The following is a 224,706-nucleotide window of genomic DNA, read 5'->3' on the forward strand; positions in this document are numbered from 1 at the left end:
CTAACGGCCGGGAGCCTTTACCTCTGTCACGGTACGCCGACCGCCCTCACTGTGTGATGTGTTCGTCACTCAACGCACAGGAAAGGTGCGCTCCATGTACAACCCCGACGGCGTCCACGACTGCGTAGCGGAACTGCGTACGGTCCTGGCCGCGCACGGCATCACGCTCCCCTCGCTCGGCGCCGACGTGCTGACCCTGGCGGGCAGCCCGCCGAAGCCGCTGGTCGAGCTGGGCTGCTGCCGCGTGGACACCGCACGCGAGCTGATCGCGGTCCTCCGTACGGCCTGGCACGAGGAGGCGCAACGATGATCGTCACGCGGCCGTAAGGGACAATGGGCGCATGAGTCTGTTCCGCGACGACGGCATCGTGCTGCGCACCCAGAAGCTCGGGGAGGCGGACCGGATCATCACCGTCCTCACCCGTGCACACGGGCGGGTGCGCGCGGTCGCCCGCGGGGTACGGCGTACGAAGTCGAAGTTCGGGGCGCGGCTGGAGCCCTTCAGCCACGTCGACGTGCAGTTCTTCGCGCGGGGGAGCGAGCTGGTCGGGCGCGGTCTCCCGCTCTGCACGCAGACCGAGACGATCGCCTCGTACGGGCGCGGCATCGTCGGCGACTACGACCGGTACACGGCCGGCACGGCCATGCTGGAGACCGCCGAGCGCTTCACCGACCACGAGGGCGAGCCGAATGTCCAGCAGTATCTGCTGCTGGTCGGCGGCCTGCGCACCCTCGCGCAGGGGGCGCACGCCCCGGGTCTGATCCTGGACGCGTTCCTCCTCAGGTCCCTTGCGGTCGGCGGCTACGCGCCCAGCTTCGAGGACTGCGCCAAGTGCGGCCTGCCGGGGCCCAACCGCTTCTTCTCGGTCGCCTCGGGCGGCACGGTCTGCCCCGACTGCCGGGTGCCCGGCAGCGTCGTACCGTCGCCCGAGGCGCTGCGGCTGCTGGCCGCGCTGCTCAGCGGCGACTGGGAGACCGCGGACGCGGCCGAGGGGCGGCACGTGCGGGAGGGCAACGGGCTGGTCTCCGCCTATCTGCACTGGCACTTGGAGCGCGGACTGCGCTCACTGCGGTACGTGGGGCGCACGGCGAACCATGCGAGCGGCCCCGCACAACCCGAGCCGTCCTGACCGGCTACGCTCGGCCCACCTGTCCGTCAGTGACCCCGTTCCCGTACCGACCCTGGAGCTGAACACGCATGGCACGTCGCGGAATGCTGTCCCGGCAGCGTCGCGAGTACGTCACCCCCGAACCGCACCCCTCGGGCGCCCGTCCTCCGGAGATCCCCGCCGAGATCGTTCCGAACCACGTGGCGATCGTCATGGACGGCAACGGCCGGTGGGCCAAGGAGCGCGGGCTGCCGCGCACCGAGGGCCACAAGGTCGGCGAGGGCGTCGTGATGGACGTGCTCAAGGGGTGCATCGAGATGGGCGTCAAGAACCTCTCGCTGTACGCCTTCTCCACCGAGAACTGGAAGCGTTCTCCGGAGGAGGTGAAGTTCCTCATGAACTTCAACCGGGACGTGATCCGCCGCCGCCGCGACGAGATGGACGAACTGGGCATCCGCATCAGGTGGGTCGGCCGGATGCCGAAGCTGTGGAAGTCGGTCGTGCAGGAGCTCCAGGTCGCGCAGGAGCAGACCGTGGACAACGACGCGATGACGCTGTACTTCTGCGTCAACTACGGCGGGCGCGCGGAGATCGCGGACGCGGCGCAGGCGATCGCCGAGGACGTGAAGGCGGGCAGGCTGGACCCGTCCAAGGTGAACGAGAAGACGTTCCAGAAGTACCTGTACTACCCGGACATCCCGGACGTGGACCTCTTCCTCCGCCCCTCCGGCGAACAGCGCACCTCCAACTACCTGATCTGGGAGAGCGCCTACGCCGAGCACGTCTACCAGTCCACGTTGTGGCCGGACTTCGACCGCCGCGACCTGTGGGACGCGTGCCTGGAGTACGCGAAGAGGGACCGGCGCTTCGGCGGCGCGAAGTAGCAGCCGACACGACGGTGGGGCGCCCCTGGACTTCAGGGGCGCCCCACCGTGCGTTGAGCGGAAATCAGCGCGTTGAGCGGAATCAGCGTGCGGACGTCAGCGCTGGGCGGCGCAGTCTCCACACGTGCCGAAGATCTCCAGCGTGTGGCCGACGTCCACGAAGCCGTGTTCGGCGGCGATCGATTCGGTCCACTTCTCGACCGCGGGGCCCTCGACCTCGACGGCCTTGCCGCATGCGCGGCAGACCAGGTGATGGTGGTGGTCGTCGCTGTGGCAGCGGCGGTAGACCGCTTCGCCCTCGTCGGTGCGCAGCACGTCGACCTCGCCCGCCTCGGCGAGCGACTGCAGGGTGCGGTAGACAGTCGTCAGCCCGACCGAATCCCCGCGGTGCTTGAGCATGTCGTGCAGCTCCTGCGCGCTGCGGAACTCCTCGACCTCGGCCAGCGCCGCGGAAACGGCCGCGCGCTGCCGGGTCGACCGGCCGCGGACAGGGGGACCTGCGGTGGCCACGCTGTCTCCTTCGTTCGTGGTGCGTGCTCCTGGTGCTGTGCCTTGCACCGTCATTGTGCCAGGCGCACACCAGGAGCGGGCCTTACGGCCGAGGCGTCATGCCCGTACGGCACCGCTCCCCTCCGGAGCCGAGGACTCCGGGGGCGGGGAGGAAATGCCGGCCCCCGGCTCCCCGGCCTCGGCGGCCTCCGCGTCCGCAAGAGCACGCGCCCGCCGCGCCCTTCGCCGCGCGAGCGGCGCCGCCAGCACCGTCACCAGCGCGAAGACGGCGATGGCCAGCAGCACGATGGTGCCGCCGGGCGGCACGTTCGCGTAGTACGAGGCGGTCGTGCCGGACAGCGTGACCAGTACGCCCATCCCGATCGAGAAGCCGAGCGTCGCCGCGAACCCGCGGGTGGCCTGCTGCGCCGCGGCCACCGGGATCACCATCAGCGCGCTCACCAGCAGCAGCCCCACGACCCGCATGGCCACCGTGACGGTGACCGCGGCCGTGACCGCGAGCAGCAGGTTGAGCAGCCGCACCGGCAGGCCCGTGACCCGCGCGAACTCCTCGTCCTGGCACACCGCGAAGAGCTGCCGCCGCAGCCCCAGCGAGACCACCAGCGCGAAGACCGACAGGCACACGATCGCGACCACGTCGGACGGCGAGACGGTCGTGATCGAGCCGAAGAGGTACGTGGTCAGGTTCGCGTTGGAGCCGCTGTCGGCGAGGTTGATGATCATGACGCCGCCCGCCATGCCGCCGTAGAACAGCATGGCCAGCGCCAGGTCCCCGCGCGCCTTCCCGTACCAGCGGATCAGTTCCATCGCGATCGCGCCGGCGGTCGCGACCAGCACCGCCGTCCACACCGGGTTCTTCTGGAGCAGGAAGCCCAGCGCGACGCCGGTGAGCGCGACGTGGCCGATCCCGTCGCCCATGATCGCCTGGCGGCGCTGTACGAGGTAGATGCCCACGGCGGGCGCGGCGATGCCGACGAGCAGCGCGGCCAGCAGGGCGCGCTGCATGAAGGGGAAGTCCAGCAGCTCGATCACGTCAGGAGTCCGCTCTCGATCGTGGCGGCGCCGGACTCGGCCTCGGCGTCGTCGGGGTGGTGGCAGGCGGGGTCGTGGAGCTGCTCGGGCCGGTCCACGCGCTCGACCAGGCCGTCCCGCAGCACCACGGCGCGGTCGATCAGCGGCGCCAGCGGGCCCAGTTCGTGCAGTACCAGGAGCACCGAGGCACCCTGGGCCACCTGCTCGCGGAGCGCGCCGGCGAGCACCTGCTGGCTGTGCAGATCCACGCCCGCCAACGGCTCGTCCATCAACAGGAGTTCGGGCTCACCGGCCAGCGCGCGGGCGATGAGCACGCGCTGGTGCTGGCCGCCGGAGAGGGCGTTCACCGAGTCCTTCGCGCGGTCGGCGAGGCCCACGAGGTCCAGCGCCCGCTCGACGGCGCGCTTGTCCTCCCGCCGCAGCGGACCGATCCTGCGCCGCGCCAGTCGCCCGGAGGAGACGACCTCGCGCACCGTGGCCGGCACTCCGGCCGCCGCTGTGGAGCGCTGCGGCACGTAGCCGACCCGCCGCCAGTCGCGGAACCGCGCCTGCGGGGTGCCGAACAGCTCCAGGCTGCCGCCGCTGAGCGGTACTTGGCCGATCACCGTGCGTACCGTCGTCGACTTGCCCGAGCCGTTGGCGCCGAGCAGCGCGACGACCTCGCCGCGCCCCACGGTCAGATCGATGCCGCGCAGCACGGGCCGCGTACCGAGCGAGGCGGTCGCGTCACGCAGCGCGATGGCGGGGGCGGCGGGGTCGGGGGCCTCCGGTGACCTGTCGGTCGCCGCCGCGCCGTCCCGTACGGGAGTCTCCTGCGTCGGGGTCTCCCGTATCGAGCCCTCCGATATGGCGCTCTCCGGTGCGGTCATGGGCGTTCGCCTTCCTCCGTCGCCCCGGTGCCTGCGGCCGTCCCCCGGAGCTCGATTGTCCCGCGCTGTTTCCGGCGGGTCATGTCGGTCACCCCGCGGGTCACCTGGGTTGCTTGGGTCACTTCGCGCCGAGCGCGCCCTGGAGCGCGGTGAGGTTCTTCTCCATCACGGAGAGGTAGTCGTCCTTCGACGGGTCCTTGACCGTCTCCAGCGGGCTGAGTACGCCGGTCTTCAGGCTCAGGTCGGAGGCGAGCGTCTTCGCCGTCTTGTCGCTCGCGGTGTCCTCGAAGAAGACGGTGCCGACCTTGTCCTTCTTCGCGATGTCGTGGAGCTCCTTCATCCGGGCCGCGCTGGGCTCGGACTCCGGGTCGATGCCGGCGACGGCCTCCTCGTGCAGCCCGTACCGCTCGGCGAGGTAGCCGAAGGCGGCGTGCGTGGTGACGAAGGTGTCGGTCTTCCGGCCCTTGAGGCCCTTGGCGAACTTCTCGTCCAGCGAACCGATGCGGTCCACCAGTGACTTGGTGTTCTTCTCGTACTCCGCCTTGTGCTTCGGGTCGGCCTTCGCGAGCTGCTTGCCGACACCCTCCGCGACCTGCGCGTAACGCACCGGGTCCAGCCAGATGTGCGGGTCCTGGCCGCCCTCGGTGGTGTGCGAGTGGCCCTCGTGACCCTCCTCGCCGTGGCCCTTGCCGCCGTGGTCGTGGCCGCCGTGGCCTTCGTGGCCGTGTCCGCCGTGCTCTTCCTCGCCGTGTACGTCGTCGCCGTGCTTTTCGAGGGAGGTGTACGCGGATGCCTCGGCCACGTGCTTCGCGCCGGACTGCTGCACGGCCTCGTCCACCGCGGGCTGGAGCCCCTTGAGGTAGACGACGAGGCCGGCCTTGCTGAGCTCGCCGGTCTGCTGCGGGCTGAGCTCCAGGTCGTGCGGCTCGGTGCCGGGCTTGGTGAGGTTCTCGACCGCCACGTGCTTCCCGCCGATCTCCTGGGCGAGGTACTGCATGGGGTAGAAGGACGCGACGACCCGCAGCTTGCCGTCCTCCGTCGTACCGCTCGCGGAACTCTTCCCGCACCCGGTCAGGGCGAGGGCGCCGAGGCCCAGAGCGGCGGCGGCTGCGGTCAGGCGTATCGGGCGTCGTCGAGCTTTCATGACAGTCATTTTCAGGCTAGATGGAAACCGTTGTCAAATGCCTTACGGGGAGTGAGGGGGTAGTGGGCTCGGCGGGGGAGCGGACAAGGGCCGCTGAGGGGAACCGATTTGATTCGGGCCCCTCAGTGCTCGGTAATCTGAGGTATTCCGTCGTCGTTGATGAAGAGAGCACCGTGGCCGCCGACAAGATCGACACCATCGTCAGCCTGAGCAAGCGCCGAGGCTTCGTCTACCCGTGCAGCGAGATCTACGGTGGTCAGCGTGCCGCCTGGGACTACGGTCCGCTCGGTGTGGAGCTCAAGGAGAACATCAAGCGCCAGTGGTGGCGCAGCATGGTCACTTCCCGCGACGATGTGGTCGGAATCGACTCCTCGGTGATCCTCGCCCCCCAGGTGTGGGAGGCGTCGGGCCATGTGTCCACCTTCACCGACCCCCTTACCGAGTGCACCTCCTGCCACAAGCGCTTCCGCGCGGACCACCTGGAGGAGGCGTACGAGGCGAAGCACGGCCGCCTCCCGGAGAACGGTCTCGCCGACCTGAACTGCCCGCACTGCGGCAACAAGGGCGGCTTCACCGAGCCCAAGCAGTTCTCCGGCCTACTCTCCACCTTCCTCGGCCCGGTCCAGGACGAGGGCGCGCGCTCCTACCTGCGCCCCGAGACCGCGCAGGGCATCTTCACCAACTTCGCCGCCGTACAGCAGACTTCGCGCAAGAAGCCGCCGTTCGGCATCGCGCAGACCGGCAAGTCCTTCCGGAACGAGATCACTCCGGGCAACTTCATCTTCCGGACCCGCGAGTTCGAGCAGATGGAGATGGAGTTCTTCGTCAAGCCGGGCGAGGACGAGCAGTGGCACGAGTACTGGATGGAGCAGCGCTGGAACTGGTACCGCGGCCTCGGCATCCGCGAGGAGAACATCCGCTGGTACGAGCACCCCAAGGAGAAGCTCTCCCACTACTCGAAGCGCACCGCCGACATCGAGTACCGCTTCAACTTCGGCGGCAGTGAGTTCTCCGAGCTCGAGGGCGTCGCGAACCGCACGGACTTCGACCTCACCGCGCACTCCAAGGCGTCGGGCCACGACCTGTCGTACTTCGACCAGGAGGCCGGCGAGCGCTGGATCCCGTACGTGATCGAGCCGGCGGCCGGTGTGAACCGCGCCATGCTCGCCTTCATGCTCGACGCGTACATCGAGGACGAGGCGCCGAACGCCAAGGGCAAGATGGAGAAGCGCACCGTGATGCGCCTCGACCCGCGGCTGTCCCCGATCAAGGTCGCGGTGCTGCCGCTGTCCCGCAACGAGAAGCTGTCGCCGAAGGCCCGCGGCCTCTCCGAGACGCTGCGCAAGCACTGGAACATCGACTTCGACGACGCGGGCGCCATCGGCCGCCGCTACCGCCGCCAGGACGAGATCGGCACCCCGTTCTGCGTCACCGTCGACTTCGACACCCTCGACGACAACGCGGTGACCGTGCGTGAGCGCGACACCATGAAGCAGGAGCGGGTCTCCCTGGACCAGATCGAGTCCTACCTGGGCGCGCGCCTGCTGGGCTGCTGAGCCTCCGGGCTCGTACGGCCTCCGCGCCTGTACGAGGGCCCCGTTCCGGCGCGTGCGACCGCGTACGTCTGCCGGGGCGGGGCCCTCGTGCTGTGCGGCTCTGTCGTCAGGGCCGCTGTGCGCGCAGGCCCTGCATCAGCAGCTCCAGCAGCGCCTCGAACTCCTCCTGGATGCCGGGGCGTGTCCACTCCGCCGCGTGGCCCGGGTCGTGGAAGCGGACCGTGGCGTCGAAGAGGGCGCGGGCCGTCGTGCGTGCGGACGTGGCGTCCGGCGCGCCGAACACGCCCTGCGCGCGGCCGTCCTCGACGATCCCGGCGAGCTGTCCGACCATGCTGTCGATGTGCCGGCTGACCACGCCGCTGCTCTCGCCGACGAGCGCCATATACGTCGCGAAGAGCTCGGGGTCGTCGCCCGCCTTGCGCCGCTTGGCCTCGAACAGGCCGCTCAGCCACGCGCGCATCCGCTCCTCGGCCGGCCCCTCGCCGGTGGCGCACGCGGACAGCTTCTCGGTCGTGCGGTCCAGCCAGCGCTGCGTGACCGCCTCGCGCAGCGCGGCCTTCGTGCGGAAGTGCCGATAGACGCTGCCATGGCTGACGCCGAGCTCGCGGGCCACGTCGACCACGGTGGCCTTGGCCGGGCCATGGCGTCGCAGCACGTCCTCGGTGGCCCGGAGGATGCGCTCGGGCGTCAGCGTCTCGGGCGGCATGGCTCCCCGTCTCTGCGGCGGCTTCCCGCGCCGCCGCGTCGTGCCGGTCTCTTCTCGCGGCTCACTTCTCGCTGTCGAGGAACGCCATCTGCTCGGCCGGATACCTCTCACCCGCGGCGGCGCCCGCGGGAACGGCCCGCTCCACGGCGGCCAGTTCGCCGTCGTCGAGCCTAACCTCCGCCGCCGACAGCGCCTCCGTGAGGCGGTCCCTGGTGCGGGCTCCGATCAGCGGAACGATGTCCTCGCCGCGGGAGAGCACCCAGGCGATGGCGACCTGCGCGACGGTCACGCCCTTCGCCTCGGCCACCGCGCGCAGCGCGTCCACGAGGTCGAGGTTGTGCGCCAGATTCTCGCCGCTGAAGCGCGGGCTGAACCCGCGGAAGTCGCCCGGCGCCAACTGCCTGTCCCTGCCCCAGTGCCCGCTGATGAGGCCGCGCGAGAGCACCCCGTACGCGGTGATCCCGACGCCCAGCTCGCGGCACGTGGGCAGGATCTCCTCCTCGATGCCGCGGGAGAGGAGGCTGTACTCGATCTGGAGGTCGCTGATCGGCGCCGTCGCCGCGGCCCTGCGCACGGTCTCGGCGCCCGCCTCGGACAGCCCGATGTGCCGTACGTGGCCCGCCTCGACCAGCTCCGCGATGGCGCCGACGGTCTCCTCGATGGGCACGTCGGGGTCGACGCGGGCGATGCGGTAGACGTCGATGTGGTCGGCGCCGAGCCGCTGGAGCGAATACGCGGCGAAGTTCTTCACCGCGGCGGGCCGCCCGTCGTAGCCGGTGAAGCCGCCCTCCACGGTGCGCAGCGCGCCGAACTTCACGCTCAGCAGGGCGCGTTCGCGGTGCGCGGCGGGCGCCGTGCGCAGGGCTTCGTTGATCAGCAGTTCGTTGTGGCCCATGCCGTAGAAGTCGCCGGTGTCCAGCAGCGTGATGCCCGCGTCGAGCGCGGCGTGGACGGTGGCGATCGACTCGGCCCGGTCGGTCTGGCCGTAGAGGGCGGACATGCCCATGCAGCCGAGGCCGAGCGCCGAGGTCTCGGGTCCCTTGGTGCCGAGGGTGCGGGTGCGCATCGGTGGCCCCTCTCAGGTGGGTGGGGAGTGCGGTCGTCGCGTCGTGCTGTCTCCCTGCCGAGGGTGACATGAGAGGTGACAGATTTCAATAACTGTCACCTGTCACCGGGCGGTGCGTGGTGCCTGTTGCCCGGTGGCTGGCGCTCTGCGACCTGTGCCTGCCGTCCGACCTGTGCCTGCCGTCCGGTGTGTGCGGGGCTGCGCGTCTCGGCTCCCTCAGCTCAGCTCCTTCGGCATCCGCAGATTCAGCAGCACCAGGCCCGCCAGGCCCACGACGTGCACGGCCAGCACCGTGACCAGCGCGTCCCGCATGCCGGCGGACGAGGTCAGGGCGATGAAGAGTGAGCCCAGCGTGGCCACGCCCAGGGCCAGGCACGCCTGCTGGGTGGTGGCCGCGAGACCGCTGCCGGCGCCGGCGCGGTGCGCGGGTATCGCCGCCAGCACGATCCGGTAATACATCGGCACCTGGAGCCCGGTGCCCAGCCCGCACACCGCCAGCCCCGGCGCCAGCGCGAGCCAGCTCAGCCCGTCCCAGCGGGCCAGCGCCGTGAGCGCGACGATCACCAGCCCGGTGCCCTGGAGCAGTGCGCTCAGCGTGACCACCCTGCTGCCGAGCCGCGCGGCGAGACGCGGCGCGAGCAGCGAGGAGACGAACTGCGGCAGTCCCATCGGGATCATCGCCAGCCCCGCGGCCAACGGGCCGAAGCGCAGGCCCTGTTGGAGGGTCACGGCGATCTCGAACATCCAGCTGCTGAAGCCCATGAAGATCGGGAACGCGAGGGCGAGGCCCTTGCGCACGCCCGGTTCGCGCAGCAGCGAAGGGGGCAGCAGGGGGCTGCGACCCGCGCGCTCCTCCCGGCGCTCGGTGGCGAGGAAGGCCCAGCCGAGGAAGGGCGCGGCGATTAGGAGCAGCACCGACCAGAGCGGCCAGCCCGCCGCGCGGCCCTCGGTCAGCGGCAGGAGCAGCGCGGTCAGCGCGGCGGCGAGCAGCACGACCCCGGCGGTGTCGCCGCGCGCCGGGCTCTGCGAACGACTGTCGGGCACCGCGCGAACGGCGAAGACCAGGGCCGCCAGCACCACGGGGACGTTCACCAGGAAGATCGCCCGCCAGCCCGTGCCCGCGATGTCCGTCGCGACCAGCACGCCGCCGAGCACCTGGCCGAGCACGGCGCCTATGCCGCCCATCGCCCCGTACAGACTCAGCGCGCGTGCCCGGTGCGGGCCGCGGGTCGTGGCGTGGATGGTGGCCAGGACCTGCGGGAGCATCAGCGCCGAGGCGGCGCCCTGGGCGACCCGCGCGCCCACCAGCCACCAGGCCCCGGGCGCGAGTCCGCAGGCCAGCGAGGTGAGGCCGAAGGCGGCGACGCCCCACAGGAACAGCGCGCGGCGCCCGTACGTGTCGCCGAGCCGCCCGCCGAGCACCAGCAGCACCGCATACGCGACGGCATACCCGGCGATCACCATCTCCAGCGTCGCGGGCGAGGCGCGCAGATCGCTCTGGATGCTGGGCAGCGCCACGTTCACGATGAAGAAGTCGAGCATCGGCAGGGCGGCGCCGAGCAGCACGGTGAGCAGGCCGAGCGGGCCCAGCGAGGGGCCGTCGGGCGGGCCGTCGGGTGGTGTGGTGCCGGGCGTGTGCGCTGCGGTGCTCCGGGACGCGGCCGGGGCGGTCTGTCGGGTCACGGCGTTGACGTTAGGGCTCATGGGATTAGACGCTCGCCGAACTCCGAGCCTGGTACCAGACGCTCTCGATACTGGTAGTGGCACCACCTGGAACCAGCCTGGCCAGGCGCGCCGCCGTGCCGCACGCTGGGGGTATGTCCGCGACCGTCCCCGAGACCTCGACCGTCTCCGAGGCCCCGACCGTCTCCGAGACCCTGCCCGCTCCCGAGACCTCAGCCGATTCCAAGGCTGCGGCCGATCCCGAGACCTCTGCCGTTTCCGAGGTTCCGGCCGCCTCCTCGTTCTCGTCCCTCGCAGACATCACGGCCTCGTTCGCCGACGCCCGCGGCGACGAGGCCGCGCGTCGCAGAGAGCTCGCCGCCTTCCTGCGCAGCAGACGGGAGCGCACGACGCCGGAGCGCGTGGGCCTGCCGCGCGGGCAGCGCCGCCGCACCCCGGGGCTGCGCCGCGAGGAGGTAGCGCACCTCTCGACCGTGGGCGTCACCTGGTACACGTGGCTGGAGCAAGGCCGCGACATACGGGTGTCGGCGCAGGTCCTGGACGCGTTGGCACGCGCTCTGCTGATGGACCGCGGAGAGCGCGCGCACCTCTTCGCGCTCGCGGGGACGCCCGACCCGCTGCCGGGCGCCGATTGCCCCGGCGTCTCCGACTCGGCCCTGCGGCTGCTGCGCCAGATGGCGCCGCTTCCGGCCGCCGTGCAGAACGCCCGGTATGACGTGCTCGCCTCCAACCGTCCGTACGCGGAGGTCTTCGGCGACCCCGAGGAGCTGCCCTTCGAGGAGCGGAACTGCCTGTGGCTGCTGCTCAAGAGCGAGCGCTGGCGTGAGACCTTCCTCGACCGGGACGAGATGCTGCGGGACCTCGTGGCGAAGTTCCGCGGCGCGATGGCCGAGCACATGGGAGACCCCGTGTGGTGCGCGTGGCTGCGGCGCCTGGAGGGGGCATCGGAGGAGTTCCGGGAGCTGTGGGAGGCGTACGAGGTGGCGCCGGTGTCACCCCATGTGAAGCGCTACCGGCATGCGCGGGCCGGCCTGCTGCGTCTGGAGCACCGCAACATGTGGATGACGCCGCAGGTGGGAGCGCCCCGCGTGGTCGCCTACGTACCGGCGGACGACGAGACGGAGCGGCGGCTGGAGTGGTTGGGGGAGCAGGCGTAGGGCGGCGGCTTCCCGGTCCTCTCGGTTTTCCTGGCCTTCTCCGCCTTCCCCGCCTTCCCGGCCCTCCCGGTCCTCCCGGTCCTCCTGGTCTTCCGGGGCTTTGCGGCCGCGGGTCGGGCCCGCGTCCGTGTAGGGGACAATGGGAGGTCGTACCCGACCCGTCACCCGCCCTCCGGAGGAAAGCGCGCGATGTCCCAGGCGTTGCAGATCGGCCCGCACAGCGTCCAGCCGCCCGTCGTGCTGGCACCCATGGCGGGGATCACCAATGCGCCGTTCCGCACGCTGTGCAGGGAGCACTCCGGCGGCAAGGGGCTGTTCGTCAGCGAGATGATCACCACGCGGGCGCTGGTCGAGCGGAACGAGAAGACCATGCAGCTCGTGCACTTCGACGAGACCGAGCGCCCCCGCTCGATCCAGCTGTACGGAGTGGACCCGGTCACCGTCGGCAAGGCCGCGCGGATGATCGCCGACGAGGACATGGCCGACCACATCGACCTCAACTTCGGCTGCCCCGTGCCGAAGGTGACCCGCAAGGGCGGCGGCTCGGCGCTGCCGTACAAGCGGCCGCTGCTGCGCGCGATCCTGCACGAGGCGGTGAACAACGCGGGCGGCCTGCCGGTGACCATGAAGATGCGCAAGGGCATCGACGACGACCACCTGACCTTCCAGGACGCGGGCCGCATCGCCGTGGACGAGGGCGTGACCGCGATCGCCCTGCACGGCCGCACCGCGGCGCAGCACTACAGCGGCACCGCCGACTGGGAGGCGATCGCGCGCCTCAAGGAGGCCGTGCCGGAGATCCCGGTGCTGGGCAACGGCGACATCTGGTCCGCCGACGACGCGCTGCGGATGGTGCGGGAGACCGGCGTCGACGGCGTGGTCGTGGGCCGCGGCTGCCTCGGGCGGCCCTGGCTCTTCGGCGACCTGGTGGCCGCGTTCGAGGGCCGGAGCGAGCGCGCCGAGCCGACGCTGCGCGAGGTCGCGGACACGATGGTGCGGCACGCGCAGCTGCTGGGGGAGTGGCTGGGGGACGAGGCGCGCGGCGTCATCGACTTCCGCAAGCACGTCGCCTGGTACACCAAGGGCTTCTCGGTCGGTTCGGAGATGCGCAAGCGGCTCGCGGTGGCCGCCTCGCTGGAGGAACTGCGCGCGCTCCTCGACGAGTTGGACCTCGACCAGCCCTGGCCCGCCGCCGGCGCCGACGGCCCGCGCGGCCGCACCCACGGCCGGAACAAGGTGGTGCTCCCCGACGGCTGGCTGGACGACCCCTACGACTGCGCGGGCGGCGTGACCGCGGACGCGGAGCTGGACACGTCCGGAGGCTGAGCCTTTCTCGCTCCCCCCCCCCCCCCGCGTCAGGGTTTCCCTTAGGGGGCAGGTCCCTCAACTCCCCTGCGTATCAGGGGAATGACCCATTGCAGCCGTCACTCGGGCGTAGCTAGCCTCGAAGTACGTGAACGGGGGCCGGCAATGGCGCAGCAGGGTGGGGTACACGACCGGATCAAATACAGGGCCACGCACTATGTGCTGGATTGGCTGGGCGGCTTCGTCCGCGGATTCCGCCGTAGCAGACCGCCGATGCCGGTGCTGGTGCTGCATGCCGACGATGGCGGTCCCGGCGCCGACGCCCGCGCCGCCGAGGTCGTGCGCGAGGTGTACGCCGAGGAGGTGTGGCACGGCGCGCGCTGCGTGCTCCACGAGCTGTCCGGAGGGTCGCAGGGAGCGCCGGGTTCACCGGGCTCGCCGCGGTCCAGGGCGCTGTACGCGCTGCGGGAGTTCGGGGCGCGGGAGCGCGGCTGGGCCGCCAGGCGCGGCGGGTACAGGCCGTATGCCTTCCGCCGCAGCGGCCTGATCAGGGCGCTGGAGGAAGCGGCCGAGCTGATGCCGGACGACTGGTGGCTCGGCCGCATGGACGAGGAGACCGCGCGCGCAGAGCTGCTGGACCGGCTGAACGGCCGCCGCTGGCGCTCCTCGGGCACCAGCATGCTGCACTCGGTGCGCGACGCCCTGTTCGACGCCTCCCGGCTGCTGCCCGCGCTGCTGCTGACGATGGCCGCCGCCCTGGTCAGCCAGTGGAACTGGTACGCCGTCCTGGGCACGGCCGTCTTCCTGGTCGGCGGCCTGGTGCTGGTGGACGTGCTGCCGAGCAGGACGCCGGTGCTGCTGGGCACGCGCTCCGAGGCGCGCTGGTTCGTCAACACGACCTTCCTGCGCTTCGGTTCGGGCATCGAGACGGTGCGCGGCGGCCGCCGGATACGGCGCGTTGTGCCGCCCCGCAGCACCCTCGGCGACCGCGCGTACGAGGTGGCCAGGACGATGCGGGACGCGGGGCTGCTCCAGCGCGGCGCCGACTTGGCCGCGGCCAACGGGCAGCAGCGGGAGGGCGGTTCGGCGCGGGAGCGGGGCGTGGTGATGCTGGATCCGGAGCGCGGGGCGGGGGTGCCGGCAGCGCAGGTGGAGGACGCGCAGCGGTTCCACCTCCAGCTCCGGGTGCTGGCGATGCTGGAGGATCTGCGCGAGGGGCACCGCAGTTGGGCCCCCGACCTGCGGCGGCGCAAGCGGACGGCCCCGCCGATGCTGTTCCTCCCGCAGGTCGACGGTGCCAACGGCGGTATCGCGTTGATCGAGGCGCTCAGCGATGTGCGCAGCCGCCGCAGCGAGCTGGACCCGCTGCTGGTGGTCGCCGCCATCCGGCAGGAGCACGTCCAGCAGTTGGAGCGCTCCATCGTGCGGGAGGACCCGGCGGCCGGGGCGCGGCGCAGCGCCGAGGGCGCCGAGGTGGCCGACGGGCTGGTGCCTGTGGCGCAGATACAGCACTGGTACGCCTCCTGGAGCCGCGGCCTGCGCGCGGGGCAGTCGCCGAGCCTGGGCGACCGCACCCTGCCGTGGGTGCTGAAGGAGCCGCTGCCGGAGGACTGGCTCGCCCGCGAGGACCCGGTGTACGCCAGCGTGTGCGGCATGCCCGACGTGCGGCGCACGCTCGCCGGGCGGGCGTGGTCGCTGCCGGTGCTGGTCCTGGTGCTGGCGGCGGGCGGCCTCTCCGCCTGGGGGTATGACGCCTATCTCCAGCAGCGCTACTGCCGCAGCGGCCTCGCCGTCGCCAACCGGGACGCGGAGAAGAAGAGCGGCGGCCTCGCCAACCACGCGGAGGAGTGCGTCGGGGTGGCCACCGAGGGCGGCACTCCTTTCCCCGGCGCCCGGCACACCCAGGAGGAGATCAACGCGCTCAACGCGGGGATCGGCGACAGCCCGCACGTCACGGTGGTGTACGCGGGGCCGCTCAGCGGCACGGCGGCGCAGCAGCAGAAGGGCGCCGACGAGCTGCAGGGCGTGCTCGCCGCGCAGCGCGAACACGCGGGCGATCCGGTCAAGTTGAAGATCCTGATCGCCAACGGCGGCGCCGAGATGCAGCATCAGCGGCTGATGGCGCGGCACATCGTGTCCGTTGCCGAGCGGCAGAGCGACGTCATCGGCGTCGCGGGGCTGGGCCGGGACCTGGACAGCAGCGGCGACGTGCAGCGGGAGCTCCTGAGGGCCGACCTGCCGGTGGTCTCCAGTACGGATTCCGCGACCGAGCTGCCGAGGGAGTACGGCAACTACTTCGGCCTCACCCCCACCGACCGCTTCCAGGCCCGGCAGCTCCGGCTGATAGCCGAGCAGGTGCACAAGCGGGGCCCCGCGGGCAGGGCGGCCGTGCTGCTCCGCGATCCGGCCCAGACGATCGACCGCTATGCGGAGGAGCAGGCGCGGTACGGCAGGGCGATGCTGGAGGACACCGGGTACAGGGATCCGCTGCGCGTGGCCTATCAGTTGAAGCAGGGCGTCCCGGCGATGACGGGGGCCATGCGCGGCGTCTGCGCCTCCGGTGCCTCGGTGCTCTACTTCGCGGGGCGCTCCGAGGATCTGCCGGCGCTGATGAGGGAGCTGCGGACCAATGTGGACTGCATGGGGAGGAAGCTGAGCATCTTCGCCGGGGACGACCTGTCCAGGACGGGGAGTTCACCCGACGCCTATGTGCTGCCGCGCGGCGTCACCCTGTATCACGTCGAGCCCACCGCGCCGGCGGGCGGCACGTTGCCGAGCGCCGACCGTACGGGCAGCCAGGCGCCGCTCACCCACGACGCCGTGCAGGTGCTGTATGCGGCGGGCACCTGGGACAGCGACCCGCAGAGCCGCGCGGCGACCTGGGCGAACATCCGGGGCGTCGAGCTGAGCGGCCAGGAGACCGGCACGCTCAACCTCACCCGCGACGTGCCGTACACCGAGCGCGACTCGTACGCGATATCCCTGGTGCGGCAGACCAGCCCGGGGCCGCACGGCGCCAAGGTGCGCAAGGTGCCGCTGTGTTCGCGGGAGGCGGGCAGCGGCAAGGTCCTCACGGAGAAGGAGTGCGCGATAGGGAAGTAGGGCGGCGGGCGGCAAGGGGCCTGCGCGGAGGGGAAGTTCGCTCCGAGGGGCAGGCCGCGGGTCCCTCAGGCCAGGGTGACCTCCACCGGGAGTTCCTTGATGCCGTTGACGAAGTTGGAGCGGACGCGGCGGACCTCGCCGGTGAGGCGGATGCCGGAGACGCGGGGCAGCAGTTCCTCGAACATCACCCGCATCTCCAGCCGGGCCAGCGCGCTGCCGAGGCAGAAGTGCGGTCCGCCCTTGCCGAAGGTGAGGTGGTCGTTCTTTCGCCGGGTGACGTCGAAGCGGTAGGGGTCGTCGAAGACCTGCTCGTCGCGGTTGCCGGAGGCGAACCAGAGGACCACCTTGTCGCCCTCGGCGATGTGCTTGCCGCCCAGTTCGACGTCGCGGGTGGCAGTGCGGCGGAAGTGGTAGACGGGGGAGGCCCAGCGCAGGAACTCCTCGACGGCGCCCGGCATCAGCGAGGGGTCGGCGCGCAGCATGTCCATCTGCTCCGGGTGCCGGAGGAGGGCGAGCATCGCATGGGAAATGGCGTGCCGGGTGGTCTCGTTGCCGGCGACGACGAGCAGGAGGAAGTAGTTGTCGAAGTCCTGGGAGCTGAGGGGGACGCCGTCGCGGGGGGTCTGGTTCACCAGGCTGCTGATCAGGTCCTGGCCGTCGCCGCCGCGCCGCTGGGCGGCGAGTTCGCGCCCGTAGGCGAAGACCTCGAGGGAGGCGGGGCTGCGGAAGGGCAGGTCGCGGTAGCGCTCGCTCTCCTCGCTGCCGAGCAGGACGTCCGCGTAGTCCGGGTCGGTGTTGCCGATGATGCGGTTGCCCCACTCGATGAGCCGGCCGGTGTCGCCGTCGGGTACGTCGAGCATGCGGGCCAGCACGTTGATGGGGAAGTCGGCGGCGACCTCCGACACGAAGTCGAAGCGCCCCTTGGCGAGCGCCGCGTCGAGGGTGCGGGCGGTGAGGCCGCGCAGGAAGGTCTCGTAGGCGGCGACGGCACGCGGGGTGAACTGCTTCTGGAGCAGCCGCCGCATGGCGTGGTGCCGCAGCCCGTCGGTCTCCAGGAGGGACCGGCGTATGCGGATCTGGTCGTCGTCGACCTCCTCCAGGTTGGTGAAGCGTGTGGAGGTGAAGGTGTCAGGGTCGCGGTCGGCGTTCACGATGTCGGCGTGCCGGGTGAGGGCCCAGAAGCCGCTGTTGGGCGCGGGCTCGGGCTGCCAGTGCACCGGGTCCTCGCGGCGCAGCGTGTCGAACATCCGCCAGGGCAGCACCGGATCGGTGAACCCTCCGTGGTCCGCGAGATCCACCTCGGACAGCGGCAGCGGAGCGGGGGTGGCGCTGGTGAGGGTCACGGTGCGGCTCCTTCGCGTACGGGGGCGTTGCGCACGGGGCTTTGCGTACGTGCGGTGCGGGTGTCCGGAGGTGCGGGGCGGCGCGGGCGTGCTCAACGCGCCCACAGCGAGCACGGGCGGGCTCACGGCGCCCACAGCAGGCACGGGCGCTCACAACGTGAGCAGCTCTCACAGCGTGCGCTGCTCCCGCACCGCTCACAGCATCAGCGCGTATTCGCGGAACTCCCAGTCGGTGACGTGCTGGTGGAAGCGTTCGATCTCGTTGCGCTTGTAGGCGAGGAAGGAGGACACGAAGGCGGGGCCCAGCACCTCGGTGAGCGCTTCGTCGGCGGCGAGGGCGTCCAGGGCCTCGCTCAGCGTTCCGGGGAGGCGGGGCGCGAGGTCCTGGCGGTAGCCGTAGCCCTCCAGGGGCTCGGGCGGTTCGAGCTTGTCGCGTACGCCCAGCGAGGCGGCGGCGACCGCGCCGGCGACGGCGAGATAGGGGTTGGCGGTGGCGTCGCCGAGGCGGAGTTCGAGGCGGGTGCCGCCGCCGCGTTCGGGAGGGATGCGCAGCATGGCGCTGCGGTTGTCCAGGCCCCAGTCGATGAGCCAGGGGGCGAGCGAGTCGGGGCCGAAGCGCTTGTACGAGTTGATCGTGGGGTTCAGCAGGGCGGCCAGCGCGGGCGCGTGCGCGAGCACGCCCGCGACGGCGTGCCGCGCGGTGCCGGAGAGACCCTGAGCGTCCTCGGGGTCGCCGAGCGCGTTGCGGCCCCCGGCGTCCACCAGCGACAGGTGCAGGTGGAAACCGGAACCACCCTCCTCGTTGAAGGGCTTGGCCATGAAGGTCGCCAGCCTGCCCTCGGCGCGGGCGATCTCCTTGACCGCGGCCTTGAAGCGGAAGGCCCGGTCGGCGGCGTCGAGCGCGGTGGAGTGGGTCAGGTTGATCTCGAATTGGCCGCTGCCGAATTCGTGGTTCCCGGTGGTCGCGCCGATGCCCAGTGCGCCCAACTGCCGCAATGCCCCCAGCAGATGGCGGTCCGGGTCGCCGCGCAGGCCGGCGCTGTAGACGTTGCCTGGCGCCTTCCCGTACGGGGTCCACCCTGAGGCCGATGAGGGGTCGGGCTCGCAGAGGTAGTACTCCAGCTCCGGGCCGACCACCGGCGTCAGCGGTCCCGTGGCGCCCGCGGCGGTGTGCTCGGCGCACCGGCCCGTCACCGCGCGCAGCAGGTCGCGGGGCGACTCCGGCGGGGGCGCGGCCAGTTCGGGGTCGGTGGCGTCGCCGAGGCACCAGGCGACGCCGGGTTCCCAGGGCAGCGGGGCGAGGGTTCCCAGGTCGGGGCGCACGGTGATGTCCGGGAGCCCCCGGTCCAGGCCGCCGGCGACCGGCACCACGTCGCCCTGCGGGCTGGTGTGGTAGACGGCGCGGCAGAAGGAGAGGCCGCTCCCGCAGGCGGCGGGAAGGTGGTCGACGAGCACATCGCGTGCCCGGTCCACGCCGAGCATGTCCGGGTAGACGACGCGGACGACGTCCGTGCCCTGGGCGCGCAGGGCCTCGACGGCGGCCTCGGCGGGTTCCGTTGCGGGTTCGCTGCGGGATGCGGGCGCTTCGCTCACCGTGGCCCAGCCTTTCTGCGGAGCGGGTAGGGGCGGGGTGCGGGGTGGTGCGTGGCGTGGCACGCGGCGCGGGGGTGCGTTGGGGGTCGCGGTGTGTCGTTTGGGTTCAAACAGTCTGGGTCAAACAGTATGGACGGCGCCGGTGCGGCACAAGACCCGTGACAAGCCGGCCGCCGCGGAATAACGTACGGGCCCAAACGATATGGAAGAACCGCCGCGCGCCGAGGAGTTGGAGTACGCCGTGTCCGAGAGCGAAGCCGAAGGCGGGGCCGGGGGGCCGGTCCTCCGCGGGTTCTATCCGCCGAAGTCCGCGACGGGGCGGGCGTCCCTGATCCCCGCGCCGCCCTGGTACTACTCGGGGGACCTGCTCACCGTCGAGTACCGCACCGACCCCGCGCGGGTCGCCGAACTCCTGCCCCCGCCACTGGAGTTGGCCGGGGACGACCCCGGCGCCGTCGCGCTGATCTGGGCCGACTGGCAGTCCTGCGGGGAAGCGGGCGAGGAGCTGCTGGACCCTGTGCGCAGCCAGTACAAGGAGTGCTTCGCGGTGGTGCGGTGCTCGTACCGCGGCCGTACGTATTCGCGCTGCGTCTATATCTGGGTCGACAAGGACTTCGCCATCGCGCGCGGCAACCACCAGGGCTATCCCAAGAAGCTGGGCTCCATCCACCAGACCAGGCCCCACCCCTACGGGCCCGCCCCGGAGTTGGCGCCGGGGGCACGGTTCGGGGCCACGCTGGCCGCCGGCGACCGGAGGCTGGCGCAGGCCGTGGTGACCCTGCGCGAACCGTGCGCCTCGGCCGGCTTCGTCAACGCGCACCCCATGGCCCACCACCGCTGGCTCCCGTCCGTGGACGGCAAGGGCCTGGCGCTCGACGAACTGATCGAGAGCGGCGCCGCATCGGCCGAGGGCGGTCAGGTCTGGTCGGGCGAGGCCGATGTGGAGCTCTTCGCGTCCCCCACGGAGGAGCTGGCAGAGCTGCGGGTGGTCGAGCCGATCGCCGCGTACTACCGGCAGGTCGGCGTGTGCTGGAACGGCGGCACGCTGCTGGAACGGGACACGAGCGGGGCGGAGTAGCCGCACGCCCCTGCCCCTAGGGGGAGGCACCCCCTAGGGGCTTTCCGTCACCGCCTCCTCGTCCGACGCCTCCGCCCCCGCGCCCCCGATCCGCCCGTACGTCACCGGCCGGGAGCGGCGCAGGCGCAGCCCCCACCCGGCCCCCGCCGCCGCGGCGGCGAGTACCAGTCCTGGCAGGGCCCAGCGGAGCGGGTTGTGCGGGCCGACCCCGAGCTGTACCCCGAAGTTCGTCAGGGCCAGCCAGAAGATCACGGCGAGCGCCGCGCCGGAGAGCGCGGGTGCCAGGAGGCGGTTCCACAGGGGTTCCCGGGGCGAACCCGTACGGGAGAAGAAGGCGATCACCGCGGCGGACGTCGTGAGCAGCAGCAGGATCACGCCCAGCGCCCCGAGATTCGTGAGCCAGGTGAACACGTCGTCCACCGGATCGCGCCCGGCCAGCGCGAACACCGCGACCACCATCACGGTGACCCCCGTCTGCGCCAGCGAACCCCGGTGCGGCGAACCGTGCCGCGGGTGCGCCACGCCCAGCCCGGCGGGCAGCACGCCCTCGCGGCCGAGCGAACGCACGTACCGCGCCACGGCGTTGTGGAAGGACACCAGCGCGGCCAGGATGCTGGTGATCAGGAAGAGCTGGGCCAGGTCGGCGAAGGCGGGCCCGAGGCTGCGGGCGCCCAGCGCGAAGATCATGTCCGGTCCCTGGGACGCGGCGTCCGCCACCGCGCGCGACGTGCCCGCGCCGGTGATCATCGCCCAGGCCGACAGCGCGTAGAAGCCGCCGATCAGCGCGACGGCGGTGTAGGTGGCGCGCGGGACCGTGCGGCGCGGATCGCGGCACTCCTCGCCGTACAGCGCCGCCGACTCGAAGCCCATGAACGCGGCGAAGACGAAGCACAAAGCGACCCCGACCTCGCCGTGCACGGCCGAACCCCAGCTCAGCGGCGTCGCGCTCACGCCCTGCGGCGCGTGTGCGAACTGCGCCACGTCGAAGACCAGTACCGTCCCGAACTCCAGCGCCAGCAGCACCGCGAGCACCCGCACGCTCACGTCCACCCGCCGGTAGCCGAGCACCCCGACCAGCGCGATCGCCGCCGACACCACGGCCCACCAGGGGACTTCGAGCCCCGTACGGGCGTGCAGGAAGTCGGCCGTGGTCGCGCCGAAGAGACCGGCGAGGCCGATCTGCATGGCGTTGTACGCGAGCAGCGCCACGCACGCCGCTGCCACCCCGGCGACCCGGCCGAGTCCACGGGCGGCGTACGCGTAGAAGGCGCCGGCGCCCGGAAGGTGCCTGCTCATCGCCGCGTACCCGGCGCTGAACAGTGCGAGGACGAGCGCTATCAGTACGTACAGCAGAGGTATGCCGAGTACCCGGGTGACGCCGAGCGACTGCGGAATGCCGCCCGCCGCTACGGTGAGCGGTGCGGAAGCGGCGACGACGAAGAAGACGACGCCGGGGACGCCGATGCGGGGTCGCGCAGCGGGTGCGGCCGCGCGGGGCGCACCCCGTTCCTGGGCCTGTTCGTGGCCTTGTTCCTGATCCTGAAGGGCCATGCCGGGCTCCGGAGGGGAGGGAGGGGCGGCGGGCGCGCGATGCGCTGGTGCGCGGGGCGCGAGACCGGCGCGCGCTATCGTTTGGTCCCGTACGGACCGCGGAGTGGCGCCGATCGTACGGGGGCAAACGATGCCCTACAAGGGGTGCGGGGCCCGAGGTTCCGGCCGGCACGGCGCCGGGCGCAGGGCACCAACTGGCAAGGGAGAAGCGGCAGATGCGGGAGAGGCAGTGACGGGGCACCGTTCGATCCGGGAGACCGAGAAGGCCATCCAGGCCAAGCTGGGCGACACCCCGATCCGCCACGAGCAGATGGCGGCCGTCGGGAACATCTACCGCGCGGCCGCCGCCGTGCGCCAGCACTTCGAGAACTCCGTGCTGCGGGGCTGCGAGCTGACCTGGACGTCGTTCGTGGTGCTGTGGGTCGTGTGGATCTGGGGCGAGATGGAGACCCGGCACGTCGCCGAGGAGGCGGGGATCTCCAAGGGCACCCTGACGGGGGTCGCGCGCACCCTTACGGGGCGTGGGCTGCTGGAGCGCAACGGGCACCCGGAGGACGGGCGGCTGGCGCTGCTCCGCCTCACGCCGGAGGGCGAGCGGCTGATGGAGGAGGTCTTTCCGCAGTTCAACGCGGAGGAGGCGTTCGTGGCCGAGGGCCTGACGGACCGCGAGTGCCGGCAACTCGCCGAGCTGCTGCGGAAGATCGTGATGCAGACCGAGGAGCACGGCGAGGAGCGGCGCATGGAGCTCCTGGACGGCGCGGCCCCGGCGCCCCGCCGCAGCGGACGGCGCCCGCGCGGCTGAACCGCGCGGGCGCCGGGGCGTGCGGCGGGGCGTGCCGCGGTGCGCTGGGCCGCGACCGGCTCACACGCGGTCGTACAGATCGGCGTACCCCTGCTGACGTGCGCAGTGCGCGCAGCAGAAGAACTTGCCGTCGGTCTGCAGGCCGTGGCCCAGGATGCGGCAGTTGCAGTGCTCGCAGACCGGGGCCAGCTTGTGCGAGGCGCACTCGAAGCTGTCGAAGGTGTGCGTGATGCCCGCCGTGATCACCTCGAAGGACATCTCGTAGTCGTTGCCGCAGACTTCGCAGGCTGCCATGGTCGGCTCCTCTCCTCGTGGCTGACGGTTCTCGCCGGCGCTCGGGGCAGCATCCAGCACCGGGTGCCCGGGTACCCCGGTCCGCCGACGGCGTGCCTGCCGACCGGCCGCCGGATTCACCCGCTAGGCGGGGCGGGCCGCGGCGTCCGCGCGCACCCGCGCCGCGGCCCGCACCAGCGCGTCGAACAGTCCCTGCTGCGCGGGGTGGCTCTCCGCGGTGTCCTCCGGGTGCCACTGCACGGCCGTGAACCAGCCCGTACGGGAGGGGAGTTCGAGCCCCTCCGGCGTGCCGTCAGCGGCGCGCGCCGTCACCGCGAGCCCCGTGCCGAGCCGGTCAACGCACTGGTGGTGGAAGCAGGAGACCTCGGCCTTCTCGGCGCCCATCGCCCGTGCGACCGTGGACCCCGGCTCCAGCCCGACGGCGTGCACGAGATGTCGATGCGCCACCCCACGCTCCACCGAGCCGCCCTCTGCCGAGCCGCCCTCTGCCGCGCCGCTCTCCGCCGGGCCGCTCTTCGCCGAGCCGCCCTCGGCCAGGCCGCCCACATCCCCCATGTCCTGCCGAAGCGTCCCCCCGAGAGCCACGTTGGCCACCTGCAACCCGCGGCACACGGCGAGCACCGGCAGCTCCGCGTCCAGCGCACTCCGTACGAGGGCGAGGTCGAACGCGTCCTGCGCCTCGTCCACGTCGTACACGCTGCGGTGCGCCGTCCCGTCCGCGTACAGCCGGGGCGAGAGGTCGCCGCCGCCCGGCAGCAGCAGCCCGTCGCACCGCGCCAGCCGCGCCGCGGCCTCCTCGGGCGGGCCCGGCAGCATCATGAACGGCTCGCCCCCGGCCCGCAGCACGGCCTCGGCGAGCGCCCGCGCGGTGACCACCGCCGCGTAGCGGAGCGCGGAGGTGGTGGCGGAGTAGCGCTGCGGCAGCGCGATCAGCGGGCGCCGCGCACCGGTGTACGGGGGTGTGTACGGAGGCGTGCCCGGAGGTGCGTACGGGGGTGTGTGCGGCGGCGTGTACGGAGGCGTGGGCGCGGGTTCCGCGGCGGACGGTCCGGTGGGCATGGGTGCTCCCTCGCGTCATCGTTTGGGGTCAAACCGTAATCGCAGGGAACCACACATCCCGCCCCCGCCCGGAGGGTTGACCGCCGCACCGGCCCCCGCCTACCTTGTTTGGGGCCAAACGATACGGAGGTCGCGATGGCTCACCCCGCAGCCGGCACATCCCCACCCGTACGGGAAGCGGCGCCCCACGTGGCGCATGTCGCCGGGGTGCCCGTCGACACCCGGCACTGGATCGGCGGGGAACGCCTCGCCTCCGCCGCCACCTTCACCGACCGTTCGCCGATCGACGGCGCCGCGCTGGCCGAGGTCGCGCGGGGCGGGGCCGAGGAGGCGAAAGCCGCCGTCGCCGCGGCGCGCGCCGCCTTCCCGGGCTGGGCCGCCACGTCGCACGCCGAACGCGCCCGGCTGCTGCACGCGATCGCCGACGGCGTGGAGGCGCGCCTCGACGACCTCGCCCGTGTGGAGACCGCGGACAACGGAGCACTGCTCCGGGCGCACCGCCGCGGGGTGATGCCGCGCGCCGCACACAACCTGCGCTTCTTCGCCGACCGGTTGCTGGAGCTCGGGCACGAGGACTTCGAGACCCGGGGCCACACCAACCACGTGAGCTGGGACCCCGCGGGGCCCGCCGCGCTGATCACGCCCTGGAACGCGCCGCTGATGCTCGCCACCTGGAAGATCGGCCCGGCGCTGGCCGCGGGGAACACCGTGGTGCTCAAGCCCGCCGAGTGGTCGCCGCTCACGGCCTCGCTGTTCGCGGACATCGCCCACGAGGCGGGGCTGCCGCCCGGGGTGTTCAACGTGCTGCAAGGGCACGGCTCCGAAACCGGAGCACCGCTCTCGGCCGACCCCGGCGTCCGGCGCATCAGCTTCACGGGCTCGGTGCCCACGGCGCGCCGGATCGCCGCTGCCGCCGCGCCGAACCTCGTACCCACCAGCTTCGAACTCGGCGGCAAGTCCCCGCTGCTGGTCTTCGCGGACGCGGACCTGGATCTGGCCGCCGACCTGGCGGTCGAGCAGTACGACAACGCGGGGCAGGTGTGTCTCGCGGCGACCAGGATCCTGGTGGAGTCCTCCGTGCGGGACGCGTTCCTGGAACGGTTCATGGAGCGGGCCCGTGCGCTCGTGCAGGGCGATCCGCGCGACGAGAGCACTGCTCTCGGGCCGAACATCCACCCCGACCACCTGGAGCGCGTGGACGGTTTCGTGCGCCGTGCCGTGCGGGACGGCGCCCGGGTCCTGCTCGGAGGCGGCCCGCGCGACGAACTCAACAAACGCACGGGTGGGACCTATTACCGGCCCACCCTCCTCACCGACGTCGCGCAGGACGCGGAGATCGTGCAGGAGGAGGTCTTCGGGCCCGTTCTCACCCTCCAGACCTTCGAGGACGAGGACCAGGGCGTCGCCCTCGCCGACGACACCCGCTTCGGTCTCGCCGCCACCCTCGCCACCGGCGACCGCGAGCGCGCCGCGCGCGTCTCCTCCCGCCTGACCGCGGGAACGGTGTGGGTCAACTGCTTCTTCGTACGCGACCTCGCCGCGCCCTTCGGCGGCTCGCGGCAGTCCGGCATCGGGCGCGAGGGCGGCGACTGGAGCTTCGACTTCTTCTGCGACCTGAAGAACACCGTGACCGCGCCCGCCGGCTGGAGCGGCTGATGGGGGAGATCGCCGGCGCGGGGCTGCTCGCGCACGTACCGACCATCGTGCTGCCCGAGGACACCCGCAGGGAGCTGAACGGCGGCGCGGAGATCAGCCTCGTGCCCGGGCTGCGCAGGCTTCGCGCTGAGGTCTTCGAGACGCTCGACTACGACACCGTCGTGGTGCTGGACTCGCACTGGGCGACGACCGTGGAGTTCGTGGTGGCCGCGCAGGGCCGCAGGGCCGGGCTGTTCACCTCGGAGGAGCTGCCGCGGGGGATGTGCCGGATGCCGTACGACTTCCCCGGCGATCCCGAACTGGCCGCCTCCGTAGCGGAGTTCGCCGACAAGCACGGCACCTGGATCACGCCCATCGACGACCCCTGCCTGCCCGTTCACTACGCGACCGTGAATCTGTGGACGTATCTGGGCCAGGGCCTCGACGACAAGCGGTGGCTGTCCATCGGCGTGTGCCAGACCGGCGACTCCGAGGATCATCTGCGGCTGGGCCGCGCGCTCGCCGACGGCATCGCCGCGCTGCCCGGGCGACGGGTGCTCTTGATTGCGAGCGGTGCTCTCTCGCACACCTTCTGGCCGCTCCGCGAGCTGCGCGCGCACGAGGCCAGCGATCCCGCGCACATCCGCACCCCCGGGGCGCGGGCCGCCGATGAGGAGCGCATCCACTGGCTGGAGGCCGGCGACCACGGTCGAGTGCTGCGCACGATGCCGGAGTTCCTGCGGTACAAGCCGGAGGCCGGGTTCGGGCACTACCTGATGATGGCCGGTGCTCTCGGTGAAGAGCGGTGCTCCGCGCCTGGGCGCCGCTTCAGCGACTACGAGAACTCGGTCGGGACGGGCCAGATCCACCTGTGGTTCGACCGGCCGGCGGGGGGCTGGGCGGCGAGGTGAGAGAGCGCCGCTCCGCTACCAGAGCGCCGCTCCGCTACCAGAGCGCCGCTCCGCTACCAGAGCGCCGCTCCGCTATCAGAGCGCCGCTCCGCTATCAGAGCGCCGCTCCGCTACCAGAGCATCGCTCCGCCACCAGAGCACTGCTCCGCAACGTAAGCACCGCTCTCTCCGGGAGGACCCACCCATGAGCAGCCCACTCACGAACAGCACCGCCGGACAGCGCGAATACCGCCGCATCCTGCTGGACGGCGCCGTCGTCCGCACCGTCCGCGAGGGCGACGAGCTGGTCGCGGGCGACGGCCGGAGGGTCAAGGCCGCTGACGCCGTCCACCTGCCGCCCGTCCGGCCCTCCAAGATCATCGCCGTGCATCTCAACCACCGCAGCAGGGTGGAGGAGTTCGGCACGAGGCTGCCCGCGGCGCCCACGTACTTCCACAAGCCGGTGTCGGCGCTGAACGCGCACGGGGGTTCCGTGGTGCGGCCCGAGGGGTGCCGGTACCTCAACTACGAGGGCGAGATCGCCGCCGTCATCGGCCGGACCTGCCGCAACATCGCGCCCTCCGAGGCCGGCGACCACATCGCGGGCTACACTGTCGCCAACGACTACGGCCTGCACGACTTCCGGGACACCGACGCGGGGTCGATGCTGCGGGTGAAGGGTTCCGACACGCTCTGCCCGCTCGGCCCGGGGCTGGTCACCGGCTGGGACTTCCACTCCAAATACCTGCGGACGTACGTGAACGGGGCGCTGGTGCAGGACGGTTCGACCGACGAGATGCAGTGGGACATGCACTACCTCGTCGCCGACATCGCCCGCACGATCACCCTCGAACCGGGCGACGTCCTGCTCACCGGCACCCCCGCCAACTCCCGCCCCGTGCAGCCCGGCGACGTGGTGGAGGTCGAGGCCGAGGGCCTTGGACGGCTGTCCAACCGGATCGTGGCCGGGCCCGTTCCCGTACGCGAGGACTGCGGGGCGCAGCCGACGGAGTCGGAGGAGGTGAGGTCGACGGCGTTCGGCGGGGACTGGGAGTTCCGGGGGGTGCGGGCGCCGCGTAAGGGGTGAGGGGCGTGTGCCCGGCCCGGCGTGTGTCCGGCCCGGGCCCGGGGCCCCTCCGTCCCCTCCGGAATGCGGGAGTCACCCGGTAGGTTGCAGAGACCTGCATGGACACTTACCCGCAACCCTCGGAGGGCCCGTGAGTCTCGACGCGATCCAGCACCGACACCTCGATGTCAACGGCGTGCGGTTGCACCTTGCCGAGTGCGGGCCTGAGGGCGGGCCGTTGGTGGTGCTGCTGCACGGCTTCCCTGAGAGCTGGTACTCGTGGCGGCACCAGTTCGGGCCGCTGGCCGAGGCCGGTTACCGGGTCGTGGCGCCCGACCAGCGCGGCTACGCGCGCAGCGACCAGCCCGAGGACATCCCGGCGTACACGATGATGCAGCTCACCGGCGATGTGATCGGCCTGATCCACGGGCTGGGCCGGGAGAGCGCGGTGGTCGTCGGGCACGACTGGGGCGCGCCGGTGGCGTGGCACACCGCGATGTTCCGGCCGGACGTCGTACGAGGTGTCGCGGGACTCTCGGTGCCGCCGCCCGGGCGCGGGGGCACGCCGCCCACGCAGCTCATGCGGCAGGCGGCGGGCGACGACTTCTACGTGCTGCGGTTCCAGGAACCGGGCGTGGCGGACGCGGAGTTGGCGCGGGATCTGGGCACGACGTTCCGGAAGCTGCTGGTGGGGGCGTCGGGGGACAGCCCGTTCACCGATCCGCCGCGGCCGTGGATCGCGCCCGAGGGCGGCGGCGTCCTGGACGCGATCCCGGATCCGGACAAGCTGCCGGGCTGGCTGAGCGAGGAGGACATCGCCGCGTTCGTGGCGGATTACGGGACGCACGGGGAGCGCGCGTTCACCGGCGGGCTCAACTGGTACCGCAACTTCGACCGCAACTGGGAGCAGACGCCGTGGCTGGAGGGCCGCCGCGTGGACGTTCCCGCGCTGTACGTGGTGGGTGACCGCGACCTGTCGACGGCGTACGGCGGCGTCGACAAGGTCATCGCCGGCGCCCACGAACTGGCCTCCGACCTGCGCCATTCCGTACTCCCCGGCTGCGGCCACTGGACCCAGCAGGAGCGGCCCGAGGAGGTCAACGCGGAGCTGCTGGGCTTCCTGCGGCGGGTGTCCGAGGAGGGCTGAGCACACGCCGGTTGAGGGGCTCAGTCGAGCCAGGTGACCCGGACCGTGTAGATCCGCTTCCGGTCGTCGAATTTCTGGTACCAGAGGATCAGCCGGTCCGTGCTGATGGTGCGCAGTCTCTGCGGGTTCTGCTCGTCGTAGTCGTTGCCCGCTTCCAGGCGCAGTTCGGCGAGTTCGAGCAGGCCCCGGATGACGCCCTCGACCTCGGCGAGCCCCTCTCCCGGTATCCCTCCGACGATGAACGCCTCGTCGGGCACGTATTCGTGCTGCCAGGTGTCGTCGTCGGTCACCCCTTGGCCTCGCGTTCGGCGTCGCGCAGGATGCGGGCGATCTCGTACTGCGCTTCGCGTGCTTGCTCGTCGGTCGAGGTGGGGTTCTGGGCGGTCTGCTCGGCCTCGCGCAGGGCGGCGGACCGCTCCGGGCGGCGTTCGACGGCCACGAAGGTGGCCCACTTGACGAGGAAGGTGCGCATCCAGCCGATGGACTCGGTACGCACCGCCTGGTCGAACGCCTCTCCCAACTCCCGGTCGAACTGCGCGAGGTTCAGGGGCCGGATGTGCCGCACGGCCTCGCGGAGCGCCTCCCGCGTCATGGCGGGCTGAGGGATCAGCGGAGTGTCGCCGTCTCCGCTGTGGGGAGCAGGGTGCGTACTCATGCGGGCAGCGTAGCGTCGTGCTGCGGCTGTGCCGGTGCGATTCATGCGGGTACCTCCGTCACCTCGCACCACACCGTTTTGCCCTTGTCGTGGTGTGGGGTGACGCCCCACGCGCTGGTCACGTGGGTGAGCAGCGTGAGGCCGCGGCCCTCCGTCGCCAGGGGGTCGGTGGTACGGGGCTCCGGGAGCGTGGGGGAGCGGTCGTACACCTCGATGCGTACGCCGTGTGGCGTGCGGAGGACGGTGCTGGTGCACCAGCGGCCCGGTACGTGGCGGTGCACGTTGGTGAGGAGTTCGGTCAGGGCGAGGGTCACCGCGTCGGCGAGCGCCTCGCGGTGCCAGATCGCCAGGTAGTGCCGTGCCGCCTTCCGCATGAAGCAGGGCGAGTGGTCGCCGACCAGCAGCTCCACGTGGAACTGGGGCGGTGGGAAGTCGAGGGGGGTTTCGCGCAGACTCACGGTACGAGGGTGTGAGTACGTGGCTACGCTGGGCCATGGCGTGAAACCAACCCCCGGTTGCGTTGCGCCGGTTGAGCGAGGGAGCTCCCACCATGGCCAACATCAAGAAGCTTGATCCGGGGGCTTCGCCCCTGCACTACTTCGGCGCGGAGTTGAGGTGGTGGAGGGAGCGCGCGGGCTTGTTGCTGGACGACTTGGGCAAGCGGGTCTTCCTGACCGGCTCGATGATCGGCCAGATCGAAACGGCGGCGAAGGTGCCGAGGGACGACTTGGTCCCGCGCCTCGATGAGGCGGTGGGTGCGGATGGCGCCCTGATCCGCGCGTGGGAGCCCGCAAAGCGGTGCCGGTTGCCGATCTGGTACCAGCCGGTGGCACAGCTTGAGGCTTCGGCGCGCGAAATCCGGCTCTTCCAGAGCCAGTTGGTGCACGGCCTGTTCCAGACGGAGAGCTATGCGCGGGCGGTCTTGGGCGTCAGCCACCAAGGGGACGCCTTGGAGGCGCTGCTGGAGGCGCGCATGGAACGCCAGCACATCCTTGAGCGCAAGGAAGCGCCGCACCTGTGGCTCGTGCTGGATGAGTCCGTGCTGTGCCGAGAAGTCGGCGGCAAGCAGGTCATGAAGGAGCAGCTGCATCGGCTGCTGGACCTCCAGGAGACCGCCGGGGTGCAGGTTCAGGTGCTGCCGTTCGGGCTGGGAGAGCACACCGGGCTCTCAGGGTCCTTCGAACTGTTCTTGCGTGACGACCAGGCAGACGTCGCATACTTGGAGGACTACGAGGGCGGTGACTCAACGGCTGATCCTGACCAGTTCAGGAACCTGGCACGCCGTTACGATCTGTTGCGAGCCGACGCCCTGTCCCCGCGGGAGACGGCCACGCTGATCGCCCGTGTGTTGAAGGAGCGCTATGACGACCACCGAAAACTCGTCCCTCGCCCGGTGGCGTAAGTCGAGCTACAGCGATGACAAGGGCGGCTCGTGCGTGGAGGTCGCTGACCTGCCCGGTCGCGTCGCCGTTCGCGACTCCAAGGACCCCGGCAGGGGTCACCTCACCTTCGAGGCGCCGGCCTTCGCGGCGTTCATCCGCCGGCTCGCGGGGTGAAGATTCGCGCGGCCACCGTCGCCCGGCCCGCGATCACCTCGTCCAGCCGGTGGCCGATCCGGCGCCGCGCGACGAACAGTTCGTACACGCCGTAGCCCGCGAAGGCGATGCCCATGGCACCGATGAGCGCGCCCATCGCGCTCTGCCCACCGGACGGCGGTCCGTACACCACGTCGTTGTCGGCGCGGTTGGCCGCGATGGGGACGGTGCTGCCCGCCGGGGCGGAGTAGGGCATCGAGCGGCCCGATTCGTGCTTGCCGTTGACGGTCCACTCACCCGTGCACGAGGTGTGGCCGGAGCTGCGGCGCCCCTCGCCCTCGCGATGGCACTCGGTGACCTTCGCCTTCACCGGGACCGTGGGAACCACCGCCGGAGCGAGAAAGTTCGCGCCCCCGGCGAGGAGGGCGGCCGCGAAGACGAAGCAGGCCCCGACGAAGTAGGCCGAACTGCGCCGCCGGCGTTTCGCGTAGTGCCCCAGGCCGACGACCCGCAGTGTCGGCATCGAGCGGATCAGCGCGACCGGGATCAGCAGCAGCGGCGCGACGAACCGGCACACGTTTATCGCCGTCGACGGAAAGAACTCCCCGAGCGGCCAGGAGGCGACGAAGACCGCCAGCAGCGCCCAGAACGGCAGGGCGGTGATCCGCCGAAGGGCACGTGCGACACGTGCCTTGCGTGCCGCTTCCTTGGCCGGCATCGCGTTGTCGGTCTGCGCATGCGTGGACATGGGGGACTACTCCTGGCGCACGGGCGTGTGGGTCCGCCCCAGCTTCACAGGCCGCCATTCCCGTACGGGAACCCGCCCCGCGATCCCGGTGTCATGGAACACACAACACCGGACGAACCCGCACACGAAGCAACCTGTCCGCGCACCCCAGCCCTACAGGGCCACCCCCTCGTACACCACCTCGCCCCCGAACACGGTCAGCGCGACCCCCATCGACGCGATCTCCCGCGGATCGGTGCGCGGGCCCAACGCGCCGTCCACCACACACACGTCGGCGACCTTGCCCGGCTCCAGCGTGCCCTTCCAGCCCTCGGCGAAGTCCTGCCACGCGGCGTGCGAGGTGTAGGCCCGCACCGCCGTCTCGAAGCCGACGCACTGGTCGGGTCCGCTCACCCGGCCCGTCGCCTTGGACTCGCGCAGCATCATCGAGGCCACGCCCCGCCGCCAGTCGGGATACGTGATCGGCGCATCGGAGCTGGCCGTGACCGGGATCCCGGCCTCCACCGCACTGCGCACCGGCCACTGCCACGCGCTGCGCTCGGGCCCGACGACCGCGTCCATCCGGTCGGCTATCGCGTCCTTGACCCCGGGGTTCATGTTGACGCCCCAGCCGTGCCTGGCCAGCGTCCGCAGGGCGGTGGGGGACGCGAAGTCCCCGTGGATCACGTAGTGGCGCGCGTCCGGGCGCGGGGAGTCGGCCTGGGCGGAACGGAAGGCGTCGACGACCGCGTCGATCCCGTGATCCCCGGTGATGTGCACCCCCAACTGGTGCCCCGCCGCGTGCGCGTACGCCACGATCCCGCCCAGCTCACCGACCCGCTGCGCGTCGGAGTGCCCGTGCACGCAGAGCTGCCCGAGCCCGCCGCCCTCCTCGTACGGCTCGTGCATCCACGCCGTACGGCTCGGCGGAATCCCGTCGGCGAACAGCTTCACGCCGAGTACGCGGAGGAGGCGGGGGTCGGCGTCGGCGCACAAGTCGCCCAACCCCTCCATGCGCGCTGGCAGTTCACTCGACGCGCCGCCCATCTCCAGCGGTAGCAGCAGCACGCTCACCCGCGCCCGCAGCTCGCCCGCCGCCGCCATCCGCGCGTACTCTCGCAGCGTGTCCGTGTGCGCGGCCCCCAGGAACAGCGAGCCGCCGCCCGGCCCGAGCCCCGGCTCGGTGAAGCTGGTGATGCCCTCGGCGTGGCACACCCGCACCGCGGCGCGTATCGCCTCCGCGCGCGCCCCCGCGTCCATGTCAGGCACGGCGGCGTTGATCAACTCCTGCGCGCCCTCGCGGAGTACGCCGGAGGGCTCGCCGTCCGGGCCGAGCTCGATCACGCCGCCCGGCGGCACCTCCGTACCGGCGCTGATCCCCGCGAGCTCCAGGGCCCGCGAGTTCACCCACGCGGTGTGCCCGGAGAACTCGTAGAGCAGAACGGGGTGTTCCGGCGCGACCGCATCCAGATCGTGCCTGGTCACCGACCGTTCCGGGTCGTCGCGGCACTCCTTGAGGTAGCCGGTGTCCCAGCCGTTGCCGATGATCCACGAGCCGCGCGGGACCTGCGCCGCCCGCTCCCGTACCGCCGTACGGATCTCCGCGATCGAGGCCGCGCCCTCGGGCGTGACGTCCAGCGCGAGCGGCGGCCGGGTCGCGCCGAACGCGCAGGCGTGCAGGTGCGAGTCGTTGATCCCGGGCAGCGCGGTACGCCCGCCGAGGTCCAGCACCCGGGTGCCGGGGCCGACGAGAGCACTGATCTCCTCGTCCGTGCCGGTGGCGGCGACCAGCCCGTCGCGCACCGCCAGCGCCTCCGTGGTGCTGAACGCGGCGTCCACGGTCAGCACCGTGCCGTTGCGCAGAACGAGATCGGCGGGACGGGGCAACGCAACCTCCTGGTGAGTGGGCTCGGGGGACGGGCGGGGGCGCCTCGTACGGGTGCCTAGAGCGTGGCGACCCGCCGCATCACCTCGCGGCAGAAGTCCCGCACCCCCGCCGGATCGTCGGTGAACTGCGACGGCTTGATGCAGAACGTCGTGAAGCCCTGCTCGCGCTGCTCGGGCACGGACTCCAGCGCCCTGCCGAGATCGGCGGTCGAGCGCGTGTCGGGGAACACTGCGCGGGTGCCGCCGATCATCTCCAGCCCGTCCGGGTCGCGGCCCGCCTCGGTCAACGCGGCCCGCAGTTTCTCCAGTTCGGCGGGGCGCGGCCGGCCCAGCGGATGGAAGCCGTGCCCGTACGCGACGAGCCTGCGCAGCACCGCGTCGTGCAGCGTCTCGCCGCCGAACCACAGCGCGGGCCCGCCAGGCCGGTACGGCTTCGGCTCCAGGTACACGTCGCGGAACGCGTAGTGCTCGCCCTCGAAGGTCGCCGGGCCCGGGCGCCACAGCTCCCGCCACGCCGCCAGGTGCTCGTCCAGCAGCGCGCCGCGCCGCGCGAACGGGACCTGGAGCGCCGCGTACTCGTCCCTGCTCCAGCTCACGGTGGGCTGCACCACGAGCCGCCCCTCGCTCAGCAGGTCGAGCGTGGCCAGCTCCTTCGCGAGCAGCAGGGGGTGGCGGAGCGGGGCGACCACGGCGGCAGCGGCGAGCCGGATCCGCTCCGTGACGGCGGCGATGGCCGAGAGCAGTACGAGGGAGTTCGGCCAGGGGGTCTCGGGGTCCTGATTACCGGGCAGCGCGTACTCGCGCGGGTTGGGCATCACCCCGTTCGCGCCGGAGTCCGGGCCGAGGACGAGGTGTTCGCTCAGCATCACCGCGTCGAAGCCCGCCTCCTCGGCCTCGCGGGCCCATCTGACCAGCGCGCGGGTGTCGCAACGGCCGCCCGTCATGGTCCAGTTCTCGGAGAGCACGAGGGTCATCCGGGGTGTGGGCGCCGACGCCATGAAGCCTCCTGCCGTACAGCCGTGCTCCTTGTTTGGCCCCAAACGGTAGGCTGGGAGAGCACCGCTCCTCAAGGGGTGCGGCGCTCTTTCGTACCCGGAAGCGGAGGGATGAGGACCCGGCGATGGCGCGTGCCCTGGTGATACTCCACGACCACCTCTCCTCGGCAGGACACGTCGGGGAGCGGCTGGAGCAGCGCGGCTATGCGCTGGACGAGATGCTGGTGGTGCCGCCGGAACGGTTCGAGGACCCGGACGTGGAGGCCCGCTTCCCGGCCGCCGGTGAGCACGAGCTGATCCTCTCGCTGGGCGCGCCGTGGTCGGTGAACCGGATGAACTCCTGGATCAGCGCCGAGCTCTCCCTACTGCGCGCCGCGCACGCCGGGGACATACCGGTGCTCGGCATCTGCTTCGGCGGTCAGGCACTGGCCGCCGCGCTGGGCGGCACCGTGGAACGCGCGCCCGCCTGGGAGCTGGGCTGGAGCACCGTGCACACCGACGCGCCGCAACTGGTCGGGCCCGGGCCCTGGTTCCAGTTCCACGGCGACCGGTGGAAGCTGCCTGTGGGTGCGCGCGAGGTGGCGCGCAACGCGCTGGCCTCACAGGCGTTCGTGCACGGCCGGGCGATGGGCGTGCAGTTCCACCCGGAGCTGACGCCGGAGACGCTGCGCGCGTGGTTCGAGGGCGGCGGTGAGGAGATCGCCGCGGAGGCGGGCGCCGACCCGAGAGCACTGATACGGGAGGTGAGCACCGCTCTCCCCGCGATGCGGGAGCGCGCGCACGGGTTGGTGGACGCGTTCCTGGAGCGGGTGGCCGCGGGGTGAGGCCGGGACGGCCAAGGCCGCCCCGGCACGCTCACTCCTCGCTCACCGTGATCGCCTGCACCGGGCACGCCCGCGCCGCCTCGCGGACCAGGGGGTCGCCGGCGCCGTCCTCGCGGCCCGGCAGCAGTTCGCTGAAGCCGTCGTCGTCCTGGGTGAAGACCTCCGGCGCGGTCAGCGCGCACTGGCCCGCACCGATACAGACGTCCGTGTTCACGGTGATGCGCATGTGCTCGGTTTCCTCTCGCGTGTTTTCCGGTGCAACAACTCGTACTGCCTCAACCCTCACCAGCTCACCGGCAGTTGCAGCATTCCCTGGATCGTGTCGCCCGGCTTGAACGGGATCTCCTCCGGCTCCGCCGCCAGCCGCAGCCCGGGCAGCCGCGCGAAGAGCGTGCTCAGCGCGATCTCCATCTCGGCGCGCGCGAGGTTCTGCCCGAGGCACTGGTGGATGCCGAAGCCGAACGCGACGTGGTGCCGCGCCTGGCGGTCCAGGTCGAGCGCGTCGGGGTCGGGGAACGCCTCGGCGTCCCTGTTGATCACGGACGTGGAGAAGACCACGCCCTCGCCGGCCCGGATGACGGAGGCGTCGGGCCCCTCGCCCACCTCGATGTCCTCGGTCGCGACCCGCAGCAGCCCGTCCGCGATGGACAGGTACCGCATCAGCTCCTCGACCGCCGCCGACATCTCCACCTTCCCCGCGCGCAGATCGTCGAGCTGCTCGGGGTGCTGGAGCAGCGTGAAGGTGCCCAGCGAGATCATGTTCGCGGTCGTCTCGTGGCCCGCGACCAGCAGGATCGTGGAGAGCGCCACCAGCTCCGGCGGGTCGAACGTGCCCTTCTCGAGCTGCTGTTGGATCAGGTCGTCCAGCAGCCCGTCGCCGGGCTCCTTGCGCTTCCGCTCGACCAGGTCGTAGAAGAACGCGTCCAGCCGGTCGCCCGCCGCCCGCGCCTCGTCGGCGGTCTTCCCGCGCAGCAGTATCCGCGACTGCTCCTCGAAGAAGTCGTGGTCCTCGTACGGGACGCCGAGCAGCGCGCAGATGACCATGGAGGGCACCGGCAGCGCGAAGTCGTTGACCAGCTCGGCGGGCGGGCCCTGCGCGACCATCGCGTCCAGCAGCCGGTCGACGGTCTGCTGGATCTGCGGGCGCAGCGCGGCCATCCGCCGGACGCTGAAGCTGGGGATCACCAGCCGCCGCTGCGCGTTGTGTTCGGGGTCGTCCACGCCGAGCAGCGCGGTACGCCGTTCCCTGAGCCCCTCGAAGCGCGCGGTCGGCACGGGGAAGGCGGGGTTCTTGCGGTTGCTGGACAGCCGCTGGTCGGCGAGGAGTTCGCGCGCGGTGTCCCGCCCGGTCACCACCCACACGTCGCGGCCGTCGAAGAGGGTGACCCGGCCGAGCGGCCGCGCGGCGCGCAGCGGCCCGTACTCGGTGGGCGGGTGGTAGGGGCAGGCACGGTCCTGGGGGAAGGCGACGGTCTCCGTCATGTGCTGACCTCACGAACGGTGGGGGTGTGACGTACGGCTCCAGCCACTACATGCCCGGGGCAACTGTTTTCGCTACACAGAGAACCAGCCAAATCGGTGAGTACGGAGGGTGGTTCGCACCCCTCCGACGTCGGGGCTGTCGGCGGCATCCGCGTCACCCTAGCCTGTGTGCGAGATCACACCGGGAGGCAACGCCCGGGCCCCGTACGGCCGCTGGTCAACTCTCGCGGGCAGCCTGCCTGTTGGACGTCCACACCCCGGCCAGCGTGCCGGCGCTCGCCAGCAGCGCGGGGAAGAGCCGCAGGTCGCCGTGGGCGAACGCGAGGAAGGCGTACGCCAGATACAGGCACGAGGAGATCAGGATCGCCGGCTCCATGTTGGGCGCGGTGGAGCGCTGCGCCGGATGCCAGTGGAAGGCGAGCGCGGCGAGCGGGACCAGCGAGACTGCGTTCCACTCCCAGGCGGGCAGCGGCACGGCGGGGGTGCCGTCCGGCTGCCGTACGAACTGCACGAGGAGGGTCTGCGCGAGCGCCACCGCCAGGACGGCGGAGACCACGGCCGTCACCGCGCGCGCCCGGCGCGCGTCCTGCCGCGCGGCGCGGGGCGCCCGCCGCACCTGACCGCTCCGGCTGCGCTGCTCTGCGTACCGCCCGGACATGCCGTCGCCTCCGTCGTCTCCTCGCCCCACCCCCGATCTTCCGTGCGCCCCATGGTTGACGCGCGGCGCCGACACGGCAACCGCCCGATATCGGTCCCGTTCCGGCCGCCGGGCGGTTGACGGCCGGTTGGCGCCCGGAGAGTCCGCAGCTCGCGGGCCCGCCGGCCGCCGGAAGAGCCGACTCCGCAAGACACGCCCTAGCAGGCCGGCCGCCGGAGGGTCCGCCTCCGCTCAGCCCGCCGCGCCCTGGAGGGGGCGCCCCGCGTCCTGCCGCGCGCCGACCGCCGAGCACAGGGCCAGCGGCGCCGCGGCGGCCCACGCCTGCGGGCAGCACGCGTGCGGGTAGGGCACCGGGTGCGGGTGGTCCTCGCGCGCGTACCCGGCGACCGCCTCCGGCAGCCGGTAGCCGTGCCCGTCGTACGCGGCCATCGCCGTCAGCGCGCCCGCCACCTCGCGTGCCTCGGCGTGCAGCCCGTGCCGGGCCAGGCCCAGCGCGATCACCGCGTTGTCGTGCGGCCACACGCTGCCCCGGTGGTACGAGAGCGGGTGGTAAGCGGGCTGTCCCGCGGCGAGCGTGCGCACGCCCCAGCCGGAGAAGAAGTCCCGCTCCAGCAGCCGCCGTCCGGCCGCCTCGGCGCGCTCCCCGTCCAGCAGCCCCGACCAGAGCAGATGCCCGGCCTCCGAGGTGAGCGCGTCCACCCTGCGGTCCTCGCCGTCCAGCGCCAGCGCGGGGAAGTCACGCTCCGGCATCCAGAAGTCCAGCAGGAAACGGCGCCGCAGGTCCTCGGCCGCGCACTCCCACCGGTCCGCGCTCTCCTTGTCGCCCCACACCGTGCGGGCCAGCCGCGCCGTGCGGAGCAGCGCGTCGTAGGCGTACCCCTGCACCGCGGCCACCGCGACCGAACCCTTCGCGCGGGAACCGTCGGCGAAGCAGATCGCGCCGGGGGAGTCGCGCCAGCACTGGTGGGCCGGGCCCCGGCCCGCGTCGTCGGCGCGATAGCGCAGGTAGCCGCCCTTCTCCAGGCCGCCGTGCCGGAACATCCACTCCACGGCGGCGCGCGCGTGCGGCTCCAGGCGCCGCGCGAGCCCCTCGTCCCCGGTGTGTTCGGTGTATGCGCCCAGCAATACGAGGAACAGCGGAGTACCGTCCATCGAGCCGTAGTACCTGCCGTACGGCACCTGGCGGAAGTGGGCCAGCTCGCCGTGCCGCACCTCGTGCACGATCTTCCCGGGCTGCGCGTCCCGCGCCGGGTCCTCCTCGGTCGCCTGGGCGGCGGCCAGCGCGGGGAGGGTGGCGGCCGCGGCGCCGGGGCGGTACGGCAGCGCGAACAGCGAGGCCAGCAGCGCGTCCCGCCCGAACAGCGCCAGGAACCACGGCACTCCGGCCCCCGGCACCCACAGCTGCTCGCCGTCGGGCCCCGCGGCCGGAATGCGCAGCCCGTCCAGGTCGGTGAGGCCCTGGCGGCAGGCGCGGGCCAGCTCGGGCCAGGCGGCGCAGGGCAGTTCGGTCTCCCCGGCGGGCTGCGGGGGCGCGGCCTCGGCAGGGGGCGCCCCGTAGGGGTACGCCGAGGCCCGCAGCGTGACCTCGGCCGAACCGTGCGGCGGCAGCTCCAGGTCCCAGCGCAGTTGCCGGGCCCCGCTGCCGGTCTCGCCGACGACGTCGGGCGCGGGCTGCGCGGTGACCGTCGTACGGGACCGCCACTCGCGGCGCATATAGCCGAACTGCACACCGTCCGGCAGCACTTCGCGCGTCCGCACCACGTGCGGCTTCTCGTAGGTGCGCAGGTCGGAGCGCAGCTCGAACTGGTCGGCGAAGTCGGCGTCCACGGTCAGCGCCAGCCGCACCGTCGCGCGGTCCCCCAGGTTGTTGGCGATCCGCACCCGCTCCCGCAGCGCCCCCGCCGTCACCGTCTGCTCCCGGAAGACGGTGTGCGCCGCCGGCTCGGCCCGGCTGCTCGCGGGGGTCAGCACGCAGCGCGCGGTCGCCCCGCCCCGGGCGTCGGCCGGCACCAGCACCGTGGGCACGGCCCCGTCCACGGTGAGCTGCCAGCGGCTCAGGTGGCGCGCGTCGCGCAGGAAGAGCCCGTCGGGCGAGACCCCGCGCGCCCCGGTGATGTCACCCCCCGCGTCGAGCGCGGCGAAGGTCCCGCTGTGGACGAGGAGCCGGTGCTGGTCCGTCGTCGTCGGAGCGGTCATGGTGCGTTCCCCTTTCGGGCGCGGCTTCTACGGCGGTCGGCGGGGTCGGCCCCGTCGCGGGGGCCGCGGGCGGGGGAGCGGGGTACGCGCGTCCGCGCCGGGGGCCTGGCGGGCGAGCGGTCGACTCGCGCGCCGGGAGGGGCCGTTGGAGCGGTCCTGGCCCGGCGCCGCGGCCGGGAACCCCTGGGGGAGGTCTCCGACCGCGTACCGGTGCGCCTGCCCGCGGGCCGCGGCGGAGAACCCTGGGGGAGAACCCGGGCCGCTGCCAGGAGCAGCCAACTGTGTCAGTTCTGTCGTCGGCACCACCAATTTATGTCTCTTAGACATGCAAAATCGGATTCACGATGCTCTAGGGGTACGGCCAATTCCCGGAAAAGGAGCGGGAGATGGGTGTGCGACGGGGGCGCGGAGGGGCGCGGCGGGAGCCGTCGGGACGGCGGAGGAGGGGTGCGGGCAAGGGGCGTATCCGCCCTCGGGCTCTGTCCGGCCGCCCGTCCGGCGGGACGTCCGCATGGTGGAATCCGGCCGTCCCTGGGCGCGTGATCCTCGCCACCCTGATCAGAGGTGTGCTCATATGAGCGCTCACATGTGAGCTGTATATCTCCAAGGAGCGAGGCGGGGTTTTGCTGCTCCTTGGTTCAGAAGTCAAAAGATCGATTACCGTTTTGGCCCTATTGCTTCGCAAATGCTGGGGCGGGAATCTGACACGCTGCCTTCGGGAAATGGTCTCAACTCTCGGACGCCGTAAGGCGACCGTGACTTTCGATCTACGGAACCGGACGGGTTACAGCCGTGTGACGTGCTGCTGGACGTACCCCTAAGCCTTCGATCTGGGTACGCTCCCCGCCGTCAGGGCAACCGTCCACGAGGAGCCGAGACCTGTGCCGGTTCACGCAGAGAACACAGCGAACGCTTCTAACGCGGCGCACAACGCCGCTGCGGACCAGCGGAAGTTCGTCTACGACTTCACGGAGGGCAACAGGGACCTCAAGGACCTCCTCGGCGGCAAGGGGGCCAACCTCGCCGAGATGACCAACCTCGGTCTCCCCGTCCCTCCGGGGTTCACCATCACCACCGAGGCGTGCAAGGTCTACCTGGAGTCCGGGGCCGAACCCCCGGCGCTGCGCGAGCAGGTGGGCGCGCAGCTCGCCGCGCTGGAAGAGCGCATGGGCAAGCGGCTCGGCCAGGCCGACGACCCGCTGCTGGTCTCCGTGCGCTCGGGCGCCAAGTTCTCCATGCCCGGGATGATGGACACCGTCCTCAACATCGGGCTCTCCGACGAGTCGGTGAACGGGCTCGCCGAGCAGTCCGGCGACGAGCGCTTCGCCTGGGACTCGTACCGGCGCCTGATCCAGATGTTCGGCGACACCGTCCTCGGGATCGAGGGCGAGCTGTTCGCGGAGGCGCTGGAGGAGACCAAGCGCGAGCAGGGCGCGGTCAGCGACGTGGACCTCACCTCCGCTCATCTGCGCGGCCTGGTCGACCAGTTCAAGGCGATCGTGCTCAAGGAGACCGGGCGGGAGTTCCCGCAGGACCCGCGCGAGCAGATGGACCTCGCGGTGCGCGCGGTCTTCGACTCGTGGAACGGCGACCGCGCGCGGCTCTACCGGCGCCAGGAGCGCATCCCCTCCGACCTGGGCACGGCCGTCAACATCTGCTCCATGGTGTTCGGCAACCTCGGTCCGGACTCCGGCACCGGTGTGGCCTTCACCCGTGACCCCTCCACGGGGCAGCAGGGCGTGTACGGCGACTACCTGCAGAACGCGCAGGGCGAGGACGTCGTCGCCGGCATCCGCAACACCGTGCCGCTGGCCGAGCTCGAATCGCTCGACAAGACGTCGTACGACGAGCTGATGCGGATCATGGAGACCCTGGAGACGCACTACAGGGACCTGTGCGACATCGAGTTCACCATCGAGCGCGGCAAGCTGTGGATGCTCCAGACCCGGGTCGGCAAGCGGACCGCCGCCGCCGCGTTCCGGATCGCCACGCAGCTCGTGGACCAGGGGCTCATCGACGAGGCCGAGGCGCTGCAGCGGGTCAACGGCGCGCAGCTCGCGCAGTTGATGTTCCCCCGCTTCGACAGCAACGGCGGGGTCAAGGGCGAGGGCGTCACCCAGATCGGCTGGGCCATTCCGGCCTCGCCCGGCGCCGCGGTCGGCAAGGCGGTCTTCGACTCCTACACCGCGGTCAAGTGGTCGCGGTCCGGCGAGAAGGTCATCCTCATCCGCCGCGAGACCAACCCCGACGACCTGGACGGCATGATCGCCGCCGAGGGCATCCTGACCTCGCGCGGCGGCAAGACCTCGCACGCGGCGGTGGTCGCGCGCGGCATGGGCAAGACCTGTGTGTGCGGGGCCGAGGAGCTGGAGGTCGACACCAAGAAGCGGCAGCTCACCGCGCCGGGTGGGGTCGTGATCGACGAGGGGGACGTGGTCTCCATCGACGGTTCGACCGGCAAGGTGTACGCGGGCGAGGTGCCGGTCGTGCCGTCGCCCGTGGTCGAGTACTTCGAGGGCCGTACGCACGCGGGTGCGGGCGACGAGCTCGTACAGTCCGTGCACCGGATCATGTCGTACGCCGACCGCAAGCGCCGGCTCTCGGTGCGGGCGAACGCGGACAACGCCGAGGACGCGTCGCGGGCGCGGCGGTTCGGGGCGCAGGGGATCGGGCTGTGCCGTACCGAGCACATGTTCCTCGGGGAGCGGCGTGAGCTGGTGGAGCGGCTGATCCTGGCCGACGCGGAGGAGGAGCGCGACACCGCGCTGAACGCCCTCCTTCCGCCCCAGCGCCAGGACTTCATCGAGCTCTTCGAGTCGATGGACGGCCTGCCGGTGACGGTCCGCCTTCTCGACCCGCCGCTGCACGAGTTCCTGCCGGACATCACCGAGCTGTCGGTGCGGGTCGCGCTCGCCGAGTCCCGTAAGGACGCGAACGAGAACGACCTGCGGCTGCTCCAGGCCGTGCACCGGCTGCACGAGCAGAACCCGATGCTGGGGCTGCGCGGCGTGCGGCTCGGGCTGGTCATCCCGGGGCTGTTCACGATGCAGGTGCGGGCCATCGCGGAGGCCGCGGCCGAGCGGAAGGCGGCGAACGGCGATCCGCGTGCGGAGATCATGATTCCGCTGGTGGGCACCGTGCAGGAGCTGGAGATCGTCCGCGAGGAGGCCGAGCAGGTCATCGCGGAGACCGAGCAGAAGTACGGGGTCGAGCTGGGGCTCTCCCTCGGCACCATGATCGAGCTGCCCCGCGCGGCGCTGACGGCGGGTCAGATCGCCGAGTCGGCCGACTTCTTCTCCTTCGGCACGAACGACCTCACGCAGACCGTGTGGGGCTTCTCCCGTGACGACGTGGAGGCCAGCTTCTTCACCGCGTACCTGGAGAAGGGCATCTTCGGTATCTCCCCCTTCGAGACCATCGACAAGGACGGCGTGGGCTCCCTCGTACGCAGCGCCGTCGAGTCCGGGCGGGCCACCCGCCCCGACCTGAAGCTCGGCGTGTGCGGCGAGCACGGGGGCGACCCCGACTCGGTGCACTTCTTCCACGAGGTGGGCCTGGACTACGTGTCCTGCTCGCCGTTCCGCATCCCGGTGGCCCGCCTCGAAGCGGGCCGTGCGGCGGCCGGCCAGGCGTGACGGACTGACCGGCCACCGGCCCCTTGCGCGTCGCCCCACTTACCCTCACCGGCGGCGCCACGGGGGCCGGAACGAAGAGGGGGCGGCACCTGTGCGGAGGTGCCGCCCCCTCGTTTTTGCGTTTGGGGGTTTCCCGGTGTCCCCGGGGTTCTCCCGCTGTCCCCGTACAAAAGCCGGATGCCCGGCACTGCCGCCGCAGTGCCGGGCATCCTGTGCTCGGACCCGTGTTCCGTAAGGGGTTCCCACAACCCCCTCTCGGGGATCAGACGTTGAGGCCGTGCTCCTGGAGGTAGGCCACCGGGTCGATGTCGCTGCCGTACTCGGGGCCCGTGCGGACCTCGAAGTGCAGGTGGGGTCCTGTCGTGTTGCCGGTGTTGCCCGAGATGGCGATCTGGTCGCCGGCGTTGACCTTCTGGCCCGCCTGGACGGTGGCCGAGGTGAGGTGGCCGTACTGGGTGTACTTGCCGTCCTCGCCCTTGATGACGACCTCGTTGCCGTAGGCGCCGCCGTTGCCGGTCTTGACCACGGTGCCGTTGGTGACGGCCTTCACCGGGGTGCCGGACTGCGCGGAGAAGTCCACGCCGGTGTGGCTGCCGCTGGACCAGGAGCCGCCGGACGCCTTGTAGGGCGTGCTGGTCGGCGCGTCGACCGGCTTCACGTAGTCGCCGCCGACGCTCTTGACGTCGGCCGCCTTCTTCTCGGCCTTCTTCTCGGCCTGGTCGGCGGACTTCTCCGCCTTCTTGGCCTCGTCGGCGGCGGACGGCGCGGCCTTCGCGGAGCCCTGCGGCTTCGCACCCGCGTCACCCGAGCCGGAGCCCGAGCCGCCCTTGAGGTCCAGGTTCTGGCCCGGGAAGATCACGTTCGGGTTGCCGCCGACGGTCTGGCGGTTGTCCTCGTACAGCTTCTTCCAGCCGCCCTGGACGCCCTTCGCGTCGGCGATCTTGCCGAGGGTGTCACCGGAGACGACCTTGTACGAGGTGGTGCCGGCGTTCTGCGGCGCGTCCTGCTGCTTGGGAGCGGACTGCGGCTTCGGCGCGGACTCCTGCTTGGGCGCCTCCTGCTTCGGGGCCTCCTGCTTCGGAGCCTGCTGCTTCTGCTCGCTCTGCTGCTGCGAACCGCTGCCGCTGTCGCCGCCCAGGTCCGGGGACGGACCGCCCTGGCTCAGGCCCGCCTTGGGACCGCAGTTGGGCCAGGCGCTCGGGCCCTGCTCGGCCAGCACCTTCTCAGCGATCTTGATCTGCTGTTCCTTGGTGGCCTCGCCGGCGCTCGGCGCGTACTGCGTGCCGCCGTGGCCCGACCAGGTCTGCTGGTCGAACTGGACGCCACCGGAGTAGCCGTTGCCGGTGTTGATGGACCAGTCGCCGCCCGACTCGCACTGGGCGACCTTGTCCCAGGTGCTCACGTCGGCGGCGTGCGCGCTGCCCGCGCCGAGCAGCGGAAGGGCGATGCCCGCGCCGCCCGCGGTGATGGCCAGCGAGATGCGGGCCATGCGGCGGGTCTGGTGACGGCTCTTGCGGGCGCGCTCAGAAATGGTGGCCATAAAGCTGTGCGTTTCCTCTCCTACGCCTGCGAGGTGAGCTGTCGGATTCGGGCTGGAGCTGCCCGGCCATTCCGCGAAAGCGCTCCTTGGTGCTTTCCGCGGGGATGGCTTCACCCCTAGCCGCTCCCGGCACCGGTCGGGTGCGCGGTTACGGCGCTTACCTGGTTCCCCCGCTCCTGCCGCCCTGTTCGTCGTCTGTTTCCGCGTGCCGGGCGGCAGGATTCGGCGTCCCGGCCACGGAACCACCGCATGGGACGTGCGGTGGCGGCATGAACACTAAGCAGACGAAATTCGCGACCACAAGGAAGCGGACATCAGCGGAGCTCTTCGGTGATCCGTTCCATTCCGTTACCGAGTCACAACGCATGACCAACCGCCCAGGTCATGGCCATGATTCACTGGCTTGATCTGTCATGAACGCCGAACTCGCCGCTCCGCAAAGAGTTTTTCCTGTGGTCCAACTCACCGATTTCCTGTGGCCTGGGTCACGGAAATCGGGAAATTCGATCTTGTGGCGTACGGCATTTCCCGTGGGTATTACGGGGAAAATGATCAGTGCGCGCCGGGTGTGCGCCGGAGGAAAGTGGCCGCGGTCACGGAGAATTGGCCGCCAAGTGTGCGCCGCGCCACGGAAATTGACGCGGGGCGGTACGGCGTAAAGCGCGCGGAGAGGGAGGGCCCGGGAAGGGGCCTGACCCGGCGGGAGTCAGCGGGAGTGGCGGACGGGCTCGGGGTGATACCGGCGCTCGGGCCGGCCCGTGGTGCCGTACCGCAGCGTGACCCGCGCCGTACCGGTGGCCACGAAGTGCTCCAGATAGCGCCGCGCGCTCACCCGGGACAGCCCGCTGTGTTCGGCGCACTCCGAGGCCGAGAGGCCCTCGCCGCCCGCGTGCGACTCCAGCGTGCCGCGTACCAGCCCGGCGGTCTGCTCGGTCAGGCCCTTCGGCAGCGGCTTGGCGGCGCCGCCCGCCACCGGACCGGCGGCGGCCGGCGACGGCGAACCGGTGAACAGCCGGTCCACGTCGTCCTGCCCGGCGGCCGACAGCGCGGCCAGCTCGCGGCGGCGCTCCGCGTACCCGCGCAGCCGCTCCTGGAGGAGCTGGGGCTCGAAGGGCTTGATGATGTACTGCACCGCCCCGCCGCGCTGCGCCCCGCGCACCGTCTCCGCGTCCCGCGCGGCCGTGACGACCAGCACGTCGGGACCGTCGTCCGGGGCCTCGCCGCCGCGCAGGCCGCGCAGCACGTCGAGGCCCGGGATGTCGGGCAGGTAGATGTCCAGCAGTACGAGGTCGGGCTTGAGCTCGTGGAAGAGGGACAGCGCCTCGGCTCCGCTGTGCGCCCTGCCGGCGACCTCGAAGCCGTCGACGCGCTCGACGAGCGTGCTGTGCAGCCTCGCGACCATGAAGTCGTCATCGACGACGAGTACGCGGACGGGCTGCTTCATGCGCGACACCGTAGCGCACGTGTACGAGGGGCGGAACGCGTCCGTCCAAGGGGTGGACGGCGTACGGAGGCGGCGTGCGGGGCCGTGCGCTGGAGCGGCTACAGCGCCCCGTAGCCGACCCCCGTGAGCTGCTCGGATGCCGCCCACAGCCGCTCGCCCGCGGTGTCGTTGCGGGTCCACGGCGCGCGCCAGGAGGGGCCAGGGCCTCCGCGTACGCCGAGGATGCGGGGGCCGTAGAAGCCGTCGCCGGGGACGCGGGGCGCGGTCGCCGCGTACAGGGTGGGGGCGGCGCCGAGCTGGGCCGAGGAGCCGAGCAGCGCGTTGCCGGTGCGCATGATGCGCCGCACCGCCTGGCGTCCCGCCTCGCGCGCGCCCTTCTCCTGGAGCTCGGTCGCCGAGTAGCCGGGGTGCGCGGCGGCGGCCGTCAGGTCGAGGCCCTTGCGGGCCGCGCGGCGGGCGAGCTCGTGCACGAAGAGCAGGTTCGCCGTCTTGGAGGCGGCGTACGCGGGCCAGCGGCGGTAGCGGTGCTCGCTGTTGAGGTCGCTCATGTCGATGTTGGACAGGGCGTGCGCCAGGCTGGACACGGTCACGACGCGGGCGCCCGGTGCGTCGAGCAGGCGCTCCAGGAGCAGGCCCGTGAGCGCGAAGTGGCCGAGGTGGTTGACCCCGAACTGCGTCTCGAAGCCGTCCGCCGTGCGGCCGTACGGCACGGCCATCACGCCCGCGTTGTTGATCAGGAGGTCGACGCGGTCGCAGGGGAGGGCGGTGGCGAAGGCGCGTACGGAGGAGAGGTCGGCGAGGTCGAGCTGCCTGAACTCCGCTTGCGCTTCCGGTACTTCGTGGCGGAGGCGGTCGCGTGCCCCGGTGCCGCGCTTCTCGCTGCGGCAGGCGAGGAGGACGCGGGCGCCGCGGCGGGCGAGCTCGCGCGCGGTGATGTAGCCGAGGCCGCTGTTGGCGCCGGTGACGATGACCGTGCGGTCGGCTTGTGGGGGGATGTTGCGTGCGGTCCAGCCCATGCGGCACAGGGTAGGGCGCGGGGTGGTGTTCGGGGAGAGCCCCGCGCCCCTCGACTTCCCTTCCGCTACGGGCTGCCCCCTGATTGCCCCCTTTTCCGGGGCTTCGCCCCGGGCCCCTTTTGGGTGCGGGGCTGGGCGGGTGCGGGGTCTTGCGTCCGCTGTGCCCACCCGTTCCGCCCCTGCGGAACGACTGCCCACAGCTCGTACGGGGAGGCGAGTGCGGAAGCGGTGGCGCGGAGGCCCGCAGCGAGTCGTGGGGCGCGGGCCCACGCACCCGGCGTGACGGCTCGTTCGTGCGTCACCCGGGGACGCCGCAGATCGGAGCAAGGCCCGGCCGGAGGCGCGGAGCGTCGTAGGGCGGGCCGTCACTCAGAAGTCGGGCGCAACCACCCACCCAAATTCCGCCGCAGCGGGAAGTAACCAGCAGCGCGAAATCGTCGGCGGTTAACCGGCGAAAAAAGCCGTAAGCGCTGTGGTGACCGCCTCGGGGCGCTCCGCATTCGCCAAATGGTGGGCGGAGCGGAGCTCCAGAAGGGACGCGTCCGGGATGGCGTCGGCCAGCTCGCGGGCGTGCGAAGGCGGTGTCGCGGGGTCGTCGCGGCCGGCGACGACCAGGACGGGCGCCGTCACGCGCGGCAGCGCGGGGCGGAGGTCGTAAGCGGCGAGCGCCTCGCAGCAGGCGGCGTAGCTGGCGGCGTCCGTCGCGCGGAGGTCGGACAGGAGAGGGCCGGCGCCCTCGAAGCCGGGCGCGAACCATGTGCCGGGGCGCGAGGCCACCATGGCCTCGGTACCCCCCTCGCGCACGGAGGCCGCCCGCGCGCGCCACGCCGACGGCTCCCCGAAGCGGGCCGAGGAGCAGACCAGCGCCAGCCGGGAGACCCGCGAGGGATGGTGCACGGCGAGGTGCAGCCCCACCGCGCCGCCGAGCGAGACCCCCGCGTACCGGAAGCGCTCCCACCCCTGCGCGTCGGCCAGCCGCAGCACCTCCTCGGCGAGCCCGGCGACGGACACGTCGGAAGCGGCGGGGGAACTCCCGTGCCCCGGAAGGTCCCAGCGCAGCACGCGGTGCGAGCGGGACAGCGCGGGAAGCTGGGGTTCCCACAGGGCGAGCGACGTACCGAGGGAGGGGCCGAGGACAAGCGGGGCGCCGTCGGCGGGACCGTCGAGGCGGTGGTGGATCACGAAGAAGCTCCAGGGCGTGACGGGGCACGGCGCAGCGCGCGGTCGGTGAGCGCGTGCGCGCTGCCCACGTAATGGGTGGGGTCGGTGAGGTCGCGCAGCCGCTCCTTGCCGAGCAGCGAACGCAGTTCGGGCTCGACCTCCTCCAGCGCCTCGTCGAGGGTGATGCCCTCGGTGCGCGCGGTGTCGGAGGCGGCGGTGAGCAGCTGTTTCGCGCGGGACCTGCCGAGCAGCGGGCCGAGTTCGGCGGCGATCCGCTCGCTGACGATCAGTCCCTCGGTGAGCGAGAGGTGCTCCTGCATGCGGTAGGGGAACACCCGCAGTCCTGCGGAGAGTTCGGCGGCCGCCCGGGCCGCGCCTCCCGCGAGCCGGAGCAGTTCGCGCAGCGGCTGCCACTCCGCGTGCCAGGCGCCGCCGGGCCGCTCGTCCTCGGCGGCCAGCGAACCGAGCAGCGTCGCGGTGAGCGCCGGCGCCTGCCGCGCGGCGGCCGCGAGGAGGGTGGCGCGCACCGGGTTGCTCTTGTGCGGCATCGCGGAGGAGGTGCCGCCGCTGCCCTCGGCGACCTCGCCGGTCTCGGTACGGCAGAGCACCAGCACATCGGCGGCGGGCTTGCCGAGCGCACAGCACGCGAAGCCGAGCGCGGTACCGAGGTCGGCGACCGGCGTACGCAGCGTGTGCCACGGCAACTCCGGCTCGGCGAGCCCGAGCTCGGCGGCGTACGCACCGAGCAGCGCGAGCCCGACGTCGCCAGAAGCGGAAGCGCCACCAGAAGCGGAACCGGCACCCACGGCGGAGCCCTCGCCGGAGGCGGAATCCGCACCGGAGGCGGACGACGCGGCGTAAGCGGCAAAAGACGCCAACGTCCCCGCAGCACCGCCCAGTTGCACGGGCAACGCAGCCCGCACGGCCATCACCCGGTCATGCGCGTCCAACGTCATCGCCCGCCACCCCGCCGCCTTGAGCCCGAAGGTGGTGGGCACCGCGTGCTGGGTGAGGGTGCGGCCCGGCATCGCGGTGTCGCGGTGCTCGGCGGCGAGTTCGGCGAAGGAGGCGGCCGTGGCCTCCAGGTCGGACAGCACCGCGTCCAGCGCGCGCGCCGCGGTGAGCATCAGCGCCGTGTCCACGATGTCCTGGCTGGTCGCGCCGCGGTGCACGTACGGGCCCGCCTCCTCGCCCGCGGCCTGGGTGAGGTCGGCGACCAGCGGGATCACCGGGTTGCCGCCCGAGCGGGCGCGCAGCGCCAGGTCGCGGGCGTCGAAGCGGTCGGCCCGCGCCGCCTCGGTGACGGCGCGGGCAGCGGACTCGGGGGCCAGCCCGAGCCGGGCCTGCGCCCTGGTCAGCGCGGCCTCGGCGTCCAGCATCGCCTGGAGGAACGCGGTGTCGCCCGTCGCCTCCTCGGCGGCCGAGCCCGCCCGTACGGGGGAGAGCAGCCCCAGGTCGCCGCAGTCAGCGCCGGCGGGAGCCTCGTACGCCTCATGTGAACTCAAGAAAGACCGTCTCCCCTGCGCCGTCCGCGTCCTGCAACCGGATGTCGAAGCGGTACGAGGCGCAGCCGCCCCGCCCGTCGTCCACGGCCACCAGGGTCTCGCGCCGGCCGGCCGGGAGCGAGGCGAGCAGCGGATCGGACGCCTGCGCGGCCGCGTGCTCGGGCAGCGGGAAGTACACGCGGGTGAACAGGTGGTGCAGCAGGCCCCGCGCGAACACGCACACCCCGAGGTACGGCGCGTGCCCGGGCCGTGCCCCCGGCACCAGCGTGCGCACCGCCCAGTGGCCGTCCGCGTCCGTGCCGATCCGGCCGAAGCCGGTGAAGTCCACGCCGTTCCGCCCCAGATGGCCCCCGGTCACCGGGTCGCGGCGGAGCGAGCCCGGAGCGCCCGACAGGCCGCCGTCGGGGTCCGCCTGCCACACCTCCAGGAGCGCGTCGGGTACGGGGTTTCCCTCGCCGTCGTACACGTACCCGTGCACGGTCACGGCGTCCGTACGGCCAGCGGGCACCAGGTCGCCGCCCTCGGGGAAGGGCAGCGCGTACCCGTAGAAGGGGCCGACGGTGTGCGAGGGGGTGGGTGCGAGGCCGCTCATCTGCCCTCCTCGGTCGCCGTTCATCGGCCCTCCTCGATCCAGGTGGCGGACGGGCCGTCCAGCACGATGTCCCAGCGGTAGCCGAGGGAGAACTCGGGCTGCGAGAGGCCGTGGTCGTAGGCGGCGACCAGCCGTTCCCGCGCCGCCTCGTCGGTGACCGACTGGAGGATCGGGTCGTACGGGAAGAGCGGGTCACCGGGGAAGTACATCTGCGTCACCAGGCGCTGCGTGAACGCCGTCCCGAAGAGGGAGAAGTGGATGTGCGCCGGGCGCCAGGCGTTCTCGTGGTTGCGCCACGGATAGGCGCCCGGCTTGATCGTGGTGAAGCTGTAGCCGCCGTCGTCGCCGGTCAGGACGCGTCCGACCCCGGTGAAGTTGGGGTCGAGCGGTGCCGGGTGCTGGTCGCGCTGGTGCGCGTACCGCCCCGAGGCGTTGGCCTGCCAGATCTCCACGAGCTGCCCGCGTACGGGGTGGCCGCGGGAGTCCAGCACGCGCCCGGACACGGTGATCCGCTCGCCGAGGGGTTCCCCGGTGTGCTGCCGGGTCAGGTCGTGGTCGAGGTCGGTGACGTCGGTCGGGCCGAAGACCGGCCCGTGCAGCTCGACCACCTCGGGGTCGCCGCCGCTCACCGCGACCAGCGGCCGCTTCGGGTGCCGGAGCGCGCTGCTGCGGTACGGGGCGTAGTCGCGCGGCGGGTGGTCGGCCGGCGGTGCGCCGCCGGCGCGGGCCTTCTCGTACGCGTCCCGCCGTTCGGCGACCTCGCGGTCGATGTCGTGCTGGGTGAGGGACATGGGGTCTCCTACGGGTCTGCCGTCCGGGCCGCTGTTCCGGCCGCTCTACCGTTCCAGTACGAGGGCGTGGCCCTGGCCGACGCCGATGCACAGCGAGGCCACGCCGGTGCCGGAGCCGGCCGCTGCGAGCTGGTGCGCCACCGCGCCGGTGAGCCGCGCGCCGGACATGCCGAGCGGGTGGCCGATGGCGATCGCGCCGCCGCGCGGGTTGACGATCTCCGGGTCCAGGTCCGGGAGTTCGGCGAGGCAGCCGAGGGACTGGGCGGCGAACGCCTCGTTCAGCTCGACGGTGTGCAGGTCGCCGAAGCCGCGGCCCGCCTTGGCCAGCGCGCGCTGGATCGCCTCGACCGGTCCGAGCCCGAAGTAGCGCGGCTCCAGCGCGGTCACGGCCGAGGCGGAGATCCGGGCCAGCGGTTCGCGGCCCGTGGCCTTCAGGCCCTCCTCGCTGACCAGGAGCAGCGCGGCCGCGCCGTCGTTCAGCGGCGAGGAGTTGGCGGCGGTCACGGTGCCGCCGTCCTTGCGGAAGACCGGCTTGAGCTTCGCCAGGGACTCCGGGGTGCCGCCCTCGCGGATCGTCTCGTCCCGCTCCAGCTCGGCGCCCTCGTACGGGACGACCTCGGCCTCGTACAAGCCGTTCTTCCACGCCCGCGCCGCCTTCTCGTGGCTGGCCAGCGCGAACGCGTCCTGCGCCGCCCTGCTGATCCCGTGCTTGTCGGCGATCAGCTCGGCGCCCTCGCCCAGGGACACCGTCCACTCCGGGCGCATCCGCTCGTTCACCATGCGCCAGCCGAGGGTGGTGGAGTGCATGGGCGGCGCTGCGGCCGGGAAGGCGCGCTCCGGCTTCGGAACCACCCACGGCGCGCGGCTCATGGACTCCACGCCGCCCGCGACCGCGATGTCCGCGTCGCCCAGCGCGAGGGCGCGGGACGCCTGGATCACGGCCTCCATCCCGGAGGCGCAGAGCCGGTTCACGGTGGCGCCCGGCACCGTCTCGGGGAGCCCGGCGAGGAGGACGGCCATGCGGGCGACGTTGCGGTTCTCCTCGCCCGCGCCGTTGGCGTTGCCGAACAGGACGTCGTCGATGCGGGCAGGGTCGAGGTCCGGGGTGCGGTCCACGAGACCGCGCAGGACGTGCGCCGCGAGGTCGTCGGGGCGCACGCCGGAGAGGGCGCCGCCGTACTTGCCGACCGGCGTGCGGACCGCGTCGACCACGTACACGTCGCGGATCCGGCCGTGGGTCCGAGCCTGTGCCATGTCAGTTCACCGCCCCTGTGCTCGCTGCTTCCGTGCGGACCGGGGCCGCGGTCTTCTCCACGACCTCCTCCGCGGTGACCCCGGGCGCGGTCTCCACCAGCACCAGGCCGTCCTCCTCCGTCACGTCCAGCACGGCGAGGTCGGTGATGATCCGGTCCACGCAGCCCCTGCCGGTGAGGGGGAGCGCGCACTCCTCGACGATCTTCGGGGCGCCGTCCTTGGCGGTGTGCGTCATGGTCACGATGACCCTGCGGGCGCCGTGCACCAGGTCCATGGCGCCGCCGATGCCCTTGATCATCTTGCCGGGCACGGCCCAGTTGGCCAGGTCGCCGCGTGCGGAGACCTCCATCGCGCCGAGCACCGCCACGTCGATGTGACCGCCGCGGATCATGCCGAAGGAGAGCGCGGAGTCGAAGAAGGAGGCGCCGGGGAGCACCGTCACCGTCTCCTTGCCCGCATTGATCAGATCGGGGTCCAGCTCCTCGCGGGTCGGGTACGGGCCGACGCCGAGGATGCCGTTCTCCGACTCCAGCACCACGTCGACGCCCTCGGGGATGTGGTTCGGCACGAGGGTGGGCAGGCCGATGCCGAGGTTCACGTACGCGCCGTCGGGGAGCTCGGCGGCGGCGCGGGCCGCCATCTCGTCACGGGTCCAGGCCATCAGGAGCGCTCCTCTTCCGGCTGGGTCTCCGGCTCGCGCACGGTGATCTGCTCGATCTTCTTGTCGGCCGCCTGCTCCGGCGTCAGCTCCAGCACCCGCTGGACGAAGATGCCGGGCAGGTGGATCGCGTCGGGGCCCAGCTCGCCCGGCTCCACCAGCTCCTCGACCTCGGCGACCGTGACCTTCCCCGCCATCGCGGCGAGCGGGTTGAAGTTCCGCGAGGACTGGTGGAAGACGAGGTTGCCGTGCCGGTCGCCCTTCGCCGCCCGTACGAGGGCGAAGTCGGTGCGGATGGCGCGCTCCAGCACGTACTCCTCGCCGTCGAACTCGCGGACCTCCTTGGGCGGCGAGGCCACCGCCACGCTGCCGTCGGCCGCGTACCGCCAGGGCAGGCCGCCGTCCGCGACCTGCGTGCCGACGCCCGCCGGGGTGTAGAACGCGGGGATGCCGCAGCCGCCGGCGCGCAGCCGCTCGGCGAGCGTGCCCTGCGGGATGAGCTCCAGCTCGATCTCGCCGCCGAGGTACTGCCGCGCGAACTCCTTGTTGCCGCCGACGTAGCTGCCGGTCACGCGGGAGATGCGGCCGGCGGAGAGCAGGACGGCGAGGCCGGTCTCCATGGCGCCGCAGTTGTTGGAGACGACGGACAGGTCCGTCGCGCCGGCCTCCAGCACCGCGTCGATCGTCACGTTCGGTACGCCGTTGAGGCCGAAGCCGCCGACCGCGAGCGACGCGCCGTCCCCTACGTCCGCCACGGCCGCGGCGGCCGAGGCCACCGTCTTGTCCATCTGTCCGCCCACTCTCTCCGTCGAGGTGCGTGTGGATGCGCTGCGCGCTTTCGCGGTGTGCTCCGTGCACGAGAGTGCTCCCTGTACCGAGAGTGCTCCGTGTACTGAGCAATTTCCGCGATGCCTCGCACGCTGCCATCGGGGGATCTCCGCGTCAATACCCCCTGTGTGTGCTGGCTTTCCCTCGACAGCGGGGTGGCTCGGCGGGAGAATCGTTCAGTACGCGGACGAAGGGGAGCAGCCATGAGCGCGGTCGACCTGAGCACCCATCCGGGGCACCTGGCCCGCAGGCTCCAGCAGGCGCACACCCTGCTGTGGGCCGCCATGGTCTCGGAGGAGACCACCTCGCCGCAGTTCGCGGTGCTCAACGCGCTGGAGGAGAAGCCGGACATCGACCAGCGCACGCTGAGCGAGCACGTTCATCTGGACCGCTCGACCATCGCCGACCTGGTGGCCCGTCTCGTACGGAGGGAGCTGGTGGCGCGCGTGCGGGACCCGCTGGACGGCCGGCGGAACGTGCTCAAGCTGACCGAGGAGGGGCGGCGCGTGCACCGTCGGCTGGCCGGGCGGACGGTGCGGATGAACAAGGTGTTCCTCGCGCCGCTGGAGCCGGATGAGCAGGAGCAGTTGCTGCGGCTCATCGGGAGGGTCGCGGAGGCGGCGGAGGATCTGCGCGTGTGAGGGCTGCGTCTGTGGGGGCGCGCCGCGTGGGTGGTTAGTCTCGTGCGCATGACGACGCGCATTCTGCTGTTGAACGGCCCCAACCTGAACCTGCTCGGCGAGCGTGACCCGGAGCAGTACGGCAGTACGACGCTGCGCGAGATCGAGGAGCGGGTCGCCGCGCTGGGCAAGGAGCTGGGGGCCGAGGTGCGGTGTGCGCAGAGCAACCACGAGGGGGCGCTCGTGGACTTCGTCCACGAGGCGCGGCATGCGGAGCACGGCATCGTGTTCAACCCTGGCGCGTATGCGCATTACAGCTATGCGCTGCGGGATGCGATCGACGCGGTGTCGTCGCTCGGGGTGCCGACGGTGGAGGTGCACATCTCGAATGTGCACGCGCGCGAGACCTTTCGGCACACGTCGGTGACGGCACCCGTGTGCGCGGGGATGGTTTCCGGCCACGGCGTGTTCGGCTACGAGCTTGCGCTCCGCTCGGTGCTGCACCGAGTAGCGCTTTGACCGCCGGTCGGGCCCGCTTCTTGTTGCTTCCCGCCGCGGCGGGATGTGGGTGGGTGGTTCCGACTGCCTTGTGAGTGACGGGGCTGCCTCCGACGCTCCGCGCCTGCGGCATCCCCTTGCTCAGCTTCAACAGTGGTCGCTACCGAAGTGTGAGTCGCGGCTTGTTGTGGGTGCTACTCGCTCCCCCTTTGAGCTGTGGGCATTCGTTCCGTCGGGGCGGAACGGGTGGGCACAGCGGACCGCCGCCCCCTGCTCCCGCCCGCCCCGCTCCCAACGGGGCCCGGGGCGCAGCCCCGGAAGCCTTACGCCTCGGAGAGGCGGGTGGCGTATGCCGGGATCGTGGTCGCGTCATCGTCCAAGCAGTGCCCCGTGTCCAAGGAGAAGCGCTGCTTCAACAGGGGGGACGCCACGTACGGGGTGCCGTCGGGTGTTGTGCCCAGGAGCCCGCGCGACAGCACGTACGCGCCGGTGAAGGGGTCGCGGTTCGACACCGCGTAGACCCGGCCCGCGCGGTCGAGGAAGATCGCGATCTGGCGCCCGCCGGGCAGCAGCGCGGCCACCCCGCGCCCCGGGACCAGCGCCGCGCGGTCGCAGACCGCGAACCAGCCCCCGTCGACACGTACCTGAACCTGCGTGCGCGTAAGCGTCGCCGAAGTCATCGGCCAACCGCCCCTTCCAGCGTGCGTACGGGAATCTCGGGACCCGACAACAGCGTCAGATCCGGCTTGATCTGCGAGCGCTCCTCTACGAAGGCGACCGAGGGGTCGGGCGACTCCGGCGCGTTCACGAAGGAGACGAAGCGCGCGAGCTTCTCGGGGTCCCGGAGAGTCTCGGCCCACTCGTCGCGGTAGTGCGCGACGTGCGCCGCCATCAGCGACTCCAGCTCCGCGCAGAGCCCGAGCGAGTCGTGCACCACGACCTCGCGTACGTGGTCGATGCCCCCCTCCAGGCGGTCCAGCCACGCCGCGGTGCGCTCAAGCCGGTCCGCCGTACGGATGTAGAACATCAGGAACCGGTCGATGAGCCGGACCAGTTCGGCGTCCGAGAGGTCCTGTGCCAGGAGCTCCGCGTGGCGCGGCGTCGCGCCGCCGTTGCCGCCCACGTACAGGTTCCAGCCGTTGGACGTGGCGATCACGCCGAAGTCCTTGCTCATCGCCTCGGCGCACTCCCGGGCGCAGCCCGAGACGGCCGACTTGAGCTTGTGCGGGGCGCGCAGGCCCCGGTAGCGCAGCTCCAGGTCGATGGCCATGCGGACCGAGTCCTGTACGCCGTAGCGGCACCAGGTCTGCCCCACGCAGGATTTGACCGTGCGGAGCGCCTTTCCGTAGGCGTGGCCTGACTCGAAACCGGCCTCGACGAGACGCGCCCAGACGGCGGGGAGTTGATCGACGCGCGCGCCGAACAAGTCGATGCGCTGGCCTCCCGTGATCTTCGTGTAGAGGCCGAAGTCGCGGGCCACCTCGCCGATCACGATCAGCTTCTCGGGGGTGATCTCGCCGCCGGGGATGCGCGGGACGACCGAATAGGAGCCGTTGCGCTGGAGGTTGGCGAGGAAGTGGTCGTTGGTGTCCTGGAGGGCCGCCTGTTCGCCGTCCAGGACGTAGCCGTCCGCGCCGATCGAGGGCGCCAGGGAGGCGATGATCGAGCCGACCGCCGGCTTGCAGGTCTCGCAGCCCTCGCCGGAGCGCGCCTCCTCGCGGCCGTGGGATTCGAGGAGTTCGGCGAAGGAGGTCAGCCGGAGGGTGCGGACGATCTCGTACAGCTCGGCGCGTGTGTGCGCGAAGCAGCCGCACAGGCCCTTGTCGACCTCGACGCCGTTCGCCTCCAGCTCGGCGTCCACGAGCTGCCCGAGCATCTTGACGCAACTGCCGCACCCCGTACCGGCCTTGGTGCACTTCTTCACGGACGGCACGTCGGCGCAGGAGTGCTCGGTCACGGCGGACCGTATGGCGCCCTTCGAGACGTTGTGGCAGTTGCAGACCACCGCGTCGTCGGGCAGCGCCGCCGGGCCGAGGGCGGCGGGGGTCTCGCCCGCGCCGGCCGGGAGCACCAGCGACTCGGGCGGTACGGGCGGCACGCTGCCGGTGAGCGGGCGCAGCGTGCCGTACGCGTCGGTGTCGCCGACCAGGACGCCGCCCAGCAGGGTGCCGTCCGCGCCGACGACCAGCTTCTTGTAGACGCCCTCGCGCGAGTCGGAGTAGACGACGTCCAGGGCCCCTTCGGCGCGGCCGTGCGGGTCGCCGAACGAGGCCACGTCCACGCCCAGCAGCTTGAGCTTGGTCGAGGTGTCGGCTCCGGTGAAGCCGCGCTCCGGGGTGTGCCCGGCGATCGCGGCGGCGGCCGTCTCGGCCATCTCGTAGCCGGGCGCGACCAGCCCGTACACCATCCCGTCCACGGCCTTCGCGCACTCGCCGACGGAGTAGATGCGGGGGTCGGATGTGCGGCAGTGCTCGTCGATCACGATGCCGCCGCGTTCGCCCACTTCCAGGCCGCAGTCGCGGGCCAGCTGGTCGCGGGGGCGCACACCGGCGGAGAAGATCACCATGTCCGTGTGCAGCTCGGTGCCGTCCGACAGGCGGATGCCGGTGACCGCGCCGTGCGGGTCGGCGGTGATCTCCTCGCCGCCGACGCCGGTGTGCACGGTGAGGCCCATGTCCTCGATCTTGCGGCGCAGCGCGGCGCCGCCGCCCTCGTCCACCTGGAGCGCCATCAGCCGCGGGTTGAACTCCACGACGTGCGTGTCCAGGCCCAGCCCGCGCAGCGCCCCCGCCGCCTCCAGGCCGAGCAGCCCGCCGCCGATGACCACCCCGCTGCTCCGCCCGGCCGCGTACTCCTCGATGGCCAGCAGGTCCTCGATCGTGCGGTAGACGAAGCAGCCCGAGCTGTCCTTGCCGGGCACCGGCGGCACGAAGGGGTACGAGCCCGTGGCCAGGATCAATGTGTCGTAGGTGACGGTCAGGCCGCTGCGGGCCGTGACGGTGCGGGCCTCGCGGTCGATGTGGGTCGCCGGGTCGCCGAGGTGGAGCTCGATGCCGTGCTTCTCGGCGAAGTCCGGTTCGAGGAGGGCGAGTTCGCCGGGTGTCGTGCCGGAGAAGTACGAGGTGAGCTGCACCCGGTCGTAGGCCGCGCGCGGTTCCTCGCACAGCACCACCACGCGGGCCCCGCCGGTCACCCCGCGCGCCGCCAGCGCCTCCAGGAGCCGCTGCCCGACCATGCCGTGCCCCACCAGCACGATCGTGGGCTTCGTGGCCCCGGTCTGTGTGTCAGTGGCCATCTTCAGCAGCCTCCGTGGGTCGTCTCGGCCATGGTTGGTCAGCCCTCGTTCGTCAGCAGGTGGTGCAGGGGAGCGGAGGGCAGCGGCTCGTCGCCCTCCCAGGTGCGGGCGAGCGCGCCGACGCTGCCGAGATCGCCGAGCAGGATGCCGCCGACCAGCCGGTCGCCGCGCACGACGACCTTGCGGTAGCGGCCGCGGGTCGCGTCCGTGATGCGGACGACGTCGGCGCCGGTGTCCTCGGGGCGCGGGGTCGTCTCGCCGAACGCGGCCAGGTCCAGGGGGAGGTGAGCGGCTTCTTCTTGTGGCGGGAGCGGCTGGCCGGTGCCGGTGCCGGCGCCGTTCCCGTTCCCGTTCCCGATCCCGTTCGCGGGCTGGGGGCCCAGGGTCAGGCGGGTCACGGAGCGGGTGCCGCGGTAGCGGGGTTCCTCGGTGCCGGGACCGGCCGCCAGCACCTTCGCCAGCGCCTCCGCCTGCTCCTGCGCAGGGCCCGCGCGCCCGTACAGCACCCCGTCGTGCTCGGCGCAGTCGCCGACCGCGTGGACCAGCGGGTCGCTCGTCCGCAGCCGGTCGTCCACGCGGATGCCGCGCCCCACCCGCAGGCCCGCCGCGTGGGCCAGCCCGGTGCGCGGGCGGGTGCCGCAGGCCAGGACCACGATGTCGGCCTCGGGTTCGGCGCCGTCGGCGAGGGTGACGGCGCGCACCGCGCGGGTGCCGCCGCTCCCTGGGCATGTCCGTACGCCGCGTACCCGGCACTCGGTGTGCACCTCCACGCCCAGCGCGGTCAGATGCCGGTGTAGCAACTGAGCCGCCTCCGCGTCCAGTTGCCGTTCCATGAGGCGTTCGCCCTGGTGGGCGAGGAGTACGTGGACGCCGCGCGCCGCCAGCGCGCGGGCCGCCGACACGCCCAGCAGCCCGCCGCCGATGACCACGGCACGGGCGCCGGGCCGGGCCAGCGGGTCGAGCGCGGCGCAGTCGTCGAGGGTGCGGAAGGCCCGTACGCCGTCCGGCAACGCGTCGTCGCCGTCCTCGAACAGGCCGCGGAGCGGTGGCAGTACGGGGTTGGCGCCGGTGGCCAGCACCAGCCTGTCGTAACCGATGCGCTCGCCGTCGGCGCAGACCAGCCGCCGTGCGGCGCGGTCCACCCGCACGGCCCGCACGCCGCGCCGTACCCGCACGGTCTCCGGGTACGGGGGCAGCCGTACGACGTCCGCGCCGTAGCGGCCGGTCAGCACCTCGCCGAGCAGCACCCTGTTGTACGGCGGGTGCGGCTCCTCGCCGACGACGGTCAGCTCGACGTCCGCGCGGGCTCCGGGCCCCGCGAGCCGCTCCGCCAGCCGCGCCGCGGCCATGCCGCCGCCGGCCACCACCACGCGCCGTTTCCCGTCCATGCACCAGAGCGTGCTGCCCCGCTGTTACCCCTCCGCATCGCTCCCGTTTCCCCGGCGCAACGCGTACCTCAGCGGGGTGGGGGAGGGGGCGTGAGCGTGCTCACCGGAGCGGGTACGGGGCTGTGACCAGCGCACATGGCGTCGGCCCCGTGCTCGGTGTCGCGCGCAGGGCGGCGGCCTAGTGCTCGGCGTCGCTCCCGATGTAGAGGCCGGCGGCGGAGACGCCCGCCGCCTCGGAACCGGTCATGCGGCGGAGCCGCGCCCTGGCCAGACCGGCGCGGTACGGGTCCCCCGAGGAGGGCCCGTGGAGCAGCGCGGAGAGCCACTCGGTGAACTCCTGGTACTGCCACACCCTGCGCAGGCACGCGTCCGAGTAGCCGGCGAGCCCGGTGTCGTCCCCGTGCTCATAGTGCGCGGTCAGGGCTTCGCCCAGCAGCATCGCGTTGTGCAGCGCGAGGTTCATGCCCTTGGCGGCGATGGGCGCGAGCAGGTGTCCTGCCTCGCCCGCCAGGTGCAGGCGCCCGTACGACAGCGGCTCCACCACGTAGTTGTGCATGCCCAGCACCCGCTTCTCGATCAGCGGGCCCTCGGTGAGGGGGAGCGCGTCCTTCGCGTCGAGCCGCTTGCGCAGCTCGGCCCACACCCGCTCGTGCGGCCAGTCCTCCGGGGTGTCGTCCCGGCCGCACTCCAGGTAGTAGCGCGTGACCTGGGGGCTGCGGGCCATGTGCGCGGCCATCCCGTCCCGGTGCAGCCCGAACACGACCCGCTCCGCCGAGGGCGGCGCCTCAGCGAGCAGCGCCAGCCAGCCGACGCCGAGGTCGTGCCGCGCGACGCTGATCCGCTCCGGGGGTATCGCCTTGCGGCTCACCCCGCGGGCCCCGTCGCACCCCGCGACGAAGTCGCAGTCCACGCGCCGCCGTTCACCGCTCTCCGGATCCTCGTACGAGACCGAAGGCGCGCTCGTCTCCAGCCCGTGCAGCCGCACATCCCGCACCCCGAAGCGGATGTCGCCCTCCGCTTCGTCCGCGTACCGCCGGACCAGATCCGTGACCAGCCACTGCTGCGGATACACGAAGTGCCGCGCCCCGGACAGCTCCCCGTACCGGAACACATGCCGCAGCCCGTCCATCCGGAACTCCGACTCCCGCTGCGTCTCCGCCCGCTCCAGGAGCGGCCCCGCCAGCCCGTGCCGCTCCAGCCCCCGCACGGCCCACTCCTCGACGAACCCCGCACGCGGCCGCTCCTCGATGAACCCCCGGCTCTCCGCCTCGAGCACCACACACGGGACCCCCGCGTCCCGCAGCAGATTCCCGAGGGTCAGCCCCGCGGGCCCGGCCCCGACGATGACGACGGACGAGGTTTCGCGACGCTCGGTACGAGCCGAGGGCAAGGGTTCACTCATGGGGGAAGTATGCCGCCGGGGTCGGCCAAGTGGCTGGCTGAGGTGCGGCGTTGGCCTCTTTCGCAACTCTGTGCACGCGAGTGTGCGCAACGCGTACATTGACCGGCGGCGGCGGAGAGCTCCGGCGCCGGGAACCAGGAATCACGAGGAAGCCATGGACGCCCAAGCCACACCACCGCCCGAGCCGGAGCCGATCACCGCGAGTGTGACGGTGACGGGGGAGGTTGCCGGATTCCTGCGTGATCTGGCGGCCATCGAGGGACGTACGCCGGAAGAGCTCGTGCTCGACTGGGCCGCGGGGAAGGTGAAGATGCCCTCGAAGCAGCTCACCGCGGAGGACCTCGAAGTCTTCGACGGCCCAGAAGATCTGAGCAGCACCGTCGACGAGACGCTCGAGCGGAGGTTCGGCCGGTCGGCCTCCAGCTCGGCGAGGCGGAAGACCTGATCCACACGTAGAGGGGCCATGCGATCGGCCTCACCGACGCCGTGAACGCCTGCCTGGCGTGGCGGCTCCGTCGTCCCGTCGTGCTGTCCTTCGACGGTCACTACGCGCACACCCTCGCCCCGAGGGCCCCGGATGAGCAGGCCTTGGAGGTGCTCCCGGGGCCGTGACGGGGCGGAGCGCGGCCCTCACCCCACCCCGCCCCAACCCCCTTCCCGCGCCGTCGTGTTCACGTACTGCGTGAAGTCCCTCGGTGGGCGGGACAGGGACTCGTGTACGCCGTTCGCCGTCGTGCTCAGGGCGCCGCGCAGAGCGGGGCGGAGGATGTCCAGCATGAGGTGTGCGGTGTCGGCGGGGACGCCTGCGGCGTGCAGGGACGCGGCGTACTCCTCCTCGGGTACCGGCACATAGCGCAGGTCGCGGCCCGTCGCGCGGGCGATCGCTGCGACGCCCTCGCGGAAGGTGAGGGCGCGCGGCCCGGTCAGCCCGTACTCCTGGGCGTGGTGCCGCTCCGGCGGGCCCGTCAGCGCGGCGACCGCCGCGTCCGCGATGTCCTCCGCGTCGACGAACGGCACCGCGCCCTCGCCCTCCGGCATCCGCACCTCCCCGGCGCGCACCGGGTCGCGCAGGAAGTCCTCGCTGAAGTTCTGCGCGAACCAGGTCGGCCGCAGCACGGTCCACTGCCGCGCGCCCGCCTTCCGTACGGCCTCCTCGACCGGGCCCGTGGCGTCCGGGTAGCTGAAAGCGGAGAGCAGGACGAGGCGTTCGGCGCCCGCCTCCACCGCCCGCGCGGCGAACTCGGCGACGAGCGGCGCGCCTTCCGGGTTCGCGGCCTCCCGGGGTACGAGGTAGACGGCGCGGGCGCCGTGCAGCGCCGCGTCCCAGGTCGACTTGTCGTCCCAGTCGAACCGTTCGGGCCCGGCCCCCGAGCGCGAGGCCGCGCGCACGCCCAGCCCCTTGCGCCGCAGCCGCTCGGCGACCCGCCGCCCGGTCTTCCCCCGCCCGGCCAGCACCAGCACGTCCCCCGTGAGCATCTCCACATCTCCCATGCCCCAAGACAACCGCGTCCCGCACCAGGAACATTCCACCCCGAGGTCCCCGCAGGTCACGCGGGCAACGCGCCCACCGGAAAGATCATGATGTGACCCGCGCGGCCGGCCCCCACACCCCCCGCACGAAGGCCCCGAACTCCCGCGGCTCCCTCCCCAGCACGCGCCGCACCCCGTCCGTGACCCCCGCGTTGCGGCCGTCCAGGAGCTGCTCGAACAAGGCCGTCAGGAAGGCCGCCTCCGGCTCCGGTACGCCGAGGCGCAGCAGCTCGGCTCCGTACTCGCGGGCCGGGACCGCCACGTACCGGACCTCCCTCCCGCTCGCCCTCGTGATCTCGGCGACCGCCTCGGCCCAGGTCAGGGCCCGCGGGCCGGTCAACTCGTGTACGCGGCCCAGGAGCCCGCCGCTTGCATCCGAGAGCAGCACGGCCGCCGCCACCTCGGCGATGTCCTCCGCGTCGATGAACGGTTCCCGCACCTGCCCCGCGGGGAACGGCAGCGTGCCCGCGTCGACGTACTCCCGCAGCGCGCCCTCGCTGAAGTTCTGGCAGAACCAACTGCACCGCAGCACGGCCCACTCCGCCCCGCTCTCCCGTACCGCCCGCTCGGCCGGCAGCGCGGCCTCCTCGCCGCGCGCCGAGAGCAGCACGAGCCGCCGTACGCCGGACTCCACCGCCCGCGCGGCGAACTCGCGCAGCGTCTCCGCGACCCCGGGCGCGCCGACGTCCGGCTGGAGCACGAGGTACGCCGCCTCGGCCCCGTGCAGCGCCGGGCCCCAACTCCCGCTGTCCGCCCAGTCGAAGCGCGGCCGCGCCGAGCGCGAACCGATCCGTACGGCGGCGCCGCGCGCCGCGAGCCGCGCGGCCACCCGCCGCCCCGTCCTCCCCGTGCCGCCCACGACCAGCACCGTCTGCGGCTTTCCGCCGCCGTTCCCGTTGTCCGTCATACGAAGGAGTCAACAGGCGCGCGCCGCCGCGCCACATGGCCGAAGCGCCCGCCCCCATGTCCGCCCGTGCCACCCCGTACGCGCCGACCCTCCCCCCTGCGCATACTGCGGTCGTGGACCTACTCGGCGAACTCCTCGGCGGCGGCGACGGCGCGCGGGCACGCGGCGGCCTCTTCCACCAGGTGCTGGTCTCGCCCCCGTGGGCGGTGCGGGTGGAGGACGGGGCGCCGCTCGCGCTCACCGCGATGCTGCGCGGCGACGGCTGGCTGATGCCGGCGGGGGGCGCGGCGCTGCGCCTCGCGGAGGGCGCGGTCGCGGTGACACGCGGGCCCGACCCGTACGTGCTGGCCGACGCGCCCGGCACGGAACCCGCGCTGGTCATCGGCCCGGGCGACTGCTGCATGTCGCCCGAGGGCCGCGACCTGTGCGAGGAACTGCGGCTCGGCGTGCGCAGTTGGGGCAGCCGGCCGGCCACGACGCTGCTGCTGAACGGCACGTACACGCCGGAGGGCGAGCTGTCGCGCCCGCTGCTCGACGCGCTGCCGCCCGCGCTGGTGCTGTCGGCAGGGGAGTGGGACGCGTCGCTGCTGTCCGTCGCCGCGGCGGAGGTCGTACGGGACGGTCCAGGGCAGCAGGTCGTACTGGACCGCCTGCTGGACCTCGTCCTGGTCGCGGTGCTGCGGGCGTGGTTCGCGCGGCCGGGGGCCACCGTGCCGGGGTGGTTCCGCGCGCAGGCCGATCCCGTGGTGGGGCCCGCGCTGCGGCTGCTGCACGAACAGCCCGCGCACGCGTGGACGGTGGCGTCGCTGGCGGCGTCGGCCGGCACGTCCCGCACGGTGCTGGCGCGCCGCTTCAGGGCCCTGACGGGCCGCCCGCCGATGGCGTACCTCACGTCCCGCCGCATCGACCTGGCGGCCCAGCTCCTGCGCGACCCCGCGACGACCCTGACGTCCGCGGCCCGCCGCGTGGGCTACGCGGACGCGTTCACGTTGAGCACGGCGTTCAAGCGAGTGCGGGGCATCAGCCCCGCCGAATACCGCGAAGGAACGCGGTCCACGCGGTGGGGGTGAGGCGTATGTGCCCGCGCGCCGCGTGCTTGGAGTCGCGGATGGCTACGGTGCCGGGGATATTCGTCGCGACTTCGACGCACTCGTGCTCCTTGTCGCTGTAGCTGGACTTGCGATACGCGAAGGTCGTCATGTCGAGCACGCCTTGCGCAGGAACGCAGCCCAGGCGGCGGGCGTGGTGCGTATGCCTGGGCGCTCCGGTGTCTTGGAGTCGCGGATGGCGACGGTGCTGGGAAGGTTCGTCGCGACTTCGACGCATTCGCGGTCCGGGTTGCTGTGGCTGGACTTGTGGAAGTCGAGCCCGGTCATGCGGAGCGCATCCTGTGCAGGAAGGCGCCCCAAGCTGCGGGGCTGGTGCGTATGCCCGGTCGTTCAGGTTCCTTGGAATCCCGGACGGCCACGGTGCCGGGCACGTTGAGCGCGACCTCGACGCACTCGTGATCGGGAGTGCTGTAACTGGACTTGCGGTACGCGAACGTCGTCATCTTTCGAGCTCCTTGCGCGCCGTGTCGATGAGTTCTGCGGATGCATTCTCGTCGAGCGCGCGCCGGGTGATGCTGGCGAACAGGTCGTTGTGTGCTGCCGCCCCGTCGCCGCCCTCGATCCAGAGCTGGCCGAGGGCCGTCTCCGTGTACACCACGTCCATGGCGCCGGAGTCGGTGAAGGACAAGAGGTTGAAGGCACCGCCCATGCCCACGTGGGAACCGGTGGTGAACGGCAGAACCTGCACGGTGATGTGCGGTTGCTGAGCTTGCAGCCCCAAGTGCCGCAGCTGCTCGCACATGACCTGCGGGCCACCCACCAGGTGCCGGAGCGCCGACTCGTGGATCACCGCGTGGAAGTGGAGCGCCGGCGCTTCGATGAGCCGTCGCTGACGTGCCGACCTTTTGGCAACGAGGCGCTCACCTCCGTCGGCGTGCTCGTTGGGCGATCCGTCCCTTGCCAGTGCCCGCATGTAGTCCGGCACTTGGAGCAGCCCCGGGATGTAGCAGATCTGCCAGGCGCGGATCTTCGTCGCGGCGTTCTCCAGGGCGACGTACTCCTGCATGTCTCCCATATGCGGGAACTCGTTCCACCACCCCTTCGCCTTCCGCCGCTCGCGATCAATGCGGGCCAGCTCCAGCAGGCCGCCCACTGTCGCCGGGTCCGTCGCCCCGTACAGCTCGGCCAGTGCGCGGATGTCCGGGTCGCGTACCGGGACCCAACCGCCCTCCATCTTCGCCACCTTGGTGGTGGACGCCGTGAGAGCCCTTCCGGCGTCGGTCTGGGTCAGGCCCGCCGACGTCCGCAGCCGGACGAGCTCGCTGCCGAGCCGCCGTCCGAGAACGGTCGAGGTGCTGTGGCCTTGCGTTCGCTGACTCGCTGTCACGGGGTCAGTCTGCTGTGTGGCCAGTCGGCCGACAACACAACGGGGGAATTCCTCCAAGAGGTGTTGCACCACAACACTCCGCGTCGCTACCGTCAGTGCCCAATCGCTCGCACAGCGGCGTCACTTGGCCCCGCCCTGCGCGCCCGACCGCACCGGAGGTGCGCGCTCATGGCTGACGACGAGGTCCTCCGTCACGATCAGTCGGACTACACGCCGAACCCCGGCAGCGTGGGGCTCGCGCGGCGGCGTGCGGCGCGGCTGGCAGAGGAGTGGGGCTACGCCCAACTCGCGGACGCAACAGCACTGCTCACCTCGGAGCTCGCCACCAACGCCGTGCTGCACGGCTCCGTACGCGGCCGGCTCTTCCGCGTACGTCTGGCCCTCACCGCAGACCTTCTCCGCATCGCGGTCGAGGACGCGAAGGGCGAGGCGACCCCGAGGCCGCGCCACCCGGGGCCCGAGGAGCCGCACGGGCGCGGCCTGCACCTCGTCCGCGCGCTGGCCTCCCGCTGGGGCACCGACCACCGCAGCGTGGGCAAGACGGTCTGGTGCGAGCTGGATCTGCCCGGTTGAGCCACCATGGGGACATGGAGGGTCCGAGCTACGAGGAGCGCCCCTCGGCGGTGGCGGGCGCCGTGCTGTGGTCGCGCGAGATGGGACCGGGCGGCGGCCACACCCGCGTACTCCCCGACGGCTGCATGGACCTCCTGCTCTGGGACGGCGAGTTGGTGATCGCGGGCCCCGACACCCACGCCCACCTGGTGCGGGAGAGCCCCGGCCGCCGCCGCGTCACGGGCCTGCGCTTCGCCCCCGGCACGGGCCCCCGTTTCTTCGGCGTACCGGCGCACGAACTCCGCGACCTGCGCGTGCCGCTCACGGCGGTGTGGCCGGACGCCCGGGTACGGGAGCTGGCCGAGCGCGCGACGGAGGACGGCCTGGAGCGCGCCGCGCTGCGGCTGGCCACCGCGTACGGCCCCGACCCGCTGCCCGCAGCCGTGCTGGCCGAGCTGCGCGCGGGCCGCACCGTGACGGAGATCGCCGCGTCGACCGGCGTCACCGAGCGCACCCTCCACCGCCGCTGCACCGCGGCCTTCGGCTACGGACCGAAGACGCTCGACCGCGTACTCCGCCTCCAGCGCGCGCTGGAACTCGCCCGCGCGGGCACCCCGTTGGCGACCGCCGCGGCCCGCGCCGGGTACGCCGACCAGGCGCACCTCTCCCGCGAGGTGCGCGCGCTGGCAGGCGTGACGGCGAGCGACCTGCTCCGTGCCTGACCCTCACTCCAGCGGCGCGAACAGATCCACCGTGTTGCCGTCCGGGTCGAGGACGACCGCGTAGCGCTGGCCCCAGAAGGCGTCCCAGGGCTCCTTGTGGCCCTGGTATCCGGCCGAGGTCAGCTCCTCGTACACGGCGTCGACCTCGGCGGGGCCGCCCTCGCAGAGGAAGGCCATGCCGATCCGGCCGCTGCCGCTCGGCCCCGGCGACCAGTCGGGGTCGAAGGAGCGGACGGTGGCCTCGGTGTCCCAGGCGAGGCGGAGCCCGCCGGGCAGCGCGGCCTCCACGTGCGGTGAGTCCTCGGCGCCCTCGGGGACGTCGACGCCCAGCCGTCGGTAGAAGGCGAGCGAGGCGGCCATGTTGGCGGTGACGAGGCCGATGAGATCGAAGCGGGGTTTCGTTGCGTTCATGGGGCCAGCGAAGCGCAGGCCGGCGGCGTACGTCTTGAAGAAATCGGACAGCGGGCGGATCCGCGACCCTCCGGTTCCGCGCACGCGACCGGCGCGGCCCGGCTGTCGGTGGGGCCCGTTACGGTGACCGCATGGCCGAGATTCTGACCGTGTTGACCACCACCGACAGCGAGGACAAGGCGCGCGCGCTGGCCGCGGGCGCCGTGGAGCGGAACGTGGCCGCGTGCGCGCAGATCAGCGCCCCCGTCACCTCCGTCTACCGCTGGGAGGGCGCGATCGAGAACGACACCGAGTGGCAGGTCTTCTTCAAGACGGCCGCCGCCAGATACGACGCGCTGGAGGCGTACATCAGAGAGGCGCACGACTACGACGTACCCGAGATCATCGCGACCCCGGTCGTACGGGGCGGCGCCGACTACCTGGCATGGGTCGAGGAGGAGACCGCAGCGGTCTGACCCGGCCCGACACCGGCCGGACCGTCCCGCAGCGCACGCCGCACCCCGTCCTCGCGCGGGCCCGCGAAGTGCGGTTCCGGGGTGAGCGTGGCGTCCAGCAACGCCTTCGCCGCGCCCGGCAGTTCGCGTACGCCGCCCGCGTACCAGGTGAGATCGCGCGGCTCCGGCACCGGCAGCCCGTACGCGTCGATGCCTGCTGCGCGGCACAGCGCGGCCGCCCTCGGTACGTGGAAATCCTGGCTGACCAGCAGCGCCCGCCGCACCCCGAAGATCCGGCGGGCGCGGGCGCAGGAGTCCCAGGTGTCGAAGCCGGCGTAGTCGGCGACGATGCGGCGGGATGGCACGCCGCGGTCGGTGAGGTAGCGCCGCATCGCGTCCGGCTCGTCGTAGTCGTGGCGGCTGTTGTCGCCGGTGACCAGCAGGGCCTTGACCCGTCCCGCGGCGTAGAGGTCGCGTGCCGCGTCCAGCCGGTGCGCGAGGTAGGGGGACGGTTCGCCGTCCCACAGCCCGGCCCCGAAGACGACGGCCACCGGTGCCTTGGGCGCGGCGGCGGGATCGGCGGTACGCAGCACCCGGTCACCGGTGGACAGGTGCAACCAGGTCGCAGGCAGCAGCCCCAACACACACGCCAACACGAGTAGTTGCACCGCCCGCCGCTGCCCCCGACGAGTACGCGGCAACCGCGCGCGCACCCACCGCCAACCTCGCGCGACGACCGTCGGACGTGTGTTCCCCCGAGTCAACACACCTCACCCGACGCGCCCCGCACTCCCGCCGGTTGCACCGGCCCGCGCTCGCGACCGGAGACCACGGCGAGCGGCCCGCCCTCATACCGCGCGCCTCAACTCGCTTATGCCTCGGCCGCGGTGCGCAGAATCCGTGCGACCTCGGTCGCCGCCGCGCGGGCCTCGGAGGGGTCGGCTTCGGGGTCGGCTGCGCGTTCCTCGCAGGCGCGGAAGCGGCGGGCGCGCTCCGGCCAGCGTTCGATGTTGACGACCGTGCCCCAGTGCTCGGTGAAGGCCAGCAGCGGGCCGATGCTGCTGGTGCGCTGGGCGCTGGTGGCCGCACGGGCGAGGTGGCCGTTCAGCTCGGGCAGGCGGCTGGGGATGATCTGGGCGACGGCGGTGCGCAGAGCGTCGGGAGTGAGCTGCGGCATGGGGATCAGCGGGCCGGCCGTCTCGCTCTGCTGGCTGGTCACAGCACCTCCGCGCGTTCCATCGGTCGCATACGGGGGCGAGCCTACTGCGGGGCGCCGGGCCGCGCCCGGTCCTCTGCCACATGCGGAGGCTCCGCCCGTTCCGCCCGCTCCACCCTCACCGCGCACACCTTGAACTCCGGCATGCGGGAGGTGGGGTCCAGGGCCGGGTTGGTCAGGGTGTTGGCGGCGCCCTCGCCCGGCCAGTGGAAGGGCATGAAGAGCGTGTCGGGGCGGATCGTGCTGGTCAGGCGTGCGGGGGCGAGGGCCCGGCCGCGGCGGGAGGTCACCGCGAGCGGTTCGCCGTCGGTCACTCCGAGGCGTTCGGCCAAGCGCGGGTGGAGTTCCACGAAGGGGCCGGGGGAGGCCGAGTTGAGGGCGGTGACGCGGCGGGTCTGCGCGCCCGACTGGTACTGGGCCAGCACCCGGCCCGTCGTCAGGAAGAGAGGAAAGTCCGCGTCCGGCTCCTCCGCCGAGGGCCGGTGTGTGGCCTGCGCGAAGCGTGCGCGCCCGTCCGGCGTCGCGAAGCGGTCGAGGAACAGACGCGGGGTCCCGGGGTGTGCACCGGCAACGCCCGCGTCCTCGGGGCACGGCCAGAACACGCCCTCCTCCGCCGCCAGCCTCGGATACGTAAGCCCCGAATAGTCCGCGGGACCGCCCGCCGAAGCGCGGCGCAGCTCCCCGAAGACCTCCTCCGGGTCGGAGGGGAAGCCCTTCTCCCACCCCAGCCGCTCCGCGAGCGCGCGGAGGACCTCCAGGTCAGAGCGCACACCCGGCGGCGGATCGACCGCGCGGCGGCGCAGCAGCACCCGCCCCTCCAGGTTGGTGGTCGTGCCGGTCTCCTCCGCCCACTGCGTCACCGGCAGTACGACGTCGGCCAGCCGCGCCGTCTCGGACAGCACCACATCGCACACCGCGAGGAAGTCCAGCGCGCGCAGCCGCCCCTCGACATGCGCCGAACGGGGCGCGGACACCACCGGGTTGGATCCCATGACCAGCAATGCCCGTATCGAGTCGGGCCGGTCGCCGCCGAGCGCGTCCAGCAGCTCGTACGCGCTCCGCCCGGGGCCCGGCAGCGCGTCGGGGCGCACGCCCCACACCGAGGCGACATGGGCGCGCGCCGCCGGATCGTCCAGCTTCCGGTAGCCGGGCAACTGGTCGGCCTTCTGGCCGTGTTCGCGCCCGCCCTGCCCGTTGCCCTGCCCGGTCAGGCAGCCGTAACCGGACAGCTCGCGCCCGCAGCGGCCGGTCGCCAGCGCCAGGTTGATCCACGCGCCGACCGTGTCGGTGCCCTTGGACTGCTGCTCGGGGCCGCGCGCGGTGAGCACCATCGCGTGCTCGGGCGCGCAGTACATCCGTACCGCCTCGCGCAGCACCGGCACCGGCACGCCGGTGATCCGCTCGACCAGTTCGGGCCAGTGCGCCATCGCCGCACTGCGGGCCTCCGCCCAGCCGCTCGTACGGGCTGCCACGTACTCCTCGTCCACCCGGCCCTCCGCCACCACCAGGTGCAACAGGCCCAGCGCGAGCGCGAGATCGGTGCCGGGGCGCGGCGCGATGTGGAGGTCGGCCTGCTCGGCCGTGCGGGTGCGGCGCGGGTCGACGACGATCAGCGTGCCGCCGTTCTCGCGCAGTTCGGTGAAGTAGCGCATCGCGGGCGGCATGGTCTCCGCCGGGTTCGAGCCGACCAGGATCACGCAGCCCGTGCGGGGTATGTCGGCCAGCGGGAACGGCAGTCCGCGGTCGAGGCCGAAGGCGCGGGTGCCGGCCGCGGCCGCCGAGGACATGCAGAAGCGGCCGTTGTAGTCGATCTGCGAGGTGCCGAGGGCCAGGCGCGCGAACTTGCCGAGCGCGTACGCCTTCTCGTTGGTCAGTCCGCCGCCGCCGAAGACGCCGACCGCGTCGGGGCCGTGGTCCGCCCTGGTCGAGGTGAGGCTGTCCGCGATGCGGGCGAGCGCCGTTTCCCAGGTGGCGGGGGCCAGTTCGCCGCTCGCCTCGTCGCGTACGAGCGGTTCGGTGAGCCGTACGTGGGAGGAGAGCAGCTCGGGCGCTGTCTGGCCCTTGCCGCACAGGGCGCCGCGGTTCACCGGGAACGCGGTGCGCTCCACCACCTCGACGCCGCCCGGGGCCTCCGCCGCCGGCCGGAGGCCCATTCCGCACTGGAGCGCGCAGTAGGGGCAGTGGGTGTCGGTCACGGCGCTCGCATTCATACAGGTCAGCGTGGGGCGAGTGTGTTACGGGCGGCGTGTGCGCGGGTTACGCGCCCGGCAAGGGGGCCTCAGCGCGGGGGTGAGTCCGGGGTGAGGGCGCCCCCGCGGCCCCTGCCGGGGGGCGTCACTGCGTGTGTGAGCTCTGCGCAACCATCCGTCATGCACGCGCAACGGTCCGGCAATGCCGGGTGCGCAGACTCGGTCCATGACGGCGTCGCCTTCACCTTCCGGTACTCCCGGTACTCCCGGCACTCCACTCTCTGGACTCGACAGTACGGCGCAGCTCATGACTCTCTTCACGACCCAGCTCACCAGCCAGCTCCGCGCGGTGCGGCCGCCGACGGCGTGCGGGGCCGGCGCCCCCACGCTGGTCGTGGTGGCGCACGGCTCCCGTGATCCGGAGGCGCGGCGGACCGTGGGCCGCCTTGTGGACCGGGTACGGAGGATGCGCCCCGGTGTGCGCGTCGAGCTCGGGCACATCGAGCTGAACGGGCCGTTGCTGGGGGACACCCTCGCGGGGCTTCCCGAGGGGGAGCGCGCCGTCCTCGTACCGCTCCTCTTCGGGCGCGGTCACCACGTGCTGCACGACATTCCGCGTGCGGTGGAGGCCGCGCCCCATGTACGGGCCACGGTCGCGGGGCCGCTGGGGCCGCACCCGCTGCTGGCCGAGGCGCTGCGGGACCGGCTCGCCGAGGCCGGTGCGCTGGGCGCGGACGGGGTGGTGCTCGCGGCTGCGGGGTCGCGCGCGCCGGAGTCCGTGGCCGCCGCGGCCCGGATGGCGGACCGGCTGTCCGCGCGGCTGGGCGGCGTCCCCGTGCGTGCGGCCTTCGCCTCGGCGGCGCGGCCCACCGTCCCCGAGGCGATACGGGCCCTTCGCGCCGGTGGAGCACGCCGCATAGCCCTCGCGTCCTACTTCACGGCCCCCGGCCACTTCGCGAGGACCACGGCATCCCACCCCGAACTGACCTGGAGCTCAGCCCCTTTGGGCCCCCACCCGGCGTTGGCCCGCCTGCTCCTGAAGCGTTACGACGCGACGCTCGGGGCGAGCGCCCCGTATGCGCCGGTACCGCTGTGACCGCCGACGGCCCGGCCCCGTGGCTGCGCGCCGCTGCGGCGGAAGTCTCATGTGCGGTGTGCTGTGCCCATAGCCACCCGCGGCTGCGGGTGTCGGCCGTGGCGCGCAGCGCCAGAGTTCTGCTTCGCGGCGCGGGCCTCGGCAATGGCGCGCAGCGCCGGAGATCTTCTCCGCCGCAGCGGAAAGTGACCACAGCAGGCGTGGCCGGCGGTTACGCACGCGGCGTGCCCCCGCGCGCGAATGCCTACAGCGCGCTCGCGCCCTTCTCGCGCAGCGCTCTCCCGTACTGCTGCAGCGTCCAGATCTCCTGGCGGACGCCCGCCGAGGACTCGCGTTGGGCCTCCAGGCGGCGGGCCGTGCCCTCCAGGTCGGTGATGCGGGCGTTGACCGCGGCCAGGCGGACCGCGACGAGCTGCATGCCGGCGTACACCTCGTCCGCCTGGCGCTTGCTGCGCAGCGGCTCGACGGCCAGCTCGGTGACCATCGTGCGCACGGTGTCGTCCGGCGCCGCGTCCCGCACCCGCGCCACGAAGCCCGAGTCCTCCTCGGAGCCCTCCACGCCGCCGGCCGCCTCGATGGCCTGCCGCACGACCGCGTACGGCGGAGCGGTGAACTCATCGGCGCCATACGCGTCGAAGGCGGGGGAGACCAGGCCGGGCTGCTGGAGCGCGAGCTTGAGCAGTTCGCGCTCCACCTGGTGCGCGGGGCTGCGCAGATTGAGCGCGGGGCCACCACCCCGGGGCCGCGCGGCCCCGGCGGACGGCGGCGCACCCTGCTGCGGCCCGCCCTGCCCACGCGGCGCTGAACCCGAGGCCCGCTGCCGCGCCCACCGCGCGAGCTGCCCCACGCGCCGCACCACGAACTGCTCGTCCACGATGCCGAGCAGACCGGCGAGCCGCACCGCGTACTCGTGCTGGATCGAGACGTCCTTGATCTGCGCGACCACCGGCGCCGCCTGCTCCAGCGCGGCCGAACGGCCCTCGGCCGTGTCGAGGTTGTGCTGCTCCACTATCCGCCGGATCGCGAACTCGAAGAGCGGGGAGCGCCCGTCCACGACCTCCTGCACCGCCGCGTCGCCCTGCGCGAGCCGCAGGTCGCAGGGGTCCATCCCGCCCGGCGTGATCGCGATCGAGGTGCGCGCGGCGAACTTCTGGTCGTCCTCGAACGCGCGCAGCGCGGCCTTCTGGCCCGCCGCGTCGCCGTCGAAGGTGAAGACGACCTCGGACTGCGCGTTGTCCATCAGCAGCCGGCGGAGGATCTTGATGTGGCCCTCGCCGAAGGACGTGCCTGAGGTGGCGATGGCGTTCCGCACACCGGCGAGGTGGCAGGCCATGACGTCGGTGTACCCCTCGACCACGACCGCCCTGTTGGCCTTGGCGATCTCCTTCTTGGCGAGATCGATCCCGTACAGCACATGGGACTTGTGGTAGATCGGCGTCTCGGGGGTGTTCAGATACTTCGGGCCCTGGTCGTCCTCGCGCAGCCGCCGCGCGCCGAAGCCGACGACCTCGCCGGTGATGTCGCGGATCGGCCACATCAGGCGGCCGCGGAAGCGGTCGATGGGGCGGCCGTTGCGCGCCTCCTGGGCCAGCCCGGAGAGGGTCAGCTCCTTGTCGGAGAAGCCGCGGCCGCGCAGGAAGCGCACCAGGTGGTCCCACCCGGCGGGCGCATAGCCGATGCCGAAGTGGAGCGCCGCCTCCTCGTCGAAGCCGCGGTCGGTGAGGAAGCGGCGGGCGACCTCGGCCTCGGCGCCGCCGAGCTGCTCGGCGTAGAACTTCTGGGCCTCGCGGTGCGCCTCGATCAGCCGGGTGCGCTCGCCCTGCTGGCTCGCGCGGCCGTACCCGCCCTCCTCATACCGCAGGGTGATCCCGGCCTGGCCCGCCAGCCGCTCCACGGCCTCGGCGAAGGAGAGGTGGTCGACCTTCATCAGGAAGGCGAGGGTGTCGCCGCCCTCCTGGCAGCCGAAGCAGTGGAAGAAGCCCTTGCTGGGGCTCACGTGGAAGGACGGCGACTTCTCGTCGTGGAAGGGGCAGAGGCCCTTGAGGTTGCCCCCGCCCGCGTTCCGCAACTGGAGATACTCGGACACGACGGCGTCGATCGGAACCGCGTCCCGTACCGCCTTCACGTCCTCGTCATTGATCCTTCCAGCCACCCCAGCAGTCTACGGCGCCCCACCGACACCCCAGGCGCCCCGGGCCCCCGCCGCGGCCCCGGGCCCCGCTGCGGCTCCGGGACCCGCCGCGCCCCGGAGCCCGCTACGGCCGCGGGATGTTCCGCAGGTTGCTGCGCGCGAGCTGCACCATCCGCCCCACGCCGCCCTCCAGCACCGTCTTCCCGGCGCTCAGCGCGAAGCCGCTGACCTGCTCCCGCGTGATCTTGGGCGGGAGGGAGAGCGCGTTCGGGTCGGTCACGATGTCCACCAGCGCCGGGCCCTTGTGCCGGAAGGCGTCCTTGAGGGCGCCGGCGATGTCCTTCGGCTTCTCCACCCGCGTGCCCCAGGCGCCCGCTGCCTTGGCGATCGCCGCGTAGTCGGTCTCCCTGTACGAGGTCCCGTACGCGGGCATGCCGTCGACCATCATCTCCAGGTCGACCATGCCCAGCGAGGAGTTGTTGAAGAGCACGACCTTCACCGGCAGGTCGTACTGCACCAGCGTCAGGAAGTCGCCCATCAGCATCGAGAAGCCGCCGTCCCCGGACATCGAGACGACCTGCCGCTTGCGGTCGGTGAACTGGGCGCCGATGGCCTGGGGCAGCGCGTTCGCCATCGAGCCGTGCGTGAAGGAGCCGATGACGCGGCGGCGCCCGTTCGGCGTGAGATAGCGCGCGGCCCACACGTTGCACATGCCGGTGTCGACGGTGAACACCGCGTCGTCGTCGGCCACTTCGTCCAGGACCGACGCCACGTACTCGGGGTGGATCGGCGTGTGCTTCTCCACCTTCCTCGTGTACGCCTTGACCACGCCCTCCAGCGCGTCGGCGTGCTTCTTCAGCATCTTGTCGAGGAAGCCGCGGTCGTGCTTCTCGCGCACCCGCGGGGTCAGGCAGTCCAGGGTCTCGCGCACATCGCCCCACACCGCGAGGTCCAGCTTGGTGCGCCGCCCGAGGTGTTCGGGCCGTACGTCGATCTGCGCGATCTTGCAGTCCTTCGGCAGGAAGGCGTTGTACGGGAAGTCCGTGCCCAGCAGGATCAGCAGATCGCACTCGTGGGTGGCCTCGTACGCGGCGCCGTAGCCGAGCAGCCCGCTCATGCCGACGTCGTACGGGTTCTCGTACTGGATCCACTCCTTGCCGCGCAGCGCGTGCCCCACCGGCGACTTGACCCGCTCGGCGAGGCGCATGACCTGCTCGTGCGCGCCGCGTGTGCCGCTGCCGCAGAAGAGCGTGACCTTGTCGGCCTCGTCGATCATGCGGGCCAGCGCGTCCACCTCCTCGTCGCCGGGGCGTACGGAGGGGCGCTGCGTCACGATCGCGTGCTCCTCGGGGGCCTCGGGCGCCTCCTCCGAGGCGACGTCGCCGGGCAGCGTCACCACGCTGACGCCCTGGCGGCCGACCGCGTGCTGGACCGCCGTCTGGAGGACGCGGGGCATCTGATGGCGGCTGGAGATCAGTTCGCTGTAGTAACTGCACTCCTGGAAGAGCCGCTCCGGGTGTGTCTCCTGGAAGAAGCCCGTGCCGATCTCGCTGCTCGGGATGTGCGAGGCCAGCGCCAGCACGGGCGCCATGGAGCGGTGCGCGTCGAAGAGGCCGTTGATCAGGTGCAGGTTGCCGGGGCCGCAGGACCCGGCGCAGGCCGCGAGCCGCCCCGCGACCTGCGCCTCGGCCCCCGCCGCGAACGCGGCGACCTCCTCGTGGCGCACCTGCACCCAGTCGACCTCGGTGCTGCGGCGCACCGCGTCCACGATCGGGTTGAGGGAGTCGCCCACCACCCCGTACAGCCGCTTCACCCCGGTGCGCTCCAGGGTGTCGACGAACTGCTCGGCCACGCTCTGCTTGGACTTGCCGGACTTCGCCATCAGGAATTCACTGCCCTTCGCCGTGCCGGTCGCACATCGGAACCAGGGGCAATTTATCCCTTTTGTTCTCAGTGGGTGGAGGTGTGGCGGGCGGTGGTGCGGCGCCTCACTTCCCGGCGAGCGACCCGAGCGGCACCTCCGGGTCGGCCAGCGCCTGGGTGTCCACCTGCGCGCCGGAGCGGATGAGCTGCTGCACGTCCCCGGTCACGTCCCACACGTTCACGTTCAGCCCGGCCAGCACCCGGCCGTCGCGCAGCCAGAACGCCACGAACTCCCGCTTGCTGACGTCCCCGCGGCACACCACCTGGTCGTACGCGCCGGGCGGGGCGTACCCGCTGTACTCCAGGCCCACGTCGTACTGGTCCGAGAAGAAGTACGGCAGCCGGTCGTAGGACACCTCCTGCCCGAGCATCGCGCGGGCCGCGGCCGGGCCGCCGTTGAGCGCGTTGGCCCAGTGCTCCACGCGCAGCCGCTCGCCCAGCAGCGGGTGGTCCACGGCGGCCGCGTCCCCCGCCGCGTACACGTCCGGGTCGGAGGTGCGCAGCGCGGCGTCCACCGCGATGCCGCCGCCGGGGCGCGGCGCCAGCTCCAGGCCCGCGGCCTCGGCGAGCGCGGTGCGCGGGGCCGCGCCGATGGCGGCCAGCACGTCGTGCGCGGGGTGCTCGTCCCCGTCGTCGGTGAGCGCGCGCTGCACGAGGCCGTCCTGCCCGGCGATCTCGGTGAGCCGCGCGCCGAAGTGGAAGCGGACGCCGTGCTCCTGGTGCAGGTCGGTGAAGAGGCTGCCGAGCTCGGGGCCCAGGATGCTGTGCAGCGGGGTCGGCTCGGGCTCCACGACGGTGACCTCGGCGCCGTACGAGCGCGCCGCGGCGGCCACCTCCAGGCCGATCCACCCGGCGCCCGCGATCACCAGATGGCCGTTCTCCCTGCCCAGCGCCTCAAGACGGCCGCGCAGCCTGTCGGCGTGCGCGAGCCTGCGCAGGTGGTGCACGCCGACCAGGTCGGTGCCGGGGATGTCGAGGCGGCGCGGCTCGGCGCCGGTGGCCAGCAGCAGCCGGTCGTAGTGGATGCGGGTGCCGTCGCCGAGCCGCACCGTCTTGGCCGCGCGGTCGAGCTGCACGGCGGGCTGGCCCAGGTGCAGCTCGATGTCGGCGCCCGCATACCAGGCGGGAGGGTGCACGAAGACGCTGTCGCGCTCGTCGGAGCCGGTCAGATAGCCCTTGGACAGCGGGGGGCGCTCATACGGGTGGTCGCGTTCGTCGCCGATCAGGATGACGCGCCCGGTGAACCCCTCGGACCGCAGCGTCTCCGCGGCTTTCGCACCGGCGAGCCCTCCGCCGACGATGACGAACGTGCGGTGTGCGTCGACCACTTGATGCCTCCTCGCATACCCCCCGACGGACACAGTTCACAGGCGAGCGTCCCGCATCGGCGCGTACGCGGGAAGGGGGACACGGGCGGCCGGTCCCCTTCCCGTGCACGCTCCGGGCGCCCGCACTCCAGGAACACGGTGCGGGCATCCGGCGGCTTTTCCCCGTCCGCATGCTCCAGACGCAGTACCGCACCGTGGACGCGGCCGCCGGGCGTGCGGTTCCGTACGCCTCGTACCGCCGCACCCTCCGCCTCCTTCCGTACGCCGCCTCACCGCATCCCGGTCAGGCGCGCGTGCAGGGTGCGGGCCGCCGAGTCGGTGAGCGAGGCGATCTGGTCCACCACCACGCGCAGCCGCGCCGCCGCGTCGTCCGCCTCCGCGTACAGCGCCCTGAACTGCGGGTCGAGCCCCTCGGGCGCCCGCGCCACCAGGGCCTCTGCCAACTCGCCGAGCACCTCGCGCTGTTCGGCCCGCAGGCGCTCCAGCGACGGGCGCTGCATCACATACCGGTCGGCCACCGCCTTCAGCACCGCGCACTCCAGGCGGACGCCCTCGGGCACCACGAGCTCGGCCGCGTACCTGGTCAGCCGGCCCGAGCCGTACCTGCGGCGGGTCGCGCCCTCGGCCTCCAGGCAGAAGCGGCCGATGAGCTGGCTGGTGGCGTCCTTGAGCCGGGCCTGTGCCGCGGCCGAGCCGTCATAGCCGTGCGGCCACCAGTCCATCTCCAGCAACCGGTCGAGCGCGGCGGCCAGTTCGGCCGGATCCGCGCCCGGCGCGTAGCGGGAGGCCGCCAGCGCGAAGATGTCCTGCCGCTCCGGCTCCGCCATCAGCAGATTGGGGTCGATGTGCCCGGCGTGCAGGCCGTCCTCGACGTCGTGCACCGAGTACGCGACATCGTCCGACCAGTCCATGACCTGGGCCTCGAAGCATCTGCGGTGGTCCGGTGCGCCGCGCCGCATCCAGTGGAAGAGCGGCAGGTCGTCCTCGTACACCCCGAACTTCGGCGAGTCGGGCGCGCCCGGCCGCCCGCCGCGCGGCCAGGGGTACTTGGTGGCCGCGTCCAGCGCGGCGCGGGTCAGATTGAGCCCGACCGACACCCGGCGGCCGTTCACCGGGACCCCGGCGAGGCGGTCGGTGCCGGTGTCCACGAAGCGCTTCGGCTCGATGCGGGAGAGCAGCCGCAGCGACTGCGCGTTCCCCTCGAAGCCGCCGCAGGGCTCGGCGACCTCGCCGAGCACCCGCTCCCCGTTGTGCCCGAACGGCGGGTGGCCCAGATCGTGCGCCAGGCACGCCACTTCGACCAGGTCGGGGTCGCAGCCGAGCGCCGCGCCCAGCTCCCTGCCCACCTGCGCGCACTCCAGCGAGTGCGTGAGCCGCGTACGGGGGCTGGCGTCCCACGCCTGGTCGCTGGAGCCCGGCGCGACGAGCTGCGTCTTGCCCGACAGCCGGCGCAGCGCGGCCGAGTGCAGCACCCGGCCGCGGTCGCGCTGGAACGCGGTGCGCCCGGGGCGCTTGTCCGGCTCAGGCGCCCAGCGCTCGATGTCGGAAGGGTCGTACATGCCGAGACTGCCGAGGGTGCCCTGGGTGCGGTGCATAAGGCCGACCGTAACCGGCCCGCGCCGGGCGGTCCCGGGGCGCCAGCGCCCGCGCCGCGGGCCCGCCGGCTTCGGAACGCAGGGTCGTCGCCCTCCGTGCCCGGTGCATCAGCAGCCCGTGCAAAAACTGGCCGCACGACCCTCGTGGCGGGCGTGTGTCGTACTCCACACTGGGTCCCGGTGCCCGAGTCCCCGGAGCGCCGCGGCGCATGGCGCGAAGGAGCCGGAGAGCCCGCGGAGCGCGACCCGCAACTGCATGCACGGACGGCGCGCCGGCCGCCGCCGTCCCCGTCTGGCACGCCGCCCCCCGACCCGGCAGCGATCACCCTGGAGGTCGCCCCCGTGCAGACCCAGACCCTGACCAGCGCGGCTCCCGCCGCCCCGACGGCGGCGCCCGGAGTGCCCACGCCGCCAGGACCGGCGCTCGAAGCGGTCCCCGTGCAGCCGGGACCGCCCGGGGCCGAGACGGCGGAGGCGCCGCCCGGCGCACCGGAGGCGGCCGACCCCGCGGACCCGGCGCACGCACCGGCGGCCGCGGACACGCAGGAGACGGCGGACACCCACGAGACGGCGGAGACCCACGAGACGGCCGAGGCGCCGGAGGCCGGTCAGGGACCGGGCGCCGGCAAGCAGGAGGCGGCGGCAGGCACCGGACCCTCGGCCGATCTCTTCCGGCAGTACCTGCGCGAGATCGGGCGCATCCCGCTGCTCTCCGCCGCCGACGAGGTGGAGCTCGCGCGCCGCGTGGAGGCCGGGCTGTTCGCCGAGGAGAAGCTCGCCTCGGCCTTCGACCTGGACAGCGAACTCGCCCTGGAACTCGACCAGCTCGTCGTCCTCGGCCGCATCGCCAAGCGCCGCCTCATCGAGGCCAACCTGCGCCTGGTGGTCTCGGTGGCCAAGCGGTACGTGGGCCGCGGACTGACCATGCTGGACCTGGTCCAGGAGGGGAACCTCGGGCTGATCCGCGCGGTGGAGAAGTTCGACTACGCGCGGGGCTACAAGTTCTCCACGTACGCGACCTGGTGGATACGCCAGGCCATGTCCCGCGCCCTCGCCGACCAGGCCCGCACCATCCGCGTCCCGGTGCACGTCGTCGAGCTGATCAACCGGGTCGTACGGGTGCAGCGCAGGATGCTCCAGGAGCGCGGCTACGAGCCCTCGGCCGAGGAGGTCGCCGGTCAGCTCGACCTCACCGAGGAGCGGGTCACCGAGGTGCTGCGGCTCGCCCAGGAGCCGGTGTCGCTGCACGCGCCCGTGGGCGAGGAGGACGACGTCAACCTCGGCGACCTGATCGAGGACGGCGACGCGCCCTCGCCGGTGGAGTCGGCCGCGTTCCTCCTCCTCCGCGAGCACTTGGAGGCAGTGCTCTCCACGCTGGGCGAGCGCGAGCGCAAGGTGGTCCAGCTCCGCTACGGCCTGGCCGACGGCCGCCCCCGCACCCTGGAGGAGATCGGCCGCCTCTTCGGCGTCACCCGCGAACGCATCCGCCAGATCGAGTCCAAGACCCTGAACAAACTCCGCGACCACGCCTTCGCCGACCAGTTGAGGGGTTACCTGGACTGAGGGGGCCCCTCCAGGTTGCTCAGCCCGCGAGGGGAACCCCTCACTTGTCAGGCGAACGCCCCCGGGTGGTTCTCCTCGCGGACGGTCACGTACTGCTGGCGGACTGCCTGGCCGACGGGCAGCTCCTCGCCCGGCTCGAAGATCTGGCACGCGGGCGCGGGCCACCGCGGCGGCTCGGCGCCGCCCTGTACCGCCCATGCGGCCTGGCGTGCGGCGCCCAGCGCCGTGTAGTCGGCCGGCTGCGGCACCACGACCTGCGCGCCGAACAGCCCGGGCGCGGCCGCCTGCACAGCGGGCAGCCCCGCCGCCTGCCCGAGCAGGAACACCCGCCGCACCTCGACGCCGCGCGCCCGCAGCACCCCGAGCGCGTCGGCGAGCCCGCACAGCATGCCCTCGACCGCCGCGCGCGCGAGGTGCTCGGGCTGCATGCTCTCCCTGCGCAGACCGTGCAGCGAGCCCGCCGTGTGCGGGAGTTGGGGCGTGGCCTCGCCCTCCAGATACGGGAGCATCACCAGGCCCGAGGCGCCGGGCGTGGACTGGAGGGCCAGCTCGGAGAGCCCGTCCAGGTCGGTGCCCAGCATCTGCGCCGTACCGCGCAGCACCCGCGTCGCGTTCAGCGTCCGCACAGCGGGCAGATGCATGCCGGTGGCGTCCGCGTACGAGGTGATCGTCCCCGTCGGGTCGGCCAGCGCCTCGTGGTGCACCGCGAACACCGAGCCCGAGGCCCCCAGCGAGATCACCGCGTCGCCCTGGTCGACCCCGAGCCCGAACGCGGCGGCCATGGTCTCGCCCGTCCCCGCGGAGATCAGCAGGCCCTCGGGGGTCTGCCCGGCGACCTCGGCGGGACCGATCACCTCGGGCAGCCGTACGTGGTGGCCGAGGGCCAGCTCGATGAGGTCGGGGCGGTAGGTGCCGGTGGCCGCCGACCAGTAGCCGGTGCCCGAGGCGTCGCCGCGGTCGGTGATCCGCCGCGGCGGCCTGCCCAGAAGCTGCCACACCAGCCAGTCGTGCGGCTGGAGGAGTTCGCTGATCCGCGCCGCCGCCTCCGGCTCGTTCCGCGCGAGCCAGCGCAGCTTGGATATGGGGTGCCCGGCCTGCGGCACGGCGCCGACGGCCTGCGCCCACGCCGTACGCCCGCCCAGTGCGTCGATCAGGTCGGCCGCCGCCGTCTGGGTGCGCCGGTCGTTGCCGAGGAGCGCGCCGCGGACCGGGTCGCCCGCCTCGTCCAGCGCGATCAGCCCCTGCTGCTGCGCCGAGACGCCGATCGCCTGTACGTCGGCGAGCTGCCCCGAACCCGCCGCCTGGCCCAGCGAGACCAGCCAGCTCTGCGGGTCGTCCCGCTCCTCGGGATGCTCAGCGTGGCCCTGTCTGATGACGGCGCCCGTGTCCGCGTCGCAGACGACGATGCGCGTGTACTCGGCTGAACTGTCCAGACCGGCGACTATCCCCATGCCCGGAATGATGCCTTACGCCGTCGAGCCCTCCGACGCCCGGTACCGGCTCGCACCGTGCTCCCGCCGTAGCCCGGGGGACGGCCCCGCGCGGTGGTCAGCGCGTGGCGACCGCCGCCGTCATCTCCCACATCAGCAGCTCGGCCCCGGTCGGCCCCGCCGTGAACCGCTGCCCCTCGGCCCCGGTGATCCGCAGCGCGTCGCCCGTGGCCATCGAGGTGCCGTCCTCCAGCTCGCCGACGCCGCTCGCCATGTAGACGTGCACGTACGGGGCGGTGGCCAGGTGCACCGACTTGCCGGGGCGCACCCGCGCCACGTGCAGCGCGGCGTGCTTCTGCCGGATGGTGATGGCCCGCTCGTCCGCGTACCGCGGCATCCCGGAGGCCAGCACCGTCCAGTCGCCCTTGTCCAACTGGTCGTTGATGTCGAGCTGTTCGTAACCGGGCTTGATGCCCTCCTCGTCCGGGAGGGTCCACATCTGTATGAAGTGCACCGGGTCCTTGTGCTCCGGCTCGCCGGTCAGCGTCCAGGAGTCGTTCTTCTCGCTGTGCAGGATGCCGGTGCCGGCGCTCATCCGCTGGGCCAGGCCCGGGTAGATGACGCCGTTGTGCCCCTCGGAGTCCTGGTGCACGAGCCCGCCGTCCAGCACCCAGGTCACGATCTCCATGTCCCGGTGCGGGTGGGTGTCGAAGCCCTGGCCCGGCGCGACCACGTCGTCGTTGGAGACCAGCAGCAGCCCGAAGTGGGTGTTGGCCGGGTCCCAGTGCCGGGAGAACGAGAAGGAGTGCCGGGAGTCCAGCCATCCGGTCCGGGTCTGGAAGCGGCCGGCCGCGGGGCGGACGTCGATCTGGGAGGCCACGGTCCTCTCCTTTTGCGTGGGGGTCGGGGACGCCGACCAAGATGGTACAAGCTTCAACTATCAAAACCGCAGTCACCCCGCTCGTCAACTGCGCGGCGGCGCGGGCGGTTCCACCAGGTCGGCTTCCCCGAGCCGGTTCCCTCAGGCCGCCTTCCGCAGATCCGCCAGCACCGCCTCGCGCGCCTCCCGCGGCGCGAGCCCGAGCCGTTCGAGCAGCTCGCGCGTGGTGGCGTCCTCGCCGCGCAGCAGGGCCAGCACGATGTGCTCGACCCCGATGGTGCGGTCGTTGCGCGCGACCGCCTCGCGCAGTGACAGCTCCAGCGCCTTCTTGGCGCGCGCGGTGAAGGGGATGTGCCCCTTCGGCCTCCCGTTCGGCTTTCCGCTCGGCCTCCCGTCGTCCGCGCCCCTGCGGCGGCCCAGGCCGAAGAGTCCGCGCTGCTTGCGGCCGGCTTCGGGCGCAGCGGCGTCCAGCGCGCCGCTGCCGAAGGCGTCGTCCGCGCGGCGCCTGACCTCCGCCAGGTCGATGCCCAGCGCCTTCAGCGCCTCCGCGTCCTCCTCGTCCAGTGCGTCGCCGCGCGGCCCGGACAGCGAGGCCATCGCCGCCCGGCAGTCCTCGGCGCTCGCCCCGAGGCGTATCAGGGTGGCCGCGCCCGGCTGTTCGGGCCAGAGCAGCGCACCGAGCAGCAGGTGCTCGGTGCCGATCCGGTCGTGGCCCAGCGCGCGGGCCTCCTCCTGTGCGCCGATGACGAGCTGGCGCGCCTGTCCCGTGAACCTCTCGAACATCGCGGTCCCTACCTCCCCTTGGTGTCCGCTTCCGCCGCCGCGGTCGCCGCCCGCTTCGCGTGCTTCTTGTGCACCGCCTGCCGGCTCACGCCGAGGGCGGCCCCGATCTCGTCCCAGGACCAGCCCTGCGTACGGGCGCCGTCGACCTGGAGTGCCTCCAGCCGCTCGGTCAGCCGCCGCAGCGCGGCCACGGCGCGCAGTCCCACGCGGGGGTCGCCGCTGAGCGCGTCCTGCGCGGTCCCCGCCGCGTCCCGTGCTCCCGATCCGTCCATGCTGTCAACCTAGGGTGACAGCGAGGGCGCGTCAACCATCATTGACAGATCCGGTGAAGAGAGGGGCGGTCAGGCGCCGAGCACCCGCAGCCCCGCCCACAGCGCGACCGTCGCCGCGACCAGCGAGGCGGGAACGGTCAGCAGTCCGAGCACGGTGAACCTCCGCAGTCCGGGCTCGATCCCGTGCCGGTGCAGGATGCGCCGCCACAGCAGGGTGGCCAGCGAGCCCGCGTACCCGAGGTTCGGCCCCACGTTGACGCCGATCAGCACGGCCAGCACCGGGCCCGCGCCGCCCGGCGCCGCGAGCGGGAGCAGGGCCAGTACGGCGGGCAGGTTGTTGATCACGTTCGCGGCGAGTGCGGCCAGCGCCGCGACGCCGAGCAGCGCGGGCAGGCCGTCGCCGGAGGGCAGCAGCCGCTCCAGTACGTCGCCGAGGCCGCCGGCCACGACGCCCTGCACCACCACACCCAGGGCCAGCACGAACAGGCAGAACATCGGAGCCGCCGAGCCCACGAGGCCGCGCACCGACACCGTGCGCCGCCGCAGCGCGCGGACGGCCAGCACCAGCGCGCCCGCCGCTGCCGCCCAGCCGGGCGCGGCCCCGACCAGCGAGGTCAGCAGGAATCCGGCGAGGGTGAGCAGCAGGACGGCGAGCGCGAAGCGCGGCACCCGGGGCCGCTCCGGAGGCTCCCCGCGCCTCTCGGGCGGCGTCTCCAGCTCCGTACGGAAGTACCGGCGCAGCACCGCGTACTCCACCGCGAGAGCGGCCAGCCAGGGCAGCGCCATCAGCGCGGCGAAGCGGGTGAAGGAGAGCCCGGCGGCCGAAAGGGCCAGCAGATTGGTCAGGTTGGAGACCGGCAGCAGGAGCGAGGCCGAATTCGCCAGATGCGCGGTGGCGTACAGCGGCGCCCTCGCCCGCATGCCCGCGCGGGCCGCCGTCGCCAGCACCACCGGCGTGAGCAGCACCACCGTCGCGTCCAGGCTGAGCACCGCGGTGACCGCGGCCGCCACGCCGAACACCCCGGACAGCAGCCGCTTCGGCTCGCCCCGGCACCACCGGGCCACCGCGTCGCCCGCCGCCGTGAACAGCCCCTCGTCAGCGCACAGCCGCCCCAATACGAGGACGGCGGCGAGGAAGCCCACCACGGGGAGGAGCCCGCGCACCTGTTCCCACGCGGCGTGCGGCGACACCGCCCCGCACGCGACCACCAGGAAGGCGGCGGGCACCGCAGCCGCGGCCTCGGGCAGTCCGCGCGGCCGCAGCACGGCGCAGACCAGCACCACGGCGAGCAGCGCGACGGGCACCGCCTCGGTCAGCAGGGCCTGCGGCGCGGCGGAGAGAAAGGAGCTCACCACTCCGAGGATCACACCCCGGCGGATCTTTCCCCGCTCCGACCCCTGCCCACGTGCGCTGCGCGGACTTAGCGTGAGCGGGTGCTTACCGCCACGACCGGAACAACCACCTGAAGGGGCACGCGACTTCATGCAGGAGCAGCAGGTACGGAGCGAGCGCGGCGACCCGCACGGCGCGGCCCCGCGCGGCGTACTGATCGCCAACCGCGGCGAGATCGCCCTCCGGATCCACCGCGCCGCCGCCGAGCTCGGCCTGCGTACGGTCGCCGCCTACACGCCGGAGGACCGCGAGGCGCCGCACATCCGCCTCGCCTCCCAGGCCGAGCTGCTCAAGCACGGGGACGCCGAAGGCGCGGACGGCTATCTGGACGGCGCGCAGCTCGTGGACATCGCGCGGCGCACCGGCTGCGCGCTGGTGCACCCCGGGTACGGCTTCCTCAGCGAGAACGCGGAGTTCGCCGCGGCCTGCGAGGAGGCAGGGCTCGCCTTCGCGGGCCCGCCGCCCGAGCTGCTGCGGCTCCTCGGCGACAAGTCCCGCGCCCGCGCCGCCGCCGCCGAGCACGGCCTCCCTGTGCTGCCCGCCACCCCAGGCGCCGCGACCCTCGACGAGGCGCGGGACTTCCTGCGCGCGCAGGGCCCGGGCGCCGCGGTGATGGTCAAGGCCCTGCACGGCGGGGGAGGGCGCGGGATGCGGGCTGTGTACGGGGCGGACGAGCTGGCGACGGCGTACGAGCGCTGCCGCTCCGAGGCCCGACGCGCCTTCGGCGACGGCTCGTTGGGCGTGGAACGGCTCGTGCCGCGCGCCCGCCACCTGGAGGTGCAGATCATCGGCGACGGCACGGGCGAGGCGGCGCAGCTCGGCGACCGCGACTGCTCCGTGCAGCGCAGGCACCAGAAGCTGATCGAGACGGCGCCAGCGCCCGCGCTTCCCGACGGCGTCAGGGAGCGGATGGCGGACTGTGCGCTGCGGCTCGCGCGGGGGCTGCGCTATCGGGGCCTGGGCACCGTGGAGTTCCTGCTCGACCTCGACGCGCGGGAGGGCGAGGAACTGTTCTTCATCGAGGTCAACCCGCGACTCCAGGTCGAGCACACGGTCACGGAGGAGGTCACCGGCATCGACCTCGTCGCCGCCCAACTCCGTCTCGCGCAGGGCGAATCCCTCGCAGATCAGGGCCTCACCCAGGACCGCGTGCCCGCGCCGCGCGGCTGCGCCGTGCAGGCCAGGGTCAACCTGGAGCGCACCGGCAGGGACGGCGTGCCGCGCGCCACCTCGGGCACCCTCACCGCGTTCCAGCCGCCCACGGGGCCCGGCATCCGCGTGGACACGCACGGCACGGCGGGCGCGCGCACCACGGAACGGTACGACTCGCTGCTGGCCAAGGTCGTCGCGCACACGCCGCGCGGAGGACTGGACGCGGCGGCGGCACGGCTGGAGCGCGCCCTGGACGAGTTCACGGTGCAGGGCCCCGAGTGCAACACCGGGCTGCTGCGCGCCGTGCTGGCCCACCCGGACTTCGTACGCGGCGCCTGCACCACCCGCTTCCTCGACCGGCACCTGGCGGAACTCCTCCCGGAGGCGGAACGCCCACCGGAGGCCGGGGATCACGAGCACGCGGACGACCCGGGCGACCCGGACGGCGCCGCCACCGTGCGCGCCCCCTCCGCCGGCACCGTGATCGCCATCGAGGCGGCGCCCGGCGAGACGGTGCCCGCGGGCGGCCCCGTACTGGTCCTGGAGGCCATGAAGATGGAGCACGTGCTGGAGGCCCCGGCGCCCGGCACGGTGCGGGAGATCCACGTGATCCCCGGCGACACCGTCGGCGAGGGCGACCCGCTCGCCACCCTCGTGCCCTCGCGGGACGCGGCGGAAGGGGCCGCGCACGACGCGGGGCCCGACCCCGACGCGATACGCCCCGACCTCGCCGAGGCACTCCGCCGGCACGCCGCCACCCGCGACGAGGCGCGCCCCGAGGCGGTGGCCAGGCGGCACGCGCGCGGCAAGCGCACCGCGCGCGAGAATGTCGAGGCGCTCTGCGACCCGGGCACCTTCACCGAGTACGGCGCTCTCACCGTCGCCGGCCAGCGCAAACGCCGCTCCCTCGACGACCTGATCGCCTCCACCCCGGCCGACGGGATGGTCACCGGGCTCGGCGCGATCGGCGGCCGCCAGTGCGCCGTCCTCGCCTACGACTACACCGTGCTGGCCGGTACGCAGGGCGTCCTCAACCACGCCAAGACCGACCGGATGCTGGAGATCGCGCTCAGGCGCCGGCTGCCCGTGGTGCTGTTCGCCGAGGGCGGCGGCGGGCGCCCCGGCGACACCGACCTCGGCGCGGGCGAGACCGCCGGGCTCTCGGTGCACACCTTCGGCGCGCTGGCCCGCCTCAACGGCCTCGTGCCCACCGTCGGCATCGCCTCGGGCCGCTGCTTCGCGGGGAACGCCGCGCTGCTCGGCTGCTGCGACGCCGTCATCGCCACCGAGGACGCGTGCATCGGCATGGGAGGCCCGGCCATGATCGAGGGCGGCGGCCTGGGCCGGTACCTCCCCGAGGAGATCGGCCCCGTCTCCGACCAGGCGCCCAACGGCGTCATCGACCTGGTCACGGCCGACGAGACGGAGGCGGCGGAGGCCGCACGTCGCTATCTCGCCTATTTCCGGGGCCACTTGTCCCAGGACGAGCCCTGGGAGGCACCCGACCCGCGCCTCCTCCGGCACGTCGTCCCCGAGAACCGCGTGCGCGCCTACGACATCCGCCGCGCCGTGCACGGCCTCGCCGACACCGGCTCGGTCATGGAGCTGCGCCGCGACTTCGGCGCCGGCGTCATCACCGCGCTCGCCCGCGTGGAGGGGCGCCCCCTCGGCCTGTTCGCCAACAACCCCGCGCACCTGGGCGGCGCGATCGACAGCGACGCGGCGGACAAGGCCGCGCGCTTCCTCCAACTCTGCGAGGCCCACCGCCTCCCGGTGCTCTCGCTCATCGACACCCCGGGCTTCATGGTCGGCCCCGACTCCGAGAAGACCGCGACCGTACGGCACTTCGGCAGGCTCTTCGTGGGCGGAGCGCGCCTGACCGTGCCACTCTGCGCCGTGGTGCTGCGCAAGGCGTACGGGCTCGGCGCGATGGCCATGGCGGGTGGCGGCCTGCGCACACCGGCCGCCACCGTGGCCTGGCCCACGGGCGAACTCGGCCCGATGGGGCTTGAGGGGGCGGTGCGCCTCGGCTTCCGCCGCGAGCTGGAGGCCATCGCCGACCCGGCGGAACGGCAGCGCGCCTACGACGAACTCCTCGACGCCGCCTACGAACGCGGCCGCGCCCTCAGCGCCGCCACCGTCTTCGACGTGGACGACGTGATCGACCCGGCCGACACCCGCCGCTGGATCACCGCGAGCCTGATGTCCGCCGAGGCCCCCGAACCCCCGCACACCCCGCGCCCCTTCATCGACACGTGGTGACGCGCGCGGGGCTCCCCTCCGATGCGATCAGCGGTGCTCAGCGAGGAGCGGTACCGCCCGGGGACTCTGCGCCCAGGAGGGCGAGCAGCCCGGGGAACCTCTTCTCGACGTCCGCGCGCCGTAGCCGGATGCCCTTGCGGTTGCCGTAGTCGATCTCCTCGATGAGACCTGCCTCGCGCAGGACCCGGAAGTGGTGGGTCTGGGTCTGCTTCGAGACCGGAAGATCGAACGAGTTGCAGCCCCGCTCGCTGTCGCCGCGGTCGGCGGCCAACTCCGCCATCACCGAACGACGGTGCTCATCGGCGAGGGCACGGAACACCGCACCCAGATCGAGCGCATCGGCCTCCGGGCCGACCAGGTTCCTCCCGGCCACGCCGCACCTCCTTCACGTACGACTTGCATCGTACCTGAAGGGCGTGCTTCTCTGAGGTGCGAGAGGTACGAAATCGATCGTACCTTGGTCCGGCCGCACCGCCCCGTGCCGCCGCCCCCTCAGACCCGGCCCGGCACTCGCCGGGGCCTGGTCACCGACACTCCGAGAGGCCATCGTCATGAAGAAGCCCGAGGTGCTGATAGTCGGTGCCGGAATCGCAGGGCCCGCACTCGCGTACTGGCTCTCCCGGAACGGATACCGGCCGACGGTCGTCGAGCACGCCCGGCACCTGCGCTCCGGTGGCAGCGCGATCGTCGTGAAGGGGCCCGCCATCCCGGTCGCCGAGCGCATGGGCGTCCTCCCGCAGCTCCGCGAGCTCGCCACCCGCAATCGGTCGCTGACCCTGCTCGACCCCGACGGCAGGCGAATCCTGCAACTCCCGCTCGCCTCGGACAAGGCGCCGACGGTCGAGGTGACCCGGGCCGACCTGTCCGAGGTGCTCCACCGGTCGGCGCAGACCGAGGCCGAGTTCCTGTTCGACGACACGGTCACCGCTCTCGACCAGGACGAAGGCGGGGTGGACGTCACCTTCCGGCGGTCCGCGCCACGGCGCTTCGACCTGGTGGTCGGCGCCGACGGGATGCACTCCACCGTGCGGCGCCTGGTGTTCGGCCCCGAGCGGCAGTTCGCGGGCGACCTGGGCCTGTACGGCGCGACCGTTCCGCTGGAACCCGACGCCATCGAGGACCCGACCGAGATGACGATGCTGACCGTGCCGAACCGGATGCTGGTCCTGCATCCCTCGCGGACCACCCCACTCGCGATCTTCACCTTCCGGGCCGCACCGCAGGCGCCCCACGACCGCAAGAACGTCGCCCTTCACAAGCAGACCGTGGCCGACGCCTACGCCGACGTGCGGTGGCGGGCACCGGAGCTCGTGGCGGCGTTCCGCGACCACCCGGCTCCGTACTTCGACCCCCTGACCACCGTCCGGGTGCCCTCGTGGTTCCGCGGACGGGTCGTACTGCTCGGGGACGCGGCGGCGGCGACAGCCCTGCTGGGCGACGGATCCAGCATGGCGATGGCGGGCGCTTACGCCCTCGCGGAAGAGCTCGCCGCCCAACCCGGTGACCACGCCCGCGCCTTCGCCGCCTACGAGTCCCGGCTCCGCCGCGAGGTGGGCCCGCGGCAGCGACGCGTCGGGCCGCTCTCCAGGCTCATGGTGCCCCGCACCCGGCCGGGCCTCGCGGTGCGCAACGCGGTGGGCCGCGCGGTCGGCCGCGCCAACCGGACCGCCTCTCGCGAAGCCGCGAACCGGTAGACCGGGCCCGGCGAACAGGAAATGGATCGTGGCGCAGCGAGGCCCCTGACCGTTGCGCTGGTGAACTCACTCTCCAGCCGCCAACGACAGAAGCCTCGCCGCTCGGCAATCAATGAGGCATTGTCACTCGTTGAGCCTGTGCCTCACTGCAAGGAAAGAGTTACTTGTGGCTGTACCTGAGGTCGGCCGCGGTCATGTCGCCGTTCATCATGCACGAGTAGCCGTATTCCTTGCCGTCGGGAGGCGTGCCAAGCTCCTTCACCGACTTGTTTATTGCCTCCTCGCAGTTGTGGACATCATGCACGGTGTACTCCTTGCCCTCCGGGGGAGTGTCAGCCGCCTGAGAGGCTCCGACAGCGGCACCGGAGAATGCCAGGAGGCCGATTCCGACGACTGCGGCACGCTTGAACCTACGCAATTCATCCTCCTCATTGCATAAATACGTTGCGGCACACACCAGTTGGCATGCATGCCGATCGCGCGAACAACGGGCCCCATCGGGGATTCCCGTGACGCTTCGTCAGGTAATCACGGGACCGCGCCCGCCTCAAAATGACGGGAAAACCTGTTACATGCCCCTTACACGACGCAGAACTCACTGTGCATTCCGGGCAGGCCGGACGGGAAAGGGGGCGACGCCTAACGGGCGGATCGCGGCGTGGTCGTGTCCGGGAAGCGGCGCGGTGCGTGGTCGGCGACGAGGAGTTGGTGGAGACGGCCGAGCGCGGCGATGAGGCCGGCGCGCTCTTCGTCGTCCACCTCGGCCAGTGCGTTGGTCAGGGGCTTGTCGGCGCGCCCGGCGCGGCGCTGCCTGCTGGCGGCGCGGACGGCCTCGGTCAGGTCGACCAGCGTCCTGCGGCCGTCGGCGGGGTCGGCCTCGGTGGCGACCCAGCCGCGGTCGGCCAGAGAGCGCACGCTGGTTGAGACGCGGCTCTGGGCCAGTCCGGCGCGCTTGGCGATGGCACCCACGGCGCTGCTTCCGTTCAAGTACAGGTCCTGGAGGACCAGGAACTCGCCGGGAGCGAGGTCGGGTACGTCGGCGCTCATGTCCTCGAGGGCGATCTCGGCCAGGCGTCGGCCGAGTTGATACAGGTCGCTCATCTCCACCCCTCCAAGATACATCTCCGGTTATGCATCTCCACAGATCCATCTTGACAGATGGATCTCGTGAGATACATCGTTGCGGATGTAGTTGACCGCAAGCCCGAACCCCTGGAGACACCGTGAGCCTCAGCGATTACCTGCTCTACACCGGCGTGTTCGTCGCGATCCTCGCCACCCAGCTCGGCACGCGGCGCCCGGACGCCAGGCGGCTGCTGCTCCCCGTGGGAATCGTCGCGGGCGTCGGCTTCAAGTACCTCAAGGAGATTCCCTCGGGGAGCACGGCCCATCTGATCGAGGCGGCCGGACTCGCGGTCGGCCTGCTGTTCGGCCTGGCCTCGCTCGCCCTGATCCAGGTCCGCCGCGACCCGGACGACTCGCGCCTGGTCACCGTCGCGGGCTGGCCGTACGCCGCGCTCTGGACGGTCGCGATGGCCCTGCGCATGGGCTTCGCCTACGGCTCGACGCACTGGTTCACCAGCGACCTGATGACGTTCTCGATGCGGCACCACGTCCCGGCCGAGACCTACGGCACGGCGTTCGTCCTGATGGTCCTGGCCATGATCCTCGTCCGGACCGCCGGCGTACTCCTTCGCGCCCGCCTCGCAGGCGCCACCGTCAACTTCGGTTCCCTCGGCATCGCCCGCCGCTTCGCCTCCTGAGGTCCGCCCCGACCGACCCCTCCGCGACCTTCGACGCCGCGACGATTCCGGCCCTCCAGATCAGGCAAGTCGCTTGCCTCGTGACGCGATCGCCCACCGAGTCGGGAGCCTTCTCCGCCGCACCGGCCGATTCCGCCATCTCCGGGCCGGTCACCGGCTGTTCGGGGAGGGAGCCCACCGGTCCGCCTGCACGACCTCCGCCATCTCGCCGCCGCGCTCTCCCTGTCACGGCGCCAAACAGCAAGGTGACACCTGGGCAGTTGGAGCCCGGAGCCAACCCGGCTCCGACCCCCTCGGCATGATCAGCCTCACAGGAAGAGGCCAAGGCGACTGCGCGTCCACTGGATCTTGGCCCCAACGACCGAGCGGGGGCGGCCACGTTGGAGTGGCCGCCCCCGCTCTCGCGTCTTCGCGGGCAGAAACGGTTCTGCCCAGGGGACTTGTGGTGGGGCGGGTGGGACTCGAACCCACGGCCGACGGATTATGAGTCCGCTGCTCTAACCTGCTGAGCTACCGCCCCGTCGCGGCATGCCACGTACATGTGTACGTGTGTGCGTGCCACGTCTGCCGCAGCATAGCCGCTCATACGATCTGCCGCCCGCGCCGGGGGCAGCCGTACGCAGGAGAGGACTTCGATCACGGTCCCCGCGGTTCCGCATGCGGACCCGAAGGTCATGAAAACCTTCGCTGCGGCCTCCGCCGCCCGGCCCCGGGCGCGCGCAGGGCGCACGCACGGGGCACAAAAGAAGGGGCCCCGATGGGGCCCCTTCTTGCCGCTCCCGCGACTGGACTCGAACCAGTAACCTGCCGGTTAACAGCCGGCTGCTCTGCCGATTGAGCTACACGGGACTGCGTTGCTCGGGCGCGGCGCCCCGTTCCCGGGGGCGTTCCCTCGCTGCGGGAAATACATTAGCGCATGCCAGGGGGTACTCCGAAATCCGTATCCGCACCGGCCCTCGCGAGGCCGTCGCAGACGGCCGTGACCGGGGCCGGTGCCGAACCGACAGAAGGGTGTAGCCATGCGCTACCGGCTCACGTTCGCGGCGGGAATGGCCGTCGGCTACGTGCTGGGGACACGTGCGGGACGCGAGCGCTACGAGAGGCTCAGGGAGGCGGCGCAGCGGGTCGCCGGCAACCCGGCCTTCCGCAACGCCACCGAGGCCGCCGCGCAGACCGGGCGGGAGGCGGCGACGAAGGCGGCCGACGCGGTCACCGAGCGGGTCGGGCACCGGCTGCCTGACTCGGTGAGCGAGAAGGTCCGCGCGCTGCGCGGGCAGCGCACGCCGATGGACGACGACTGGGGGACGAGCAGCAGCTAGCAGCAGCCGGCAACGACCGGGCGCCGAGCCCGAGTCGACGGCACGGGCGGCCGCTTCCCGCGGCCCCGCCCGAGCGCTCGGGTTCGCCCCCCGGGTACGAGCGCTCAGGCGGGGGCGGGGAGCGGCCGCGCTGCGTCGGGGGCGAGGAGCGGGGCGAGGAGGTCGCCGTGCTCGGCGACGCGGTCGGGGAGGTCTGTGGCGAGCATCACAAGATCCTCGGGTCTCCGCGCGCGGGCCAGCTCCTCCCAGCCGAGCGGCGCCGAGACGGTGGGGCGGGGCTGGGCGCGCAGGGTGTAGGGGGCGGCGGTGGTCTTGGCCTGGTTGTTCTGCGAGTGGTCGACGAAGACCTTTCCGGGGCGCAGCGCACGCGCCATCTTGCTGAGCGCGAGGTCGGGGAGCGCGGCCTCCGCCTCCTGGGCCAGGCGCTTCGCGTAGGCGCTGACCTGCGGTGACGGGGTGGGCTCCAGCGCGGCGAGCAGGTGCAGGCCCTTGGAGCCGGAGGTCTTGGGGAGCGCGGTCAGGCCGTCCTCGGCGAGCCGGTCACGGAGCCAGTCGGCGACCGTGCGGCACTCCAGCACGCTCGCGCCCTCGCCGGGGTCGAGGTCGAAGACGAGGCGGTCGGCCTCGGCCTGGCGGGCGGTGCGCCACTGCGGGGTGTGCAGTTCGAGGGCGGCGAGGTTGGCGGCCCAGACCAGGGACGGCAGGTCCTGGAGGAGCACCTGGCGCATGGGGGAGCGAGAGGCGACGGTGATCTCCGCGGTGCTCACCCAGTCGGGGGTGCCGGGCGGCACGTGCTTGGTGTAGAAGCTGCCCGCCTCGACCCCGTCGGGGAAGCGGGCGAAGGAGAGCGGGCGGTCGCGCAGGTGCGGGAGGAGTACGGGGGCGATCGAGGCGTAGTAGTGGATCGCCTCGCCCTTGGTGAAGCCGGTCACCGGATAGAGCACCTTGTCGAGGTTGCTCAGCGCGAGACGGCGGCCCTCGATCTCCGTGTACGGCATAACCTGAGAGTCCCATAGAAGGGACAAACTATGCGTTCCATCTGGAAAGGGTCGATTTCGTTCGGTCTCGTCTCCATCCCGGTCAAGGTGGTCTCGGCGACCGTGAACCACAGCGTCTCCTTCCACCAGCTCCACACCACCGACGGCGGGCGCATCAGGTACCGCAAGGTGTGCGAGCTGGAGGACGCGGAGGTGCCGCGGGAGGAGATCGGCAAGGGCTTCGAGACCGAGGACGGCGAGACCGTACAGCTCACCGACGACGACCTGGCCGCGCTGCCGCTGCCGACCGCGAAGACGGTGGAGATCCTCGGCTTCGTACCGCGCGAGGAGATCGACCCGATCCAGCTCGACCGCTCGTACTACCTGGCCGTGGACGGGCAGAGCGCGGCGAAGCCGTACGCGCTCCTGCGGGAGGCGCTGGAGCGCTCGGAGCGGGTCGCGGTGGTCAAGCTCGCGCTCCGGGGGCGGGAGAGCCTGGGAATGCTGCGCGTGTACGAGGACGCGCTGGCGCTGCACACCATGCTGTGGCCCGACGAGATCCGCTCGGTGAGCGGAGTGGCGCCGGAGGCGGACGTGCAGGTGCGGGAGGCCGAACTCGACCTGGCGGACACGCTCATGGACACCCTCGGCGAGCTGGACTGGAGCGAGCTGCGGGACGAGTACCGGGAGGCGCTGGAGGAGCTGGTCGAGGAGAAGAAGCGGGGCGGCGGAGCGAAACCGGCCGCGGGGAAGAAGGCCGCCGGGTCCGGCGGCAAGGTGCTGGACCTGATGTCGGTGCTGGAGAGCAGCGTGAAGGAGGCCGAGGAGTCGCGGGACTCCTCGGCCCAAGGCGAGGCGACGGTGCACCGGTTGTCTTCGTCGCGGGGCGGCAAGAAGCCGGCCTCCGGGGCCAAGAAGACCGCAGCGGCCAAGTCGGGCTCGGCGAAGAAGACCGCATCAGCGAAGACGGCCTCCTCAGCGAAGAAGAGCACGGCCAAGAAGAGCGCGGCGAAGAAGACTGCGACCGCGAAGAAGAGCGCGACCGCGAAGAAGAGTGCGACGGCGAAGAAGTCCGCGCCCGCCAAGAAGGCGTCGGGGCGCAAGAAGTCGGCGTAGGGCCGCCTCAACTCGGGGCGAACAGGACCGAGTTCACGTACCGTCGATGCGGCGCCACCGTGCGGCGCAGTAGGCCGTGGTCCGCCACGTGGGCCCTTTCCCGCTGGTGGGAGCGCAGGTCGAAGGCGTCCAGGGGGACCCAGGTGTCGCCGGGGAGCACCCAGCCGCGGTAGCCGAGGCCGTGGAGGAAGCCGAGGACCGGTGCCGGCGGCTGGATGCGGAGCTCCAGCTCGATGAAGAGGGCGGGGGAGAAGGCGCGGAGGGTCTTCTCCGCGCCGTGCAGGACGCCCAGTTCGCCGCCGTCCACGTCGATCTTGATGAGGGTGACGTCCTGGAGGGCGAGCTCGTCGAGGGGGAAGCACGGCACGCTCAGCGCCCGTGTGTGGATGTCGCGCCGCACCAGCGAGGACACCCCGCGATCGCCGCGGCCGTCGGAGGGCAGCCACAGCGTGGCCGTACCCGAGTGGCCTGCGGCCGCCGCCTGGAGCACCTCGACGTTCGGCGGGGTGGCCGCGCGCAGCCGGCGTGCCAGGTGCGGGACGGGTTCCACCGTGAGCACCCGGTCGGCCCGGCGTGCGAGGCGCCGCGTCCACGGCCCGTACCAGCCGCCGATGTCGACCGCCGTGCCGCCGCGCGGGCAGAAGTCGGCGAGGCGGCGCAGTTCGGGCTCGAAGAGCGGGTAGAGGACGTCGGTCGCCGCGCACACCAGCCGGGCCGGCAGGTGCGGGGCGAGCCGTGCCGCCAGGGTCATGAGGCCGCGTCCTCCGGGGCGCCGGCGCGCTTCATGAGCCGGGCGTGCTCCTCGTCGCCGACCTGCTCGCCGGAGGAGGGCAGGAGCTGCGGTACGCCGTCGAGGATCGGGTAACGGCGGTGCAGGCGCGGGTTGTAGAGCGCCTCCTCGGGCTGGAGCAGCACCAGCGGGCCCTTGTCGAGGGGGCAGGCGAGGATCGTCAGCAGCGGGTCGTCAGGGGAGATCGCGGGCATGCTCGCGGCCTTTCTCCGAGCCGGTTCTCTCCGAGCCGGTCTCGGGGGTCGGTGCGGGAGCCGGGGCCGGCTCGTGGCGGGGGAGCGAGAGCAGCACGGCGATGGCCAGCGCGGCGCCGCCCAGCCGCAGCGCCAGCCGCAGCGGCTCGTCCGGCAGCGGCTCGGCGAACGCGAGCGTGCCGCTGACCACGGCGAACAGGAAGTTCACCGTCGTGCACACCGGCACGATCAGCGAGGCGCGGCAGCGCTGGAGCGCGGTCTGCGAGAGCACCAGTCCTGTGGAGCCGGTGAACAGCAGGATGTACGGGTACGGCGAGGTGAACAGCGCGCGCAGTGTCCCCGCGACGTCGTGCGGGTCGATCAGTCCGGCGGCGCCCTTGATCGCCAGCGAGCTCACCCCGTACAGGAAGCCCACCGCGACCCCGTACGGGACTCCGGCCGTCGGGAGGCGGTGGCGGCGGCGGGAGCGGCGTTCGGCGGAGCGGAAGAGCGACAGCGCGAGGGCCAGCGAGGGCAGGCAGATCAGGAGGAGCAGCGGCGCTGGGGCGAGGCGGCTGATGTGCTCCGAGCCCTCCCGCAGGGAGAAGACGATCATGACGAGGGCGACCACGATCGCCGCCATGCCCTGCCGCTCACGGCCGCCGGAGCGCTCGCCGAGGAACAGCGCCGAGAGGAGCAGCAGCATCACGAGACCGGTGACGAACAGGCCCTGCGCCGCGACCAGCGGCAGCGTGCGGTAGACCGCGAGCTGCGCGGCGAAGCCCAGGAGCAGGGACGCGGCGCCGAGTATCCACAGCGGGCTGCGCAACAGGTGGAGCACGAGCTGCCAGGGGCGTCCTGCGGAGAGCGGCGGCAGGCCGGAGAGCGCCCGCTTCTCGATCACGAAACCGGCGCTGAACAGCACGTTCGCCAGCAGCGCCGCCGCGACTCCCCACAGCATCAGCGGCTCCGGGACGGCCGCGCGGGCCCCGCGGGTTTGCGCGCGTGCACGAGCAGGATCGAGGCGAGGGAGGGGGCACGGCAGGCCAGCCGGTCCAGCGGGCGCAGCGGGCGGGGAACGTCGTGGTACGGGGCCCCGGCCATCCGTACGACGGTGAAGCCGCTCGCGGTCAGCAGGCCGCGCAGGGCCCGCGCGGTGTGCAGCCGCAGATGCCCCACGACCTGGCTGCCGGGGCGCCCGTGTATCCCGCGCAGCGACACCTCGGAGAAGACCGGCTGCACGCCGGCGAGGAGCAGGGCGCGGTTGTACCAGGCGGCCAGGTTCGGCGTGGACAGCAGCAGATGGCCGCCGGGGCGCAGTACGCGGTGCAGCTCGTCCAGCGCGGCGTCGGGGTCGACGAGGTGTTCCAGCACCTCGCTGAAGAGGACCGCGTCGGCGGCCCCGGCGCGGAACGGCAGCCCCGGCGGGGTGAGTTCGCCGCGTACGACGGTGAGGTGCGCCGAGGCGCGGCGGAGCGCGTCCTGCGACCAGTCGACGCCGATCAGGCGGTGGCCGCGCAGCGCCTCGCGCGCGGTGGCGGCCGCCGAGCCGTCGCCGCAGCCCACGTCCAGCACGGTGCGCGGCCCCACCGCCCGCGCGGGCCCGAGGGCCGCCGCCAGCAGCTCCGCCTGGCGGCGCGCGCGGTCGGCGCCGGAGGCCACGGGGGTCGCGGGGTCCTCGTACAACTCCCGTAATCCGCGCGGGAGTTGGCGCGCCGCGCGCGTCGGGGTGCTGGTCATGCTCCGGTCTCCCGCCCCTGGCCGGGGCGCTCTTCGGACACGTACGAGGTCGAGTCGAGGGAGCGCGCGAAGAGGGCGCCCAGGCGCGCGCCCGCCGCGTCGTCCAGCCGCGCGTGCGACCAGCGCAGCGCGAGCTGCAGGCGCCCGCCGGTGGAGACCGTGGTGACCGAGAGCCCGCGCGGCGAGCGTCCCGGCGCGGAGAACCACACCGCCTCGGCGCGGCCCGCGTCGCCGAAGTCCAGCGGGTACGGGATGCGGCCGATGTTGGAGAGGAGGGTGGTGGAGGCCCAGGGGCCGGCCGCCTCGCGCAGGCCGCGTACGTACGCGGCGCGCAGTCCGACCGGCAGCAGCGGGGTGGTCAGCAGGTCGCCGCCGAAGCCCAGTTGGGGGCGGTCGACGGATTTCAGCGCGCGGGTCCTGGCGGCCGTGGCGCGCAGCATCCGCGCGATCGCGGCGCGGTCGGGCGCGCCGGCGGCGGTGAGCGCATCGTGTGCGGCGCGCTCCTCGTGGCCGAAGGTGACCTCGACGAGGCGGGTGCCGTTGCCGATGGGCATGTCGGCGGTGCGCGGGCGGTCGTCCACCGGCATGGTGATCCGGACCGGGCGCACCGGCTGGTCGTGCATGCGGTTCCAGCGCGCGCACATGATCCATGTGGCCACCAGGAGCTGGTCGTTCACGGTGTACGGGCTCGGCCCGCCCGGCGCCCTCGGCGGCCGCGCGGGGACCGGCAGATCCGCGATGAACATGCCGTTGCCGGGTGATCCGGGGTGCACCGTGTCGGCGGCGATCCTGGCGGGGCGGGCCCAGGGGGAGGCCGCGGGCTCGGGGCGCGGGCCGCCCTCGCGGTCGCCGTTGCTGCGCACGGGGGGCGGCGCGGGGGAGTTGTCGGCGCCCCCGTACAGCTCGGCCGCCGTGGCGATCACCCGCAGGCACGCGGGGCCGTCCAGTGCGGTGTGGTTCATGGTGACCACCAGCACCCAGCGTCCCTCGTGCTCCACCACCTCGATGCGCACCGGCGGCGAGGCGTCCAGCGGCGGGCACTCGGCGAGCGCCCGGCCGCGTGCCTCCTCCAGGGTGCCGCCGGGCCAGGTCACCGGGTCGCGGTCGGGTTCGCCCGTGAGCCGCCAGGTGTAGCGGCGGTGCCACCAGCGGGACGGGTCCTGCCGGATGAGGATGCGCGGATGGCGGCGCATCGCCTCGCGCACAGCGGCCCGCAGCCGGTCCGGGTCCGGGCGGCCCGGCAGGTGGATCTCGATGTGCACGGTCTCCGGCTCGTCCTCGGTGAGGCAGTGCCGGGTGATCTCGTCCACGGTCGGGAACGGCAGGGTGCGTTCCGCTCTCGCCGGGCGCGGGCGCTCCGGGTGCGGCAGCCCGTCGCGCGCGGACTCCAGTGCGGTCATGGGGTGGGTCCCTCCCCTTGTCCCGGTTCCTGATCAGGCTGTCCCGGTGCGTGGTCCGGCTTCGCCGGCGGCGGGCTCGCGGACTCCTCGGTGTGCGGCGGCTGTCGGGGCTGCTCGGCCTGGGTGTCGCGGTCCGGTTTGGTCAACGGCCGCTTCGGGAGCGGTGGTTGGGCGGCGCCGGGCTGCTCGCCCTTTTCGGGCCCTTCGGCCCCTCGGGGTCCATCGAACTCCGGCGGGCGCTTTCCGTACAACGCCTCGGTTTCAGCCGTTTCGGATTCCGGCCGCGGCGCCGGCCGCGGCGTCGGCGCGGCCACGGACTCCGCCCGCGTCGTGACCCCGTCTCCCGCCCTCCTCCTGTGCCGCGGCCTGCGCGGGGCCGTGACCAGCGCCGCCGTGAGGGCGAGCAGGGCGAGGGCCTGGGCGACGTGGCTGAACGCGCCCTGTCCGTCCACGATCCCGCGGTCCGCGTGCACCGTGGCGGCCACGCCCGCGCCGAGCGCGGCCAGCAGCGCCAGCGGTACGAGGAGGGCCGGGCGGGCCCACGCGACCAGCGCCAGCACCGGCACGACCACCGCGTACGGGCCCGAGACCAGGGCCATCACGAGGGTCAGCGCGACCGTGCCCAGCACCCAGGACGGCGGCGGCACCCGGCGTGCCTCCGCGCCGAGCGGGGTGCCCGCGCGGCGGCGTACGAAGGCGAAGCCGAGCAGCAGCGCGACGCCCGCCACTCCGGCGATCAGCCCGCCCTCGTACCAGCGCGCGGGCCGGTACTCCAGCTTCACCAGGCCGCTCTGGCCCGCCGGCACCAGGAAGCCCTGCTGCCAGCCGTCCAGCCGGAGCGGGCGCAGCTCCTTGCCGTCGAGGGTGGCGCGCCAGCCGTCGTTGACGTTCTCGTACGTCTGGAGGTAGGCGGCCGAGCCGTCGCCGACCCGCACCGAGCGGCGGTCGCCGAGCCAGTCCACGGCGGTGACCTGGCGGGCGGCCGCGGCGATCGCGCCGGTGGCCGGGCGCGTCCGCTCGCCGCGCGCGAGGGTCACGTCGGTGATCGCCAGCGGGCCCGCGCCGCCCGCCTCCACGGTGTGCCGCCCGGCCGGCAGCTCCAGGCTCCCGTTCTTGGCCTCGCCCGCGCACAACTCGACGTCCACCGGGCGCCGTTCGGTCAGATCCCGTACCGTTCCGCGCACCTTCGTGGTGTGCAGCGAGCCGTCCACCGCGAGGGTGGGGCCGCGGCCGCAGGGCAGGCGGAAGGCGCGGTCGGGGTCGGGCGGCGGGATCCGCAGGTCCTCCAGCGCCGGTACGTACACCTCGCTGAGTCCGACCGGGAGTTGAAGCCTGCGGTCGGCCAGCGGGTTGTGCGCGGTCACCTGCTGGGTGCGGGTGACCGTGAGGTCGAGGCGGTCGGTGGTGATCGGGTCGAAGCGGGCCCAGCCGTTCTCGTCCACGCTCGCGGTGGCCGCGCCGTCGGGCGAGCTGATGCGCACCTCGGCGGGGCGCGCCGAGATGCCGCCGCCGCCCGCGAGCACGATCCGGTCGATCTCCTTCTTGCCGGGCCAGCGCAGGTGCACGGTCGGCTTGTCCCCCGCGATCCAGCCGGTGGTCAGGTCGCCGTCCACCAGGTTGCGGGCGCTGAGCGAGGTGCCCAGCTCCGCGGTGGAGTCGGCGGAGGCGCTGACCCTGTTGAGGGAGCCCGGCGCGACCTCGTCCAGTAGCTGGTCGAGCCCGGGGCCCTGTACGGGGGTCGCCTTGGCCCGCACGCGGAACTCGCCGCTGCCGCCCCCTGTGGTGAACTGCCGGTGCAGCCCCGGCTCGGTCATCGCGGGGGAGAGCCCGCCCGAACCCGCGTACCGGTGCAGCGAGAAGGTCTCGCCCGCCGGCCGCGAACCGCCGCTCTCCGCCTCCTTCTCCGCGTCGTCCGGCAGCCGCAGCATCCTGGTGACCTGCACGTGCGGGATGTCGATGTCCTGGAATCCCGCGCCGGAGAGCCCGGGGCGCGGACCCTGCGCGCTCGTGATGGTCAGCTTGAGCCAACGGGCCTCGCCCGGGGGCGCCTTGATCTCCTGCCGCGAACCGTCCGTGCGCAGCGTGCTCGTCCTGCTGCCCTTGTCGGTCTGCACCCGCACCCGGGTGGGCGCGGCCCGCGCGGCCTCGGCGGGCAGCGGGATCACCTTGAGAGCGGACGGGATGTCCACCGGCGTGCGGAAGCCGATCCGTATCCACTGGCCCACCGGGTCCCCGCCGCTGCCCTCGGCCCAGGCCGTGTCCTGATCGCCGTCGAAGGCGCCCACCGGGTCGAACTGGGGCAGGTGGAAGAGCCAGTTGCCGTAGCTGGACGCGGTCACCGACGCGGCGCCGCGCAGCGTCGCCACCGTCTGGTGCCCCGCGCCGCGCGTCGGCAGGATCTGCTTGGGCTTCTCGCCGGGCCGCTCGGAATCGCCTGGCGCGTTCTTCTCGTTCGCGGTGTAGGTGTACGAGGTGTTGCCGTTGACCAGCCCGAACCGCGTGTCGGCGCGCCGCAGCCCGTCCGCGGTGAACTGCCGCGCCGGTGTGCCGAGCCCCGGATGGTTGTCCCCGGTCAGCACGCTCGGGCGGCCCGCCAGCGCGGGGTCGGCGGACATCTGGAGCAGCGACTCGGGGCCGCCGCTCACCTGCACCGTGTCCTGGACGGGGCGCGCCGCGACGGGCCCCGGCTGCTCGTCGGTCGGCGGCTCGAAGATCTCCACCGCGCGCGACTGCTCGAACAGGCCCGTGACCTGGAGCGGATCGCCGCTCGGCACGGTGCCCTGGGTGATCTCCGGACCGAAGGACTTCACCTTCGTGTAGCCGGACGCCTCCAGGGTGCGGCGCACCGTCTGCGGCGGCACATAGCCGATCTGCTCCGGGTCCAGGTCGTTGCGCACGACCACGTAGTGCAGCCCCGCGCGGGCCAAGTAAGCGGACAGGCCCGGCACTTCACTTCCGGTCAGCAGGGCCTGTTCCACGGCGTCCATGGCGCGCCGGTTGCCGGGGGCGCCGAAGGGCACGTAGTCGCGCTGCGCCCAGGCGGACTTCGCCAGCACGTCCAGCGGCTGGTCGATCGTCGAGCCCCAGGTGTTGATCCCGTGCGCCGTGGCCGGGGTGACATAGGCGCGGCTGTCGGGCGAGTGGTCCTTGAGCCAGTCGGCCGTCTGCTCCCAGTGCTTCGGGAGCTTCTTGAAGGCGCCGGGCTGGAGCACGTCCCCGGTCGCGTACGGGAGCGCCAGACCCGGCAGCACCAGCACGGCGGCGACCACGGGCAGCAGGCGCCGGCCGGGAAGCGGACGCACCCCCTCGGCGCGGGACGCGAGGGAGAGGAGGTGCGCCAGGCCCAGGGCGACGGCGAGCCCCAGGCCCGGCTGGAACTTGAAGATGTTCCGGAACGGCCGCAGCCATCCGTCCAGCCACCCCTGCACGCCCTCGGCGAAGGGAGCGCCGAGCGAGCCCGCGTACCCGGCGAGCATGATGCCTGCCGCCGTCAGCACCGTGAGCACCAGCCAGCGCCGCTCGGGCAGGTCGCGGCGGGCCAGCCCGGCGAGCCCGAGCCCGGCGGCGAGCGCGCCGCCCAGGATGGCGAGCGCGCCGGTCGCGACCGACCAGCCAGCGGGCAGCCAGGCCTCGCCGAAGTGCAGGTACGCGGTCCAGTTGCCGGCGCCGCGCAGCATCTCGGTCGCGGACATGGCGTCCGTGGTGGTGCGCGCGGTCTCCACGTACGGCATGAAGTCCTCGCCGTAGACGCCGAGCAGCAGCAGCGGGATCGTCCACCACAGGGTGGCCAGCACGACGCCGGGCAGCCACCAGGCGAGCAGGGTGCGGCGGGCGCGCCCGGTGCGGGTGAGCAGGTACAGCCCGGCGGGCAGCAGCGCGGCGAGCGTGGACGCCGCGTTGACCCCGCCCATGAAGGGCACGATCAGCGCCGAACGGGCCGCCGCCACGCGGGGGCTGAGGGTCGTCGAGGCCAGCGGGAGCAGCACCCAGGGCAGCACGGCGCCGGGCAGCGCGGCCGCCGAGGTGGAGCCGACCACGATGGTGAAGGCGGGCCACAGCGCGTAGACCAGGGCCCCCAGCACACGGCTGCCCCGGGAACCCACGCCGAACCGTTCCGCCAGGCGCAGCGCGCCCCAGAAGGCGGCGGCGACGATGAGCGACATCCACAGCCGCTCGGCGATCCAGGTGGGGATGTGCAGCACGTCGGTGAGCGCGTAATAGGGGAGCGAGGGGAACAGATAGCCCGCGTACTGGTCGGAGATCCCGCCGAAGCCGGCCTGGTCGGTCCACAGTTCGCCGAGGTGGTCCAGGAAGCGGAACGGGTCCAGGGCGACGCCGAGCTTGGTCTCGAAGGTCATCTTGCCCGGCGACTTCGCCAGGAAGGCCACGAAGAGCAGCGCCCACACCAGCAGCAACAGGCTCCTGCGGCACGGTCTTTCCGGGGGCGGCTCCGCGGTGGCCACGGCGGTGCGCGGGTTCTGGGGTGGTGCCTGGACGGTCGTGGTCATGAGGGACACCGCCGGAGGATGAGGAGGAGATTCCAGGTGGCGATCTCGCGCAGCACCGGTACCCGGGTGATGGCGCCCGGCAGGAAGGGCCAGTAGCGGGAGCGCGCCGTGAGCACCCGGACGTCGTCGCGGGCCCGCACCCGGCGCAGGGTGGGGCCGACGTGCACGGCGAAGAGGTTCTCGCCGAGGGTGTGCTTGGCCTCGCGCCCTGTCCGCCGGGCATAGCGGGCGCGGGCGCGTGAGTGGCCGAGGTAGTGCCAGGGCGAGGTCTCGTGGCCGCCCCACGGCGAGTACCAGTTGGTGAACGACAGATAGATCAGCCCGCCGGGCCGGGTGACCCGCACCATCTCGGACAGGAAGGTCTCCGGATCGGCCACGTGCTCCAGCACGTTGGAGCTGAAGCACACGTCCGCCGTGCCGTCGGCGAGCGGCAGCAGATAGCCGTCGGCGACCACCGAGCCCGGCGGCGCTGCGCCGCGCGCCAGCAGCTCCTTCAGGTCCGGCTCGAAGAGGCAGGCGTGCGCGCCCCTGCGCCGGAACTCCTCGGTGAACTGGCCGCTGCCGCCCCCGACATCGGCCACCGTGGCGCCGGCGAGCGGCGCGTACCGCTCCAGCTGGTCCGCCGAGTCGGCGGCCAGCAGCCCGTAGCAGCGCTCGGGATCTTCCTGCTCGTGCCGGAACGCGCGGTACAGCGCGAGGGATCTTCGAAGAGAGGGGTCCCGCACCGCGTCACCGTCCGGCGGACGGTGTGGGAGGCGGGAGGTGAGGGGGTGGTGGCGAGTCTTCGGGCAACGCGGCGGCCCCCGGTAAGGATTCGCCGCCCGGCAACGGGGCCGTGTCCGGGGCCGGTTGGGTGCTGGGCAGGGGTTCGGGGCGAGCTTCGGGACCCGTCGGGTCGGCCGCGTCCGGGGGCTGGGCGACCTGCGCGCCCGCGCCCCGCGCATACGCCTCGGCCGCCACCGCGCGGAACTCCCGCACCGTGTCCGCCCACCGGTACCGCTCCGCGCGCCGCCGCGCCGCCTCGCCCATCGCCTCTCTCCGCGGAGCCGACAGCGCGAGCGTGCACCAGTGGGCGGCGAACGCGCTGTCCCCGCCCGCCAGCAGACCGGTCACGCCGTGCTCAACGGAGTCCCGCAGCCCCGGGATGTCGAAGCCCACGGCCGGGGTGCCGCGCGCCGCCGCCTCGGTCACGACCAGGCCCCAGCCCTCCACCAGCGACGGGTGCAGGAGCAGCCATGCGCGGCACAGCAGCCGGTGCTTCTCGGCCTCGCCGATGTGCCCGGTGAACACCGTGTCCGGGCCCGCCATGCGCTCAAGCCGCGCACGTTCCGGGCCGTCGCCGACGATCACCAGCCGCCCGCCGGTGACCGGGCGCACCCGCTCCCACAGCCGCAGGAGCAGATCCATCCGCTTGTACTCCACGAGCCGCCCCATCGCCAGGAACAGCGGCTCGGGCTCCGGCGGCAGCAGCGGGCCCGGCTCCTCGACCCCGTTGTGCACGATGCGGATCTCGCCGCCGGGCACGCCGAGTTGGCGCAGCGCGCCGGCCGTCGAGGGGGAGACGGCCACCTTCAGGTTGCCGCGGTGCCCGCCGGCCAGCGCCCAGTGCTCCAGGCGGCGGCCGAGCCGGGCTGCGGGCGCCGGATAGCGCAGCCGCCACAGGTCGGTGTGTACGTGGTTGACGAAGCACAGCGTGGGCCCGCTGTGCCACAGGGGTGCCAGGTACGGCATGCCGTTGCACACCTCGACGAGCAGGTCGCAGTCCCCGACCTGGCGCGCGAACGTCCGGCGCGCGCGCAGGAAGTGGGCCGCGTCGCCGCCCGCCGAGACCACCCGGTAGTCGCGGTACGCGGCCGGGCCGCCGCACACCAGGGTCACCTGGTGGCCGAGCGCGGTGAGCCCGCAGGCGATCCTGTCGATCAGCAGCTCCGAGCCGCCGGCCGCCGGATTGTCCAGGTCGCGGCGCGCGAGGAAGACGATACGGCGCGGCGGCCCCGGGTCCTGCGCCGCGCGGCGCCCGGCCACGGCGGCGGCCTCGTGGCCGCCGTGCCGGAAGAGCAGTGAGGGCGGAACCTGCTGGGGCATCGGTGCTCCAACTCGTTCATGGTGCGGTACGGGCGGTACGGGCACATCCATCGAGCGGGGCGGGGCGACGGGGCGGGCGGTGCGGAGCAGTGCGGGCTGGTGGAGCGGTCCTCTCGGTGCGGAGCATCGCTCTCCGTTCGGAGCGGTGCTCTTGGTGCGGGGGCGGTGCTCTTCGTGCGGAGCGGTGCTCTTGGTGCGGGGCGGTGCTCTCCGTTCGGAGCAGTGCTCTTCGTGCGGATCAGCGCTCTCCGGTCGGAGCGGTGCTCGCGCGGGCCTGGCGGAGTGGCCGTCGGGCCCGGCGGGTGGATGGCTCAGTGTTCGCCGGGCCCGTGGGGAGGGCTACTCACCGGGGTGACAATTTCCGCCCGGTTTCAGGCTGACGCGGCATCACATCTCACGCGGCTGGCGTACCCACCGTACGAGCAGCACCGCTCCGGCCAGCGTCAGCACGCCCCCCGCGATCACCGCGACGAGCGGCGCCGTGGTGCCCACCAGCCGCACCTTGCGGTTGTCGGCCTTCGCCAGCCTCACCGCCTCGCGCTGCGTCGCGTCGTCGAAGGCGAGCCTGTCGCTCTGGAGCAGCGTCACCTTGTCGGCCTTGCCGCCCGGCGCCCGGAGCGTGACCTTCAGCCCCGTCGCCGCGTACAGGATCCGTCCGGTGACCCGGTCCACGACGAACTCCAGCCCGGAGTTGGCGTACCACTCCTCGGCCTGCACCTGCCCTGTGCGCTTCTTGTCCACCAGCACCGCGGGCACCTGCCGGGTCCCCATCCTGGTCGGCGCGACCGTCGCGGTGAACCGCATCCCCTCGTAGCCCTTGATCTTCTGCCGCCCCGTGTAGCGCACGGGGACGGTCTTGCCGAGCGTGCTGTCCCACCAGATGTAGGTGCGTTCCCGCACGTCGAAGGGCCATTTCAGGTACGCCTCGCCGCTGGTGTCCGCGGGGCGCAGCCCGCAGCACTGCACCGGCAGGTTGGTCTTCCTGTCCGTCACCCAGCGCTCCAGATCCCACTGGAAGGACCGGCGCGGATCGTGGAACTTCCTGGTGGCCGGGTTGTCCACGGCCTGCGACACGTCGTAGACCGCGCGCCCGCTCCGCTCGCCCGCCGCCACGTTCCCCAGCACCCGGCGGGTGATGGAGAGCCCCTCGGTCTCCCTCGTCCGCAGCTTCTCCTGGTCGAAGTACTTGCCGCTGCCGGTGAACACCGATGTGAGGTTCACATCCAGCGGATTGCGCTTGCCGTGCGGTTCGACGTACCAGACCAGCATCGGTGCGAGGACCAGCAGGAAGACCCCGAGCCCCAGCAGGGTCAGGGGGAGCGGAGCGGATCTACGGCGCATGCGGGCACTCCAGGGGTGAAGTGGTGCGACGTACGGCGGGAGGTGCGGCGGAGGAGGGGGCGGTCCCGGCGCCCGGGAGTCCGGATTCCGGCGTTCCGGCCGGCGCGGCGCGGGCCGGGACCGGCACGCGCGGGTGCGGTCGTGCGGCGTACCGCCGCGGCGGCTCCGTGCGGAGGCGAAACCGTAGGCCGCGCCTTGACACGCCGTCAATGGTTCCCGACACTCGCAGCGCACGGCGGAGTGGGCCCGGGGGCGGGCCGGTGCGCACCTATCCAGAGAGGTCGCCGCGCCATGCACAGACTCCTCGCAGCCGCGCTCACCTGTGTCGTCGCCGCGGGCCTCGCGGTCGCCGCCGCCATGGGCATCGTCGCCGCGCTGAACGCCACACCGGAGCAGCCGAACGTTCCGCTCGTGCGCTTCAACACCTCGCCGTCCCCCGCCCCTTCGCCCTCCGCATCCACCACGGCCCCGGCCTCTCCGGGCGCCTCGGCCTCCCCTTCCGCCTCGCCGTCCTCGTCCGGTACGCCGTCGCCGCCGGCCAACGAGCCCTCGGCGCCCGGGCCTTCCGCTTCTCCCGTACCGGCGGAGCGCTGAGCCATGGCGACGGCCGAACCCTCGGAACGCCGGCACGGGCGCAAGCGCGCACGGCAGCGCCGGGAGGAGCGCCGCCCTCCGTTACGCGCCCAGGGCTCGGCTTGGGAGGACGTACCGCCGCTGCGGATCAAGCAGTTCACCGAGCGCGCGCTGTCCGAGGTGCCGGTGCTGGCCGAGGACATCCTGCGCGCCATACGCGAGGAGTACCCGAAACTCCCGCTGGTGCCCGACGAGTCCGGTGAGCCGATGGCGCTGGTCGGCATACGCCGCGCGCTGGAGCACTTCGTCACGCATCTGGCCGATGACGCCGGGGCTCCGCACCAACCGCCGCGCGTCTTCCAGGAGTTCGGCAGGGGAGAGGGGCTGCACGGGCGCAGCCTCGACTCGCTCCAGGCCGTCTACCGGCTCGGCATCCGGCTCGCCTGGCGCCGCCTCGCCGAGATCGGCACGGCCGTCGAGATCCCGCCGCCCGCGATGTACGAACTCGCCGAGTCCGGCTTCCAATACCTGGACGGGCTGGTCGACGAGACCGTACGCGGATACGCCGAGGCCGCAGCGCGCCAGGCGGGCGAACGGCTGCGCCTGCAGCGCCGCTTGCTCGACCTGCTGCTCGCCGAGCCCGTGCGTGAGCCCGTACGGGACCGAGGTTCGGGGGCCGCGGCGCGCGGCAGGGCGCGCGGCGGGGCCCGCCCGGCGCGGCAGCGCGAGCGCGTGAGCGGCGACCCCGCCGGCCTGCTCGCCGACGGCGCGGCCCGGATCGGCTGGCCGGTCCCGCGCACGGTCGCCGTCGCGGTGCTGCTCCGGCCCGCGCGCTCCGCCGTGCCGCCCGCCGTCGGCGACGACGTGCTGCTCGACATGGACTGCGAGCGGCCCCGCATGGTGGTGCCGGAGCCGGACACGCCGGGCCGCGCCGACCTGCTGCGCCGGGCCACCGCGGGGTGGCAGGGCGCGATGGGCCCGCCGGTGCCGCTGCACCACGCGGTCACCTCGCTGCGCTGGGCGCAGTCCGCCGTGGACCTGATCGAGCGCGGGCTGCTGCCGGGCGGAGAGCTGCTGCTGTGCACCGAGCACACCGAGGCGCTGGTGCTGCTCCCGCCCGAGGAGCTGATCGGCGGACTGGCGCGGCGGCGCCTGGACCCGTTGAACGGCTGCGGGCCCACCCACCGCAGGCGCCTCGCCGAGACCCTGCTGGCCTGGCTGGAGACCCGCGGCGGCGCGCCGGAGGTCGCGGGCAGGCTGGGCGTGCACCCGCAGACCGTCCGCTACCGGCTCCGGCAGATCAGGGAGCGCTGGGGCGACGCCATCGACGACCCCGACGTCCGCTTCGAACTGGAGCTGGTCCTCCGCGCGATGCGGCTGCGCGGCGAACTGGGGTGAGGGCCGGGGGAGTTCGCGCCGGGGCCGATCAGCCGTGGCCCGTACGGCGGGGTGCCGTCGGAGGTCCCATACGCCGGGTCCCGTCACCGGACTCCGTACGCCCGCGGCCTCAGCTCTCCGGTATGTCCTCGCCCAGCATCCGCTTGAGGAGATCGCGCAGCACGGCGCGCTCGGCGGTGGTGAGTCCGGCCAGCGGCTCGCGTGCGAAGTCGAGGCCGGCGCGGAGCCTGCCCGCCAGCGCCTGGCCCTCCTCGGTGGCCGCCGCCAGCTTCACCCTGCGGTCGGCCGGATCGGGGCGGCGCTCGGCCAGGCCGCGGGCCTCCAGCCGGTCCACGATACCGGTGACGTTGGACGGCTCGCACTTGAGCTGCTCGGCGGCCTTCCGCATGGGGGTGGGCTCGCGCGCGAGCATCGAGAGCACCCGGGCCTGCGCGCCGGTGAGGGCGTGCTCGGCCGCGGCGAGCTCGTATTCCTCGTGATAGCGCGCGACGACCGTGCCGATGAGGTCGACGACCTCGCGGGTGAGGGCGTCCTCCCGCCGGGTACGCGGAGCTGTGCTCTCTGCGCTTCTGCCTGCGCTGCCTGCCATGACACCCAGGATACCTCTTTGCTTGACAACATGAAATATCCAGGAGCATGGTTGTTTCAGTTCCTGAAGCTTATCGGAGGTGGCTCCCCCATGACCTCGCCCGACGCCGCAGCTCTCCCCGACGGCCTGCCCTCCAAGGGCCGCGAATGGCACCTCGTCTCCCGCCCGCAGGGCTGGCCGGCCCCCGAGGACTTCGCGCTGCGCGAGCGCCCCGTGGCCGACCCGGCCCAGGGCCAGATCCTCGTGCGGAACGAGCACATCTCCGTAGACCCCTACATGCGCGGCCGTATGAACGACGTGAAGTCCTACGTCCCGCCCTTCCAGCTCGACGAGCCCATGGAGGGCGCGGCCGTCGGCGTCGTGGTGGCCTCGCAGGCCGAGGGCTTCGCGCCGGGCGACCACGTGATGCACATGAGCGGCTGGCGTGAGTACGCCACGCTGGACGCCGCCGACGTCACCAAGGTCGACCCCCAGCTCGCCCCGCTCTCCGCGTATCTGGGCGTCCTCGGCATGCCCGGCCTCACCGCGTATGCGGGCCTCCTGGAGGTCGCCTCCTTCCAGAAGGGCGACGTGGTCTTCGTGTCCGGCGCCGCGGGGGCCGTCGGCAGCCAGGTCGGCCAGATCGCCAAGCTCAAGGGCGCCGCCAAGGTCATCGGCAGCGCGGGCTCGGACGAGAAGGTCCGCGTCCTGAAGGAGGAGTACGGCTTCGACGAGGCCTTCAACTACAAGGCGGGCCCCGTCGCCGAGCAGCTCAAGCAGGCCGCGCCTGAGGGCATCGACGTCTACTTCGACAATGTCGGCGGCGAGCACCTGGAGGCCGCGATCGGCGCCCTGCACGTGCACGGCCGGGTCACGGTCTGCGGCATGATCTCGATGTACAACTCCACCGAGCCGCCCGCCGCCCCCCGCAACCTGATGCAGGTCGTCGGCAAGCGGCTGCGCATCCAGGGCATGCTCGTGCGCGATCACGGAGCGCTGCAGCCGCAGTTCTTCCAGGAGGTCTCCTCCTGGATCCGCTCCGGCGACCTGAAGTACCGCGAGACCGTCGTGCACGGCATCGAGCACACCGTCGACGCCTTCCTCGGCATGCTCCGCGGGGAGAACACCGGAAAGATGGTCGTCACCCTCGGTGAGTGACCGGCCGCGAGCGGACCAGCGCCCGGAGCCGTGCGATGCCCGTCGTACGAGGTCCGTGCGCAGTCCGCGTGCTGGACCGCACGCAGGGCGCCCGCACCTCTGGCAGTAAGCTCGGCACCGGCCGCCCGGTCTTGGGCGCGAGACCGCGGCCATGCCACCGAACAGGAGGATTCATGTCCACCCAGTCCGTTGACGTCAAGTACACCGCCGTCGCCACCGCCGAGAACGGCCGTGACGGCCGGGTCGCCACCGACGACGGCAAGCTCGACGTCGTGGTCAACCCGCCCAAGGAGATGGGCGGCAGCGGTGCGGGCACCAACCCCGAGCAGCTCTTCGCCGCCGGTTACAGCGCCTGCTTCCAGGGCGCCCTCGGCGTCGTCGCCCGCAAGGAGGGCGCCGACGTCTCCGGCTCCACCGTGACCGCCAAGGTCGGCATCGGCAGCACCCCGGAGGGCGGCTTCGGCCTGACCGTCGCCATCGAGGCCAAGATCCCGAACGTGGACGCGGCCACCGCCACCTCCCTCGTGGAGAAGGCGCACCAGGTCTGCCCGTACTCCAACGCCACCCGCGGCAACATCGAGGTCACCGTCTCGGCGGCCTGATCACCGCGCACCGCGAGGGGCCGCCCCGGCACACCGCCGGGACGGCCCCTCGTCCGTTTCCGGGCCGTCCGTTCACGGCCCGCGCATCCGCCGAAGTCAGCGCGTGCCGAAGGACAGGACCGTCGCCGAGCGGTACGTCTGCCCGGGCCGCAGCACCGTGGAGGGGAAGGCGGGCTGGTTCGGCGAGTCGGGGAAGTGCTGGGTCTCCAGGCAGAAGCCGTCGCCCTGCCGGTAGGTGCGCCCCGAGGTCCCCGCCGCCGTGCCGTCCAGCACGTTCCCGGTGTAGAACTGCACGCCCGGCTCGGTCGTCGCCATCCGCATCACGCGCCCCGACTCCGGCTCGGTGACCGTCACGAAGTGCTCGGGCCGCCGCGAAACGCCCTTGTCCAGCACGAAGTTGTGGTCGACGCCCTTGCCGTACAGCATCTGCCGGTGCGGTACGCGGATGTCCCGCCCGATCGCCTTGGCGCGGCGGAAGTCGAAGGGCGTCCCGGCGACGCGGGCCAGCTCACCGGTGGGGATCAGGGTCTTGTCGACGGGCGTGTAGCGGGAGGCGGCGAGCTGCAGCACATGCCCGTACACATCGCCGCTGCCCTCCCCGGCGAGGTTGAAGTAGGTGTGGTTGGTGAGGTTCACGACCGTGGGCCTGCTGGTCGTGGCCCGGTAGTGGATGCGCAGGTCCCCCGCGGGCGTGAGCGTGTAGCCGACCCGTACATCGAGCCTGCCCGGGTAGCCCATCTCCCCGTCGGCGCTGACATGGCGCAGCCGCAGGCCCATGTCGTGGCCGTCCGCGAAGGGTTCGACCTCCCACACCCGCCGGTCGAAGCCCTTGTCCCCGCCGTGCAGGCTGTTCGGGCCGTCGTTGAGGGGGAGTTGGTACGCGGTCCCGTCCAGCGTGAAGCGGCCCTTGGCGATGCGGTTGCCGTAGCGGCCGATCAAGGCGCCGAAGTGGGAGGGGTCGGCCACATACGAGTCCAGGTCGCCGAAGCCGAGCGAGATGTTGGCCGCGCGCCCGTACCGGTCGGGCACCTCCAGCGTCTGTATCGCCCCGCCGAAGCTGATCACGCCGAGCCGGGTGCCGCCGTTGGCGAGGGTCCAGCGGTGCACGGCCGTGCCGTCGGACAGCGTGCCGAAGTGCTCCCGCTCCGGCTCCTGCCGGCCCCCGCGCTGCCGGCTCCCGCCCCGACCGAGGCTCCCGCCGCCCGCGGCCTGAGCCGTGCCGCCCGCTCCCAGGGCGCCGGCCGCCCCGGCGGCCCCCGCTGCCGCCAGCACTGTGCGTCTTCTTGCGTTCATGGTGGCTTCGTATCCCTTCTGTTCGGGACTGTTGAAGCCAACTCTGGCGCAGCGCCGCCCGGTTGACACCCCTCGTGCGGAACTTATGGGGTTCGGGGCCGCAGCCGGTGCGCGGAGCCGCAGCCGGAACGCGGGGGCAGCCGGGCCTCAGGGCCGCAGCAGCACCTTGCCCACGCCCTGGTCGCCCGAGGCGGCCAGCGCCATCGCCGCGCCGAACTCCTCCAGGCCCAGCTCGTGGGTGATCAGCGCGCCGGGCGTCAGCAGCCCCCCGGTGAAGGCGCGCACCGCGTACCCCCAGGAGGCGGGCGAGGCCCCGGCCACCGCGCTCACCGTGAGCTGCCGCTCCACCAGCGACGCCGGGTCGAGCCCGCGCGCGCCGGGTCCCGGGCGCCCGGCGAGCACCAGCCGCCCGCCCCCGCGCACCAGCGCGCACGCCTCGGCCGCGCTCGTGGGCGCCCCGGCGGCCTCCACCACCACGTCGTACTCCGCGCCGCGCGCCTCGCCCGGCGCCCGCACCGCCGAGGCGCCCAGGTCCAGGGCCGGTTCGGCGCGGCGTACGCGGGGATCCGTCACCAGGAGTTCGCCGGGCGAGTACGCGGCGAGGAGCTGCACCGCGAGCAGGCCCGTGGTGTCCGCGCCGACCACGGCCGTCCGCGCGCCGGGAACGGGCCCTGCGGCCAGCACCGCGGCGGCCGCCACCGCAGCGGGCTCCAGCAGCGCGGCCGCCCTCAAGTCCGCGTCGTCCGGCAGCAGATGGAGCAGCCGCTCCGGCACGACCACGGCGTCGGCGAAGCCCCCGGCCCGCGCGCCGTACGCGCTCGTGGCGCCGGGCCCCGTGCCGCCCGCGCCCGCGTTCTCGCACAGCGCGGGCAGCCCCTCGCCGCACCGCTCGCAGTGCAGGCAGGCCGCCGGGCTCTCCGCCACCGCGCGCCGCCCCACAAGACCGGGGTCGCCGCCCTCGCCCACGGCGTCGATCACACCGGCCCATTCGCGCCCCGGCAGCACCGGATAGCGCACCCGGTCAGGGGGCAGCGCGCCCTCGTACACCGCCCGGTCGCCCTCGCTGATCCCCGCCGCCGACACGGCGATCCGCACCTCGCCTGGGCCCGGGTTCGCGCGCGGCCCGCTGATCAGGCGGTACGACCCCGGCGCGTCGACCACGACGGCCCGTGCGCGGAGCGGGCCCGGCCTTCCGGGCGCCCGGGGGGACGACGTCGTGTGCACGGCAGCTCCCTTCCGCGTGCCACCCGCGGTGCGATGGATTCCGCTTTCTCACCTGACTCTTGCGGTCCCACCCGTTTCCCCGCGCCTCAACCGGCTGCGACGGGGTTCAGCTCCAAGGGAATTCTGCCGCCGCGCACCCCTCCGGATCGACCCCGGTACCGAGGATCGGCCTGGGGTGTCACGGGGTGGCGCGAAACCGCCGCCGCGCGTACGGGGCCGCGCCGTCGGCCCCGCCGGAGGCCCGCTCAGCGCCGGGCCGTGATCCGCTCGTACGCGATCTCCGCCAGCTTCCGCTGCCCCTCCTGGCTCGGATGGAACCAGTCCCAGCGGCTCAACTCCGCGGTGGTGAAGCGGTAGCCGAAGACCGCCCCGCCGTCATACCGGCAGCGCTCATGCCTGCCGCACTCCTCCTGGAGCACCCGGTTGTACGCCATGACCCGCTGCTGCACCTGGGCCCTGCGCTGCTGGTCTGCGGGGTCCTCGGAGCGTGCGTCGCGCAGCATCGAGGGGCAGATGCCGAGGTCCCACATCTGCACGGCGCGCGGGTTGGACCGGCCCTGCTCCCACAGCCGCAGCAGGTTCGGCACGCTCGCCACGTACACCCGCGTCCGCGGCCGCTCCTTCCAGAGCGTGCCCAGCGCCTTGCGGAAGTCCTCGCGGTACGCCTCCACCGAGGTCATCTCTCCGACCGTGGGGCGGCACGCGTCGTTGGCGCCGCTCAGCACCGTCACCAGATCCGGGTTCCGCCGCGCGGCGCGCTCCACCTGTCCGGGGAGGTCCGCCATCACGGCGCCGCTCACCGCGTGGTTCCAGCCGCGCCCCGCGGGGTCGTCCAGGAGCCGCTGCGCCAGGCTCCGCACGCCGCGCTGCGTACCGGTGGCCCAGGAGGCGCGGGTGCAGTCCGAGAGCAGCGAACAGGCGTCGAAACCCCGGGTGATGGAGTCCCCGACGGCGGCGAGGGAGGACGTGCCGCCGGCCCAGCCCGCCGCCCGCGAGGGCGAGGGCGAGGCGGACGGGGGAGCGGAGGGGGCCGAGGGGCGCGCGGTGCCCGGTGTGCGCTGCCCGCCCTCGCCGCCGCTTCCGGTGCCCGCGCCGCCGGGCCCCGAGGGGTCCCCGCACGCGGCGGCGAGCCCGATGCCCCCGGCGATCACCGCGAGGACCGAGCCGGCGACGGCGGCACGCATCCGCCAAGTACCCGTACGCGGACGGCCGTTGTGTGCGGCCCCGCCGTTCCCGTCCTGCTCACGGTGCGTGTGGCGCATGCCGACCCCCGGGGTGTCCTGCGCGGTCCCGTGCCCCGTGTGCCCGGCGGCGTCCCCCGCGCATCGGGCGGTCCCTCACCCGCCGCCTGCCGGTGCACGATAGCTTTGCCCCGTGGCTCGCGGAGCTACGGGGGCGCATTGCAACGTCAAAATATTACATCGCGTCATTTCATGTCCCTTTCGGGGAGAATTGATCGCCGTGGTGTTTACTGTTCGTAACCTCGGCCGCTGACAGTGAAGTGACCGGTGGTGCAGGATGTCAGGTGCCACAGCGGCGTCTGACCGGCAGTCAGGCGAGGCGTCGCTGCCGAGCGCGGCCCTCGAACCGCACTGGAGGTCCCGGTGACGACACGTGGAGTTCTGTACGTGCACTCCGCGCCCCGCGCGCTGTGCCCGCACGTCGAATGGGCCGTGGCGGGAGTCCTCGGCGCCCGCGTCAGCCTCGACTGGATCAGACAGCCCGCCTCACCCGGCACCTGGCGCGCCGAGTTCTCCTGGCAGGGCGACCCCGGTACGGCGTCCAAGCTGGCCTCCGCGCTGCGCGGCTGGCACCTGCTGCGCTTCGAGGTGACGGCCGAGCCCTGCCCCTCGGCCGAGGGCGAGCGCTACAGCTCCACGCCCGAGCTGGGCATCTTCCACGCCGTCACCGGCATGCACGGCGACATCCTGATCCCCGAGGACCGGCTGCGCGCCGCGCTCGGCCGCGCCTCGCGCGGCGAGAGCGACCTCCAGGCGGAGCTGTCCCGGCTGCTCGGCAAGCCCTGGGACGACGAGCTGGAGCCCTTCAGGTACGCGGGCGAGGGCGCGCCGGTGCGATGGCTGCACCAGGTGGTCTGAGCGCCGTACGGTTCCGGCATGGCTGACCGAACCTCAATTGCCGTGCTCGGCACGGGAATCATGGGCGCGGCGATGGCACGCAACCTCTGCCGCGCCGGCCTCGACGTCCGCGTCTGGAACCGCACCCGCGCCAAGGCCGAGCCGCTCGGCACCGACGGCGCCCGCGTGACCGGCACCCCCGCCGAGGCGGTGGAGGGCGCGGACGTGGTGCTCACGATGCTGTACGACGGGCCCACCACGCTGGAGACCATGCGCGAGGCGGCGCCCGGGCTCGGCTCGGGCACGACCTGGATGCAGGCCGGCACGGCGGGGGTCGAGGGACTGCCCCCGCTCCAGCGGTTCGCCGAGGAGCACGGCCTGACCTTCGTGGACGCGCCGGTGCTCGGCACACGCCAGCCCGCCGAGAACGGGCAGCTCGTGGTGCTGGCCTCAGGACCCGGCGAGGCGCACACCGTGCTGGAGCCGGTGTTCGACGCGATCGCCTCGCGCACGGTGTGGGTGGACGGGACGCCGGGCGCGGCCAGCCGCCTCAAGCTCGTGTGCAATAGCTGGGTGCTGGCCGTCACGCACGGGACGGCCGAGGCGATGGCGCTCGCCGAGGGCCTGGGCGTCGACCCGCAAAACTTCCTGGAGGCCGTCGCCGGCGGCGCCCTCGACATGGGCTACCTCCAGCTCAAGGCCGCCGCCATCAGGTCGCGCGACTTCACGCCGAGCTTCGCCGTGGACACAGCCGAGAAGGACTCCCGGCTGATCGTCGAGGCGGGCCGGGCCGCCGGGGTGCGGATGGACATCGCCGCCGCCGGGGCCGAGCGCTTCCGGCGCGCCTCCCGACAGGGCCACGGGGACGAGGACATGGCCGCCTCGTACTACGCGGGCTTCGACCGGGACGACACCGGGGACTGAGGCCGCGGTTCGCCGACGACGCACGAAGGGGCGGTCCCTCCCGGAGGAGGGGCCGCCCCTTGTCAGGCCGTGGCCGGTGCTCGTGCCCCGTACGGAATCAGGCCGTACGGAATCAGGCCGTGCGGAAGGCCAGCACCACGTTGTGGCCGCCGAAGCCGAACGAGTTGTTCAGCGCGGCGATCTTCCCCTCGGGGAGGGTGCGGGACTCGCCGAGCACGATGTCCGCGTCCGCCTCGGGGTCCAGCTCGTCGATGTTGATCGTCGGCGGGGCCGTGCGGTGGTACAGCGCCAGGATGGAGGCCACCGTCTCCACGCCGCCGGCGCCGCCCAGCAGGTGTCCGGTCATCGACTTCGTACCGGAGATGCCCATGTGGTCGACATCGTCGCCGAACACCTTGCGCAGCGCCTTCAGCTCCGCGATGTCGCCCTGCGGGGTGGAGGTCGCGTGCGCGTTGATGTGGTGGATCTCGGCGGGCTTCAGGTCGTTGCGCTCGACCAGGTTCTGGAGGGCGAGCGCGATGCCGTTGCCGCTGGGCTCGGGCTGCACGATGTCGTGGCTGTCGGCGGAGATGCCCTGGCCGACGGCCTCCGCGTAGACCTTCGCGCCGCGCTGCTCCGCGTGCTCGGCGGACTCCAGCACGATCACGCCCGCGCCCTCGCCGAGCACGAAGCCGTTGCGGGCCGTGTCGTAGGGGCGGGAGGCGCCCTGCGGGTCCTCGTTGTTCTTGGACATCGCCATCATGTTGCCGAAGGCGGCGATGGGCAGCGGGTGGATGGCCGCCTCGGTGCCGCCGCAGACGACCACGTCGGCGCGGCCCGTACGGATCATCTCGATGCCGTAGCCGATGGCCTCGGAGCCCGAGGCGCAGGCGCTGACCGGCGTGTGCACACCGGCGCGCGCGTTGACCTCCAGGCCGACGTTGGCGCTGGGACCGTTGGGCATCAGCATCGGCACGGTGTGCGGGGAGACGCGGCGTACGCCCTTCTCCTTGAGCACGTCGTACTGGTTCAGCAGCGTCTGGACGCCGCCGATGCCGGAGGCGATCACGGAGCCGAGCCGGTCCGGCGAAACGGCCGTGTCCTCGCCCGCCTTGGCGGTGAAGCCCGCGTCCGCCCAGGCCTCACGGGCCGCGATCAGCGCGAACTGCGCCGAGCGGTCCAGCTTGCGCACCTGCGGGCGGGGCAGGATGTCGGCCGGGTCGACGGCGGCCTCGGCGGCGATGCGCACGGGCATGTCGGCGGCCCAGTCCTGCTCGAGAAGGTGCGCGCCGGAGCGTCCGGCGACCAGACCTTCCCAGGTCGATGCGCTGTCGCCACCCAGCGGTGTGGTTGCGCCGATACCGGTGACGACCACCTTTGGTTGGGTCGCGTTCACGGGATTCCTGTCTCCACGGGTAGGGGGTGATCCGTTTGAGCCCCCCGCCCGGGGCCCCGGAGAGGTGCTCCGGGGCGCGCGGCGGGTGGCGACAAACGCGTCAACGGACGGACGGGTCGGATGAGGACCCGGTTCAGTCCTGGTGCTTGAGGATGTAGTCGGTCGCGTCGCCGACGGTCTTGAGGTTCTTGACGTCGTCGTCCGGGATCTTCACGCCGAAGCGCTCCTCGGCCGCGACGACCACCTCGACCATCGACAGCGAGTCGACGTCGAGGTCGTCGGTGAAGGACTTGCCCAGCTCGACGTCCTCGGTCGGGATGCCGGCAATCTCGTTGACGATCTCGGCGAGACCCTTGACGATCTCTTCCTGCGTGGCCATCTGAGGCGCTCCTTCGGTGTGTTGCGGTGTGGGTGTTGCTTGCGGAAAACGTTCACCACCCGGGCCCGGCACGGAATCCGTACCCGCGTGGATCTTGACTAGGGGAGGGTAACGACCGTGGCCGCGTAAACCAGACCCGCCCCGAATCCGATGACGAGCGCGGTGTCGCCGCTCTTCGCCTCCCCGGTCGCCAGCAGCCGCTCCATGGCGAGCGGGATGGAGGCGGCCGAGGTGTTGCCGGTGGTCTCCACGTCGCGGGCGACCGTGACGCTCTCCGGCAGCTTGAGGGTCTTCACCATCGAGTCGATGATCCGCATGTTGGCCTGGTGCGGGATGAAGACGTCCAGGTCCTCGGCGCTCACGCCGGCGGCGTCCAGTGCCTGCTGCGCGACCTTCGCCATCTCGAACACGGCCCAGCGGAAGACCGTCTGGCCCTCCTGCCGGATCGCGGGGAACTTGACGTTGCCGTCCTCGTCGAGCGGGAGCTGCTCGACGTTGCCGATGCGGTAGCCCTCCCAGGACACGGTCTGGGAGATCACATCGGCCTTGTCGCCCTCCGAGCCCCAGATGGTCGGGCCCATCGCGGGCTCCTCGGAGGGGCCGACGATCGCGGCGCCCGCGCCGTCCCCGAACAGGAACGCCGTGGAGCGGTCGGTCAGGTCGGTGAGGTCGGAGAGCCGCTCGGCGCCGACCACCAGCGCGTACTCGGCGCTGCCCTCGGTGATCAGGCCCTTCGCGAGGGTCAGACCGTATCCGAAGCCGGCGCAGCCCGCGTTGATGTCGAAGGCCGCGGCCTTGTCGGTGCCCAGCCGCGCGGCGATCTCGGTGGCGACGGCGGGGGTCTGCTTGAAGTGCGAGACGGTCGAGATGATGACCGCGCCCACCTGCTCGGGGGAGATCCCGGCGTCCGCGATGGCCTTGCCGGCGGCCTCCAGGGTCATCTCCGCGACCGTCTCCTCCGGGCCCGCCCAGTGGCGGGTGGCGATGCCGGAACGGGAGCGGATCCACTCGTCGGACGAGTCGATGTGCTTGAGGATCTCCTCGTTCGGCACCACGCGGGTCGGACGGTAGCCGCCGACACCGAGAATGCGCGCGTACGGGGCGCCCTTCGCGGGCTTGATCTTCGCGGTCATGCTTCTCGGGGCTCCTTGGGGCTCAGGCGGACTGCGACTGCGACTGCTGCGTCTGCTCGGCGATCAGCTCACGGGCCGCGTCGAGGTCGTCGGGGGACTTCAGCGCCAGCGTCTGCACGCCGCGCATGCCGCGCTTGGCCAGCCCGGTCAGGGTGCCGCCGGGGCACAGCTCGATCATCGCGGTGGCGCCGCGATCGGTGAAGGTCTCCATGCACAGGTCCCAGCGGACCGGGGCGGAGATCTGGTTCACCAGACGCCGTACGAGCTCGTCGCCGGAGGTCACGACCTGTCCGTCGAGGTTGGACACGTACGGCACCGCCGGGTCCTGCGCGCTCACGCCGGCCACGGCGGAGTCCAGCGCGGCCACGGCGGGCTGCATGTGGTGCGTGTGGAAGGCGCCGGCGACCTTGAGCGGGATCACCCGGGCCTTCTCCGGCTTGTCCTCGGCGAGCGCGGCGAGCTGCTCCGCGGTGCCTGCGGCGACGATCTGGCCGCCGCCGTTGACGTTGGCCGGGGCCAGGCCGAGCTTCTCCAGGTGCGCGGTGACCTGTTCCGGGTCGCCGCCGAGCACCGCCGACATGCCGGTCTCGGTGACCGCTGCCGCCTCCGCCATGGCCTTGCCGCGGGTGCGCACCAGCGACATCGCGTCGCGCGGCGCGAGCGTGCCGGCCAGCGAGGCGGCCGCGAGCTCGCCGACGCTGTGGCCCGCGACGGCGCCCAGCACCTCGGCCGGCTTCCGCTCGCCGAGCAGCGCACCGGCCGAGATCAGCGCGGAGGCCACCAGCAGCGGCTGGGCCACGGCGGTGTCACGGATCGCGTCGGCGTCGGCCTCGGTGCCGTAATGCACCAGGTCGAGGCCGATGGCGTCCGACCACTCCGCGACCTTCTCGGGGACGCCGGGGAGTTCGAGCCAGGGGGTCAGAAGGCCAGGCGTCTGGGCGCCTTGGCCGGGAGCGACGAGTACGAGCACTCTTTCACTCTCTCCTGTGGACGGCGGTCCCCGCCGGTGGGGACCGATACGAAGAACCGTCAGGGGAATTGTGGGCCCCTGACAAACGGGCGGTGTGAGCCTAGGGCTGCTTCTCGAAGTCCGCGAGACGCCCCAGGATGAGCGCGATGCGCAGCGTGAAGGCGGAACGGACGTCGGAGGGCGACCAGCCGGTGACGTCCGTCACACGTCGCAGCCGGTAGCGCACGGTGTTGGGATGCACGAAGAGCATCCGCGCCGCGCCCTCCAGGCTGCTGGCCTGTTCCAGATAGACGCTCAGGGTCTCCAGCAGAGCGGAGCCCGCTTCCTCCAGCGGTCTGTAGATCTCCTCCACCAAGAGGTCCCGCGCGGCGGGGTCGCCCGCCATCGCGCGCTCCGGAAGGAGATCGTCCGCGAGGACCGGACGCGGGGCGTCGGGCCAGGCCGCGCACGCCCGCAGGCCGGCGGCCGCCGCCTGCGCGGAACGGGTGGCCGAGAGCAGGTCGCCCACCACGGGTCCTGCCACGACGGGGCCCGGCGCGAACGGTCCGATCAGCGACTTCGCCGTACGAAGGGGGTCGTCGGAGCCGCCTGCGATGACCACGAGCCGGGTGCCGAGCACGCCCGTCAGTACCTGGAGCTTGGCGTGCCGGGCCGCGCGCCTGATGGCCTCGACGGTCAGCTCGCTGTCGCCGTCCGGGGCTGTGCCGAGGACCACGGACACGTGCTCCGGGGAGTTCCAGCCGAGGGCCGCCGCGCGGGAGACCGCGCCCTCGTCGGCCTCGCCGGAGAGCACCGCGTTCACCACTAGCGACTCCAGGCGCGCGTCCCAGGCGCCGCGGGCCTCGGCGGCCTGCGCGTACACCTGGGCGGTGGCGAAGGCGATCTCCCGCGCGTAGACCAGCAGCGCCTCGCGCAGCACCGACTCGTCGCCCGGCGCGGCCACCTCGTCGATCGCCGCCTCGACGACCTCGATGGTGGTGCGCACCATCTCCACGGTCTGGCGCAGCGTGATCGCCCTGGTCAGCTCGCGGGGCGCGGTGCCGAACACGTCGGTGCTGATCGCCTGCGGCGTCTCCGGGTGCCGGAACCACTCCGTGAAGGCCGCGATGCCGGCCTGTGCCACCAGGCCGATCCAGGACCGGTTCTCCGGGGGCATGGCGCGGTACCAGGGAAGCTGCTCGTCCATCCGCGCGATGGCGGCGGCGGCCAGCTTCCCCGAGGACTGCTCGAGGCGTCGGAGCGTCGCGGCGTGCGGGTGCTCCGAGGAGTTCGGCGGCTCGGCGGGCGGCGGTTCGTTCGGGGGCTCGTTGGGTTCAGGCACGTGACAAGCCTGCCTCATGGGGTGCGCGGCGCGGGGCTTGGGGCGGTTCCGGGACAACATGCCGCGTATGTGGCGCGGGTGACGGGGGATACCGTGGGCCCATGGTCGATGTGCTGGTCGATGTGCGGCGCGCGGACGAGCGCTACCGGGGAGGCGAGGCGGAGGCGGGCATCGACACCCGGCACGCCTTCTCCTTCTCCGGCTTCTACGACCCGGACAACACCGGGTTCGGCCTGCTGGTCGCCTGCAACGAGGAGCGCCTCGCGCCGGGCGCCGGCTTCGCCGAACACCCGCACCGCGACGTGGAGATCGTCACCTGGGTCGTCGAGGGCGAGCTGGAGCACCGCGACTCGCGCGGCCACGCCTCGGTGGTGCGCCCGGGCGACGTGCAGCGGCTCGGCGCCGGCAGCGGCGTGCGGCACGTCGAGCGGAACGCGGGCGAGGGTCCGCTGCGCTTCGTACAGATGTGGCTGGTGCCGGGCGCCTTCGGCACGGAGCCCGAGTACGAGCTCGTCCACGGCATCGCGGACGGCACGCCCTTCGCGCCGCCGCGCACCGACGCGGTGCTGCACGTGCGGCGGCTCGGCGCGGGGGAGCGGACCGCGGTGCCCGACGCCGCGTGGACGTACGTGCACGTCGTACGGGGTCGGGTGCGGCTGGAGGGCCGCACCCTCGACGAGGGCGACGCGGCGCGCATCACGGACGCGTACGACTTGGCGGCGACGGCCGGCGCCGAGGGTGCCGAGCTGCTGATGTGGGAGATGCACGCGGAACCGTCCTACGGGTAGCGCGCCGTGTGCGTTGCTTTGCGCTTGCGGGGCGCGTCATTCCCCGACCCCGCCCCTTCCCGAAACCGGGGCGGTGCCCCGGACCCCGGCTGTCGCCGTCAGCCCGCAGGCTGCGCTGCCACCGCCGAAGGCCGCCGCCGCACGCACTTACCGCTGCGGCGGGAAAAGATCTACAGCTCGCTGAGCACCTCGTCCGTGAACGGTGTCCACGCCTCGATCGCCCACGGCCCGAACGGGCGGTCCGTGAGGGCCACGCAGGCCGCGGCCGCCTCCGGGTCGACCCACAGGAACGTGCCGGACTGGCCGAAGTGGCCGTATGTCCGGGGCGAGGAGTGCTCGCCCGTCCAGTGCGGCGACTTGCCGTCGCGGATCTCGAAGCCGAGGCCCCAGTCGTTCGGCGACTGGAGCCCGTAGCCCGGCAGCACGCCCTTGAGCCCGGGCCACACCACCCGGGTCGCCTCGTCCAGCGTCGTACGGTCCAGCAGGCGCGGGGCCTGGAGCTCGGCGGCGAAGCGGATCATGTCGGCGACCGTGGACACCGCGTCCTTCGCGGGCGAACCGGCCAGCTCCGTGTCCCGCATGCCCAGCGGTTCGAGGACCGCCTCGCGCAGATACTGCGGGAACGGGATGTCGGTCGCCTTCGCCAGGTGGTCGCCCAGCGCCTCGAAGCCCGCGTTCGAGTAGATGCGGCGGGCGCCGGGCTCGGCCATCCGCCGGTCCTCGTCGAAGGCCAGCCCGGAGGTGTGCGCGAGCAGATGCCGTACGGTCGCGCCCTCGGGCCCCGCGGGCTCGTCCAGCTCGGCCGCGCCCTCCTCGAGGGCGATCAGCGCGGCGTACGCGGCGAGCAGCTTGGTCACCGAGGCGAGGGGAAAACGCCGGTCCACCGGACCGTGGGTGCCGGCCACGGTGCCGTCGGCGCGCACGACGGCCGCCGCCGCGTTGTCCACCGGCCAGTTCTCGATCGTCCGCAGGCTGCGCAGGCTCTCCATGCCCCCGACCCTAACCCGGGGCCCGGCGCGCGAATTGGCCGGGATTTTGCGCTTGCTTGGAGTGCACTCCAAGTCCCTAGCGTTCACTTATGACCGTGATGGAGACGGAGAGCGCGGCCCAGGAGCACACACCGGTACGGGCGCCGGTGAACGAGACCGTGCGCCGCTGCGCCGAGCAGCGCGTGGTGCATCCCCAGCCCGACGGGCGGGACCGCTACACGATCGGCGAGGTCGCCGAGGTGAGCGGCTTCAGCGCGCACACGCTGCGCTGGTACGAGCGCATCGGCCTGATGCCGCACGTGGACAGGTCGCACACGGGCCAGCGCAGGTTCACCAACCGTGACCTGGACTGGCTGCAGTTCGTGGGCAAGCTGCGCCGCACCGGCATGGCGGTCGCCGACATGGTGCGCTACGCGGAGCTCGTACGGGAGGGCGAGCACACCTTCGCCGAGCGGTACGAGCTGCTCGCGGCCACACGCGAGGACGTGCGGCAGCGCATCGCCGACCTCCAGGACACCCTCGCGGTCCTCGACTACAAGATCGACATCTACTCCGGGAGCGGACGGCCCCCGGGGGAGGCCAGGAGGCCCGCATGAGCGAGAAGGACACCGTGACAGGCAGCGGGGCATCGGGGAACGGCGCACGCATCCGCACGGCGCCGCTCGGCGCCGGCGGTCCGCAGGTCGGCGTGCAGGGCCTCGGCTGCATGGGCATGAGCTGGGCGTACGGGCCGACCGACGACCCCGCGGAGGCGCGGGCCACCCTGGACCGCGCGCTGGAGCTGGGCGTCACGCTCTTCGACACGGCGGACGTGTACGGCAACGAGAAGGGCGAGAACGAGGAGTTCATCGCCCCCTTCGTGCAGGCCAACCGCGACGACCTCGTGCTGGCCACGAAGTTCGCGATCTCGGGGGTCCCCGGTGACCCGTCCAAGCGGATCGTGCGCAACGATCCCGCGTACATCAGGGAGAGCGTGGAGGGCAGCCTGCGGCGGCTCGGGGTCGAGGCGATCGACCTCTACTACATGCACCGCAGGGACGTGAACGTGCCGCTGGAGGAGTCCGTCGGCGCCATGGCCGAGCTGGTCCGCGAGGGCAAGGTCAAGCACCTGGGCCTGAGCGAGGTCACGGCCGACGAGCTGCGCGCTGCGCACGCGGTGCACCCCATCGCGGCGGTGCAGTCCGAGTGGTCGCTGTTCTCGCGTGACGTGGAGCGGCACGTGGTGCCCGCCGCGCGGGAGCTGGGCGTGGCCTTCGTCCCGTACTCGCCGCTCGGCCGCGGCTTCCTGACCGGCGCTTTCACGCAGGCCGAGAGCGAGCTGACGGCCGACGACTTCCGCCGGACCATGCCGCGCTTCACCGGCGACAACGCCGCGGCCAACGCGGAGCTGCTGGCCCCGCTGCGCGAGGTCGCCGCGGCGCACGGTGCGACGCCCGCGCAGATCGCGCTGGCCTGGGTGCACCACCAGGACCGCAGGTACGAGGGGCTGAGCGTGCTCCCGATCCCCGGCACCCGGAAGCGCTCCCGCCTGGAGGAGAACGCGGGCGCCACCCGCATCGCGCTCTCCGACGCCGAACTGGAGCTGCTGGAGCCGGTCGCCTCGCGGGTCACCGGCGACCGGTACGCCGACATGAGCTTCACCTCGGCCGGACGCGAGTAGCGCCGGGGACCGGGGCCGGGGCGGCGGCTGGTGCGCCGGGCTGGACCGCGCGCGTCCGGCGTACCAGCCGCGCCAGCCACCCGCGGGCGAGCGCGGCGGCCGCGCACACCGGGAGCCAGGACAGCAAGGCCAGGAGCGTGCCGGGCGCCGTGGGATCAGACATCGTCCGTGCACCCCGCTTCCGCGCACCGCACCCGCTCGTACGAACCCAGCGTCAGCGACGCGTAGTTGGCGAGCGCGCCGCTGCCGGGCGCGAAGTAGCCGGTGTGCCCGCGGGAGTCGGGCGAGGCCAGCAGCCGCGCGCCGAAGTCCGGGTCGGCGGGGTCGGCGCCGTGCCCGACGCCGAAGACCCGCAGGCTGGGCACCCGCCCGATCCAGTCGCCCTCGTCGCGCTGGGTGGCCCACACCGGTACGGAGGTGCTCAGGTCCCTCGCCGAGCCGACGTCCATGCCGGGGGAGGCCAGCACCACGAGACCGCTCGCGTCGCGCCTGGTCAGATGCGGTGCGGCCTTCGCGCACAGCACCGAGCCATAGCTGTGGCAGAACACCGTGGGGGCCGCGGCGCCGGTGCGGTCCAGCCCGTGCAGCAGGCGCTCCAGCCGCGGAGCGCCCGCCTCGGCCAGCCGCGAGGTCGCCGCGTCGGGGCCGACCCCTACGGGGGTGGTGTACCCGGCCCAGGCGATCACCGCGGTGCGGGTGCCGGGGGACTGCCGGGCCATGCGCGCGCGCAGCGCGGTGGCCATGCCCTCGGAGGTGCCGTACCTGTCCTTCTTCCTGTCGAAGGAGGCCAGGTCCACGTCGTTGCCGGGGACGACCACGGCGGTCCGCCGCGCCCGCTCCAGGTCCCCGTGCACCACGGCGAGCTGGCCGCGCCCGCGCGGGTCGAAGGCGAGGATCTGCCGCCCGGGAGCGAGGAGTTCGGCGTAGCGGTCGGCCTTGCCCCGCGCCGTGTCCCGGTACGAGCGCGGGAGCGAGCTGTCAGCGGCGCGCTCCCGGTGGATCCGCACGGCCTGCCGGAGAGCGGTGCGGTTGGCCTCGTAGCGCACCTTCACGGGGGCGCCGTCGAGGTTGCCGACGATCAGCGGGTGCCGGTGCGCGAGGCCCTGCCGCTGCTTGGCGTCCAGCCCGTCGAAGAAGCGGGCGATGCGGGCCGGGCCCGCGTCGGGGGCCGGCAGCTCTCTGCCCAGCGAGTCGTCGGCGCGCCAGGAGACGGAGCCCGGCGGCGGGCCGGTGACCGGGGTCTGCGCGGTGCCCGCGGCCCAGCCCGCCGTACCGGCGACGGTGACGCCGACGAGCGCGCTCGCGACCAGGGCACGCCTGAGACGGCGGGTGACGACGGGCATTCCGGATCCCTCCTCCGGCAGCCGGAGGGTCCGGCCGCCTTGCGGAGAGAGAGTGCGAAGACGCCTTGCCGCCCGGCGTCACACCGGGGAGCCAACCGCCGGGTGATACCCGGGTATGACGAGGGGGGCGGGGGAGAGGGCTGCGAGGTCCGGGCCTTAAGGGGTTCGCGCCTTACGGGGCTTGGGCCTTACGGGACTCGGGCCTTACGGGGTCTCGCCGGGGGACACCAGCCCCGACTCGTACGCGAACACCACCGCCTGCGCCCTGTCCCGCAGATCCAGCTTGGTGAGTATCCGGCTGACGTGGGTCTTCACCGTCTGCTCGGCCAGCACCAGGCTCCCGGCGATCTCGGTGTTGGACAGCCCGCGCGCCACCAGGCCCAGCACCTCGGTCTCGCGCTCGGTCAGCCCGTTGAGCCGCAGCGCGGGCTGCTTGCGCGGGGCCGGGCGGCTGCGCGCGAAGTCGGCGATCAGGCGGCGGGTCACCGAGGGGGCGAGCAGCGCTTCGCCCTCGGCCACCACCCGTACCGCGGAGATCAGGTCGGCCGGCGGCGCGTCCTTGAGCAGAAAGCCGCTGGCCCCGGCACGCAGCGCCTCGTACACATAGTCGTCCACGTCGAAGGTGGTCAGCATCAGCACCTTCGGCAGGTGTGTCACCGCCCGCGCGGGCGCGAGGAGTTCGCGTGCCGCCTCCAGGCCGTCCATCTCCGGCATGCGCACGTCCATCAGCACCACGTCGGGGTGGGTGCGGCGGGCGAGCGCGACGCCCTCGGTGCCGTCGGCCGCCTCGCCGACCACGTCGATGTCGCTCTGCGCCGCGAGCAGCGCGGCGAATCCGGCCCGCACCATGGCCTGGTCATCGACGATGATCACGCGGGTGGTCATGAGGCGGCTTCGCCCTCCTGCCGTGTGGTTGCGGTCTGCGGTATGTCGTGTGTGGTCTGTGCGTCCTGTGCGCTCTGCGCGTCCTGCTGCGGGGACTGCTCCTGCGGCTCCTGAGACTCCCGCGACTCCTGCGAGGTCAGGGGCAGCTCGGCGGCGACGCGGAAGCCGCCCTCCGGTGTGGCCCCGGTCTCCAGCGAGCCGCCGACCAGCCGCACCCGCTCCCGCATGCCGACCAGCCCGTGCCCGGTCCCCGAGGTCTCCAGCGGCCCGTCGCGCGCCGCGCGGGCCGGCCCGTTGACCACCCGCACGCTCAGCCCGGAATCCGCCTCGCGCACCGTCACCGAGGTGGCCGCGCCCGGAGCGTGCCGCACGACGTTGGCCAGGGCCTCCTGAACGATGCGGTACGCCGAGAGCTGGACGCCCTGGGGCAGCAGCGACAGCCCGGGCGCGAGCTCCAGGTCGGTGGGCACACCCGCGCGCACCGTCGCCTCCACGAGCTGGTCCAGCCGGTCGAGCCCGGGCTGCGGTGTCCGCTCACCCTGCGCCTCCTCGCTGCGGAGCACGCCGAGGAGTCTGCGCATCTCGCTCAGCGACTGGCGCGCGGTGCCGGCGATGGTGCCGAACTCCTCGGCGGCCTCGGGCGGGAGGCCCTGCAGCCTGTACGGCGCGCTGTCCGCCTGCACGGTGATCACCGACATGTGGTGGGCGACCACGTCGTGCAGCTCCCGCGCGATCCTGGCCCGCTCCTCCAGGAGGGTGCGCCGCGCGCGCTCGGCCTCGCTGATGGTCTCCTGCTCGGCCAACTGGCGCCGGGCCTCGGAGCGCTCCCGCACGACGGCGCCGAGCAGCAGGACCAGGCCGCTGAGCACGATGAACAGAGAGCTGGTGCCGTTGGCGCTGACCTTCATGGACGCGAGGAGCAGGGAGAACGCCGTGCCGGTCAGCCACACCGTTATCAGCGTCCGCCGCCCGTGCCGCGCGGCCAGCCAGACGCAGACCAGCAGATAGCCGATGACCACCATCGGCGTCCACGGATAGGGGTGCTGCTGGGGGCCGTCCCCGAGGCCGTGGCGCAGGGAGGGCGATATCACGAACGCCCCGACGACGTCGGACGCGAAGATCACGCCCCAGGCGGTCAGCGGGCGCGCGGCGACCAGCAGCAGCGGCCCGGCCTGCCCGACGGCCAGCGCCCCGGCGACGCCGCCGGCCACCCCGTAGTCGTTCATGAGCATGGTGACGGTGACCGGCAGGAGGATCGCCGTCAGCACAAAGCCGGGCGCATGCGGCAGCCACGGCCGCATCCGCGCCCAGCGCGAGGGCCCCTGCCGCGTCTTCCGCCTCAGCTTCTTCATAGTCAGGCCAGCGTATGCACGGCCACTGACAGCCGCCGTCCTCCTCGGGTACGGGGCCGACCCCGTACCGGGGTAGGGGGTACGGGGTCGGAGACGCGGATCGGGACGCGGCACAAAGGGGCGGGCCGGACCGGCGAGGTCACCTCACCAGCACGAGCCGGACCACCACGAGCTGACCGCCCCAAGCCGGACCGGCGAGGTCACAGCTCCGCCAGCAGCTCCGCCTTCTTCTCCGTGAACTCGTCGTCCGTGAGCAGCCCCGCCGCGTGCAGCTCGCCCAGGTGCCGGATGCGCTCGGCGATGTCGGCGGGGTCGGGCCGTCCGGCAGCCCCCGCGGCTCCCGGCGCGACACCTCCCGCCGCGCCCGTACACGGCGTGCTCCCCACCGCCGAGGGCTCCGTCGCGCGTACCGCCTCCAGCACGGCGGCCGCGAACGGCAGCGACTCGTACACCAGCCCGTAGCCCAGGCCGCAGACCACCGAGGCCGGGTCGAGGTCGGCCTCGCCCGGCGCCTCGGTCCCGCGCACCCGCAGCCGGAGGTGCCCGTTGAACGCCTCGGGCGAGCGCCACTCGACGCCCTCCAGGTCGGCCACGGCGAATCTCTGGTCGCCCGCCTTCCACTTCGCCGAGGAGGCGCCGGTCCAGGACCAGCGGAAGGAGACCGCGTCGCCGTCGAAGCTCGCCTTGCCGTCGTACGCCTTGAAGTTGAGCGGTGCGGGGGGCGCCGGCACCAGGTGCCGGTCCGCGGGTTTTCGCGCGTCGGGGCCGAGGACCGCGCGCAGCTCCGTCGCGTAGTACTCGGCGAGCGTCTCCCGCTCGGCGGGCAGCACCAGCCTGAACGGGTCGTTGGCCTCCTTGAGCTGCCCGTCCGCCGCCTCCAGCAGCGGATCGGCACCGGCGCGCGGCACGGCGCGGAGCACCACCGTCCCGCGCTTCCCCCCGGGCGCGAGCTCGACCTCGCTCAGCGCCTCGTACGGGACGCGCCGCTCTCCCAGGACGTGGAAGAGCTTCGGTGTGCGGATCCCCCGTTCGAAGCGGATGAGCACGGAGTCCGTGTCGAACTCCCAGGTGGAGTGAATTCCAGCCAGTACATCACCCATGTGGGCCATCGTAAGCGCGAGCAGCGCGCGCGTCCCCCTCTCCGCGCTACGCGCGTCAGTCCGCGGCGCGGTACGTCGGCTGCGAGGTCTCGTGGTCCGTTGCGCCCGTGCAACCGGGGTCCGTGGTGGCGCAGTTGACCTTCTGGTACGAACCGGCGCCGATCGCCGCGAAGTTGGCCAGGCTCCCGGTGCCGGGAACGAAGTAACCGGTGTGCTTCGCCGCGCCCGAGGTCCCGAGGCGGCGTGCGCCGAAGCCCTGCGACACGGGGTCGGCGCCGTGCCCGAGGCCGCCGAACTCCATGTGCGGCACGTCCGCGATCCAGTCGTCCTTGTCCCGCGCGGCCCACACGCGGGCCTTGGTGTCGAGCTGCTCGGCGGAGTCGGCGCGCATGCCGGGGCTGCCCATCACGGCGATGTCGGTGACGCGCGAGGGCAGCTTGCGCGCGGCCTCACCGCACACCACGGAGCCGTAGCTGTGGCAGAACAGCGAGGTCTTGGGCGAGCCGGGGAGCTGCCCGAGCTGCCGTACGAAGTCGTTGAGCCGCTGCGCGCCCTGCTCGGCGAGGTCGCCGGAGGCCGAGTCCATGCCGAGCCCGACGGGCGCGGTGTAGTCGGCCCAGGCCACGGTGGCGGTGCGCACGTTCGGCGAGGCGGCGCTCTGCTGCTCCTGGAGCGCGCGGCCCATGCCGGCCGGGGCCGCGTACCTGCGCTCGGTCTTCTCGAAGGTCAGCAGCTCGGTGTCCACGCCGGGCACCACGACGGAGACCCGCTGGGCGCGGGTCAGGTCGCCGAACACCTCGGCGGCGCGGCCGCGCCCGGTCGGGTCGAAGGCGAGGATCTGCCGGTCGGGCTTCAGCATCGACTCGAAGCGGTGCATCCGGCGCCCGGCCTCGTACCGGCCCTCGTCCGTGAGCCGGTCGTCGTGCATCCGTTTCCGCTCCACGTCGCGAGCCTCGTGGAGCGCGGTGTGGTTGGCCTCGTAGCGCAGCTCGACGGGCGCGCCGCCGAGATTGCCGACGACGAGCGGATAGCGGTCGGCGAGCTGCTTCTGCTGGGCGCCGCTCAGCGAGTGGAAGAAGCGCGCGATGACCTTGGGGGACCCGTCGGCCGCGGGGAGCGCCCTGCCGCCGATGCTGCCCTTGTGCCAGGCGAGCAGCGCCGCCTCGCGGGGGCCCGGGGCCGCGTCGCCCTTGTTCAGCGCCGTCCAGCCGGTCGTGGCGAGCAGGACGAACACCACCGCCAGCGCGAGCAGGACGCGCCAGGCGGTGGCGCCCGGAGCGCCCGACGAGGGGAAGCCTGCTCCGGACAGCGGGGTGCCGAATGCCGAAAAGGAAGTCACTGGGGGGACACCCTAGGAGAACCGGCAGCGACCCCGAGACTCCGGTGACCCATCTCACGTTTCCGCACCGGGTAATTGGGTCAGTTCGGGTGTGTCCGGCGTCACCCGTCATGCCCTGCCGCACGACCGGCCAGGTGAGCGGGCCGTACGGGGGCTCAGGCGCCGCTCTTGCCGCCCCAGTCGCCCGCGAGCGCGCCCTCGATGCTGTCCATGTACGAGGCGACGAACGCGCGCGCGGCGTCGATGCTCGCGTCCTCGCCGCACCCCCACAGCCGCCCGGCCGCGCGCATCACCCCGGAGAACGCGGCGACCAGCACCCGCGGCCGCGGGTCGGCGTCCAGGTCCAGGCCCTCGCGGCGCGCGATCTCCGCGGAGAGCTTCTCCTCCATGTGCACCGAGCGCCGCAGCATCACCGAGACCAGCGCCGGTGTGGTCTCGATGACCTGCCACATCCGCATGTGCAGCTGGATCGGCACGATCTCGTGGACGGTCTCGCCGATGCTCTTCCACGACTCGTCCAGCGGACGGCGCAGCACCTCCAACGGGGGCTCGCCCTCGGGGCGTTCGCGTACGGCCTCGAAGTAGCGCTGCTCGATGAGGTCCTGGAGCGCGAAGGCGACCTCCTCCTTGCTCGCGAAGTAGCGGAAGAAGGTGCGCTGCGAGACGTCCACGGCCTCGGCGATCTCGTCGACCGTGGTGGCCTCGTAGCCGTGCTCGACGAAGAGCTCGTGCGCGGTCCGGATCAGCGCGTCCCTGGTCCGCTGTTTCTTCCTCTCCCGCAGACCGGTCACCGCGGCCACCTCCACTCCTCGCACGGCCTCTGTCGGCTGTGAGCCACCTGACATCTACCGGCGATTAAATAAGTTTGTCAATTGTCAGCGGCTGTCATTAGCGTGGCGCCATGAGCTCCCAGACCACCACCCCGGCGGACCCGCAGGGCCCACCGCCGACCTCGGCCGAAACAGATATACCGGGCGTACGCCGCGGCCTCCGCGGCCACCCCTGGCTGACGCTGCTCACCGTCGCGCTGGGCGTCACGATGGTCGCCCTGGACGGCACGATCGTCGCCATCGCCAACCCGGCGATCCAGAAGGACCTCGGCGCCTCGCTCGCCGACGTGCAGTGGATCACCAACGGCTATCTGCTCGCGCTGGCCGTCTCGCTGATCACCGCGGGCAAGATCGGTGACCGCTTCGGCCACCGCCAGACCTTCCTGCTGGGCGTCGTCGGCTTCGCCGCCACCTCGGCCGCGATCGGACTGTCCGGCAGCATCTCCCTGGTCATCGCCTTCCGCGTGCTCCAGGGCGCCTTCGGCGCGCTGCTGATGCCCGCCGCGCTGGGCCTGCTGCGCGCCTCCTTCCCCGCCGAGAAGCTGAACGCCGCCATCGGCATCTGGGGCGCGGTCATCGGCGCCTCCACCGCCGCCGGGCCGATCGTCGGCGGGCTGCTCGTGGAGCACGTGAGCTGGGAGTCGGTGTTCTTCATCAACGTCCCGGTCGGCCTGGCCGCGCTGCTCATGGGCCTGTTCCTGCTCATCGACCACCGCGCCGAGAACGCCCCGAAGTCCTTCGACATCCCCGGCATCGTGCTGCTGTCCGGCGCGATGTTCTGCCTGGTCTGGGCGCTGATCAAGGCTCCGGCGTGGGGCTGGGGCGACGCGTGGACGCTCGGCTTCCTCGCCGTCTCCGTCCTCGCCTTCGTGCTCTTCGCGTTCTGGGAGACCCGGGTCCCCGAGCCGCTGCTGCCGATGAGCCTGTTCCGCTCGGTGCCGCTCGCCGCGGGCACCGTGCTGATGGTCCTGATGGCCTTCGGCTTCATGGGCGGGCTCTTCTTCGTGACCTTCTACTTGCAGAACGTCCACGGCATGAGCCCCCTCGACAGCGGCCTGCGGCTGCTGCCGCTCACCGCGATGATGATCGTCGGCTCGCCGCTCGCGGGTTCGGTGATCACCCGCTTCGGGCCGCGAATCCCGCTGGTCAGCGCCATGGTCATCGCCGCCGTCGCGCTGTACGGCCTCTCCACGCTGGAGACCGACAGCACGACCCTCACCACCTCGTTCTGGTTCGCGCTGCTGGGTCTCGGCCTCGCGCCGGTCATGGTCGGCGCCACCGAGGTCATCGTGGGCAACGCGCCGCTCCGCCACGCGGGCGTCGCCGGCGGCCTCCAGCAGGCCGCGATGCAGGTCGGCGGCAGCCTCGGCACGGCCGTGCTGGGCGCGGTCATGGCCTCGAAGGTGGGCAGCACCTTCCCCGAGAAGTGGGCGGAGGCCAAGCTCCCGCCGCTCCCCGGCAAGCAGATGGAGCAGCTCAAGAGCGCGGCCGAGGTCGGCATGGCGCCGCCAGCGCCGAAGGGCACCCCGCCGCAGTTCGCCGAGGCCATGAAGCACGTCGTGCACGGCTCCTTCATGTCCGGCATGGGCCTGGCCTTCGTCTGCGCGAGCATCGTCGCCGTGGTGGCCGCGGCGGTCGCCTTCTTCACGAAGCGCGGGGCGAACGACGCGGGGCCCTCGGTCCACGTCTGAGCCCGCGCCGCCGGGGTGCGGGGTGCTGCGGAGCTTGTGGACAACTTCCTCGCCCGTCCCGGTGAACACGGCCGGCCCGCTCTGGCGGGCCGGCCGTCGCGCGTCGGAAGCTGATCCCCTCACGGGCCCAACGAGGGCCTCGTTCGGGGGAGTTGATCGCTGTGCGGAAGTCTGTCTGTGGAGCCCGCGTCACCCGTGTCGCCGCGCCGAGGGCCGCGGCGGCCCTGTTCACCGCCGCGCTGGCCGCGCTGCTCGCCGCCACTCCGGCCTCCAGTGCGCCGGGTGCGCCGGGCGCCTCGGGCCACCCGGGTACGCAGCCGAGGCTCGGGGAGTGCGCGCGGGGGAGCCTCTGCCTCTGGGAGCGCGAGGACTTCACCGGGCCACGGCAGGTGTACGAGCCGAGCCCGGCCGGCATGGAGAGCTGCGTGCCCCTCCCGCGCGGCACCGGCGCCGCGTCCTTCGCCAACCGCACGGGCCACCCCGTGACGGTGTACGAGAGCCGGGAGTGCCAGGAGACCGCCGAGTTCCACACCCACCCCTCCGGCACCTGGACCCCCGCATCCCCGTACCGGGTGCGGGCGTTCAAGGTGTGGACGCACTGACATGCGCGGGTACGGCACAGAAGTCCGCCGCAGCGGAAAGCACGCTGAGACCCACGCATCGGCGGTCACCGCGGGACTCCACCGGCACACACGGGAGTGCCGGGCCCCAGGGGCCCGGCACATCGGCTTCAGCCCAGCGCAGCGTTACGCGTCGCCGCCCGCCGCGCCCGGGTCGGCCGCCGTCACGTCCAGGAGCTGGTAGCGGTCCATGGCCTGCTTCAGCGCCGAGCGGTCCACCTTGCCCTCGCGGGCGAGCTCGGTGAGCACGCCGAGCACGATCGACTGCGCGTCGATGTGGAAGAAGCGCCGCGCCGCGCCCCGGGTGTCCGCGAAGCCGAAGCCGTCGGCGCCGAGCGACTGGTAGGTGCCCGGCACCCAGCGCGCGATCTGGTCAGGAACCGACCGCATCCAGTCCGAGACGGCCACCTTCGGGCCCTCCGCGCTCTGCAGCTTGCGCGTCACATAGGGCACCCGCTGCTCCTCCTCGGGGTGCAGCAGGTTGTGCTGCTCCACCGAGACCGCGTCGCGGCGCAGCTCGTTCCAGGAGGTCGCCGACCACACGTCGGCCTTCACGTCCCAGTCCTCCGCGAGGATCTTCTGCGCCTCCAGGGCCCAGGGCAGCGCCACGCCGGAGGCGAGGATCTGCGCCGTGTGGGTGCCCCGCTCGCCCTCCTGGTAGCGGTAGAGCCCCTTGAGGATGCCCTCGACGTCCACGTTCTCGGGCTCGGCCGGCTGGTGGATGGGCTCGTTGTAGACGGTGAGGTAGTAGAAGACGTCCTCGCCCTGCGGGTGCTCCTCGCTGGAGCCGTACATCCGGCGCAGCCCGTCCTGCACGATGTGCGCGATCTCGAAGCCGAAGGCCGGGTCGTAGGCCACGCACGCCGGGTTGGTCGAGGCCAGGAGCTGCGAGTGCCCGTCGGCGTGCTGGAGCCCCTCGCCGGTCAGCGTGGTGCGGCCCGCCGTCGCGCCGAGCACGAAGCCCCGCGCGAGCTGGTCGCCCATCTGCCAGAACTGATCGCCGGTCCGCTGGAAGCCGAACATCGAGTAGAAGACGTAGATCGGGATCAGCGGCTCGCCGTGGGTGGCATAGGCCGAGCCCGCCGCGATGGCGGCCGCCGTGCACCCGGCCTCGGTGATGCCGTCGTGCAGCATCTGCCCGGTGGGCGACTCCTTGTAGGCGAGCAGGAGTTCGCGGTCGACGGACTCGTAGGTCTGCCCCAGCGGGTTGTAGATCTTCGCCGAGGGAAAGAAGGAGTCCATTCCGAAGGTGCGGTATTCGTCGGGCGCGATCGGCACGAAGCGCTTGCCGATCTCCTTGTCCCGCATCAGGTCCTTGAGCAGCCGCACGAAGGCCATCGTGGTGGCGATCTGCTGCTGCCCCGAGCCCTTCTTGACCGCGGCGTAGGCCTTGTCCTCGGGGAGGTTCAGCGGCTTGGCCCTGTTGATGCGGGTGGGCACGTAGCCGCCCTGCTCGTGCCGCCTGTCGTGCATGTACTGGATCTCCTCCGACTCCCGCCCCGGGTGGTAGTAGGGCGGCAGCCCGGACTCCAAGTCCTTGTCCGGGATGGGGAGATGCAGCCGGTCGCGGAAGCCCTTGAGGTCCTCCACGGTCAGCTTCTTCATCTGGTGGGTGGCGTTCCGGCCCTCGAAGTTGGGGCCCAGCGTCCAGCCCTTGATCGTCTGCGCGAGGATCACCGTCGGCTGGCCCTGGTGCTCCTTGGCCGCCTTGTACGCCGCGTAGACCTTGCGGTGGTCGTGGCCGCCGCGGCCCAGGTGCAGCAGCTCGTGGTCGGTCATGTTCTCCGCCATGGCCCGCAGCCGCTGGTCCCCGCCGAAGAAGTGCTCGCGGATGTAGGCGCCGCTCTCCGTGGCATAGGTCTGGAACTGCCCGTCGGGAGTGGTGTTCAGCTTGTTGACCAGCACTCCGTCGCGGTCCTGTGCGAGCAGCGGGTCCCAGGAGCGGTCCCACACGAGCTTGATCACGTTCCAGCCGGCGCCGCGGAAGTACGACTCCAGCTCCTGGATGATCTTCCCGTTGCCGCGCACGGGGCCGTCGAGCCGCTGCAGGTTGCAGTTGATCACGAAGGTGAGGTTGTCCAGGCCCTCGCGCGCCGCGAGGGAGAGCTGCCCCAGCGACTCCGGCTCGTCCATCTCCCCGTCGCCGAGGAAGGCCCACACGTGCGACTTGGAGGTGTCGGCGATGCCGCGGGCCTCCATATAGCGGTTCATCCGCGCCTGGTAGACCGCGCCGATCGGGCCCAGGCCCATCGACACCGTGGGGAACTCCCAGAAGTCCGGCATCGACCGCGGGTGCGGATAGCTGGAGAGCCCGTGCTGCCCGGCGCTCTTCTCCTGCCGGAAGCCGTCGAGCTGCTGCTCGCTCAGCCGGTCCAGCAGATAGGCGCGGGCGTAGATGCCCGGCGACGCGTGCCCCTGGAAGAAGACCTGGTCACCGCCGTCTCCCTGGTCCTTGCCGCGGAAGAAGTGGTTGAAGCCCACGTCGTAGAGCGAGGCCGAGGAGGCGAAGGTGGCGATGTGGCCGCCCACCCCGATGCCGGGACGCTGCGCGCGGGAGACCATCACGGCCGCGTTCCAGCGGGTCGCGTTCAGGACCTTCCGCTCGATCTCCTCGTTGCCGGGGAAGAAGGGCTCGTCCTTGGTCGCGATGGTGTTGACGTAGTCCGTGCTGCGCATCTCCGGCACCGCGACGCGCTTCTCCCGGGCGCGCTCGATCAGCCGGAGCATGAGATAGCGGGCCCTCGAGCGGCCTCGTTCGTCCACCGCCGCGTCGAGCGAGTCGAGCCACTCCCGGGTCTCCTCGGGATCGAAATCCGGGACCTGGCTGGGAAGGCCGCCAATGATGATCGGGTTGCGATCTGCTGCGGAAGCCACGCTGTTCCTTCGCTGTTCGGTCTTGCACTCCGTCTTTGGGTGTCGCGCCGCCTCCATCGTGGACCGCAGCCTCGCGTACGTCATCTCTACCCCGAGGTAACCCGGGCGGCCCGTACGGCGATCCGCAGACCGGAGCGGGAGGTGCCCAATTCGGCACCCTACGCCCGTGTTTGCGGCCACGTAAGGAGCGTTCGCTTCCGGCCACGGGCGCGGCACGGGACGCGGAGCCGCGCCACGCGGGCCGGGCCGCCGGTGTGCCCGGTCCCGGCCGGGGCAAAACCGTCCGATCCCAGGCAGATCCCTGTGGTGCGGACCGCGAGGGGTCAGGCATTGTGGGAGGAGACGTCAACGTTTGGGCGGGATGAATGGCCGGGTACTTGCGCGATCCGTCCCGCCCGTGTGGACTACGGCCAATGCTTCGCGTGCGCGCGGGGCGCAAGCCATATTCCAGAAAGAGACAGGAGGCAATCCGTGAGCGCGACCGCGGACCACGCGGAGGAGCGGACCAACCCCGCCGCAAGGCTGGGTTTCCAGCCCGGGCAGGTGGTCCAGGAGCTCGGTTACGACGACGACGCCGAGCAGGCACTCCGTGAGGGAATCGAGGCCATCACGGGTACGGAGCTCGTCGACGAGGATCACGACGACGTGGCCGATGCCGTGATTCTGTGGTTCCGCGAGGAGGACGGCGACCTGACGGACGCGCTGGTGGACGCCACCACGATGATCGACGCGGGTGCCCCGGTCTGGCTGATCACTCCCAAGACGGGCCGTGAGGGTTATGTCGAGCCGAGTGAGATCGGCGAGGCGGCGCAGACCGCCGGACTCTCCCAGACCAGCACCGTCAACGCGGGCAAGGACTGGACCGGCAGCAGGCTGGTCACCCCGAAGGGCGCCGCGAAGCAGCGGTGACTCCCCGACGGTTCACCCGTCGCAGCAGACCACAACAGGGGCGCGGGCCCCGGCAGTTGAGACCGCCGGGCTCCGCGCCCCTGAGCTGTGCGCTGCCCGGCACCCGGCGGGTCCTGGCCCCCGAGGCCGGGGTGAAAGACTGGGGCGGTCAGCACGCAGACCACCCAGAGAGGGGCGCTCCACCCATGGCCATCGAGGTCGGCACCAAGGCTCCGGACTTCACGCTGAAGAACCAGCACGGGGAGGCGGTCTCGCTCTCCGACTTCGCGGGGAAGAAGAACGTCGTCCTGCTCTTCTACCCCTTCGCCTTCACCGGTGTGTGCACCGGCGAGCTGTGCGCGCTGCGTGACGAGCTGCCGCAGTTCGTGAACGACGACGTGCAGCTCCTGGCCGTCTCCAACGACTCCCCGTTCGCGCTGCGGGTCTTCGCCGAGCAGGAGGGCCTGGAGTACCCGCTGCTCTCCGACTTCTGGCCGCACGGCGAGGCCTCCCGCGCGTACGGCGTCTTCGACGAGGAGAAGGGCTGCGCGGTGCGCGGCACCTTCATCATCGACAAGGAGGGCACCGTCCGCTGGACCGTCGAGAACGGCCTGCCGGACGCCCGCGACCTGAACGACTACGTGAAGGCGCTCGAAGCCCTCTGAGCCCCCGCTGAAGCCCGTTCGGGCAGAGACCTGTGAGCCCGGGGAACCGCTCACTAGGATCGACTCGTTGATCCGACGGCATCCGACATCAGCAATACGGGGGCACACGCAGTGCTCCTTGCTCACACCAATCAGGAGGACTCGTGGGAGTCAGCCTCAGCAAGGGCGGCAACGTCTCGCTGACCAAGGAGGCGCCGAACCTCACCGCCGTGATCGTCGGTCTGGGGTGGGACGTTCGCACCACGACCGGTGCGGACTTCGACCTCGACGCGAGCGCGCTGCTGACGAACGGCGAGGGCAAGGTCGCCAACGACCAGAACTTCGTCTTCTTCAACAACCTCAAGAGCCCCGACGGCTCTGTCGAGCACACCGGGGACAACCTCACCGGTGAGGGCGAGGGCGACGACGAGGTCATCAAGGTCAATCTCGCGGGCGTCCCGGCCGACGTGGAGAAGATCGTCTTCCCGGTCTCGATCTACGAGGCCGAGACCCGGCAGCAGAGCTTCGGCCAGGTCCGCAACGCCTTCATCCGCGTGGTGAACCAGGCGGACAACACCGAGCTGGCCCGCTACGACCTCAGCGAGGACGCCTCGACGGAGACCGCGATGGTCTTCGGCGAGCTGTACCGGCACGGTGCGGAGTGGAAGTTCCGCGCCATCGGCCAGGGTTACGCCTCGGGGCTGCGCGGCATCGCGCAGGACTTCGGCGTCAACGTCTGAGCCGCTTTCCGCGTCACCCCCAGCGCGGCCGGTTCAGCGGCCGGCCGTGCTCCGTGATCACGAAGCGCGCTCCGCGGTCGCTGCGATCACAAGAGCACAGCGCTCCGCGATCACAAAGAACACAGCGCACAGTGTGAGCACAACCCGTTGTGCGCTTGGACGCAGTGGCCCGGCGCCGCAGACTTCCGTCGGGAGGTGTGCGGCGCCGGGCGCTGTCGGCACAGGACAGTCAGAGTGCGGTCGGCTCCGGGAGGACGGAAGATGGGCGTCACGCTCAGCAAAGGGGGAAACGTCTCCCTGTCGAAGGCCGCTCCGGGCCTCGCCCGGCTGCGGATCGGTCTGGGCTGGCGGGCCCGCGCCACCACGGGCGCCGACTTCGACCTGGACGCGAGTGCGCTGCTGTGCGCGGGCGGGCGGGTGCTCGGCGACGAGTACTTCGTCTTCTTCAACAACCTGAAAAGTCCCGAGGGTTCGGTCGAGCACACCGGCGACGAGCTCGTCGGCGGCTCGGGTGCGAACGACGACGAGACGGTCCTCGTGGACCTGACCCTGGTGCCCGCCAGGGTGGACAAGATCGTCTTCTCGGTGTCGATCTACGGCGCCGAGGAGCGCCGCCAGACGTTCGGGCAGGTCGCGGGCGCCTATATCCGCGTGGTGAACGAGGCGGACTCCGCCGAGCTCGCGCGCTACGACCTCACCGAGGACGCCTCCTCCGAAACGGCCATGATCTTCGGCGAGCTCTACCGGCATGGCGGAGAGTGGAAGTTCCGTGCAGTCGGTCAGGGGTACGCCTCCGGGTTGCGGGGCATCGCTCTAGACTTCGGGGTCAACGTTTCGTAAGCGGACGTCATGTCATTCGTAAAGCGGATTGGGTAGCCAGTGCTTCTGAGAACCTTCGGCTGGTCCTTCGGCGTCACCGCCGTGGGTCTCGCCTTCGCCGCGTACTTCTGGGGGTGGGAGGGTTTCGCGGTCGTGGCGATCCTCTCCGTCCTGGAGATCTCGTTGTCCTTCGACAACGCGGTGGTCAACGCCGGTGTGCTGAAGAAGATGAACGCCTTCTGGCAGAAGATCTTCCTCACCATCGGCATCCTGATCGCGGTGTTCGGGATGAGGCTGGTCTTCCCGGTCGTGATCGTCGCCATCAGCGCCAAGGTCGGCCCCATCGAGGCCGTGCAGGTGGCCCTGGACGACCCCACGCGGTATGAGCAGCTCGTCACCGACGCGCACCCGGCCATCGCCGCCTTCGGCGGGATGTTCCTGCTCATGATCTTCCTCGACTTCCTCTTCGAGGAGCGCGAGCACAAGTGGCTGGCCTGGCTGGAGCGCCCGCTCGCCAAGCTCGGCAAGGTCGACATGCTCTCGGTCTGCATCGCGCTGATCGTGCTGCTGGTCTCCGCCATGACCGTGGCCACCGCCGCGCACCAGCACGGCGGCACGCACGCGGACAAGTCGGCGACGGTGCTGCTCGCCGGGGTCGCCGGCCTGATCACGTACCTCATCGTCGGCGGACTCTCCGGCCACTTCGAGAACAAGCTCGAAGAGGAAGAGGAGCGCGAGGAGGCAGCCGAGGAAGAGGCCAAGCGGCAGGGCAAGGACCCGAGCATGGTGGGGCTCGCCGGCAAGGCGGCCTTCTTCATGTTCCTCTACCTCGAAGTGCTGGACGCCTCCTTCTCGTTCGACGGCGTGATCGGGGCCTTCGCGGTCACCAACCACATCTTCTGGATGGCCCTCGGCCTGGGCATCGGCGCGATGTACGTCAGGTCGCTCACGGTCTACCTGGTCCGCCAGGGCACCCTGGACGACTACGTGTACCTGGAGCACGGCGCGCACTACGCGATCGGCGCGCTCGCCGCGATCCTGCTGATCACCATCAAGTTCCAGATCCACGAGGTGATCACCGGCCTGATCGGCGTGGTGCTCATCGCGGCCTCGTTCTGGTCCTCGGTCGTGCGCAACCGCCGCCTCGCAGCGGCCGGCGGCGAGGGCGGCGACGGCGATGCGGGGCCGGGCGGCGACGGCGGCTCCGGCGGCGACGGCGGCAGCACCAAGCAGACGGAGGCCAGCGGCACCCAGGTCTGATCCCGCTGCCGGCATGTGTCATCACGGCCGGTTTGCGGAACGCTCCCTGCGGGGCGGCGCGCGAGTCCCGATCATGGACTACGGTGCCGCCCCGCAGAGTTGTTCAGGGAGAAGGGTGGGGGTGCGTGATGGTCTCCCTCTGGGAGCACTGGCGTAACGCGGCGAGCATGGGACGTTCCCGCGGGCCTAAGTTCGACACGGTCGGCGGCCCTTCGACGTACGCGGTGGAGCTGACCAAGCGGCACTCGACGGTCTCGCTGACGGAGCAGGGCGCCGACGGCGGCAGTATGCGGGTCAACCTCTCCTGGCGTATGCGCTCCTCGGACATCGTGGACAGGCGGCGCAGCCGGGGTTCGCTGCGCAGGCCGCTGCAGATGCTGAAGCCGCAGGACGTCCAGGCGCACACGCAGGGCATCGTGAACGTCGACCTCGACCTCGCGTGCATGTACGAGCTGGTGGACGGCAGCAAGGGCGTGGTCCAGCCGCTGGGCGGCTTCTACGGGAACATGAACGCGCCGCCGTTCGTCCACCTCAGCGGGGACGACAGGTTCGGCTCGCCGTCGGGCGAGACGATCTATGTGAATCTCGACCACAAGGACGAGATCAAGCGCCTGCTGTTCTTCGTCTACATCTACGACGGCACCCCCGCGTTCGACCGCACCCACGCCCTGCTCTCGCTCTTCCCCAGCAACGGCCCGCGGGTCGAGGTGGCGCTCAACGAGCACGCGCCGCAGGCCCGTTCGTGCGCCGTGCTGCTCATGGAGCACAAGGGCGACCAGCTCGTGGTGCGCCGCGAGGTGCGCTATGTGTACGGCTTCCAGGCCGAGTTGGACCGGCTGTACGGCTGGGGCCTCCAGTGGGGCCGCGGCTACAAGAGCACCAGCGTGTGAGGCACGGCGCCGAAGCGTGAGAAACGGGGCCCCGGGTGATCCGGGGCCCCTCTTCGTGTGCGCGAGGTGTGCGCGGGAGCCGCCGGGACCGCTCAGCGGCCCACGAACTGCGGCCCCTGCGGCGGCAGCGTGAACTCCGGGTCCGGCTGCGGATACCCGTAGGCGGGCTGCGGATATCCGTACGCGGGCCGGGTGGACGGCGGCTGCTGCGGGGGCGGCGGATAGGCGTAACCGCCCTGTCCTGGCGGGGGTTGCGGCGGCTCCGGCGGGGGCCCGGGCGGCGGGCCGGGGGGTTCGGGGCCCGGTTCGGGCTGCGGCTGCGGCTCGCGCCCCGGGTCGGGTACGGGGTCGGGCTCGGGGAAGTCCGGTTCGTGGGGCGGCTGCGGGACGGTTCCCTCGGCGCCGCCGCCCGCGCTCGCCGCCGCCGCTGCGGCCGGGGCGTGGGCCGGGGCGTGGGCCGGCGCGGCGGGCATGCCGGGGCCGACGCTGTGGGGTCCGGGAATGTACGGCACGGTGACCGCCTCCGGGTCGGAGGTGCTGGGGGTATCGGGGGTGCTGGGGGAGGGAGCTGCGGGAGCCGGCGTACTCCCGGTCGGGGCGCCGGCGGAGGCCGGGCTCGCCGCGGCCGGGTCGGGGGCGGCTGCCTCGTCGTCGACCGAGACGCCGAACTCCGTTGCCAGGCCCTCGAGGCCGCTCTCATAGCCCTGGCCCAGGGCGCGGAACTTCCAGCCGTCGCCGCGCCGGTAGAGCTCGCCGCACAGCATGGCGGTCTCGGAGCCGGTCTCCGGCTCGATGTCGAAGCGGACCAGCGCTTCGCCGCTCCCGCCCGCGTCGCCCGCGTCCCCGGAGCCGTCGGGACCGTTTCCTCCTGCGTACAGCAGCAGTCGCAGCCCGTCGACGCCCGCGAAGGTGCCGCCGTCGGAAGAGGCGGCGAGCAGCACCCTGGCCACGCTCGGGTCGAGCCCCGAGAGCTCGGCCTCGACGGTGTCCGTCAGGGCGTCGCCCGAGCGGGACTTGGCCACGTGCCGGACCAGGCCCGAGGGGTGGCGCGGCTGGTTGTAGAACACGAAGTCCTCGTCCCAGCGCACCGCGTCGTCCTCGCCCAGGAGCAGGACCGAGGCGTCGATGTCGGGCGCCTCGGGGCCGCCGGGACCCGGCGACCAGGACAGCACGGCACGCACCGAACCCGTCTTCAGCTCGACGTTCGATCCCTTCACCATGGCGCGCGTCATGGCCTCATCCTGCCTTCCCCGCGCGTGCGCCGACAACGCGGCCGCGCGGTGCCGGGTACGGGCACGGTCGCCCCGCGGGTACCCCGGGGCAAGGCGTTCGTCACCCCTATGAGGAACGCCGTCCTCCTCCTTTTGCGTACGATTGAACGAGCGGAATCCCGCCAAGCGCGGCGGGATGATCGGAAACCCGCTCGGGAACCCGCCAGGCACGGCGGGCCGAGGGCAGCGCCGCGGCGGATCGACGAGGCTCCGGCGGCCGTGAAACGACGGGGAGACAGGGCACCTATGCGGCACTTCGGGCATCTGACCGCTGAGCGGCGGCGCGCGCTCTTCCACCGCGAACCGGCCGAGTTCACCGCGGAGTCCCCGCCCCGAGTGCTGGCCACCGCGCTCGGCGCGACCCTCTACAGCCCCGCCACGCGGCACGCCCTGGCCGCCGACGTGCGCAAACAGGCCGCGCGCGGTGTCGTGTCCATGGTGCTGTGCCTGGAGGACTCCATAGGCGACGCGGACGTCACGGAGGCCGAGGACAACCTCGTACGCCAACTCGCGGAGCTGGACAGGGAGACTGTGGAATCCGGGGAGAACGGCGGGCTTCCGCTGCTGTTCGTCCGGGTGCGCGAGCCCGATCAGATCCTCTCCCTCACCGCGCGCCTCGGCCCCGCCGTACGGCTGCTGTCCGGTTTCGTGCTGCCGAAGTTCACCGAGGAGCGCGGCATCCCGTTCCTGGAGGCGGTGGCGGAGGCCGAAGAGGCCACCGGGCGGCGGCTGTTCGGCATGCCGGTGCTGGAGTCGCCCGAGCTGCTGCACCTGGAGAGCCGCGCCGCCACCCTGGCCGGAATCGCCCGCACCGTCGACAAGCACCGGGAGCGGGTGCTCGCGCTGCGACTGGGCGTGACCGACTTCTGCTCGGCGCACGGGCTGCGCCGCACGCCGGAGATGACGGCGTACGACGTGCAGTTGGTGGCCGGGGTGATCGGGGACGTGGTCAACGTGCTGGGCCGCGCCGATGGCACCGGGTTCACGGTGACCGGGCCCGTGTGGGAGTACTTCCGCTTCGAGGAGCGGATGTTCAAGCCGCAGCTCCGCCGGAGCCCCTTCCTGAGCGGCCGCGCCGAGGAGCTGCGCACGGCGCTGATCGAGCACGACATGGACGGACTGCTGCGGGAGATCGAACTCGACCGCGCCAACGGGCTGCTGGGCAAGACCTGCATCCACCCCTCGCACGTCTCGCCGGTGCACGCGCTGTCGGTGGTGACGCACGAGGAGTTCACCGACGCGTCCGACATCCTGAGCCCGGACCGCGACGGGGGCGGCGTGCTGCGCTCCGCGTACACGAACAAGATGAACGAGGTGAAGCCGCACCGCGCCTGGGCCGAGCGCACGCTGCTGCGCGCCGAGGTGTTCGGGGTGGCCCGCGAGGGCGTCAGCTTCGTCGACCTGCTGGCGGCCCAGGCGGACGCCGCGTGAGCGGCACCGGCGCCGCGCGCACCATCGGCAACACGCACATCACCGAGAACAACGGGAGCACCGTGTCGGACCGCGATCTGCCCGTACGAGACCTGTCCGTACGAGAGCTGCCCGTACGAGACCTGCCCGGACGCGAGCCGATCTGGTCGGGCGCATGGGTCGCCGAGCGGCTCGGCGCGGGGCTGGAGGGTGAGGGGCTGCACGAGCTGCTCGGTCTCGCACTGCGCCGCAATCCGCGCCGCGCCCACCTGCTGGTCTCCCGCGTCCTGGGCAAGCATGTGCCGCAAAGCCCCGCGGTGGTGCACGGCGCGGGGCTCCGGCTCGGCGAGCGGGTCCGCGCGCTGCTGGACGGGGAAGCGGACACAGGAGCTGACGCGGACACGGATACAGGGGCTGCGGACACGGCGGCCGGCGGCGCGGTCGTCCTCGGTTACGCCGAGACCGCCACGGCCCTGGGCCACAGCGTCGCCGACGGCATCGGCGGCGTTCCCTATCTGCACTCCACCCGCAGGCCGGTGCCCGGAGTGGAGGGGGCGGCCGGCTTCGAGGAGGAGCACAGCCACGCCACCTCGCACCTGCTGCTGCCCGAGGACCCGCGGCTGCTCTCGGGGAGCGGGCCGCTGGTGCTGGTGGACGACGAGTTCTCCACCGGGCGCACGGTGCGCAACACCATCGCCGCGCTGCACCGGCACAGCCCCCGCGAGGAGTACGTGATCGTGGCGCTGGTCGACATGCGCTCCGCCGAGGACGCCTCCGACCTGGAGAAGTTCGCCGCCGAACTGGGCGCGCGCATCCGCGTGGTGGCGCTCGCCGGGGGCTCCGTACGGCTCCCGGACGACGCGCTGGAGCGCGGCGCGCGGCTGGTCGCCGAGCACACCGGGGACCCGCGCACCCTCGACCCCGTACAGCCGGCGCAGCTCACCCGCCCCCGCCGCGTCGACCTCGGCTGGCCGGCGGCGCTGCCCGACGGCGCGCGGCACGGCTTCACCCCCGAGCACCGGACGCGCCTGGAGGCCGCGCTGCCCGGCATGGCGGAGCGGCTCGCCGCCTCGCTGCCGGAGGGCGCGCGCCGCGTCCTGGTGCTGGGCACCGAGGAGCTGATGTACGCGCCGCTGCGCCTGGCCACGGCGCTGGAGAACGAGGTCGGACAAGGCGTGGAGGTGCGGTACTCCACCACCACCCGCTCCCCGGTCCTCGCCGTCGACGACCCCGGCTACGCGATACGCACGGCGCTGACCTTCCCCGCGCACGACGACCCCGCTGACGCCGAAGCCGACGGTCCGGGCGTGCGCTACGCGTACAACGTGGCGCCCGGCGCCGACCCCGCGCGCCGCTTCGACGCCGTCATCGTCGTCACCGACTCGACCGCCGACACCCCTCGACTGCACGCCGGGGACGGCCTGTTGGAGCAGCTCGCCGCGCACACCGACGCGGTGCTGCTGGCGGTGATCCCCTCGTACGTTCCCGGCGCCGGACCCCGCGTCCTGCCCGAACCCCTGCGCGGCCCCGCCTTCTCCTCGTACGCGCCGGACGAGGTCGGCTGGCTGCTCCAGGACCTCTCGGACGCCCGGCTCGAAGCGCCCACCGAGGAGCGCGAGGAGGCGATCCAGCGCGGCGGAGCGCATTACGCGGAGTCGCTGCCGGTCGAGTACCAGCCCAGCGCGGAGTACCAGCGGCTCTTCCACAGCGCCCTGGACGCCTCGGCCGAGCGCATCGCGCGCGCCGTGGGCGCGGTCACCGAGACGGTGCTCGCCGAGCGCGGCCCGCGCCCCGTACTGGCCTCGCTCGCGCGCGCCGGCACGCCCGTCGGCGTGCTGATGCGCCGCTGGGCCCAGCGCGTACGCGGTGTCGAACTGCCCCATTACGCCGTGTCCATCGTGCGCGGCCGCGGCATCGACACCACCGCGCTGCGCTGGCTGGCCGAGCGGCACGACCCGCGCGACGTGGTGTTCGTGGACGGCTGGACCGGCAAGGGCGCGATCACCCGCGAACTCGCCGACGCGCTCGCCCCGTTCGGCCACCTCGGCTTCGACCCGGGCCTCGCGGTGCTCGCCGACCCGGGCGGCTGCGTGCGCACCTACGGCACGCGCGAGGACTTCCTGATCCCGTCCGCGTGCCTCAACTCCACGGTCTCCGGGCTGATCTCGCGTACGGTGCTGCGCGCCGACCTGGTCGGCCCCGACGACTTCCACGGCGCGAAGTTCTACCGCGAGCTGGCCGGCGACGACGTCTCCGTGCGCTTCCTGGACGCCGTGACCGAGCGCTTCGACGCCGTGCGGGAAGAGGCCGTACGGGACGCCGAAGCCCTGGTGAACGCCGCCGACCGCGCCCCGACCTGGGCGGGCTGGCGGGCCGTCGAGCGCATCAGCGAGGAGTACGGCATCGGCGACGTCAACCTGGTCAAGCCCGGCGTCGGCGAGACCACCCGGGTCATGCTGCGCCGGGTGCCCTGGCGGGTGCTGGCCCGGCGCGGCGCTGGCGCCGACCTGGACCACATCCGGCTGCTCGCCGAGCAGCGCGGCGTACCCGTCGAGGAGGTGGACGACCTCCCGTACAGCTGCGTGGGGCTCATCCACCCCCGCTACACGCGCGGCGCGACCGGCGCCGACGGAAAGGCGGCCGGCGCATGAGCGCGGGACCCCTGCTGATCGCCAGCGACCTCGACAGGACGCTGATCTACTCCGCCGCCGCGCTCGCCCTGACCGGGCCCGACGCGGAGGCGCCCCGCCTGCTGTGCGTGGAGGTGTACGGGGGGAAGCCGCTGTCGTACATGACCGAGGCCGCAGCCGCGCTGCTGCCGCAGGTCGCCGACCGCGCCGTCTTCGTACCGGCGACGACCCGCACCCGCGAGCAGTTCGGGCGGATCAGGCTGCCGGGCAGGCCGCCGCGGTACGCGGTGTGCGCCAACGGCGGCCATCTGCTGGTCGACGGCGAGAGCGACCCCGGCTGGCACGCGCAGGTGCAGGCGCGCATCGCGGCGGAGTGCGCCCCCTTGGAGGAGGTGCGCGCACACATGCTGAGCAGCGCGGACGGCGGTGACTGGCTGCTCAAGGAGCGGGTCGCCGAGGACCTGTTCGCCTACCTCGTCGTGGACCGCGAGCGGCTGCCGGAGACCTGGGTGAAGGAGCTCGCCGGGTGGGCCGAGCCGCGCGGCTGGACGGTCTCGCTCCAGGGCCGCAAGATCTACGCGGTGCCGCGCCCGCTCACCAAGAGCGCGGCCGTCGCCGAGATCGCCCGGCGTACGGGGGCGACCCGCATCCGCGCCGCGGGCGACGCGCTGCTCGACGCCGACATGCTGCTGGCCGCCGAGGCAGGCTGGCGCCCTGGCCATGGCGAACTCGCCGAAGAGGGCTGGCACGCCCCGCACATCACGGCCCTGGAGGAGCGGGGCGTGGCGGCGGGGGAGCGGATGCTGTACGAGATGCGGGAGGCCGCGAACGCGGGGTGAACGCCCGCGCCGCGGCCCGTGGTTGGTGGGTCCGAGGGGGTGGCGGGGCTGGCGCGGCTGAGGCTCAGCCGCAGCAGCCGCCCCCGCAGCACCCTCCGCCTCCGCCGCCGGGGGCCGGTGCGGGCGCGCCCGCCGCGGACGCGCTGCCTCCCACGGCAACGGTCGACAGCAGCTTCACGGTGTCGCCGTGCCCCTCGGGGCAGTCGGCCGGCGCGTCCGACTCGGCCATGGGACGGCTGAGTTCGAAGGTGGAGCCGCATTCGCGGCAGCGGTACTCGTATCGGGGCATGCGGGAAGCGTACGGTGCGGCGGCGCGGGCCGGAAGCGGGGCTCGGGCGCTGCTGGGCGGAAGCGGGGGACGTGGGGCCCGCGGGGTCAGTGGCCCTGGCCGCGCTCCTCGCGGATCTGCTCGACCACCTGCCGCACCGTCTCGCGCACCGCGTCCAGCTCGGTCAGCAGGTGCCAGTAGTCCGGATGCCGGCCGGTCAGCGACTCCACGGCGCGGTCCACCCGCCCCACCGCGTCGTCCAGCGGGCCCGCGTGCCGCGGGTCCGGGGTGCTGCGGCCCGCCATCGCCAGCCGCTGCGCGTCCCTGATCGCGAACCGGGTGCGCTCGACCTCCTGCGTGTGGTCGAACGACACCTCGTTCAACCGCCGCAGCCGGTCGTCGGCCGCCTTGATGCCCTCGTCGGCGGTGTTGAGCAGGGCCCGCACCGTCGACAGCCGCGAGGTCGCGTCCGCCCAGCGCTGCTCCTCGCGCGCCGTGCGCGCCTCGCCGAGCTTCTCCTGCGCCTGCCGCACCGCGCGCTCCGTCTCGCCGGGAACCTGCTGCAGGTCCTGCCAGCACGCCGCGCTGAATCTCCGCCGCAGCTCGCTCAGGACCGGCTCGACCTGCGAGGCCCTGTTGCCCAGCGCCTCGGCCCTCGTACGCAGCGAGGCCAGCCTCTTGTCGGTCTCCGCCGCGCGCTCCGGCAGCCGCTCGGCCTCGCCGCGCAGCTCCTCGGCCTCCCGTACGACGCGATCGGCGCGCTGCAGGGTGTCCTGCACGCCGTGCTGCGCGGCGCCCTCGTTGAGCCGGGTCAGCTCGGGGGAGAGCGCCGCGATCCTGGCGGCGAGGTCGTCGGCGCGCAGGCCGGCGCCGCGCGCGGTCTCCAGCGCGGTGGTCGCGCCGAGCAGCGACTGCCGGGCCCGCTCGACGGCCGGCGCGAGCCGCGCCAGCTCGCCCTCCGCCTTCCGCAGCAGCGGCCCGAGCCCCTCGCCGAACCGCTCCAGCTCGGCCTTCGTACGCTCCAGGTCCTGCCGTACGCGATCGAGCTCGGCGCGGGCGCGCGCGGCCGAGGAGGAGTCGAGCCCGTCCCCGTCCAGGTCGTGCGCGTCGACGGTGTTGATGTACGTGTGCGAGACCTGGTCGATGCGATGGCCGAACTCCCCGAAGTCGGCCACCGCCTTCCGCGCCGCGGGGGAGTCGTCGACCGCGCTCAGCGTCTCGATGGAGATGCGCAGGTCGCGCTGCGCGGTGTCCAGTTCGTAGAACGCGGCGGCTGCGGAGTCCTTGGCGGCCTGCGCATCGGCCCGCAGATTCTCCGTACGGCCGCTCCCCCAGCCCCAGCGGCGGGTCCCGCCGCCGTTCATCGCCGCCACGATTCCTCTCCCCGCGCTCTGCTCCGCCGGTGCTCATTGTCCCACCCACCGACAACGAACACACCGCCCCGATCGTTCACGTTCCCTCCCCGGCCTCGGGGAACGGGTTTGCGCCCCGGCCACAGTGACGGGGTACTCTGTCCCGACACCACAACTAGGGCGCATAGCTCAGCGGTAGAGCGCTTGCCTTACAAGCAAGATGTCACTGGTTCGATCCCAGTTGTGCCCACAGCCCGGTCAGGCTTCTGACCAGCAGCGCGAGGGGTCTCCGAAGGTGCTTCGGAGGCCCCTTGTCGCGTGTTGCCCTTGGCTGAGAGCCAAACTGGGAGCCACCGCCGCAATACCGGTGGAGAGCAGGCACTGAGTGACGCTCGTCGGGTTGCCCGCCCGGTCGCTGGACGTGCTCGGCAGAGGCGCTTCTTTCTGCTCCGCCAACACCCCGCTCATGGCACTGACGTGACGATGCGTCGGAGACGCGCGGTGTCTCCGGTGTCTGGATACATCAGGGGCGAGACTATGGCGACTAGGTGACCTTCGAACCAAAGGTGGCAGGGCGTATATCGCGTACTGGAAGGTAAGTTCTTGCTGGAATATGCCCTTCCCCTTGGGGCGCCTCCTTGGAATCTTCGCGCGTACGCAGAGATCACTCAGGGGCTTCCGAGATACGAGAACTTCCTGCGCATGGACGTACTTACCGTCTACACGCTTCGTGTGAGTTGTAGCACTAGATCTTTCGCCGGGGAGCGACGCCGGGCACCCGATGCCCAGCCCTTCGTTTGCAAGGGCGCTGGCAGGAGCGATCTACTCGCGCAGGCGCCGTGCGAGCACCGTTGAAGTGCTGCACGCAGTGCCACGAAGAGGCTTCTCTCGGCGGCACTTCGTGGCCCAAGTCGGACACACGTGCCTGTAATGTGGCCGCCCTATCGCTCAACTCTTCCCCGGCGTCCCACGGTTCGCGGCCGCCGATCGGGGTTCACGAGCCACCACGGCACCCCGGGAGAGGAGATGTGCGATGTCGGCCGACCTCGAACCTGAGGACGGTCGCAACAGGAGGGAGCGGGTGGAGAGGTTCCTGGAGCGTCTCGGCCTGCTTTGTGCGATCTACAAGATCGTGCGCGAGATCATCTCGTCCCTGTAAGCAGGAATTGCCCCGACCGGTGGCAGCGGTCGAGGCACCCTGCGAGCGACTAGGGGAGCCTCACCTTCCAGTCCACGAGACAGCGGGTGGGGCTCTCCTGCTTTTCTGCTCTGTCAGTGACGCCTGACGATTACCGTGTGGCCATTGTCACTCGGCGCGTCGGCGACGTCGTCTATCTTGCATGTTTTCCCCGGCTCTGGCGAGGGGCTCTAGGGCCTCTTGCTGCGTTGATGGCGTAATGCCGTCGAGAGTCTGGCCTGCTCATGCGCCCCAGTAGTCGCCAGGCGTGACGCATGTCACCGAAACCCCTTCGGATGAAACGCCGCGTATTCGGCGGCAGTTGTCAGTGGGAGGGGCTACTCTGCCGCGCGCATTCAGCGCTCCCTTTGTGGGGCCCACGACGTCACATCCCGTGTCTCCGCCCCGTCACTGCTGTGAAGGCGTTCGAGCTCAGGAAGGGTGGGCAATGTGTTCGGGGTGTATCTCGGGGTGACCCTGTTGGCTGCTGGGGTCAATGGGATGGCGGCTGTTGCCAATCTTGTCGGGCATGACTATCCGCTGCGTGAAGCCGAGCGGCTGCGGGTGCCGCGGGGGTGGACCCTGCCGCTCGGGTTGTTGCTTGGGGCCGGGGCCCTTGGGCTCGTGGTCGGGATCGGGGTGCCGGGGCTGGGGACCGCCGCCGCAGGGGGACTGGTCGTGTACTTCCTCGGCGCGCTCAACGTCCATCTGCGGGTGAGGGACTGGAAGTTGGGGGCCTGGGGGCTGTTCTTCGCGCTGGCTGTGGGGGCACTGGCCGTGAACCTGGCGTACCACGGGGTGTGATCCGGGCGGTGGCACGGCGGGATCGTGGCCGCCGAGCCCGCCGCGATCAGGGCCGTGACCGCTATCGCGGGGCGTGGCCTCACGCCCCCTGCGGTCGTCGGCGTAGCGGGACCGTGGCCGCCGAGCCCGCCGTGATCAGGGCCGTGACCGCTATCGCGGGCCGCGGCCTCACGCCCCCCGCGGCCCCCGGCGCAGCAGGACCGCGGCCACCGAACCCGCCGCCACCAGCGCCGCCAACGACACCGCCGTGCTCAGCCAGCTCGCTCCCAGCCACTGGCCGCCGAAATAGCCGAGGCCCACGCTGTAGAGGGCCCAGGCCAGGCCGGCCACGGCTGACCAGGGGACGAACTCGGAGGGGCGGCGGTGGGCTGCGCCCGCGGTCAGGGAGACCACGGAGCGGCCGGCGGGGGCGAAGCGGGCCAGGACGACCAGGGCGCCGCCGCCGCGGGAGAGTGCCTGGCCGAGGCGTTCCTGGGCTGCGGTCAGGCGGCGGGAACGCGCGATGGCGCGGTCGAAGCGGGCGCCGCCGCGGCGGGCGAGGCGGTAGGCGACGAGGTCGCCGAGTACCGAGGCCGCGGTGGCGCAGCCGATCAGGGAGAGCAGTTCGGGCAGGTGGTGGAGGCCGTGCGCGGCCTGCTCTGAGATGTCGGCCGTGCCCGCGGCCGCGGTCGCCGCGGTGATCACGAGGACGCCGCTGGGAGCAGCGGCACGAACACGTCGAGGAGTACGGAGAGTCCGATGGCGGCGTAGATCCACGGAGAACCGGTCACCGTGCCCAGGGTCTCCAGCACCCTCTGTCTCCGCTTCTCCCCCCGGCCCCCGGCCGTTGCCGTCCTGCACTTCTGTCAGGTCGTCTTACACCGTACGCCCGGAAGGCGGGAGGAAAGGGGCGCGGGGGGCGTGGCGACGATCTCACCCGGTGACGGAATACGCCCCGGTGGCCGGCCCAGTACGCGCGTACGCGCCGCCCCCTCGTACGGAAGTGAGCAGCGCCGCGCGGGCCGCCGCGTCCGTGTCCGTGAGGGTCGCGGAGTTCACGCCGGGGCGGGCGCCCGCAGCGGTGACCCAGTGCGCGCCCTCCGTGGGAACGCCGAGGGCGAAGCGGCGCGGGTGCGCCCGTCCCCGCGCGTCGACGATCCGGCACGGCGCGGGCGTCACGTCCAGGCCGCCGGTCTCGTACCCGTACACGGCGTGCGGGCGGCAGCCTCCGGTGCGCAGCAGGTGCCGCAGCAGCGGGTCGGCGGTGCGCCGCAGGTCGGGCTCGGGGAGCCGGGCCTCGATGAGGGCGGGGGCGCGCACGGCGGAGCCGGGTACGGCGGGGGAGTGGGCGGCGAAGGAACCGCCGGCAGCACGCACCTCCATGTCAGGGCCGAGCACCTCCAGCACGCCCGCCTCGATCAGCGCGGCCGTCTCCTCGACGCGGCGGCGCGGCGGACCGATGGAGAGGAACGCGTTCAGCGGCGTGTACCAGCGGTCCAGGTGGTCGCGGCGCGACTCCGCGCCCAGCCCGCCGTGGTCGACGACCAGGCGCAGCTCGTTGCGCAGGTCGCGCAGGACGTCCAGCGCCGCCTTCACGGGCCCGCGCACATTGCCCTCGCGCGCGTGCCGCACATCCTCGTGCAGCCAGGTCAGTAGCCAGGAGTGGAAGTCGGCGGGGCCGGTGAAGGTGCGGCCCGCGTGCGGGCGGGACAGGCGCTGCCAGTCCCAGCGCAGGCTGTCCGGTATGCCCGACTCCTCCAGCAGCAGGCGCTCTTCGGGGCCGCCGTGCGGCGCGTGCAGGAAGCGGGCGCGGAAGGCGAGCGGGTGCGGGCGGCCGAGCAGCGTCTCGTAGTAGACCGTCTCGACCTCCTTGGCGATCAGCGGCCAGACCTCGGCGAGGAAGTCGGGCGGCGAGCCGGCGGCGGTACGCGCGCGGAAGCCGGCGATCACCTCAGGGGTGAGCAGCAGCGGGTGGTGCCGGCCGTGCGCGCCCTTCTCGTTGTCGCCGCGCGCGTGGTACGGGATGCCGCGCCGCGACCCGGCGTACAGCAGCGGTTCGCGCCCCGAGGGCCGGTACGCGAGCCCCGTACGGGTCCGCTCGAAGCGGCCGCCGCGCCCGGTCGTCAGCAGCGCCATGTGGTCGAAGAAGGTGAGGCCGAGGCCGCGCAGGAGGACGGGGGAGCCGGGGGCGAGCGCGGCGAGTTCCGCGGTGAGGTCGGCCGGGTTCGCGGGCGGCAGGTAGTGGAGGCCGTGGCGGCGCGCGTACGCGGTGAGGCGGCGCTGCTCGCGGGAGGGCTCGGCGGGCAGGTGGCCCTGGGTGAGGACGACCGAGGAGAGGCCGGACAGCCGCGTGCCGTCGGAGAGTTCGAGCTCCTGGAGCCTTGAGGCGCCGGGCCCGTCCGTGAGGCGTACGGCGTGTGCCGCGTGGACCCGCACGGTGACCTGGCCGGGGGCGCCGCGTACGACCTCGGCGAAGGCCCACTCCAGGTAGGCGCCGTACAGCGCGCGGGGCGGATAGTCGTCCGGGCCCAGTGCGCCGGGGCGGCGGCGCGCGTCCCACTCGTACAGGCTCGGCCCGGGACGCACCGGCCCCTCCACCGCCACGCTGTCGTCGGTGAAGAGAGTGATCTGCGAGGCCACGGTGTTCATGAGCAGTTCGCCCGACTGGTCCGTGCGCCACACGCGGCCCGCGCCCGGCGGATGCGGGTCGATCACGTGGAGGGTCAACCGTTCGCCGGGCCCCAGCAGTTCGGGCGCCGAGGCGCAGAGCCGCTCGACGACGCTCGCTCCCCGCGGACCAGCGCCGACGACGGCGACGCAGGGGGAGGGCGGGTACGAGCGCGAGGGCTCGGGCACGGGGAACTCCCGGGGCTGTGGGGGCGCGTGAGCGCCGCGAGGGGCACGGGGTGCGCCCATCATGCCGCCGGGGCCGCCTCCTCGGGCCCTCGTGTGGGATTGCTCACGGGGACGGGTGCGAGGAACGCCGTGGGGAGCGCTGCGGGGGCCGGTACTGCTCGGGGACCGTGTGCTGCGCGTCGGAGCCGGGGTCCGGGCCCGACCCCGAGCCCGCGTCAGGGCCAGTGTCGGAGCCCGAGGTCAGCGTCCTGCTCAGCACGCGCCGCAGCCGCGAGCCGCCCGCCGGCGTGCCCTCGCCGCCGTCCGGCCGCGCCTGGTCCAGCGCGAGGTCCGCTGAACGGCCGTTCAGCGCGAGCGACATGAGCTGGTTGCCGAACCACGGTCCTCCGGTGCGCTCCCAGGCCACCCCTGGCCTGCCCGCCTTGCCGTGCCGGGCCAGCGCCCTGCCCAGTGCGCGCCCCGCGCCGCTCCAGCCGAAGCGGAAGCCGGCCCGCATCACGGCCGGGATGCTGTTGTGCGTCGGCGAGCAGGTGAGCTGCGCGATGTGGGAGCGGGCGCCGGGGATGTCGGGCTCGGCGACGTACGCGTGGTGCACGTCGCCGGAGAGGACGCAGACCGTCGAGGGCGCGTCGGGCGCGGTCGCGACCTCCTCGATCAAGTCGGTCAGCGAGCGGAAGGAGTGCGGGAACGCGGCCCAGTGCTCCAGGTCGGCCGCCTGCCGCAGCTTCTCGCCGAGCCGCGCCCAGCGGGGGCCGCGCGCGCCGCCGCACAGGGCGGTGTTCCACGACTCGGCGTCGTGGATGGCGGGCGGGAGGAGCCAGGGGAGGGAGGTGCCGATGAGGAGGTGGTCGTAGGCGCCGGGGCCGCCGTCCAGCGCCTGTTCGCGCAGCCACGCCGTCTCGCTGTCGTCGATCATGCGCCGCTCCTGCTCGGGCAGGACGCGGGCCGCGCGGGTGTCCGCCATCAGCAGCCGTACGCGGCCGAAGTCCCGGCGGTAGCTCCAGCGCACGGCGGTGGGGTCGGCGTCGGCGTGCTCGGCGAACTTGCGGAGGGGTACGGCGCCGTCGTCCCCGTCCTCACCGGTGGACCCGGCCTCGCGTACGGCCGCGAAGAGCGGGTCCTCGGCGAGTTCGCCGGGAGAGAGGTTGCCCAGGTGCTGGTAGACCCAGTACGAGGTGAGGCCGCCGAGTATCCGCTCGCGCCACCAGCCGGTCGCGCGTATCTCCCGCTGCCAGCTCTCGCTGGTGTTCCAGTCGTCGATGACGTCGTGGTCGTCGAAGATCATGCAGCTGGGCACGGTGGACAGTAGCCAGCGCACCTCGGGGTCGAGCCAGGACTCGTAGTAGAGCTCGGTGTATTCGGCGTAGTCCGCGACCTGGTCCCAGGGCGGCTCGGACAGATTCCGGCGCCGGGCCAGACGCTCGCGCACGGCCTGGGAGGTCTCGTCCGCGTACACCTGGTCGCCCAGCATGACGAGCAGGTCGGGGCGGTCCGTGCCGCCGCTGGCCATGGCCTTCTGGGCGAGTGCGTCCAGCGCGTCGGGGCCCACGGGGTCGTGGCCGCTGCCCGCGGGGCGCGCGGCCCAGCGGCAGGAGCCGAAGGAGACGGTGAGTCCGGTGGCGTCGGGCGCGGGGGTACGGATCGTGCTCGGCGGCGCCTTGAGGTCGGGCAGCGGCCAGACCTGCTCGCCGTCCAGCAGGACCTCGTACGGGGTCTCGGTGCCCGGTTCCAGGCCGACGACGGTGACCAGCGCGTAGTGGTGGCCCGCCACGCGCCAGGTGCGGGCGCTGCCGCCCGCGCTGTGTCCGGGGCAGCGCACCTCGGCCTCGCACGGGGCGTCGGTCTCGACCCAGACGGTCGCGGTGTCCTCGTCGACGTACCGCAGCAGCGGCCCCAGGAGCAGCCCGGCCATGGATCGTCCTCCCTCTTCGGTCGTACGCACTGGCACGGTACGTGAAGTGGGGGTGCGCGCGGCCACCCAGTGGCCGAGCACTTCGCGCTGGGGGCGCGCACACGGAGAGGGCCCTCCCCGTGTGTGCGGGGAGGGCCCTGGAGGGAAGGTTTCAGCAGGTGCCCAGGGCCTTTGTGAGGGCCTTCTTCTCCGCGTCGTCGGCGGTCAGCTTCGTCTCGTGCTTCACCCAGATCCACATGCGCGCGTACGTGCAGTGGTAGTCCTTCTTCGGCGGCATCCACTGCGCCGGGTCCTTGTCGCTCTTCTCCTGGTTCACGTTGTCCGTGACGGCCAGGAGCTGCGAGATCTCCAGGTTGTTCGCGAACGCCTGGCGCTGCTTCTGCGTCCACTTCGAGGCGCCCGAGCGCCACGCCTGCGCGAGCGGCACCACGTGGTCGATGTCCAGGTCGGACGGCTTGGTCCACTTGCCGTCGTCGTACGGGCTGGTCCAGGTGCCCTTGGTCGGGTAGCAGTCGGAACCGGTCTCGACGCCCTGGCCGTCCCGCTTGAGCACCGCCTCGCGGGTGTCGCAGCCGCCGCCCTGGTCGATCCAGTGCGGGAACTTGTCCCTGTCGTAGCCGTCCATCGAGCCCTCGGGCGCGACCTTGAGCTCGTCGAGCTGCTTCTTCGCCTCGGACGCCGACGGCGGTTTGGGCGGTTCGGCCTGCGCGGTGCCGGTGCCGGTGGTGACCAGCAGCACGACCGCGCTGAGGGCCGCGACGGGCGCGGTGAGCAGCGCCTTCCAGTGACGCGCGTAGAGACCGCGCCGCTCTCGGTGTATGCGGAGCATGCGAACTCCCTGTGATGTGGGGGGTTTTGGGTTGTGATCCTCCCGATTCCCGGTGTCGCCCGGGGATTCGGCAGGTAACAGGGTGGCGACATGTACACGTCGCTTCAAGCCCCTCGATCCGTCTACTTGCCCAATGCGCCTGCGTCCCATACGAACTGACACCCCATAGGGTGAAACGGTGCTGCTAGCCGCCGCCCTGCTGCCCGTGAACCGCACGCTCGCCGTGGTGCTCGTCGCCCTGCTGCTCGGCGCGGCGGCCGTGGCCTCCCTCGCCCACCTCGTACAGGACGACGGCCGCGGCTACGCACGCTCCGTACTGCTCGCGGGGGTGCGCGCGGCCGTCCAACTGGCCGCCGTGTCCTGGGTGATCCACTGGGTGGTGGGCGCGGTGCCGAGCCTGCTGGCCTTCATCGCGCTGATGTTCGCGGTGGCCGTCCGCACGGCCGGGCGCCGCATCACCCCGAACCGCACCTGGTGGTGGGCCGCCCCGCCGATCGCCGCCGGCGTGCTCCCCGTACTCGCGCTGCTCCTGCTCACCGGGCTGCTGCCGCTCCGCGGGCTCGCCCTCATCCCCATCGCCGGGATCCTCATCGGGGGCGGGCTCACCGCGACCGTGCTCGCGGGGCGCCGCGCCCTGGAGGAGCTGGCCACCCGCGCCGGAGAGGTGGAGGCCGGGCTCGCGCTCGGGCTGCTGGAGCGCGAAGCGCGCCTGGAGGTCGCCAGGCCCGCCGCCTCGGGGGCGCTGCTCCCCGGGCTCGACCAGACCCGCACCGTGGGACTCGTCACACTGCCGGGAGCCTTCGTCGGCATGCTGCTGGGCGGCGCTTCCCCGGTGATGGCGGGCGCCGTGCAGCTCTTCGTGCTCGTGGGGCTGATGCTCGTGCAGTCGCTCGCGGTGTCCGTGGTGCTGGAGCTCATCGCCCGCGGGCGGCTCCATCGCGTACCCTCGGCGGTGCAGAAGGGGAGTAGCTCTTAGCCGGACCGTCGACATACTGGGTGACGCGATCACCCCGGCGCCCGGAGCGAGCGGCCCGGACGGGCCCCCGCCAGCGAGACCTTCGGCAAGCAGTGTCCCCGCGTACGCATCGGTGCGCGGTATGTATACGACGCTGCCGTGCCGAAGTGTGTCCCAGCGGCGGTGCGGCAGCCCGACCACCGAGGATGTTCCCCGTGTTCAGCTTCACCGTCGCCGCCGTGGTGTTCGGCGTCGTCTTCCTGGCCGAGCTGCCCGACAAGACCGCGCTGGCCGGCCTGATGCTCGGCACCCGCTACCGCGCCTCCTACGTCTTCGCCGGCGTCGCCGCCGCCTTCCTCGTGCACGTCGCGCTCGCGATCGCCGCGGGCAGCGTGCTCACGCTGCTCCCGCACCGGCTCGTACAGGGCATCGTGGGCGTGCTGTTCCTGGCGGGCGCCGCGATGCTCCTGCTCAAGAAGGACGACGACGAGGACGAGCACGTCAAGGCGCCCGCCGACCAGTCCTTCTGGAAGGTCGCGGGCAGCGGCTTCATGCTGATCCTGGTCGCGGAGTTCGGCGACCTCACCCAGATCATGACCGCGAACCTCGCCGCACGGTACGACGACCCCGTCTCGGTCGGCGTCGGCGCGGTGCTGGCCCTGTGGGCGGTCGCCGCGATCGGCATCCTGGGCGGCCGCACCCTGATGCGCTTCGTCCCGCTGCGGCTGATCACCAAGGTGGCGGCCGTGGTGATGCTGGCGCTCGCGGTGTTCTCGCTGTGGGAGGCGGTTTCCCCGTGAGCGGGGCGGTCCCCGCGTAACGAGGCGGTCTCCCTGTAGGCCCGCGTCCTCGTGCGGAGCGCCCGTGAATGGATTCTCCGCGTGCCGGTACCCGGTGCAGCGCCGACCATGGTTGTGGGCCGGGCCGTACGGGGTCCGGCCCGTGCACCGGGAGGAGGGTCCATGGCGCACTCCGCGTCCGCCGCTCCGTCCGGGGCCCCGCGCGAAGCGGGGCCCGGCGAGCACGCCAAGCCCACCGTGCTGCTGGCCATCGGGGCGCTGCTGCTGGGCATGCTGCTCGCGGCCCTCGACCAGACGATCGTGGCCACCGCGCTGCCCACGATCGTCAGCGATCTGGGCGGGCTCGACCACCTCTCCTGGGTGGTCACGGCGTATCTGCTCGCGGCGACCGCAGCGACCCCGCTGTGGGGGAAGCTGGGCGACCAGTTCGGCAGGAAGCGGCTGTTCCAGACCGCGATCCTGATCTTCCTCGTGGGCTCGGCGCTGTGCGGGATCGCGCAGAACATGCCGGAGCTCATCGCCTTCCGCGCGCTCCAGGGGCTGGGCGGCGGCGGGCTGATGACGCTGTCCATGGCGATCGTCGGCGACCTCGTGCCGCCCCGCGAGAGGGGCCGCTACCAGGGTCTGTTCGGCGCGGTCTTCGGCGCGACCAGCGTGCTGGGGCCGCTGCTCGGCGGCTTCTTCACCGAGCACCTGTCCTGGCGCTGGGTCTTCTACGTGAACCTGCCGGTCGGCGCGATCGCGCTGCTGGTCATCGCCGCCGTACTGCACCTGCCGAAGGGCGCGTCCCGGCACCGCATCGACTACCTCGGCACCCTGCTGATCGCCTCGGTGGCCACCTGCCTGGTGCTGCTCACCTCGCTCGGCGGCACGAGCTGGCCGTGGATGTCCTGGCAGACCTGGCTGCTGGGGGTGCTCGCCGCGGTGCTGCTGGTGGCCTTCGTACGGGTGGAGCGCACGGCGGCCGAGCCGGTGATCCCGCTGAAGCTCTTCCGGATCAGGACCTTCGCGCTGTGCTCGGTGATCGGCTTCGTGGTGGGCTTCGCGATGTTCGGCGCGATGACCTATCTGCCGACGTTCCTCCAGGTCGTGCACGGGGTCTCGCCGACCATGTCCGGTGTGCACATGCTCCCCATGGTCTTCGGCGTGCTGCTCACCTCCACGCTCTCCGGGCAGCTCGTCAGCCGTACGGGGCGGTGGAAGGTCTTCCCCGTCCTCGGTACCGCGGTCACCACCGTGGGCCTCCTGTTGCTGCACCGCATGGACATGAACTCGTCCACGCTCGAAATGAGCCTGTACTTCCTGGTGTTCGGGCTCGGCCTCGGCATGGTGATGCAGGTCCTGGTGCTGGCCGTGCAGAACGCGGTCGGCTACGAGGACCTCGGCGTCGCCACCTCGGGCGCCAGCTTCTTCCGCTCCATCGGCGCCTCCTTCGGCGTCGCGATCTTCGGCACGATCTTCGCGGGGCGGCTCGGCGACAAGATCGCCGACGTGCTGCGCGGCCAGCGGCTGCCCAAGGGGGTCACGCCGGGCACCGTCCAGCACGACCCGAGCGCGATCGGCGCGCTGCCGGGACCGCTGCGGATGGGCGTGCTGAACGCGTACGCCACGGCCATCACGGACGTGTTCCTGTACGCGGCGCCGGTGGTCGCGCTCGCCTTCGTCCTCTCCCTCTTCGTACGCGAGGAACGGCTGCGGGCCAGCGTGCAGGTGCCTGACGTGAGCGAGACGCTGCCGCCGCAGCCGGTCGAGCGCACCTCGGCCGAGGAGGTCTCCCGCGCGCTCACGCAGATCAGCACCCGCGAGGGCCGCCGCGACCTGTACGCGCGCATCGCCCAGCAGGCGGAGATCCAACTGCGGCCCGCCTCCTGCTGGCTGCTGCTGCGCATGAAGCGGTACGGGGCCGTGGAGCCGGCGCTGCTCGCGGACCAGGCGCGGCTGCCGCGCGAGGTGGTGGCCGGCGCGGCACGGGAGCTGGAGGAGCGCGGGCTCGCCGAGCGCACGGGCCTCGACCTGGAGCCGACCGAGGAGGGGCGCCGGGTGTCCGACCGGCTGGCCTGGGCGCGCGAGGACTCCCTCGCCGCGCTGCTGGGCGACTGGTGGACGCCGGACAGGCCGCACGATCTCTCGGAGCTGGTGCGGGAGTTGAACGCCGAGATCTACGGCTGGGAAGGCGAGTGCCCGCGCCGCGAGGTGCGCGAGGCTCCGCGGGAGGCGGCGGCGTAGCGGTTGCCTGGGGCCGCCGCTGGGCCCTGTGTTCGCGTGTCAGTCGTTTTTGGCCGAAGTTGGTACGTGGTTGACGGTTCGGGTCACGGACCACGTAAGGTCCCGGTCTGGACAGGTACTGGCGATTCGGGTGCGGCTGCCGTGAACGGACGGCCGCTCAGGGAGGGGACGGGGTGGCGGCACACAGATGCTGTCCGGGGTGCGGTGCCGAGCTCACGACGGAGCAGACGCGCGACGGGGTCGCGGAGGGCACCGGCTGCGGCTGCGCGGGGCCGTTCACCGTCGACGGCGGCGGCCACGGCGATCCGCTGCACATCCGCCCGTACGTGGACCTGCCGGACGGCGACTCCGCTTCCGCTCACGGTTCCGCTTCCGCGCCGGACGGCCCGGCGGCGCCCGGCACTTCGGCGGCCGACGACGCCACGCGGCCCGTTCCCGACCTCTCGCCCTTCGCGCGCTGCGGCACGGACGAGACCACCGAACTCCCCACCTTTGCGGGGGAGATGAAGGTTCCCGCCGCCGGCGCGGGTGCCGCCTCGGCCGCCGGCGGGCGCGGCGCCGAACGCTCCCGGCGCGGGCGCCGCGGGCTGCGCCGCCCCGGAAACGCGCTGCTCGCCGGGGTGGGCATGGCCGCGGCCCTCGGTGCCGGGCTGCTCACCACCGACCTGCTGAGCAAGGACGACGGCGGCGGCGACACCCGCAGCCTCAGCGCCGGTGACCGCGCGCCGGACCTCGGCCCCGAGGGCGAGGCGAGCGCGCCGGAACCGCGCGCCCACCGCTCGTCGGTCGCGCCGAGCGCGTCCGCCAGTGCCTCGCCGAGCACGCCGCAGCGTTCCGGTTCGCCGTCCGGCGCACGCGCCGACCGCGACAGCGGCGTACACACCGAGAGGCCCACGCCCACGGCCAGTTCCTCGGCCACGCGCACCCCGGACGACGGGCAGCGCGACCGCCGCCCCGGCGACGACCGGCGTCCTGACGGCGACAGGACCGGCGGGGACGGCGGCGGCGACGGCGGTACGGATTCGCAGGAGTCGGGCCCCGTGCTGCGGGTCGGCGACTCGGGCCCCGAGGTGCGCGAGCTGCAGTACCGGCTGCGCCAGGCGGGCTTCCTGGAGGAGGGCGAGGACGACGGCACGTACTCGGCCGCCGTGCAGCAGGCGGTCTTCCGCTACCAGACGGCGTACGGGGTGCCGGACGACGTACGCGGCGAGTACGGGCCGAAGACGCGGGCCTCCCTGGAGGCGCGGACCCGGCCCTGAGGGGCCGGGGGACGGGTCTGGGGCGGGGGCACTGGCGTCGGGGCGCTTCGTTTTGTATTTTTGAGAAACAAAGTGGTTCCGCCCGTGCCCGCTCCGGTGGAGAGGGCGTCCCTGACCGGCGGGCGGGGCCATCTTTAACCACCGCCCCGTCCCGTCCGCCGGTACACCCTGGGAGCCGTACGCCATGCCGATACCGTCCCTCACCGCCAGCGGCCTGCTCCTCGACATGGACGGCACCCTGGTCAACTCCGACGCCGTGGTGGAGCGCATCTGGCGCGGCTGGGCCGTGGACAAGGGCCTGGACCCGGACGAGGTGCTGCGGGTCGCGCACGGCAGGCAGGGCTACTCCACGATGGCCGAGCTGCTGCCCGAGCGGCCCATGGAGATCAACTACGCGGAGAACGCGGAGATGCTGGCGCGCGAGACCTCCGACGTGGAGGGCGTCGTGCCGGTGCCGGGCGCGCCCGCCTTCATGGCCGCGACAGAGGAGCTCCCGCACGCGCTGGTGACCTCGGCCGACGTGGGGCTGGCGACGGCGCGCATGGGCGCGGCCGGGCTGCGGATGCCGCGCATCCGGATCACCGCGGAGTCGGTCAGCGCGAGCAAGCCGGACCCCGAGGGCTTCCTCAAGGGCGCGGCGGAGCTGGGCTTCGCGCCGGAGCAGTGCGTGGTGTTCGAGGACTCTGGCGCGGGGATCGCCGCGGGCCTCGCGGCGGGCATGCGCGTGGTGGGGGTCGGGCCGCGCGCGGCGGAGCACGGCCCGACGGTGTCCGTCCCGGACCTGAGCGGCGTACGAGTCGAGCCCACGGCTGGCGGCGGGATTCGCATCGCCTTTGAGTGAGCGCGCGGCGCTCTGGCGCCCCGGGCACCCGCGTCACCACAGCGGCAACGGGGCCCGGGGCGAAGCCCCGTTCAGCTCTGCGGTGACGCCTGCTGGACGACCTCGAAGGACCACAGCTCGGAGGCGGTAGCGGCCGGCTTCGGCCGCTCACCTCCATCGCCGCCACCCTGATGCGCGGCCTGCATGGTCCCCGACATCCACGCCTGGTAGTCCTCCTCGCTGCGCCAGCGCGTGTAGACGAGGTACTTGTCGCTCCCCTCCAGCGGCCGCAGCAGCTCGAACCACTCGAAGCCGTCGGAGTTCTCCACCGCCCCCGCGCGCGAGGCGAACCGCTTCTCGAGGGTCTCCCGCTGCTCCTCGGGAACGGTGAGGGCGTTGATCTTCACGATGCTCATGCGCCCCATCCTGCATCACCCCCCGTGTAAAGAGGCCATCAGGATCGGCGTCGCCGCGCTATGGCGGCGCTAAGGGTGCGGGAAGGCGGGCGCCGGGGCGGCGGGGCCGGTTCACGATGCGGGTGTGAAGGCGATGCGCACCGTATGGGGAGTGGGGGCCGGGGACACGCTGGCCCGGGGGCTCGCGGTGCCGCTGTGCGCGGTGTGCGCCGCGCTGCTGGCGGCCGTGCTGGGTCCGTACGTGGACGAGGCGGCCGGCGCAGGCGGCGCCGCGGGACACGCCTGGGCGCTGGCCGCGTTCGCGCTGCCCGCCGCGTGGGGCGCGGCCGTGGGCGGACCGCTGCGCGCCCCGGCCGCCTCGCTGGTGTGCTGGCTGTTCTACGACGGCTTCGTGCTCAACTCCGCCTCGGAGCTGGGCTGGTCGCACGCCGACCGCACGGCGCTGTGCGCGCTCCTCGCCGCGGGCGCGGCGGGCGCGACCGGAGCGCTGGCGGTACGCGCGTTGCGCGCCGTACGGAGGGCGCGGGCCGCACGCGCCGCGCGGTGGGTCCCGGTGCGCCCGCGCCGGCCACGTACTCCCCGTACCCCCGTGCCCGCGAGGGTCGCGGCGGCCTCAACCGCCCCTGTGCGCACGGCGGTTGCGCGGAACCCGGTGGTCCGGTCCGGTGCCGCTGACCGGAAAGCGCCGCCCCTGCACTGAAAGGCACTGACTCTTCCGCCCGTGTCAGGTAACACGGGGATTTCGTGCGTCTGACTCTTCGGCCGCCCGCTGCCGAACGGCGGGCGGCGGCACGGGCGTACGCCGGTTTCGTGGGGGGCGGAGACGGTGCGGGAGAGGACTCCTGGCGCTGCGGACTTCGGAGACCGTACGGGCCTCTGGGGCCGCACGGGGCTCGGGGCGCGCGCGGCGCTCGCGCTCTGCGGGCTGTGGCTGCTGGCCGGTGCGCTGGCGGCGCGGCAGACCGCGGCCGTGCTGCGGCTGCCGCCGGACGAGCGGCTGACCGACCTGCTGGCCTGGATCGGCGACAACGGCGTGCTGCGGGCGCGCGATCCGCTCTACGACGGGCCCTCGCCCTTCACCGGTACGCCGTTCGCCGGGCTCGTGCTCAAGCCGCTGACCCGCGCCGCGGAACAAGGGCTGGGCGTGGCCTGGACCTTCGGCACCCTGCTGCTGGTGGCCGCGGTCGGTGTGGTGGCCGTGCGCGCGCTGCCGGGGCCCATGCCGCGGCGGGCCGGGCTGTTCGCGGTGCCCGCCGCGATCGGGCTGCTGATGGTGTCGGCGCCGGTGCGCGACACCTTCCACCTGGGGCAGACCAGCATCCTGCCGGTGCTGCTCGTGCTGGTCGGCTGGCTGGCTGGGGAGCGCGAACGGCCGTGGCCCGGCGTGCTGTTCGGGATCGCCGCCGCGTTGCAGCCCGCCGTGCTGTTGTTCCTCCCGCTGTTGTGGGCGACCGGGCGGCGCAGGGACGCGGGCGGCGCGGCCCTCGTCTTCGGCGCAGCGACCGCCGCCGCGTGGGCGGTCATGCCGGGGGACTCGTGGACGTACTGGGTGCACCACGTGGCGGGCGCGGGGCTCGGGGACGCCGCCGACGCCGTCTCCAACCAGTCGCTGCACGGCGCGCTGCTCCGCCTCGGCCTGCAAGGACCGCTCGAAATCGGCCTGCTGGCCGTGCTGGTGCCCGCCGTGTGCTGGATCGCGCTGCGGCGCGCCGTGCGGTACGCGCGGGACGGGCAGCCGCTGCTCGCCGCCGCGGTCACCGGCTGCGCGGCGGTCGCCGCCTCGCCGACCGCGTGGCAGCACCAGCAGCTGTGGGTGCTGCTCGCGGTGTCAGGGCGGGTGGGGCGGCGGCGCGCCGACCGGCTGGTGTGGCCGGTGTTCGTGGTGCTGGTGATGTCGCTCAAGGGCGAGGCCCTCGTGCCGCATCTGCCGGTGCTGTCCGGGCTCTCCGACAACGCGCCGCTGGTCGCGGGGCTGTTGGCGGCCTGCGTGCTGCCGTTCCTGCTGCGCGGCGCCGCGGCGTGGGACAGCCCCGAGCGCTCGGGCCCGCTGAGCCGCCCGCATCTGATGCTGGAACTGCTGCTGATCCGGGCCGGCTACTGGGCCTATTCGTACGTACGGGGGCAGGCGCCGGACGCGCGGGGTACGGCGGAGCTGCACGGGCACCAAGTGCTGGGCGTGGAACGGGTTCTGGGGCTCGACGTGGAGCGCGCCGTCAACGGGTTCGCCGTGCGCACGCCGTGGCTGGAGACCTTCTGCGACTTCTACTACTCGACGTTCCACTTCCTCGTGCCGCTGGCGCTGCTGGGGTGGCTCTACTGGCGGCGGCCCGATCGCTACCGGCTGGCGCGTACGGCGCTGGCGCTGGGCACGCTGTCCGCGCTGGTGGGCTTCTGGCTGTATCCGCTCGCGCCGCCGCGGCTGATGCCGGGGATGGGGTACGTCGATACCGCGCACGGTCCGCAGGTGCTGTCGCCTGCGGCGCCGGGGGCGCTGTCCGAGCTGGTCAACCAGTACGCGGCGATGCCGTCGCTGCATGTGGGGTGGGCGGTGTGGTGCGGGGTGGTGCTGTGGCGCTCCGCGCGCAGTCCTTGGCTGCGGGCTCTGGGTGTGCTGCACCCCTTGCTCACCCTGCTGGTGGTGCTCGCCACCGCGAATCATTACGTGCTGGATGCGGTGGGTGGGGTTGTGGTGGTCGCGGCTGGGTTCGCGATGGCGTCGGCTTTTGCGCGAGTGCGCACGTCCCGCGCGATATGGAGCTTCGCGTATTGACCGCCGGTGACCCCCCACGAGCTGTGGGCAGTCGTTCCGCAGGGGCGGAACGGGTGGGCACAGCGGGCCGCAGCCCCTGCTCCCCGCCCGTCCCGCTCCCGACGGGGTCACGCGTACGACACGCGCAGTTCCTTGATGCCGTTCAGCCATGCTGAGCGGAGGCGGCGGGGGTCGCCGACAGGAGAGATGTCCGGCATCGTGTCGGCTATCGCCTCGAAGATCAGGTTGATTTCGAGTTCGGCCAGGCTCTTGCCGAGGCAGAAGTGCGGGCCTCCGCCCCCGAAGCCCAGGTGGGGGTTCGGGTCCCGCATGATGTCGAAGCGGGAGGGCTCGTCGAAGACCTCGGGGTCGTTGTTGGCCGAGGAGTAGAAGATGCCGACCCGCTGACCCTCCTTGATCTTCGCTCCGCCCAGCTCCGTGTCGCGCGTCGCCGTCCGCTGGAAGGACACCACGGGCGTCGCCCACCGCACGATCTCCTCGGCCGCGGTCGCCGGCCGCTCCCGCTTGTAGAGCTCCCACTGGTCCGGATGCGTCAGAAACGCATGCATGCCGTGGCTGATCGCGTTCCGCGTCGTCTCGTTGCCCGCGACGGCGAGGAGGATCACGAAGAAGCCGAACTCGTCGGAGGACAGGTTCCCCTCGCCCTCGGCGGCCACGAGCTTGCTGACGATGTCCTGCGCGGGACACGCCTTGCGCGTCTCCGCCATGCCCATCGCGTACGAGATGAGCTCGGCCGCCGACTGGGTGCCGATCTCCTCGGTGATGGCGTACTCGGGGTCGTCGTACGCCACCATCTTGTTCGACCAGTCGAAGATGCGGCTGCGGTCCTCCTGCGGTATGCCGATGAGTTCGGCGATCGCCTGGAGCGGGAGCTCGACGGCCACGTCGGTGACGAAGTCGCCGGTGCCCCTGGCGCGGGCCTCGTGCGCGATGCGCCGCGCGCGCTCCTTGAGCGTGGCCTCCAGCGCGCGGATCGAGCGCGGGGTGAAGCCGCGCTGCACGATCTGCCGGACCCGGGTGTGCTCGGGCGGGTCCATGTTGAGCATGATCAGTTTCTGGATGTCGATCTGGTCGCGCGTCATGTGGTCGGCGAACCGGATGATCGCGGTGTTGAGGTTCGAGGAGAACAGCTCGGGGTGGGTGGAGACCTCCTTGACGTCCGCGTGGCGGCTCACCACCCAGTAGCCGTCGTCGTCGAATCCGGCGATGCCGCGCGGCTGTTCGTTCCACCAGACCGGGGCGGTCTCGCGCAGCAGGGCGAACTCGGGTACGGGGACGCGTTCCTGGTAGACGTCGGGGTCGGTGAAGTCGAACCCGTCGGGCAGCGCGGGGCAGGGGGACATGGCGGCTCCACTCCGGTGGAAGTCTGACGGCCCATCAGGTGCGGCGCCATGGAAGGTAGTAACGGGTTCTACAAGTGGCAAGGGTCACGGCGACGGGGATTGTGCTTTCGTGCGCGTGGTTCCCGTGCACGACCCTTGCGCGCCAACGGTCGGCCTCATAAGACTGTTTGTCTAACTAGAACTCGTTTCTGGTTTGTAGCTGCCGCGCCGCCCGGAGGGACGACCCATGGCCGCAGAACCCGTCATCGTCGAAGCAGTGCGTACCCCCATCGGCAAGCGCGGAGGCTCGCTCGCCAATCTCCATCCCGCCTATCTGCTGGGCGAGACCTACCGCGAACTCCTCGGCCGCACGGGCATGCACGCCGACTGCGTGGAGCAGGTCGTCGGCGGCACCGTCACGCACGCGGGCGAGCAGTCCATGAACCCGGCGCGCAACGCCTGGCTCGCCATGGGCCTGCCGTACGAGACCGCCGCGACCACCGTGGACTGCCAGTGCGGCTCCTCGCAGCAGGCCAACCACATGGTGGCCAACATGGTCGCCGCCGGCGTCATCGACGTGGGCATCGGCTGCGGGGTCGAGGCCATGTCCCGGGTGCCGCTGGGTGCCGGATCCAAGCACGGGCCCGGCAAGCCCTGGCCCGACGAGTGGAACGTGGACCTGCCCAACCAGTTCGAGGCCGCCGAACGCATCGCCCGGCACCGGGGCCTGAGCCGCGAGCGGGTGGACTCGCTGGGGCTGCTCTCCCAGGAGCGCGCTGCACGCGCGTGGGCGGAGGAGCGGTTCAAGCGCGAGACCTTCGCGGTGCAGGTGCCCACCACCGAGGAGGAGCAGCAGGGCGGCCAGGGCATGTGGCGCCATGTGGAGCGGGACGAGGGGCTGCGGGACACCTCGATGGAGGCGCTGGGTTCGCTGAAGCCGGTGATGCCCTCGGCCGTGCACACCGCGGGCAACTCCTCGCAGATCTCGGACGGGGCGTCCGCCGTCATGTGGGCCTCGAAGCGGATGGCCCGGGCGCTGAAGCTGAAACCGCGTGCGCGGATCGTCGCGCAGGCGCTGGTCGGCGCCGATCCGCACTTCCACCTGGACGGGCCCGTGGACGCCACCCGCGCCGTGCTGGGCAAGGCCGGGATGTCGCTGCGGGACATCGACCTGGTGGAGATCAACGAGGCCTTCGCCTCCGTGGTGCTCTCCTGGGCGCAGGTCTTCGACCAGGACCTGTCCAAGGTGAACGTGAACGGCGGCGCCATCGCGCTCGGCCACCCCGTCGGGGCCACCGGCGCCCGGCTGATCACGACCGCGCTGCACGAACTGGAGCGGCAGGACAAGGAGTTCGCCCTGATCACCATGTGCGCGGGCGGGGCGCTGTCGACGGCCACCATCCTGCAGAGGCTGTGAGCGGGCGCTTCGCCTCGTACAACCTGGGCCTTGTGGGGCCTTACGGCGCGAAGGTCGCCTTCGCGTCGAACGCCGCCCTGCGCGTCGCCCGGCGCAGGGCGCGCAGCACCGGTGTGCCGAGTGTGAGGGTCAGGACGACGGTGAGGACCGCGCGCGGGACGTCCCAGCCGAGCGAGGTGGCCAGGACGTAGGCCGCGTACCGGGCGAGGTTCTCGGCGAGCGGGTCGCCCGGCACGAAGGACAGGCCCGAGCCGAGGCCGGCGATGTAGGGCCAGCCCTGGAGGTTCATGACCAGCCCGTAGAGGAGGGCGGCGGCCGCTCCGTACGCGGCGAGCAGCAGCAACTCGGCGCGGCCGCGCAGGGTTCCGGGGCGCGGGAGGAGACCCGCGCCCATCGACACCCAGCCCATGCTCAGCATCTGGAACGGCATCCACGGGCCGACCCCGCCGGTCAGCAGCGCGCCGGCGAACATCGACAGCGCGCCGAGCACGAAGCCGAAGCCGGGGCCGAGGACGCGCCCGGAGAGGACCATCAGGAAGAACATCGGCTCCAGGCCCGCCGTTCCCGCGCCGAGCGGGCGCAGCGCGGCGCCCGCCGCGGCCAGGACGCCGAGCATCGCCACGGCCTTCGCGTCCAGGCCCGTGTCCGCGACGGTGGCCACCGCGACCGCGAGCAGGAGCGGCAGCAGCGCGGCGAACAGCCAGGGCGCGTCCTGCGAGTGGGCGAGGCCGGACGTGGGCCCGGCCAGCAGCGGCCAGCCGAAGGCGACGATGCCCGCTGCGCTGGTCAGGGCCAGCGCGGCGAGGGAGCGGGGGCCGAGGCGTACGGCCCTGGTGGGTGACGTGGTCATCGGTCCGCCTCCCCCTCGGAGAGCGCCTCTTCGGAGAGCGCCCCGCGCACCTGGCCCGGCGTGAGCCAGCCGCCGCGCGGGAGGATCTTGGCCGTCTGCGGGGCGAACGCGGGCGAGGAGGTCACCACCTCGGACGCCGGTCCGTCGGCCACCGGCTCGCCCTGCGCGAGGATCACGACCCGGTGCGCGAGTTCAGCGGCGAGCTCCACGTCGTGCGTGGCCAGCACGATGCCGTGCCCCTCGGCCGCGAGCGAGCGCAGCACTCCCGCGAGCCGCGCCTTCGCGGCGTAGTCCAGGCCCCTGGTCGGCTCGTCGAGCAGGAGGAGGGGCGGGCGCGCGGTGAGGACCACGGCCAGCGCGAGCGCGAGGCGCTGGCCCTCGGACAGGTCGCGCGGGTGCGTCGCGTCGGTGACGCCGGGGAGGAGCGCGGTCACCAGGGCGCGGCAGGCGCCTGCCGCGGCGCCCGCGTCCCGGTCGGCGGCGGCGCACTCGGCGGCCACGGTGTCCGCGTACAGGAGATCGCGCGGCTCCTGCGGTACGAGGCCGACGTGCCGGAGCAGTTCGGCGGGGCGCGTGCGGTGCGGGGCGCGGTCGCCGACCGTGACCGTTCCCGAGCTGGGCCTGTGCATCCCGACAAGGGCGTTGAGCAGGGTGGATTTGCCCGCGCCGTTGCGGCCCATGAGGGCGACCGTCTCGCCGGCGCGCACGGCGAGGTCCACCTCGCGGAGCGCCGTCACGCGACCCCGGCGCACGGTGACGCGGGAGAGCGCGGCCAACTCGGGCGCCTCGGACGGCGGTTCCGTGCCGTGGGCCGGGGGAGTGCGGCCTTCGAGACGTTCGCGCAGGGGACCCGCCGCGCGGCGGGCGTCGCGCACCGAGAGCGGCAGCGGGGTCCAGCCGGCGATCCGGCCCAGCTCGACGACCGGGGGTACGACGGGGGAGCGGTCCATCATCGCGGCGGGCTCGCCGAGTTGGGCCGGTGCGCCCTGTCCTGGCAGGAGGAGCACCTGGTCCGCGTACTGCACCACCCGTTCCAGCCGGTGCTCGGCCATCAGGACCGTGGTGCCCAGGTCGTGCACCAGGCGCTGCAACACGGCCAGCACCTCCTCGGCCGCGCCGGGGTCGAGCGCGGAGGTCGGCTCGTCCAGGACCAGCACCTCCGGGTGCGCGGTGAGCACGGAGCCGATCGCGACGCGCTGCTGCTGGCCGCCGGAGAGGGTGGCGATGGGGCGGTCCCGCAGCTCGTTCAGGCCGAGCAGGTCGAGGGTCTCCTCCACGCGGCGGCGCATCGTGCCTGGTGGCAGGCCCAGGGACTCCATTCCGTACGCGAGCTCGTCCTCGACCGTGTCGGTCACGAAGTGGGCCAGGGGGTCCTGGCCCACCGTGCCGACCACGTCCGCGAGTTCGCGCGGCTTGTGGGTACGGGTGTCACGCCCCGCGACCGTGACCCTGCCGTGCAGGGTGCCGCCGGTGAAGTGCGGGACCAGCCCGGACACGGTGCCCAGGAGGGTGGACTTGCCGGCGCCGGACGGGCCCACGAGCAGGCACAGTTCGCCCTCGGGCACCTCCAGGTCCACGCCTGCGAGGGAGTGCTCGTCCCGTCCTTCGTACGTGACCGAGACCTGCTCGAACCTGATCACGGGCTGGGTCACGGGGTGCGCTCCTCGGTGCGGGGGTCGTGCGTGTCGTCGTCTGCGGCGCCCTGCCCCGCGCGGGACGTGGGGCGGTCCGGTGCAGGGGCCGCGAACGCCGGGATCAGGCCGAGCAGCGTGGCCGCCGCGGGCCAGAGCGGCAGTTGTGGAGCCGACAGCGGTACGGCGGGCGGGTGCAGGCCCTCCGGGTACGCGCCGCCCGCCGCGATCATCAGCGCGGCCACCGCCGCCCCGGAAGCGGACACCACCCAGGCCCGTACCCCCCAGCGGTCGGGCCGATAGCGGGTCCGCACGCTGCGCCGCCCGCCCAGCACCAGACCCGCCGCCGCCAGCACCACGCCGCCCAGCAGCAACGGCAGCCCGAACGCCGCGCCTTCGGCGGCCAGCAGCGCGTAGCTGCCCACGCACACGCCGAGCAGCCCGCCGAGGGTGAGGGCCGCGGTCGTACGCCGTACCGCGCGCGGCACCTTCGCGGTACGCCCGTACCCGCGCGCGTCCATGGCCGCGGCCAGCGCGACCGAGCGCTCCAACGCGCCCTCCAGCACCGGGAGTCCGACCTGGAGCACGCCGCGCAGGCCCCGGTCATCGCGTCCGCGCAGCCTCCGTGCCGCCCGCAGCCGCTGCACGTCGGCGACCAGGTTCGGCGCGAAGGTCATGGCGACGACGACGGCCACCCCGGCCTCGTACAGCGCGCCCGGCAGGGACTTGAGCAGCCGGGCCGGGCTGGCCAGCGCGTTCGCCGCGCCCACGCAGATCAGCAGCGCGGCCAGCTTCAGCCCGTCGTACAGCGCGAACAGCATGCCCTCGGCCGTCACCCTGCCGCCGATCCGCACCCCCTGCGCCCAGTGGGGGAGCGGCACTTCGGGCAGCGTGACCACCACGTGCGTGCCCGGCACGGCCGAGCCGAGGAAGAAGGCGAAGACCAGGCGGATGCCCAGCACGAAGAGCCCGAGCTTGAGGAACGCGCCGTACGAACGGGCCCACGGCGCATCGCCGCGCCGCGCCGCCACCACGTACCCGGCGACCGCGATCAGCAGCGCCAGCAGCAGCGGGTTGGTCGTACGGGACGCCGCCGTGGCGAGCCCGAGCGCCCACACCCACCAGGCGCCCGCGTGCAGCGCGTCGCTGCGGGAGGCGCGAGGCGGACGCAGCCGTTCGCCGAGGGTCTGGCGCGTGGTGCCTGTGCGCATGCCGCCGCTCAGTCCCGGCGCCTGCGGGCCTGCCACACCGCGGCGCCGGCGAGGCCCGCGACCACCACGGCGCCCGCGCCGATGCCGAGGCCCTTGGGCAGTCCGCCGCCGTCCTCGTGGTCCTTGTCGCCGGAGCCGGCGTCGGTCCCGGTGCCGGTCTTTCCCTCGGCCGAAGTGCGCTCGCCGCAGCCCGACTTGGGGAAGCCTTCGATGCCGCAGAGCAGCGCGTCGGAGTTGTAGCGCAGCGGCTTGGCGACCGCGGCGAGCGCGTCGGCTGCCGTGGCGTCCTCGCTCACGCGGGCGCAGCCGGTACGGGGCTTCGGCGGGGTCTCGCCCTTCGGCGCGTCAGCCGCGGTGCCGAAGTCGACGCGGACGGCGACCCGCTTGCTGCCCGGCTTCGCCTCCGTACGGTCGCAGGCGGAACCGAACTCCGCCGCCCCGCGCGGGGTCTTCGCGTCCTTGGAGTCTGCGCTGACCGCGAAGCGGAAGCCGAGCACGTCGCCGTCGCCGGGGCGCAGCACGGAGGGGCCCTGGGTGGCGTACGACCAGCTCTGCTTCTTCTGCTGCCAGAAGGACCAGTAGCGGTAGCCGTCCTGGGTGCCGGCTGCCTCGGCCGCGCCCGCCTGCCCGAACAGGGCGAGGAAGTGCAGCAGCAGGGCCAGCAGGACCGAGGCGGTGGCGACTCTGCGCGCGTTCACTGCCCGGCCCCCCGACGCTTGCGGCGGCCGCTGATCAGGAAGCCGATGCCGGCGCCCGCGGCGAGGCCCGCGATGATCGCCGACCAGGCGGCGATGGCCCCGCCGTTGCCGTCATCCTCGTCCGAGGTCTTCTGCTCCGCCGGGGTCTTGGCGGGCGCGGGGCCCGTCGCGTCGAGCCGCTTGAGCAGGTCGGTGCCGTGCAGCGTGGTGGGGTCGCCGCCGGTCGCGTGCACGGCGAGGATCAGGATGCCGAGCGCCGCCGGGTCGTTCTTGGCCTTGTCCCAGTCGCCGAGGTGCCTGCCGAGCCAGTCCAGGGACTTCTGGGCCGGGGCGCTGTGCCCGCCCGCGGCGAGCGCGATCACCGCGTCCGCGGTGTTGGCGTAGTCGGGCTGGCCCTCGGCGCCCGGCATCGCGGAGTTCAGGTGCCCGCCGTTCTTCTCGAGTACGGAGGCGAGGTACGCGGACCCGGCGTCGGCCGCGGTCTCGGGTGAGGGCTTCCCCTTCTCGCCGCAGTCGAGGGGCCTCAGCGGGCGGTCCTCCGCCTTCTCGCCCAGCGGCTCGACCGCCATGCCCTCGCCGAGTGCGGCCAGCGCGGCGGCGGCCGTCGCGTCGTCGTTGGCGGCGAGCGCGCCGTCCTTGCCGGGCTGGTACGCGAAGGCCCCGCGCTCCTTGGGCTTCGCGCCCTTGGTGCCGCAGCCGACCTGGAGGGAGAGCAGCGCGTCGTACGGGGATTCGCCGCCCTTCTTCACCTCGCCCGGCTTCTCGCCCGCGGCGCTCAGCGCGCCGATCACCACCGAGGTGGAGTTGGCGTCGGAGGGCCCCGAGGCGCCGAAGCCCCAGCCGCCGTCCTTGTTCTGCGCGGACTTGAGCCATGTCACGGCCTTCTCGACCGCCTGTGCCTGCCCGCCGACGGCGGCCAGCGCCTGCACGGCGAGCGAGGTCGCGTTCGTGTCGGCCGGCGTCTTCTTCGGGTCGCAGCCGCTCTTCGGGTCCTGGCGGTACGCGGCGAAGGAACCGTCAGCGCACTGCTGTCCGGCCAGCCAGTCCACGGCCTTCGCCGCCGGCACGGCGCCCGCCGCGTCCTGGGCGAGCAGCGCGACCGACTGCCGCCACACGCCGTCGAACTTCGGGTCGCCCTTCCCGTACAGGCCGTCCGGCAGCTTCGGCGCGGGCTTGTCCGAGGGGCCCTTCGGCCGGTCGTCGGCGAGCGCCGCGGGTGCGGCGTACCCGCAGAGCACTGCGGCGGCGGCGAGGGCCGCCGCGCTGCGGCGCAGGAACATGACGTGCCTTTCCGGTGTGGCCGCCGGGGCGCGGCGCGGCCGCGCACGGCAGCGCCGCGCGGGACACGCGGCGGCACACCGGGCTCGGCCCCGCAGGCCACGGCGGGCGCGTTCCGGGACCGCCCGGCGGACGGGCCCGAGAGCCTGTGCCGCCGATCCGGTGCTCCGGCTCGCGCGCCGCCCCGCCCGGCGGACGGGAGGGCGTCGCTCACGGTTGCGGGTCAGCGCCGGATTTGCACCGGCTTCCCCCGATCAGCGGCGATGTCTGTCCTGTCTACCTTAGAGCGTGTGTCGCGGCCCCCGGAGGCCCGGTGCGCCGGAGGCGCGCTCCCGCCGGGCCCGGCGCCCTCAGCTTGGCTCCCTTGGCCCGGCCCCCTCAGTCCGTCGCCCGATACGTCACCGGATCCGTGTCCGGGACCGTCTCCGCCTCGCCGAGTTTCACCAGACGGCGCAGGTGTGCCTCGGCCTCGGCCACGGCGATGTTGCGGGAGCCGGCGCGGATCTCGGGCCACGGCCTGTTCCAGTCCATGCGCTCGGCGAGCTGCCACGGCGTGAGCGGTTCACCGGTGAGCAGCCCGCGCAGGGTGGCCAGCCGTCGCGCGTGGTGGTCCAGCAGCTCCCGTACCCGCTCCTCCGCCCCGGCGAAGGCGTACTGGTGCGCCGGCAGCACCTCGGCGGGGCGGAGGCGGCCCATCCGCTCCAGGGAGTCCAGGTAGTCGCCGAGGGGGTCGGTCATCTCGGCCTCGTCGGGGCCCTCGTACAGGCCGATGTGCGGGGAGATCTCGGGGAGGAGGTGATCGCCCGAGAAGAGCCGCCCCACACCCGGCAGTTGATCGGCGACCGGATGCCGTTCCTCCAGGTGCAGGCACACATGGCCCGGTGTGTGCCCCGGCGTCCACAGGGCGCGCAGCCGTCTGCCGGGGAGGTCGAGGAGCTCGCCCGGCGGGATCTCGCGGTCGGGCAACGCTGCCTGGAGGCCCGGCACTTCGCGGGCCCGGCCCGCATCGACCGCGGCCCGCAGCGGTGCGAGGTGGTCGTCCGGCGCACCCGCGGCGCGCAGCTTCTCGGTCAGATAGCGCAGCCACTCCAGCGGCGCGGTCTCGCGGGCCCGCCGCACCACGGCGCCGTCCGCCGCGTGCATCGCGATCCACGCGCCGGACTCCTCGCGCACCCGCGCCGACAGGCCGTGGTGGTCGGGATGGTGGTGCGTGACCAGGACGCCGTGCAGCTCGGCGACCGACGTGCCGCACTGCGCGAGCCCGTTCGCGAGCGCGTCCCAGGCGGTCGGGTCGTCCCATCCCGTGTCGATGAGAACGGGTCCCCTGTCGGTGTCCAGTACGTGGACGAGCGTGTGCCCGAGCGGGTTGTCGGGGATCGGGACGGGGATGCTCCACACCCCGCCGCCGTGGTCGGTCACGTGCGGCTCTCCGGTCATGGCTGGCCCTCCGGTCGGGTGTGTGTCCGGTGCGCCGCGTCCGCGCCGCTGCGGGCGCCGGGCGGCGGCACAAGCATTGCCGAGTATAAGTAGAACTGGTATCAGTTCTGATGTCTGATACAGCGTCAGGAACCTTGCAGAAAAGGGCCGGTGGCCGGAGAGGCAGGGCGGGACGATGACCGACCTCATCGAGCACGATCAGCTCTACATAGGCGGCCGGATGACCGGCCCCGCGGGTACGGACACCCTCGATGTGATCTCCCCGCACAGCGAGAAGCTCATCGGCCGGGTCCCCGACGCCTCCCGCGAGGACGTGGACCGCGCGGTGGCCGCCGCCCGGCGCTCCTTCGACTCGGGGGAGTGGGCGAACCGCCCGCTCTCGGAGCGCATGGAGGTGGTCACCCGCATCAAGGACGCCTTCGCCGCGCGCAGTGACGAGATCGCCAAGCTGATCAGCGCGCAGAACGGCACCCCGTACACCACCGGCGTCATGGTCCAGTCGCTCGCCGCGATGATGGTGTGGGACTCCGCGCTCGCCGTCGCGCGGGACTTCACCTTCGAGGAGGAGCGCGCCGGGGTGCTCGGCCCGCTGCTGGTGCGGCGGGAGCCCGCTGGGGTGGTGGCGGCCGTGGTGCCGTGGAACGTCCCGCAGTTCACGGCCGCGGCGAAGCTGGCGCCCGCGCTGCTCGCCGGGTGCTCCGTGGTGCTCAAGGTCTCGCCGGAGACGCCGCTCGACGCGTACGTGCTGGCCGAGATCGCGGAGGAGGCGGGGCTGCCCGAGGGCGTGCTGTCGATCCTGCCCGCGGGGCGCGAGGTCAGCGAGTACCTGGTGGGGCACCCCGGCGTGGACAAGGTCTCCTTCACCGGTTCTGTGGCGGCCGGCAAGCGCGTGATGGAGGTCGCCTCGCGCAACCTCACGCGCGTCACGCTGGAGCTGGGCGGCAAGTCGGCCGCCGTGATCCTGCCGGACGCCGACCTGGAGACGGCGGTCGCGGGCATCGCGCCCTTCGCCTGGATGATCAACGGGCAGGCGTGCGTGGCGCAGACCCGGGTGCTGGCGCCGCGCAGCAGGTACGAGGAGATCGCCGAGCGCTTCACGGCCGCGGCCTCCGGGCTGACCGTGGGCGATCCGCTGGATCCGGCCACCGAGCTGGGGCCGCTGGTGGCCGAGCGGCAGCGGCGCCGCTCGCTCGACTACATCGCGCTCGGCCAGAAGGAGGGCGCCAAGGTCCTCACCGGCGGCGGCCGCCCGGAGAGCCAGTCCACCGGCTGGTACGTGGAGCCCACGCTCTTCGGCGACGTCGACAACGGGATGCGGATCGCCCGCGAGGAGATCTTCGGCCCTGTCGTCTGCCTGCTGCCGTACGAGGACGAGGCGGAGGCCGTGGGCATCGCCAACGACTCGGAGTACGGGCTGTCCGGCAGCGTGTGGACGTCGGACGTGGAGCGCGGCAAGGACATCGCGCGCCGGGTGCGCACCGGCACGTACTCGGTGAACACCTTCAGCCTCGACATGCTCGGGCCGTTCGGCGGCTTCAAGAACTCCGGCCTGGGGCGGGAGTTCGGGCCCGAGGGCTTCGCGGAGTACACCGAGGCCAAGACCATCCACCTGCCGAACGAGGGGTGAGCGCATGGGTGACCGCTGGCACGTCGAGGTGGACCACGGGCTGTGCATCGGCTCGGGCATGTGCGTGAGCACGGCGCCGGACGACTTCGCCCTCAACACGGCCCGCCAGTCACGCCCGTTGAACCCGGACCGCGACCCCGCCGAGGCTGTTTTGGAGGCCGCGGAGGGCTGCCCCGTGGAGGCGATCTCCATCACGTTGGAGGGGACGGGGGAGGCGGTGTTTCCTCCGGAGGACTAGGGCCTCAGGGGAAGCGGGGGTGGGCTCGCCCGGCGCGGACGCCGACTCGCGACTATGCTTAGTCCGATGGTTAGTCCACCCCTGTGAGGCCGAGATGGAAGCAGCGCGGCAGTACAACGTGCACGAGGCGAAAACGCACCTCTCCCGGATCTTGGAGGAGGTGGCGACCGGCGAGGAGGTCGTGATCAGCAAGGCCGGCGAGCCGGTGGCCAAGATCGTCCCGCTGCGGGCGAAGGTGCGGCGCGCCGGACGGGGCTCACTGCGCGGGCAGATCGAGATCGCCGAGGACTTCGACGAGCTGCCGGATGACATGGGCGAGGCCCTCGGGACGCATGAATGAGACTCCTCCTCGACACCCACGTCATCCTGTGGTGGCTGGACGACAGCCCCGAACTCCCCGGTGAGATCAAGGATTTGCTGGACACCGAGCCCGCTGTCTCGGTGAGCGCCGTGTCGGCGTGGGAGATCGCCATCAAGCAGTCGCTGGGCAAGCTGTCCGGGCCGGAAGACCTGGCCGAGCGTGTGCGGGACAGTCAGTTCACGCAGCTGCCCATCACTGCGGGGCACGGAGTCCGGGCGGGACGGCTCCCGTGGCACCACCGCGATCCGTTCGATCGACTGCTGGTGGCTCAGGCCCAGACCGAAGGCATGACGCTGGTGACCCGTGACGGCCATATTCAGAAGTACGACGTACAGGTGCTGCCTGTGTAAGGGGGCGTTCCTCTGGGCCTTACCCCGCCTCCAGCGCGAGCGTGGCGAACGTCGCCAGCCAGTGGTCCGTCGTGAAATCGCCGGACTCCGTCGCGGGGAGGGCCTTCGTCAGGTGGGTGTCGGCCGCCTCGTTGAGGGGGCCCGTGCGCGGGTCTCCGGCGGGGAGTGACCCCGCTATGCCGCGCAGTGCGTATGCGCGGCTCAGGCACAGGCCCAGCAGGTGGCCTATCTGGGGGTCTGTGGGGTCGGAGATGTGTGGGACGGGGAGGAAGCTGCCGTCTGCGCCGGTGAGTTCGGGGAGGAGGGCGGTCAGCCACCCGGCGTACTCCTCCGGCTCCAGCACCCGGCGCATCACGTCCGCCTCGCAGAGCAGCGGGGACAGGAAGTCCTGGCCCGAGGGCTCCCAGCGGAAGGAGCCCGCGCTGTCGTCGGCGTACCACGCGCGCAGTTTCGCGGTGACCGGCTCGCGCAGTTCGGGGACGCCCGCTTCCTCGGCGCTGTCCAGGACCAGGGCGAGGGCGAACGCGCTGTTGGCGTGCGTGCCGTGGCGTACGGGATAGGTGGCCTTCGGGAGCCAGGCGGAGAGGAGGGACGACACCGCGCGGGCTGCGGGCGCGAGCGCCGTGTGCCAGGGGTCAGACCCGTACCGCCTTGCCTCGGCGGTCAGTTGGAGCAGCCAGGCCCAGCCGTAGGGGCGCTCGAAGGAGGGGTGCGCGGTGAGGTAGCGGGACTCGGCGGCGAGCGCGTCGGGGGCGAGGTGGGTGTCCAGCACCTCCGTGATCTCCGCGGTCGCGGCCGTGCCCAGCGCCTCGCCGTGCCGCCGCAGCAGCCGCACCAGCAGCCAGTGCATGTGGACGCTGGAGTGCCAGTCGTAGGCGCCGTAGAACGCGGGGTGGTGCTCGCGCGGCGGCACCAGCTCCGCGTCGGAGGCGATCAGGTGCGCGGGGAAGTTGGGGTACTCGCGGGTGATGTTGGCCAGCGCGACGCGGGCGAAGCCCGGCGCGTGAGCGGCCAGTTCGGCGGACCGGGCGCTCAATGCGTCGCCCCGCCCGTCACCCGCAGGTCGGTGTCCGTGCCCAGCGCCGCCGTGATGATCGCGGACAGCCCCGTCGCCGCGTCCCTGGCCGAGAGCGAGGGGTGCGCGCGGCGTACGGCCTGCGCGGGAGTGAGCGGTACGTGGACGAAGCCGCCGCGCATGTGCGGGCGCTCGGTCGCGATGAGGTGCGCGAGCCCGTACGAGACGTGGTTGCACACGAAGGTGCCGGCGGTCTGCGACACCGACGCCGGCACCCCCGCCTCGCGCGCGGCGGCGACGCACGCCTTCACCGGGACCGAGGAGAAGTACGCGGCGGGCCCGCCCGGCACGATCGGCTCGTCGATGGGCTGGCGGCCCGCGTTGTCGGGGATGCGCGCGTCGTCCACGTTGATCGCCACGCGCTCGACGGTGAGGTCCTGGCGGCCGCCCGCCTCGCCGAGGCACAGCACGAGATCGGGTTCTGCGGCGGCTACCGCCTTGTGCAGCTCCTCGATCGCCGTACCGAACACGCAGCTCAGCTCGGTCACCCTGACGTGCAGGCCGGCCGGCGGGAACTCGGCCAGCAGGCGGGCCGCCTCCCAGGCGGAGTTGACCGTGTCGCCGCCGAACGGCTCGAACGCGGTGACCAGGACGGTCGGTGTCATGCGCGACTCCTCGTGGGGAAAGGGCTGCGGGGCGGGCTAGAAGGCGAAGAAGTAGACGATCAGGATGTTGCAGCCGAGCATCAAGACGGCGGTCGGCGCCTGGGCCTTGATCGGCCCGTACTGGTCCTTGAGCTCCAGCAGCGCGGCCGGAACCAGGTTGAAGTTGGCCGCCATCGGCGTGAGCAGCGTGCCGCAGAAGCCGGCGAGCATGCCGACGGCGAGCACCGCGGGGGCACTGCCGTTCATCTGCTCGATCAGCACCGGCCAGCCGACGGCGGCGGTCATCACGGGGAAGGCGGCGAAGGCGTTCCCCATCACGACCGTGAACGCGGCCATGCCGACGCAGTAGAGCGCCACGGCGGCGAACCGCTGCCCCTCCGGCAGGATCTCCTCGGTGATGATCCGCACCTGGGTGCCGACCCCGGCAGCCTGGAAGATCGCGCCGAGCACGGCCAGGAGCTGGGGCAGCAGCAGTGCCCAGCCCATCGACTCCAGCAGCCCGCGGCCCGCGTGCACCGGGACCGAGACCCGCTTCTCGCGCAGCACCCACATGCCCACGCCGAGCGCGACGACCGCGCCGACGCCGAGACCGAGGATGGTCTCGCTGTTCTTCTCGAACAGCGGGCCGCCGCCGATGCTGACCTTCGGGCCGAGCACCGCGCAGAGCATCGCCACGACCGGGATGGTCAGCGCGGGGATGAAGATCTTGTTGCCCCAGCGCGCCGCGAGCGCGGTCCGCTCCTTCTCGCTGGTGGTACGGGGCGTGCCCTTGCCGGTCATGCCGAAGCCGCCGAGGCAGATCAGCACCAGCACGGCCACGCCCAGCGGCTCGGCGGGCGCGCTCTTGTCCGCGACCCAGCTGCTGTAGAAGAAGCACGCGCCGAGCAGGCCCCAGAAGGCCGCCGAGCCGAAGCGCTTGGCGTTGCTGCGGTCGAAGAGCATCTGCCCGGCCATCACCAGGAAGGCGGCGCCGACCAGCCAGAAGAACCACTCTGCCTTGATCACTTGGCGGCCTCCTCGGCTGCGTCGCCGTTGCCGGAGCGGGCGCCCGAGACGGCCATCTCGCCGCTGGCGTTGGCCAGTTCGCGCTCCATCGTGCGGTCGAGGCGCACCATCCGCGCGCCGTGGATGAGGAAGGCGCAGACCGCGCTGGGTATCGCCCACATCGCGAGGTGCAGCGGCTCCAGATGGGTCTGGTACGTGCTGTTCACATAGCCGGTGATCAGCAGGATCGAGCCGACAGCGAGGAAGCAGTCCTCACCGAAGAACAGCCCCACGTTGTCCGCGCCCGCCGCGTGCGAGCGGACCTTCTCCCGTACGCGGTCGGGGAGCTGCTTCGTGCCGCCCCGCCGCTCGGCCGCGGCCTCGGCCATCGGCGCGATCATCGGCCGCACGCTCTGCGCGGGACCGCAGATGGTCTGCAGGCCGACGGCTGCCGTGGCCTGCCTGATCAGCAGATACAGCGCGAGGAACCGGCCGAGCGTGAGCTTCCCGAGCTTCCCGATCAGCGTGCGGGCCTGCTGCTGGAGCCCGTTGCGCTCCAGCAGGCCGATGACCGGCAGCGTGATGGCGAAGATCGTCACCGAGCGGCTGGTGGCGAAGTTCTCCCCGAAGACCCGGAGGATCTCGACGGGGGAGAGCTTCCCCAGCAGCCCGGTGGCGATCCCCGCCACGCCGACCACCAGCAGAGGGTTGCGCCGCGTGGCGAATCCGAGGATCACCACCAGCACACCGAGCAGAACGATCATGTCTCTCGGCCTTCCTGGGGAATGGGGAAGGGCGCATGGCGCCCGGGAGAAGAGCGAATGGCCGGGAGGCTATTGGATCGTTCAACGATCCGACAAGGGGTTGAACGGCACGGGTGTGCCCCGGGTGGTGTGCGCCGGGAGCGACGGCAGGCGCGCGCGGCCGGCAACTCCCGTACGGAGCTGTGGCGTTGTGCGTCGAGGCGCCCGATCCGGGGCCGGTCGGCGCGGGGTCGGCGCGCGGGAAGCCGGCCGGTGCGGTCGGCCGGCGCGGCTAGTCCTGGCCCGCGGTGTTGCCCGGGTACGCCTCGGTGAGCTGGCGCCGGGAGTCCTCCAGATAGAAGCCCAGCATCCGCTCGGCCCCCGCGGCGTCGCCCTCCTGGAGCCTGCCGAGAATGTCCCGGTTGCGGGTGAGATAGGGCTCGTGGAAGCGGCGCGGGTCGTCCATCACGTGGAAGGCGAGCCGCAGTTCGGCCAGCACGCCGCGCATCAGGTCGTCCGTGCGGCGGCTCTCCGCGAGTCCGGCGAGCGCCTGGTGGAAGCGGATGTTGGCGGTCGCGCAGTCGTGCCAGTCGCCGCCGGCGGCCGAGCGCTCGCCGAAGGCGACGGCGGACTCGACCTCCTCCAGGCGGTACGGGGGATCACCGAGGCCGCGCAGCGTCGCGCACTCCACCAGCCGCCGTACGCGGTAGATGTCCACGATGTCCTCATGGCTCAGAACGCGGACGAATGTCCCCTTGTTCAGCCGGTGTTCCAGAAGCCGCTCGTGGGTCAGCAGCCGGAAGGACTCCCGCAGGGTGTTCCGCGAGACGCCCAGCGCCCCGCAGATCCGCTCCTCGGACAGCCGCACGCCGGGCCGGAACAGGCCCTGCGCGATCCGCTCGCGCAGGATCCCGGCCACCCGCTCCGCCGTACTGGTGCGGCCCAGCAGTGCGCGGTCGGAGGCGAGTTCGGCGAGCCCGGGCACCAGCGGACCTGCGGCGGCTTCGGCTGCGGAGTCGGCGGTCATGGGCCCAGTGAAGCCGAGAACGGGGAACGAAACAACAAGTCCACGAGTCGGAAAGGGTCTTGCCGGATTGTTCAACAATCTCTTATGTTGCGCGGCGTGACCACGACCCACGCCACGCAGCGGACCCCGGAAGCCAGCGAGCCCGTCATCGACCTCAACGCCGACCTCGGCGAGGGCTTCGGCCGCTGGCGGCTCACCGAGGACGAGGCCCTGCTCTCCTCCGTGACCAGCGCGAACGTGGCCTGCGGCTTCCACGCCGGCGACCCGGCCACGATGCGCGAGGTGTGCGAGCGCGCCGTGGAGCGCGGCGTGCGGATCGGCGCGCAGGTCTCCTACCGCGACCTCGCGGGCTTCGGGCGCCGGGCCATGGAGGTGCCGGCCGGTGAGCTCGCCGCCGAGGTCGCGTACCAGATCGGCGCGCTGGAGATCTTCGCCCGCGCCGCCGGTGCCCGCGTCGCCTATGTGAAGCCGCACGGCGCGCTCTACAACCGGGTGGCCCGCGACCCCGAGCAGGCCGCGGCCGTGGTCGAGGGCGTGCGGCTCGCGACGGCGGGCGACGCCGCGCTCCCGGTGCTGGGGCTGCCCGATTCGGTGCTGCACGCGACGGCGCGGGAGGCGGGGCTGCCCGTGGTGTCCGAGGCGTTCGCCGACCGGGGCTACCGCGCCGACGGCACCCTGGTGCCGCGCAGCGAGCCGGACGCGGTGATCACCGACCCGGACGCGGTGCTGGAGCGCTCCGTGGGCATCGCCAGGGACGGCGGGGTCACGGCCGCCGACGGGCAGGCCCTCAGGCTGCGCGCGCGCTCGCTCTGCGTGCACGGGGACACCCCGGACGCGGCGAAGCTGGCACGCCGGGTGCGCGAGGAGCTGACGGCGGCAGGAGTGACCGTGCGGGCCTTCGCATGAGCGGTGCCGGGGATTCCAGCGCGCGCGTGCCCGGCACGGAGGCGCGGTCCGCCATGGAGGTGCGGCCCGTCGGGCGGCACGGCCTGCTGGTCGAGCTCCGCACGCCCGAGCGCGCCGAGGCCCTGCACGCCGAGCTGCTGCGCCGCCACGCCGACGGCACCCTGCCGCCGGTGCGCGAGATCGTGCCCGGCGCCACGACCGTGCTGCTGGACGGGCTCGATGACCCCCGGCGGCTCGCGGCGGAGCTGCCGGAGTGGCGGCTGTCCGCGGCCGCGGGGGACTCGGGGGCCGTGGTGGAGATCGCCGTGCGGTACGACGGGCCCGACCTCGACGACGTCGCCGCGCTGTGGGGCGTGACGCCCGAGGAGGTCGCGCGGCGGCACGCGGCGACCGAATTCCGGGTCGCCTTCTGCGGCTTCGCGCCCGGCTTCGGGTATCTGACGGGGCTGCCCGAGCGGTACCACGTGCCGCGCCGCGACAGTCCGCGCACCCGGGTTCCGGCCGGCGCCGTGGGCCTGGCCGGGGGCTACACCGGCGTCTACCCGCGCACCTCGCCCGGCGGCTGGCAGCTCATCGGGACCGCCGCGCCCGGCACCGTGCTGTGGGACCCGGCACGCGAGCCCGCCGCGCTGCTGGAGCCGGGAACGCGGGTGCGGTTCGTACGCGAGGACGTGCAGGCCGTACGCGAGGACGCGCCGGACGAAGCGGCGGCCGGAGCACCGGAAACCGCGGAGCAGAACGGGCCCGCACGCGAGGGAGGCCGCCGATGAGCGCGCACGGCAAGGTCGAGGTGGTGCGGGCCGGGGCCCTCACCACGGTGCAGGACCTGGGGCGGCCCGGCAACGCGCACCTCGGGGTGCCCCCTTCGGGCGCGCTGGACGTTCCCGCGCACCGCCTCGCCAACCGGCTGCTCGGCAACGGCGAGGGCGCGGCCACCCTGGAGACCACGCTCAACGGCTGCGCGCTGCGCGCCCTTTCGGACACGTGGGCCGCGGTGACCGGCGCGCCCTGCCCCGTACGGGTGGACGGGCGCCCGGCGGCCTGGGGCGCTCCGGTGCGCGTGCCGGCCGGCGCGGTGCTGGAGGTGGGCGCGCCCACCCACGGGCTGCGCAGCTATCTCGCGCTCGCGGGCGGCGTGGACGCGGCGCCCGTGCTGGGCAGCCGCGCCACCGACCTGCTCTCGGGGCTCGGGCCCGCGCCGCTGCGTGACGGCGACACGCTGCCGCTGGGCGCGCCGCGCGGACCGCTGCCCGCGCGCCCCGACGCGGCGCACTGGGCCGCGCCGCCGCGCGAGTTGGTGCTGCCGGTGACGCCGGGGCCGCGTGACGAGTGGTTCACGGAGGGGGCGCTGCGGACCCTCTTCGCCGGTCCGTACGCGGTGTCCCCCGACAGCAATCGGATCGGGCTGCGCACCGAGGGCCCCGCGCTGGAGCGCGCCAAGGAGGGCGAGCTGTCCAGCGAGGGCATGCCGCTGGGCGCCCTCCAGGTCCCGCCGTCGGGGCGCCCGGTGATCTTCCTCGCCGATCACCCGGTGACGGGCGGCTACCCCGTGATCGCGGTGGCCGCCCCGTACGCGCTGGCCGCGGCGGCCCAGGCGGCGCCCGGCACCCCGGTGCGGTTCGTGCCCGCGTAGTCGCCCGGCCCCCGGGCGCCCCCGGATTACCGGTGGTTACGGGTGGATTCTTCATGGTCTCTTCGTGACAGGTGTGACTGTCCGTGCCCGGTGGCCGCGTTGCAGTGTGGTCTCTGCTGCACTCCGGGGAGGGGACCATGGACCAGCGGTACGAGATCTTCTGTCTCGCCGACAGGTATTTCTACGAGACGCCGGACCGCCTCTCCACGAGCGCGAGTGCGAGCGGGAACGGGGGCGGGGGCGCCGAGCCCTTTCCCGTGGCACTGCGCCCCGTGCCCGCCGGCTGGCAGCAGGCGCGCAGCGGCGACTGGCTCGAACTCCGCCCGGAGCAGGGAGAGTTCCCGCCCCAGGGGTGGAAGATCCATGTGTCCGCCACGCTGGACAACGCGGCCGCCGTGGGCTCCGTGGTGTGGGACTACTGCGTGCCGCGCGGCATCCCGTTCAAGTTCGTGCCCGACCGCGTACAGCTCTATCTGCGGAACGCGAAGTACGCGGCGCGCGACCACAGCGGCAAGTTCGCCACCGTGTATCCGGGTGACGAGGCACAACTGCACACCGTGCTCCGCGAGTTGGGAGACCTTCTGCACGGGGAGCCCGGGCCCTACATCCTCACCGACCTGCGGTGGCGGGAGGGGCCGCTGTACGTGCGGTACGGGGCCTTCGCGCCACGCTATTGCCTCGACCGCAAGGGGCATCTGGTCCCCGCCGTCGAGGACGCGCACGGCGCGCTCGTACCGGACCGCAGGGACCCGGCCTTCCACATACCCGAGGGCGTGACGCTGCCCGCCTTCCTCCGGCCGCACCTGGAGGCGCGCGGGAAGACGACGGTCGCCGACCTGCCGTACCGCATCGAGCGCGCGCTGCACTTCTCCAACGGCGGCGGCGTATACCGCGGAACGGACCTGCGTACCGGGGCCCGGGTGGTGCTCAAGGAGGCGCGCCCGCACGCCGGGCTCGCCGCCGACCGGGCCGATGCTGTGGCCAGGCTGGAGCGCGAGAAGGCGGCGCTCGACCGCCTCGCCGGGCTGCCGGCCGTGCCCTCCGTGCGCGACTGGTTCACCCTCGACGGGCACCGCTTCCTGGTCATGGACCACCTGGAGGGGCGGCCGCTCAACTCCTTCTTCGCCGAGCGGCATCCGCTGCTGACCAGCGCGCCGGATCCGGAGGCCGTGGACCGCTACACGCGCTGGGCGCTGCGCGTGCACCGCCGGGTCGAGGAGGCGGTGGAGACCGTGCACGCGCGCGGGGTGGTCTTCAACGACCTGCACATGTTCAACATCATGGTGGCGCCCGACGAGGAGTCGGTGTCCCTCCTGGACTTCGAGGCCGCGGCGCCGGCCGCCGAGGACCCGCGCCAGATCGTCGCGCACCCCGGCTTCATGGCGCCCGCCGACCGCTCCGGCTACGCCATCGACAGATACGCCCTGGCCTGCTTACGCCTCGCCCTCTTCCTGCCGATGACCACGCTGTTCGGCATGGACCGCGGGAAGGCGGCGCACCTCGCGCAGATCGCGGCCGCGCAATTCCCGTCCATACCGGAGGAGTTCCTGCGGGAAGCCGTCGCCACGGTGGAGGGGGAGGACTCCGTCGACGCCGGGGGAGCCGCGGCCCTCCCCGTACCCGCCGATTGGCCCGCCGCCCGCGACGCGATGGCCGGTGCCGTCCTCGCCTCGGCCACGCCGGAGCGCGAGGACAGGGCGTTCCCCGGCGACATCGCGCAGTTCGCCGACGGCGGCGGCCTCGGCCTCGCGCACGGCGCTGCCGGCGTGCTGTGGGCGCTCGCCGAGACCGGAGCCGCCGCCTGGCCCGAGGGCGAGGAGTGGCTGCTCCGGCACACGGACCCGGCACCGCGCGGCACCCCGCTCGGCCTGTACGACGGGCTGCTGGGCGTGGCCTGCGTGCTGGACCGCCTCGGACACACCGAACGGGCCCTGAAACTCGCCGAACAGGTGCTGGACGAGAAGTGGCAGCGCCTCGGCAGCTCGCTCCACGACGGCCTCGCGGGGCTCGGCCTCGCCCTCGACCGGCTCGCGGCGAGCACGGGGGAGACCCGGCTGCGCGAGTACGCGGAGGAGGCGGCCCGCGTCCTCGCGGAGCGACTGCGGGAGGGCACCGGGCGCGGCGACAGCGGAGCGGCGGGGCGCACCGACCGCTCGGGGCTGCTGCACGGGCCGACGGGTTCGGCTCTGCTCTTCCTGCGGCTGTACGAGGGCGAGCTGGGGCGCGGAGCCGCAGGTCGTCCTGCACACTCCGGCGGCAGCCCCGACCACGAGCTGCTCCGACTCGCCGAGCTGGCCCTGGAGTCGGAGGTCGCGCGCTGCGTGCCCGACGGCGACGGCGCGCTCCAGCTCGACGAGGGCACCCGCACCATGCCGTACCTGGGCGCGGGCAGCGTCGGCATCGCCATGGTGCTGGACGACTACCTCGCGCACCGCCCTGGCCACCCGGGCTTCGAGCAGGCCAGGCGGGCGATGCTGCCCGCGGCCCGGATGCGCTACTACGCGCAGCCCGGCCTCTTCCGCGGGCGCGCCGGGATGGTGCTGCACCTCAGCCGCACGACGACGCCGGGGGTCGCCGACGAGGACCTGGCGGAGCAGCTTTCCGGTCTCGCCTGGTACGCGATGCCGTACGAGGGCCTGCTGGCCTTTCCCGGCGACCAGATGATGCGGCTGTCGATGGACCTGGCGACCGGCACAGCGGGCTGCCTGCTCGCGGCGGGCGCAGCCGCCGCGGCGCGCACGGTGCGCGCGGGCGGCCCGGCGGCGCACATGCCGGCACTGCCCTTCCTCCCGCCGCCCAAGAGTGGCGGCCCATGGACCGGTCCCCGCGAGAGCGGGGGCCGTACGGAAGAACAACCGTCCCCATGACGGCACTGCGTCAGTGGCGTCATCACATGGAAAGGAAGCCGACCATGGCACTTCTCGACCTGCAGGCCCTGGAGCTGGAGGAGACGTACGGCGGCGGCGACGGCGGCGGCAGCAACGTCAGCCTCCTCGGCTGTGCCAAGCACAGCTCGCACAGCACCCTCCTGTGCCTGTGACCCGTCCCTGAACAGGAACCGGAGCCGTAACCGCTCGAACTCCCCCGCACACAGGCGTGCCGCTCAAGCGCAGGCGTGAGGGGGTGCACGGCTCCGCGCGCTCCCGGGCGGCCGGACCCTCCGCCCGGGAGCGCACCGGCACGCGATCCGGGACCGGGAGGGACAGCGCATGGCCGACCCCACGGCCGTCGAAGCGGACAGCACGGGCGGCAGGGCCGCCGACCGCCTCCTGTTCTCGGCCGGGCGGCGCGCGGCGGCCCGCACCGCGGCGCTCGGCCTCGCCTCGGCCGCCGACGCGGCGGCCACCCTCGCGCTCCCCGCCGCCCTCGGCCGCGCCGTCGACCTGCTGCTCAAGGGCGCCCCGGAGGCGGGCCGCTGGACCCTGGTCTGCGCCCTGCTGTGCGGGGCGCTCATGCTGCTGGACGCCGCGGACGACGTGCTCACCGGGACGCTCGACTCCCGTGTGACGGCCGGGCTCCGGGTGCGGCTGCTCGACCACGTACTCGCCATCGGCCCCTCAGGCGCCGCCCGCTTCGGCAACGGCGACCTCGTCACGCGCGGCACGGGCAACGCGGCGCACGCCGGCACCGGGCCCGGCGCCGCCGCCTCCGCGCTCGCCACGCTCGCCACACCGGTGGGCGGACTGGTCGCGCTCGCGCTGCTGGACCCGCGCCTGGCGGCCGTCTTCCTCGCGGGCACGCCGCTGCTCGCCCTGCTGCTGCGGGTGTTCTCGCGCAGCTCGTCGGAGTGCGTGACCCGCTACCAGGAGGCGCAGTCACGCATCGCCGGACGGCTGGTGGAGGCCCTGGGCGGCGCCCGCTCCCTCGCCGCCGCCGGCACCTGGGAGCGCGAACGCGACCGCGTGCTGGGCCCGCTGGCCGAGCTGAGCGGGCACGGGTACGGGATGTGGCGGGTGCAGGGCAAGGCGGCGGCGCAGTCCGCCGTCCTCGTGCCGCTGCTCCAGCTCGCGGTGGCCGCGACGGGCGGACTGCTGCTGGCGGGCGGGGCGCTGAGCGTGGGCGCGCTGCTCGCGGCCGTACGGTACGCGGCGCTGGCGGCCGGGCTCGGCACGCTGGTGGGGCAGCTCGACGCGCTCGTACGGAGCAGGGCGGCGGCCCGCAGGATCGCGGAGGTGCAGGCGGTGCCGGCGCCCGCGTACGGGGAGCTGCGGCTGCCGACAGCGGAGGAGAGCGGACGGCCCCTGGGGCGGCTGGAGTTCCGTGAGGTCGGCGCCTCGCTGGGCGGCAGGGCCGTGCTGCGGGACCTGTGCCTGGTGGTGGAGGGCGGCAGCTCGGTCGCCGTCGTCGGGCGTTCGGGCGCGGGCAAGTCCCTGCTGGCTGCCCTCGCCGGGCGGCTGGCCGAACCGGAGGCGGGCCAGGTGCTGCTGGACGGCGTGGACCTGCGCGATCTCTCCCGTACACGCCTGCGGAACGCGGTGGGCTACGCCTTCGAGCGCCCCGCGCTGCCCGGCGGCACGGTGGCCTCCGCGATCGCGCTGGGCTGCGGGGACGCGGGGGAGTGGCAGGACGCCAGGGTCGTGTCCGCCGCGCGCGCCGCCTGCGCCGACGGCTTCGTCCGCACGCTGCCGCGCGGCTACGACACCCCGTGCGCCGAGGCCCCGCTCTCCGGCGGCGAGGCGCAACGGCTGGGCCTGGCCAGGGCGTTCGCGCACCGCGGGCGTCTGCTGGTCCTGGACGACGCCACGTCCAGCCTGGACACGGTCACCGAACTCAAGGTGACCGAGGCGCTGATGGGCGGCGGCCCCGGCACGGACGACCCCGCCGCCGGCCGCACCCGCCTGATCGTGGCGCACCGTGCCTCCACCGCCTCCCGCGCCGACCTGGTCGCCTGGCTGGAGGACGGCCGGGTACGCGCGCTGGAGCCGCACCACGTGCTGTGGCGGCTGCCCGCCTACCGCGCGCTGTTCGGCGCCGGGGACGGGGTGGCCGGGGACGGGACGGCCGGGTACGGGGCCGCCGGGGACGGGACCGCCGATGGCTGAGCGCGGCCGGGCGGAGCGCGGCGTCGTGCGGGCCGGGCTGCGCTTCCTGGCCCGGCGGCCGCGCGTGCTGCTCGGGCTCGCCGGGTGGTCGGTGCTGGAGGCGGCGCAGGCGTTCGCGCTGGGCTTCGCGCTGGCCCGCGCGCTGGACGAGGGCTTCCTCGCGGGGCGGCCCGGCACCGGACTGTGCTGGCTCGGCCTCGCCGCCTGCGGCGTGCTGGCCGGCGCGCTCGGCACGGCCGGGGTGTACCGCTCCGTCGCGTCCCTGGTGGAGCCGCTGCGGGACGCGCTGGTGCGGCGGGTGGTGGGCCGCGGTCTGTACGAGGCCGTGAACGGCGCCGCGGAGCCCGGGGGTTCGGGGGGCGGCACCCGTACGCCCGGCGCCTCGGCGGTGTCCCGGCTGACGCACCAGGTGGAGATCGCCCGGGACAGCTTCGCCGGGATCGTGCTGGTCTCCCGCTCCTTCGCGGTCTCGGCCGCCGGGGCGCTCGCGGGACTGCTCACCCTCGCCCCCGCACTCCTGCCCGCCGTGCTGCCGCCGCTGCTGGCCGGGCTCGCGGTGTTCGCCGCGGCGCTGCGCCCGCTGGCCCGGCGGCAGCGGGACTTCCTCGTCGCCGACGAGGAGCTCGCGGCCGAACTGGGCGGCACGGTCGCCGCGCTGCGCGATGTGGTCGCCTGCGGCGCCGAGGAACCGGTACGGCGTACGGCCCTGCGCCGCATCGAGGCCGAACGCCGCGCCGCCGACTCCCTCGCGCGCTGGGGCACTTCGCGCGCCCTCGCGCTGGGCGTCGGGGGACGGCTCCCCGTGGTGCTGCTCCTGGTCCTGGCGCCCTGGCTCCTGCGCCACGGGGTCACGGCAGGCGCGCTGGCCGGGGCCCTGACCTACCTCACCCAGTCCCTGCTGCCCGCGCTGCACAGCCTGATGCACGGTCTCGGCGGCGCGGGGGCCCGGCTCACGGTGGTACTGGGCAGGCTGCGGGAGGGGGTGGCGGGGACGTCGTACGAGACCGGACCGGAGACGCCGTACGGCACCGGACCGGGCCCGCGCGCCGAGCCGGGTCCGCGAGTCGAGCCGGGCTCGCGAGTCGAGCCGGGCCCACGAGGCGAGTTGGGCCCGGAGCCGGAGCCGGAGCCGGAGCCGGAGCACGCGGGGCCGAGGAGCTGCGCCCCGCCCGCCGTCGAGCTGCGGGGCGTCACCTTCGCGTACGGGCCGTCGGCCGAACCCGTGCTGCGCGGGCTCGACCTGACCCTCCCCGCCGGCGGCCACCTGGCGGTGGTCGGGCCGAGCGGTGCGGGCAAGTCCACGCTGGCGCTGTTGCTGGCCGGTCTGCTGGAGCCCTCGCGTGGCGCGATCCTGCTGGGCGGGCGGCCGCTGCGGGCGGGCGGCGGCGTACCCGGCGAGGAGGCGGAGCGGCGAGTGCTGGTGCCGCAGGAGACGTACCTCTTCTCCGGCAGCGTCCGCGACAACCTGGGCTGCCTCCTCCCCGCACACCGCCGGGCCCCCACCGACGCCGAGGTGGCCGAGGCCGCGGACGCCGTCGGCGCGCTCGACCTGCTGCACCGCCTCGGCGGACCCGGCGGGTACGTGGACCCCGCCGCGCTCTCCGGGGGCGAGCGGCAACTGCTGGCCCTGGCGCGCGCATATCTGTCGCCCGCGCCGCTCGCCGTGCTGGACGAGGCGGCGAGTTCGCTCGACCCCGCGGCCGAGGAGGCGGCGGAGCGCGCCTTCGCGCGGCGCCCCGGCGCGCTGATCGTCATCGCGCACCGCATCAGCTCGGCCCTGCGCGCCGACCGCGTCCTGGTGCTGGACGGCGAGCGCACGCGCTGCGGCACACACGCCGAACTCCTGGCGTGCTCCCCGCTCTACCGCGACCTCACGGCCAACTGGGCGCCACGGGGCAGCAGGTGGAGCGGCGGCCGGCGCGGCACGGGCTCACACCCAGCCGGCTCCCTGTGAGATGCGGACGGCGTCGACGCGGTTGCGCGCGCCGGTCTTGCGGGTGATCGCGGAGATGTAGTTGCGCACCGTCCCCGCCGACAGGCACAGCCGGCGGGCGATCTCCGCTATCGACGCGCCCTCCGCCATCTCGGCGAGCACGCTCAGCTCCCGCCGGGTGAGCGGCGCTTCGGAGGCCCGCAGCAGGGTGCCGGCCAGCGAGTCGTCGACGAAGCGCTCGCCCCGCGCCACCTGCCGTATGCCGGTCAGCAGCAGCTCGGGCGCCGCGTCCTTGCCGACGAAGCCCTGTGCCTTGGCGTCCAGCGCGCGCCGCAGCGCGCCGGGGCGGCCCTGGGTGACCAGCGCGAGGAGCCCGCAGGCGGGGCGTTCGGGCCCGCGGCAGGTGGCCAGTTGGCGCAGCGCCGTGGTGTCCGTGCTGTCCGCGTCCACGACGCAGACGTCCCCGGCGGCGCACGGCAGTCCGCTGCGGAGCGCCTCGCGCCACGGCGTCGCCTGGATCGTCATGTCGGGTGCGCCGCCCACCAGCGCGGCCAACGCGCATCGGAGGAGCCCGACGTCGTGCACCAGCAGTACCCGGATCACTCTTCCGTCCCCCTCCGGAATTCCCCCACGGCAGGATGCATGACAGCCCATTCATGAATACAAGCTCCAAAGCGGCCTGAGAGGGGAGGTTTCGGCCACAGAGGGGGCGGTCTTGACTGGCCGGATTCCGGCGCCGCAGCCCGGATTCCAGCGCCGCGGCCCGGATTTCAGCGCTGCGGGCCGGAGCTCGGTGCCGAAGCGCCGAAGCACCGAAGCGTCGCGGCGCCGCGGGGACGCCGGCCGCGCCGCCCGGCCCGCCGAGCGACGGCCGCGCACACGCCTCACGCGCGCCTCACCCACGCCTCACGCGCGCCCGATCAACCCGCAGACCGTCTCGATGTCGATCTTCACCTGGGCGATCGAGGCCCGCCCGGACAGCCAGGTGATCAGCGCCGAGTGCCAGGTGTGCTCGATCACCCGCACCGCGGAGAGCTGCGCCGGCGTCGGTGCCGTGTCACCGAGCCCCATCGCGTCCAGGATGATCGCCGTGGTGAGCCGCGACACGGTGTCCACCTCGGCGCTCACCGAGCGGTCCGCGAAGGTCAGCGCGCGCACCATGGCGTCGGCGAGCTGGGGCTCCCGTTGCAGCGCGCGGAAGGCCCGCATCAGGGTCTCGGCGACCCGCGCCGCCGGGTCCTCCTGGGACGGCGGGCGCTTGTGCAGCGTGGTGTGCATCTGCTGGAGCTGGTCCTGCATGGTCGCGACCAGCAGATGGATCTTGGAGGGGAAGTAGCGGTAGAGCGTGCCGAGCGCGACGTTCGAGGACTCGGCGACCTCCCGCATCTGCACCGCGTCGAAGCCGCCGCGCCGGGCCAGCCGCGCGGTGGTCGAGAGGATGCGGCGCCTGCGCGCCTCCTGGCGCTCCGTCAGCGGCGCCGCGTCGGCGCCCTCCGCGCCCGCCGGTCGCGCGGACGCCCTGGGCTGTGTCGTCATCTTCGGTGTCCCCTCGTCCCTCCACGCGGTGCGGTTTCCCCCCGACCGGAAACCCCGCATCCTCGCAGTCCCCGCCGGGGTGGCGCGAATCACCTGACCGTGCGCCGCGGCATAAGTGACCGGCCGGTAAATTCATGGAGCGGATGTCCACGGCCCTGCCGGTCCGGGCAGTCCTGAAACTTGTTCTAGGTTAGCGCGAGCGGTTACGCTCCGGCGAAAGTGCAGTGAGAAGGGGGCCGCGAGTGACCGCAGAGGCCGTACAGGACGCCGGGTCCGGTTCCCCGACGGGAGCCGCTGCCGCCCCGGCGCCGACGCCCGCCTCCGCTCCGGACGGCGACGGCGAACGCCCGCTCCGCATCGCGCTGCTGAGCTACAAGGGGAACCCGTTCTGCGGCGGCCAGGGCGTCTACGTCCGGCACCTCTCCCGCGAACTCGCCCGCCTCGGCCACACCGTGGAGGTCATCGGCGCCCAGCCCTACCCCGTGCTGGACGAGGGCGTCACCCTCACCGAGCTGCCCAGCCTCGATCTGTACCGGCAGCCCGACCCCTTCCGCACCCCCGGCCTCTCCGAGTACCGGGACTGGGTCGACTGGCTGGAGGTCGGCACCATGTGGACCGGCGGCTTCCCCGAGCCGCTGACCTTCTCGCTGCGCGCCCGGCGCCATCTGGCCGCGCGGCGCGGCGAGTTCGACGTCGTGCACGACAACCAGACCCTCGGCTACGGGCTGCTGGGCGGCCCGCGCGCCATCGGTGCCCCGCTGGTCACGACGATCCACCACCCCATCACCGTGGACCGGCGCCTGGAGCTGGACGCCGCCGAGGGACTGCGCGGCCGCTTCTCCGTACGCCGCTGGTACGGCTTCACGCGCATGCAGAAGCGGGTGGCCCAGCGGCTCCCGCAGGTGCTCACCGTCTCCGGGTCGTCCCGCCAGGAGATCAGCGACGACCTCGGGGTGCGCCAGGACCGGGTGCACGTGGTGCACATCGGCGCCGACACCCGCCTCTTCTCGCCCGACCCCGCCGTGCCCGTGGTGCCAGGACGCATCGTGACCACGTCCAGCGCCGACGTACCCCTGAAGGGTCTGGTGCACCTCGTCGAGGCGCTCGCCAAGGTCCGTACGGAGAACGAGCACGCGCACCTCGTCGTGGTCGGCCAGCGGCCCGAGGAGGGCCCTGTGGCCGCGGCGATGGAGCGGTACGGGCTCGCCCGGCACGTCGAGTTCGTGAAGGGCATCAGCGACGCGGAGCTCGCCAATCTGATCCGCTCGGCCCAGGTCGCCTGCGTCCCCTCGCTCTACGAGGGCTTCTCGCTGCCCGCCGCCGAGGCCATGGCCACCGGCACCCCGCTGGTCGCCACCACCGGCGGCGCGATCCCCGAGGTCGCGGGCACCGACGGGGAGACCTGCCTGGCGGTGCCGCCCGGCGACTCCGGCGCCCTGGGCGTCGCGCTCTCCCGGCTGCTCGGCGACGCGGAGCTGCGCGCCCGCCTCGGCGCCGCCGGGCGCGAGCGCGTGCTGAGCCGCTTCACCTGGGAGCAGGCGGCGCGCGGTACCGTGCGCCGCTACCGCGCCGCGATGGAGGAGCAGCGCCCGCCCGTGCGCGCGGCCCGCTGACCTCGTACTCCACAACTTCCGTACGGGGGACGTCCGCTGCCCCCACCGCCACCCCCCGCACCACTCCAGGAAGGCAGAACACCCCCGTGCTGACCGTGGACTTCACCCGCTTCCCGCTCGCCCCGGGCGACCGCGTACTCGACCTGGGCTGCGGCGCAGGGCGGCACGCCTTCGAGTGCTACCGGCGCGGGGCCAAGGTCGTCGCGCTCGACCAGAACGCCGAGGAGATCCGCGAGGTGGCCTCCTGGTTCGCGGCGATGGAGGAGGCCGGCGAGGCCCCCGCGGGCGCGGCGGCCACCGCCATGGAGGGCGACGCGCTGGCGCTGCCCTTCCCGGACGAGAGCTTCGACGTCGTGATCATCTCCGAGGTCATGGAGCACATCCCGGACGACAAGGGCGTGCTCGCCGAGATGGTGCGGGTGCTCAAGCCGGGCGGCCGCATCGCGGTCACCGTTCCCCGCTACGGCCCGGAGAAGGTGTGCTGGGCGCTGAGCGACGAGTACCACGAGGTCGAGGGCGGCCACATCCGCATCTACCGCGGCGACGAACTCCTCGGCCGCATGCGGGAGGCGGGCCTTCGCCCGTACGGCACCCACCACGCGCACGGGCTGCACTCGCCGTACTGGTGGCTCAAGTGCGCGTTCGGCGTCGACAACGAGAAGGCGCTGCCGGTGCGCGCGTACCACAAGCTGCTGGTCTGGGACATCATGAAGAAGCCGCTGGCCACGCGGATCGCGGAGAACGCCCTCAACCCGCTGATCGGCAAGAGCTTCGTCGCGTACGCCACCAAGCCGCACCTTCCCCCGGTGGACGGCACTGTCGACGCCGAGTCCGCGACGGCGGCGCCGTGACGAGCCCCGAGCGCACCGAACGCCTCACGCTGCCCGGCGTGCTGACCGCCGAGCAGGCCGCGCAGACCGTCGCGGGGATCGCCGCGGTGCAGCGCGCCGACGGCGCCATCCCCTGGTTCCGCGGCCACCACCTCGACCCCTGGGACCACGTCGAGGCCGCCATGGCGCTGGACGCGGCGGGCGAGCGCGAGCGCGCCGAGGCGGCCTACCTGTGGCTGGCGGCGCACCAGTTGGGCGACGGCTCCTGGTACGCGGCCTACGCCGACGGCGACGCGGAGCGGCCCACCGACCGCGACCGGGAGAGCAACTTCTGCGCGTACGTGGCCGTCGGCGTCTGGCACCACTACCTCTCCACCGGCGACGAGTCGTTCCTTGAGCGGATGTGGCCGGTGGTCTACGCCGCCGTGGAGTTCGTGCTGCGGCTCCAGCAGCCCGGCGGCCAGATCGGCTGGAAGCGCGAGGACGGCGGCGCGGCCGTCACCGACGCGCTGCTCACCGGCTCCTCCTCGGTCTACCAGGCGCTGCGCTGCGCCCTGGCGATCGCTGAGCACCGCGAGGACCCGCAGCCCGACTGGGAGCTGGCGGCCGGCTGGCTCGGCCACGCGCTGCGCGGCCACCCCGAGCGGTTCCTCGACAAGAGCCGCTATTCGATGGACTGGTACTACCCGGTGCTGGGCGGCGCCCTGCGCGGCGACGCCGCCAAGGCGCGCATCAAGGAGGGCTGGGACACCTTCGTGGTGCCCGGTCACGGAGTGCGCTGCGTGACCCCGAACCCGTGGGTCACCGGCGGCGAGAGCGCCGAACTGGCCCTCGCGCTCTGGGCGGTCGGCGAGTCGGGCGCTGCCGTGGACATCCTGCGCTGGATGACCGCGACCCTGCGCGCCGAGGACGGCATGTACTGGACCGGGTACGTCTTCGAGGACGGCGCCGTCTGGCCGGAGGAGCGCACCGCGTGGACCGCGGGCTCCCTCCTCCTCGCGGTCGCGGCGCTCGGCGGCGACGAGCCCACGGTGCGGGTCTTCTCCGGCGAGGACCTGCCGGAGGGCCTGTCCCCTGACTGCTGCTGAACGGATGACTGCTGCCGAACGGAGCCGTCGCGGGCTGCCGCTGAGCGGCCCGTACGAGGCGGCGGCGCGGGGCGGTCCCGGCCCGGGGCTCGCGGCGCTCAGTCGTTGAGCTCGGCCAGCACCCGCAGCGTGTCCGGGTCCGGCGCCGTCACCAGCAGGTCGGTGACCGGGCCCGCGCGCCACTCCGCCAGCCGCTCCGCGATCCGTTCGCGCGGGCCCACCAGGGAGATCTCGTCGGCGAACTCGTCCGGCACGGCGCGCACGGCGTCCTCCCTGCGGCCCTCGCCGAAGAGCTTCTGGACGCGCCGCGCCTCCTCCTCGTACCCCATGCGGGCCATGAGGTCGGCGTGGAAGTTCCGCTTGGCGTGGCCCATTCCGCCGATGTAGAAGCCCAGCATCATCTTGACCGGCAGCAGGCCCTCGGCCACGTCGTCGCACACCCGCGCCTGCGCCATGGGCGCCACGGCGAAGCCCTCCGGCGCGGCGGACAGCGCCTCCTCGTACAGATGGGCGCGGCGCGGCGACCAGTAGAGCGGGAGCCAGCCGTCGGCGATGCGCGCGGTCTGCGCGATGTTCTTGGGGCCCTCGGCGCCGAGGAAGACCGGCAGCCCGGCGCGCAGCGGGTGGGTGATCGGCTTGAGGGGGCGGCCGAGCCCGGTGCCGTCCCCGCCCGCGTACGGATGCGAGTGGAAGCGCCCCGCGAGCTCCACCGGGCCCTCCCTGCACAGGACTTGGCGGATCACGTCCACGTACTCGCGGGTGGCCGTCAGGGGAGAGGAGGGGAAGGGGCGGCCGTACCAGCCCTCCACCACCTGCGGGCCCGAGAGGCCCAGGCCGAGGGTCATCCGCCCGCCCGAGAGGTGGTCGAGGGTCAGCGCGTGCATGGCGGTCGCCGTCGGCGTGCGGGCCGCCATCTGCGCCACGGCCGTGCCCAGCCGGATGCGCGAGGTGTGCGCGGCGATCCAGGTCAGCGCGGTGAACGCGTCCGAGCCCCAGGACTCGGCCGTCCACACCGAGTGGTAGCCCAGGTCCTCCGCGCTGCGCGCGAGGTCGAGATGGCGCGGGTCGGGGCCGCGCCCCCAGTAGCCGAGCGCGAGACCGAGTCGCATGCGCCGCTCACCCCTTCCGTTCCCCCGCCGTTTCCTGACGGGTCGTCAGTTTCGGGTGGGAGGCAGCGTACGGCAGCGGCCCCCCGCCCGGAAGGGCGAGGGGCCGCAGGGGAGTGCGCGCGGGATCAGCCGCGCTGGATGCCCGAGGTGTCCTGGAGCACGCCGCGGCGCCCGTCCTGGGTCTGCGCGACCAGGGCCTGGCCGCGCTGCTCGACCGCCAGGTACCAGGTGCCGGGGGTGAGTTCGGCCACCGGCTGCGGCGAGCCGTCCTCGCCGAACAGCGGCCTGGCGACCGGCACCGCGAACCAGAAGGGCTGGAACGCCGGCTCGGGCGCACCCGCGCCGGCGGCCGGGCCCGGCTGCTGGGCCTGGGGCTGCTGCTGACCGCCCGGGTAGCCGTAACCGCCCTGCGGCTGCTGGCCGTACGGCGCCTGCTGGCCGCCGGGGTAGCCGTAGCCGGCCTGGGGCTGCTGTCCGTACGGCGTCGCCTGCGGCTTCGGAGTCGCGCTGATCAGCGGCGACTTGAGCGCGGGGACCAGCGAGGAGCCGGCCGCCGCGGCGGCGAGCGCCAGCGCGAAGATCAGTGTCAGGTAGGCGCCGAAGCTCAGGCTCAGGCCCTCGTTCGGGTCCCTGCCGCCCAGGTCCACGCCGAGGTCCGGCTGGATGGTGGCGAACATCGACCAGAGCGCCGACCACGCGACGGCCACGGCGAACGCCGTGCCCCACTGGTCCAGTTGCAGGCCCAGCACCTTGCGGCCCTCGGGCAGCGTGCGCGCCGCGAGGAACAGACCGGCCACGACCAGCGCGAGCAGATGCACGGTCGGCAGCATCGGGAAGGTCGCGGAGGACCAGGCGCTGATGCTGTCGTCCGCTGCCGACGTGGAGGGCACGTCGAAGGCGAAGAACGGCAGGAACGAGGAGATGAGCAGCAGCACGGCCGCCCCGATCACCGCGCCATCTCCTCGGGTGAGCGAACGGAGGTTCACGTGGGGTTCCTTAGTCGGTGTCGTGTGGTCTGTGGCGCATGCCGAGGTGTCCCGCATGCTCCGCATGTGTGTCTACCGGGGGTGAGCACCCCATCGTACGGATGACCTTATGGCTCCCTCCCGTGCCCTGGTGTGAGATACGCCGCCAGCCCCTCGCCGATGCCGCGCGCCGCGCCGGCCCGCCACTTCGCGTCCTCGAGCCGGTCCGCGTCCTGCGCGTTGCGCATGTTGCCGCACTCCAGGAACACCTTCGGCACGCTGCTCAGATTCAGCCCGCCCAGGTCCTTCCGCACGTCCATGCCCTTGCCGTCGCCGATGTAGCGGGCCGGGGGCTCGCCGGTGGACTGACGGAAGGCGCCCAGGAGTTCGCTCCCGAGCCGGTGCGAGGGCCCGGTGATCCTCCTGGTGTCCGCCGCGCCCTCGTGCACCCGGCCGGGAACGATCACATGGAAGCCGTGGGCCTGCTCCGGCGCGCCGTCCGCGTGCAGCGAGACCGCCGCGTCCGCCTTCGCCTTGTTCCCCGCCTCGGCGCGCTCGTCGACGCACGGCCCGTACGCGGTGTGGCCCTCGTGGGTGAGGCGCACCGTGGCGCCCTGCTTCTCCAGCGCCGTGCGCACGCGCTTCGCCAGGTCCAGGGTGAACTCCGCCTCCGGATAGCCGGACGCGGTGGAGGCGCCGACGGTGTCGCACTCCTTCTTCCCCGCGCCGATGGAGACCTGCTTGTTGATCTCCTCGGGGTGGTCGCGGTTGTGCGGGTTGTGGCCCGGGTCGATGAGGATCGTGCGCCCGCTGAGGGGGAGCTTCTTCCCGCCGTGGCCGCCGCCCCCGGCGGGGTCCTGCGGGCGCGCGTCCGCCCTGGCCCTCTCGCCGCTGCCCGCGCCGTGCGCCCCGTGCCAGGCCAGCCATCCCGCGCCGGCCAGCACCGCCAGCGCGGCCAGTCCGGCCAGCGCGCGGACGGTCCCGCGGCGCCGCGCGCCGGGCTCGGGGGCCCAGTCCGCGTGTTCCTCGTGCGCCGGGTACGCCCCGTACCCCTGGTTCCCGTCGGCGGCCCCGTACCCCAGGCCCTCTCCGGCGCCCTCGTACCGCTCGGTCACTGTCCCGGCCCCGTGCGGCGCAGCACCCGCAGCGAGCGCGTCGCCGACACCTCGGCGAAGGCGCCCGAGTCCAGGGCGCGGCGGTAGACGCGGTACGGGGCCCGGCCGCCGTCGGCCGGGTCGGGGAACACGTCGTGGATCACCAGCAGGCCGTCCTGCGCGAGGTGCGGCACCCAGCCCTCGTAGTCGCCCGTGGCGTGCTCGTCGGTGTGCCCGCCGTCGATGAAGACCAGGCCGAGCGGGGTGCCCCACAGGGCCGCCGCCTGCGGCGACCGGCCCACGAGCGCCAGCACGTGGTCCTCGAGGCCCGCCGCGTACAGGGTCCGGCGGAACACCGGCAGCGTGTCCATCCGGCCGCCCGACTCCGGGTCCACGCGCGGGTCGACGACCTCGGGGTCGTGGTACTCCCAGCCGGGCTGCTGCTCCTCGCTGCCCCGGTGGTGGTCAACGGTCACCGCGGTGACCCCGGCGGCGCGCGCCGCGTCGGCCAGCAGCAGGGTGGAGCGGCCGCAGTAGGTGCCGATCTCCAGCAGCGGCAGCGCCAGCCGCTCCGCCGCCTCCGCCGCCGCCGCGTACAGCGCCAGACCCTCGTCCCGCGGCATGAAGCCCTTCGCCGCCCCGAACGCCGCGAGGACGGCCGCCCCCGGCTCCCGGTCCTGCTCCCGGTCCCGCTCCGCCCGTGCCTGCTCAGCCTGCTGCGTCACCTGCTGGCTCACTCCGTTCCCCGTTCCCGTACGCCGGTCCGTGCGCCCCCATGCTGCCTTACGGGTCCTGACGGGCCCGGGGCGGCCGTCCGGGCGCGCTGTCCCGGCCCGCGCCCGTGCCCCTTCCGGATTTCTGCAACTCGTTCTACCGTGCGCGCACTTCACCACCGACAGAGCACGGATTCACCGAGTACGGACTCACAGAGCACGGATTCACCGACCGAGGAGCGTGCGGCAGATGACCGGCAAGGCATTCATCGTCGGCGTCGGGATGACCAGGTTCGAGAAGCCCGAGTCCCGGGACTGGGGGTACTGGGACATGGCGCGCGAGGCGGGCGGCGCCGCGCTCGCCGACGCGGGCGTCCCGTACGAGAGGGTCGAGCAGGCCCCCGTCGGCTACTGCTACCAGGCGTCCACAGCGGCCCAGCGCGCCGTCTACGAGCTGGGCCTGACCGGGATCCCCGTCTACAACGTCAACAACAACTGCGCGACCGGCTCCACCGCGCTGCTCATGGCGCGGCAGTTCGTGGCCTCGGGGCTCAACGACTGCGTGCTCGCGCTCGGCTTCGAGCAGATGAAGAAGGGCTCGCTGGGCGGCGGCGCCGCGTCCGGCGGCGACTTCGCCTCCTCGCCGGTGGCCCGCCACTACGGGGTGATGGCGGAGCGGCACGGCTTCGAGATGACCCCGCCCACCGCGCAGATCTTCGGCAACGCGGCGCGCGAGCACATGGAGCGGCACGGCACCACGGCCGAACAGCTCGCCGCCGTGGGCGAGAAGAACCACAGGCACTCGGCGGCGAACCCGTACGCGCAGTTCCGCGACGTGTACTCGCTGGACGAGATCATGGGCTCGCGCGAGGTGCACCGCCCGCTGACCAAGCTCCAGTGCTCCCCGACCTCGGACGGCGCGGCCGCGGCGGTGGTGGTCTCCGAGCGCTTCGTGGCCGAACACGGCCTGGAGGAGCGCGCGGTGGAGATCGCCGGGCAGGCCATGACCACGGACACCGAGGAGTCCTTCGCCTCGGGCTCGTGCATCGACGTGGTGGGGCAGCCGATGTCGCGGGAGGCCGCGCGGCAGGTGTACGAGCAGTCCGGGCTCGGCATCGAGGACGTCGACGCCGTGGAGCTGCACGACTGCTTCTCGGTCAACGAACTGCTCACCTACGAGGCGCTGGGCATGTGCGCCGAGGGCGAGTCCGGCAAGCTCGTCGCCGACGGGGGTACGACGTACGGCGGGCGCTGGGTGGTGAACCCCTCCGGCGGCCTGATCTCCAAGGGCCACCCGCTGGGCGCCACGGGCATCGCCCAATGCGCCGAGCTCACCTGGCAGTTGAGGGGCGAGGCCGCCGACCGCCAGGTGCAGGGCGCCCGGGTGGCCCTCGCCCACAACATCGGCCTGGGCGGCGCGGCGGTGGTGACGATGCTGCGGAGGCGGTGAGGGCGGCCGGGGCGGCCGGGGCGTCGAGAGGCGGCGGCCCGGGTGGGCCGTGCCGTGGCGGGCGCGGTCCCGGCTGGGTGGCGGGCGCGGGTGTGGCCGTGCGTGACGGCTCCGGTCCCGGCCGGGCGGTGACGGTGTGCGGGTGCGGGTGCGGCGGGTCCTAGGACTTCGGGACGGGAACTTCGCCCGCGGCCGTACGCCGAAAATCCCGCTGTCCGCTGTCAGTGCCGGGTGCGAGCATTGCGGACATGGTCAACTCATCCTCCGCCGCCGGGACAGGTGCGGCCGCATCCGGTGCGCCGGCACGCCTCTGGGCGGTCGTGCTCGCCGCGTGCGCCGGCCAGTTCCTCGTGGTGCTCGACGTCTCGGTGGTCAATGTCGCCCTGCCCTCGATGCGGGCCGACCTGGGGATGAGCGCGGCGACCCTGCAATGGGTGGTCAACGCCTACACCCTCACCTTCGCCGGCTTCATGCTGCTCGGCGGCCGGGCCGGCGACCTCTTCGGGCGCAAGCGGATATTCCTCGCGGGGCTGGCCCTGTTCACCCTGGCCAGCCTCGCGGGCGGGCTCGCGCAGGAGCCGTGGCAGCTCCTCGCGGCGCGCACCGTGCAGGGGGTGGGCGCCGCCGTGCTGGCCCCCTCCACGCTGACGATCCTCACCACGGCGTTCCCCGAGGGACCCGCGCGCACCCGGGCCATAGCCACCTGGACCGCGGTCGGCGCGGGCGGCGGCGCCGTGGGCGGACTGGTCGGCGGCGTGCTCACCGACACGCTGTCCTGGCGCTGGGTGCTGCTGGTCAACGTGCCGGTCGGCGCGCTGGTGCTGGTGGCGGCCGCGGTGTGGATATCCGAGAGCCGGGACCGCGGCGCGCGCCGCAGGCTGGACATGCCCGGGGCCCTGTTCGTCACGCTCGGCCTGGGCTCCCTGGCGTACGGCATCGTGCAGACCGAGTCCGCCGGCTGGACCTCGCCCGCCGCGCTGCTGCCGCTGGCCGCGGGACTGCTGCTGCTCGCGCTCTTCGTCACCGTCGAGGCGCGCAGCTCCTCGCCGCTGGTGCCGCTGCGGCTGTTCAGGGTGCGCTCGGTCTCCTCGGCGAACTTCGCGATGTTCATCTGCGGCGCCGCGATGTTCTCCATGTGGTATTTCGTCTCCCTGTATATGCAGAACGTCCTGCACTACAGCCCCATTCAGGCCGGTCTCGGCTTCATGCCGCAGTCCCTCAGTGTCGTGCTCGGCTCGAAGGCCGCGCCCCGCCTCATGCAGCGCATGGGCAGCAGGCCGCTCGCGGTGACCGGCGCCCTGATCGCCGCGTGCGGCTACCTCTGGCAGAGCCGGATGCACGAGGGCGGCGGCTATCTCGACACCGTGTTCGGTCCCGGTGTCCTCATGGCCCTCGGCATCGGCCTGGCCTCCACCCCGCTGGCCTCGGCCGCCACGCGCGGCGCGGCCCCGGGCGACGCCGGGCTGGTCTCCGGGCTGATCAACACCAGCCGCACGATGGGCGGTTCGCTGGGCCTCGCGGTGCTGTCCACCGCCTCCACGGCGCGGATCGCCGCGCACGGCGACGGCCCCGCCTCCCTCGCCTCCGGGTACGGGGTGGCGTTCCTGCTCGGCGCGGTGTTCCTGGTCTGCTGCGCGGTCTTCATGGCCGTGGCCCTGCCGGGGGAGGCGCGCGGCGTGCGGGGCGGCAGCGAAGTCGAGCGCGAGCAGGAGCAGCCGGCGGGCGCGGCGCACTGACCGGGCGGGCAGGCGGATCTGACGGTGCGTTAGATGGGCGCGTCCAGGGGCTTCCCATGTCCCGGGGCGTGCGTTATACAGGACCGCATCGGTTAGAACGTGTTCTCATCCGAGCGCGGTTCGCCGATCGCACACGACCCCGGCCCGGCCGACGGTGCGGACGACCGGGCCGGGGTCTCCGCCTGCCGGACGCGCGGACGCCGCGCACGCACGGAGCCGAGGAGCGCAGCCACGATGCCGATTGACGCCGAGAAGGCCGTCGCCGCCGAGCCGCAGACCACCACCATCGCCTGGAGCCAGAAGGACGTTCAGCTCTACCACCTCGGCCTCGGCGCGGGGATTCCGGCGAACGACCCCGCCGAGCTGCGGTACACGCTGGAGAGCAAGCTGCACGTGCTGCCCAGCTTCGCCACCGTCGCCGGGGGCGGCATGGCGTTCGCCGGCGGGCTCGCCTCGTCCGGCATCGAGATCGACCCGGTCATGGTGCTGCACGGCGGCCAGCGCATCGAGGCCCACCGCCCCCTCCCCGCCGAGGGAGAGGCCACCTCCTCCTCGAAGGTCGTGGCCGTGTACGACAAGGGCAAGGCCGCCGTCATCGTCCTGCGCAGCGAAGTGTCCGACGCCGAGGGCCCGTTGTGGACGGGCGAGAGCCAGATCTTCGTACGCGGCGAGGGCGGCTTCGGCGGCGAGCGCGGGCCCTCCGAGCGCCTGGAGGTCCCCGAGCGCGCCCCCGACCACACCGTGGAGCGGCGCATCCGCGAGGACCAGGCGCTGCTCTACCGCCTCTCCGGCGACTGGAACCCGTTGCACGCCGACCCGGAGTTCGCCCAGCTCGCCGGGTTCGACAAGCCGATCCTGCACGGGCTGTGCTCGTACGGCATGACGCTCAAGGCCGTGGTGGACACCGCGCTCGACGGCGATGTGGCGCGGGTGCGGAGCTACGGCGTCCGGTTCGCCGGGGTCGTCTATCCCGGCGAGACGCTGCGCGTGCGGATGTGGCAGGTGGGTCCGGGGCGCATCCAGGTCACGGCCACGGCGGCCGAGCGCGAGGACGCGCCGGTGCTGGCCGACACGGTCGTCGAGCACAGCTGAGCGGCCGGGCGCCGGACCTCCGGCGCCCGCGCACCGAGCCTCACGGCGCACAGCACTCCGCGCCGCCGCCCCCCCCCACGCAGCACAGCACTCCGCACCTCTGAGCCCCCACGCAGCACAGCACTTCAGGCACCAGCACTCCAGGCACATCCCAGGTCCGCAGAGCGCCGGCGAGAGGAGCCGCCCCGTGCGCGCAGCCGTACTGCACGAGACAGGTCAGGACAAGCTCGAAGTACTCGATGACGTGGAGGCGGTGGGCTTCGGCCCCGGCAAGGTGCGCATCCGCATGAGGGCCACGGGCCTGTGCCACTCGGACCTCTCCGCGATGAACGGGGTGCTGCCCCAGCCGGCGCCGTTCGTGCCGGGCCACGAGGGCGCCGGGGAGATCACGGAGGTGGGGGAGGGGGTCACCGGACTCGCCCCCGGCGACCGGGTGCTGGTGTGCTGGCTGCCCGCCTGCACGACCTGTCCCGCGTGCCGCCGCGGGCAGACGCATCTGTGCTTGGCCGGCTTCATGAACGCCGGCACCCCCAACTTCAAGCGGCCGCAGGGCGATGTGTTCGGCTTCGCCGGCACCGGGACCTTCGCCGAGGAGGCCGTGGTGGACGCGGCCTGCGCTGTGCCGGTGCCGGACGACGTGCCCTTCGAGATCGCCGCGCTGATCGGCTGCGGCGTGACCACCGGGCTCGGCGCGGCCTTCAACACCGCGAAGGTGGAGGCCGGTTCCTCGGTCGCGGTGATCGGCTGCGGCGGCGTGGGCATCAGCGCGATCCAGGGCGCGCGCGCCTGCGGGGCCGCGCAGATCGTCGCGGTCGACCCGGTGGCCTCGCGGCGCGAGGCGGCGCTGCGCTTCGGCGCGACCGAGGCCGTCGCGCCTGACGAGCTCGCCGACGCGAAGAGCCGGATCACCGCCGACGAGGGCTTCGACTACGTCTTCGAGGTGGTCGGCAAGTCCGCGACCGCGCGCACCGCGTACGAGACGACCCGGCGCGGCGGCACGCTCTGCGTGGTCGGCGCGGGCGCGATGGACGACAACCTGCAGATCAACATGTTCGAGCTCTTCTTCGACGAGAAGCGCATCCTGCCCTCGCTCTACGGCGGCGGGAACGTCCTGCACTCCTACGAGCGCGCCATCGCGCTGTGGCGCTCGGGCCGCATCGACCTGGGCGGAATGATCACCCACAGGGTGCGCTTCGAGGAGATCAACGACGCGCTCGACCAGATGCGCAGCGGCGAGTCCCTGCGCACCTGCATCACCCTCTGAGCCCGAGCCCGCACCCCGTACCGCGTGCGCGGCACCCCGTACGCAGCACCGAACACCCTTCCGATCGTGAGGAGATCGTTCCATGTCGTTGCAGGGCAAGACAGCCGTCGTCACCGGTGCGGGGCGCGGCCTCGGGCGCGCCGAGGCGCTGGAACTGGCGCACCTCGGCGCGAACGTCGTCGTCAACGACTTCGGGCAGCCCGGCAGGGACGGCTCGGGCGAGCCGACGGCGGGCCCCGCCGAGGAGGTCGCGGCCGAGATCCGCGCCGCGGGCGGCAGCGCCACCGCGCACCGGGGCGACGTCGCCGACTTCCGGCAGGCGGAGGAGCTGATCCAACTCGCCCTGGACACCTACGGTTCGCTGGACGTGCTGGTCAACAACGCGGGCATCCTGCGGGACCGGATGGTCTTCTCGATGACCGAGGAGGAATGGGACTCGGTCATCCACGTCCACCTCAAGGGCCACTTCAACACCACGCACTTCGCCGCGGCGCACTGGCGCCGCGCCTCCAAGGAGTCCGGGGGCCCGGTGTACGGGCGGATCGTGAACACCTCGTCGGAGGCGTTCCTCGCGGGCTCGCCGGGGCAGCCCAACTACGCGGCGGCGAAGGGCGGGATCGTGGGCCTGACGACCTCGACGGCCGCGGCGCTCGGCAAGTACGGGGTGACCGCGAACGCCATCTGCCCGCGCGCCCGCACCCGCATGACGGAGGACGTCTTCCAGGGCATCGGCGGCGGGGAGGGCGGCGCCGACCCGCTCGCCCCGGAGCACGTCTCGCCGCTGGTGGGCTATCTGGCCTCGCCCGCCGCCGCGAAGGTCTCGGGGCAGGTGCTCGTCGTGCACGGCGGCATGGTGGCGGTGCTCGAACGTCCCCGGGTGGCGGCGAAGTTCGACGCGGCCGCCGAGGTGTTCACCCACGAGGACCTCGACAAGCAGCTCACGCCGTACTTCGACGGGCTTGAGCCGCACGAGACCTTCGCGGCGGGCGAGGTGCTCGGCCTCAAGAAGGGCTGATCCTCCAGGAGGGCCCGAGCGCGGGGTTCTTCAACGTGAGGCTCTTCAGGGTGCGGACAGGGGGCCGCGCGGATCAGGCCGCGTTGCCGGACTGGTGGTGGGCCGCGCCGTGCTCCTGCGCCCCCGCGGTGCCGGAGTCCTGCGCGGGCCGCCTGTGGCGCCCCTGGGTGGAGCCGCCCGACTCTTCCGAGGCGGCCGGTCCCCTGTGCTTCCCCCGTCCGCTGTGCGCCGCGCCCGGGGTCTCGGTCTGGGTCTCGGACATCAGATCAGTAACTCCGTGGATCTCATTGCTGCCGTCGTACCCGGCGTGATTTTACGAGATCACCGATCGTGTGATCATCCGGGCCGTACGGTGAGAGGTGCCTGCTGCAGCGGTACCGGCCTGCGTGGCGCGCAGGGGTCCGCGAGGGCATCGTCTTCCCGTTCACCCTCCGCCGAACCGCCCTGTTGTACGGCCGTGACATCCGCGACAGAAGTGTTACCCGGAACGGAACCGGACGCCTCGGATCCGGCGCCGGGCCCCTCCGAAGCGGGCCCGGACATGGGCCCGGACATGGAGTCGGACACGGGCCCGGGCATGGCGTCGCCCGACCCGGCGCCCCCGGAGTCCGGCATGCCCTGGGGCTCAGGCTCCCGCCCCGTTTCCCGTACGGGCGTCTCCCGCCCCGCCGCGCGCCCCGGCCCCTCCAGGTCGGGCACCCGCATCCGGGCCAGCCCGCACACCGTGTGCGGGGTGACGTACGGCAGCCGCAGTTCGCCGTCGGCGGTGATCAGGCCGTGACCGCCCAACCAGCCGTCCGGCGCGGCGATATGGCGCAGCGTGCGGGACGCGGGCCGCCACAGCGCGAGCCAGGGAACGGTCCCGGAGGCCCCGGAGGAGTCCGAGCCCTCACCCGTACCGGCGCCCGTGCCCGAGTCCGCGGCGGAAGCCGACTCGTCCCACAGCGCGACCGCGCAGCTCTCCGGCACCAGGATCTGCCGCGGCTGCACGGCGAACGGCGTCAGCCGCGCGCCCGCCGGGCTCAGCGCCTCGGGGAAGCGCACGGGGCGGTGCGAGCCCAGCACGCCCCAGCCGAGCCGTTCGGAGCCGGGGGCGTCGGAGCGCACCAGGAGCAGGCCGCTGTCCGGCTCGGCCAGCAGCAGCCTGTCGTTGCTCGCCTCGCCGATCTGCAGCAGCGGGCTGATCTCCCCGCCGCGCGCGAGGTCCACGACGACGGTCCTGGTCAGGCCGCTGTCCGGGTCGGTCCGGTCGAGCGCGAGCATCCGGCCCTCGCGGTCCAGCCAGGCGCCGCCCTCGCACTCCCCCGGCACCGTGGCCACCGGCTCGGGCCGCCCCGACCCGCTGCCCGCGACCAGCCACACGCCGGTGACCGGGTGCGATCCGGTGCGCGGCGCGGGCGCGAGCGCATAGGCGCGCCGCCCGCACGGCGCCGGGGGCAGCAGGGTCAGGGACTCCGACTCGACGGCGCCGAGCGGGAGTTCACCGGTGCCGGGCCCGGTCGGATAGAGCAGCGCGAGCGCGTACCGCTGCGGGGTGCGGCGGGCGATCAGCACCCGCCCGTCGGCGAGCGCCAGCAGACGGCTGTCCTCCTCCTCGGGCTGCGCGGCCGGCAGCGGTACGGCGTACGGCTCGGGACCGTCGAGCGTCCAGCGCTCGGGGAACCTGCCGGGGGAGCCCTCGCCCCGCGTCTCCGCCAGCCGCGCGGCGTACGAGCCGTCGGCGGCGACGCTGAAAGCGGAATGCGCTGCGGGGGCGGCGGCCCCGGTGGATGCGGGGTGCGCGGGGGACGGGGCGTACGGAGTGCCCGTGGGATCTTCGGGGGCACAGGCGGTCATGAAGCGATCACCTCCAGTGGGGAAGCTAGAGCTCGTACTCGCGCCCGAACAACGCCCGTTGAAGCCCTTCACACGGAAGGGTGCGGTCTGCCCGTTTCGGCCCCCGGCAGGGGGCGGAATGTGCTCCACCGCTTGTGCGGTGCCGCGCCCTCCGCGAAGCGGAATCCCGCGGCCGGGTACGGACCGCCGGGGCCGGCGTGCGGCGGTGCGTGCGCGGGGCGACCGGACCGTCGGCGGCGCCACCGCGCCAGGTAGCCTTGCCCGCGTGCCTGCTCTCTCCGATGTCATCGCCGCGCTCGACGCGCTCTGGCCGCGCGACCGCGCCGAGGGATGGGACGCCGTCGGTACCGTCTGCGGGGACGTGACGAACCCGGACGCGCAGGTCACGCGCGTCCTGTTCGCCGTCGACCCCGTGCAGCGGGTCGCCGACGAGGCCGTCTCGCTCGGTGCCGACCTGCTGGTGACGCACCACCCGCTCTACCTCCGCGGTACGACGACCGTCGCGGCCGACACCTTCAAGGGCCGCGTCGTGCACACCCTGATCAAGAACGACGTCGCGCTGCACGTCGCGCACACCAACGCCGACACCGCCGACCCCGGCGTCTCCGACGCCCTCGCGGGCGCGCTCGGGCTGCGCGTGAAGGGGCCGCTGGTCCCCGACGCCACCGACCCCGAGGGCCGCCGCGGCCTCGGCCGGATCTGCGAGCTCGACCACCCGCTGCCGCTGGGCGAGTTCGCCGCGCTGGCCGCCGCCAGGCTGCCGGTCACCGCGCAGGGCGTGCGGGCCGCCGGCGACCCGGAGGCCACGGTGCGCACCGTCGCGGTCTGCGGCGGCTCGGGCGACGGCCTCTTCGACCAGGTGCGCGCCGCGGGCGTGGACGCCTACGTCACCGCCGACCTGCGCCACCACCCCGCGTCCGAGGCCCGCGAGCACTCGCCGCTCGCGCTGGTCGACGCCGCGCACTTCGCCACCGAGTGGCCCTGGTGCGAGCAGGCGGCGGCGCAGCTCGACGCGATCTCCGACCGGAACGGCTGGGACCTGCGCACGCACGTCTCGCACACGGTCACCGACCCCTGGACGGCGCACGCCGCGTCCACGGTCTCCTCCGACACCGACGTCTCCGACACCATGACCACGGGAGCCCCCAACTGAACGCCGCGCCCGCCGATCAGATCCGCCTGCTCGACCTCCAGGCACTCGACACCCGCCTGACGCAGCTCGCGCACAAGCGCAGGACGCTGCCCGAGCACGAGGAGCTCCAGAGCCTGGAGGGCGACCTCGCCCAGCTGCGCGACCTCCTCGTGGCCGCGCAGACCGAGGAGAGCGACACCGCACGCGAGCAGACCAAGGCCGAACAGGACGTGGACCAGGTACGCCAGCGCGCGGCCCGGGACCAGAAGCGCCTGGACTCCGGCGTGGTCACCAACCCCAAGGACCTGGAGAACCTCCAGAGCGAGATCGCCTCCCTCGCCCGCCGCCAGGGCGCGCTGGAGGACGTCGTGCTGGAGGTGATGGAGCGTCACGAGTCGGCGGCCGAGCGGGCCTCCGAGCTCGCCCAGCGCGTGGAGTCCGTGCAGACCCGCGTCGATGAGACCAAGGCCCGCAGGGACGAGGCGCTGGGCACCATCGACGCCGAGGCCGCCGAGGTGAAGAAGGACCGCGAGGAGACCGCCGGCACGGTCCCCGCCGACCTGCTGAAGCTGTACGAGAAGATCCGCGAGCAGCAGGGCGGCGTCGGCGCCGCCAGGCTCTACCAGCGGCGCTGCGAGGGCTGCCGCCTGGAGCTCAACATCACCGAGATGAACGAGGTGCGCGAGGCGCCCTCGGACTCCGTCGTCCGCTGCGAGAACTGCCGCCGCATCCTGGTGCGCACCCCGGAGTCGGGCCTGTGACCGGCGCCCCGGCTCACCGCACGTTCCTCATCGAGGCGGACGGCGGTTCCCGAGGGAATCCGGGGCCCGCCGGGTATGGCGCCGTCGTACGGGACGCCGAGAGCGGCCAGACCCTGCGCGAGACGGCGGAGTACATCGGGAAGGCGACCAACAACGTCGCCGAGTACAAGGGCCTGGTGGCCGGGCTGCGCGCGGCGCGGGAGCTCGACCCCGAGGCGTCCGTGCTGGTGCGGATGGACTCCAAGCTGGTCATCGAGCAGATGTCGGGGCGCTGGAAGATCAAGCACCCGGACATGCGCCCGCTGGCCCTGGAGGCCCAGCAGATCTTCCCGGCGGGGGCCGTCTCGTACGAGTGGATCCCGCGCGAGAAGAACAAGCACGCCGACCGGCTCGCGAACGAGGCGATGGACGCGGGCGGCCGCGGCGAGCAGTGGTCCCCCTCCGAGTCGACGGCCGAGCTGTCGGCCGCGCCCTTCGAGCCGGCCGAGGAGCCGGACGACGAGGCGTACGAGGAGCCGTACGAGGAGTCGTACGAGGCGAAGGCCGAGCCCGCCGCGACGACCGGTGCAGGCACGACCGCCAAGCCCGCCCCCGTACGCAACGGCTGGGGTCCCGACCTCGGCACTCCCACCACCTTCGTGCTGCTGCGGCACGGCGAGACGGTGCTCACCCCGGAGAAGCGCTTCTCCGGAAGCGGTGGCACCGACCCCGAGCTCTCCGCTGTGGGCCGCCGCCAGGCCCGCGCGGTCGCCGAGGCGCTCGCCGCGCGCGGCACCATCCAGGGCGTGATCAGCTCCCCGCTGCGCCGCTGCCAGGAGACCGCGAACACCATCGCAGAGGCCACCGGGCTCCGGGTCCACATCGACGAGGGCCTGCGCGAGACCGACTTCGGCGCCTGGGAGGGGCTGACCTTCGGCGAGGTGCGGGAGCGCTATCCGGAGGACCTGGACGCCTGGCTGGCCGACCCTGATGCCGAACCGACCGGCGGCGGCGAGAGCTTCGCGGCCGTCGCGCAGCGCGTGCAGGTGGCCCGCGACAAGATCCTCGCCCAGCACCCGGGCAAGAAGCTGCTGCTGGTCACCCACGTCACCCCGGTGAAGACCCTGGTGCGGCTCGCGCTGGACGCGCCGCCCGAGGCGCTGTTCCGCATGGAGCTGTCCGCCGCCTCGCTCTCCGCCGTGGCCTACTACGCGGACGGCAACGCCTCGCTGCGCCTGCTGAACGACACCGGCCACCTGCGCTGACGGACGCCTCACCGCGTACGAGCCCGTGCCCCCGACTCGCCGGGGCGCGGGCTCGTTGCCGTATGCAGGGAAATCGGCGCGGTACAGGAGCCGTCCGAACCGTTGACCACCTACCGGCTGGTCGGTACGTTCACGGACCTCACCACCCCCCACGCGTCCCCGCCGTCGCACCCATCGGAGCGTGCAGACATGGCCACCGCACCCGACGCATCAGACGCACCAGACGCACACAGAGCACCGGAAGCAGCGGAAGCACCGGACGGGAACCGGCGCAGGGTGGCCACGGCCGCCGCCGTCGCCTCGGCCGTCGAGTGGTACGACTACTTCATCTTCGGGATCGCCGCCGCCCTGGTGCTGGGCGGCAGGTTCTTCCCCTCCTCCAGCCCGGTCGCCGAAGTGCTGTCCGCCTTCGCGACGTTCGCCGTCGGCTTCCTCGCGCGCCCGCTCGGCGGCGTGGTCGCCGGGCACCTCGGCGACAAGCGGGGCCGCAAGCCCATGCTGGTGCTCGCGCTGACCGTGATGGGCCTGTCCACCCTCGCCATCGGCCTGCTGCCCACGTACGACAGCATCGGGATCGCGGCGCCGCTGCTCCTCGTGCTGCTGCGGGTGCTCCAGGGCCTGGCCGTCGGCGCGCAGTGGGCCGGCGCGATGCTGATGGCGACCGAGTACGCGCCGCAGGGCAGGCGCGGGCTGTACGGCAGCCTGGTCCAACTCGGCGTGCCCATCGGCGTGTTGACCGCCAACGTCGCCTTCCTCGCGGCGGAGGGGTTCACCTCGGCCGACGCCTTCACCGCGTGGGGCTGGCGCATCCCCTTCGCGGCGGGCGTGCTGGTGCTGGTGCTCGCCTGGTACATCCACAGCCGGGTCGAGGAGACGCCGGAGTTCCGCGAGGCCGAACGGCGCCTCGTGGAGCGGGAGAAGAGCGAGAGCGCGCAGAGGTCCCCGCTGCGGCAGATCCTCCGCGGTCACCTGGGGACGGTGCTGCTCGCCGGCGGATCCTTCGCCGTGAACACCGCGACGTTCTACATCCTCATCACCGGCGTGCTCGACTACACCACCCGCGAACTCCACATGGAGCGCGGCGCGGTGCTCACGGTGTCGATGCTGGTGAGCCTCACCCAGTTCGGGCTGATCCCGGCCGCTGCCGCGCTCTCCGACAAGGTGGGCAGGCTGCCGGTGTACGCGGCGGGCGCGGCCGGACTGTTCCTGTGGGCGGTGCCGATGTTCCTGCTCATCGACACCACGTCGCTGTGGCTGCTGGGGATCGGCACCTTCGTGACGAGCTGTTTCCTCAGCATCATGTACGGGCCCCAAGCCGCCCTGTTCGCCGAGCTGTTCACGGCGGAGATGCGCTACACCGGCGCCTCGCTGGGCTACCAGATCGCCGCGGTGCTCGGCGGCGGCCTGGCCCCGTTCCTGATGGTCCTGCTCCTGGAGCTGACCGGCAGCTCGCTCGCGGTGTCCGGCTACATCATGGCCCTCGCCCTGCTGGCCCTGGCCTCGATCGCCGTGCTGGCGAGGAGGGCGCGGGCGCGGGAGGCCGAGGCGTCAGGGCAGGACAGGAGCTCAGCCGCGCAGGGCTGACGCTCCGGCGGCGAGGGAGGTGACGCGGTCCCAGTCCTTCGCCGCCAGGGCGTCGCCCGGCAGCATCCACGTACCGCCCACGCAGCCGACGTTGGGCAGTGCGAGGTAGTCCGCCGCCTTCGCCTCGTCGATGCCGCCGGTGGGGCAGAACCGCGCCTGCGGCAGCGGCGAGGCGAGCGACTTGAGGTACGCGGTGCCGCCGGCGGCCTCGGCAGGGAAGAACTTCATCTCGCTCACGCCGCGCTCCAGCAGCGCCACGACCTCGGACGTCGTCGAGACGCCCGGCAGGAACGGCAGCCCCGTGCCGCGCATCGCGTCCAGCAGCAGGTCCGTCCAGCCCGGGCTGACCAGGAAGCGGGCGCCCGCGTCCGCCGCGGTGCGGGCCTGCTCCGGCGTGATCACGGTCCCGGCGCCGACCACGGCGTCCGGCACCTCCTCGGCGATGGCCCGGATCGCGTCGGGCGCGGCGGCCGTACGGAAGGTGACCTCGATCGCGGGCAGCCCGCCGGCGACCAGCGCCCGCGCGAGCGGAACGGCGTCGGCCGCGTCCTGCACGACGACGACCGGGACGACGGGGGCGAGATCGAGCACCGAGGGGGCCGCAGAGGCGGCGGAGGGGGAGGCCGGGGAGGACGGGGTCATGTGCCCATCCTGCCCGCGGCCGTCACATCGCGCAACGCGCGTTGCAATACGTGCAACGGCACGGCGCGGCGCCTCACAGCTCCGTGACCACCACGTCGAGCTGCCACGGCTTGCCCGCCTTGGCCGGCGCGCTCTCCTCCACCGTGTGACCGAGCGCGCGCAGCTCGCCGGCCAGCTCGGCGGGGGAGGCGGGGTCCGCGCCGGCCTCCAGCAGTGCGCGCACGATCCGGCCCTTGGTGGCCTTGTTGAAGTGGCTGACGACGGAGCGCTTCTCCACGCCGTCCACAACCTTCGACTGCAACACCCGCACGGTGGCGGTCCGTTCGGCCACTTCGCCCTTCGGCTTCCACATCGCCGCGTACGCGGAGGAGCGCAGGTCCAGCACCAGGCCCTCACCTGCGTGCTCCGGCAGCACCTCTTCCAGCGGCTTGCGCCAGTACGCGCCCAGGCCGCCGAGCCCCGGCAGCTTCACGTTGCCCGAGCAGCGGTACGAGGGGATCCGGTCCTCCACGCCCACCGCGCCCCACAGCCCGGAGAACACCAGGAGCTGCCGCGCCGCGCGCTTCTTCGCGGCCGCGCCGAGGGTGGCCAGGCCGAGCGCGTCGTAGAGGACGCCGGTGTAGAGCTCGCCCGCGGGGAGCGCGGGCGCCTCGCGCAGCGCCGCGTTCTTCGCGACCTCGCCGCGCAGCCCCTCGCTCAGGCCGAGCACCTCGCGGGCCTTCTCCTCGTCGGCCGAGCAGAGCTCCACCAGCTCGTCCAGCACCGCCTCGCGGGCTCCGGTCAGCCCCGGCAGGGACAGCGCGCCCAGGTCGAGCGGGGGACCCTCGTCCCCGGCGGCCTTCCCCTCGGACGGCGGCAACAGCACGAGCACCTTGGGTCTCCTTCTTCGCTTGCGTACGGCGGCCCGCCCAGCAGCGTATGCCGTGCCCCGCACACACGAAGACCGGGCCGGACCGCACACACGCGGTCCGGCCCGGCCGGACGAACCCTCGGAGGGGAGAGGGTCAGTCGTCGTCGCCCTGGGACCACGAACCCATCAGCCAGCCGGCCTCACCGGAGACGCCGTGGTCGGCGTCCACGTCGAACTTCTTGTGGCCCGCGGCGATGCTGCCGTTGCCCGAGCCGTTGTCGTCGTGGTCGTGGGCCTGCGCGGCGGCGGCGCCGGAGAGGGCGAGGCCCGCGACGGCGGTGGAGACGGCGGCGGCGCGAATGAGCTTACGCATGGGGAAAGTCCTCCCAAATCGGTGGATGCTACACATCCACCGTGGTCAAGCGACACGCCGTGCGCCACGCAAAGGGGGCCAAACGGTGGGCAGTTGAGGGCCCGCCGGGAATCCGTACGGGGTCCGTGGGGGTCCGTCCGGGCGAGGGCCGGTGTCCGCCCGCCCCGCACAGACGAACCGGGCCGGTCCGCGCGGCGAACACGCGGACCGGCCCGGCCGGAAGACCCCAAGGGCGTCCGTCAGTCGTCGAGGAAGCCGGCGCCCGCGCCGTCGTCGCTGACGCTGCTGGCGTTCGCGCCGTAGGTGGCGCCCTGGCCGAAGGCGCCCTGGTACGCGTGGCCCATCGTGTTGAGGGAGTCGCCCTGCTTGTCGTTGTCGTAGGCGTAGCCGCCGTCGGCGGAGGCAGCGGCGGCGCCGGACATGCCGAGGCCCACGATGGCGGCGGTGACGAAAGCGGTACGCATGGTCTTACGCATGGGAAAGTCCTCCCAGCTCGGTGACATGTACGTCCGCTCCTTTCCACGCGGCACGCCGTTCGTCGCGCATATTGCCCCGCATGGTTCACTCGTTTCCCACGATCGGCCTCCGCCGGCCACTCAACGGACCGGGCCGCCGTGCGCCTCGGAGGGTCAGCCGGTACGTGGCACCTCAGGGGGTCAGCCGGTACGTGACGTACTCGACCCGCGTCCCCTCGCGCTCCATCTGCTGCGCCGCCACCGTCTCCCGCGCGAAGCCCTCCTCGCGGGCGAGGCGCTGGAGGAAGCCGAGGTCGCCCGTGGTGCCGAAGGAGACCAGCATCCGGCCGCGCGGGCTCAGGTGGGCGCGGGCCGAGCGGAAGAACGCGGTCAGCGCGCGGTAGTCCTCGTCGGTCGTGGCCGACTCCAGCATGTCCCTGGGCCGGAACCAGCGGAACGGCGGATCGAAGACGATCAGGTCGAATGCGCCGTCCACCGCCGAGAACACATCGCTGTGCCGCACCTCCACGCGGTCGGCCACCCCGTTCAGCTCGGCGTTCCCGCGTGCCGCCGCCAGCGCCCCGGGGTTGATGTCCACGGCCAGCACCTCGCGCGCGGTGCCCGCCGCGAGCACGGCGTTGACCCCGCTGCCCGTGCCCATGTCCAGGACACGGTCGTGCTCCTCGACCTCCGCCAGCACGGGTTCGCCGAGCACGTGCGCCATGCCGACGACGGGCTGCACGCCGGGCGGGACCACGATCGTTCTGCCCAGGTAGGCGAAGCGCTGCTCCTCCGCGCCCTCGCGCCGGGCCTCGGCGTACGCGCGCTCGTGCCAGCGGCGGATGCGCTCGGCCTCCTCGGCGGAGACGGTCGGGATGTGGGGTGCGTGGGGTGTGTGCGGGGCGGGTGCGCCCCGGCGGTCTCGCTCCTCCATGCCGCGCGAGCCTAGGACATGCGCCCGCGGCGGGCAGCGGCTTTGCGCCCTCCTGGCGGCCCCCTGACGGCCGTTCCCGTGGCGCCTCAGGGGTGCTTCAGGGGCGCCTCAGGGGTGCCTCACGGGCAGCGGATCACCTGGCCCGCGTACGAGAGTCCGCCGCCGAAGCCGAAGAGCAGGACCGGGGTGCCGCTCTCCACCTCGCCGCGCTCGACCATCTTGGACAGCGCGAGCGGGATGCTGGCCGCCGAGGTGTTGCCCGACTCGGTCACATCGCGCGCGACCACCGCGTTCACCGCGCCGAGCTTCTCCGCGACCGGCTCGATGATGCGGAGGTTGGCCTGGTGCAGCACCACGGCGCCCAGCTCCTCCGGGGCGACCCCCGCGCGTGCGCACACCTCGCGGCCGATCGCGGGGAGCTGGGTGGTGGCCCAGCGGTACACGGACTGGCCCTCCTGCGCGAACGTCTCGTGCGGCGCCTCGATCCGCACCGCGTCCGACATCTCCGGCACCGAACCCCACAGCACGGGCCCGACCCGCGGTTCCTCCGAGGCGGTCAGCACGGCGGCGCCCGCGCCGTCGCCGACCAGTACGCAGGTGGTGCGGTCCGTCCAGTCGGTGTAAGCGCTCAGCTTCTCCGCGCCGACGACCAGCGCGTTGCGCGCCGCGCCCGCCGCGATGGCCTGGTCGGCGACCGCGAGCGCGTGCGGGAATCCCGAGCACGCGGTGTTGATGTCCAGCGCCGCGGGTGCGGGGCAGCCGAGCGCGCGGGCGACCCGGGCCGCGACGTTGGGGGAGCGGTCGGCCGAGGTGCAGGTGGCCACGGCGAGGAAGTCCACGTCCTCCGCTGCGGTGCCGGCCTGGGCCAGCGCCTTCTCCGCCGCGCGGGTCGCCATGTCGGCGACGGTCTCGTCCTCGGCGGCGATGCGGCGGGTCTCGATGCCGACCCTGCTGCGGATCCACGCGTCGCTGGTGTCGACCATCCCGGCGAGGTCGTCGTTGCTGAGCACCCGCTCGGGCTGGTGGTGGCCGAGCGCGAGCACGCGGGAACCGGTCATGGAAACCTCCTGGTCGACGGGCGTCCCGCCATCGTGGACCCGCCCCGGCCCCGCACCGGGAGCGGCCGCGCCCAAGCATGGCCGCCCGGTCTTTGCAGCTTTCCGCCATTGCGTCGTGGGTGGGGGTGCTGTGGGTGCTGTGCATGCGTACGTGAGCGGTCCCGTGTACGCGCGTACGGGGCCCGGCACTGGTCGTGCCGGACCCCTGCGATGCGGCAGCGCTGCTCGGAGTCGCTGGCCAGAACTGCTGGTCAGAGCTGCTGGTCAGCGGCTCAGGGCTGCTGGCCGGCTGCTGCTCAGAGCTGCTGGCCGTTGTCGGTGCCGTTGTCGGTGTCGGTGTGCACCTCGCACTTGGAGAGCGACTCGCCCCGTGCGGACTTCTGCGCGTCCTGGAGGCGGAACTCCTTGGTGAAGTCGCCGACCTCCTCGCCCAGTTCCTCGTTGAGCTTGTCCACCTCGCGCAGCGACTCGGTCTGCTGCGGGCCGCGCGGCAGGTCGCGCTGGAGGGCGTCGCGCAGCTTGTCGGTGATGCCGGTGGTGGCCTTGGTGAGCTCGCCGATCATGCGGTCGCACTGCTCCTGCGAGATCTGCGGGTCCTTGGGGACGGCCGGGCGCTCGGCGGGCCTGTCGGCCTGCTTGCCGGCCTGCTTGTCGGACAGGGAGCCGCCCTGCTGGTCCGTCAGCTCGTCGGCCTGCTTCTCCGCTTCCTTCTGCTTCTTGTCGGCCTCGCACGCCGCCTTGATCGTGTCGACGAGCTTCAGCGGGCCGAGGATGCCGGGCATCTTCTGCTCCAGCGCGGTGAGCTGCTGGATGCCCTTGTTGCATTCGGCCTGGTCGTCGGCGCGCGCGTCGGCCTGCGTACCGGCCTGCGGGGCCGCGAGCGTGTCCGCCTGCGGGTCCGTCTGCGCGCCGGTTCTCTCCTTGCCGTCGGCGGTCTTGTAGTCGTCGGACGGGGTGTTCCACTTCATGACGAGCAGGGGGGACTCGGGGTTCGGCGCCGAGGGCGCGGAGGGCGCGGCGAACGCGGTGCCCGCACCGGCCACGGCGAACGCGGCTGCGGCCCCGGCGGCGACGAGGGTGAGGCGGGGGGAGAACATCCCGGATCTGTCCTTTCTGCGGAGGAAACTGCGCATGAGAGTTTCGTGATCAGAGTCGCCACGCCACGCCCGTCCGGCACCCTGTCCGCAGTCAGACGGGCGACGGCCACCCGTGGAGCACCGGGGGCATCGCCCCGCGAGGGGAAGACTTCTGATGGGCACTCATGCACAGCGCGGGGCCGCGGGTGGGGCTGCCGCCTCGTCAATGTGCCCTGGTCACGAGGGTGTTGACGGGCGTTGACCGCGCGGCCTGAGCGCCTCAGCCCCGGGTGCCCCCTTCGCCGGACGCCTCTCTCGCGCGCAGCCTCCGGTACCCCGCGATCGACAGCGCGAGAACGTACAGAAATGCGGCCCCGGCGATTCCGGAGAGAAGCCGCTGCCACCAGAGCGCGTCGATACCGGGCCGCACCGCGGCCACGGTCAGGCCGATCCCGAGAATTCCCACCAGCAGGACACGGCGCGCATCCCAGCTCACCCACGGATGCCGAGAGCTGCGCCCGGCCCCGACGGGAAAGAGGAACCCGGCCACCCGGGAGGTGGGGCGGACGAGTCGGCCTGTACGCCGGGTTCTGTCTCCCCGGGGCCTTGCGGCGCCGGGGGAGGCGGCCATCCATCTGGGACCGGTGTTGCCACCGGCCTCGTGCGGTCTACCCGCGGACTCGGGCGAGCAGCCCTCAGGCATCCGCGCAGAGCCGTCAGTTGACGGCCCCTCTTGACCTTGCTCCGGATGGGGTTTACCGAGCCGCCCAGGTCGCCCTGGGCGCTGGTGGTCTCTTACACCACCGTTTCACCCTTACCGGGAGCCCTCAGGCCCCGGCGGTCTGCTTTCTGTGGCACTGTCCCGCGGGTCACCCCGGGTGGGCGTTACCCACCATCCTGCTCTGTGGAGCCCGGACGTTCCTCGGCGAGCCCCGTGAGGGGCCCGACGCGACCGCCCGGCCGGCTCGTCCGCCGTGCCGCCCATCGTACTCGGCGGACGGGCTGGCCAGGCACGCACCCGGCCGGGCCCCGGCTGGGCCGGGCATGCAGACGGCTCGGGCACGCACCCGGTCGGGCCAGGCCCACGATCGGCTCAGCCCCCGGCAGGGGAACTCACCCCCGCCCCCGCCACACCGCATCCGGCGTCAGCTCGCCAGCCGTGCGGTGGCCCGTCAGGGCCAGGGTCAGGTCGAGGTCGGCGAGGAAGCTGCGCAGCACGTGGCGTACGCCGTCCTCGCCGCCGTGGCCGAGACCGTACGCGTACGAGCGGCCGAGCAGGACCGCCTGGGCGCCGAGCGCGAGGGCCTTGAGGGCGTCGGCGCCCGTACGCACACCCGAGTCGAAGAGCACGGCGAGCCGGTCGCCCACCGCCTCGGCGATGCCGGGCAGCGCGTCCAACGAGGCGATGGCGCCGTCGACTTGGCGGCCGCCGTGGTTGGAGACGACGATCCCGTCCATCCCGGCGTCGGCGGCGCGGCGGGCGTCGTCGGGGTGCTGGATGCCCTTCAGCACGATGGGCCCGTCCCAGTGCTCGCGCAGGAAGCCGAGCCGCGACCACGCCTTGTCCGTACCGGTGAACATCGGCACCCAGCGCATGACCGCCGCCTCCAGATCCTCCTCCGGGGGCTTGGCCAGCCCCGCGCGGAAGGCTGGGTCGGAGAAGGGGATGGCGGTGCCGACGCCGCGGAGGAACGGGAGGTACGCGCTGTCCAGGTCGCGCGGGCGCCAGGCGAGGGTCCAGGTGTCGAGGGTGACGACCAGCGTGGAGTACCCGGCGCGGCGGGCGCGCTCCAGGATGCTGGCGCACACCTCGTCCTCGTTCGGCCAGTAGAGCTGGAACCACCGGGGCGCCGAAGGACCGCCCGCCTCCGCGACCTCCTCCAGCGTGTACGAGGCCGCGGTGGACAGCACCATCGGGACCCCGAGCGCGGCGGCGGCCCGCGCGGTGGCCAGCTCGCCCTCCGGGTGCACGATCGACTGCACGCCGACCGGCGCGAGCATCACGGGCGCGGGCATCTCGGTGCCGAGTACGGAGGTGGCCAGGCTGCGGTCGGTCGCGTCCTGGAGCATGCGCGGGACGAGCCGGTACGCGTCGAAGGCGGCGCGGTTGGCCCGGTCCGTGGCCCCGGACCCCGCGGCGCCCTCCACGTACCCGAAGGCCCCGGGCTCCAGCCGCTCACGCGCCGAGTCGCCGAGCGCGGTGAGATCGGTCGTGAACGGGGGCACCGCACCACCGAGCCCGTTCAGATAGATCTCGGCCTGATAATCCCCGAATCGCCCCACGGGCCGTCCCCTTCCCACTGCATACCGACTGGTACGGATCCCCGAG

General features: G+C 73.0%; 205 protein-coding genes, 3 tRNA genes, 1 other RNA gene, 1 pseudogene and 2 riboswitches. Of the genes and pseudogenes, 85 read left to right on the forward strand and 125 right to left on the reverse strand.

What is annotated here, in order from left to right:
• Window positions 1-94 precede the first annotated feature (94 nt).
• The 3 genes from ABEE00_RS10550 (at window position 95) to ABEE00_RS10560 (ending at window position 1,993) form a co-directional block, all read left to right on the forward strand.
• Entirely contained in the window at window positions 95-310 is a 216-nt protein-coding gene (locus ABEE00_RS10550) for a hypothetical protein (protein ID WP_345745075.1), read from the forward strand.
• Between the two features lie 31 nt (window positions 311-341).
• On the forward strand, window positions 342-1,130 hold the full coding sequence (gene recO, locus ABEE00_RS10555) for a DNA repair protein RecO (RefSeq protein ID WP_345745076.1): 789 nt from the start codon (window positions 342-344) through the stop codon (window positions 1,128-1,130).
• 68 nt (window positions 1,131-1,198) lie between these two features.
• On the forward strand, window positions 1,199-1,993 hold the full coding sequence (locus tag ABEE00_RS10560) for an isoprenyl transferase (protein ID WP_345745077.1): 795 nt from the start codon (window positions 1,199-1,201) through the stop codon (window positions 1,991-1,993).
• Window positions 1,994-2,089: 96 nt separating this feature from the next.
• Here the strand turns inward: ABEE00_RS10560 and ABEE00_RS10565 are convergent, their stop codons facing one another.
• The 4 genes from ABEE00_RS10565 to ABEE00_RS10580 form a co-directional block, all read right to left on the reverse strand.
• Window positions 2,090-2,503, reverse strand: a complete 414-nt coding sequence (locus ABEE00_RS10565; RefSeq protein WP_345745078.1) for a Fur family transcriptional regulator — start codon at window positions 2,501-2,503, stop codon at window positions 2,090-2,092.
• A gap of 96 nt (window positions 2,504-2,599) precedes the next feature.
• Window positions 2,600-3,535: a metal ABC transporter permease gene (locus ABEE00_RS10570; protein WP_345745079.1), complete on the reverse strand. Its 936-nt coding sequence runs from the start codon at window positions 3,533-3,535 to the stop codon at window positions 2,600-2,602.
• Window positions 3,532-4,404 (reverse strand): metal ABC transporter ATP-binding protein, encoded by an 873-nt coding sequence (locus ABEE00_RS10575; RefSeq protein ID WP_345745080.1) that lies wholly within the window; start codon window positions 4,402-4,404, stop codon window positions 3,532-3,534. Before ABEE00_RS10575 ends, ABEE00_RS10570 begins: the two co-directional genes overlap by 4 nt.
• Window positions 4,405-4,522: 118 nt before the next feature.
• Entirely contained in the window at window positions 4,523-5,557 is a 1,035-nt protein-coding gene (locus tag ABEE00_RS10580) for a metal ABC transporter substrate-binding protein (RefSeq protein ID WP_451918545.1), read from the reverse strand.
• 164 nt (window positions 5,558-5,721) lie between these two features.
• On the opposite strand from ABEE00_RS10580, the gene ABEE00_RS10585 reads away from it, so the two are divergent.
• Window positions 5,722-7,104, forward strand: a complete 1,383-nt coding sequence (locus tag ABEE00_RS10585) for a glycine--tRNA ligase (protein WP_345745082.1) — start codon at window positions 5,722-5,724, stop codon at window positions 7,102-7,104.
• Between the two features lie 106 nt (window positions 7,105-7,210).
• Here ABEE00_RS10585 and ABEE00_RS10590 read toward each other — a convergent pair whose 3' ends face one another.
• The 3 genes from ABEE00_RS10590 to ABEE00_RS10600 form a co-directional block, all read right to left on the reverse strand.
• On the reverse strand, window positions 7,211-7,810 hold the full coding sequence (locus ABEE00_RS10590) for a TetR/AcrR family transcriptional regulator (RefSeq protein ID WP_345745083.1): 600 nt from the start codon (window positions 7,808-7,810) through the stop codon (window positions 7,211-7,213).
• A gap of 61 nt (window positions 7,811-7,871) precedes the next feature.
• Window positions 7,872-8,876 carry an aldo/keto reductase gene (locus ABEE00_RS10595; RefSeq protein WP_345745084.1) on the reverse strand — a complete coding sequence of 335 codons (1,005 nt, stop codon included), beginning with the start codon at window positions 8,874-8,876 and terminating at the stop codon, window positions 7,872-7,874.
• Between the two features lie 216 nt (window positions 8,877-9,092).
• Complete coding sequence (locus ABEE00_RS10600; RefSeq protein ID WP_345745085.1) at window positions 9,093-10,580, reverse strand: MFS transporter; 1,488 nt, start codon at window positions 10,578-10,580, stop codon at window positions 9,093-9,095.
• A 113-nt stretch (window positions 10,581-10,693) separates the two neighbouring features.
• On the opposite strand from ABEE00_RS10600, the gene ABEE00_RS10605 reads away from it, so the two are divergent.
• The 3 genes from ABEE00_RS10605 (at window position 10,694) to ABEE00_RS10615 (ending at window position 16,123) form a co-directional block, all read left to right on the forward strand.
• Window positions 10,694-11,716 (forward strand): helix-turn-helix transcriptional regulator, encoded by a 1,023-nt coding sequence (locus tag ABEE00_RS10605; RefSeq protein WP_345745086.1) that lies wholly within the window; start codon window positions 10,694-10,696, stop codon window positions 11,714-11,716.
• Window positions 11,717-11,905: 189 nt separating this feature from the next.
• A complete protein-coding gene (gene dusB / locus ABEE00_RS10610; RefSeq protein ID WP_345745087.1) occupies window positions 11,906-13,042 on the forward strand; it encodes a tRNA dihydrouridine synthase DusB in 1,137 nt (378 codons plus the stop codon).
• Between the two features lie 144 nt (window positions 13,043-13,186).
• Window positions 13,187-16,123 carry an ABC transporter substrate-binding protein gene (locus ABEE00_RS10615; RefSeq protein WP_345745088.1) on the forward strand — a complete coding sequence of 979 codons (2,937 nt, stop codon included), beginning with the start codon at window positions 13,187-13,189 and terminating at the stop codon, window positions 16,121-16,123.
• 65 nt (window positions 16,124-16,188) lie between these two features.
• Here ABEE00_RS10615 and ABEE00_RS10620 read toward each other — a convergent pair whose 3' ends face one another.
• Window positions 16,189-17,466, reverse strand: coding sequence for a cytochrome P450 (locus ABEE00_RS10620; RefSeq protein ID WP_345745089.1), 1,278 nt, complete (start codon window positions 17,464-17,466; stop codon window positions 16,189-16,191).
• Window positions 17,467-17,661: 195 nt separating this feature from the next.
• Complete coding sequence (locus ABEE00_RS10625; RefSeq protein ID WP_345745422.1) at window positions 17,662-18,948, reverse strand: glutamine synthetase family protein; 1,287 nt, start codon at window positions 18,946-18,948, stop codon at window positions 17,662-17,664.
• Between the two features lie 352 nt (window positions 18,949-19,300).
• On the opposite strand from ABEE00_RS10625, the gene ABEE00_RS10630 reads away from it, so the two are divergent.
• Complete coding sequence (locus ABEE00_RS10630) at window positions 19,301-20,137, forward strand: acetoacetate decarboxylase family protein (protein ID WP_345745090.1); 837 nt, start codon at window positions 19,301-19,303, stop codon at window positions 20,135-20,137.
• Between the two features lie 33 nt (window positions 20,138-20,170).
• On the opposite strand, the gene ABEE00_RS10635 is transcribed toward ABEE00_RS10630, so the two are convergent.
• Window positions 20,171-21,688: an APC family permease gene (locus tag ABEE00_RS10635; protein WP_345745091.1), complete on the reverse strand. Its 1,518-nt coding sequence runs from the start codon at window positions 21,686-21,688 to the stop codon at window positions 20,171-20,173.
• Window positions 21,689-21,917: 229 nt separating this feature from the next.
• Between ABEE00_RS10635 and ABEE00_RS10640 the strand changes: the two genes are divergently transcribed.
• Entirely contained in the window at window positions 21,918-22,490 is a 573-nt protein-coding gene (locus ABEE00_RS10640) for a MarR family winged helix-turn-helix transcriptional regulator (RefSeq protein WP_345745092.1), read from the forward strand.
• 60 nt (window positions 22,491-22,550) lie between these two features.
• Here the strand turns inward: ABEE00_RS10640 and ABEE00_RS10645 are convergent, their stop codons facing one another.
• Both ABEE00_RS10645 and ABEE00_RS10650 read right to left on the reverse strand, forming a co-directional pair.
• Window positions 22,551-22,784 (reverse strand): hypothetical protein, encoded by a 234-nt coding sequence (locus tag ABEE00_RS10645; RefSeq protein WP_345745093.1) that lies wholly within the window; start codon window positions 22,782-22,784, stop codon window positions 22,551-22,553.
• Between the two features lie 123 nt (window positions 22,785-22,907).
• Entirely contained in the window at window positions 22,908-23,843 is a 936-nt protein-coding gene (locus tag ABEE00_RS10650) for a gamma-glutamyl-gamma-aminobutyrate hydrolase family protein (protein WP_345745094.1), read from the reverse strand.
• 135 nt (window positions 23,844-23,978) lie between these two features.
• Here ABEE00_RS10650 and ABEE00_RS10655 point away from each other — a divergent pair, with 135 nt between their 5' ends.
• From ABEE00_RS10655 to ABEE00_RS10670, 4 genes are all read left to right on the forward strand, one after another.
• On the forward strand, window positions 23,979-25,499 hold the full coding sequence (locus ABEE00_RS10655) for an aldehyde dehydrogenase (RefSeq protein ID WP_345745095.1): 1,521 nt from the start codon (window positions 23,979-23,981) through the stop codon (window positions 25,497-25,499).
• The gene (locus ABEE00_RS10660) at window positions 25,499-26,389 is read left to right on the forward strand and encodes a 3,4-dihydroxyphenylacetate 2,3-dioxygenase (protein ID WP_345745096.1); all 891 of its coding nucleotides are present in this window, start codon (window positions 25,499-25,501) and stop codon (window positions 26,387-26,389) included. The genes ABEE00_RS10655 and ABEE00_RS10660 overlap by 1 nt, the downstream gene beginning before the upstream one ends.
• A gap of 184 nt (window positions 26,390-26,573) precedes the next feature.
• Window positions 26,574-27,455: a fumarylacetoacetate hydrolase family protein gene (locus ABEE00_RS10665; protein WP_345745097.1), complete on the forward strand. Its 882-nt coding sequence runs from the start codon at window positions 26,574-26,576 to the stop codon at window positions 27,453-27,455.
• Between the two features lie 130 nt (window positions 27,456-27,585).
• Window positions 27,586-28,581, forward strand: coding sequence for an alpha/beta fold hydrolase (locus tag ABEE00_RS10670; RefSeq protein WP_345745098.1), 996 nt, complete (start codon window positions 27,586-27,588; stop codon window positions 28,579-28,581).
• Between the two features lie 20 nt (window positions 28,582-28,601).
• Here ABEE00_RS10670 and ABEE00_RS10675 read toward each other — a convergent pair whose 3' ends face one another.
• From ABEE00_RS10675 to ABEE00_RS10685, 3 genes are read right to left on the reverse strand one after another with little or no spacing between them, the layout of a single operon-like run.
• Entirely contained in the window at window positions 28,602-28,871 is a 270-nt protein-coding gene (locus ABEE00_RS10675; protein ID WP_345745099.1) for a hypothetical protein, read from the reverse strand.
• Complete coding sequence (locus tag ABEE00_RS10680; protein WP_345745100.1) at window positions 28,868-29,236, reverse strand: hypothetical protein; 369 nt, start codon at window positions 29,234-29,236, stop codon at window positions 28,868-28,870. The genes ABEE00_RS10675 and ABEE00_RS10680 overlap by 4 nt, the downstream gene beginning before the upstream one ends.
• 41 nt (window positions 29,237-29,277) lie before the next feature.
• Window positions 29,278-29,694, reverse strand: a complete 417-nt coding sequence (locus ABEE00_RS10685; protein WP_345745101.1) for an ATP-binding protein — start codon at window positions 29,692-29,694, stop codon at window positions 29,278-29,280.
• Between the two features lie 92 nt (window positions 29,695-29,786).
• Between ABEE00_RS10685 and ABEE00_RS10690 the strand changes: the two genes are divergently transcribed.
• Both ABEE00_RS10690 and ABEE00_RS10695 read left to right on the forward strand, forming a co-directional pair.
• The gene (locus tag ABEE00_RS10690; RefSeq protein ID WP_345745102.1) at window positions 29,787-30,638 is read left to right on the forward strand and encodes a helix-turn-helix domain-containing protein; all 852 of its coding nucleotides are present in this window, start codon (window positions 29,787-29,789) and stop codon (window positions 30,636-30,638) included.
• The gene (locus ABEE00_RS10695) at window positions 30,598-30,792 is read left to right on the forward strand and encodes a DUF397 domain-containing protein (RefSeq protein WP_345745103.1); all 195 of its coding nucleotides are present in this window, start codon (window positions 30,598-30,600) and stop codon (window positions 30,790-30,792) included. The genes ABEE00_RS10690 and ABEE00_RS10695 overlap by 41 nt, the downstream gene beginning before the upstream one ends.
• On the opposite strand, the gene ABEE00_RS10700 is transcribed toward ABEE00_RS10695, so the two are convergent.
• The 3 genes from ABEE00_RS10700 to ABEE00_RS10710 form a co-directional block, all read right to left on the reverse strand.
• Window positions 30,770-31,519: a hypothetical protein gene (locus tag ABEE00_RS10700; protein WP_345745104.1), complete on the reverse strand. Its 750-nt coding sequence runs from the start codon at window positions 31,517-31,519 to the stop codon at window positions 30,770-30,772. The two genes, ABEE00_RS10695 and ABEE00_RS10700, sit on opposite strands and share 23 nt — an antisense overlap.
• A 153-nt stretch (window positions 31,520-31,672) precedes the next feature.
• Window positions 31,673-33,385 carry an amidohydrolase gene (locus tag ABEE00_RS10705; RefSeq protein ID WP_345745105.1) on the reverse strand — a complete coding sequence of 571 codons (1,713 nt, stop codon included), beginning with the start codon at window positions 33,383-33,385 and terminating at the stop codon, window positions 31,673-31,675.
• A gap of 56 nt (window positions 33,386-33,441) precedes the next feature.
• Window positions 33,442-34,383, reverse strand: coding sequence for a TIGR03619 family F420-dependent LLM class oxidoreductase (locus tag ABEE00_RS10710; RefSeq protein WP_345745106.1), 942 nt, complete (start codon window positions 34,381-34,383; stop codon window positions 33,442-33,444).
• 122 nt (window positions 34,384-34,505) lie between these two features.
• On the opposite strand from ABEE00_RS10710, the gene ABEE00_RS10715 reads away from it, so the two are divergent.
• Entirely contained in the window at window positions 34,506-35,204 is a 699-nt protein-coding gene (locus tag ABEE00_RS10715; RefSeq protein ID WP_345745107.1) for a type 1 glutamine amidotransferase, read from the forward strand.
• Between the two features lie 31 nt (window positions 35,205-35,235).
• Here the strand turns inward: ABEE00_RS10715 and ABEE00_RS10720 are convergent, their stop codons facing one another.
• The 4 genes from ABEE00_RS10720 to ABEE00_RS10735 form a co-directional block, all read right to left on the reverse strand.
• Entirely contained in the window at window positions 35,236-35,430 is a 195-nt protein-coding gene (locus ABEE00_RS10720) for a ferredoxin (RefSeq protein ID WP_345745108.1), read from the reverse strand.
• A gap of 56 nt (window positions 35,431-35,486) precedes the next feature.
• Entirely contained in the window at window positions 35,487-36,686 is a 1,200-nt protein-coding gene (locus tag ABEE00_RS10725) for a cytochrome P450 (RefSeq protein ID WP_345745109.1), read from the reverse strand.
• A 217-nt stretch (window positions 36,687-36,903) separates the two neighbouring features.
• Complete coding sequence (locus ABEE00_RS10730) at window positions 36,904-37,344, reverse strand: hypothetical protein (RefSeq protein WP_345745110.1); 441 nt, start codon at window positions 37,342-37,344, stop codon at window positions 36,904-36,906.
• 231 nt (window positions 37,345-37,575) lie between these two features.
• Window positions 37,576-39,540 carry an amylo-alpha-1,6-glucosidase gene (locus ABEE00_RS10735; protein ID WP_345745111.1) on the reverse strand — a complete coding sequence of 655 codons (1,965 nt, stop codon included), beginning with the start codon at window positions 39,538-39,540 and terminating at the stop codon, window positions 37,576-37,578.
• A gap of 881 nt (window positions 39,541-40,421) precedes the next feature.
• Between ABEE00_RS10735 and ppdK the strand changes: the two genes are divergently transcribed.
• Window positions 40,422-43,175, forward strand: coding sequence for a pyruvate, phosphate dikinase (ppdK, locus tag ABEE00_RS10740; RefSeq protein ID WP_345745112.1), 2,754 nt, complete (start codon window positions 40,422-40,424; stop codon window positions 43,173-43,175).
• Between the two features lie 262 nt (window positions 43,176-43,437).
• Here ppdK and ABEE00_RS10745 read toward each other — a convergent pair whose 3' ends face one another.
• The 10 genes from ABEE00_RS10745 to ABEE00_RS10790 all read right to left on the reverse strand — a co-directional run bounded on the left by ABEE00_RS10745 (window position 43,438) and on the right by ABEE00_RS10790 (window position 53,924).
• Entirely contained in the window at window positions 43,438-44,706 is a 1,269-nt protein-coding gene (locus tag ABEE00_RS10745; RefSeq protein ID WP_451918557.1) for a transglycosylase family protein, read from the reverse strand.
• A 17-nt stretch (window positions 44,707-44,723) separates the two neighbouring features.
• Window positions 44,724-44,881, reverse strand: a riboswitch (cyclic di-AMP (ydaO/yuaA leader).
• 540 nt (window positions 44,882-45,421) lie between these two features.
• Window positions 45,422-46,159 carry a response regulator gene (locus ABEE00_RS10750; protein WP_345745114.1) on the reverse strand — a complete coding sequence of 246 codons (738 nt, stop codon included), beginning with the start codon at window positions 46,157-46,159 and terminating at the stop codon, window positions 45,422-45,424.
• Between the two features lie 98 nt (window positions 46,160-46,257).
• On the reverse strand, window positions 46,258-47,175 hold the full coding sequence (locus ABEE00_RS10755; protein ID WP_345745115.1) for an oxidoreductase: 918 nt from the start codon (window positions 47,173-47,175) through the stop codon (window positions 46,258-46,260).
• Between the two features lie 444 nt (window positions 47,176-47,619).
• The gene (gene pcaD / locus ABEE00_RS10760; RefSeq protein WP_345745116.1) at window positions 47,620-48,357 is read right to left on the reverse strand and encodes a 3-oxoadipate enol-lactonase; all 738 of its coding nucleotides are present in this window, start codon (window positions 48,355-48,357) and stop codon (window positions 47,620-47,622) included.
• Entirely contained in the window at window positions 48,354-49,841 is a 1,488-nt protein-coding gene (locus tag ABEE00_RS10765) for a class-II fumarase/aspartase family protein (protein WP_345745117.1), read from the reverse strand. The genes pcaD and ABEE00_RS10765 overlap by 4 nt, the downstream gene beginning before the upstream one ends.
• Window positions 49,828-50,433: a protocatechuate 3,4-dioxygenase subunit alpha gene (pcaG, locus tag ABEE00_RS10770; RefSeq protein WP_345745118.1), complete on the reverse strand. Its 606-nt coding sequence runs from the start codon at window positions 50,431-50,433 to the stop codon at window positions 49,828-49,830. Before pcaG ends, ABEE00_RS10765 begins: the two co-directional genes overlap by 14 nt.
• A 20-nt stretch (window positions 50,434-50,453) precedes the next feature.
• Window positions 50,454-51,224: a protocatechuate 3,4-dioxygenase subunit beta gene (gene pcaH / locus ABEE00_RS10775; protein ID WP_345745119.1), complete on the reverse strand. Its 771-nt coding sequence runs from the start codon at window positions 51,222-51,224 to the stop codon at window positions 50,454-50,456.
• A 45-nt stretch (window positions 51,225-51,269) separates the two neighbouring features.
• On the reverse strand, window positions 51,270-52,478 hold the full coding sequence (locus tag ABEE00_RS10780; protein ID WP_345745120.1) for a thiolase family protein: 1,209 nt from the start codon (window positions 52,476-52,478) through the stop codon (window positions 51,270-51,272).
• A gap of 1 nt (window position 52,479) precedes the next feature.
• Window positions 52,480-53,139: a CoA transferase subunit B gene (locus ABEE00_RS10785; RefSeq protein ID WP_345745121.1), complete on the reverse strand. Its 660-nt coding sequence runs from the start codon at window positions 53,137-53,139 to the stop codon at window positions 52,480-52,482.
• Window positions 53,139-53,924 (reverse strand): CoA transferase subunit A, encoded by a 786-nt coding sequence (locus ABEE00_RS10790; protein WP_345745122.1) that lies wholly within the window; start codon window positions 53,922-53,924, stop codon window positions 53,139-53,141. The genes ABEE00_RS10785 and ABEE00_RS10790 overlap by 1 nt, the downstream gene beginning before the upstream one ends.
• A gap of 243 nt (window positions 53,925-54,167) precedes the next feature.
• On the opposite strand from ABEE00_RS10790, the gene ABEE00_RS10795 reads away from it, so the two are divergent.
• Together ABEE00_RS10795 and aroQ are read left to right on the forward strand one after the other, a co-directional pair.
• Window positions 54,168-54,605: a MarR family winged helix-turn-helix transcriptional regulator gene (locus ABEE00_RS10795; protein ID WP_345745123.1), complete on the forward strand. Its 438-nt coding sequence runs from the start codon at window positions 54,168-54,170 to the stop codon at window positions 54,603-54,605.
• 48 nt (window positions 54,606-54,653) lie between these two features.
• Window positions 54,654-55,103 (forward strand): type II 3-dehydroquinate dehydratase, encoded by a 450-nt coding sequence (gene aroQ / locus ABEE00_RS10800; RefSeq protein ID WP_345745124.1) that lies wholly within the window; start codon window positions 54,654-54,656, stop codon window positions 55,101-55,103.
• A 302-nt stretch (window positions 55,104-55,405) separates the two neighbouring features.
• Here the strand turns inward: aroQ and nirD are convergent, their stop codons facing one another.
• From nirD to ABEE00_RS10820, 4 genes are all read right to left on the reverse strand, one after another.
• Window positions 55,406-55,762, reverse strand: coding sequence for a nitrite reductase small subunit NirD (gene nirD / locus ABEE00_RS10805; RefSeq protein ID WP_345745125.1), 357 nt, complete (start codon window positions 55,760-55,762; stop codon window positions 55,406-55,408).
• Window positions 55,759-58,377: a nitrite reductase large subunit NirB gene (gene nirB, locus ABEE00_RS10810; protein WP_345745126.1), complete on the reverse strand. Its 2,619-nt coding sequence runs from the start codon at window positions 58,375-58,377 to the stop codon at window positions 55,759-55,761. The genes nirD and nirB overlap by 4 nt, the downstream gene beginning before the upstream one ends.
• A 38-nt stretch (window positions 58,378-58,415) precedes the next feature.
• Window positions 58,416-59,765 (reverse strand): NAD(P)/FAD-dependent oxidoreductase, encoded by a 1,350-nt coding sequence (locus ABEE00_RS10815; protein WP_345745127.1) that lies wholly within the window; start codon window positions 59,763-59,765, stop codon window positions 58,416-58,418.
• A gap of 178 nt (window positions 59,766-59,943) precedes the next feature.
• Window positions 59,944-61,167, reverse strand: a complete 1,224-nt coding sequence (locus ABEE00_RS10820; protein WP_345745128.1) for a 4-hydroxybenzoate 3-monooxygenase — start codon at window positions 61,165-61,167, stop codon at window positions 59,944-59,946.
• 154 nt (window positions 61,168-61,321) lie between these two features.
• Between ABEE00_RS10820 and ABEE00_RS10825 the strand changes: the two genes are divergently transcribed.
• On the forward strand, window positions 61,322-61,612 hold the full coding sequence (locus ABEE00_RS10825; protein ID WP_345745129.1) for a hypothetical protein: 291 nt from the start codon (window positions 61,322-61,324) through the stop codon (window positions 61,610-61,612).
• Window positions 61,613-61,797: 185 nt separating this feature from the next.
• On the opposite strand, the gene ABEE00_RS10830 is transcribed toward ABEE00_RS10825, so the two are convergent.
• Together ABEE00_RS10830 and ABEE00_RS10835 are read right to left on the reverse strand one after the other, a co-directional pair.
• Window positions 61,798-62,658 carry an NmrA family NAD(P)-binding protein gene (locus ABEE00_RS10830; protein WP_345745130.1) on the reverse strand — a complete coding sequence of 287 codons (861 nt, stop codon included), beginning with the start codon at window positions 62,656-62,658 and terminating at the stop codon, window positions 61,798-61,800.
• Between the two features lie 85 nt (window positions 62,659-62,743).
• Window positions 62,744-63,604 (reverse strand): Rossmann-fold NAD(P)-binding domain-containing protein, encoded by an 861-nt coding sequence (locus ABEE00_RS10835; RefSeq protein WP_345745131.1) that lies wholly within the window; start codon window positions 63,602-63,604, stop codon window positions 62,744-62,746.
• A 113-nt stretch (window positions 63,605-63,717) separates the two neighbouring features.
• On the opposite strand from ABEE00_RS10835, the gene ABEE00_RS10840 reads away from it, so the two are divergent.
• Window positions 63,718-64,674 (forward strand): AraC family transcriptional regulator, encoded by a 957-nt coding sequence (locus tag ABEE00_RS10840; protein ID WP_345745132.1) that lies wholly within the window; start codon window positions 63,718-63,720, stop codon window positions 64,672-64,674.
• Here the strand turns inward: ABEE00_RS10840 and ABEE00_RS10845 are convergent.
• The 4 genes from ABEE00_RS10845 to ABEE00_RS10860 are packed head-to-tail and all read right to left on the reverse strand — an operon-like array spanning window position 64,625 to window position 66,040.
• On the reverse strand, window positions 64,625-64,804 hold the full coding sequence (locus ABEE00_RS10845) for a DUF397 domain-containing protein (protein WP_345745133.1): 180 nt from the start codon (window positions 64,802-64,804) through the stop codon (window positions 64,625-64,627). The two genes, ABEE00_RS10840 and ABEE00_RS10845, sit on opposite strands and share 50 nt — an antisense overlap.
• Window positions 64,801-64,980, reverse strand: coding sequence for a DUF397 domain-containing protein (locus ABEE00_RS10850; RefSeq protein WP_345745134.1), 180 nt, complete (start codon window positions 64,978-64,980; stop codon window positions 64,801-64,803). The genes ABEE00_RS10845 and ABEE00_RS10850 overlap by 4 nt, the downstream gene beginning before the upstream one ends.
• The gene (locus ABEE00_RS10855; RefSeq protein WP_345745135.1) at window positions 64,977-65,156 is read right to left on the reverse strand and encodes a DUF397 domain-containing protein; all 180 of its coding nucleotides are present in this window, start codon (window positions 65,154-65,156) and stop codon (window positions 64,977-64,979) included. Before ABEE00_RS10855 ends, ABEE00_RS10850 begins: the two co-directional genes overlap by 4 nt.
• The gene (locus tag ABEE00_RS10860) at window positions 65,153-66,040 is read right to left on the reverse strand and encodes a helix-turn-helix domain-containing protein (protein WP_345745136.1); all 888 of its coding nucleotides are present in this window, start codon (window positions 66,038-66,040) and stop codon (window positions 65,153-65,155) included. Before ABEE00_RS10860 ends, ABEE00_RS10855 begins: the two co-directional genes overlap by 4 nt.
• 168 nt (window positions 66,041-66,208) lie before the next feature.
• Here ABEE00_RS10860 and ABEE00_RS10865 point away from each other — a divergent pair, with 168 nt between their 5' ends.
• Together ABEE00_RS10865 and ABEE00_RS10870 are read left to right on the forward strand one after the other, a co-directional pair.
• The gene (locus tag ABEE00_RS10865) at window positions 66,209-66,613 is read left to right on the forward strand and encodes an ATP-binding protein (RefSeq protein ID WP_345745137.1); all 405 of its coding nucleotides are present in this window, start codon (window positions 66,209-66,211) and stop codon (window positions 66,611-66,613) included.
• A 14-nt stretch (window positions 66,614-66,627) separates the two neighbouring features.
• On the forward strand, window positions 66,628-67,314 hold the full coding sequence (locus ABEE00_RS10870) for a helix-turn-helix domain-containing protein (RefSeq protein ID WP_345745138.1): 687 nt from the start codon (window positions 66,628-66,630) through the stop codon (window positions 67,312-67,314).
• 3 nt (window positions 67,315-67,317) lie between these two features.
• On the opposite strand, the gene ABEE00_RS10875 is transcribed toward ABEE00_RS10870, so the two are convergent.
• Window positions 67,318-67,725 carry a VOC family protein gene (locus ABEE00_RS10875; protein ID WP_345745139.1) on the reverse strand — a complete coding sequence of 136 codons (408 nt, stop codon included), beginning with the start codon at window positions 67,723-67,725 and terminating at the stop codon, window positions 67,318-67,320.
• 131 nt (window positions 67,726-67,856) lie between these two features.
• On the opposite strand from ABEE00_RS10875, the gene cutA reads away from it, so the two are divergent.
• Entirely contained in the window at window positions 67,857-68,180 is a 324-nt protein-coding gene (cutA, locus tag ABEE00_RS10880) for a divalent-cation tolerance protein CutA (protein WP_345745140.1), read from the forward strand.
• On the opposite strand, the gene ABEE00_RS10885 is transcribed toward cutA, so the two are convergent.
• The 3 genes from ABEE00_RS10885 to ABEE00_RS10895 all read right to left on the reverse strand — a co-directional run bounded on the left by ABEE00_RS10885 (window position 68,141) and on the right by ABEE00_RS10895 (window position 71,585).
• On the reverse strand, window positions 68,141-68,815 hold the full coding sequence (locus ABEE00_RS10885; RefSeq protein ID WP_345745423.1) for a SanA/YdcF family protein: 675 nt from the start codon (window positions 68,813-68,815) through the stop codon (window positions 68,141-68,143). The genes cutA and ABEE00_RS10885 overlap by 40 nt on opposite strands.
• Before the next feature lie 215 nt (window positions 68,816-69,030).
• A complete protein-coding gene (locus tag ABEE00_RS10890; RefSeq protein WP_345745141.1) occupies window positions 69,031-69,378 on the reverse strand; it encodes a hypothetical protein in 348 nt (115 codons plus the stop codon).
• A 41-nt stretch (window positions 69,379-69,419) separates the two neighbouring features.
• Complete coding sequence (locus ABEE00_RS10895; protein WP_345745142.1) at window positions 69,420-71,585, reverse strand: molybdopterin oxidoreductase family protein; 2,166 nt, start codon at window positions 71,583-71,585, stop codon at window positions 69,420-69,422.
• Between the two features lie 286 nt (window positions 71,586-71,871).
• Between ABEE00_RS10895 and ABEE00_RS10900 the strand changes: the two genes are divergently transcribed.
• Window positions 71,872-72,660: a sirohydrochlorin chelatase gene (locus ABEE00_RS10900; protein WP_345745143.1), complete on the forward strand. Its 789-nt coding sequence runs from the start codon at window positions 71,872-71,874 to the stop codon at window positions 72,658-72,660.
• Window positions 72,661-72,904: 244 nt separating this feature from the next.
• Here ABEE00_RS10900 and dnaG read toward each other — a convergent pair whose 3' ends face one another.
• From dnaG to ABEE00_RS10920, 4 genes are all read right to left on the reverse strand, one after another.
• The gene (gene dnaG, locus ABEE00_RS10905) at window positions 72,905-74,812 is read right to left on the reverse strand and encodes a DNA primase (RefSeq protein ID WP_345745144.1); all 1,908 of its coding nucleotides are present in this window, start codon (window positions 74,810-74,812) and stop codon (window positions 72,905-72,907) included.
• Window positions 74,813-74,915: 103 nt separating this feature from the next.
• Window positions 74,916-76,673, reverse strand: coding sequence for a pyruvate dehydrogenase (locus tag ABEE00_RS10910; RefSeq protein ID WP_345745145.1), 1,758 nt, complete (start codon window positions 76,671-76,673; stop codon window positions 74,916-74,918).
• A 106-nt stretch (window positions 76,674-76,779) separates the two neighbouring features.
• A complete protein-coding gene (locus ABEE00_RS10915) occupies window positions 76,780-78,042 on the reverse strand; it encodes an NAD(P)/FAD-dependent oxidoreductase (protein WP_345745146.1) in 1,263 nt (420 codons plus the stop codon).
• A 269-nt stretch (window positions 78,043-78,311) separates the two neighbouring features.
• Entirely contained in the window at window positions 78,312-79,637 is a 1,326-nt protein-coding gene (locus ABEE00_RS10920) for a deoxyguanosinetriphosphate triphosphohydrolase (RefSeq protein ID WP_345745147.1), read from the reverse strand.
• A 180-nt stretch (window positions 79,638-79,817) separates the two neighbouring features.
• Between ABEE00_RS10920 and ABEE00_RS10925 the strand changes: the two genes are divergently transcribed.
• Window positions 79,818-81,200: an RNA polymerase sigma factor gene (locus tag ABEE00_RS10925; RefSeq protein ID WP_451918546.1), complete on the forward strand. Its 1,383-nt coding sequence runs from the start codon at window positions 79,818-79,820 to the stop codon at window positions 81,198-81,200.
• Window positions 81,201-81,247: 47 nt separating this feature from the next.
• Here ABEE00_RS10925 and ABEE00_RS10930 read toward each other — a convergent pair whose 3' ends face one another.
• From ABEE00_RS10930 to ABEE00_RS10950, 5 genes are all read right to left on the reverse strand, one after another.
• On the reverse strand, window positions 81,248-82,651 hold the full coding sequence (locus tag ABEE00_RS10930; protein ID WP_345745148.1) for an FGGY family carbohydrate kinase: 1,404 nt from the start codon (window positions 82,649-82,651) through the stop codon (window positions 81,248-81,250).
• Between the two features lie 97 nt (window positions 82,652-82,748).
• Window positions 82,749-83,510 (reverse strand): pirin family protein, encoded by a 762-nt coding sequence (locus tag ABEE00_RS10935; RefSeq protein WP_345745149.1) that lies wholly within the window; start codon window positions 83,508-83,510, stop codon window positions 82,749-82,751.
• A 141-nt stretch (window positions 83,511-83,651) separates the two neighbouring features.
• Complete coding sequence (locus ABEE00_RS10940; protein WP_345745150.1) at window positions 83,652-84,293, reverse strand: Clp protease N-terminal domain-containing protein; 642 nt, start codon at window positions 84,291-84,293, stop codon at window positions 83,652-83,654.
• 8 nt (window positions 84,294-84,301) lie between these two features.
• Window positions 84,302-84,565: a hypothetical protein gene (locus ABEE00_RS10945; protein ID WP_345745151.1), complete on the reverse strand. Its 264-nt coding sequence runs from the start codon at window positions 84,563-84,565 to the stop codon at window positions 84,302-84,304.
• A 69-nt stretch (window positions 84,566-84,634) separates the two neighbouring features.
• Window positions 84,635-85,918: an SLC13 family permease gene (locus ABEE00_RS10950; protein WP_345745152.1), complete on the reverse strand. Its 1,284-nt coding sequence runs from the start codon at window positions 85,916-85,918 to the stop codon at window positions 84,635-84,637.
• A gap of 130 nt (window positions 85,919-86,048) precedes the next feature.
• Here ABEE00_RS10950 and ABEE00_RS10955 point away from each other — a divergent pair, with 130 nt between their 5' ends.
• Entirely contained in the window at window positions 86,049-89,372 is a 3,324-nt protein-coding gene (locus tag ABEE00_RS10955) for an acetyl-CoA carboxylase family protein (RefSeq protein WP_345745153.1), read from the forward strand.
• Window positions 89,373-89,409: 37 nt separating this feature from the next.
• Here ABEE00_RS10955 and ABEE00_RS10960 read toward each other — a convergent pair whose 3' ends face one another.
• Entirely contained in the window at window positions 89,410-89,745 is a 336-nt protein-coding gene (locus ABEE00_RS10960) for an ArsR/SmtB family transcription factor (protein ID WP_345745154.1), read from the reverse strand.
• Window positions 89,746-89,923: 178 nt separating this feature from the next.
• Here ABEE00_RS10960 and ABEE00_RS10965 point away from each other — a divergent pair, with 178 nt between their 5' ends.
• On the forward strand, window positions 89,924-91,066 hold the full coding sequence (locus ABEE00_RS10965) for an FAD-dependent monooxygenase (protein WP_345745155.1): 1,143 nt from the start codon (window positions 89,924-89,926) through the stop codon (window positions 91,064-91,066).
• 160 nt (window positions 91,067-91,226) lie between these two features.
• Here the strand turns inward: ABEE00_RS10965 and ABEE00_RS10970 are convergent, their stop codons facing one another.
• Both ABEE00_RS10970 and ABEE00_RS10975 read right to left on the reverse strand, forming a co-directional pair.
• Window positions 91,227-91,484: a hypothetical protein gene (locus tag ABEE00_RS10970; RefSeq protein ID WP_345745156.1), complete on the reverse strand. Its 258-nt coding sequence runs from the start codon at window positions 91,482-91,484 to the stop codon at window positions 91,227-91,229.
• Window positions 91,485-91,705: 221 nt separating this feature from the next.
• Window positions 91,706-92,167: a MarR family winged helix-turn-helix transcriptional regulator gene (locus tag ABEE00_RS10975; RefSeq protein WP_345745157.1), complete on the reverse strand. Its 462-nt coding sequence runs from the start codon at window positions 92,165-92,167 to the stop codon at window positions 91,706-91,708.
• A 122-nt stretch (window positions 92,168-92,289) separates the two neighbouring features.
• Here ABEE00_RS10975 and ABEE00_RS10980 point away from each other — a divergent pair, with 122 nt between their 5' ends.
• Complete coding sequence (locus ABEE00_RS10980) at window positions 92,290-92,829, forward strand: hypothetical protein (protein ID WP_345745158.1); 540 nt, start codon at window positions 92,290-92,292, stop codon at window positions 92,827-92,829.
• Window positions 92,830-93,272: 443 nt separating this feature from the next.
• Here the strand turns inward: ABEE00_RS10980 and ABEE00_RS10985 are convergent.
• Window positions 93,273-93,349, reverse strand: a tRNA-Ile gene (locus ABEE00_RS10985).
• A 256-nt stretch (window positions 93,350-93,605) separates the two neighbouring features.
• A tRNA-Asn gene (locus ABEE00_RS10990) sits at window positions 93,606-93,678 on the reverse strand.
• Between the two features lie 170 nt (window positions 93,679-93,848).
• Here ABEE00_RS10990 and ABEE00_RS10995 point away from each other — a divergent pair.
• Complete coding sequence (locus ABEE00_RS10995) at window positions 93,849-94,148, forward strand: YtxH domain-containing protein (protein ID WP_345745159.1); 300 nt, start codon at window positions 93,849-93,851, stop codon at window positions 94,146-94,148.
• Window positions 94,149-94,252: 104 nt separating this feature from the next.
• Here the strand turns inward: ABEE00_RS10995 and ligD are convergent, their stop codons facing one another.
• Window positions 94,253-95,146: a non-homologous end-joining DNA ligase gene (gene ligD / locus ABEE00_RS11000; protein WP_345745160.1), complete on the reverse strand. Its 894-nt coding sequence runs from the start codon at window positions 95,144-95,146 to the stop codon at window positions 94,253-94,255.
• Window positions 95,147-95,176: 30 nt separating this feature from the next.
• On the opposite strand from ligD, the gene ku reads away from it, so the two are divergent.
• Window positions 95,177-96,241, forward strand: coding sequence for a non-homologous end joining protein Ku (gene ku, locus ABEE00_RS11005; RefSeq protein ID WP_345745161.1), 1,065 nt, complete (start codon window positions 95,177-95,179; stop codon window positions 96,239-96,241).
• A gap of 7 nt (window positions 96,242-96,248) precedes the next feature.
• On the opposite strand, the gene ABEE00_RS11010 is transcribed toward ku, so the two are convergent.
• The 9 genes from ABEE00_RS11010 to pgfA form a co-directional block, all read right to left on the reverse strand.
• On the reverse strand, window positions 96,249-96,992 hold the full coding sequence (locus tag ABEE00_RS11010; RefSeq protein ID WP_345745162.1) for an FkbM family methyltransferase: 744 nt from the start codon (window positions 96,990-96,992) through the stop codon (window positions 96,249-96,251).
• Entirely contained in the window at window positions 96,989-97,216 is a 228-nt protein-coding gene (locus ABEE00_RS11015) for a Trm112 family protein (RefSeq protein ID WP_345745425.1), read from the reverse strand. The genes ABEE00_RS11010 and ABEE00_RS11015 overlap by 4 nt, the downstream gene beginning before the upstream one ends.
• Complete coding sequence (locus ABEE00_RS11020; protein WP_345745163.1) at window positions 97,206-98,165, reverse strand: DMT family transporter; 960 nt, start codon at window positions 98,163-98,165, stop codon at window positions 97,206-97,208. Before ABEE00_RS11020 ends, ABEE00_RS11015 begins: the two co-directional genes overlap by 11 nt.
• Complete coding sequence (locus ABEE00_RS11025) at window positions 98,165-98,944, reverse strand: class I SAM-dependent methyltransferase (protein ID WP_345745164.1); 780 nt, start codon at window positions 98,942-98,944, stop codon at window positions 98,165-98,167. The genes ABEE00_RS11020 and ABEE00_RS11025 overlap by 1 nt, the downstream gene beginning before the upstream one ends.
• The gene (locus ABEE00_RS11030; RefSeq protein ID WP_345745165.1) at window positions 98,941-100,344 is read right to left on the reverse strand and encodes a condensation protein; all 1,404 of its coding nucleotides are present in this window, start codon (window positions 100,342-100,344) and stop codon (window positions 98,941-98,943) included. Before ABEE00_RS11030 ends, ABEE00_RS11025 begins: the two co-directional genes overlap by 4 nt.
• On the reverse strand, window positions 100,341-104,852 hold the full coding sequence (locus ABEE00_RS11035) for an alpha-(1->3)-arabinofuranosyltransferase (RefSeq protein ID WP_345745166.1): 4,512 nt from the start codon (window positions 104,850-104,852) through the stop codon (window positions 100,341-100,343). The genes ABEE00_RS11030 and ABEE00_RS11035 overlap by 4 nt, the downstream gene beginning before the upstream one ends.
• Window positions 104,849-105,577 (reverse strand): class I SAM-dependent methyltransferase, encoded by a 729-nt coding sequence (locus ABEE00_RS11040; RefSeq protein WP_345745167.1) that lies wholly within the window; start codon window positions 105,575-105,577, stop codon window positions 104,849-104,851. Before ABEE00_RS11040 ends, ABEE00_RS11035 begins: the two co-directional genes overlap by 4 nt.
• Before the next feature lie 4 nt (window positions 105,578-105,581).
• Window positions 105,582-106,937 (reverse strand): glycosyltransferase family 4 protein, encoded by a 1,356-nt coding sequence (locus ABEE00_RS11045; protein WP_345745168.1) that lies wholly within the window; start codon window positions 106,935-106,937, stop codon window positions 105,582-105,584.
• A gap of 387 nt (window positions 106,938-107,324) precedes the next feature.
• Window positions 107,325-108,278 carry a cell envelope lipid trafficking protein PgfA gene (gene pgfA / locus ABEE00_RS11050; RefSeq protein ID WP_345745169.1) on the reverse strand — a complete coding sequence of 318 codons (954 nt, stop codon included), beginning with the start codon at window positions 108,276-108,278 and terminating at the stop codon, window positions 107,325-107,327.
• A 291-nt stretch (window positions 108,279-108,569) separates the two neighbouring features.
• Here pgfA and ABEE00_RS11055 point away from each other — a divergent pair, with 291 nt between their 5' ends.
• A complete protein-coding gene (locus ABEE00_RS11055; RefSeq protein ID WP_345745450.1) occupies window positions 108,570-108,872 on the forward strand; it encodes a hypothetical protein in 303 nt (100 codons plus the stop codon).
• 3 nt (window positions 108,873-108,875) lie between these two features.
• Entirely contained in the window at window positions 108,876-110,249 is a 1,374-nt protein-coding gene (locus ABEE00_RS11060) for a PucR-like N-terminal domain-containing protein (protein ID WP_345745170.1), read from the forward strand.
• A gap of 109 nt (window positions 110,250-110,358) precedes the next feature.
• Here the strand turns inward: ABEE00_RS11060 and ABEE00_RS11065 are convergent, their stop codons facing one another.
• Complete coding sequence (locus ABEE00_RS11065) at window positions 110,359-110,838, reverse strand: MarR family winged helix-turn-helix transcriptional regulator (protein ID WP_345745171.1); 480 nt, start codon at window positions 110,836-110,838, stop codon at window positions 110,359-110,361.
• 90 nt (window positions 110,839-110,928) lie between these two features.
• On the opposite strand from ABEE00_RS11065, the gene ABEE00_RS11070 reads away from it, so the two are divergent.
• Together ABEE00_RS11070 and ABEE00_RS11075 are read left to right on the forward strand one after the other, a co-directional pair.
• Window positions 110,929-111,975, forward strand: a complete 1,047-nt coding sequence (locus ABEE00_RS11070; RefSeq protein ID WP_345745172.1) for an NADP-dependent oxidoreductase — start codon at window positions 110,929-110,931, stop codon at window positions 111,973-111,975.
• Between the two features lie 173 nt (window positions 111,976-112,148).
• A complete protein-coding gene (locus ABEE00_RS11075) occupies window positions 112,149-112,577 on the forward strand; it encodes an organic hydroperoxide resistance protein (RefSeq protein ID WP_345745173.1) in 429 nt (142 codons plus the stop codon).
• Between the two features lie 96 nt (window positions 112,578-112,673).
• Here ABEE00_RS11075 and ABEE00_RS11080 read toward each other — a convergent pair whose 3' ends face one another.
• The 3 genes from ABEE00_RS11080 to ABEE00_RS11090 form a co-directional block, all read right to left on the reverse strand.
• A complete protein-coding gene (locus ABEE00_RS11080) occupies window positions 112,674-113,870 on the reverse strand; it encodes an aldose epimerase family protein (protein WP_345745174.1) in 1,197 nt (398 codons plus the stop codon).
• A gap of 147 nt (window positions 113,871-114,017) precedes the next feature.
• Window positions 114,018-115,094: a zinc-dependent alcohol dehydrogenase gene (locus ABEE00_RS11085; protein ID WP_345745175.1), complete on the reverse strand. Its 1,077-nt coding sequence runs from the start codon at window positions 115,092-115,094 to the stop codon at window positions 114,018-114,020.
• Window positions 115,095-115,339: 245 nt separating this feature from the next.
• Window positions 115,340-116,278 carry an SGNH/GDSL hydrolase family protein gene (locus ABEE00_RS11090; RefSeq protein ID WP_345745176.1) on the reverse strand — a complete coding sequence of 313 codons (939 nt, stop codon included), beginning with the start codon at window positions 116,276-116,278 and terminating at the stop codon, window positions 115,340-115,342.
• Between the two features lie 420 nt (window positions 116,279-116,698).
• Here ABEE00_RS11090 and ABEE00_RS11095 point away from each other — a divergent pair, with 420 nt between their 5' ends.
• Both ABEE00_RS11095 and ABEE00_RS11100 read left to right on the forward strand, forming a co-directional pair.
• Complete coding sequence (locus ABEE00_RS11095) at window positions 116,699-117,193, forward strand: DUF3145 domain-containing protein (RefSeq protein ID WP_345745177.1); 495 nt, start codon at window positions 116,699-116,701, stop codon at window positions 117,191-117,193.
• An 18-nt stretch (window positions 117,194-117,211) separates the two neighbouring features.
• A complete protein-coding gene (locus tag ABEE00_RS11100) occupies window positions 117,212-118,096 on the forward strand; it encodes an NAD(P)-dependent oxidoreductase (protein WP_345745178.1) in 885 nt (294 codons plus the stop codon).
• Between the two features lie 112 nt (window positions 118,097-118,208).
• Here ABEE00_RS11100 and ABEE00_RS11105 read toward each other — a convergent pair whose 3' ends face one another.
• From ABEE00_RS11105 to ABEE00_RS11125, 5 genes are all read right to left on the reverse strand, one after another.
• Window positions 118,209-119,471 (reverse strand): beta-ketoacyl-[acyl-carrier-protein] synthase family protein, encoded by a 1,263-nt coding sequence (locus ABEE00_RS11105; protein WP_345745179.1) that lies wholly within the window; start codon window positions 119,469-119,471, stop codon window positions 118,209-118,211.
• 133 nt (window positions 119,472-119,604) lie between these two features.
• Window positions 119,605-119,850, reverse strand: a complete 246-nt coding sequence (locus ABEE00_RS11110; protein ID WP_345745180.1) for an acyl carrier protein — start codon at window positions 119,848-119,850, stop codon at window positions 119,605-119,607.
• A 98-nt stretch (window positions 119,851-119,948) separates the two neighbouring features.
• On the reverse strand, window positions 119,949-120,983 hold the full coding sequence (locus ABEE00_RS11115; protein ID WP_345745181.1) for a ketoacyl-ACP synthase III: 1,035 nt from the start codon (window positions 120,981-120,983) through the stop codon (window positions 119,949-119,951).
• A 22-nt stretch (window positions 120,984-121,005) separates the two neighbouring features.
• Complete coding sequence (locus ABEE00_RS11120; protein WP_345745182.1) at window positions 121,006-121,953, reverse strand: ACP S-malonyltransferase; 948 nt, start codon at window positions 121,951-121,953, stop codon at window positions 121,006-121,008.
• 100 nt (window positions 121,954-122,053) lie between these two features.
• Complete coding sequence (locus ABEE00_RS11125; protein WP_345745183.1) at window positions 122,054-123,274, reverse strand: PucR family transcriptional regulator; 1,221 nt, start codon at window positions 123,272-123,274, stop codon at window positions 122,054-122,056.
• 101 nt (window positions 123,275-123,375) lie between these two features.
• Here ABEE00_RS11125 and ABEE00_RS11130 point away from each other — a divergent pair, with 101 nt between their 5' ends.
• Window positions 123,376-124,062, forward strand: a complete 687-nt coding sequence (locus ABEE00_RS11130; protein ID WP_345745184.1) for a pirin family protein — start codon at window positions 123,376-123,378, stop codon at window positions 124,060-124,062.
• Between the two features lie 170 nt (window positions 124,063-124,232).
• On the opposite strand, the gene ABEE00_RS11135 is transcribed toward ABEE00_RS11130, so the two are convergent.
• Window positions 124,233-125,051, reverse strand: a complete 819-nt coding sequence (locus tag ABEE00_RS11135; protein ID WP_345745185.1) for a serine hydrolase domain-containing protein — start codon at window positions 125,049-125,051, stop codon at window positions 124,233-124,235.
• Window positions 125,052-125,140: 89 nt separating this feature from the next.
• Between ABEE00_RS11135 and ABEE00_RS11140 the strand changes: the two genes are divergently transcribed.
• Both ABEE00_RS11140 and ABEE00_RS11145 read left to right on the forward strand, forming a co-directional pair.
• Window positions 125,141-125,647 (forward strand): MerR family transcriptional regulator, encoded by a 507-nt coding sequence (locus ABEE00_RS11140; RefSeq protein ID WP_345745186.1) that lies wholly within the window; start codon window positions 125,141-125,143, stop codon window positions 125,645-125,647.
• On the forward strand, window positions 125,644-126,711 hold the full coding sequence (locus ABEE00_RS11145; protein ID WP_345745187.1) for an aldo/keto reductase: 1,068 nt from the start codon (window positions 125,644-125,646) through the stop codon (window positions 126,709-126,711). Before ABEE00_RS11140 ends, ABEE00_RS11145 begins: the two co-directional genes overlap by 4 nt.
• A gap of 155 nt (window positions 126,712-126,866) precedes the next feature.
• Here ABEE00_RS11145 and ABEE00_RS11150 read toward each other — a convergent pair whose 3' ends face one another.
• The 6 genes from ABEE00_RS11150 to ABEE00_RS11175 all read right to left on the reverse strand — a co-directional run bounded on the left by ABEE00_RS11150 (window position 126,867) and on the right by ABEE00_RS11175 (window position 133,521).
• Window positions 126,867-128,054, reverse strand: coding sequence for an alpha/beta hydrolase (locus ABEE00_RS11150; protein ID WP_345745188.1), 1,188 nt, complete (start codon window positions 128,052-128,054; stop codon window positions 126,867-126,869).
• 204 nt (window positions 128,055-128,258) lie between these two features.
• The gene (locus ABEE00_RS11155) at window positions 128,259-128,939 is read right to left on the reverse strand and encodes a response regulator transcription factor (protein ID WP_345745189.1); all 681 of its coding nucleotides are present in this window, start codon (window positions 128,937-128,939) and stop codon (window positions 128,259-128,261) included.
• A complete protein-coding gene (locus ABEE00_RS11160) occupies window positions 128,936-130,291 on the reverse strand; it encodes a sensor histidine kinase (RefSeq protein ID WP_451918547.1) in 1,356 nt (451 codons plus the stop codon). Before ABEE00_RS11160 ends, ABEE00_RS11155 begins: the two co-directional genes overlap by 4 nt.
• Before the next feature lie 200 nt (window positions 130,292-130,491).
• On the reverse strand, window positions 130,492-131,391 hold the full coding sequence (locus tag ABEE00_RS11165; protein WP_345745190.1) for a DUF4429 domain-containing protein: 900 nt from the start codon (window positions 131,389-131,391) through the stop codon (window positions 130,492-130,494).
• Window positions 131,392-131,446: 55 nt separating this feature from the next.
• A complete protein-coding gene (locus ABEE00_RS11170; RefSeq protein ID WP_451918548.1) occupies window positions 131,447-132,730 on the reverse strand; it encodes an alpha/beta hydrolase in 1,284 nt (427 codons plus the stop codon).
• Window positions 132,731-132,885: 155 nt separating this feature from the next.
• Window positions 132,886-133,521: a TetR/AcrR family transcriptional regulator gene (locus ABEE00_RS11175; protein WP_345745428.1), complete on the reverse strand. Its 636-nt coding sequence runs from the start codon at window positions 133,519-133,521 to the stop codon at window positions 132,886-132,888.
• A gap of 110 nt (window positions 133,522-133,631) precedes the next feature.
• Here ABEE00_RS11175 and ABEE00_RS11180 point away from each other — a divergent pair, with 110 nt between their 5' ends.
• A complete protein-coding gene (locus ABEE00_RS11180) occupies window positions 133,632-135,251 on the forward strand; it encodes an MFS transporter (protein WP_345745191.1) in 1,620 nt (539 codons plus the stop codon).
• Window positions 135,252-135,412: 161 nt separating this feature from the next.
• Window positions 135,413-135,853 carry a peptidase inhibitor family I36 protein gene (locus tag ABEE00_RS11185; RefSeq protein WP_345745192.1) on the forward strand — a complete coding sequence of 147 codons (441 nt, stop codon included), beginning with the start codon at window positions 135,413-135,415 and terminating at the stop codon, window positions 135,851-135,853.
• A gap of 144 nt (window positions 135,854-135,997) precedes the next feature.
• Here the strand turns inward: ABEE00_RS11185 and aceE are convergent, their stop codons facing one another.
• Entirely contained in the window at window positions 135,998-138,745 is a 2,748-nt protein-coding gene (gene aceE / locus ABEE00_RS11190) for a pyruvate dehydrogenase (acetyl-transferring), homodimeric type (RefSeq protein ID WP_345745193.1), read from the reverse strand.
• A 471-nt stretch (window positions 138,746-139,216) separates the two neighbouring features.
• Between aceE and ABEE00_RS11195 the strand changes: the two genes are divergently transcribed.
• From ABEE00_RS11195 to ABEE00_RS11220, 6 genes are all read left to right on the forward strand, one after another.
• Window positions 139,217-139,654, forward strand: a complete 438-nt coding sequence (locus ABEE00_RS11195) for a DUF3052 domain-containing protein (RefSeq protein ID WP_345745194.1) — start codon at window positions 139,217-139,219, stop codon at window positions 139,652-139,654.
• Between the two features lie 185 nt (window positions 139,655-139,839).
• Complete coding sequence (locus ABEE00_RS11200; RefSeq protein WP_345745195.1) at window positions 139,840-140,298, forward strand: peroxiredoxin; 459 nt, start codon at window positions 139,840-139,842, stop codon at window positions 140,296-140,298.
• A 143-nt stretch (window positions 140,299-140,441) separates the two neighbouring features.
• Window positions 140,442-141,017, forward strand: coding sequence for a TerD family protein (locus tag ABEE00_RS11205; RefSeq protein WP_345745196.1), 576 nt, complete (start codon window positions 140,442-140,444; stop codon window positions 141,015-141,017).
• Between the two features lie 261 nt (window positions 141,018-141,278).
• Window positions 141,279-141,857, forward strand: a complete 579-nt coding sequence (locus ABEE00_RS11210; protein ID WP_345745197.1) for a TerD family protein — start codon at window positions 141,279-141,281, stop codon at window positions 141,855-141,857.
• A 39-nt stretch (window positions 141,858-141,896) separates the two neighbouring features.
• The gene (locus ABEE00_RS11215) at window positions 141,897-143,096 is read left to right on the forward strand and encodes a DUF475 domain-containing protein (protein WP_345745198.1); all 1,200 of its coding nucleotides are present in this window, start codon (window positions 141,897-141,899) and stop codon (window positions 143,094-143,096) included.
• Window positions 143,097-143,224: 128 nt separating this feature from the next.
• Complete coding sequence (locus ABEE00_RS11220; protein WP_345745429.1) at window positions 143,225-143,986, forward strand: Tellurium resistance; 762 nt, start codon at window positions 143,225-143,227, stop codon at window positions 143,984-143,986.
• Window positions 143,987-144,078: 92 nt separating this feature from the next.
• On the opposite strand, the gene ABEE00_RS11225 is transcribed toward ABEE00_RS11220, so the two are convergent.
• Entirely contained in the window at window positions 144,079-145,218 is a 1,140-nt protein-coding gene (locus ABEE00_RS11225) for a TerD family protein (RefSeq protein WP_345745199.1), read from the reverse strand.
• A gap of 285 nt (window positions 145,219-145,503) precedes the next feature.
• Here ABEE00_RS11225 and ABEE00_RS11230 point away from each other — a divergent pair, with 285 nt between their 5' ends.
• From ABEE00_RS11230 to ABEE00_RS11240, 3 genes are all read left to right on the forward strand, one after another.
• Window positions 145,504-146,688, forward strand: a complete 1,185-nt coding sequence (locus ABEE00_RS11230) for an HpcH/HpaI aldolase/citrate lyase family protein (RefSeq protein ID WP_345745200.1) — start codon at window positions 145,504-145,506, stop codon at window positions 146,686-146,688.
• A gap of 122 nt (window positions 146,689-146,810) precedes the next feature.
• A complete protein-coding gene (locus tag ABEE00_RS11235) occupies window positions 146,811-149,318 on the forward strand; it encodes a phosphoribosyltransferase (RefSeq protein WP_345745430.1) in 2,508 nt (835 codons plus the stop codon).
• On the forward strand, window positions 149,315-150,136 hold the full coding sequence (locus tag ABEE00_RS11240; RefSeq protein WP_345745201.1) for an HAD family hydrolase: 822 nt from the start codon (window positions 149,315-149,317) through the stop codon (window positions 150,134-150,136). Before ABEE00_RS11235 ends, ABEE00_RS11240 begins: the two co-directional genes overlap by 4 nt.
• A 64-nt stretch (window positions 150,137-150,200) precedes the next feature.
• Here the strand turns inward: ABEE00_RS11240 and ABEE00_RS11245 are convergent, their stop codons facing one another.
• On the reverse strand, window positions 150,201-150,425 hold the full coding sequence (locus ABEE00_RS11245; RefSeq protein WP_345745202.1) for an FmdB family zinc ribbon protein: 225 nt from the start codon (window positions 150,423-150,425) through the stop codon (window positions 150,201-150,203).
• Between the two features lie 86 nt (window positions 150,426-150,511).
• A complete protein-coding gene (locus ABEE00_RS11250) occupies window positions 150,512-151,777 on the reverse strand; it encodes a hypothetical protein (RefSeq protein WP_451918549.1) in 1,266 nt (421 codons plus the stop codon).
• A 157-nt stretch (window positions 151,778-151,934) separates the two neighbouring features.
• On the opposite strand from ABEE00_RS11250, the gene ABEE00_RS11255 reads away from it, so the two are divergent.
• From ABEE00_RS11255 to ABEE00_RS11265, 3 genes are all read left to right on the forward strand, one after another.
• Window positions 151,935-152,006, forward strand: a tRNA-Val gene (locus tag ABEE00_RS11255).
• 783 nt (window positions 152,007-152,789) lie between these two features.
• Window positions 152,790-152,915, forward strand: coding sequence for a hypothetical protein (locus ABEE00_RS11260; RefSeq protein ID WP_345745203.1), 126 nt, complete (start codon window positions 152,790-152,792; stop codon window positions 152,913-152,915).
• Window positions 152,916-153,374: 459 nt separating this feature from the next.
• Complete coding sequence (locus ABEE00_RS11265) at window positions 153,375-153,737, forward strand: DoxX family protein (protein WP_345745204.1); 363 nt, start codon at window positions 153,375-153,377, stop codon at window positions 153,735-153,737.
• 168 nt (window positions 153,738-153,905) lie between these two features.
• On the opposite strand, the pseudogene ABEE00_RS11270 reads toward ABEE00_RS11265, so the two are convergent.
• The 4 genes and pseudogenes from ABEE00_RS11270 to ABEE00_RS11285 form a co-directional block, all read right to left on the reverse strand.
• Window positions 153,906-154,528, reverse strand: a pseudogene (locus tag ABEE00_RS11270) (DedA family protein).
• Window positions 154,529-154,649: 121 nt separating this feature from the next.
• The gene (locus ABEE00_RS11275) at window positions 154,650-156,572 is read right to left on the reverse strand and encodes an FAD/NAD(P)-binding protein (RefSeq protein ID WP_345745205.1); all 1,923 of its coding nucleotides are present in this window, start codon (window positions 156,570-156,572) and stop codon (window positions 154,650-154,652) included.
• 103 nt (window positions 156,573-156,675) lie between these two features.
• Window positions 156,676-158,484, reverse strand: coding sequence for an alkaline phosphatase D family protein (locus ABEE00_RS11280; protein WP_345745206.1), 1,809 nt, complete (start codon window positions 158,482-158,484; stop codon window positions 156,676-156,678).
• Between the two features lie 151 nt (window positions 158,485-158,635).
• The gene (locus ABEE00_RS11285; protein WP_345745207.1) at window positions 158,636-159,313 is read right to left on the reverse strand and encodes an HNH endonuclease family protein; all 678 of its coding nucleotides are present in this window, start codon (window positions 159,311-159,313) and stop codon (window positions 158,636-158,638) included.
• Between the two features lie 178 nt (window positions 159,314-159,491).
• On the opposite strand from ABEE00_RS11285, the gene ABEE00_RS11290 reads away from it, so the two are divergent.
• The 5 genes from ABEE00_RS11290 (at window position 159,492) to ABEE00_RS11310 (ending at window position 165,394) form a co-directional block, all read left to right on the forward strand.
• The gene (locus tag ABEE00_RS11290; protein WP_345745208.1) at window positions 159,492-160,289 is read left to right on the forward strand and encodes an ABC transporter permease; all 798 of its coding nucleotides are present in this window, start codon (window positions 159,492-159,494) and stop codon (window positions 160,287-160,289) included.
• Window positions 160,290-160,483: 194 nt separating this feature from the next.
• Complete coding sequence (locus ABEE00_RS11295; RefSeq protein ID WP_345745209.1) at window positions 160,484-161,068, forward strand: TMEM165/GDT1 family protein; 585 nt, start codon at window positions 160,484-160,486, stop codon at window positions 161,066-161,068.
• A 162-nt stretch (window positions 161,069-161,230) separates the two neighbouring features.
• Window positions 161,231-163,294 carry an MDR family MFS transporter gene (locus ABEE00_RS11300; protein WP_345745210.1) on the forward strand — a complete coding sequence of 688 codons (2,064 nt, stop codon included), beginning with the start codon at window positions 161,231-161,233 and terminating at the stop codon, window positions 163,292-163,294.
• 173 nt (window positions 163,295-163,467) lie between these two features.
• The gene (locus tag ABEE00_RS11305; RefSeq protein WP_345745211.1) at window positions 163,468-164,553 is read left to right on the forward strand and encodes a peptidoglycan-binding domain-containing protein; all 1,086 of its coding nucleotides are present in this window, start codon (window positions 163,468-163,470) and stop codon (window positions 164,551-164,553) included.
• Window positions 164,554-164,737: 184 nt separating this feature from the next.
• Window positions 164,738-165,394 (forward strand): HAD-IA family hydrolase, encoded by a 657-nt coding sequence (locus ABEE00_RS11310; protein WP_345745212.1) that lies wholly within the window; start codon window positions 164,738-164,740, stop codon window positions 165,392-165,394.
• A 71-nt stretch (window positions 165,395-165,465) separates the two neighbouring features.
• Here the strand turns inward: ABEE00_RS11310 and ABEE00_RS11315 are convergent, their stop codons facing one another.
• Window positions 165,466-165,789 (reverse strand): antibiotic biosynthesis monooxygenase family protein, encoded by a 324-nt coding sequence (locus ABEE00_RS11315; RefSeq protein ID WP_345745213.1) that lies wholly within the window; start codon window positions 165,787-165,789, stop codon window positions 165,466-165,468.
• A gap of 133 nt (window positions 165,790-165,922) precedes the next feature.
• On the opposite strand from ABEE00_RS11315, the gene ABEE00_RS11320 reads away from it, so the two are divergent.
• Window positions 165,923-166,489 (forward strand): hypothetical protein, encoded by a 567-nt coding sequence (locus ABEE00_RS11320; protein WP_345745214.1) that lies wholly within the window; start codon window positions 165,923-165,925, stop codon window positions 166,487-166,489.
• 126 nt (window positions 166,490-166,615) lie between these two features.
• Entirely contained in the window at window positions 166,616-168,559 is a 1,944-nt protein-coding gene (locus ABEE00_RS11325) for a bifunctional glycosyltransferase 87/phosphatase PAP2 family protein (protein WP_451918550.1), read from the forward strand.
• Between the two features lie 107 nt (window positions 168,560-168,666).
• Here ABEE00_RS11325 and ABEE00_RS11330 read toward each other — a convergent pair whose 3' ends face one another.
• Entirely contained in the window at window positions 168,667-169,902 is a 1,236-nt protein-coding gene (locus ABEE00_RS11330; RefSeq protein ID WP_345745215.1) for a cytochrome P450, read from the reverse strand.
• Between the two features lie 226 nt (window positions 169,903-170,128).
• Between ABEE00_RS11330 and ABEE00_RS11335 the strand changes: the two genes are divergently transcribed.
• A complete protein-coding gene (locus ABEE00_RS11335) occupies window positions 170,129-171,298 on the forward strand; it encodes a steroid 3-ketoacyl-CoA thiolase (RefSeq protein ID WP_345745216.1) in 1,170 nt (389 codons plus the stop codon).
• 40 nt (window positions 171,299-171,338) lie between these two features.
• On the opposite strand, the gene ABEE00_RS11340 is transcribed toward ABEE00_RS11335, so the two are convergent.
• The 6 genes from ABEE00_RS11340 to ABEE00_RS11365 form a co-directional block, all read right to left on the reverse strand.
• Window positions 171,339-172,148 carry an ECF transporter S component gene (locus ABEE00_RS11340; protein WP_345745217.1) on the reverse strand — a complete coding sequence of 270 codons (810 nt, stop codon included), beginning with the start codon at window positions 172,146-172,148 and terminating at the stop codon, window positions 171,339-171,341.
• A complete protein-coding gene (locus ABEE00_RS11345; RefSeq protein WP_345745433.1) occupies window positions 172,145-173,788 on the reverse strand; it encodes an ABC transporter ATP-binding protein in 1,644 nt (547 codons plus the stop codon). Before ABEE00_RS11345 ends, ABEE00_RS11340 begins: the two co-directional genes overlap by 4 nt.
• 8 nt (window positions 173,789-173,796) lie before the next feature.
• Complete coding sequence (locus tag ABEE00_RS11350) at window positions 173,797-174,990, reverse strand: CbiQ family ECF transporter T component (protein ID WP_345745218.1); 1,194 nt, start codon at window positions 174,988-174,990, stop codon at window positions 173,797-173,799.
• A gap of 8 nt (window positions 174,991-174,998) precedes the next feature.
• Window positions 174,999-175,688, reverse strand: a complete 690-nt coding sequence (locus ABEE00_RS11355) for an SCO2322 family protein (RefSeq protein ID WP_345745219.1) — start codon at window positions 175,686-175,688, stop codon at window positions 174,999-175,001.
• Window positions 175,685-176,968, reverse strand: coding sequence for a prenyltransferase/squalene oxidase repeat-containing protein (locus ABEE00_RS11360; protein ID WP_345745220.1), 1,284 nt, complete (start codon window positions 176,966-176,968; stop codon window positions 175,685-175,687). Before ABEE00_RS11360 ends, ABEE00_RS11355 begins: the two co-directional genes overlap by 4 nt.
• A gap of 176 nt (window positions 176,969-177,144) precedes the next feature.
• Window positions 177,145-177,215: riboswitch (cobalamin riboswitch) on the reverse strand.
• A gap of 129 nt (window positions 177,216-177,344) precedes the next feature.
• Window positions 177,345-178,403 (reverse strand): MBL fold metallo-hydrolase, encoded by a 1,059-nt coding sequence (locus ABEE00_RS11365; protein WP_345745221.1) that lies wholly within the window; start codon window positions 178,401-178,403, stop codon window positions 177,345-177,347.
• 175 nt (window positions 178,404-178,578) lie between these two features.
• On the opposite strand from ABEE00_RS11365, the gene ABEE00_RS11370 reads away from it, so the two are divergent.
• From ABEE00_RS11370 to ABEE00_RS11385, 4 genes are all read left to right on the forward strand, one after another.
• Window positions 178,579-180,030 (forward strand): aldehyde dehydrogenase, encoded by a 1,452-nt coding sequence (locus ABEE00_RS11370; RefSeq protein WP_345745222.1) that lies wholly within the window; start codon window positions 178,579-178,581, stop codon window positions 180,028-180,030.
• A 4-nt stretch (window positions 180,031-180,034) separates the two neighbouring features.
• Entirely contained in the window at window positions 180,035-180,268 is a 234-nt protein-coding gene (locus ABEE00_RS11375) for a ferredoxin (RefSeq protein ID WP_345745223.1), read from the forward strand.
• A 94-nt stretch (window positions 180,269-180,362) separates the two neighbouring features.
• Window positions 180,363-180,608 (forward strand): type II toxin-antitoxin system Phd/YefM family antitoxin, encoded by a 246-nt coding sequence (locus tag ABEE00_RS11380; RefSeq protein ID WP_345745224.1) that lies wholly within the window; start codon window positions 180,363-180,365, stop codon window positions 180,606-180,608.
• Entirely contained in the window at window positions 180,605-180,979 is a 375-nt protein-coding gene (locus ABEE00_RS11385; RefSeq protein ID WP_345745225.1) for a type II toxin-antitoxin system VapC family toxin, read from the forward strand. The genes ABEE00_RS11380 and ABEE00_RS11385 overlap by 4 nt, the downstream gene beginning before the upstream one ends.
• Before the next feature lie 19 nt (window positions 180,980-180,998).
• Here the strand turns inward: ABEE00_RS11385 and ABEE00_RS11390 are convergent, their stop codons facing one another.
• From ABEE00_RS11390 to ABEE00_RS11410, 5 genes are all read right to left on the reverse strand, one after another.
• On the reverse strand, window positions 180,999-182,015 hold the full coding sequence (locus ABEE00_RS11390) for a DUF2891 domain-containing protein (protein WP_345745226.1): 1,017 nt from the start codon (window positions 182,013-182,015) through the stop codon (window positions 180,999-181,001).
• Complete coding sequence (pcp, locus tag ABEE00_RS11395; RefSeq protein WP_345745227.1) at window positions 182,012-182,659, reverse strand: pyroglutamyl-peptidase I; 648 nt, start codon at window positions 182,657-182,659, stop codon at window positions 182,012-182,014. The genes ABEE00_RS11390 and pcp overlap by 4 nt, the downstream gene beginning before the upstream one ends.
• Window positions 182,660-182,695: 36 nt before the next feature.
• Entirely contained in the window at window positions 182,696-183,664 is a 969-nt protein-coding gene (locus ABEE00_RS11400) for a DUF979 domain-containing protein (protein ID WP_345745228.1), read from the reverse strand.
• Entirely contained in the window at window positions 183,661-184,407 is a 747-nt protein-coding gene (locus ABEE00_RS11405) for a DUF969 domain-containing protein (RefSeq protein WP_345745229.1), read from the reverse strand. Before ABEE00_RS11405 ends, ABEE00_RS11400 begins: the two co-directional genes overlap by 4 nt.
• A gap of 271 nt (window positions 184,408-184,678) precedes the next feature.
• On the reverse strand, window positions 184,679-185,413 hold the full coding sequence (locus ABEE00_RS11410; protein WP_345745230.1) for a GntR family transcriptional regulator: 735 nt from the start codon (window positions 185,411-185,413) through the stop codon (window positions 184,679-184,681).
• Window positions 185,414-185,509: 96 nt separating this feature from the next.
• Between ABEE00_RS11410 and ABEE00_RS11415 the strand changes: the two genes are divergently transcribed.
• From ABEE00_RS11415 to ABEE00_RS11445, 7 genes are all read left to right on the forward strand, one after another.
• Window positions 185,510-186,319 carry a LamB/YcsF family protein gene (locus tag ABEE00_RS11415; protein WP_345745231.1) on the forward strand — a complete coding sequence of 270 codons (810 nt, stop codon included), beginning with the start codon at window positions 185,510-185,512 and terminating at the stop codon, window positions 186,317-186,319.
• A gap of 53 nt (window positions 186,320-186,372) precedes the next feature.
• Window positions 186,373-187,089, forward strand: a complete 717-nt coding sequence (locus tag ABEE00_RS11420; RefSeq protein ID WP_345745434.1) for a 5-oxoprolinase subunit B family protein — start codon at window positions 186,373-186,375, stop codon at window positions 187,087-187,089.
• Window positions 187,086-187,952, forward strand: a complete 867-nt coding sequence (locus tag ABEE00_RS11425) for a 5-oxoprolinase subunit C family protein (RefSeq protein ID WP_345745232.1) — start codon at window positions 187,086-187,088, stop codon at window positions 187,950-187,952. The genes ABEE00_RS11420 and ABEE00_RS11425 overlap by 4 nt, the downstream gene beginning before the upstream one ends.
• 137 nt (window positions 187,953-188,089) lie before the next feature.
• On the forward strand, window positions 188,090-190,819 hold the full coding sequence (gene lanKC, locus ABEE00_RS11430; protein ID WP_345745233.1) for a class III lanthionine synthetase LanKC: 2,730 nt from the start codon (window positions 188,090-188,092) through the stop codon (window positions 190,817-190,819).
• Window positions 190,820-190,863: 44 nt separating this feature from the next.
• A complete protein-coding gene (locus ABEE00_RS11435; protein WP_345745234.1) occupies window positions 190,864-190,992 on the forward strand; it encodes a SapB/AmfS family lanthipeptide in 129 nt (42 codons plus the stop codon).
• A 169-nt stretch (window positions 190,993-191,161) separates the two neighbouring features.
• Window positions 191,162-192,994: an ABC transporter ATP-binding protein gene (locus ABEE00_RS11440; protein WP_345745235.1), complete on the forward strand. Its 1,833-nt coding sequence runs from the start codon at window positions 191,162-191,164 to the stop codon at window positions 192,992-192,994.
• Window positions 192,987-194,948 carry an ABC transporter ATP-binding protein gene (locus ABEE00_RS11445; RefSeq protein WP_345745236.1) on the forward strand — a complete coding sequence of 654 codons (1,962 nt, stop codon included), beginning with the start codon at window positions 192,987-192,989 and terminating at the stop codon, window positions 194,946-194,948. The genes ABEE00_RS11440 and ABEE00_RS11445 overlap by 8 nt, the downstream gene beginning before the upstream one ends.
• Here ABEE00_RS11445 and ABEE00_RS11450 read toward each other — a convergent pair.
• Both ABEE00_RS11450 and ABEE00_RS11455 read right to left on the reverse strand, forming a co-directional pair.
• The gene (locus tag ABEE00_RS11450; RefSeq protein ID WP_345745237.1) at window positions 194,925-195,530 is read right to left on the reverse strand and encodes a response regulator transcription factor; all 606 of its coding nucleotides are present in this window, start codon (window positions 195,528-195,530) and stop codon (window positions 194,925-194,927) included. The genes ABEE00_RS11445 and ABEE00_RS11450 overlap by 24 nt on opposite strands.
• 303 nt (window positions 195,531-195,833) lie before the next feature.
• The gene (locus tag ABEE00_RS11455; RefSeq protein WP_345745238.1) at window positions 195,834-196,463 is read right to left on the reverse strand and encodes a TetR family transcriptional regulator; all 630 of its coding nucleotides are present in this window, start codon (window positions 196,461-196,463) and stop codon (window positions 195,834-195,836) included.
• Window positions 196,464-196,705: 242 nt separating this feature from the next.
• Between ABEE00_RS11455 and ABEE00_RS11460 the strand changes: the two genes are divergently transcribed.
• The 3 genes from ABEE00_RS11460 to ABEE00_RS11470 all read left to right on the forward strand — a co-directional run bounded on the left by ABEE00_RS11460 (window position 196,706) and on the right by ABEE00_RS11470 (window position 199,994).
• Window positions 196,706-198,076 (forward strand): glycosyltransferase family 4 protein, encoded by a 1,371-nt coding sequence (locus tag ABEE00_RS11460; RefSeq protein WP_345745239.1) that lies wholly within the window; start codon window positions 196,706-196,708, stop codon window positions 198,074-198,076.
• A gap of 86 nt (window positions 198,077-198,162) precedes the next feature.
• Complete coding sequence (locus ABEE00_RS11465; protein WP_345745240.1) at window positions 198,163-198,927, forward strand: class I SAM-dependent methyltransferase; 765 nt, start codon at window positions 198,163-198,165, stop codon at window positions 198,925-198,927.
• Entirely contained in the window at window positions 198,924-199,994 is a 1,071-nt protein-coding gene (locus ABEE00_RS11470) for a prenyltransferase/squalene oxidase repeat-containing protein (RefSeq protein ID WP_345745241.1), read from the forward strand. The genes ABEE00_RS11465 and ABEE00_RS11470 overlap by 4 nt, the downstream gene beginning before the upstream one ends.
• 98 nt (window positions 199,995-200,092) lie before the next feature.
• Here the strand turns inward: ABEE00_RS11470 and ABEE00_RS11475 are convergent, their stop codons facing one another.
• From ABEE00_RS11475 to ABEE00_RS11490, 4 genes are all read right to left on the reverse strand, one after another.
• A complete protein-coding gene (locus ABEE00_RS11475) occupies window positions 200,093-201,103 on the reverse strand; it encodes an LLM class F420-dependent oxidoreductase (RefSeq protein ID WP_345745242.1) in 1,011 nt (336 codons plus the stop codon).
• 125 nt (window positions 201,104-201,228) lie between these two features.
• Window positions 201,229-202,089: a hypothetical protein gene (locus ABEE00_RS11480; protein WP_345745243.1), complete on the reverse strand. Its 861-nt coding sequence runs from the start codon at window positions 202,087-202,089 to the stop codon at window positions 201,229-201,231.
• 107 nt (window positions 202,090-202,196) lie between these two features.
• Window positions 202,197-203,036, reverse strand: coding sequence for an N-acetylmuramoyl-L-alanine amidase (locus tag ABEE00_RS11485; RefSeq protein ID WP_451918558.1), 840 nt, complete (start codon window positions 203,034-203,036; stop codon window positions 202,197-202,199).
• 143 nt (window positions 203,037-203,179) lie between these two features.
• Complete coding sequence (locus ABEE00_RS11490; RefSeq protein ID WP_345745435.1) at window positions 203,180-203,785, reverse strand: class I SAM-dependent methyltransferase; 606 nt, start codon at window positions 203,783-203,785, stop codon at window positions 203,180-203,182.
• A 340-nt stretch (window positions 203,786-204,125) separates the two neighbouring features.
• Here ABEE00_RS11490 and ABEE00_RS11495 point away from each other — a divergent pair, with 340 nt between their 5' ends.
• From ABEE00_RS11495 to ABEE00_RS11515, 5 genes are all read left to right on the forward strand, one after another.
• Entirely contained in the window at window positions 204,126-205,325 is a 1,200-nt protein-coding gene (locus tag ABEE00_RS11495) for a lipid-transfer protein (protein ID WP_345745245.1), read from the forward strand.
• 248 nt (window positions 205,326-205,573) lie between these two features.
• The gene (locus ABEE00_RS11500; protein ID WP_345745246.1) at window positions 205,574-207,061 is read left to right on the forward strand and encodes an MFS transporter; all 1,488 of its coding nucleotides are present in this window, start codon (window positions 205,574-205,576) and stop codon (window positions 207,059-207,061) included.
• Between the two features lie 234 nt (window positions 207,062-207,295).
• Entirely contained in the window at window positions 207,296-208,153 is an 858-nt protein-coding gene (locus tag ABEE00_RS11505; RefSeq protein ID WP_345745247.1) for a MaoC/PaaZ C-terminal domain-containing protein, read from the forward strand.
• Window positions 208,154-208,340: 187 nt separating this feature from the next.
• Entirely contained in the window at window positions 208,341-209,417 is a 1,077-nt protein-coding gene (locus tag ABEE00_RS11510; RefSeq protein ID WP_345745248.1) for a Zn-dependent alcohol dehydrogenase, read from the forward strand.
• 82 nt (window positions 209,418-209,499) lie between these two features.
• Window positions 209,500-210,432: a 3-oxoacyl-ACP reductase gene (locus ABEE00_RS11515; protein WP_345745249.1), complete on the forward strand. Its 933-nt coding sequence runs from the start codon at window positions 209,500-209,502 to the stop codon at window positions 210,430-210,432.
• Between the two features lie 73 nt (window positions 210,433-210,505).
• On the opposite strand, the gene ABEE00_RS11520 is transcribed toward ABEE00_RS11515, so the two are convergent.
• Window positions 210,506-210,694, reverse strand: coding sequence for a hypothetical protein (locus ABEE00_RS11520; protein WP_345745250.1), 189 nt, complete (start codon window positions 210,692-210,694; stop codon window positions 210,506-210,508).
• A 74-nt stretch (window positions 210,695-210,768) separates the two neighbouring features.
• Entirely contained in the window at window positions 210,769-212,268 is a 1,500-nt protein-coding gene (locus ABEE00_RS11525; protein WP_345745251.1) for a hypothetical protein, read from the reverse strand.
• Window positions 212,269-212,533: 265 nt separating this feature from the next.
• On the opposite strand from ABEE00_RS11525, the gene ABEE00_RS11530 reads away from it, so the two are divergent.
• The 4 genes from ABEE00_RS11530 to ABEE00_RS11545 all read left to right on the forward strand — a co-directional run bounded on the left by ABEE00_RS11530 (window position 212,534) and on the right by ABEE00_RS11545 (window position 216,989).
• The gene (locus ABEE00_RS11530) at window positions 212,534-213,421 is read left to right on the forward strand and encodes a Nif3-like dinuclear metal center hexameric protein (RefSeq protein WP_345745252.1); all 888 of its coding nucleotides are present in this window, start codon (window positions 212,534-212,536) and stop codon (window positions 213,419-213,421) included.
• On the forward strand, window positions 213,418-214,161 hold the full coding sequence (locus ABEE00_RS11535) for a zinc ribbon domain-containing protein (RefSeq protein ID WP_345745436.1): 744 nt from the start codon (window positions 213,418-213,420) through the stop codon (window positions 214,159-214,161). The genes ABEE00_RS11530 and ABEE00_RS11535 overlap by 4 nt, the downstream gene beginning before the upstream one ends.
• On the forward strand, window positions 214,158-215,405 hold the full coding sequence (locus ABEE00_RS11540) for a bifunctional RNase H/acid phosphatase (protein ID WP_345745253.1): 1,248 nt from the start codon (window positions 214,158-214,160) through the stop codon (window positions 215,403-215,405). The genes ABEE00_RS11535 and ABEE00_RS11540 overlap by 4 nt, the downstream gene beginning before the upstream one ends.
• A 189-nt stretch (window positions 215,406-215,594) precedes the next feature.
• The gene (locus ABEE00_RS11545; protein WP_345745254.1) at window positions 215,595-216,989 is read left to right on the forward strand and encodes an MFS transporter; all 1,395 of its coding nucleotides are present in this window, start codon (window positions 215,595-215,597) and stop codon (window positions 216,987-216,989) included.
• Here ABEE00_RS11545 and eda read toward each other — a convergent pair.
• The 10 genes from eda to ABEE00_RS11595 form a co-directional block, all read right to left on the reverse strand.
• Window positions 216,972-217,631, reverse strand: a complete 660-nt coding sequence (gene eda / locus ABEE00_RS11550) for a bifunctional 4-hydroxy-2-oxoglutarate aldolase/2-dehydro-3-deoxy-phosphogluconate aldolase (protein WP_345745255.1) — start codon at window positions 217,629-217,631, stop codon at window positions 216,972-216,974. The two genes, ABEE00_RS11545 and eda, sit on opposite strands and share 18 nt — an antisense overlap.
• Before the next feature lie 73 nt (window positions 217,632-217,704).
• Window positions 217,705-218,502 carry a peroxide stress protein YaaA gene (gene yaaA, locus ABEE00_RS11555; RefSeq protein ID WP_345745256.1) on the reverse strand — a complete coding sequence of 266 codons (798 nt, stop codon included), beginning with the start codon at window positions 218,500-218,502 and terminating at the stop codon, window positions 217,705-217,707.
• Window positions 218,503-218,635: 133 nt separating this feature from the next.
• On the reverse strand, window positions 218,636-218,854 hold the full coding sequence (locus ABEE00_RS11560; RefSeq protein ID WP_345745257.1) for a hypothetical protein: 219 nt from the start codon (window positions 218,852-218,854) through the stop codon (window positions 218,636-218,638).
• 239 nt (window positions 218,855-219,093) lie between these two features.
• Window positions 219,094-219,330, reverse strand: a complete 237-nt coding sequence (locus ABEE00_RS11565) for a hypothetical protein (RefSeq protein WP_345745258.1) — start codon at window positions 219,328-219,330, stop codon at window positions 219,094-219,096.
• 172 nt (window positions 219,331-219,502) lie between these two features.
• Window positions 219,503-220,243, reverse strand: a complete 741-nt coding sequence (locus ABEE00_RS11570; protein WP_345745259.1) for a methyltransferase — start codon at window positions 220,241-220,243, stop codon at window positions 219,503-219,505.
• Window positions 220,244-220,362: 119 nt separating this feature from the next.
• Complete coding sequence (locus ABEE00_RS11575; protein WP_345745260.1) at window positions 220,363-221,301, reverse strand: beta-ketoacyl-ACP synthase III; 939 nt, start codon at window positions 221,299-221,301, stop codon at window positions 220,363-220,365.
• Between the two features lie 296 nt (window positions 221,302-221,597).
• On the reverse strand, window positions 221,598-222,398 hold the full coding sequence (locus ABEE00_RS11580; protein WP_345745261.1) for a hypothetical protein: 801 nt from the start codon (window positions 222,396-222,398) through the stop codon (window positions 221,598-221,600).
• 259 nt (window positions 222,399-222,657) lie between these two features.
• Window positions 222,658-222,873, reverse strand: a complete 216-nt coding sequence (locus ABEE00_RS11585; protein ID WP_345745262.1) for a hypothetical protein — start codon at window positions 222,871-222,873, stop codon at window positions 222,658-222,660.
• A gap of 67 nt (window positions 222,874-222,940) precedes the next feature.
• Window positions 222,941-223,345: RNase P RNA component class A (rnpB, locus tag ABEE00_RS11590), an RNA gene on the reverse strand.
• A gap of 145 nt (window positions 223,346-223,490) precedes the next feature.
• Window positions 223,491-224,660: an alpha-hydroxy-acid oxidizing protein gene (locus ABEE00_RS11595; protein ID WP_345745263.1), complete on the reverse strand. Its 1,170-nt coding sequence runs from the start codon at window positions 224,658-224,660 to the stop codon at window positions 223,491-223,493.
• Window positions 224,661-224,706: the final 46 nt, after the last annotated feature.

This window comes from Streptomyces odontomachicola (genome assembly GCF_039605595.1).
Lineage (GTDB): Bacteria > Actinomycetota > Actinomycetes > Streptomycetales > Streptomycetaceae > Streptomyces.

Excerpts from the sequence above, each read along its gene's own strand:
- ABEE00_RS10550 (WP_345745075.1), top strand. The coding sequence starts at position 95 with ATGTACAACCCCGACGGCGTCCACGACTGCGTAGCGGAACTGCGTACG.
- recO (WP_345745076.1), top strand. The coding sequence starts at position 342 with ATGAGTCTGTTCCGCGACGACGGCATCGTGCTGCGCACCCAGAAGCTC.
- ABEE00_RS10560 (WP_345745077.1), top strand. The coding sequence starts at position 1,199 with ATGGCACGTCGCGGAATGCTGTCCCGGCAGCGTCGCGAGTACGTCACC.
- ABEE00_RS10575 (WP_345745080.1), bottom strand. The coding sequence starts at position 4,404 with ATGACCGCACCGGAGAGCGCCATATCGGAGGGCTCGATACGGGAGACC.
- ABEE00_RS10580 (WP_451918545.1), bottom strand. The coding sequence starts at position 5,557 with ATGACTGTCATGAAAGCTCGACGACGCCCGATACGCCTGACCGCAGCC.
- ABEE00_RS10590 (WP_345745083.1), bottom strand. The coding sequence starts at position 7,810 with ATGCCGCCCGAGACGCTGACGCCCGAGCGCATCCTCCGGGCCACCGAG.
- ABEE00_RS10595 (WP_345745084.1), bottom strand. The coding sequence starts at position 8,876 with ATGCGCACCCGCACCCTCGGCACCAAGGGACCCGAGACCTCGGCGCTC.
- ABEE00_RS10600 (WP_345745085.1), bottom strand. The coding sequence starts at position 10,580 with ATGAGCCCTAACGTCAACGCCGTGACCCGACAGACCGCCCCGGCCGCG.
- ABEE00_RS10605 (WP_345745086.1), top strand. The coding sequence starts at position 10,694 with ATGTCCGCGACCGTCCCCGAGACCTCGACCGTCTCCGAGGCCCCGACC.
- dusB (WP_345745087.1), top strand. The coding sequence starts at position 11,906 with ATGTCCCAGGCGTTGCAGATCGGCCCGCACAGCGTCCAGCCGCCCGTC.
- ABEE00_RS10615 (WP_345745088.1), top strand. The coding sequence starts at position 13,187 with ATGGCGCAGCAGGGTGGGGTACACGACCGGATCAAATACAGGGCCACG.
- ABEE00_RS10625 (WP_345745422.1), bottom strand. The coding sequence starts at position 18,948 with ATGCTCGGCGTGGACCGGGCACGCGATGTGCTCGTCGACCACCTTCCC.
- ABEE00_RS10635 (WP_345745091.1), bottom strand. The coding sequence starts at position 21,688 with ATGGCCCTTCAGGATCAGGAACAAGGCCACGAACAGGCCCAGGAACGG.
- ABEE00_RS10645 (WP_345745093.1), bottom strand. The coding sequence starts at position 22,784 with ATGGCAGCCTGCGAAGTCTGCGGCAACGACTACGAGATGTCCTTCGAG.
- ABEE00_RS10650 (WP_345745094.1), bottom strand. The coding sequence starts at position 23,843 with ATGCCCACCGGACCGTCCGCCGCGGAACCCGCGCCCACGCCTCCGTAC.
- ABEE00_RS10655 (WP_345745095.1), top strand. The coding sequence starts at position 23,979 with ATGGCTCACCCCGCAGCCGGCACATCCCCACCCGTACGGGAAGCGGCG.
- ABEE00_RS10660 (WP_345745096.1), top strand. The coding sequence starts at position 25,499 with ATGGGGGAGATCGCCGGCGCGGGGCTGCTCGCGCACGTACCGACCATC.
- ABEE00_RS10665 (WP_345745097.1), top strand. The coding sequence starts at position 26,574 with ATGAGCAGCCCACTCACGAACAGCACCGCCGGACAGCGCGAATACCGC.
- ABEE00_RS10680 (WP_345745100.1), bottom strand. The coding sequence starts at position 29,236 with ATGAGTACGCACCCTGCTCCCCACAGCGGAGACGGCGACACTCCGCTG.
- ABEE00_RS10690 (WP_345745102.1), top strand. The coding sequence starts at position 29,787 with ATGGCCAACATCAAGAAGCTTGATCCGGGGGCTTCGCCCCTGCACTAC.
- ABEE00_RS10695 (WP_345745103.1), top strand. The coding sequence starts at position 30,598 with ATGACGACCACCGAAAACTCGTCCCTCGCCCGGTGGCGTAAGTCGAGC.
- ABEE00_RS10700 (WP_345745104.1), bottom strand. The coding sequence starts at position 31,519 with ATGTCCACGCATGCGCAGACCGACAACGCGATGCCGGCCAAGGAAGCG.
- ABEE00_RS10710 (WP_345745106.1), bottom strand. The coding sequence starts at position 34,383 with ATGGCGTCGGCGCCCACACCCCGGATGACCCTCGTGCTCTCCGAGAAC.
- ABEE00_RS10715 (WP_345745107.1), top strand. The coding sequence starts at position 34,506 with ATGGCGCGTGCCCTGGTGATACTCCACGACCACCTCTCCTCGGCAGGA.
- ABEE00_RS10720 (WP_345745108.1), bottom strand. The coding sequence starts at position 35,430 with ATGCGCATCACCGTGAACACGGACGTCTGTATCGGTGCGGGCCAGTGC.
- ABEE00_RS10725 (WP_345745109.1), bottom strand. The coding sequence starts at position 36,686 with ATGACGGAGACCGTCGCCTTCCCCCAGGACCGTGCCTGCCCCTACCAC.
- ABEE00_RS10730 (WP_345745110.1), bottom strand. The coding sequence starts at position 37,344 with ATGTCCGGGCGGTACGCAGAGCAGCGCAGCCGGAGCGGTCAGGTGCGG.
- ABEE00_RS10735 (WP_345745111.1), bottom strand. The coding sequence starts at position 39,540 with ATGACCGCTCCGACGACGACGGACCAGCACCGGCTCCTCGTCCACAGC.
- ABEE00_RS10750 (WP_345745114.1), bottom strand. The coding sequence starts at position 46,159 with ATGAAGCAGCCCGTCCGCGTACTCGTCGTCGATGACGACTTCATGGTC.
- ABEE00_RS10755 (WP_345745115.1), bottom strand. The coding sequence starts at position 47,175 with ATGGGCTGGACCGCACGCAACATCCCCCCACAAGCCGACCGCACGGTC.
- pcaG (WP_345745118.1), bottom strand. The coding sequence starts at position 50,433 with ATGAGCGGCCTCGCACCCACCCCCTCGCACACCGTCGGCCCCTTCTAC.
- pcaH (WP_345745119.1), bottom strand. The coding sequence starts at position 51,224 with ATGTCCCTCACCCAGCACGACATCGACCGCGAGGTCGCCGAACGGCGG.
- ABEE00_RS10780 (WP_345745120.1), bottom strand. The coding sequence starts at position 52,478 with ATGGCACAGGCTCGGACCCACGGCCGGATCCGCGACGTGTACGTGGTC.
- ABEE00_RS10785 (WP_345745121.1), bottom strand. The coding sequence starts at position 53,139 with ATGGCCTGGACCCGTGACGAGATGGCGGCCCGCGCCGCCGCCGAGCTC.
- ABEE00_RS10790 (WP_345745122.1), bottom strand. The coding sequence starts at position 53,924 with ATGGACAAGACGGTGGCCTCGGCCGCCGCGGCCGTGGCGGACGTAGGG.
- ABEE00_RS10795 (WP_345745123.1), top strand. The coding sequence starts at position 54,168 with ATGAGCGCGGTCGACCTGAGCACCCATCCGGGGCACCTGGCCCGCAGG.
- aroQ (WP_345745124.1), top strand. The coding sequence starts at position 54,654 with ATGACGACGCGCATTCTGCTGTTGAACGGCCCCAACCTGAACCTGCTC.
- nirD (WP_345745125.1), bottom strand. The coding sequence starts at position 55,762 with ATGACTTCGGCGACGCTTACGCGCACGCAGGTTCAGGTACGTGTCGAC.
- nirB (WP_345745126.1), bottom strand. The coding sequence starts at position 58,377 with ATGGCCACTGACACACAGACCGGGGCCACGAAGCCCACGATCGTGCTG.
- ABEE00_RS10815 (WP_345745127.1), bottom strand. The coding sequence starts at position 59,765 with ATGGACGGGAAACGGCGCGTGGTGGTGGCCGGCGGCGGCATGGCCGCG.
- ABEE00_RS10820 (WP_345745128.1), bottom strand. The coding sequence starts at position 61,167 with ATGAGTGAACCCTTGCCCTCGGCTCGTACCGAGCGTCGCGAAACCTCG.
- ABEE00_RS10825 (WP_345745129.1), top strand. The coding sequence starts at position 61,322 with ATGGACGCCCAAGCCACACCACCGCCCGAGCCGGAGCCGATCACCGCG.
- ABEE00_RS10830 (WP_345745130.1), bottom strand. The coding sequence starts at position 62,658 with ATGGGAGATGTGGAGATGCTCACGGGGGACGTGCTGGTGCTGGCCGGG.
- ABEE00_RS10835 (WP_345745131.1), bottom strand. The coding sequence starts at position 63,604 with ATGACGGACAACGGGAACGGCGGCGGAAAGCCGCAGACGGTGCTGGTC.
- ABEE00_RS10845 (WP_345745133.1), bottom strand. The coding sequence starts at position 64,804 with ATGACGACCTTCGCGTATCGCAAGTCCAGCTACAGCGACAAGGAGCAC.
- ABEE00_RS10850 (WP_345745134.1), bottom strand. The coding sequence starts at position 64,980 with ATGACCGGGCTCGACTTCCACAAGTCCAGCCACAGCAACCCGGACCGC.
- ABEE00_RS10855 (WP_345745135.1), bottom strand. The coding sequence starts at position 65,156 with ATGACGACGTTCGCGTACCGCAAGTCCAGTTACAGCACTCCCGATCAC.
- ABEE00_RS10865 (WP_345745137.1), top strand. The coding sequence starts at position 66,209 with ATGGCTGACGACGAGGTCCTCCGTCACGATCAGTCGGACTACACGCCG.
- ABEE00_RS10870 (WP_345745138.1), top strand. The coding sequence starts at position 66,628 with ATGGAGGGTCCGAGCTACGAGGAGCGCCCCTCGGCGGTGGCGGGCGCC.
- ABEE00_RS10875 (WP_345745139.1), bottom strand. The coding sequence starts at position 67,725 with ATGAACGCAACGAAACCCCGCTTCGATCTCATCGGCCTCGTCACCGCC.
- cutA (WP_345745140.1), top strand. The coding sequence starts at position 67,857 with ATGGCCGAGATTCTGACCGTGTTGACCACCACCGACAGCGAGGACAAG.
- ABEE00_RS10895 (WP_345745142.1), bottom strand. The coding sequence starts at position 71,585 with ATGAATGCGAGCGCCGTGACCGACACCCACTGCCCCTACTGCGCGCTC.
- ABEE00_RS10900 (WP_345745143.1), top strand. The coding sequence starts at position 71,872 with ATGACTCTCTTCACGACCCAGCTCACCAGCCAGCTCCGCGCGGTGCGG.
- ABEE00_RS10910 (WP_345745145.1), bottom strand. The coding sequence starts at position 76,673 with ATGGCGAAGTCCGGCAAGTCCAAGCAGAGCGTGGCCGAGCAGTTCGTC.
- ABEE00_RS10920 (WP_345745147.1), bottom strand. The coding sequence starts at position 79,637 with ATGCACCGCACCCAGGGCACCCTCGGCAGTCTCGGCATGTACGACCCT.
- ABEE00_RS10930 (WP_345745148.1), bottom strand. The coding sequence starts at position 82,651 with ATGGGGATAGTCGCCGGTCTGGACAGTTCAGCCGAGTACACGCGCATC.
- ABEE00_RS10940 (WP_345745150.1), bottom strand. The coding sequence starts at position 84,293 with ATGTTCGAGAGGTTCACGGGACAGGCGCGCCAGCTCGTCATCGGCGCA.
- ABEE00_RS10945 (WP_345745151.1), bottom strand. The coding sequence starts at position 84,565 with ATGGACGGATCGGGAGCACGGGACGCGGCGGGGACCGCGCAGGACGCG.
- ABEE00_RS10955 (WP_345745153.1), top strand. The coding sequence starts at position 86,049 with ATGCAGGAGCAGCAGGTACGGAGCGAGCGCGGCGACCCGCACGGCGCG.
- ABEE00_RS10965 (WP_345745155.1), top strand. The coding sequence starts at position 89,924 with ATGAAGAAGCCCGAGGTGCTGATAGTCGGTGCCGGAATCGCAGGGCCC.
- ABEE00_RS10975 (WP_345745157.1), bottom strand. The coding sequence starts at position 92,167 with ATGAGCGACCTGTATCAACTCGGCCGACGCCTGGCCGAGATCGCCCTC.
- ABEE00_RS10995 (WP_345745159.1), top strand. The coding sequence starts at position 93,849 with ATGCGCTACCGGCTCACGTTCGCGGCGGGAATGGCCGTCGGCTACGTG.
- ligD (WP_345745160.1), bottom strand. The coding sequence starts at position 95,146 with ATGCCGTACACGGAGATCGAGGGCCGCCGTCTCGCGCTGAGCAACCTC.
- ku (WP_345745161.1), top strand. The coding sequence starts at position 95,177 with ATGCGTTCCATCTGGAAAGGGTCGATTTCGTTCGGTCTCGTCTCCATC.
- ABEE00_RS11010 (WP_345745162.1), bottom strand. The coding sequence starts at position 96,992 with ATGACCCTGGCGGCACGGCTCGCCCCGCACCTGCCGGCCCGGCTGGTG.
- ABEE00_RS11020 (WP_345745163.1), bottom strand. The coding sequence starts at position 98,165 with ATGCTGTGGGGAGTCGCGGCGGCGCTGCTGGCGAACGTGCTGTTCAGC.
- ABEE00_RS11025 (WP_345745164.1), bottom strand. The coding sequence starts at position 98,944 with ATGACCAGCACCCCGACGCGCGCGGCGCGCCAACTCCCGCGCGGATTA.
- ABEE00_RS11030 (WP_345745165.1), bottom strand. The coding sequence starts at position 100,344 with ATGACCGCACTGGAGTCCGCGCGCGACGGGCTGCCGCACCCGGAGCGC.
- ABEE00_RS11035 (WP_345745166.1), bottom strand. The coding sequence starts at position 104,852 with ATGACCACGACCGTCCAGGCACCACCCCAGAACCCGCGCACCGCCGTG.
- ABEE00_RS11045 (WP_345745168.1), bottom strand. The coding sequence starts at position 106,937 with ATGCCCCAGCAGGTTCCGCCCTCACTGCTCTTCCGGCACGGCGGCCAC.
- pgfA (WP_345745169.1), bottom strand. The coding sequence starts at position 108,278 with ATGCGCCGTAGATCCGCTCCGCTCCCCCTGACCCTGCTGGGGCTCGGG.
- ABEE00_RS11055 (WP_345745450.1), top strand. The coding sequence starts at position 108,570 with ATGCACAGACTCCTCGCAGCCGCGCTCACCTGTGTCGTCGCCGCGGGC.
- ABEE00_RS11060 (WP_345745170.1), top strand. The coding sequence starts at position 108,876 with ATGGCGACGGCCGAACCCTCGGAACGCCGGCACGGGCGCAAGCGCGCA.
- ABEE00_RS11065 (WP_345745171.1), bottom strand. The coding sequence starts at position 110,838 with ATGGCAGGCAGCGCAGGCAGAAGCGCAGAGAGCACAGCTCCGCGTACC.
- ABEE00_RS11070 (WP_345745172.1), top strand. The coding sequence starts at position 110,929 with ATGACCTCGCCCGACGCCGCAGCTCTCCCCGACGGCCTGCCCTCCAAG.
- ABEE00_RS11075 (WP_345745173.1), top strand. The coding sequence starts at position 112,149 with ATGTCCACCCAGTCCGTTGACGTCAAGTACACCGCCGTCGCCACCGCC.
- ABEE00_RS11080 (WP_345745174.1), bottom strand. The coding sequence starts at position 113,870 with ATGAACGCAAGAAGACGCACAGTGCTGGCGGCAGCGGGGGCCGCCGGG.
- ABEE00_RS11090 (WP_345745176.1), bottom strand. The coding sequence starts at position 116,278 with ATGCGTGCCGCCGTCGCCGGCTCGGTCCTCGCGGTGATCGCCGGGGGC.
- ABEE00_RS11100 (WP_345745178.1), top strand. The coding sequence starts at position 117,212 with ATGGCTGACCGAACCTCAATTGCCGTGCTCGGCACGGGAATCATGGGC.
- ABEE00_RS11110 (WP_345745180.1), bottom strand. The coding sequence starts at position 119,850 with ATGGCCACGCAGGAAGAGATCGTCAAGGGTCTCGCCGAGATCGTCAAC.
- ABEE00_RS11115 (WP_345745181.1), bottom strand. The coding sequence starts at position 120,983 with ATGACCGCGAAGATCAAGCCCGCGAAGGGCGCCCCGTACGCGCGCATT.
- ABEE00_RS11130 (WP_345745184.1), top strand. The coding sequence starts at position 123,376 with ATGGTCGATGTGCTGGTCGATGTGCGGCGCGCGGACGAGCGCTACCGG.
- ABEE00_RS11135 (WP_345745185.1), bottom strand. The coding sequence starts at position 125,051 with ATGGAGAGCCTGCGCAGCCTGCGGACGATCGAGAACTGGCCGGTGGAC.
- ABEE00_RS11140 (WP_345745186.1), top strand. The coding sequence starts at position 125,141 with ATGACCGTGATGGAGACGGAGAGCGCGGCCCAGGAGCACACACCGGTA.
- ABEE00_RS11145 (WP_345745187.1), top strand. The coding sequence starts at position 125,644 with ATGAGCGAGAAGGACACCGTGACAGGCAGCGGGGCATCGGGGAACGGC.
- ABEE00_RS11150 (WP_345745188.1), bottom strand. The coding sequence starts at position 128,054 with ATGCCCGTCGTCACCCGCCGTCTCAGGCGTGCCCTGGTCGCGAGCGCG.
- ABEE00_RS11155 (WP_345745189.1), bottom strand. The coding sequence starts at position 128,939 with ATGACCACCCGCGTGATCATCGTCGATGACCAGGCCATGGTGCGGGCC.
- ABEE00_RS11160 (WP_451918547.1), bottom strand. The coding sequence starts at position 130,291 with ATGAAGAAGCTGAGGCGGAAGACGCGGCAGGGGCCCTCGCGCTGGGCG.
- ABEE00_RS11165 (WP_345745190.1), bottom strand. The coding sequence starts at position 131,391 with ATGGGTGATGTACTGGCTGGAATTCACTCCACCTGGGAGTTCGACACG.
- ABEE00_RS11180 (WP_345745191.1), top strand. The coding sequence starts at position 133,632 with ATGAGCTCCCAGACCACCACCCCGGCGGACCCGCAGGGCCCACCGCCG.
- ABEE00_RS11200 (WP_345745195.1), top strand. The coding sequence starts at position 139,840 with ATGGCCATCGAGGTCGGCACCAAGGCTCCGGACTTCACGCTGAAGAAC.
- ABEE00_RS11210 (WP_345745197.1), top strand. The coding sequence starts at position 141,279 with ATGGGCGTCACGCTCAGCAAAGGGGGAAACGTCTCCCTGTCGAAGGCC.
- ABEE00_RS11220 (WP_345745429.1), top strand. The coding sequence starts at position 143,225 with ATGGTCTCCCTCTGGGAGCACTGGCGTAACGCGGCGAGCATGGGACGT.
- ABEE00_RS11225 (WP_345745199.1), bottom strand. The coding sequence starts at position 145,218 with ATGACGCGCGCCATGGTGAAGGGATCGAACGTCGAGCTGAAGACGGGT.
- ABEE00_RS11230 (WP_345745200.1), top strand. The coding sequence starts at position 145,504 with ATGCGGCACTTCGGGCATCTGACCGCTGAGCGGCGGCGCGCGCTCTTC.
- ABEE00_RS11240 (WP_345745201.1), top strand. The coding sequence starts at position 149,315 with ATGAGCGCGGGACCCCTGCTGATCGCCAGCGACCTCGACAGGACGCTG.
- ABEE00_RS11245 (WP_345745202.1), bottom strand. The coding sequence starts at position 150,425 with ATGCCCCGATACGAGTACCGCTGCCGCGAATGCGGCTCCACCTTCGAA.
- ABEE00_RS11260 (WP_345745203.1), top strand. The coding sequence starts at position 152,790 with ATGTCGGCCGACCTCGAACCTGAGGACGGTCGCAACAGGAGGGAGCGG.
- ABEE00_RS11280 (WP_345745206.1), bottom strand. The coding sequence starts at position 158,484 with ATGGCCGGGCTGCTCCTGGGGCCGCTGCTGCGGTACGTCGACGAGGAC.
- ABEE00_RS11285 (WP_345745207.1), bottom strand. The coding sequence starts at position 159,313 with ATGCTCCGCATACACCGAGAGCGGCGCGGTCTCTACGCGCGTCACTGG.
- ABEE00_RS11300 (WP_345745210.1), top strand. The coding sequence starts at position 161,231 with ATGGCGCACTCCGCGTCCGCCGCTCCGTCCGGGGCCCCGCGCGAAGCG.
- ABEE00_RS11310 (WP_345745212.1), top strand. The coding sequence starts at position 164,738 with ATGCCGATACCGTCCCTCACCGCCAGCGGCCTGCTCCTCGACATGGAC.
- ABEE00_RS11315 (WP_345745213.1), bottom strand. The coding sequence starts at position 165,789 with ATGAGCATCGTGAAGATCAACGCCCTCACCGTTCCCGAGGAGCAGCGG.
- ABEE00_RS11320 (WP_345745214.1), top strand. The coding sequence starts at position 165,923 with ATGCGCACCGTATGGGGAGTGGGGGCCGGGGACACGCTGGCCCGGGGG.
- ABEE00_RS11330 (WP_345745215.1), bottom strand. The coding sequence starts at position 169,902 with ATGTCCCCCTGCCCCGCGCTGCCCGACGGGTTCGACTTCACCGACCCC.
- ABEE00_RS11335 (WP_345745216.1), top strand. The coding sequence starts at position 170,129 with ATGGCCGCAGAACCCGTCATCGTCGAAGCAGTGCGTACCCCCATCGGC.
- ABEE00_RS11340 (WP_345745217.1), bottom strand. The coding sequence starts at position 172,148 with ATGACCACGTCACCCACCAGGGCCGTACGCCTCGGCCCCCGCTCCCTC.
- ABEE00_RS11350 (WP_345745218.1), bottom strand. The coding sequence starts at position 174,990 with ATGCGCACAGGCACCACGCGCCAGACCCTCGGCGAACGGCTGCGTCCG.
- ABEE00_RS11360 (WP_345745220.1), bottom strand. The coding sequence starts at position 176,968 with ATGTTCCTGCGCCGCAGCGCGGCGGCCCTCGCCGCCGCCGCAGTGCTC.
- ABEE00_RS11365 (WP_345745221.1), bottom strand. The coding sequence starts at position 178,403 with ATGACCGGAGAGCCGCACGTGACCGACCACGGCGGCGGGGTGTGGAGC.
- ABEE00_RS11370 (WP_345745222.1), top strand. The coding sequence starts at position 178,579 with ATGACCGACCTCATCGAGCACGATCAGCTCTACATAGGCGGCCGGATG.
- ABEE00_RS11375 (WP_345745223.1), top strand. The coding sequence starts at position 180,035 with ATGGGTGACCGCTGGCACGTCGAGGTGGACCACGGGCTGTGCATCGGC.
- ABEE00_RS11380 (WP_345745224.1), top strand. The coding sequence starts at position 180,363 with ATGGAAGCAGCGCGGCAGTACAACGTGCACGAGGCGAAAACGCACCTC.
- ABEE00_RS11385 (WP_345745225.1), top strand. The coding sequence starts at position 180,605 with ATGAGACTCCTCCTCGACACCCACGTCATCCTGTGGTGGCTGGACGAC.
- pcp (WP_345745227.1), bottom strand. The coding sequence starts at position 182,659 with ATGACACCGACCGTCCTGGTCACCGCGTTCGAGCCGTTCGGCGGCGAC.
- ABEE00_RS11405 (WP_345745229.1), bottom strand. The coding sequence starts at position 184,407 with ATGATCGTTCTGCTCGGTGTGCTGGTGGTGATCCTCGGATTCGCCACG.
- ABEE00_RS11410 (WP_345745230.1), bottom strand. The coding sequence starts at position 185,413 with ATGACCGCCGACTCCGCAGCCGAAGCCGCCGCAGGTCCGCTGGTGCCC.
- ABEE00_RS11420 (WP_345745434.1), top strand. The coding sequence starts at position 186,373 with ATGGAGGTGCGGCCCGTCGGGCGGCACGGCCTGCTGGTCGAGCTCCGC.
- ABEE00_RS11425 (WP_345745232.1), top strand. The coding sequence starts at position 187,086 with ATGAGCGCGCACGGCAAGGTCGAGGTGGTGCGGGCCGGGGCCCTCACC.
- lanKC (WP_345745233.1), top strand. The coding sequence starts at position 188,090 with ATGGACCAGCGGTACGAGATCTTCTGTCTCGCCGACAGGTATTTCTAC.
- ABEE00_RS11435 (WP_345745234.1), top strand. The coding sequence starts at position 190,864 with ATGGCACTTCTCGACCTGCAGGCCCTGGAGCTGGAGGAGACGTACGGC.
- ABEE00_RS11440 (WP_345745235.1), top strand. The coding sequence starts at position 191,162 with ATGGCCGACCCCACGGCCGTCGAAGCGGACAGCACGGGCGGCAGGGCC.
- ABEE00_RS11445 (WP_345745236.1), top strand. The coding sequence starts at position 192,987 with ATGGCTGAGCGCGGCCGGGCGGAGCGCGGCGTCGTGCGGGCCGGGCTG.
- ABEE00_RS11455 (WP_345745238.1), bottom strand. The coding sequence starts at position 196,463 with ATGACGACACAGCCCAGGGCGTCCGCGCGACCGGCGGGCGCGGAGGGC.
- ABEE00_RS11475 (WP_345745242.1), bottom strand. The coding sequence starts at position 201,103 with ATGCGACTCGGTCTCGCGCTCGGCTACTGGGGGCGCGGCCCCGACCCG.
- ABEE00_RS11490 (WP_345745435.1), bottom strand. The coding sequence starts at position 203,785 with ATGCCGCGGGACGAGGGTCTGGCGCTGTACGCGGCGGCGGCGGAGGCG.
- ABEE00_RS11495 (WP_345745245.1), top strand. The coding sequence starts at position 204,126 with ATGACCGGCAAGGCATTCATCGTCGGCGTCGGGATGACCAGGTTCGAG.
- ABEE00_RS11500 (WP_345745246.1), top strand. The coding sequence starts at position 205,574 with ATGGTCAACTCATCCTCCGCCGCCGGGACAGGTGCGGCCGCATCCGGT.
- ABEE00_RS11505 (WP_345745247.1), top strand. The coding sequence starts at position 207,296 with ATGCCGATTGACGCCGAGAAGGCCGTCGCCGCCGAGCCGCAGACCACC.
- ABEE00_RS11515 (WP_345745249.1), top strand. The coding sequence starts at position 209,500 with ATGTCGTTGCAGGGCAAGACAGCCGTCGTCACCGGTGCGGGGCGCGGC.
- ABEE00_RS11520 (WP_345745250.1), bottom strand. The coding sequence starts at position 210,694 with ATGTCCGAGACCCAGACCGAGACCCCGGGCGCGGCGCACAGCGGACGG.
- ABEE00_RS11525 (WP_345745251.1), bottom strand. The coding sequence starts at position 212,268 with ATGACCGCCTGTGCCCCCGAAGATCCCACGGGCACTCCGTACGCCCCG.
- ABEE00_RS11545 (WP_345745254.1), top strand. The coding sequence starts at position 215,595 with ATGGCCACCGCACCCGACGCATCAGACGCACCAGACGCACACAGAGCA.
- eda (WP_345745255.1), bottom strand. The coding sequence starts at position 217,631 with ATGACCCCGTCCTCCCCGGCCTCCCCCTCCGCCGCCTCTGCGGCCCCC.
- ABEE00_RS11560 (WP_345745257.1), bottom strand. The coding sequence starts at position 218,854 with ATGCGTAAGCTCATTCGCGCCGCCGCCGTCTCCACCGCCGTCGCGGGC.
- ABEE00_RS11565 (WP_345745258.1), bottom strand. The coding sequence starts at position 219,330 with ATGCGTAAGACCATGCGTACCGCTTTCGTCACCGCCGCCATCGTGGGC.
- ABEE00_RS11570 (WP_345745259.1), bottom strand. The coding sequence starts at position 220,243 with ATGGAGGAGCGAGACCGCCGGGGCGCACCCGCCCCGCACACACCCCAC.
- ABEE00_RS11575 (WP_345745260.1), bottom strand. The coding sequence starts at position 221,301 with ATGACCGGTTCCCGCGTGCTCGCGCTCGGCCACCACCAGCCCGAGCGG.
- ABEE00_RS11580 (WP_345745261.1), bottom strand. The coding sequence starts at position 222,398 with ATGTTCTCCCCCCGCCTCACCCTCGTCGCCGCCGGGGCCGCAGCCGCG.